This window comes from Paenibacillus sp. B46(2026), from assembly GCF_056786355.1.
Window position 1 is genome coordinate 4,094,676 of sequence record NZ_CM165907.1, and the last position, 230,686, is coordinate 4,325,361.

219 protein-coding genes, 3 pseudogenes, 1 riboswitch and 2 other annotated features (1 of these 225 running past the window's edge) are annotated in these 230,686 nt (G+C 46.6%); of the genes and pseudogenes, 34 read left to right on the forward strand and 188 right to left on the reverse strand.

All coding sequences use genetic code 11. The features are described 5' to 3' along the window. Positions 1-71 precede the first annotated feature (71 nt). The 3 genes from AC1S8V_RS18250 to AC1S8V_RS18260 all read left to right on the forward strand — a co-directional run bounded on the left by AC1S8V_RS18250 (position 72) and on the right by AC1S8V_RS18260 (position 2,416). A complete protein-coding gene (locus tag AC1S8V_RS18250) occupies positions 72-1,067 on the forward strand; it encodes a multicopper oxidase domain-containing protein (RefSeq protein ID WP_482070221.1) in 996 nt (331 codons plus the stop codon). 49 nt (positions 1,068-1,116) lie between these two features. Next, a complete protein-coding gene (locus AC1S8V_RS18255) occupies positions 1,117-1,803 on the forward strand; it encodes a Crp/Fnr family transcriptional regulator (RefSeq protein WP_482070222.1) in 687 nt (228 codons plus the stop codon). A 187-nt stretch (positions 1,804-1,990) separates the two neighbouring features. Beyond that, positions 1,991-2,416: a YlbF/YmcA family competence regulator gene (locus tag AC1S8V_RS18260; protein WP_482070223.1), complete on the forward strand. Its 426-nt coding sequence runs from the start codon at positions 1,991-1,993 to the stop codon at positions 2,414-2,416. Between the two features lie 137 nt (positions 2,417-2,553). Here AC1S8V_RS18260 and AC1S8V_RS18265 read toward each other — a convergent pair. Beyond that, positions 2,554-3,012: pseudogene (locus tag AC1S8V_RS18265) on the reverse strand (ZIP family metal transporter); the annotation flags it as partial. Positions 3,013-3,178: 166 nt separating this feature from the next. Beyond that, positions 3,179-3,837 (reverse strand): annotated as a pseudogene (locus AC1S8V_RS18270) (YwiC-like family protein). Between the two features lie 125 nt (positions 3,838-3,962). Between AC1S8V_RS18270 and AC1S8V_RS18275 the strand changes: the two are divergent. Beyond that, a complete protein-coding gene (locus tag AC1S8V_RS18275; RefSeq protein ID WP_307411036.1) occupies positions 3,963-4,664 on the forward strand; it encodes a Crp/Fnr family transcriptional regulator in 702 nt (233 codons plus the stop codon). Between the two features lie 122 nt (positions 4,665-4,786). Here the strand turns inward: AC1S8V_RS18275 and AC1S8V_RS18280 are convergent, their stop codons facing one another. Genes AC1S8V_RS18280 through moaA form a run of 6 tightly spaced genes read right to left on the reverse strand, consistent with a single transcriptional unit; the run spans position 4,787 to position 13,968 of the window. Next, the gene (locus AC1S8V_RS18280; protein ID WP_482070224.1) at positions 4,787-6,298 is read right to left on the reverse strand and encodes a nitrate/nitrite transporter; all 1,512 of its coding nucleotides are present in this window, start codon (positions 6,296-6,298) and stop codon (positions 4,787-4,789) included. Further along, complete coding sequence (narI, locus tag AC1S8V_RS18285; RefSeq protein ID WP_482070225.1) at positions 6,299-7,024, reverse strand: respiratory nitrate reductase subunit gamma; 726 nt, start codon at positions 7,022-7,024, stop codon at positions 6,299-6,301. It abuts the gene before it with no gap. Beyond that, on the reverse strand, positions 7,021-7,698 hold the full coding sequence (gene narJ / locus AC1S8V_RS18290; RefSeq protein WP_482070226.1) for a nitrate reductase molybdenum cofactor assembly chaperone: 678 nt from the start codon (positions 7,696-7,698) through the stop codon (positions 7,021-7,023). Before narJ ends, narI begins: the two co-directional genes overlap by 4 nt. Next, complete coding sequence (narH, locus tag AC1S8V_RS18295; RefSeq protein WP_482070227.1) at positions 7,698-9,167, reverse strand: nitrate reductase subunit beta; 1,470 nt, start codon at positions 9,165-9,167, stop codon at positions 7,698-7,700. The genes narJ and narH overlap by 1 nt, the downstream gene beginning before the upstream one ends. Beyond that, the gene (locus tag AC1S8V_RS18300; protein ID WP_482070228.1) at positions 9,157-12,909 is read right to left on the reverse strand and encodes a nitrate reductase subunit alpha; all 3,753 of its coding nucleotides are present in this window, start codon (positions 12,907-12,909) and stop codon (positions 9,157-9,159) included. The genes narH and AC1S8V_RS18300 overlap by 11 nt, the downstream gene beginning before the upstream one ends. Before the next feature lie 57 nt (positions 12,910-12,966). Beyond that, on the reverse strand, positions 12,967-13,968 hold the full coding sequence (moaA, locus tag AC1S8V_RS18305; RefSeq protein ID WP_482070229.1) for a GTP 3',8-cyclase MoaA: 1,002 nt from the start codon (positions 13,966-13,968) through the stop codon (positions 12,967-12,969). Positions 13,969-14,287: 319 nt separating this feature from the next. Between moaA and AC1S8V_RS18310 the strand changes: the two genes are divergently transcribed. The 5 genes from AC1S8V_RS18310 to AC1S8V_RS18330 are packed head-to-tail and all read left to right on the forward strand — an operon-like array spanning position 14,288 to position 17,082. Beyond that, on the forward strand, positions 14,288-14,521 hold the full coding sequence (locus tag AC1S8V_RS18310) for a DUF2249 domain-containing protein (RefSeq protein ID WP_440389730.1): 234 nt from the start codon (positions 14,288-14,290) through the stop codon (positions 14,519-14,521). 17 nt (positions 14,522-14,538) lie between these two features. Then, positions 14,539-14,913: a hypothetical protein gene (locus AC1S8V_RS18315; RefSeq protein ID WP_482070230.1), complete on the forward strand. Its 375-nt coding sequence runs from the start codon at positions 14,539-14,541 to the stop codon at positions 14,911-14,913. Then, the gene (locus tag AC1S8V_RS18320) at positions 14,900-15,505 is read left to right on the forward strand and encodes a DUF2249 domain-containing protein (RefSeq protein ID WP_482070231.1); all 606 of its coding nucleotides are present in this window, start codon (positions 14,900-14,902) and stop codon (positions 15,503-15,505) included. Before AC1S8V_RS18315 ends, AC1S8V_RS18320 begins: the two co-directional genes overlap by 14 nt. A gap of 13 nt (positions 15,506-15,518) precedes the next feature. Beyond that, positions 15,519-16,751, forward strand: a complete 1,233-nt coding sequence (locus tag AC1S8V_RS18325; protein WP_482070232.1) for a YceK/YidQ family lipoprotein — start codon at positions 15,519-15,521, stop codon at positions 16,749-16,751. A gap of 31 nt (positions 16,752-16,782) precedes the next feature. Next, positions 16,783-17,082 carry a metal-sulfur cluster assembly factor gene (locus AC1S8V_RS18330; RefSeq protein WP_482074523.1) on the forward strand — a complete coding sequence of 100 codons (300 nt, stop codon included), beginning with the start codon at positions 16,783-16,785 and terminating at the stop codon, positions 17,080-17,082. A 265-nt stretch (positions 17,083-17,347) separates the two neighbouring features. Here AC1S8V_RS18330 and AC1S8V_RS18335 read toward each other — a convergent pair whose 3' ends face one another. From AC1S8V_RS18335 to AC1S8V_RS18375, 9 genes are all read right to left on the reverse strand, one after another. Next, positions 17,348-17,689 carry a cupin domain-containing protein gene (locus tag AC1S8V_RS18335; protein WP_249912284.1) on the reverse strand — a complete coding sequence of 114 codons (342 nt, stop codon included), beginning with the start codon at positions 17,687-17,689 and terminating at the stop codon, positions 17,348-17,350. A gap of 142 nt (positions 17,690-17,831) precedes the next feature. Then, a complete protein-coding gene (locus tag AC1S8V_RS18340) occupies positions 17,832-19,793 on the reverse strand; it encodes an ABC transporter permease (protein WP_482070233.1) in 1,962 nt (653 codons plus the stop codon). Then, positions 19,768-20,538 carry an ABC transporter ATP-binding protein gene (locus tag AC1S8V_RS18345; protein ID WP_315935964.1) on the reverse strand — a complete coding sequence of 257 codons (771 nt, stop codon included), beginning with the start codon at positions 20,536-20,538 and terminating at the stop codon, positions 19,768-19,770. The genes AC1S8V_RS18340 and AC1S8V_RS18345 overlap by 26 nt, the downstream gene beginning before the upstream one ends. 189 nt (positions 20,539-20,727) lie before the next feature. Continuing rightward, positions 20,728-21,699 carry a sensor histidine kinase gene (locus tag AC1S8V_RS18350; RefSeq protein ID WP_482070234.1) on the reverse strand — a complete coding sequence of 324 codons (972 nt, stop codon included), beginning with the start codon at positions 21,697-21,699 and terminating at the stop codon, positions 20,728-20,730. A 23-nt stretch (positions 21,700-21,722) separates the two neighbouring features. Beyond that, on the reverse strand, positions 21,723-22,436 hold the full coding sequence (locus AC1S8V_RS18355) for a response regulator transcription factor (RefSeq protein WP_482070235.1): 714 nt from the start codon (positions 22,434-22,436) through the stop codon (positions 21,723-21,725). Positions 22,437-22,519: 83 nt separating this feature from the next. Then, a complete protein-coding gene (locus AC1S8V_RS18360; RefSeq protein WP_482070236.1) occupies positions 22,520-23,551 on the reverse strand; it encodes a diacylglycerol kinase catalytic domain-containing protein in 1,032 nt (343 codons plus the stop codon). Then, entirely contained in the window at positions 23,548-24,591 is a 1,044-nt protein-coding gene (locus AC1S8V_RS18365; RefSeq protein WP_482070237.1) for an SPFH domain-containing protein, read from the reverse strand. The genes AC1S8V_RS18360 and AC1S8V_RS18365 overlap by 4 nt, the downstream gene beginning before the upstream one ends. Positions 24,592-24,860: 269 nt before the next feature. Beyond that, positions 24,861-29,216 (reverse strand): glycosyl hydrolase 53 family protein, encoded by a 4,356-nt coding sequence (locus AC1S8V_RS18370; RefSeq protein ID WP_482070238.1) that lies wholly within the window; start codon positions 29,214-29,216, stop codon positions 24,861-24,863. 257 nt (positions 29,217-29,473) lie between these two features. After that, positions 29,474-30,190, reverse strand: a complete 717-nt coding sequence (locus tag AC1S8V_RS18375; protein WP_482070239.1) for a YceI family protein — start codon at positions 30,188-30,190, stop codon at positions 29,474-29,476. A gap of 194 nt (positions 30,191-30,384) precedes the next feature. Here AC1S8V_RS18375 and AC1S8V_RS18380 point away from each other — a divergent pair, with 194 nt between their 5' ends. Together AC1S8V_RS18380 and AC1S8V_RS18385 are read left to right on the forward strand one after the other, a co-directional pair. Continuing rightward, complete coding sequence (locus tag AC1S8V_RS18380; protein WP_482070240.1) at positions 30,385-31,071, forward strand: response regulator transcription factor; 687 nt, start codon at positions 30,385-30,387, stop codon at positions 31,069-31,071. Continuing rightward, positions 31,056-32,522, forward strand: a complete 1,467-nt coding sequence (locus tag AC1S8V_RS18385; protein WP_482070241.1) for a HAMP domain-containing sensor histidine kinase — start codon at positions 31,056-31,058, stop codon at positions 32,520-32,522. The genes AC1S8V_RS18380 and AC1S8V_RS18385 overlap by 16 nt, the downstream gene beginning before the upstream one ends. A gap of 98 nt (positions 32,523-32,620) precedes the next feature. Here AC1S8V_RS18385 and AC1S8V_RS18390 read toward each other — a convergent pair whose 3' ends face one another. After that, entirely contained in the window at positions 32,621-33,433 is an 813-nt protein-coding gene (locus AC1S8V_RS18390) for an AAA family ATPase (RefSeq protein ID WP_482070242.1), read from the reverse strand. A 528-nt stretch (positions 33,434-33,961) separates the two neighbouring features. Here AC1S8V_RS18390 and AC1S8V_RS18395 point away from each other — a divergent pair. Both AC1S8V_RS18395 and AC1S8V_RS18400 read left to right on the forward strand, forming a co-directional pair. Beyond that, the gene (locus tag AC1S8V_RS18395) at positions 33,962-34,114 is read left to right on the forward strand and encodes a DUF1540 domain-containing protein (protein ID WP_482070243.1); all 153 of its coding nucleotides are present in this window, start codon (positions 33,962-33,964) and stop codon (positions 34,112-34,114) included. Between the two features lie 202 nt (positions 34,115-34,316). Continuing rightward, positions 34,317-35,774: a 4-hydroxyphenylacetate 3-hydroxylase N-terminal domain-containing protein gene (locus AC1S8V_RS18400; RefSeq protein WP_482070244.1), complete on the forward strand. Its 1,458-nt coding sequence runs from the start codon at positions 34,317-34,319 to the stop codon at positions 35,772-35,774. Positions 35,775-35,796: 22 nt separating this feature from the next. Here AC1S8V_RS18400 and AC1S8V_RS18405 read toward each other — a convergent pair whose 3' ends face one another. From AC1S8V_RS18405 to AC1S8V_RS18415, 3 genes are read right to left on the reverse strand one after another with little or no spacing between them, the layout of a single operon-like run. Further along, positions 35,797-36,363 (reverse strand): nitroreductase family protein, encoded by a 567-nt coding sequence (locus AC1S8V_RS18405; protein WP_482070245.1) that lies wholly within the window; start codon positions 36,361-36,363, stop codon positions 35,797-35,799. A gap of 53 nt (positions 36,364-36,416) precedes the next feature. Beyond that, a complete protein-coding gene (locus AC1S8V_RS18410; RefSeq protein WP_482070246.1) occupies positions 36,417-37,223 on the reverse strand; it encodes a hypothetical protein in 807 nt (268 codons plus the stop codon). A gap of 5 nt (positions 37,224-37,228) precedes the next feature. Further along, the gene (locus AC1S8V_RS18415) at positions 37,229-37,681 is read right to left on the reverse strand and encodes a flavodoxin (RefSeq protein WP_145322341.1); all 453 of its coding nucleotides are present in this window, start codon (positions 37,679-37,681) and stop codon (positions 37,229-37,231) included. A gap of 225 nt (positions 37,682-37,906) precedes the next feature. On the opposite strand from AC1S8V_RS18415, the gene AC1S8V_RS18420 reads away from it, so the two are divergent. From AC1S8V_RS18420 to AC1S8V_RS18430, 3 genes are all read left to right on the forward strand, one after another. After that, complete coding sequence (locus AC1S8V_RS18420; protein WP_036613317.1) at positions 37,907-38,770, forward strand: class I SAM-dependent methyltransferase; 864 nt, start codon at positions 37,907-37,909, stop codon at positions 38,768-38,770. 2 nt (positions 38,771-38,772) lie between these two features. Next, complete coding sequence (locus AC1S8V_RS18425; protein WP_482070247.1) at positions 38,773-39,504, forward strand: RluA family pseudouridine synthase; 732 nt, start codon at positions 38,773-38,775, stop codon at positions 39,502-39,504. Between the two features lie 192 nt (positions 39,505-39,696). Then, complete coding sequence (locus AC1S8V_RS18430; RefSeq protein WP_482070248.1) at positions 39,697-40,041, forward strand: MGMT family protein; 345 nt, start codon at positions 39,697-39,699, stop codon at positions 40,039-40,041. Positions 40,042-40,143: 102 nt separating this feature from the next. Here the strand turns inward: AC1S8V_RS18430 and AC1S8V_RS18435 are convergent, their stop codons facing one another. The 28 genes from AC1S8V_RS18435 to AC1S8V_RS18570 all read right to left on the reverse strand — a co-directional run bounded on the left by AC1S8V_RS18435 (position 40,144) and on the right by AC1S8V_RS18570 (position 80,501). Continuing rightward, the gene (locus tag AC1S8V_RS18435) at positions 40,144-41,655 is read right to left on the reverse strand and encodes a DHA2 family efflux MFS transporter permease subunit (RefSeq protein ID WP_482070249.1); all 1,512 of its coding nucleotides are present in this window, start codon (positions 41,653-41,655) and stop codon (positions 40,144-40,146) included. Then, complete coding sequence (locus tag AC1S8V_RS18440) at positions 41,652-42,098, reverse strand: MarR family winged helix-turn-helix transcriptional regulator (protein WP_482070250.1); 447 nt, start codon at positions 42,096-42,098, stop codon at positions 41,652-41,654. Before AC1S8V_RS18440 ends, AC1S8V_RS18435 begins: the two co-directional genes overlap by 4 nt. Before the next feature lie 274 nt (positions 42,099-42,372). Next, positions 42,373-42,813 carry a MarR family winged helix-turn-helix transcriptional regulator gene (locus AC1S8V_RS18445; RefSeq protein WP_253438342.1) on the reverse strand — a complete coding sequence of 147 codons (441 nt, stop codon included), beginning with the start codon at positions 42,811-42,813 and terminating at the stop codon, positions 42,373-42,375. 228 nt (positions 42,814-43,041) lie between these two features. Further along, positions 43,042-45,504, reverse strand: coding sequence for a DNA gyrase subunit A (gene gyrA, locus AC1S8V_RS18450; protein WP_482070251.1), 2,463 nt, complete (start codon positions 45,502-45,504; stop codon positions 43,042-43,044). Between the two features lie 12 nt (positions 45,505-45,516). Further along, the gene (parE, locus tag AC1S8V_RS18455; protein ID WP_482070252.1) at positions 45,517-47,496 is read right to left on the reverse strand and encodes a DNA topoisomerase IV subunit B; all 1,980 of its coding nucleotides are present in this window, start codon (positions 47,494-47,496) and stop codon (positions 45,517-45,519) included. 76 nt (positions 47,497-47,572) lie between these two features. Further along, positions 47,573-48,562, reverse strand: a complete 990-nt coding sequence (locus tag AC1S8V_RS18460; protein ID WP_482070253.1) for an ABC transporter permease — start codon at positions 48,560-48,562, stop codon at positions 47,573-47,575. Continuing rightward, positions 48,555-49,520, reverse strand: a complete 966-nt coding sequence (locus tag AC1S8V_RS18465) for an ABC transporter ATP-binding protein (protein ID WP_482070254.1) — start codon at positions 49,518-49,520, stop codon at positions 48,555-48,557. The genes AC1S8V_RS18460 and AC1S8V_RS18465 overlap by 8 nt, the downstream gene beginning before the upstream one ends. Then, the gene (locus AC1S8V_RS18470; protein WP_482070255.1) at positions 49,521-50,393 is read right to left on the reverse strand and encodes a GDSL-type esterase/lipase family protein; all 873 of its coding nucleotides are present in this window, start codon (positions 50,391-50,393) and stop codon (positions 49,521-49,523) included. It lies immediately after the preceding gene. Positions 50,394-50,683: 290 nt separating this feature from the next. Beyond that, entirely contained in the window at positions 50,684-51,517 is an 834-nt protein-coding gene (locus AC1S8V_RS18475) for a CAP domain-containing protein (RefSeq protein ID WP_482070256.1), read from the reverse strand. 317 nt (positions 51,518-51,834) lie between these two features. Further along, positions 51,835-52,293 (reverse strand): GNAT family N-acetyltransferase, encoded by a 459-nt coding sequence (locus AC1S8V_RS18480; RefSeq protein ID WP_017687788.1) that lies wholly within the window; start codon positions 52,291-52,293, stop codon positions 51,835-51,837. Further along, the gene (gene purT / locus AC1S8V_RS18485) at positions 52,283-53,470 is read right to left on the reverse strand and encodes a formate-dependent phosphoribosylglycinamide formyltransferase (protein ID WP_482070257.1); all 1,188 of its coding nucleotides are present in this window, start codon (positions 53,468-53,470) and stop codon (positions 52,283-52,285) included. The genes AC1S8V_RS18480 and purT overlap by 11 nt, the downstream gene beginning before the upstream one ends. A 252-nt stretch (positions 53,471-53,722) precedes the next feature. Then, positions 53,723-54,745: an NAD(P)/FAD-dependent oxidoreductase gene (locus tag AC1S8V_RS18490; protein ID WP_482070258.1), complete on the reverse strand. Its 1,023-nt coding sequence runs from the start codon at positions 54,743-54,745 to the stop codon at positions 53,723-53,725. A 69-nt stretch (positions 54,746-54,814) separates the two neighbouring features. Beyond that, positions 54,815-55,804 carry an ABC transporter substrate-binding protein gene (locus AC1S8V_RS18495; protein ID WP_482070259.1) on the reverse strand — a complete coding sequence of 330 codons (990 nt, stop codon included), beginning with the start codon at positions 55,802-55,804 and terminating at the stop codon, positions 54,815-54,817. 131 nt (positions 55,805-55,935) lie between these two features. Then, positions 55,936-57,438, reverse strand: coding sequence for an AraC family transcriptional regulator (locus tag AC1S8V_RS18500; RefSeq protein ID WP_482070260.1), 1,503 nt, complete (start codon positions 57,436-57,438; stop codon positions 55,936-55,938). Between the two features lie 345 nt (positions 57,439-57,783). After that, positions 57,784-59,634: an ABC transporter ATP-binding protein gene (locus AC1S8V_RS18505; RefSeq protein ID WP_482070261.1), complete on the reverse strand. Its 1,851-nt coding sequence runs from the start codon at positions 59,632-59,634 to the stop codon at positions 57,784-57,786. Then, positions 59,631-61,403 (reverse strand): ABC transporter ATP-binding protein, encoded by a 1,773-nt coding sequence (locus AC1S8V_RS18510; RefSeq protein ID WP_482070262.1) that lies wholly within the window; start codon positions 61,401-61,403, stop codon positions 59,631-59,633. The genes AC1S8V_RS18505 and AC1S8V_RS18510 overlap by 4 nt, the downstream gene beginning before the upstream one ends. A gap of 324 nt (positions 61,404-61,727) precedes the next feature. Then, a complete protein-coding gene (locus AC1S8V_RS18515; protein WP_482070263.1) occupies positions 61,728-65,411 on the reverse strand; it encodes a dynamin family protein in 3,684 nt (1,227 codons plus the stop codon). A gap of 308 nt (positions 65,412-65,719) precedes the next feature. Further along, positions 65,720-65,992: a hypothetical protein gene (locus tag AC1S8V_RS18520; protein ID WP_017687779.1), complete on the reverse strand. Its 273-nt coding sequence runs from the start codon at positions 65,990-65,992 to the stop codon at positions 65,720-65,722. 23 nt (positions 65,993-66,015) lie between these two features. After that, positions 66,016-66,711 carry an endonuclease III gene (nth, locus tag AC1S8V_RS18525; protein WP_036607558.1) on the reverse strand — a complete coding sequence of 232 codons (696 nt, stop codon included), beginning with the start codon at positions 66,709-66,711 and terminating at the stop codon, positions 66,016-66,018. Between the two features lie 164 nt (positions 66,712-66,875). Then, positions 66,876-69,614 carry an S-layer homology domain-containing protein gene (locus tag AC1S8V_RS18530; protein ID WP_482070264.1) on the reverse strand — a complete coding sequence of 913 codons (2,739 nt, stop codon included), beginning with the start codon at positions 69,612-69,614 and terminating at the stop codon, positions 66,876-66,878. Between the two features lie 72 nt (positions 69,615-69,686). Further along, complete coding sequence (locus AC1S8V_RS18535) at positions 69,687-70,364, reverse strand: GerMN domain-containing protein (protein WP_482070265.1); 678 nt, start codon at positions 70,362-70,364, stop codon at positions 69,687-69,689. 35 nt (positions 70,365-70,399) lie between these two features. Then, positions 70,400-71,809: an N-acetylmuramoyl-L-alanine amidase family protein gene (locus AC1S8V_RS18540; protein ID WP_482070266.1), complete on the reverse strand. Its 1,410-nt coding sequence runs from the start codon at positions 71,807-71,809 to the stop codon at positions 70,400-70,402. A gap of 258 nt (positions 71,810-72,067) precedes the next feature. Next, positions 72,068-73,474, reverse strand: coding sequence for an N-acetylmuramoyl-L-alanine amidase family protein (locus tag AC1S8V_RS18545; protein WP_482070267.1), 1,407 nt, complete (start codon positions 73,472-73,474; stop codon positions 72,068-72,070). A 354-nt stretch (positions 73,475-73,828) separates the two neighbouring features. Beyond that, complete coding sequence (gene leuD, locus AC1S8V_RS18550; RefSeq protein WP_091028995.1) at positions 73,829-74,431, reverse strand: 3-isopropylmalate dehydratase small subunit; 603 nt, start codon at positions 74,429-74,431, stop codon at positions 73,829-73,831. Between the two features lie 31 nt (positions 74,432-74,462). Then, complete coding sequence (gene leuC / locus AC1S8V_RS18555; protein WP_458127287.1) at positions 74,463-75,884, reverse strand: 3-isopropylmalate dehydratase large subunit; 1,422 nt, start codon at positions 75,882-75,884, stop codon at positions 74,463-74,465. Positions 75,885-76,223: 339 nt separating this feature from the next. Then, positions 76,224-77,681: a glycoside hydrolase family 1 protein gene (locus tag AC1S8V_RS18560; protein ID WP_482070268.1), complete on the reverse strand. Its 1,458-nt coding sequence runs from the start codon at positions 77,679-77,681 to the stop codon at positions 76,224-76,226. 45 nt (positions 77,682-77,726) lie between these two features. Continuing rightward, positions 77,727-78,566, reverse strand: coding sequence for a BglG family transcription antiterminator LicT (licT, locus tag AC1S8V_RS18565; RefSeq protein WP_482070269.1), 840 nt, complete (start codon positions 78,564-78,566; stop codon positions 77,727-77,729). A 36-nt stretch (positions 78,567-78,602) separates the two neighbouring features. Continuing rightward, positions 78,603-80,501 carry a beta-glucoside-specific PTS transporter subunit IIABC gene (locus AC1S8V_RS18570; protein ID WP_482070270.1) on the reverse strand — a complete coding sequence of 633 codons (1,899 nt, stop codon included), beginning with the start codon at positions 80,499-80,501 and terminating at the stop codon, positions 78,603-78,605. A gap of 366 nt (positions 80,502-80,867) precedes the next feature. Between AC1S8V_RS18570 and AC1S8V_RS18575 the strand changes: the two genes are divergently transcribed. Next, complete coding sequence (locus tag AC1S8V_RS18575) at positions 80,868-81,788, forward strand: LysR family transcriptional regulator (RefSeq protein WP_145322390.1); 921 nt, start codon at positions 80,868-80,870, stop codon at positions 81,786-81,788. 232 nt (positions 81,789-82,020) lie between these two features. On the opposite strand, the gene AC1S8V_RS18580 is transcribed toward AC1S8V_RS18575, so the two are convergent. The 4 genes from AC1S8V_RS18580 to AC1S8V_RS18595 form a co-directional block, all read right to left on the reverse strand. Next, the gene (locus tag AC1S8V_RS18580; protein WP_017687767.1) at positions 82,021-82,206 is read right to left on the reverse strand and encodes a hypothetical protein; all 186 of its coding nucleotides are present in this window, start codon (positions 82,204-82,206) and stop codon (positions 82,021-82,023) included. A gap of 91 nt (positions 82,207-82,297) precedes the next feature. Next, complete coding sequence (locus tag AC1S8V_RS18585; protein WP_482070271.1) at positions 82,298-83,119, reverse strand: carbon-nitrogen family hydrolase; 822 nt, start codon at positions 83,117-83,119, stop codon at positions 82,298-82,300. A 73-nt stretch (positions 83,120-83,192) separates the two neighbouring features. Continuing rightward, complete coding sequence (locus AC1S8V_RS18590; protein WP_482070272.1) at positions 83,193-84,815, reverse strand: ABC transporter substrate-binding protein; 1,623 nt, start codon at positions 84,813-84,815, stop codon at positions 83,193-83,195. 202 nt (positions 84,816-85,017) lie between these two features. Continuing rightward, entirely contained in the window at positions 85,018-86,013 is a 996-nt protein-coding gene (locus tag AC1S8V_RS18595; RefSeq protein WP_482070273.1) for an ABC transporter substrate-binding protein, read from the reverse strand. A gap of 260 nt (positions 86,014-86,273) precedes the next feature. Here AC1S8V_RS18595 and AC1S8V_RS18600 point away from each other — a divergent pair, with 260 nt between their 5' ends. The 7 genes from AC1S8V_RS18600 to AC1S8V_RS18630 all read left to right on the forward strand — a co-directional run bounded on the left by AC1S8V_RS18600 (position 86,274) and on the right by AC1S8V_RS18630 (position 93,921). After that, entirely contained in the window at positions 86,274-87,482 is a 1,209-nt protein-coding gene (locus tag AC1S8V_RS18600) for an aminotransferase class I/II-fold pyridoxal phosphate-dependent enzyme (protein ID WP_482070274.1), read from the forward strand. 64 nt (positions 87,483-87,546) lie between these two features. Then, positions 87,547-87,761, forward strand: a binding site (T-box leader). Between the two features lie 82 nt (positions 87,762-87,843). Continuing rightward, on the forward strand, positions 87,844-88,947 hold the full coding sequence (gene proB / locus AC1S8V_RS18605; RefSeq protein ID WP_482070275.1) for a glutamate 5-kinase: 1,104 nt from the start codon (positions 87,844-87,846) through the stop codon (positions 88,945-88,947). A gap of 278 nt (positions 88,948-89,225) precedes the next feature. Continuing rightward, positions 89,226-90,473, forward strand: coding sequence for a glutamate-5-semialdehyde dehydrogenase (locus AC1S8V_RS18610; protein WP_482070276.1), 1,248 nt, complete (start codon positions 89,226-89,228; stop codon positions 90,471-90,473). A 36-nt stretch (positions 90,474-90,509) separates the two neighbouring features. Continuing rightward, the gene (gene proC, locus AC1S8V_RS18615) at positions 90,510-91,370 is read left to right on the forward strand and encodes a pyrroline-5-carboxylate reductase (RefSeq protein WP_036671976.1); all 861 of its coding nucleotides are present in this window, start codon (positions 90,510-90,512) and stop codon (positions 91,368-91,370) included. Then, a complete protein-coding gene (locus AC1S8V_RS18620) occupies positions 91,367-92,590 on the forward strand; it encodes a 2,3-diketo-5-methylthiopentyl-1-phosphate enolase (RefSeq protein ID WP_482070277.1) in 1,224 nt (407 codons plus the stop codon). Before proC ends, AC1S8V_RS18620 begins: the two co-directional genes overlap by 4 nt. Then, positions 92,587-93,264 (forward strand): 2-hydroxy-3-keto-5-methylthiopentenyl-1-phosphate phosphatase, encoded by a 678-nt coding sequence (locus tag AC1S8V_RS18625; RefSeq protein ID WP_482070278.1) that lies wholly within the window; start codon positions 92,587-92,589, stop codon positions 93,262-93,264. Before AC1S8V_RS18620 ends, AC1S8V_RS18625 begins: the two co-directional genes overlap by 4 nt. A gap of 3 nt (positions 93,265-93,267) precedes the next feature. Further along, positions 93,268-93,921, forward strand: a complete 654-nt coding sequence (locus AC1S8V_RS18630) for a methylthioribulose 1-phosphate dehydratase (RefSeq protein WP_482070279.1) — start codon at positions 93,268-93,270, stop codon at positions 93,919-93,921. A gap of 163 nt (positions 93,922-94,084) precedes the next feature. Here AC1S8V_RS18630 and AC1S8V_RS18635 read toward each other — a convergent pair whose 3' ends face one another. The 25 genes from AC1S8V_RS18635 to AC1S8V_RS18755 all read right to left on the reverse strand — a co-directional run bounded on the left by AC1S8V_RS18635 (position 94,085) and on the right by AC1S8V_RS18755 (position 118,717). Then, entirely contained in the window at positions 94,085-95,374 is a 1,290-nt protein-coding gene (locus AC1S8V_RS18635) for a multi-tm2 domain protein (RefSeq protein WP_482070280.1), read from the reverse strand. A gap of 37 nt (positions 95,375-95,411) precedes the next feature. After that, positions 95,412-95,864, reverse strand: a complete 453-nt coding sequence (locus AC1S8V_RS18640; RefSeq protein WP_482070281.1) for a hypothetical protein — start codon at positions 95,862-95,864, stop codon at positions 95,412-95,414. Continuing rightward, positions 95,857-96,471: an RNA polymerase sigma factor gene (locus tag AC1S8V_RS18645; protein WP_482070282.1), complete on the reverse strand. Its 615-nt coding sequence runs from the start codon at positions 96,469-96,471 to the stop codon at positions 95,857-95,859. Before AC1S8V_RS18645 ends, AC1S8V_RS18640 begins: the two co-directional genes overlap by 8 nt. 132 nt (positions 96,472-96,603) lie before the next feature. Then, on the reverse strand, positions 96,604-97,308 hold the full coding sequence (locus tag AC1S8V_RS18650; protein ID WP_482070283.1) for a DnaD domain protein: 705 nt from the start codon (positions 97,306-97,308) through the stop codon (positions 96,604-96,606). 20 nt (positions 97,309-97,328) lie between these two features. Next, the gene (gene asnS / locus AC1S8V_RS18655; protein WP_017687752.1) at positions 97,329-98,624 is read right to left on the reverse strand and encodes an asparagine--tRNA ligase; all 1,296 of its coding nucleotides are present in this window, start codon (positions 98,622-98,624) and stop codon (positions 97,329-97,331) included. A 100-nt stretch (positions 98,625-98,724) separates the two neighbouring features. Continuing rightward, positions 98,725-99,930 carry an acetate/propionate family kinase gene (locus tag AC1S8V_RS18660; RefSeq protein ID WP_076209944.1) on the reverse strand — a complete coding sequence of 402 codons (1,206 nt, stop codon included), beginning with the start codon at positions 99,928-99,930 and terminating at the stop codon, positions 98,725-98,727. Next, complete coding sequence (locus AC1S8V_RS18665; RefSeq protein ID WP_062835158.1) at positions 99,927-100,799, reverse strand: 3-hydroxyacyl-CoA dehydrogenase family protein; 873 nt, start codon at positions 100,797-100,799, stop codon at positions 99,927-99,929. Before AC1S8V_RS18665 ends, AC1S8V_RS18660 begins: the two co-directional genes overlap by 4 nt. 133 nt (positions 100,800-100,932) lie before the next feature. Beyond that, positions 100,933-102,435: an AAA family ATPase gene (locus tag AC1S8V_RS18670; protein WP_482070284.1), complete on the reverse strand. Its 1,503-nt coding sequence runs from the start codon at positions 102,433-102,435 to the stop codon at positions 100,933-100,935. Next, on the reverse strand, positions 102,428-102,955 hold the full coding sequence (locus AC1S8V_RS18675) for a hypothetical protein (protein ID WP_482070285.1): 528 nt from the start codon (positions 102,953-102,955) through the stop codon (positions 102,428-102,430). The genes AC1S8V_RS18670 and AC1S8V_RS18675 overlap by 8 nt, the downstream gene beginning before the upstream one ends. A 272-nt stretch (positions 102,956-103,227) precedes the next feature. Next, positions 103,228-103,758, reverse strand: a complete 531-nt coding sequence (locus AC1S8V_RS18680; protein ID WP_482070286.1) for a hypothetical protein — start codon at positions 103,756-103,758, stop codon at positions 103,228-103,230. Between the two features lie 37 nt (positions 103,759-103,795). Then, entirely contained in the window at positions 103,796-105,100 is a 1,305-nt protein-coding gene (locus tag AC1S8V_RS18685) for an amidohydrolase (RefSeq protein WP_482070287.1), read from the reverse strand. Continuing rightward, complete coding sequence (locus AC1S8V_RS18690) at positions 105,087-105,740, reverse strand: redox-sensing transcriptional repressor Rex (protein ID WP_482070288.1); 654 nt, start codon at positions 105,738-105,740, stop codon at positions 105,087-105,089. Before AC1S8V_RS18690 ends, AC1S8V_RS18685 begins: the two co-directional genes overlap by 14 nt. Before the next feature lie 218 nt (positions 105,741-105,958). Continuing rightward, on the reverse strand, positions 105,959-108,820 hold the full coding sequence (gene dinG, locus AC1S8V_RS18695) for an ATP-dependent DNA helicase DinG (RefSeq protein ID WP_482070289.1): 2,862 nt from the start codon (positions 108,818-108,820) through the stop codon (positions 105,959-105,961). Positions 108,821-108,962: 142 nt separating this feature from the next. Then, positions 108,963-109,586, reverse strand: a complete 624-nt coding sequence (locus AC1S8V_RS18700; RefSeq protein WP_482070290.1) for a tetratricopeptide repeat protein — start codon at positions 109,584-109,586, stop codon at positions 108,963-108,965. A 117-nt stretch (positions 109,587-109,703) separates the two neighbouring features. Next, positions 109,704-110,087, reverse strand: a complete 384-nt coding sequence (gene panD / locus AC1S8V_RS18705) for an aspartate 1-decarboxylase (protein WP_482070291.1) — start codon at positions 110,085-110,087, stop codon at positions 109,704-109,706. Beyond that, positions 110,080-110,976 (reverse strand): pantoate--beta-alanine ligase, encoded by an 897-nt coding sequence (panC, locus tag AC1S8V_RS18710; RefSeq protein ID WP_482070292.1) that lies wholly within the window; start codon positions 110,974-110,976, stop codon positions 110,080-110,082. The genes panD and panC overlap by 8 nt, the downstream gene beginning before the upstream one ends. Continuing rightward, the gene (gene panB, locus AC1S8V_RS18715; protein WP_482070293.1) at positions 110,973-111,851 is read right to left on the reverse strand and encodes a 3-methyl-2-oxobutanoate hydroxymethyltransferase; all 879 of its coding nucleotides are present in this window, start codon (positions 111,849-111,851) and stop codon (positions 110,973-110,975) included. The genes panC and panB overlap by 4 nt, the downstream gene beginning before the upstream one ends. Positions 111,852-112,195: 344 nt before the next feature. After that, positions 112,196-113,173: a biotin--[acetyl-CoA-carboxylase] ligase gene (locus tag AC1S8V_RS18720; RefSeq protein ID WP_482070294.1), complete on the reverse strand. Its 978-nt coding sequence runs from the start codon at positions 113,171-113,173 to the stop codon at positions 112,196-112,198. Further along, positions 113,160-114,428, reverse strand: coding sequence for a CCA tRNA nucleotidyltransferase (locus AC1S8V_RS18725; protein ID WP_482070295.1), 1,269 nt, complete (start codon positions 114,426-114,428; stop codon positions 113,160-113,162). The genes AC1S8V_RS18720 and AC1S8V_RS18725 overlap by 14 nt, the downstream gene beginning before the upstream one ends. 93 nt (positions 114,429-114,521) lie before the next feature. Further along, positions 114,522-115,682, reverse strand: a complete 1,161-nt coding sequence (gene bshA / locus AC1S8V_RS18730; protein ID WP_036607630.1) for an N-acetyl-alpha-D-glucosaminyl L-malate synthase BshA — start codon at positions 115,680-115,682, stop codon at positions 114,522-114,524. A gap of 99 nt (positions 115,683-115,781) precedes the next feature. Then, positions 115,782-116,480, reverse strand: a complete 699-nt coding sequence (gene bshB1, locus AC1S8V_RS18735) for a bacillithiol biosynthesis deacetylase BshB1 (protein ID WP_482070296.1) — start codon at positions 116,478-116,480, stop codon at positions 115,782-115,784. Continuing rightward, the gene (mgsA, locus tag AC1S8V_RS18740; protein ID WP_017687735.1) at positions 116,477-116,917 is read right to left on the reverse strand and encodes a methylglyoxal synthase; all 441 of its coding nucleotides are present in this window, start codon (positions 116,915-116,917) and stop codon (positions 116,477-116,479) included. Before mgsA ends, bshB1 begins: the two co-directional genes overlap by 4 nt. Before the next feature lie 11 nt (positions 116,918-116,928). Continuing rightward, complete coding sequence (gene dapB, locus AC1S8V_RS18745; RefSeq protein ID WP_017687734.1) at positions 116,929-117,732, reverse strand: 4-hydroxy-tetrahydrodipicolinate reductase; 804 nt, start codon at positions 117,730-117,732, stop codon at positions 116,929-116,931. 80 nt (positions 117,733-117,812) lie between these two features. Then, a complete protein-coding gene (locus AC1S8V_RS18750; RefSeq protein ID WP_482070297.1) occupies positions 117,813-118,337 on the reverse strand; it encodes a tetratricopeptide repeat protein in 525 nt (174 codons plus the stop codon). A 50-nt stretch (positions 118,338-118,387) separates the two neighbouring features. Further along, entirely contained in the window at positions 118,388-118,717 is a 330-nt protein-coding gene (locus AC1S8V_RS18755; RefSeq protein WP_017687732.1) for a nucleotide pyrophosphohydrolase, read from the reverse strand. Between the two features lie 171 nt (positions 118,718-118,888). Here AC1S8V_RS18755 and AC1S8V_RS18760 point away from each other — a divergent pair, with 171 nt between their 5' ends. After that, entirely contained in the window at positions 118,889-119,758 is an 870-nt protein-coding gene (locus AC1S8V_RS18760) for a YitT family protein (RefSeq protein WP_482070298.1), read from the forward strand. Positions 119,759-119,870: 112 nt separating this feature from the next. Here the strand turns inward: AC1S8V_RS18760 and AC1S8V_RS18765 are convergent, their stop codons facing one another. From AC1S8V_RS18765 to mtrB, 32 genes are all read right to left on the reverse strand, one after another. Then, positions 119,871-120,740: a sporulation protein YpjB gene (locus AC1S8V_RS18765; protein WP_482070299.1), complete on the reverse strand. Its 870-nt coding sequence runs from the start codon at positions 120,738-120,740 to the stop codon at positions 119,871-119,873. Positions 120,741-120,806: 66 nt separating this feature from the next. Beyond that, the gene (locus AC1S8V_RS18770) at positions 120,807-121,433 is read right to left on the reverse strand and encodes a DUF1405 domain-containing protein (RefSeq protein ID WP_482070300.1); all 627 of its coding nucleotides are present in this window, start codon (positions 121,431-121,433) and stop codon (positions 120,807-120,809) included. Between the two features lie 111 nt (positions 121,434-121,544). Then, a complete protein-coding gene (locus tag AC1S8V_RS18775) occupies positions 121,545-122,429 on the reverse strand; it encodes a c-type cytochrome (protein ID WP_482070301.1) in 885 nt (294 codons plus the stop codon). Between the two features lie 21 nt (positions 122,430-122,450). Further along, positions 122,451-123,122, reverse strand: coding sequence for a menaquinol-cytochrome c reductase cytochrome b subunit (qcrB, locus tag AC1S8V_RS18780; RefSeq protein ID WP_017687726.1), 672 nt, complete (start codon positions 123,120-123,122; stop codon positions 122,451-122,453). 15 nt (positions 123,123-123,137) lie between these two features. Then, positions 123,138-123,680, reverse strand: a complete 543-nt coding sequence (locus AC1S8V_RS18785; protein ID WP_237174714.1) for a QcrA and Rieske domain-containing protein — start codon at positions 123,678-123,680, stop codon at positions 123,138-123,140. Positions 123,681-123,873: 193 nt separating this feature from the next. Further along, on the reverse strand, positions 123,874-124,296 hold the full coding sequence (locus AC1S8V_RS18790; RefSeq protein WP_482070302.1) for a DUF2487 family protein: 423 nt from the start codon (positions 124,294-124,296) through the stop codon (positions 123,874-123,876). A gap of 152 nt (positions 124,297-124,448) precedes the next feature. Continuing rightward, positions 124,449-124,628 (reverse strand): IDEAL domain-containing protein, encoded by a 180-nt coding sequence (locus tag AC1S8V_RS18795; RefSeq protein WP_017687723.1) that lies wholly within the window; start codon positions 124,626-124,628, stop codon positions 124,449-124,451. 23 nt (positions 124,629-124,651) lie between these two features. Further along, a complete protein-coding gene (locus AC1S8V_RS18800; protein WP_482070303.1) occupies positions 124,652-125,158 on the reverse strand; it encodes a gamma carbonic anhydrase family protein in 507 nt (168 codons plus the stop codon). Positions 125,159-125,202: 44 nt separating this feature from the next. Beyond that, positions 125,203-126,321: a hypothetical protein gene (locus tag AC1S8V_RS18805; protein WP_482070304.1), complete on the reverse strand. Its 1,119-nt coding sequence runs from the start codon at positions 126,319-126,321 to the stop codon at positions 125,203-125,205. A gap of 234 nt (positions 126,322-126,555) precedes the next feature. Further along, on the reverse strand, positions 126,556-127,155 hold the full coding sequence (locus AC1S8V_RS18810; RefSeq protein ID WP_482070305.1) for a histidine phosphatase family protein: 600 nt from the start codon (positions 127,153-127,155) through the stop codon (positions 126,556-126,558). Between the two features lie 43 nt (positions 127,156-127,198). Continuing rightward, positions 127,199-127,834: an anti-sigma factor family protein gene (locus AC1S8V_RS18815; RefSeq protein WP_482070306.1), complete on the reverse strand. Its 636-nt coding sequence runs from the start codon at positions 127,832-127,834 to the stop codon at positions 127,199-127,201. Then, positions 127,831-128,424, reverse strand: a complete 594-nt coding sequence (locus AC1S8V_RS18820; RefSeq protein ID WP_062835180.1) for an RNA polymerase sigma factor — start codon at positions 128,422-128,424, stop codon at positions 127,831-127,833. The genes AC1S8V_RS18815 and AC1S8V_RS18820 overlap by 4 nt, the downstream gene beginning before the upstream one ends. 726 nt (positions 128,425-129,150) lie before the next feature. Then, positions 129,151-130,245 (reverse strand): prephenate dehydrogenase, encoded by a 1,095-nt coding sequence (locus AC1S8V_RS18825; RefSeq protein ID WP_307410804.1) that lies wholly within the window; start codon positions 130,243-130,245, stop codon positions 129,151-129,153. Positions 130,246-130,271: 26 nt separating this feature from the next. After that, positions 130,272-131,372, reverse strand: a complete 1,101-nt coding sequence (hisC, locus tag AC1S8V_RS18830; protein WP_482070307.1) for a histidinol-phosphate transaminase — start codon at positions 131,370-131,372, stop codon at positions 130,272-130,274. Between the two features lie 86 nt (positions 131,373-131,458). Further along, positions 131,459-132,265, reverse strand: coding sequence for a tryptophan synthase subunit alpha (gene trpA / locus AC1S8V_RS18835; protein WP_482070308.1), 807 nt, complete (start codon positions 132,263-132,265; stop codon positions 131,459-131,461). Further along, a complete protein-coding gene (gene trpB / locus AC1S8V_RS18840; RefSeq protein ID WP_017687714.1) occupies positions 132,262-133,461 on the reverse strand; it encodes a tryptophan synthase subunit beta in 1,200 nt (399 codons plus the stop codon). The genes trpA and trpB overlap by 4 nt, the downstream gene beginning before the upstream one ends. Then, entirely contained in the window at positions 133,458-134,159 is a 702-nt protein-coding gene (locus tag AC1S8V_RS18845) for a phosphoribosylanthranilate isomerase (protein WP_482070309.1), read from the reverse strand. The genes trpB and AC1S8V_RS18845 overlap by 4 nt, the downstream gene beginning before the upstream one ends. A 35-nt stretch (positions 134,160-134,194) precedes the next feature. Then, a complete protein-coding gene (gene trpC / locus AC1S8V_RS18850; protein ID WP_482070310.1) occupies positions 134,195-134,983 on the reverse strand; it encodes an indole-3-glycerol phosphate synthase TrpC in 789 nt (262 codons plus the stop codon). Continuing rightward, on the reverse strand, positions 134,973-136,013 hold the full coding sequence (gene trpD / locus AC1S8V_RS18855; protein ID WP_091034830.1) for an anthranilate phosphoribosyltransferase: 1,041 nt from the start codon (positions 136,011-136,013) through the stop codon (positions 134,973-134,975). Before trpD ends, trpC begins: the two co-directional genes overlap by 11 nt. 68 nt (positions 136,014-136,081) lie before the next feature. Next, positions 136,082-137,650 carry an anthranilate synthase component I gene (trpE, locus tag AC1S8V_RS18860; RefSeq protein ID WP_482070311.1) on the reverse strand — a complete coding sequence of 523 codons (1,569 nt, stop codon included), beginning with the start codon at positions 137,648-137,650 and terminating at the stop codon, positions 136,082-136,084. Positions 137,651-138,152: 502 nt separating this feature from the next. Further along, the gene (gene aroH, locus AC1S8V_RS18865; RefSeq protein ID WP_047843558.1) at positions 138,153-138,530 is read right to left on the reverse strand and encodes a chorismate mutase; all 378 of its coding nucleotides are present in this window, start codon (positions 138,528-138,530) and stop codon (positions 138,153-138,155) included. Positions 138,531-138,535: 5 nt separating this feature from the next. Further along, positions 138,536-139,630, reverse strand: coding sequence for a 3-dehydroquinate synthase (aroB, locus tag AC1S8V_RS18870; RefSeq protein ID WP_482070312.1), 1,095 nt, complete (start codon positions 139,628-139,630; stop codon positions 138,536-138,538). 1 nt (position 139,631) lies between these two features. Further along, the gene (aroC, locus tag AC1S8V_RS18875) at positions 139,632-140,801 is read right to left on the reverse strand and encodes a chorismate synthase (protein ID WP_062835188.1); all 1,170 of its coding nucleotides are present in this window, start codon (positions 140,799-140,801) and stop codon (positions 139,632-139,634) included. Positions 140,802-140,980: 179 nt separating this feature from the next. Then, entirely contained in the window at positions 140,981-141,775 is a 795-nt protein-coding gene (locus AC1S8V_RS18880; protein ID WP_482070313.1) for a CheR family methyltransferase, read from the reverse strand. A gap of 25 nt (positions 141,776-141,800) precedes the next feature. After that, positions 141,801-142,244: a nucleoside-diphosphate kinase gene (ndk, locus tag AC1S8V_RS18885; RefSeq protein WP_482070314.1), complete on the reverse strand. Its 444-nt coding sequence runs from the start codon at positions 142,242-142,244 to the stop codon at positions 141,801-141,803. 193 nt (positions 142,245-142,437) lie between these two features. Then, positions 142,438-143,412, reverse strand: coding sequence for a polyprenyl synthetase family protein (locus tag AC1S8V_RS18890; protein ID WP_062835191.1), 975 nt, complete (start codon positions 143,410-143,412; stop codon positions 142,438-142,440). Between the two features lie 346 nt (positions 143,413-143,758). Further along, a complete protein-coding gene (locus tag AC1S8V_RS18895; protein WP_482070315.1) occupies positions 143,759-144,379 on the reverse strand; it encodes a UbiX family flavin prenyltransferase in 621 nt (206 codons plus the stop codon). Continuing rightward, a complete protein-coding gene (locus AC1S8V_RS18900; protein ID WP_482070316.1) occupies positions 144,379-145,245 on the reverse strand; it encodes a UbiA-like polyprenyltransferase in 867 nt (288 codons plus the stop codon). Before AC1S8V_RS18900 ends, AC1S8V_RS18895 begins: the two co-directional genes overlap by 1 nt. After that, positions 145,238-145,966, reverse strand: a complete 729-nt coding sequence (locus AC1S8V_RS18905; protein ID WP_264927490.1) for a demethylmenaquinone methyltransferase — start codon at positions 145,964-145,966, stop codon at positions 145,238-145,240. Before AC1S8V_RS18905 ends, AC1S8V_RS18900 begins: the two co-directional genes overlap by 8 nt. 15 nt (positions 145,967-145,981) lie before the next feature. After that, a complete protein-coding gene (locus AC1S8V_RS18910; RefSeq protein ID WP_482070317.1) occupies positions 145,982-146,845 on the reverse strand; it encodes a heptaprenyl diphosphate synthase component 1 in 864 nt (287 codons plus the stop codon). 101 nt (positions 146,846-146,946) lie between these two features. Continuing rightward, entirely contained in the window at positions 146,947-147,498 is a 552-nt protein-coding gene (locus AC1S8V_RS18915) for a hypothetical protein (protein WP_482070318.1), read from the reverse strand. A 120-nt stretch (positions 147,499-147,618) separates the two neighbouring features. After that, the gene (gene mtrB, locus AC1S8V_RS18920) at positions 147,619-147,840 is read right to left on the reverse strand and encodes a trp RNA-binding attenuation protein MtrB (protein ID WP_017687697.1); all 222 of its coding nucleotides are present in this window, start codon (positions 147,838-147,840) and stop codon (positions 147,619-147,621) included. Positions 147,841-147,987: 147 nt separating this feature from the next. Between mtrB and AC1S8V_RS18925 the strand changes: the two genes are divergently transcribed. Further along, on the forward strand, positions 147,988-148,149 hold the full coding sequence (locus tag AC1S8V_RS18925) for a hypothetical protein (protein ID WP_482070319.1): 162 nt from the start codon (positions 147,988-147,990) through the stop codon (positions 148,147-148,149). Between the two features lie 66 nt (positions 148,150-148,215). Here the strand turns inward: AC1S8V_RS18925 and AC1S8V_RS18930 are convergent, their stop codons facing one another. The 23 genes from AC1S8V_RS18930 to AC1S8V_RS19040 all read right to left on the reverse strand — a co-directional run bounded on the left by AC1S8V_RS18930 (position 148,216) and on the right by AC1S8V_RS19040 (position 167,841). Next, positions 148,216-148,488: an HU family DNA-binding protein gene (locus AC1S8V_RS18930; RefSeq protein WP_024630670.1), complete on the reverse strand. Its 273-nt coding sequence runs from the start codon at positions 148,486-148,488 to the stop codon at positions 148,216-148,218. A 217-nt stretch (positions 148,489-148,705) separates the two neighbouring features. Then, complete coding sequence (locus AC1S8V_RS18935) at positions 148,706-149,692, reverse strand: ABC transporter permease (RefSeq protein ID WP_062835197.1); 987 nt, start codon at positions 149,690-149,692, stop codon at positions 148,706-148,708. Beyond that, complete coding sequence (locus AC1S8V_RS18940; protein ID WP_482070320.1) at positions 149,689-151,206, reverse strand: sugar ABC transporter ATP-binding protein; 1,518 nt, start codon at positions 151,204-151,206, stop codon at positions 149,689-149,691. Before AC1S8V_RS18940 ends, AC1S8V_RS18935 begins: the two co-directional genes overlap by 4 nt. Positions 151,207-151,319: 113 nt before the next feature. Then, entirely contained in the window at positions 151,320-152,417 is a 1,098-nt protein-coding gene (locus AC1S8V_RS18945) for a sugar ABC transporter substrate-binding protein (protein WP_482070321.1), read from the reverse strand. Between the two features lie 217 nt (positions 152,418-152,634). Next, positions 152,635-154,113 carry a stage IV sporulation protein A gene (gene spoIVA, locus AC1S8V_RS18950; protein WP_482070322.1) on the reverse strand — a complete coding sequence of 493 codons (1,479 nt, stop codon included), beginning with the start codon at positions 154,111-154,113 and terminating at the stop codon, positions 152,635-152,637. Positions 154,114-154,569: 456 nt separating this feature from the next. After that, positions 154,570-155,349 carry a hypothetical protein gene (locus AC1S8V_RS18955; protein ID WP_482070323.1) on the reverse strand — a complete coding sequence of 260 codons (780 nt, stop codon included), beginning with the start codon at positions 155,347-155,349 and terminating at the stop codon, positions 154,570-154,572. 27 nt (positions 155,350-155,376) lie between these two features. Continuing rightward, positions 155,377-155,727, reverse strand: a complete 351-nt coding sequence (locus AC1S8V_RS18960; protein WP_482074524.1) for a 2Fe-2S iron-sulfur cluster-binding protein — start codon at positions 155,725-155,727, stop codon at positions 155,377-155,379. A gap of 17 nt (positions 155,728-155,744) precedes the next feature. Then, positions 155,745-156,362 carry a hypothetical protein gene (locus tag AC1S8V_RS18965; protein ID WP_482070324.1) on the reverse strand — a complete coding sequence of 206 codons (618 nt, stop codon included), beginning with the start codon at positions 156,360-156,362 and terminating at the stop codon, positions 155,745-155,747. Positions 156,363-156,445: 83 nt separating this feature from the next. Further along, positions 156,446-156,625, reverse strand: a complete 180-nt coding sequence (locus AC1S8V_RS18970; protein WP_017687688.1) for a DUF2768 family protein — start codon at positions 156,623-156,625, stop codon at positions 156,446-156,448. Between the two features lie 173 nt (positions 156,626-156,798). Beyond that, entirely contained in the window at positions 156,799-157,074 is a 276-nt protein-coding gene (locus AC1S8V_RS18975) for a stage VI sporulation protein F (RefSeq protein WP_145322508.1), read from the reverse strand. A 103-nt stretch (positions 157,075-157,177) separates the two neighbouring features. Further along, positions 157,178-158,218, reverse strand: coding sequence for an NAD(P)H-dependent glycerol-3-phosphate dehydrogenase (locus AC1S8V_RS18980; protein WP_482070325.1), 1,041 nt, complete (start codon positions 158,216-158,218; stop codon positions 157,178-157,180). Next, complete coding sequence (plsY, locus tag AC1S8V_RS18985) at positions 158,211-158,834, reverse strand: glycerol-3-phosphate 1-O-acyltransferase PlsY (protein WP_482070326.1); 624 nt, start codon at positions 158,832-158,834, stop codon at positions 158,211-158,213. The genes AC1S8V_RS18980 and plsY overlap by 8 nt, the downstream gene beginning before the upstream one ends. Positions 158,835-158,845: 11 nt before the next feature. Beyond that, a complete protein-coding gene (gene der, locus AC1S8V_RS18990; RefSeq protein ID WP_482070327.1) occupies positions 158,846-160,168 on the reverse strand; it encodes a ribosome biogenesis GTPase Der in 1,323 nt (440 codons plus the stop codon). 185 nt (positions 160,169-160,353) lie between these two features. Then, a complete protein-coding gene (rpsA, locus tag AC1S8V_RS18995; RefSeq protein ID WP_062835205.1) occupies positions 160,354-161,568 on the reverse strand; it encodes a 30S ribosomal protein S1 in 1,215 nt (404 codons plus the stop codon). Positions 161,569-161,709: 141 nt separating this feature from the next. Then, positions 161,710-162,297 (reverse strand): lysophospholipid acyltransferase family protein, encoded by a 588-nt coding sequence (locus tag AC1S8V_RS19000; RefSeq protein ID WP_482070328.1) that lies wholly within the window; start codon positions 162,295-162,297, stop codon positions 161,710-161,712. Then, the gene (cmk, locus tag AC1S8V_RS19005) at positions 162,294-162,998 is read right to left on the reverse strand and encodes a (d)CMP kinase (protein ID WP_482070329.1); all 705 of its coding nucleotides are present in this window, start codon (positions 162,996-162,998) and stop codon (positions 162,294-162,296) included. Before cmk ends, AC1S8V_RS19000 begins: the two co-directional genes overlap by 4 nt. A 103-nt stretch (positions 162,999-163,101) precedes the next feature. Further along, the gene (locus AC1S8V_RS19010; protein ID WP_482070330.1) at positions 163,102-163,326 is read right to left on the reverse strand and encodes a hypothetical protein; all 225 of its coding nucleotides are present in this window, start codon (positions 163,324-163,326) and stop codon (positions 163,102-163,104) included. Positions 163,327-163,388: 62 nt separating this feature from the next. Beyond that, entirely contained in the window at positions 163,389-164,042 is a 654-nt protein-coding gene (locus AC1S8V_RS19015) for a flagellar brake protein (protein ID WP_482070331.1), read from the reverse strand. A gap of 148 nt (positions 164,043-164,190) precedes the next feature. After that, positions 164,191-165,537, reverse strand: a complete 1,347-nt coding sequence (gene ypeB, locus AC1S8V_RS19020; RefSeq protein ID WP_482070332.1) for a germination protein YpeB — start codon at positions 165,535-165,537, stop codon at positions 164,191-164,193. A gap of 121 nt (positions 165,538-165,658) precedes the next feature. Continuing rightward, positions 165,659-165,829: a hypothetical protein gene (locus tag AC1S8V_RS19025; protein ID WP_186327809.1), complete on the reverse strand. Its 171-nt coding sequence runs from the start codon at positions 165,827-165,829 to the stop codon at positions 165,659-165,661. A gap of 117 nt (positions 165,830-165,946) precedes the next feature. Next, the gene (prsW, locus tag AC1S8V_RS19030; protein WP_482070333.1) at positions 165,947-166,642 is read right to left on the reverse strand and encodes a glutamic-type intramembrane protease PrsW; all 696 of its coding nucleotides are present in this window, start codon (positions 166,640-166,642) and stop codon (positions 165,947-165,949) included. 43 nt (positions 166,643-166,685) lie between these two features. After that, on the reverse strand, positions 166,686-167,300 hold the full coding sequence (locus tag AC1S8V_RS19035; protein WP_482070334.1) for a genetic competence negative regulator: 615 nt from the start codon (positions 167,298-167,300) through the stop codon (positions 166,686-166,688). Between the two features lie 187 nt (positions 167,301-167,487). After that, positions 167,488-167,841: a hypothetical protein gene (locus AC1S8V_RS19040; RefSeq protein WP_482070335.1), complete on the reverse strand. Its 354-nt coding sequence runs from the start codon at positions 167,839-167,841 to the stop codon at positions 167,488-167,490. 94 nt (positions 167,842-167,935) lie between these two features. Here AC1S8V_RS19040 and AC1S8V_RS19045 point away from each other — a divergent pair, with 94 nt between their 5' ends. After that, a complete protein-coding gene (locus tag AC1S8V_RS19045) occupies positions 167,936-168,811 on the forward strand; it encodes a polysaccharide deacetylase family protein (protein WP_482070336.1) in 876 nt (291 codons plus the stop codon). A 45-nt stretch (positions 168,812-168,856) separates the two neighbouring features. Here AC1S8V_RS19045 and AC1S8V_RS19050 read toward each other — a convergent pair whose 3' ends face one another. The 3 genes from AC1S8V_RS19050 to AC1S8V_RS19060 all read right to left on the reverse strand — a co-directional run bounded on the left by AC1S8V_RS19050 (position 168,857) and on the right by AC1S8V_RS19060 (position 170,726). Next, positions 168,857-169,603: a metallophosphoesterase gene (locus AC1S8V_RS19050; protein ID WP_482070337.1), complete on the reverse strand. Its 747-nt coding sequence runs from the start codon at positions 169,601-169,603 to the stop codon at positions 168,857-168,859. Positions 169,604-169,683: 80 nt separating this feature from the next. Next, complete coding sequence (locus tag AC1S8V_RS19055) at positions 169,684-170,136, reverse strand: hypothetical protein (RefSeq protein ID WP_482070338.1); 453 nt, start codon at positions 170,134-170,136, stop codon at positions 169,684-169,686. Further along, complete coding sequence (locus AC1S8V_RS19060; protein WP_062835217.1) at positions 170,133-170,726, reverse strand: CPBP family intramembrane glutamic endopeptidase; 594 nt, start codon at positions 170,724-170,726, stop codon at positions 170,133-170,135. Before AC1S8V_RS19060 ends, AC1S8V_RS19055 begins: the two co-directional genes overlap by 4 nt. Positions 170,727-171,061: 335 nt before the next feature. Then, positions 171,062-171,292 (forward strand) — a binding site (T-box leader). 198 nt (positions 171,293-171,490) lie between these two features. Here AC1S8V_RS19060 and serA point away from each other — a divergent pair. After that, complete coding sequence (gene serA / locus AC1S8V_RS19065) at positions 171,491-173,086, forward strand: phosphoglycerate dehydrogenase (protein WP_482070339.1); 1,596 nt, start codon at positions 171,491-171,493, stop codon at positions 173,084-173,086. 231 nt (positions 173,087-173,317) lie between these two features. Here serA and AC1S8V_RS19070 read toward each other — a convergent pair. The 37 genes and pseudogenes from AC1S8V_RS19070 to AC1S8V_RS19250 all read right to left on the reverse strand — a co-directional run bounded on the left by AC1S8V_RS19070 (position 173,318) and on the right by AC1S8V_RS19250 (position 208,892). Beyond that, positions 173,318-174,132 (reverse strand): annotated as a pseudogene (locus tag AC1S8V_RS19070) (BclA C-terminal domain-containing protein). A 13-nt stretch (positions 174,133-174,145) separates the two neighbouring features. Beyond that, positions 174,146-175,447 carry a collagen-like repeat preface domain-containing protein gene (locus AC1S8V_RS19075; protein ID WP_482070340.1) on the reverse strand — a complete coding sequence of 434 codons (1,302 nt, stop codon included), beginning with the start codon at positions 175,445-175,447 and terminating at the stop codon, positions 174,146-174,148. 194 nt (positions 175,448-175,641) lie between these two features. Next, positions 175,642-177,039 (reverse strand): ATP-binding protein, encoded by a 1,398-nt coding sequence (locus AC1S8V_RS19080; RefSeq protein WP_482070341.1) that lies wholly within the window; start codon positions 177,037-177,039, stop codon positions 175,642-175,644. Between the two features lie 55 nt (positions 177,040-177,094). Then, a complete protein-coding gene (locus AC1S8V_RS19085) occupies positions 177,095-177,811 on the reverse strand; it encodes a response regulator transcription factor (RefSeq protein WP_017687664.1) in 717 nt (238 codons plus the stop codon). A gap of 139 nt (positions 177,812-177,950) precedes the next feature. Continuing rightward, positions 177,951-179,213: a cytochrome c biogenesis protein CcsA gene (ccsA, locus tag AC1S8V_RS19090; protein WP_482070342.1), complete on the reverse strand. Its 1,263-nt coding sequence runs from the start codon at positions 179,211-179,213 to the stop codon at positions 177,951-177,953. Then, entirely contained in the window at positions 179,210-180,883 is a 1,674-nt protein-coding gene (gene resB / locus AC1S8V_RS19095; RefSeq protein ID WP_482070343.1) for a cytochrome c biogenesis protein ResB, read from the reverse strand. Before resB ends, ccsA begins: the two co-directional genes overlap by 4 nt. A gap of 14 nt (positions 180,884-180,897) precedes the next feature. Next, positions 180,898-181,425 (reverse strand): redoxin family protein, encoded by a 528-nt coding sequence (locus AC1S8V_RS19100; RefSeq protein ID WP_017687661.1) that lies wholly within the window; start codon positions 181,423-181,425, stop codon positions 180,898-180,900. 133 nt (positions 181,426-181,558) lie between these two features. Beyond that, a complete protein-coding gene (locus AC1S8V_RS19105) occupies positions 181,559-182,308 on the reverse strand; it encodes a pseudouridine synthase (protein WP_062835222.1) in 750 nt (249 codons plus the stop codon). 196 nt (positions 182,309-182,504) lie between these two features. Beyond that, positions 182,505-183,323 (reverse strand): S1 family peptidase, encoded by an 819-nt coding sequence (locus AC1S8V_RS19110; RefSeq protein WP_482070344.1) that lies wholly within the window; start codon positions 183,321-183,323, stop codon positions 182,505-182,507. 63 nt (positions 183,324-183,386) lie between these two features. Further along, positions 183,387-183,920, reverse strand: a complete 534-nt coding sequence (locus AC1S8V_RS19115; RefSeq protein ID WP_017687658.1) for a spore maturation protein — start codon at positions 183,918-183,920, stop codon at positions 183,387-183,389. Positions 183,921-183,926: 6 nt separating this feature from the next. Continuing rightward, a complete protein-coding gene (locus AC1S8V_RS19120; RefSeq protein WP_036607746.1) occupies positions 183,927-184,553 on the reverse strand; it encodes a nucleoside recognition domain-containing protein in 627 nt (208 codons plus the stop codon). Positions 184,554-184,584: 31 nt separating this feature from the next. Next, positions 184,585-185,772 carry a D-alanyl-D-alanine carboxypeptidase family protein gene (locus AC1S8V_RS19125; RefSeq protein ID WP_482070345.1) on the reverse strand — a complete coding sequence of 396 codons (1,188 nt, stop codon included), beginning with the start codon at positions 185,770-185,772 and terminating at the stop codon, positions 184,585-184,587. A 132-nt stretch (positions 185,773-185,904) separates the two neighbouring features. Beyond that, on the reverse strand, positions 185,905-186,387 hold the full coding sequence (ytfJ, locus tag AC1S8V_RS19130; RefSeq protein ID WP_340013625.1) for a GerW family sporulation protein: 483 nt from the start codon (positions 186,385-186,387) through the stop codon (positions 185,905-185,907). A gap of 147 nt (positions 186,388-186,534) precedes the next feature. Then, positions 186,535-187,266 carry a DUF2953 domain-containing protein gene (locus AC1S8V_RS19135; RefSeq protein ID WP_482070346.1) on the reverse strand — a complete coding sequence of 244 codons (732 nt, stop codon included), beginning with the start codon at positions 187,264-187,266 and terminating at the stop codon, positions 186,535-186,537. Between the two features lie 417 nt (positions 187,267-187,683). Next, positions 187,684-188,337, reverse strand: coding sequence for an SMC-Scp complex subunit ScpB (gene scpB / locus AC1S8V_RS19140; RefSeq protein WP_482070347.1), 654 nt, complete (start codon positions 188,335-188,337; stop codon positions 187,684-187,686). Beyond that, positions 188,306-189,106: a segregation and condensation protein A gene (locus tag AC1S8V_RS19145; protein WP_017687652.1), complete on the reverse strand. Its 801-nt coding sequence runs from the start codon at positions 189,104-189,106 to the stop codon at positions 188,306-188,308. Before AC1S8V_RS19145 ends, scpB begins: the two co-directional genes overlap by 32 nt. A gap of 104 nt (positions 189,107-189,210) precedes the next feature. After that, a complete protein-coding gene (gene ribH, locus AC1S8V_RS19150; protein ID WP_024630943.1) occupies positions 189,211-189,678 on the reverse strand; it encodes a 6,7-dimethyl-8-ribityllumazine synthase in 468 nt (155 codons plus the stop codon). Positions 189,679-189,779: 101 nt separating this feature from the next. Then, the gene (locus tag AC1S8V_RS19155) at positions 189,780-191,012 is read right to left on the reverse strand and encodes a bifunctional 3,4-dihydroxy-2-butanone-4-phosphate synthase/GTP cyclohydrolase II (protein WP_482070348.1); all 1,233 of its coding nucleotides are present in this window, start codon (positions 191,010-191,012) and stop codon (positions 189,780-189,782) included. A gap of 87 nt (positions 191,013-191,099) precedes the next feature. Further along, positions 191,100-191,768 (reverse strand): riboflavin synthase, encoded by a 669-nt coding sequence (gene ribE, locus AC1S8V_RS19160; protein WP_482070349.1) that lies wholly within the window; start codon positions 191,766-191,768, stop codon positions 191,100-191,102. Between the two features lie 58 nt (positions 191,769-191,826). Next, positions 191,827-192,930: a bifunctional diaminohydroxyphosphoribosylaminopyrimidine deaminase/5-amino-6-(5-phosphoribosylamino)uracil reductase RibD gene (gene ribD / locus AC1S8V_RS19165; RefSeq protein ID WP_482070350.1), complete on the reverse strand. Its 1,104-nt coding sequence runs from the start codon at positions 192,928-192,930 to the stop codon at positions 191,827-191,829. A gap of 324 nt (positions 192,931-193,254) precedes the next feature. After that, a riboswitch (FMN riboswitch) is annotated at positions 193,255-193,421 on the reverse strand. A gap of 165 nt (positions 193,422-193,586) precedes the next feature. Continuing rightward, the gene (locus AC1S8V_RS19170) at positions 193,587-194,876 is read right to left on the reverse strand and encodes a hypothetical protein (RefSeq protein WP_482070351.1); all 1,290 of its coding nucleotides are present in this window, start codon (positions 194,874-194,876) and stop codon (positions 193,587-193,589) included. A 137-nt stretch (positions 194,877-195,013) separates the two neighbouring features. After that, complete coding sequence (locus tag AC1S8V_RS19175; protein WP_482070352.1) at positions 195,014-195,445, reverse strand: peptidylprolyl isomerase; 432 nt, start codon at positions 195,443-195,445, stop codon at positions 195,014-195,016. A 247-nt stretch (positions 195,446-195,692) separates the two neighbouring features. Next, a complete protein-coding gene (lysA, locus tag AC1S8V_RS19180) occupies positions 195,693-197,024 on the reverse strand; it encodes a diaminopimelate decarboxylase (RefSeq protein WP_482070353.1) in 1,332 nt (443 codons plus the stop codon). A 103-nt stretch (positions 197,025-197,127) separates the two neighbouring features. After that, positions 197,128-198,795 (reverse strand): spore germination protein, encoded by a 1,668-nt coding sequence (locus AC1S8V_RS19185; RefSeq protein WP_482070354.1) that lies wholly within the window; start codon positions 198,793-198,795, stop codon positions 197,128-197,130. 24 nt (positions 198,796-198,819) lie between these two features. Then, on the reverse strand, positions 198,820-199,248 hold the full coding sequence (locus AC1S8V_RS19190; protein WP_482070355.1) for a stage V sporulation protein AB: 429 nt from the start codon (positions 199,246-199,248) through the stop codon (positions 198,820-198,822). Further along, entirely contained in the window at positions 199,229-199,885 is a 657-nt protein-coding gene (locus AC1S8V_RS19195; protein WP_482070356.1) for a stage V sporulation protein AA, read from the reverse strand. Before AC1S8V_RS19195 ends, AC1S8V_RS19190 begins: the two co-directional genes overlap by 20 nt. Before the next feature lie 418 nt (positions 199,886-200,303). Then, a complete protein-coding gene (gene sigF / locus AC1S8V_RS19200; protein WP_036607856.1) occupies positions 200,304-201,059 on the reverse strand; it encodes an RNA polymerase sporulation sigma factor SigF in 756 nt (251 codons plus the stop codon). 14 nt (positions 201,060-201,073) lie between these two features. Beyond that, positions 201,074-201,529: an anti-sigma F factor gene (gene spoIIAB, locus AC1S8V_RS19205; protein ID WP_036672324.1), complete on the reverse strand. Its 456-nt coding sequence runs from the start codon at positions 201,527-201,529 to the stop codon at positions 201,074-201,076. Further along, on the reverse strand, positions 201,526-201,879 hold the full coding sequence (gene spoIIAA / locus AC1S8V_RS19210; protein ID WP_017687636.1) for an anti-sigma F factor antagonist: 354 nt from the start codon (positions 201,877-201,879) through the stop codon (positions 201,526-201,528). The genes spoIIAB and spoIIAA overlap by 4 nt, the downstream gene beginning before the upstream one ends. 143 nt (positions 201,880-202,022) lie before the next feature. After that, positions 202,023-203,144, reverse strand: a complete 1,122-nt coding sequence (locus AC1S8V_RS19215) for a D-alanyl-D-alanine carboxypeptidase family protein (RefSeq protein WP_482074525.1) — start codon at positions 203,142-203,144, stop codon at positions 202,023-202,025. A 245-nt stretch (positions 203,145-203,389) separates the two neighbouring features. Beyond that, positions 203,390-204,214, reverse strand: coding sequence for a purine-nucleoside phosphorylase (locus tag AC1S8V_RS19220; protein ID WP_482070357.1), 825 nt, complete (start codon positions 204,212-204,214; stop codon positions 203,390-203,392). Positions 204,215-204,343: 129 nt separating this feature from the next. Then, positions 204,344-205,234, reverse strand: coding sequence for a tyrosine recombinase (locus tag AC1S8V_RS19225; protein ID WP_482070358.1), 891 nt, complete (start codon positions 205,232-205,234; stop codon positions 204,344-204,346). A gap of 75 nt (positions 205,235-205,309) precedes the next feature. Next, positions 205,310-205,552 (reverse strand): DUF4227 family protein, encoded by a 243-nt coding sequence (locus AC1S8V_RS19230; protein WP_482070359.1) that lies wholly within the window; start codon positions 205,550-205,552, stop codon positions 205,310-205,312. Positions 205,553-205,710: 158 nt separating this feature from the next. Further along, positions 205,711-206,178, reverse strand: coding sequence for a ferric iron uptake transcriptional regulator (fur, locus tag AC1S8V_RS19235; RefSeq protein WP_090922447.1), 468 nt, complete (start codon positions 206,176-206,178; stop codon positions 205,711-205,713). A gap of 107 nt (positions 206,179-206,285) precedes the next feature. Next, a complete protein-coding gene (spoIIM, locus tag AC1S8V_RS19240) occupies positions 206,286-206,915 on the reverse strand; it encodes a stage II sporulation protein M (RefSeq protein WP_017687629.1) in 630 nt (209 codons plus the stop codon). A gap of 160 nt (positions 206,916-207,075) precedes the next feature. Next, the gene (locus tag AC1S8V_RS19245; protein WP_482070360.1) at positions 207,076-208,296 is read right to left on the reverse strand and encodes an endonuclease Q family protein; all 1,221 of its coding nucleotides are present in this window, start codon (positions 208,294-208,296) and stop codon (positions 207,076-207,078) included. Between the two features lie 2 nt (positions 208,297-208,298). Beyond that, positions 208,299-208,892, reverse strand: coding sequence for an NUDIX domain-containing protein (locus AC1S8V_RS19250; protein WP_482070361.1), 594 nt, complete (start codon positions 208,890-208,892; stop codon positions 208,299-208,301). A 310-nt stretch (positions 208,893-209,202) separates the two neighbouring features. Here AC1S8V_RS19250 and mciZ point away from each other — a divergent pair, with 310 nt between their 5' ends. Next, positions 209,203-209,337 carry a Z-ring formation inhibitor MciZ gene (gene mciZ, locus AC1S8V_RS19255; RefSeq protein WP_336763802.1) on the forward strand — a complete coding sequence of 45 codons (135 nt, stop codon included), beginning with the start codon at positions 209,203-209,205 and terminating at the stop codon, positions 209,335-209,337. Between the two features lie 306 nt (positions 209,338-209,643). Here mciZ and AC1S8V_RS19260 read toward each other — a convergent pair whose 3' ends face one another. Next, a complete protein-coding gene (locus AC1S8V_RS19260; protein WP_482070362.1) occupies positions 209,644-210,777 on the reverse strand; it encodes a M20/M25/M40 family metallo-hydrolase in 1,134 nt (377 codons plus the stop codon). Between the two features lie 305 nt (positions 210,778-211,082). On the opposite strand from AC1S8V_RS19260, the gene prli42 reads away from it, so the two are divergent. Then, positions 211,083-211,184, forward strand: coding sequence for a stressosome-associated protein Prli42 (gene prli42, locus AC1S8V_RS19265; RefSeq protein ID WP_017687624.1), 102 nt, complete (start codon positions 211,083-211,085; stop codon positions 211,182-211,184). 25 nt (positions 211,185-211,209) lie between these two features. Here prli42 and lipB read toward each other — a convergent pair whose 3' ends face one another. From lipB to lpdA, 5 genes are all read right to left on the reverse strand, one after another. Then, the gene (lipB, locus tag AC1S8V_RS19270) at positions 211,210-211,917 is read right to left on the reverse strand and encodes a lipoyl(octanoyl) transferase LipB (protein ID WP_482074526.1); all 708 of its coding nucleotides are present in this window, start codon (positions 211,915-211,917) and stop codon (positions 211,210-211,212) included. Positions 211,918-212,033: 116 nt separating this feature from the next. Continuing rightward, positions 212,034-213,485, reverse strand: coding sequence for a dihydrolipoamide acetyltransferase family protein (locus tag AC1S8V_RS19275; RefSeq protein WP_482070363.1), 1,452 nt, complete (start codon positions 213,483-213,485; stop codon positions 212,034-212,036). Between the two features lie 47 nt (positions 213,486-213,532). Then, positions 213,533-214,519 (reverse strand): alpha-ketoacid dehydrogenase subunit beta, encoded by a 987-nt coding sequence (locus AC1S8V_RS19280; protein ID WP_017687621.1) that lies wholly within the window; start codon positions 214,517-214,519, stop codon positions 213,533-213,535. A 2-nt stretch (positions 214,520-214,521) separates the two neighbouring features. Continuing rightward, positions 214,522-215,550 carry a thiamine pyrophosphate-dependent dehydrogenase E1 component subunit alpha gene (locus AC1S8V_RS19285; protein WP_169482025.1) on the reverse strand — a complete coding sequence of 343 codons (1,029 nt, stop codon included), beginning with the start codon at positions 215,548-215,550 and terminating at the stop codon, positions 214,522-214,524. Positions 215,551-215,689: 139 nt separating this feature from the next. Beyond that, positions 215,690-217,114, reverse strand: a complete 1,425-nt coding sequence (gene lpdA / locus AC1S8V_RS19290) for a dihydrolipoyl dehydrogenase (protein ID WP_482070364.1) — start codon at positions 217,112-217,114, stop codon at positions 215,690-215,692. 232 nt (positions 217,115-217,346) lie between these two features. Between lpdA and AC1S8V_RS19295 the strand changes: the two genes are divergently transcribed. Together AC1S8V_RS19295 and AC1S8V_RS19300 are read left to right on the forward strand one after the other, a co-directional pair. After that, on the forward strand, positions 217,347-217,664 hold the full coding sequence (locus AC1S8V_RS19295; RefSeq protein WP_017687618.1) for a DUF2627 domain-containing protein: 318 nt from the start codon (positions 217,347-217,349) through the stop codon (positions 217,662-217,664). Positions 217,665-217,727: 63 nt separating this feature from the next. Next, positions 217,728-218,075: a potassium channel family protein gene (locus AC1S8V_RS19300; protein WP_482070365.1), complete on the forward strand. Its 348-nt coding sequence runs from the start codon at positions 217,728-217,730 to the stop codon at positions 218,073-218,075. An 8-nt stretch (positions 218,076-218,083) separates the two neighbouring features. On the opposite strand, the gene AC1S8V_RS19305 is transcribed toward AC1S8V_RS19300, so the two are convergent. Beyond that, positions 218,084-218,296 (reverse strand): hypothetical protein, encoded by a 213-nt coding sequence (locus tag AC1S8V_RS19305; RefSeq protein WP_482070366.1) that lies wholly within the window; start codon positions 218,294-218,296, stop codon positions 218,084-218,086. Between the two features lie 177 nt (positions 218,297-218,473). On the opposite strand from AC1S8V_RS19305, the gene AC1S8V_RS19310 reads away from it, so the two are divergent. Beyond that, positions 218,474-219,073 (forward strand): thymidine kinase, encoded by a 600-nt coding sequence (locus tag AC1S8V_RS19310; RefSeq protein ID WP_062835251.1) that lies wholly within the window; start codon positions 218,474-218,476, stop codon positions 219,071-219,073. Positions 219,074-219,186: 113 nt separating this feature from the next. Here the strand turns inward: AC1S8V_RS19310 and AC1S8V_RS19315 are convergent, their stop codons facing one another. From AC1S8V_RS19315 to AC1S8V_RS19335, 5 genes are all read right to left on the reverse strand, one after another. Next, entirely contained in the window at positions 219,187-219,663 is a 477-nt protein-coding gene (locus AC1S8V_RS19315; protein ID WP_017687614.1) for a hypothetical protein, read from the reverse strand. A 535-nt stretch (positions 219,664-220,198) separates the two neighbouring features. After that, positions 220,199-220,849, reverse strand: coding sequence for a hypothetical protein (locus AC1S8V_RS19320; RefSeq protein WP_482070367.1), 651 nt, complete (start codon positions 220,847-220,849; stop codon positions 220,199-220,201). Between the two features lie 213 nt (positions 220,850-221,062). Next, positions 221,063-222,100 carry an NAD(P)/FAD-dependent oxidoreductase gene (locus tag AC1S8V_RS19325; protein ID WP_482070368.1) on the reverse strand — a complete coding sequence of 346 codons (1,038 nt, stop codon included), beginning with the start codon at positions 222,098-222,100 and terminating at the stop codon, positions 221,063-221,065. A 160-nt stretch (positions 222,101-222,260) separates the two neighbouring features. After that, a complete protein-coding gene (locus tag AC1S8V_RS19330; protein WP_482070369.1) occupies positions 222,261-224,234 on the reverse strand; it encodes an AraC family transcriptional regulator in 1,974 nt (657 codons plus the stop codon). A 189-nt stretch (positions 224,235-224,423) separates the two neighbouring features. After that, positions 224,424-226,322 (reverse strand): ABC transporter substrate-binding protein, encoded by a 1,899-nt coding sequence (locus AC1S8V_RS19335; protein ID WP_482070370.1) that lies wholly within the window; start codon positions 226,320-226,322, stop codon positions 224,424-224,426. Positions 226,323-226,583: 261 nt separating this feature from the next. On the opposite strand from AC1S8V_RS19335, the gene AC1S8V_RS19340 reads away from it, so the two are divergent. Then, positions 226,584-227,384: a hypothetical protein gene (locus tag AC1S8V_RS19340; RefSeq protein ID WP_482070371.1), complete on the forward strand. Its 801-nt coding sequence runs from the start codon at positions 226,584-226,586 to the stop codon at positions 227,382-227,384. A gap of 298 nt (positions 227,385-227,682) precedes the next feature. Here the strand turns inward: AC1S8V_RS19340 and AC1S8V_RS19345 are convergent, their stop codons facing one another. From AC1S8V_RS19345 to spoIVB, 3 genes are all read right to left on the reverse strand, one after another. Beyond that, positions 227,683-228,045: a diguanylate cyclase domain-containing protein gene (locus tag AC1S8V_RS19345; RefSeq protein ID WP_482070372.1), complete on the reverse strand. Its 363-nt coding sequence runs from the start codon at positions 228,043-228,045 to the stop codon at positions 227,683-227,685. A 379-nt stretch (positions 228,046-228,424) separates the two neighbouring features. Beyond that, entirely contained in the window at positions 228,425-229,231 is an 807-nt protein-coding gene (gene spo0A / locus AC1S8V_RS19350) for a sporulation transcription factor Spo0A (protein ID WP_482070373.1), read from the reverse strand. Between the two features lie 195 nt (positions 229,232-229,426). Further along, positions 229,427-230,686, reverse strand: the 3' portion of a protein-coding gene (spoIVB, locus tag AC1S8V_RS19355) for a SpoIVB peptidase (RefSeq protein WP_482070374.1). 69 nt of this gene lie beyond the right edge of the window; 1,260 of the gene's 1,329 nt are visible here — the last part of the coding sequence; its start codon lies beyond the right edge, outside the window; it ends in the stop codon at positions 229,427-229,429.

Genomic DNA, 230,686 nt, shown 5'->3' on the forward strand with positions numbered 1-230,686 from the left:
AACGAATGGAATGAAAGAACACCTGCTTTTTGGTTTGTGAAAAACATCACTTAAGTAAAGGTTGTGCAACTATGTTTTCATTACTGAACCTGAATGTATATAAATGGTCACTCGTATTCACCATTTTCACGGCCACTCTGTCTCATTGCAGTTCAAACGATACAGTTCCACCTGTTCACCAGAATGAAGTCTCCTCCTCTGCCATCAGTCAAGCCCCGGTGGACCCGCTCATCCGCAGAGAAGACACTAAGGTATATATTGAAATGACGGCCCAGGTTACAGATGTCGAAATTTCCAAAGGCGTGATCTACAACGCTTGGACATTTAATGGCACCGTCCCTGGACCCGTTCTGCGAGTGACCGAGGGAGACACACTGGTGTTCACGTTGAAAAATAAAGATTCTAGCTTGCCTCACTCCATGGATTTTCACGCTGTACATGCTGCTCCCAGCAGCAAATTTATTGATGTTATGCCAGGCGAGGAAGGCACGTTTACCTATCCAACCTCCTCACCCGGCGTATTCATGTATCACTGTGGAACCAAACCAGTCCTTGCCCATATCGCGAACGGTATGTATGGCATGATTATTGTTGAACCCAAGGCTGGATACCCTTCTGATCACATGGTTGATCGTGAGTATACCCTTGTTCAGAGTGAATGGTATAAAGAACATGATTACGAAGCCTTTTTGAACGGGGAACCGGAATATGTCGTATTTAACGGCAATGATTATGGATTGACCAAGCACCCCCTGCTAGCCAAAGTAGGAGATACAGTGCGGATCTATGTCAGTAATGCCGGACCCAATGAAGTCTCATCCTTCCACATTGTCGGTACAATAATGGACCGTGTGTATACCGATGGTAATCCACGTAACATCCAGTATGGAATACAGACGGTTATGCTTCCCGCAAGTGGTGGAGCCGTCGTAGAGTTCACCGTAACCGAAGAAGGCGATTATGCGATTGTAACCCATCAGTTCAATCATGTAGCCAAAGGAGCTTCCGCTGTTCTCCGTGTAACCAAGGACGGTACTGATCATGACGGACCCGCCATGTCTCATTGAGACATAATAATGGCTATACCCATCCTGAACAATTTGAGGTGATTAAACGATGATCTGTGCGCACGAAACGAAGGATGCCTGTTTCTCCAAAGTATCTCTGTTCCAGCATCTTGATCCATCCGAATCCGCATTGCTGACCTCCCTTCTGCATACCCGTACATATAACAAAGGGAAAGTTGTCGTCCAGGAGGGCGAACGTTCAGATACGCTTTATGTCGTTCATCAGGGACGTGTGAAGTTATCCAAATACAACGAAAATGGAAAGGAACATATTATCCGATTTCTGTTTCCCGGAGATTTCTTTGGGCAAGATTCCCTGTTACATCAAAAAACACATGCTGCGAACGCCGAAGTTCTGGAGCCTTCGGCCATCTGTTCCATTAGCAAGCATGACTTTGACCAGTTACTTGAACATGATCCGAAGCTTGCTTACCATTTCCTTCTTGCCATTTCCAATCTTCTCCGTGAAACCGATGAATGGAACAGCTCCCTCAGTGCGATGACAACGGAACAGAAGATTGCCAAGTTGCTTTTGTATTTCCATACCCGAAATCATACAAAGCATGAGATCCGCTTGCCTGTTTTCAAAAAAGATATGGCTCTGCTACTCGGTATTACACCCGAAACACTTAGTCGTAAACTCGCCATGATGCAGACCCAGGGACTGCTTCAGGTTACAGGGAACTGCATCCTTATTATTCAACTGGAGCAGCTTAGGGAAAAGGTTACCTACTGAACTAAAGATTTGACAATAACACTGAGATGACAGAGTAACCTTCCCATCGATATTATCGTGTAAATGGTTAGTTCAACTTTTATCTTTTGGACAAGTATTATATTTCACATTAGATGTGAGTATCGTCACAGTGCGGGCTTACGTTAGCGTATACAGTTAAGAAAAGATCTACAGGAGGGTTTATGCGATGAATACGGTTGTTAAATTGGACACACAGATCATTATGCACAAAATGCAGGAGCTATGTTCACTGCTGCTACAGGATGAAGGCTACAAAGAGATGCGGGACATGATTGATCAGTTTGCAGCAGATGAACAGGCCACAGCCCAGTATGAGCGTTTTATGGAGAAACATCAGGCACTGGAGGAGAAAGAACGGCAGAATATTGAGTTGCTTGCCTCTGAAATTCAGGTATATGAAGAGGAAGAACGCGCTCTTTATGATCATCCCCTCATTCGTCGGTTCATCTATGCACAACGCGAGTTCAGCCAGCTGCATCAGCAGATCAGTCACTATTTCACGAAATCCGTGGAAATGAACCGTCTACCCGAAGCGAATGAACTGGGTAAAGAAGCTTGCGGGTGTGGAGGAAGCTGTTCCGGCAGCCACTAAGTCCTTTGTTTAAATAATAAAAAAGAGTATCCGATCAGAAACCACTCTGTTCGGATACTCTTTTTATATAAATCAACTAATATCTACACGACAATGTAGGTATGTAGAGGACAGTGACTAGAAACTATTTCTGTCATCTACAGATCCAACAACAGCGATACGAGCAATCCCATGGATGCAATCAAACCCACAACTGGCCCGCCCTCTTCAAAGGCTTCAGGCATCATCGTCGAGCAGATCATCGCAATGATTCCGCCACCTGCAAATGCACCAATCGCTGCACCCATCTCCTCAGGAAGCTGCTCGAGAAACAGATATCCACCCAGAGCTGCAAGCACGGAGATCAGCAATACACTCAGCCACATCAACATGATTTTCGCTCTGCTGTACTTGCTGCCCTGCAATCCAACCGTACTCGACAGACCTTCAGGGATGTTGCTGACAAAGATTGATACCACCAGCACCACACTGACACCGTTTCCGGCCAGCAAGCTGGCTCCAAGCATGATGGATTCCGGAATAGCGTCCATTACTGTGCCTGCAAAGATCCCCAGGCCGCTTTGATTCGAGTCTCCTGACCTTCCCGAGCGTTTACGCCCTGCCCCACATGAATGCAGTCCACATCCGGGCCGACCCCTCTCTTGTTCAATAATCTTCTATCATTCCATTAACCCTTGCTGACGAATCAAAAACAATCCTGCGACGTTGTGACCTATATCACCTGCTGTGTTCAAAAATCACGCTATGATGAAATGATGCGGATTACAACAGAACAGACCAGATCAGGAACTGCACGGCTCCAATAATTTCAATGATTCCGACCTTCATAGGGCGAAGCGTTCTGCCTGCATATATGAAGGTGCGTACAGCGGAATAGACATACGCCAAAGACATCCATGGATACCCGATCACCATGGGTATGATGATTAGAAGGATATGTACCATACGAGTTAGCATCAGCCAACGCTTATTCGTTCGCTCTCGAAAGACCGATTTTACAAAGAACGTACTTCCTGTAAAATGTAAGAAAGAAAACAAAACGACGATTGCCATTCCATAGTCCCAGTGCCCGCTTCCAATGAGATAAGCAGCTGCTCCCCCTAGAGAGAATACGAGCATGGCACACAGGTCATTGGTAAGCGAGCGTTCTACTTTGTGTCTCACATGCCAGATGTTCACCAGTAACAATCCAGCCAGTACCGGGCCGAAGAATAATAGTGAGGTTTGCCCCAGAACGGGTGGGATCAGACAGATTAGAGCCACTGTACCGTAGATGGCAGCCCATTTGTACAGGCGATGTCGATTGGCATTCTTTTTCAAAGACTGTATAGATATAATCCAAGCCAAGCTACAAATAAGGGCGCATGCAGCCAGTGCGGACCACTTGAAATCACACCTACCAGAAAAGGCACACTAACCATGGCCCAGCCGCCATGTTCATGAGGGATAACGATTGAATGCGTATTGGTTTTCACTTCACAGTTAACCTCCTAGAATTGAATGATGTCGAAGTTCAGAAATATGAACACAGAGAGGAAAGATTCTCATGAGCAGGGTAAACAAAGATTCAGCAGCGGAGTTTCTACAACAGTTCCCCATCTTTCAGGACCTTAGTCCCGAAGAATTAAAGCAGGTCGAAGATATCGCCATTTCCAGAAGCATTCATAAGAAAACGGTCATTTTTAGCGAAGGTAGCGAAAAAGAAGCTGTTTTTTTCATTCGTACCGGCATTGTAAAAGCATATAAAACGGATGAGAACGGACATGAACAGATTGTCTCTTTCCTCAAAACAGGAGATATGTTCCCACACACCGGCTTTTTTAATGCACACCCCTATCCGGCTACCGCTGAAGCGATTACCCCTACCGAACTACTGGCCATACCCGTCAGATTGTTCGAACGATTGATGCTGAGCACTCCATCGATTGCCATCAAAATCATGCGTGTACTCGGAGACAAAATACGAGAATTACAGGATAAATTGCAAGTACTCTCTGGTCAGGATGTGCGCAACCGCGTGCTCTCCTTCCTTCTCATGCTCGCAGAGCAACACGGACAGACGCATGGAGACCAAATTATCATCAACCTGCCCATGACACACCAGGAGTTCGCCAATTCCATTGGTACAACAAGGGAAACAGCGAATCGGCTTCTGAATCAGCTTACAAAAGAGCATTTGATTGAAGTGGATCGCAGCCGAATTATCATTCTTGATTTACAAGCATTGAAACAACAAAAAGATGCATGACCACCCAGTTCCACTGGGGTTCCCCCAAGCCCCTACACCAATATCTGTGTGCAAAAAGAGACCTTAACGCCTGCAATCGATGTTAAGGTCTCTTGCTGTATGCACAATTACCGATACATGTATCAGGCGATTGTGAGCTCTGGTCTGCCCATGTCACTGAACATGCCCGCATAATATTTGACTTCGCCTGCCTCATTCCGGATCGCCGTAATACTTAACCATTCCTGATAGATCTCTCCGTTTTTCTTCCGATTCCAGATCTCGCCTTGCCAATATCCTTTTTCACGTAATTCCAGCCATAATTGGTCATAGAAACGTTTATCCTGCTTACCGGATTTCAGCAGACTTGGCTTCTGTCCAACCGCCTCTTCAGCACTATAACCAGTGACCGCAGTAAAGGCCGGGTTCACGGATGTAATAACACTGTTCGTATCTGTGATCAGAATGGCTTCAATGGTATTCTCCAGAATGCTGGCAGATAACTGAAGCTTCTCCTGATAGAACATCCAGATCACAAGTACAAGACTGACCAACGCAATCTGAGACAAAGCCATGAAACCAATGGCATAATGACCCGTCATGCTGTACAACAAAGTCAACATCAACGGAGGGAAGAATCCACCCAGCCCCCCCATAGCGGAGATCATTCCATTCGCTACACCTGGTTGTTTGACGAAATACATTGGCACTAATTTGAAAATGGTTCCGTTACCTGTCCCTGCGCATAATGCCACAGTCAGGCATCCAATGGTATAGATATAGAATGATGGCGCGAAGGATAATACAATTGCTGCGATCGTTAATCCGCCGAATACAAACATTAATATTTTGAATGGATTAAATCGATCTCCAAGCCAACCTCCCACGGGCCGCATAATGGTTGCAACGAGAATGAATCCCGCTGTACGAATACCTGCATCGACTTTATCCATCTGAAAGTGACTAACCAGGAAATTCGGCAAGTACACCGTAAACGCCACGAACGAGCCAAATGTCAGAAAATAAAACAAGCAGAGCAGCCATAGTTTATTGTTGCGTGATATGGCCTTCAGTTGCTGCATCAATGGAGCGTTAACCCGCACTTCCTGTTTGTCACCCAGAACGAAATTCAGCGCCGCCATCCCTAATAGCAAAATACTGTAGAGCAGAACCGTCGTAGACCATCCCATTCGATCGGCGATCAGCGGGGCTCCGAATGCAGACAGTGCCGTCCCCAGGTTACCAATCCCATAGATCCCGTTAACAAATCCATGTCGCTCTTTCGGATAATATTTGGGTAGTGAAGTTACACCGACGGAGAAGACAGCTCCCCCAATACCGAGGAACAGTCCACCTATCACCAGATCACTGAACGACGTCGCACGGCTAATCCACCATACCGGGGCCAGCAACAGGACAAAGCTGATCATAAAAATATGACGTGCGCCATATCGATTCGTCCAATAACCAATCGGAATACGTGCAATCGATCCGATCAATACGGGAATCGCTGTCGCCCATGCCAGCTGGGAAGAAGTAAGCGCAATATCCTCTTTAATAAATGGCATCAGAGATGACAGGATAACCCATACCATGAAACCAAGAACCAGACTTGCCGTTTGCAAGGGCAGTTGAACCTTTCCTTTATGTTGCATTTACATCGCCCTTTCCTTTTTTTGTTCCTGATTCGGATACACTGCTCCATCTCTTCTGCGATACAGCACATAACTGCGTTTCAAGTACCCCAGTGGCATACTCAGCATGTGAACCAGACGTGTAAATGGAAACACACAGTACAGTACAAAGGTAAGCAGAATGTGTACTTTAAAGTTCATCGGTACCGTCTGCATCAGAACCGGTTCAGGCTGGAATACGATCAGACCGCGCAACCACGGATTAATCGTTGTTCGATAGTCAAAACCTGTGTGATTCACCGCATTAGCCGAGGTCGCCAGTATTCCGGTGACAATGACAATGATCAACATGGCAAGTGCCATCCAGTCCCCAATGCTGCTTGTCGCCCGCACTCTGCGAGCAACATAACGGCGAACCAGCAAAATGACAGCACCTGCAAATGCAATGATTCCCGCAGGCAGTCCTCCTGCAATAGCCATCAAGTGATATCCTTCATCACTCAGACCGATCCAGCGATAGAACTCCACTGGAACTAGCAAACCGGCAATATGTCCACAGATTACAGCGAATATCCCGATATGAAAGAGTAAACTGCCCCATTTTAGCATGCGTTTCTCCAGCATCTCACTGGACTTGGACGTCCAACTGAAGGGATTCGTCACATAACGCCAGATCGTCGCCGTAATACAGAAAACAATGACCATATAGGGAAGAGCGCCCCATAACAACAGTTCCAGTGTACTCACCGATTCCCCCTCCTCATCTGGGCAGCGATCTGCATAAGATCTTCAGGTTGTTGGTTAACTGCTTCTTCTTGTTCTGGCACATCAGGGGCAGGAGGCTCAGGAATGACCTGTAACATCAGGCTGAGTAATGGTCCATACGGGCTGTTCTGCCCCGTAATGCTTTCGCTCATTGTGACCAACGCCTTATGGCAACTGGAGAGCACACCTAAGGCATCTTCCTCGGGAGCCTCAGCTACAAATTCAAGCACCATAGGCAGATAGTCCGGCAACTCACTTACTTCCATGTAAAATCCCGCAGCTTCATATCTACGCTTCAATTCAATCAAAGCCGGACCCCGATCCCGCTCATCGCCATGAAGAGCATATGTGAGATAGAGGTTAGACTTTTTATCAAAATCGAATGTACGAACATAGGCATCCTGCCATTCAATCGAGCTTACCGCCTGTGCTTCATCCACAAATGTCAACAGAATCTGCTTTACCGTCTCATCCCAAATGGACTGTATGGCTTCCTGAACACCCGATAGTCCCTCTCTCCACGCTTTATCCGGATATTGCAACAGGTAGGAGATCAGTTTGCAGACCATTCTTCTCGTATCCGCATCGTAAACCAGAGCCTGACCTGTTCCTTCATTGGTATCGATCGTCATCGTTGTCATTGTCTCCTTTCCCATCAGAATACCCCACAAGAACCTGGACCACCTGCAAAATCAAGTCCGCAGCTGCCCTGTTCGCTGAAGAGATCTTCCACTTCCTCACGGTGGGCTGGCGGGATGACAAAACGATCATTATACTTCGCAATCGCTAGCAGTCGGTACATGTCCTCCACTTCCTGTGCATCCATACCCACTCTTTCCAGCAATGCCGACTCACTGGTCTTACCCGTCTGCTGATTACGCATGTGAATGCGCATAACTGCCATTTTCCGCAGGACCTCACGAATTCGATCCGTATCTCCTGCTGTAAGCAGATTGGCAAGATACTCCACCGGAATGCGCATGTTATCAATCGCAGGGAAAATATCATTAGCCTCCAGTGAACTTCCCTGTCCCTCTACCCGATTGGTAATCGGGCTAAGCGGTGGAATGTACCATACCATTGGCATGGTGCGGTATTCCGGATGAAGCGGGAGCGCAATTTTCCAATCGATAACCATTTTATAAATAGGGGACTGCTGCGCTGCTACAATCCAATCCTCTGGAATTCCTGCCTCACGCGCTTCGCGAATCACCTCAGGGTCATTTGGGTCAAGGAAAATATCCATCTGGGATTCATAGAGATCCTGGTCATTTTCAACCGAAGCTGCGGCTTCAACACGGTCTGCATCATACAGCATCAGGCCGATATAACGGATACGCCCCACACAGGTTTCGGAACAGATCGTTGGCAGACCCGCTTCAATCCGTGGGAAACATAGCGTACATTTCTCGGCTTTGTTTGTCTGCCAGTTGAAATAGACCTTTTTGTAAGGACAGCTCGATACACAGAATCTCCATGCGCGGCATGCATTTTGGTCAACCAGTACAATCCCGTCTTCTTCCCGTTTGTACATCGCTCCGGAAGGACAGGAGGACACACAGGCCGGGTTAAGGCAGTGTTCACAGATCCGTGGCAAGTACATCATAAATACCTGTTCAAAATCCATTTTGATCGAATCCTCGACACCCTTCATGTTGGGGTCTTCCATCCCGGTTACATGGGCACCTGCCAGATCATCCTCCCAGTTCGGTCCCCACTCCAGATTCATATATTCACCGGTAATCTGGGATTTCGGTCTTGCTACAGGTTGATGTTTTTTCTCCGGACTGTTCGTCAGTTTCTCATACTCGTAGGTCCATGGCTCGTAATAATCGTCAATGGTAGGCTGATCCGGGTTATGAAAAATGTTAAGCAAGCGTCTTGCCCGTGTGCCAGACTTCAATTCCAGTTTGCCATTCTTCATCTCCCAGCCACCGCGATAACGCTCCTGATCCTCCCATTGTTTCGGATAACCGACCCCTGGCTTGGTCTCTACATTGTTCCAGTACATATATTCTGCACCTGGACGATTGGTCCAGGTGTTTTTGCACGTAACACTACATGTATGGCACCCTATGCATTTGTCCAGATTCATGACCATACTGACTTGTGCTTTAATCTTCAAGCCAATCCACCTCCTGCAGTTTTCTTATGATGACGTTGAGGTCACGCTGATTGCCTGTTGGGCCATAGTAGTTGAAGCCATAACTTAACTGGGCATAACCACCGATCATATGTGTAGGCTTCACATGAATACGTGTCGGACTGTTATGCGTACCTCCACGTGTGTGTGATATTTTGGTGCCCGGAACGTGAATATGACGGTCCTGAGCGTGATACATAAATGCCATGCCGCGAGGAATACGGTGCGTCACTACGGCTCTGGCAACGACTACCCCGTTACGGTTGAAACATTCGATCCAGTCGTTGTCGACCAGTCCGGCTTCTTCTGCATCTTCGTAGTTCATCCAGATCGTCGGACCACCTCGGAACAACGTCAGCATCGGCAGCGCATCATAGTACATACTGTGGATTGACCACTTATTATGCGGTGTCAGGTAGTTCAGGACAATCTCCTTACCCCCTTCGATCGGACGTTTGCTGTTCGGATGGAACGGCGTATGCTTCAGCACAGGTTTAAATGTCGCTAATGTCTCTCCGAACTCGCGGAGCATCGCATGATCAATGTAGAACTGCTGTCTGCCCGTCAATGTACGCCATGGAATCAGGCGCTCCACATTGGTGGTGAATGGCGAATATCGGCGTCCGCCTTTTTCTGATCCGCTGAATGCAGGCGAGGTAATGACCGTTTTCGGCTTGGAAGTGATCTCGTCAAACGTAAAACATTCCTCAGACCGTTCCTCAGCCAAATCTTTCAGATGCAATGCTGTTTTCTGTTCAAGCGCTTCCCACGCACGCACAGCCATCTTGCCGTTCGTTGTACTGGACAAGGTCAGAATGGCCTCCGCAACATTACGGTCTGTGCTCAGATCAGGACAACCTTGTCCAACGCCTTCTTTACGTTGCACGCCCAGGATGCCCTTGAGTTTTTCATACTCTTCACTTGCAGACCAGGATATGCCTTTGGTACCGATTGGTTTATCCTTCACCACAGGTCCTAGACTGATCATTTTGTTATATACGGCAGCATAGTCACGTTCCACGACCTGAATATGCGGCATCGTTTTACCCGGGATCGCTTCACATTCTCCCGCACTCCAGTCTTTGATCTCTCCGTACGGTTGAGCAAGCTCATCTGGTGAATCATGCAACAGCGGTGTAGCTATGATCTCCTTCTGTGGACCATCAAATTGCTGCGCAGCCATCTCGGAGAATACACGTGCAATTTCCTTGAAGGTATCCCAGTCAGAACGGGATTCCCACTGCGTGGCTACAGCCGGATTAAATGGATGAACGAACGGATGCATATCTGTACTGCTCAGATCGCTTTTTTCATACCAGGTCGCTGCTGGCAGCACAATATCGGAATACATCGCCGTACCTGCCATCCGGAAATCCATATTGATCATCAGGTCGAGTTTGCCTTCCGGTGCTTCATCCACCCATTCCACATGCTCTGGGCGCAGTCCATGATCGTCATCATTCAGTAATCCGTTCGTTGCACCGAGCAGATGCTTGAGGAAATACTCATGTCCTTTGCCAGAACTTGAGATCAGATTCGCTCTCCAGACAAATAGTACACGCGGGAAGTTCGCTGGATCATCGGGTTGCTCGATTGAGAACTTCAGATTTTTGTTCTGCAATTCTGAGGCTACATAAGCACCGATCTCTTCCTTCGTCGTTGCTCCAGCCTGCAGCGCATCCTGATGCAGATCAATCGAGTTACGATTGAATTGTGGATAAGATGGAAGCCAGCCCATACGCGCAGCCATCACATTATAATCAGCCACATGCTGGAACCGCGGTTCACCCTCAAGCGCCGAAGTCAACTCTCCTACTTGGGTCTCCTCGTATCTCCATTGATCTGTTGCAAAGTAGAAGAAGGATGTTCCGTTCTGCAGACGTGCAGGTCCGGTCCAGTCACGAGCAAAGGCAATCGTCTGCCAGCCTTCAGCCGGACGCAGTTTTTCTTGACCGACATAGTGGGCCCAGCCTCCGCCGTTCACACCCTGACATCCTGTCATCAGAATTAAGTTAATGATGGCGCGATAGATGACGTCGGAGTTGTACCAGTGATTAATACCGGCTCCCATGATGATCATGGAACGCCCTTTGGTATCGATCGCATTTTGTGCAAACTCACGTGCAATCTGTACGACAGTCACTTGGTCCACACCAGTGATGTTCTCTTGCCACGCTGGAGTGAATGGTTTTACCTGTGGTGCATGCAAGATGTCGTCTCCACGGTGAACACGTACACTCAACTGCTCCAAACCAGTGACTACTTCTGCTGAATCCGCAGAACGTGTCATTTCACGTTCAATTCCGTATTTGGCAAGTACCAGATCGTATACGGCTGTTACCGTAATCCATCTGTCCCCCAGCCAGATCTGGCGTACAGGAATCTGCCGCTTCATGACATGTTTTCCCTCATCATCAAAGTACGGCAGTTGAATGGTTACGAGGTCATGATGGACTCCGAGCATGGATAGTCTAGGATCAATCGGCTCACCGTTCTCCACCTGTTCCATTTTGAGATTCCATGTGCCTTCTTCACCCCAACGGAAGCCCAAACTTCCTTTTGGCATCGCATAGGTTCCACTGTTCTCATCGAATACAAGCGTTTTCCATGCCATATTGTTGCCCGTAATACCCAGGTCTTCCCCAACGAGAAATCTGCCTGCTGTGTGTACGCCGTCCTTTTCTTCCACAATCAGCAGATTTGGAAAGTCCGTATACTGTTTGGCATATTGCATGAAATAGTCCGTAGGTTTTTCAATATAAAACTCTTTCAGAATGACATGGCCCATAGCCATCGCCAAAGCGCCGTCCGTTCCCTGTTTTACCGACATCCACGTATCTGCGAATTTCACGTACTCCGCATAATCCGGGCTGATCGACACCACTTTTGTTCCCCGATAACGTGCTTCAGCCAGGAAGTGGGCATCTGGTGTCCGCGTCATTGGTAGATTGGAGCCCCATACCAGAATGTATCCCGAGTTGTACCAGTCACTGCTCTCCGGCACATCCGTTTGATCGCCCCAGATCTGAGGTGAAGCCGGTGGCAGATCCGCATACCAGTCGTAGAAACTGAGCAATGGTGATCCCATCAAGGACAAGAACCGTGACCCTGCTGCATAACTGACCATCGACATGGCAGGAATCGGAGAGAAACCAACAATCCGGTCCGGTCCGTATTCTTTGATCGTATGAATTAGCGAAGCGGCAGTAATCTGTGTCACTTCCCCCCATGACGCGCGAATTAATCCACCTTTACCACGTACCGATTTGTATCTTTTCACTTTGGCCGGATCATCCGCAATACTGGACCATGCTTGAACCGGGTCACCATGTGTCTGAAGCGCATCACGCCACATGTCCAGCAGCGCACCACGTACGTAAGGATGTTTGACACGCAGCGGGCTGTACAGATACCATGAGAAACTCGCTCCACGTGGACAACCTCGTGGCTCAAATTCCGGCATATCCGGTCCGGTTGAAGGATAATCAGTAGCCTGCGTTTCCCAAGTGACAATGCCGTCTTTCACATAGATCTGCCAGCTGCATGATCCGGTACAATTGACGCCGTGTGTGGAACGCACCACTTTGTCATGCTGCCAGCGGCGGCGGTAGACATCTTCCCAATCCCGGTTAACCGGGGACATCTCACTCCAGCCCTCCGCACTTTTTTCACGTTTGGCAAAATATTTGAGTTTGCCCATCCAGGGCATGCTTTTGTTACTCATTGTTGTCCTCCCACATATATGACCTGTTGATGCAAGTTGAAACCTGAACTGCTGTTGCTAACCTCCGATTTGCGACATATGTCGCAGCGTTGGCGTGCCGTCAATCTGTTGCCCGTTTAAGGCTTTTAACATGTCATGTGTTTCGGGTTTGGCTTCGAGCGCCTTGTAAAATAAATCCTGCACCGCCTTGTCATCACCTACGAGTGGACGAACATTGAACTCATCTGACCAGTAGAGACACGGTTTGATATTTCCGTCTGCTGTCAGCCTGAGCCGATTGCAATTTCCGCAGAAATGACTGCTCACCGGGTGAATCAGACCAAAGGTTCCAGCAGCTCCCACAATGCGATAACTATCTGCCGGTCCATTCCCATAAATCTCTCCACAGCTTTCGTACTCCCATCGTGCTCCGCATGTTTCCAGCACATGTTCGAGGGGCATATACCCTGATCTCCAACCTTCTCCACTTTCACCTATAGGCATGTACTCGATAAAACGAATATGAATGGGTTCATCCCGGGTCATCCTCAGAAAGTCTTCCACTTCATCGTCGTTCACGCCTTTCATCAGCACCACGTTAAGTTTGATCGGATGAAATCCGGCTTTTTGGCTGGCCTTAATGCCGTCCAACACACGCTGCACCTTGCCGCCTCGGGTAATGCTTGCGAATCGTTCTGGCTTCAAAGAATCCAGGCTTATGTTCACCCGTGTTAGCCCCGCAGCCTTCAGCAGATCCGCATAAGCTGCCAAATAGATGCCATTGGTTGTCAATGCGATATCTTCAATTCCTGGAATAGCGGACAACATCGCAATCAGTTGATCCAGCCCCTTACGAACAAGAGGCTCCCCTCCAGTTAAACGCAATTTCCGAATACCCAGTGGAGCAAGCGCCTTAACGATGGACGTGATTTCTTCATAGGACAGGATTCGTTCTGTCGGTTCAAACTGCATTCCTTCCTCCGGCATGCAATACACACAGCGGAGATTACAGCGATCCGTAACCGAAATTCTTAAGTAATCATGTTTTCTTCCAAACGGGTCCATTAATTTTGATTCCATACACGTACCTCCCTTCTCTAGGGTGCTGTCTTCACATCAGCCGAAGGAGAAAGCTGTTTTCTCTCATCCAGTGTCATCTTGACGCTAAATATAAGGATGTCTCGCTCGCTGAACTGTGCAAAATATCACAAGAAGTGAAACATAGCGCACAGTTGCACATCTATATATGCTCCGCAAGCCTTTTCCAAACAGGATTCTGGTTTAAATAAGGCAAAATTATGGCAAAAGGAAATGTGTGAGCAGGCTCACACAGACCCCTCTTCACGTTTTCTATAATCAAATTGCAACACCACACTATCCCAATCTGGAGGAATGACACATGAACACATACGCAGCAACCATTAATGCCACGGAGTATCCACCGCATTTGAAACATAAAGTTATTTTCGAAACGTTTGATCAGTTGCAACCACAGGAATCCATGCTGCTCATCAACGATCACGATCCAAAGCCACTTCGATTCCAGTTCCAGTCCACACATCCTGATGGCTTCAACTGGGAGTACATTGAACAGGGGCCTAAGACGTTCCAGGTCAAAATCAGCAAATTATAGAATGGAGCTGAACCGCTATGGCCCACGTTGAAATCATTGACGATACTACACTTCGCATCACGCTGAGGTTGGAAGATGCCACAACCATGGTGCAGATAGCACAGCGTGAGCAGGCCGAATATGCGCAAGAGGTTATTACCATTTACGAAAAAATGCCTGTGTTCGAATATACTCACTTCTGTTTTTACGCCTATGACAGTGCAAGACTTTTTGAGCGTGTGCTCGGCATGGACCCCAAAGCCTATCTGTCCTTCTCCCTCGATGCGCCGGACTCATTCTTCTATGCGCTGTACGGTGGAATGGCCGCCCTGTATGAATCATCTCTACAGTTGGTACAGCAGACGGATGTAGCTGGCGCAGGATCGGATGTGAACGCACATGTCTCCATCTGATGTCCATATTGTTGAATTGGATGTGCGTCCTCATCTGAGTAAAAAGCTGGAGCCGTTTCAGCTGATCATGGACACGATCAAGGGCCTTCAGCATGAAGATGTGTTTGTACTACATGCTCCATTCAAACCGACGCCTCTGCTCGGTATTCTCAAGTTAAAGGGATACTCCAGCACATCTGAACGTAGGAGTTCAGACCACTGGGTTACCACATTTGTGCACAAAAAAAATAAAACCGGTGCAAAAGCATTATCTGCAATGGTTTTATCTGGATCGGAAGTTAATTCGGAACCCGATTCAGATGAAGAATCAGCTTCATGCAAAGGACATCCGGAGGAGCAAGCTGTTGCGATTGCAAACATTGAAACTCCACAGGCACCCAAAGTTATATTGGACAATCGCGGATTGGAACCGCCACAGCCCATGATGCGAACACTTGCCGCTCTGGAGCGTTGCAAACCTGGGGAAGTCGTACTGATTCATAATGACCGTGTACCTGTATTCCTGATTGAAGAGTTGAACAATCTAGGTTGCACCTACACGGTTGAAGATCAAGCCGATGGCACAGCCAAAGTGAGAATTGAAAAAGGGTAAGGAGGCGAGAGCCATGTCCAGGTTGCCGTTTCTTTTTATCATCACGGGCATCTTTGGATTTGTAATGTATCACGCCTTCTCTCTGCTCTCGCTGACAGGTTGGCTTGGTGATGAACTCAGAGGACCCGAAGGCTGGTTTCATGCCCATCTGTTTGTGCTCGGGTGGGCAACCATGCTGGCCATGGGTGCCGTTTATCAGTTGATACATGTTATTTTGCAATCGAATATCTACAGTCTGTTTCTCGGTTATTGTCATTATGTCTTGTTCAGTATCGGGATCACGGGCATGTTATACGGTTTCATTCGTGCAGATGTCATCTGGATTGCCGGTTCTGCTACACTCGCGCTCTCGGGCATTCTGTTGTTCGGATGGAATATGGCTGTTACCCTCTTCCGTGCCTCACAGTGGAATCCGGTAACGATTAGTGCAGCTTGTTCCTGTCTCTATCTCGTTCTAACCGGGCTGTCCGGTATGCTGATGGGTCTGAATTTTGCCTTTGGTGATTGGAATGGTCTGCATGAACGCTTATTCGGCGCACATATCTGGATGGGAACACTTGGCTGGTTTGGCATGTTAATTACCGGCTTCAGTTACAAAATGCTTCCGATGTTCTACTTGTCCCACGATTATTCCATTCGACTGCAAAAAGTGGTCCTGGTTCTGTGGAATGCCTCTGTAATTACAGGCGTTGTCGCATTTCTGACTGGGTTCAAGGGAGGCTTGCTCTGGTTCGCGCTCTTGCTCCTAACTGCCGCCCTACTCTTCTATGTGTATCACTTGGAGCAAATTCAGGAGAAACGTCACAAAAGCAACCCCGGCCCGGGCATTCGCTGGTCTGTCTATGTAAGTCGTGCCTTTGCCGTATATACTGTCGCCCTACTGATCTATTCCGCGCAAGGAACCGAACTGCTGCTCCATCCAAGGGTTGTTCTACTGTCTGGTTGGGTGTATCTCGGGGGCTGGGTGTCTCTCACCATACTGGGCTATGCTTCCAAAATCGTGCCTTTTCTGTGGTGGACCCATAAATATGGCAAGCAGGCAGGCAGACCCGGGACACCGCTAATGGCTGGTATGCTGAGTGAACGGAACGTCAATTGGGGTATGCTCGCCATGGTGGCTGGAAGCCTTCTGCTTGTCAGTGGAATTCTGATTAATTTGGCAGAGGTCATGATGGTTGGAGGAACAATCTTATCTCTGGTCTCCATCGTTTATATAATGAACATTGCTTTGGTATTCAGACGTTAATATTAATAAGGTAAACTGGAGAGTGAATATGATGGAACAAACCACGCATTTACTGAAATGTCTCAAGGAAGTATATGACCCTGAATTAGGTGTCAATATCGTTGACCTGGGTCTGGTGTATGAAGTAAGGGAAGAACCTGAACGAGTACATGTACGGATGACGCTGACTACACCAGGTTGTCCGCTGCACGATACCATCGTTGGTGCGGTGAAATGGGTTTTACAGGAAAATACGAGCAAGACTGATATTGATGTTCAAGTGGTGTGGGAGCCACAGTGGTCTCCACAGCTGATGTCGAATGAAGCCAAGGAAATGCTGGGCTATTTCTAGGCAGAATGACTATGGACCGGATGAATGAACAAGTTGCTGGCGGAATACGAAGAAGCGTACTCAAGATCTGATATTCTCAGATCCAAGTATGCTTTTTGTTTTGCGATGGGAACATACACTTGATCTACTCCCCGGAAATTGCTAGAAGGACGAATGTTGGAGAAGAGTATTCTTGAATAAAAATAAATAAGGAAACTCCAGAATAGAGTTCCCCTTATATTGGTGCCAATCAGTGAATCATTTTATCGATTCCTTGATATCGATGTTAGATGTCCTTTGCATACGATGCTGCTGGTACTTTATTTAACACCACGAACAAACGAACTTCCTGATCTCCTGTATTATGGAATGCGAACTCTACTTCACCGCCGCAATGGATCACATCCTCTTGTTTCACCGCTTGTTCTTTTCCATCCAGAATAAGTGTGCCTGTGCCTTCGACCACCAGCAAAATAACGTCTGTTCCCGGATGTTTATGAACGGGAAGCTGCTGACCTGGCAGAAAATGAAGCACAAAGGTCACTCCACCACCCTGTTGGAATAAAACCCGTTTCGTGAAACGGTCCTCACTGAATGTTTTGACTTCTTGCAATGACGTAATACTCATGATAATCTTCCTCCTCGATAATATAATCTGTGAATGCATTCATCTTAACGCAAGAAAGCCCGCGTTTCCTTGATCTGAATCAAGAAATGCGGGCAATAAACAGATTATGGACGGTCCTTATGATCGTTTGTTTCCCGGATGATTACACCATCATTTTGCGCAGAGAAGATATATATCTGGAACGGATAACGAAGAAATAAAATGTCTGTGCAAGGAGAAACGCACCAAATACAGTCAACACCGGAACCGTATAATTCGTAATACCGAATTCAGACAGGAATGGCTTAACCACGACCAACGTTTCAATGATAGCTACCCCAATTGGTAAAAAGAACAGAATGGCAATCTGAACGGTGGATGATCGTTTCATCTCCTGGAAACTGAGACCCATTTTCGAAAGAGAATGCACCATCTTTCCATCGGCTTCAAGATCGGTATGCAGCCTGAAATACAAAAAGCTTGCAGAAGAGATGGAGAAGATCAATCCGATAAATATGCCCAGAAAGGTAAAGAGTGCTGTACCCTGTCTGTATCTCTCAAAATCTCCATATCGAGTGGTCAGAAAGCCGGAGTAATTCTCATCCGAAGAAGCATTATCGCTTCGAATGGTATCTGCGGACGACAAGAGCTGATCGCTAACCATGGCTTCCGAGGAGTGACGGTCAGGTACAGCATGACCCCAGGCAGGAATCTGATACAGAACTTTGCCAGATAACCTGTTTCCTTGGATCTGTTGTGTGATCTTTTCAAACTTCTCATCCGGGAGGACAACCACAGCTGTTGAATAGATCAAGGTTGCAAACCGTGTCTCAACATCCGTAGCTGTAACTATTGCTTGCATTGGACCAGCTTCCAGATTCAGAGTCATTGTGTCTCCTTCCGCATAATTGCGAAACCTGTTGCGATCGATCTGAGCCTGATCCTTCTCATTACGGGAATCTACGAACAATGCTGAGTCTGAATCCAATTGGAATGTCTTTTTTCCTAGGATTGCATTGAATCGGTTGTAATGACTGAGCGGCATGACCGAGACAGCACTCAGATCCGCATCAGACCAGAAGTACTCCAGATACACTTGCTGATAATCCAAGCCTGCGGCTTGAAGTCTCGAATCAATAGTGCTCATATTCATTTGATCCGAAGGTGTGTATACATTGTATTGGACTGCAAAATCGTTATTGGTAAACTGCTCCCGATTCTCCTGATCCAGTGACAAAATTACAACTGCACTCATTGAAGCAATCGCAATCACCACGGTCACCATAAAGAGCATGCGGGCATTATCCTTCATTTTATAGCTCATCTCTGAGATCCATAACAGACGTGTACCATGCCATACCGTTTTACGATTACGCTTCAATAAACGGATGATGAGCACGGAAAGTTGTGAATAGAAAAAATACGTTCCCGCTATCCCTGTTACTGCTGCAAGCATGATTGTTCCGCCATTTAACCCGCTGCGGAGTACCACAAAACCTACTGTAAGTAATGCAAAACCCAGAAGTGAGAAGAACCATGAAGCTTTGGGCTCTTTTTTAGGTTTGTTGGTTCCCGTCAAAAGTTCTAACGTCCGTTTGTTCCCGATAAAAACCAGTGTGAAGAGTGAAATGCAGAAAAATAACAACAGAAAGGCCCCGATCGTAATCAGAATCGCTTTCACCGGAAAATAAAAGGGCAGATCATCCATCCCGATAAAACGAGTGGTTAACATCAGGAACAGCTTGGACAACAACATACCTCCGCTGATACCGGCAATAATGGACAGGCAACCGATCAACATATTCTCCAGAATGACCAATCTCCGAATCTGTCTGGGCTCGGCACCAAGTATGGTCAGAATGCCAAACTCCTTGTTCCGTGACTTGAGGAAAGCACTGATGGAATACATGACAAAGAAAAATGCAAACACATACACGATAATCGAAGCGATCTGCATCCCCGTAGCGGTTGTGTCCCCCATCGGCAACTCTGTCACATATGGATGATAGATAAATACCGCATAAGCGAAGAAAATCATGACCATAAACACGCTGCTAAGAAAAAAAGCAATATACGCTCGCCCATTCCGGCGAATGTTATTAAACGCGAACTGAAGAAAGCTCATGTGAATTCCCTCCCCAGAAGGATAAGGTATCAATGATCCGCTGGAAGAACGTCTGTCGATTGTCTCCGCGGTGTACCTCGGCTGCCAGTTTTCCGTCCTTGATGAACACGATTCGGTTGCAATAACTTGCTGCAAGGGGATCATGTGTAACCAGCATAATGGTCGTTTTCTCCTGCTGATTAATCTGTTCAAGCGACTCCATGACCGCTTGGGATGACGTAGAATCCAGGGCACCGGTTGGTTCATCCGCCAAAACAATCGAAGGCATATTGATCATGGATCTCGCAATGGCTGTTCGCTGGCGCTGTCCGCCCGAAATTTCGTAGACTCGTTTATCCAGAATGTGATCAATCCCGAGCTTGGCTGTAATGCGATGTAGTCTGCTCTCCATCTCCTTCAGTTTGACCTTGTCCAGTGTCAGTGGAAGTACAATATTCTCAGCAACAGTCAGCGTGTCCAACAGATTGAAATCCTGAAAGACAAATCCGAGTTCCCGACGCCGGAACATAGCAAGTTCTTTCTTTTTCATATCAAACGGGTTCATGCCATTAATCAGCACCTTGCCTGAGCTGGGTTCATCAATGGTGGAGACCATGTTTAACAATGTGGTTTTGCCACTGCCTGACGGGCCCATGATGCCCACAAACTCACCTTGCTTGATTGTCAGATGAATATCACTAAGGGCTTGAGTCTGCACTTTGCCCTGATATACTTTGTTGAGTGCCGATACCTGTAACATTTCCATGCGTAATTCCCTCCTGATCCATCATTCTTTATACGTTAATTCTATTCTTATCCTAACCGACCTCCCGTAACGGTGCTATCGAATTACCTTAAACTTCCCTTACAGCACGCTTAAGGTTTTGTTCCCCTGGCTTCTCTATTACACTTCTGTGCATTAAAAAAAGCACCTCGCCCATGGGCAAAGCGCTCTTTACTTCGGATATTTCGATTGAACCCAGCTGAATCTGACCAACGTTCCCTCATTTGGCTCCGAAAACAACTCCACACGGTTATCTAATCGGGCACTGATCTCACGGACCAGATATAATCCCATTCCCGTAGATTCGTGATATTGCCTGCCCCGTTCGCCTGTGAAATAGGGATTGAACACGCGATGAATGTCCTCGGACGAGATGCCGATTCCCTCATCCTGAATGTCCAGGATGGTACGCTCTTCCTGTTTATAGCCTGTAATGATCACTTTTTTGCCTGATTTGCTATCGGAATAGTTCACGGCATTGGTCAAAATCTGGGTGAACATGAACCGCAGCCACTTGGAGTCACTATATATCTGAAGGTCGCCCTCCATCCGGATATCCGGCGTAATGCCTCTGCGAATAAACAAACGTCGGTTCTCTGCAATGCTACTCCGAAGCACCTCATGCAGAGACAGCAGCTCTACACGAAAATCCCCTTCGAACTGTTCAAGCCTTGATGAATGCAAGACCATTTCAAGTCCTTTGCGCATTTTATCCAGCTCATCCTGAATACTGCCAGCCGTCTCATCTTCCACATCTTCCAGGGTCAGTTGGATAATGGACAACGGGGTCTTCATCTGATGAACCCAGCGATTCATGAATACTACCTGCTGTTCCTTGCTAGTACGTAATTGACTTATCTCATGCTGCCGATTACGCTCCAGTTCATGTAACAGTTCCTGGATGGCTTCCGCCACGACCGAATTTCCAAGCGTTTGAAAAGGCTCATTTACCCGTTTACGTGGTTGTTGAAGTAGACGATAATACGCTCGCAGCTGAAAGTAACGTATGATTAGATAGACCAACAGCACCATGGTACTGATCAGCATGCCATAGAGGACAATTTTCATCGGGCGATCCTCACCAGAAAGCCAATACACACACGGAACCAGTAACATCTGCAGCACATAAAATCCGACTAACATCTGGTGGTCTCTCAGGAAAAGTCTCATTTCCCTTTTCCCTGTGCGGATGAACCCAGATCCAACACACGATAACCCGCTCCGCGAACCGTCTCCAAAATCTCTTCTGCACCTAGCTCCTTCAACTTCCGGCGAACACGTGTAATATAGACATTCAACGTATTATCATCAATAAAATGCTGATCTTCCCACATCTGTTCAAGCAATTTTTCCCGGCTGACAACTCGCCCTGCCTTCGCCATTAGTGCTTCCACCAGTATCGCTTCCTTCTGTGTCAGCTCTGTTGAACGTTCATCATACTCCAGTACGAATCGCTCAGGATAGAGAATCATGGGACCGTTCTTCACCTTCACTTCCTGCTGCACAGCAGCGTAAGAACCATAGGCTCTGCGCAGCTGACTACGGACTTTGGCAAGAACGACTTCATATTGAAAAGGTTTCGTAATATAATCATCCGCCCCATGTTCCAACGCCATAATCTGATCCATACCACTATCACGAGCCGATATGAATAAAATGGGACATATGGAATGTGTGCGTATCTGTCTGCACCAATAATAGCCATCATATTGAGGTAAGTTCACATCCATCAGTACCAGATCCGGTTCCATCTTCACAAATTCATCCAGTACATGACGAAAATCATCTGTGACCTCTACCTGGAATCCATTTCGGGTCAGATAAGCCGCCAGCAATCCTGCAAGCTTGGCATCATCTTCAACCAACAATATCGACTGCATCGTTAACCCTCTTTCCGTTTCCTGTCGTCAGTGTATCACATCTAGTTACCCATTCTAGTCGGAAACGGATTGAAAATAAAGGCTCAGACCACGAGGCGTCCCCTCTTCTCTGCCAAACCAATGATGGCTTCCACCCCTGAATTAAACTCAAGAAAGTCCTGCTCGACCCCATCGCTGAAAATAACACCATCCTCTGGCATCTGGGATACAATGTGCAATGATTGCTTCGAATGAATCTGTCCGAAGACCAGGTTGGCAGCTGTTGTCCGGCTCGGGAACGGTTCACGTACTGAAAAATATAAGTACGGTGCATCCCAGTTAAAATGATTCAACTCCTGCCTGCTTCCATGAATGGATGCAGATGCTGTAGCAACCTCAGCTTCGGAATTCAGGTTCTGCCATGCCGCCGATCCAACAATTCCGGTGGCTCCGGCCAGCACACTTTTGAACCAGCCTGTCGATCCCATGCCAGTGGATACAATGATACCACTGGAGGATTGTTGTTCTGCGGATGTACCCAAACGTACTTCATAACGAGCCGATACATGCGTCTTCCGACCAATGAACAGATCATTCACACCATATAGATACTGTCCATCATTTAGTTCTACTTTGGCGAGAGTGACTTCTTTCAATGTTCGTTGCTTTCGAATGACATCAGGGACAATGAAGCTGAGATCCTCCACGGTAAAAGGTAATAATACCCCGTCCCAACGCATCGGGTCCGGATTCACACCGATGAGCGGCTGCTCGGCCACATATTTGAGGGTATTCGCTACAAGTCCATCCTGTCCAACCACAACCACGATATCCTGCTCTCCAAAAATGAAGTTGGGCACATGTTCCCGATCAATCGTCTGGACGCGGCCCAATTGTCCCAGCTGCTGCTGCGCCTGTTGCACGGATTGTCGATAACGACGGTCTTCCTCCATATAATCACTGAAATCTGCGCCCAGACGTTCAATATAGAACTGGGCTTGCTGCACTGTGTTATATCGAACCACCAGCTCCTCCAGTCTGGTCCGGCGCTTCACCAGAATCAGCTTGTGTTCGCTCATTCGATCGTCCGCCGCAGGTTGCTGACGTACTGATTTTCCTGCTTTCCTCAATCTCATCTTGCTCGACCTCCCTGATCCCTGCCCGGCGCAGGAGACATTAGTCCCTGCAACAGATCCGGCGAGATATTAAGCTGTCCAATCTTGCCTGCATTTTCAGCCAGTTCCTGGAACGCAAGTGCAATCAGCTTATCGGAATTCATGCCCATGTTCGCCATCGCTTGCAGTACATTCGGCTGTACATTTTGCAATGAATTCATCACGGCAGCAATCTCATAGGCTTTGGCATCCGCTTCGGCATTGTGATTAGCAATGGTTAACTCAATCAGTTGCTGTTTACGTTCCTCCATCCCTGTATTGAACTGAAGCTGCTCCTGCTCCATCTCGTTTTGTTTCTGTTTCACCGAGCGTTCTGCCTGCAATTGGGTCTCACGAATCTGCTGTTTCTTCGTCTCCACGGCAATTTCGGTGTTCAGTTCATTCTCTTTTACTCGTCTTTCCTGTTCAATGGAAGCATTCCGACGCACATAGAGCGCTTCGTCTGCCTGACGCAAAATCTCTTCCCGCGCTTGTGCTTCCAATGCACGCATCGTCTCTTTATTAGGCAGAATGGCCAGTATCGATAGACTCATCAGCTCAACGCCCAGTTTCTCCAATTCTTCACTTTGTACGACTTCGCGTTTCATGCTGCTTACCAGCCGTTCACTGGATTGAATGGCCTCCTTCAGTGGCATTTGTTCCAGATGTTTCTTGGTCAGTACTTTGGCTGTGGTGATCACCCGTTGGTCCAGCTTGCCGGGGTCGTCGGAAATATATCGATTCTTGCGCAAATTGTACGTGTAATTCAGGCTCTGCGTTATTTTCAAATAATCCACAATGCGATAACTTAGTTGCCCCTGCACAGTAACCGTCTGATAATCCGCCGTAATCTCTTCGAACATGAACGGTACATCCACCGAGGATACGGGTAGAACCACTACCGATGTGGTCGGCTCATAATAGTAGAAGGACAATCCCACACCTTGACGCTGTACCTCACCATTTTTCACCTTCATTACATACTCACTGGGTTGAAATTTCGCGAATCGGAATCCAAACATGGCTCATTCCCCATTTCTTAATATTGTCGTTTTGATATTATCGAAATGATAACAAATGAATTTGATATTGTCAATACGACATTAACAAATTGTTCATATGCCTATTTAGAGTAAGGGAGTCCGTCAGAACCTTTTTTCTTATACAAAGCAGGTAAAGAGATCGAACCATTTGATCCGATCTCTTTACCTGCTTTGTTATTTCTATTAATGCGTGCTGATGATGCCACCAGGCATCCTTCGTAATCAAAAACGGACTTTTTGAACTACTTCTAATACAGTTGTTCCATTAGTCTGGCGACGGCAACAGCCCCTTGTGCACGGTTCGCTGTTTCTTTGGGAGCAAACGTGCCATCAGGCATGCCGTTCAGCAGTCCAAGTTGCTGCATCGAGGCTACAGCCTCTTTGGCGTATGCCGCGATCTCGGCGTTGTCTACAAACACCATATTTCCTTGTACAGAATGGGTCACATCCTCACGCTGCACAACCTTCAGTGCTCTGTTCAGCATAACGGCCATATCTTCTCGTGATATACGTTCATTGGCTCCAAAGCTTCCATCTGCCTGGCCTTGAATAATGTTCATTTCAATTCCAAGTCGTACTGAATCGGCATACCAATGCCCCTCCTTCACATCCGTTGGGAATGAAATAGATGGATCGGACTGGCGTGTATCACCAATACCTTTAATAATCATTTGCAAAAATTGTGCTCTGGTCAGTTCACCTTGCGGAGCAAAACGGGTCGCGCTCATTCCCGTAATAATCCCTTTACCATAGAGGTTCTGCACCTCTTGGAGAGCCCAATTGTGATTTTGCAGATCATGTAATGGCACTTCAACTTCTGCAATGACATAACTGCCGGATTCCAATGGTTTGAACGCCATCGTCTTCGTCTTGTCATCGTACTTCGAATACGTAACAGGTTTCATCTCCCCACTTGGAGATATGGAATGTACGACCATAACTACATCATTCTTCTTAGATTGCTCTACATTGGATAGAGCAACTTCAACCGCTCTGTTCGTCCATTGCAATGGCTTATTGTTCATCAACAAATTCACGTCGACAATTGCATGATTACCGATCGCTGCTTTTTGCGATGTAGTCAGCGTATCTGTTGATCCTTTTGCCACTACGATGTCGAACGTTCCAGCAGTCTCCGCAATGGTTGGCGGGAGTGATTTCAGAGGAACACGAACAGTAGTCTGTCCTACGACTACATCCAGGGATTGCACTTCCTCAGTACGAACCCATGCTGCCAGTTGACTTGCAGGCAATTGGAATGTGACTGTCTTGGCTGTGTCAGGGACATCTGCAATCAGCTTCAACGTTCGGTTCCCTGCATCCATGGATTGCAGTGCCTGAGTTAATTGGGATGCATCTGGACGAATGGAATACTTGTCATCCCCGGATTTCGTTCCCTTTATCGTGATCGATCCCTTCACTGGCGGATCACCCGATCCAACCGGTGGGCTTACAGCCGGATTCCCCGGCGATGGGGCTGTTCCGGGGTTGGAAGGTTGTGATGGTACACTTGGTTGTGACGGCTGCCCTGTGCCTGGTGTACTATCTTGACGTACCAATTGGCTTACAGCATCTTGTAACGCACGATCCGCCTTACTTACATCTTGCGTTGAAGATTCAACATCCAGAATGAATGCCTTCGCTTCAGAGAGCGCCTTACTGAATACATTCCAGCTTGAAGTGGTGTATTCGGTTTGCTTTAATTTCTCAGCGGCATCTACAGTAGATTGCAGTGCAGATTTGTCGGCCGGGAACGTACCGTATGCTTCAAAATCCATAAATCCTACCCATGTAGAACCTGCTGTAATCGTTACGCGAATATAACGCGCCTCTGTATCATTCGAGAACACATGTCTTGGCGCTGTTGAAACGACAACGTCGCTCGTGGTATCGACCACTTTCACAAATTTTTTGTTATCATTGGACACTTCAATCTTGTATTTGATTCCACCACTCCACATCGACATTTCGATCTTGCGAAGGTTAGCAACCTGACCCAGATCCACTTGCCACCAACTGTCTACGCTCTGATCGGTCCCCCATGAAGTGTTCGGGTTACTGTCAATAGCTCCCCCCGGAGAGTTGGCTTCGCCGCCACCTGTACCCGCACTGGTTGAGGCGGTTGCCGTTTTGCCTGTGGTCAATGCTTCCAGCAATACAAGGTCATTAGAGGCTTGCTTCAATCCATTGAGTGCCGAATTCACTTCAGACTGCACCGCACTTGTGTTGTCTCTAACAACGATTGCCGCCTGTAACGCATCCTTCAATGTTGTCCAGCTTCTGCTTGTGTAAGAGGATTCAGTCTGTTGCTGTATTTCCCCAATCCACTTATGCAGCTCCGTCTTGTCCACATTCGACAGACCCTGAATGGCATCATTCAGATGTTTTACGGCAGTGTTGGCGTCTGTCTGAGTTGCCCTTGGATCGGCAATCACCTGCTCGGCGCGTTCAAGCGCTTTGGTTAACATCGCCCACGTTGCAGCAGACCAATCTTCCTGCTGATATGTGCGTGCTTCCGCCATTTTTGCTGTGAGATCGCCTAGCTGCGGAGCAATCACGCTGAGCTGCTGCATGACACCTTCCAATGCTGTTGTTGCCGTGTCCGTCTCCTGTTGCGTAAGTCCACCTGATGTATAGGCCTTACGGTAAACAGCCTCTGCTGCTTCAATGGCAGGAGCAAGATTGTCCCAGCTTTCAGGTGTAAAATCACTGGAAACCAGCGACTTTGCCCGTGTAAGGGCTGCCGACAAATGCTGTCGATCTGCTGGCAGAAGCTCCAGTCCACGTTTGTACACATCAAGGGATGGTAAGGCTCGTCCCTCGTAAGAATAACCCCCGTTGTCCGGGTATTCATCATAATCGAACATGCCGTGATTCTCCCACGCATCTCCCTCGGAAGCAATCCAGCCTACATTCGCCGCAATCCATGCGGGCTCCCAATAGAAGAACCCGGCTCCGCGGCCTTCTGGCACGTCAGCGATCATATCCATAATGCCAGCAATGGCATCATATTGGCCCTCTACCGTTGCAGGGAATGTCGCTCCCCCAACATGAAGGGCTTCATCCGATCCAATGATATTACCGTGTGCATCACCGTTTTTATACGAAAATGGATACGATGTCTCGGCAATTATCACGTCTTTTTTATACTTGGCAGACACTTCATTCATCGTCTTCTGCACATCGGCAAAGGTCCCATGCCAGAACGGATAATAGGAAAGTCCGATAATATCGTAATCCAGTCCGCCTTCCTCCAGTTCACGGAAATACCAGTCGAACGTATCCGCCTTGCCACCTTCAGCCAGGTGAATCATGATCTGAACCTGATCGCCTCCTGCGACTGCGCGCACACCATCTACCCCACGCTTCAAGAGTGCTACATTCTCGTCAAAATTCACATTGCTCTTCAAGCCGTTCAGAACACCGCTGTTAATCTCGTTACCGATCTGAACCATGTCAGGCATGGCGTTTTCTTTCTTCATGTCGCCCACAACTTCAACGGTATAATCATATACAGCCTGCTTCAGCTCATCGAACGAAAGTCCTTCCCATGCCTTCGGACGAAGCTGCTGGCCCGGGTGGGCCCACTCATCCGAGTAATGGAAATCCAGCAATATCTTCATGCCTTTTTCCTTCACCCTTTTCGCTAAACGGATGACGTCCTCTTTATCGTTATACCCATTAGACTTCTGTGGATCATTCCACAGACGAAGGCGCACGTAATTGACACCGCGGTCCTTGAGGATATCAAGCAAGTCACGTTCTGTGCCATTGCTATCCAGATATTTCCCGCCATTATCCTCAATCGCTGTTAACGTGGAAATATCCACCCCTCTGACATAATCCGTTCGGTATCCCTTAACCGTCACATTAGCCTCTGGTGATACGGACGCACCATATACTGCACCCGTCACGGTAAAGCTGCCCGCATGTAAATACTCTGAAGGGTCGATACTATTCCATTTCACTGGAACCGAACCCGATTTTCCGTTCAGATACTCCGCTCTAACCTCAGCCGGCAGAACCGGAGCGCTCCCCGTCACTGTTTGCACGTTAACCTGATCGTAACCCGTTATGTCTGCCGGATCAATGCCTTGCTCTTCTCCCCAGACTTTGATCTCGGAGATAGCGGGCCACGCACCTGCTTGATCGTAGAATGACACGGTGAATCTTACATATTGAACAGCATCCGTCTGAAACATCAGATCGGTCGTTTGTTGAGCCAGGTTATTGTCGCTCTGATCCACGACTTTGGTCCATTCGACCTGATCCGCAGAAGTTTCAACAATAAACTTCGCTAATTTATCATCTTTCCATGTTATTTCTGCTCCAGACAGATTATAAGCACCACCCAGGTCAATCATCGCCCACTGTGGCTGCTCCACCGTCGCTTCAGCGGTTGCAGTCCAATGTGTATCACTTTTGCCATCTACAAGGTGGTCCTTGTTGCTCCCCCACTCCAGATACTCTGTGCTTACCGTAACCGCCTTGTTAAGTGCCACGTTCACTTTCGCATCTTCTGCAACCGCTGGACGAACCATCAAGCCCAGATCACAGAACAGCATCAGCAATACCAGACACCCGCTTATGTACCTTTTGTTCACTCTTGATCTCCCCCTTTTTGTGTTTGATTGTGCATGGATCAATGAATGTTATGAATCCCCCTTATTGTAAGCGCTTAATAGCAATAAGTAACACGGCATTATCCAAAGGAAACAGCAGTTATTTTAACAATATGATCCTGTAAAAGTTACATTTAAGCTATATGGATCACGCTATTTTGCAAGAAACAAAAAAAAATCTGTCCATCCACCGTAAGGCAGAACAGAACAGATTTTTAGATATATGATCGTTGTTACACTTATTTGGAGAGTTTCAATTCAAGCTGTACCTGGATATCATTTTCTGTCGAGAGCACAACGGAGTGCGGATTTTCCATTCCGAAATCTTCGAACGTTACCATGGATGTTGCTGACAACAACACTTCGTTATTCTCATAAGCGGCCTTTGCATCGAAAGTCACTTCTTTTTCAACACCTCTAACCGTAATGGTACCATTCATTTTGATATCAACCGTTTGACCGACAGGCCATTCTGCAGGTACACCTTCAAATGAAGTCGCTGTAAATGTTGCTTGTGGATATGTCGCAATGTCGAAGAAATCGGCTTGCTTCACGTGACCGTCCCGTTGTCCATTTCCGGAATCAATCCCGTCCATCTCAATCTGTCCTTCTGCTTTCATCTGAGAAGCATCGTCTACATTAATCGTCCAATTGCCTGTTACCTGCTCGTCCACAAAATTAACGGTCTCCTGCGATGTGGTTACGGAGAAGTATACTTTGGAACCTTCGCTGATGCTCCAGTCTCCATTCAGTTGCTCTGCTCCCGCAGTTTCATTAGCTACAACAGCTCCTGTGCTATCTACTGCTGTGGTGGAAGTCGCTGTGCTGGCAGGAAGCACCTGCTCAATCTCAACGTTGTTCCCCAAATAACTATTGGTGAGATAATAACCACCGCCACCGATTACGGCAACCGCCGCCACACCTGTAATAAGCCATGTTTTTGCTTTCTTGTTCATCTCTATGTTTCCCCCAGTACATGATTGTTTAGGTTGCTTGTTGATATGGATCATATCAACCGAATGTGTCAGGAAGAAGTCAAGATACGACACGTCCTTTAATTTTTTCTAATCCTTAATACAGGATTGGCTTTATGCTCATGCTCATGTAAAATCAGTACACAAGCTTATGAACTGAAAGGAGACCCCTTTTCTTGAAATCCATACTCATCGTCGAGGATGAGCAAGCTATTGCACGAGTACTGGCTGCTTATCTGAGAAAAGCAGAATTTGAAGTTCATCATGCAGCAGATGGACCGACTGCACTTACCCTTTTCGATTCCGTAACGCCTTCCCTTGTATTACTTGATGTGATGCTGCCCGGAATGGACGGATGGGATCTGCTGCGAATTATTCGTGAAAAAAGTGCTTGTCCCGTGATTATGCTAACCGCACTGGATGACATTTCAGACCGTCTCAACGGGTTGAATGCCGGTGCTGACGATTATATGAGCAAACCTTTTGTACCGGAAGAAGTGGTCGCCAGAGTGAATGCCGTGTTGCGCCGTAATCCACATTGGACCTCAGGTGCTGAGGAGAAGCGCTCCTTTGGCAATCTTGTCATTGATCTTGCTGCCAAGCAGGTGCTGCTGAACGGTGCTGAAGTTGCACTAACACCTCGTGACCTGTCGTTACTGCTATTCCTGTCCGATTATCCGAACCGTACATTTACCAGAGATCATCTTATTGAACAGGTATGGGGGATGGATTACGACGGCAGTGACCGTGCTGTGGATCTATCAATTAAACGACTACGTCAGGCACTCTCCCACTGGTTACCCGAAACTGGAGAAATTCGGACGTTGCGAGGAATGGGGTATCAATTTTGGATCGCCAACTGAAACAGAAGAAACCCAAACGAACGATATCCATTCTGTCACACTGGACACTGCGATATTTTCTCATTTTGTGCATTGGTTTCACGATTATTGTAGCTGGGGCGCTCTATTGGATTCGAACAACCTCAATTGAGAAAAGCCTCAAAACCGCAGAACTGTTAGGTCTGGAGATCGCAGATCAAGTGACCAGTGAAAATAATATGCTGCGGGTTCCCCCCGATCTCGACAGACTGGTAACCAAGCGAGAGAAACTATTTAATACTGATCATTATTTTTGTGTCATGATCTTGGACAACAACAATCAATTGATCTTTTCCCAGCCTAAAATGGAGCAAAAAGATGTGCATTATCGACTGTCAGACGACTACCGTGAACCGCGGAACAACAAATATGCAGGCGTAACGGTCAACATATCCGAAGGCGATCAAACCGTGGGCAAAGTGTGGGTCATGCAGTCCAAACAATCCATTACATTTGGTCCAGAGACCATATGGCTTGTTGCTCTAATCCTCGGAGGACTAATCCTCTGTGGATGGTTTACAATCTATCTCCTGTCGAGTAAGTTATCCAGACCTATTCGTCAGGTCGCCTATGCCGCTGAGCAGATTCGAGGTGGTAATTATGAAGTGAGTCTTGACTTAAATACACGAGAACGTGAGATCAATGAACTTGTAAATTCATTCCGCGACATGGCCACACGTCTACAACAACTCGAAGAATGGCGCACACTTTCGCTGGCAGGGGTAAGTCATGAACTCAAGACACCGGTAACTTCCATCAAGGGACTCGTTATGGCGGTACGTGACGATGTCGTGAGTCCACAGGAAGGAAAGGAATTTTTGGATATCGCTTTGAAGGAATCCGAACGTATGGAGCGTATGGTCGCAGATCTGCTTGATTATAATGCGATGTGTGCAGGAAGTGTCGCTGTTCGCAAGGAACGAACCGATCTGAAGCTGTTGGTCGGCGAGATCATCTATCAGTGGAAGATAGCATATGAGGACAAAATGCCAGAGGTTCAACTGCACTCCCCTCCTGTTACGTTTTTTACCATGGGAGATGCTCTACGTATTCAGCAGATTATTGTCAATTTGCTCAATAATGCCCTTCATGCCACAGCCCCTGAACAAAAGGCTGTCTTCGATATTTATCTGCGCGCAGAAGAACAGATGCTGTACGTTGATGTCAAGGACAACGGGACAGGGATCCCGGCAGAAGATCAAGCTAAAATCTTCGAACGCTTCTATCGTGGAGAGCTCAAAAAACGCCGTAATCGCGGCCTGGGTCTGGGATTAACATATAGTCGATTACTCGCTCAGGAACAGGGCGGTGAACTGACACTTGTCTCCAGCAGCCCGGAAGGGAGCATGTTCAGATTAAGCCTTCCGAGCTGGGTTGCAACACAAGAAGCCACTACTACAGAAAAAGCATATGGAGCAGCCGTTAAAGTGTAACGAACCACGCTAACATGCCAAAAAATAGCCCAGGACTCCATTCAGGAGACTGGGCTATTTCAACGTTGTTCCTTGTTCTTTATCCAGAATGGGAGCGTTCAATACTCTAATACACGTGGCCTGTATTCATCGTAAGCATCCGAGATCAATTGCTGATGAAGTGAACTGCTGGCAATGATCGCTTTCCGCTTTGCTTTCAAAACGATCTGCTCTATATCCGCATAACTGCACCCTTCCAAGCGTTCACATATGTAATCTTCCAGCCGGGCCTCCTGTTCAAATGCCCCCACCAACTTGCTGATATACAATCTGCGACTTGAATCATCCGGCATACCATAGGTCATCTTGGTATCAAAACGCCGCCATATGGCATGATCCAGTTGAGTTTCCAGATTCGTCGCAGCCACCAGAATACTGTCCCCATCGAATTCGTCCAGACACTGCAATAACGTATTGACGACACGGGCCATCTCTTTCACTTCATCGTTGCTCTCACGTGTGCGGCCTATGGCATCAAATTCATCCAAGAAAAGTACACAGGGGTTAATTCGTGCATATTCGAATAACTTGCGTACATTACTCCCCGTCTCTCCAAGGTGGCTATGAATGATTGCATCTAGTCTCACGAGTACCAGTGGCAAATCAAGGCGCTCAGCCAAATGCGATGCTGTTAATGTTTTTCCTGTGCCGGGGGGGCCGAACATGACCAATTTGTTGGGGATCGATACATCATGCGCTCTGAACTTCTCTTTCATACCCAGAATGGTGATGAATTCGTTAATGATACGCTCATTTTCAGCGGAAAATACAATATGCTGGGCTTTACGTCTACATTCTTTCGGTGTGTAAAAAGCCGCCATATCGATCCCTTTTGCTCGAGGAATACGATTCATATGATTTATTTTGCTCATGTGTACACAGGCTCCTTCATTCTATGGTTTCAGTCCGTGATTCAAGTTATATAAGTTGAACTAAAAAATATTTACACCAGTCACTTCGATGACAGAACAACCTTCCGATCGCTGTTATCCCCAGATTTTTTCTGATCCTTTTATATAAAGGAAAAATCCGGGGATAAAGGCGAACGCTCCGCTTCTTCAGGTTCTTTCTGTCCTCTCCGTTTCGTATAAATACTTAGTTCAATTTATAGAATCACCTAGACTTTTAATCGTAATTATTACTATTAAATAATAGCATACTACTGCCTTTTTGCAAAGATAACCACAGCACGTCCACTATTTTGCCACAGTAGTGGGTCATTGAGTTGCAGACTCCAAGAAAATTTGCTATTCTAAGATTGCATCGTTGTGTATAACGCAAAAAAGCTCTCTAAATTTCAGGAGAGCATCAAAATTTTCCAGATTTCGCAAGCGGCAACTTGCTGATCCGGATTCTTTTATACCAACGAATGTAATCCAATTAAAGTGAGGTTAACAATCATGGCAAAAGACGTACTGTGTGAAGTTAATTCCTGTCGTCACTGGGCTCAAGAGAACAAATGTAACGCTTCTTCGATCTACATCGTGAGCCACACTTCCAAAGAAGTAAGTCAATCTGCTGAAACAGACTGCAAAACTTTTGAAGTGAAATAAGAAATTTCTTATGATTCACTTAAAGGAGCCCTTACCGGTTCCTTTTTTCTTTGTCTATTGTAACAAGAATGATAATTATTATCAAGCCTATTCTGTAAAAATCCTGCTCACCTCTTAAATGCACATTGGACAGATCACCTACGTACACTACGTAAGAAGTTAATCTGCCCATGAACGATTAGAACCAAGAGGTGAATAAACAATGCCTGTTAAAAGTGGCTCACAGTATCGCGAACGAATTAACGCCCAGTCCGTCCCCTGCTGGTACAAAGGTGAACTTATTACCGGAAAACGCTCTGAACATGTTGCCTTTGCTGGTTTGATGGAAACTCAGATGTACATGTATGATCTTCAATCTGATCCAAAATTCACGGAAACAATGACGTATGCCTCCCCGGCAGACGGCAAACCCGTGGGCATATCCTTCCTGCCTCCAACCAGTGCCGACGACCTCCGTAAACGACGGGAAGGGATGAATGTCTGGGCCAATGTGCATCATGGCTTTCTTGGACGATCACCCGATTACATGAATACAGCCATTATGTCCTTTTACACAGGTGCGGATCTCCTGAACGAATTATCTCCCCAATATGCAGAAAATCTCAAAAATTATTATGCATACTGCCGTGACCATGATATCACATTATCCCATGCTTTCATTCAGCCACACGCCAGTAAAATCTCAGGGCAAATGGATGCTACTGAGGATGCTATTGCTGCAAAGATCATAGATCGCACTGAGGCAGGTCTCATTATTAGCGGTGCTTTCATGATGGCTACACAAGCTGCAACTTCAGATGAGATTTTTGTCTATCCTTCACCTTCGCCTGCCCCATTTGATGATGAGAATCCATTTGCATTTTCCTTTGCTGTCCCGAATGATCTGCCAGGAATCAGTCTGGTATGCCGGGATACCTACGCAGCCGATTCCCATGCCAACTATCCCCTGAGTTCCAGATATGAAGAAATGGACAATATCGTCATCTTTGACCGGGTGCTCGTTCCGCATGAACGAATATTTTTTGCGGGGAGTGAGGAGATGTCCTCCCGTCTCTTCAGTGGCAGTCATTTTCATATTCACGCTGGTCATCAGGTATTGTGTCGTTATATTGCCAAGACGGAATTTGTTCTCGGTACACTCCAGCTTCTTACCGATACCCTGGATCTGAATACGGAAGCACATGTTATAGAAAAAACAGCACGTGTATTCGCAGGTCTTGAATCATTAAAAGCATTGGCTTTGGCCGCGGAGGCAGGTGCCATACCAGACGGAAGAGGTTTTGTATTACCAGCACCCAAACCGTTGATGGCAGCCAATCTCCTTTTTCCGAAACTTTATCCTGAGATGATTGAAATTCTGCAACTCCTGGGTTCGAGCGGAGTGATTATGGTCCCTCAGGAAGAAGAGTTTCACTCCAACATCGCTCCTTCACTGAATGTATATCTTAAAGGAAACGATATGGCTTCTCACGAACGCAACGCTCTGTTCCGCCTGATCTGGGAGCTTGGGGCGGGATCATTCGGGGGCAGACAGATCCAGTTCGAACGATTCTTTTTTGGCAATACCATTACGGTGTCAAATCGATTGTTCTCTGCCTGCAACAAGGATCAGACGAATCGTCAGCTCGTTCGTGATTTTCTGACCAACACCAGCAAATAAGAGAACTAACAGATCATTTTTTTTACACCAGATGATCATAGACTGTCATCAGTTCAGAGGCTGGTCGGCTTGCATCCATTCCCCGCAATGCAGGCTGGTCTCCGTAACCGATATGAAATACCCCGAGCACCTTCTCTTCACTAGTCAATCCCATCAAATTCATAAAGACAGGATGTTGTTGATAATCATTAATCTTCCAGACGGCATTCAAGCCCTGTTCCGCAGCCAGAATACTAAAGCGTTTGCTCCAGGCTTTGGCGGGTAGAAGATCATCCTCACGGGCATTTGTAGGCGCCACAACAACCAGATGGGCAGGGATCGCTTCAGTGTATTGATATGTAGCCCACTCGCCGTAGCGATCAGCCAGATGAGGTGGATAGCTCTGTCTGACCGCTTCCAGATAAAGCTGCCGTCCTTCGCCTGCGAACAACATAAACCGCCAGGGTTCTGAACTCATTACATATAATGAAGGATCTGCTTCATCAAGCAGCTTTCGTATAACCGACTGTGGTACAGGCAACGGACTGAATTCGCAAGCTCCTGTACGTCTTTTGCCGTTGCTTATATCTTGACTTAGACCGGTAGACATGACAATATCCCCTCCTCTATCTGCATGAATATATGGTTATGCTTCAGCCTTCTTCACATCAACCATGTTTTCTTCGGTTCAATGGCTTCCGTTCTCCAGCGATCTACCTCTTCGTGTATCCGAGCTTTATCACGCGTTGTAAACCGCTCTGACTCCACCACTTCTGCTTGCGGCATGCTATCACGTATCAAGCGAATATAGTCCATGGAACGTTCCAGCGATTGGCGTCCAGGGATGTACCTGATTTTGCGACCTTCCAGCAGGCAATAAATCTCGATCATACCCGGTAATTTACCGAAGGCTTCCCAGCAGAAAGCACTGACCATATGTTGAAATGCCTCAACCACGTTCGGATCATGGACAACCATATATTTCTGAATAAGCAGCGAATCCCAGCCTTCCGGTTGCCAGGCCGCCTGAAATATCATCGATAAATGCATGGATAATGAAGGTAACTCCGTTCTCCACTGTTCAAATAGAATGGCTGGATGTTTCAGATCATCGTTCATTGCAATGGCGAGCGACAACTCATCCGTGATCTTGTTCTTCACATCCCAGTAATGGAGAACAGATTCAAAACCATTCGTCTTCTTGGGCCACCACTTCTCAAGTAAATACTGTATGGGTACCTCTTTGCGAACATCAGGGTCAAGACTGTAAAAAGCATTGATCGCATGACTGACCGCATATTGTGCACGGTGCCTCCATTGCAGAGGAGAACGCTGCTCAGACACTGGTTCAGGGCGGATGAATCGGTGTGGGCTGCGCAGCATCTCTTCCAATCTGTAATCTTCAAGCAGATGTCCAGGAAGGTCATTCCTTCCGACCGGCTTCGCTGCCTGAACATTATGTCTTAACATGACCTTTAGGACACCTGTAATCCGGCAGCAGCGAAGCGTTTGCCAAAGTCACGGCACGTATCCTTCTCCTGCTCAAGTGGACTATATTCAATCTTTAACATCTCTGGAGATACCTCCGCCCCACGCTCTTGCAGCTTGGCAGCGGCGAGATCAACCGCTCCGCAGAACTGCTCATAAGAGGTGTCACCACTACCAAACACTGCTGCTCTCTTGCCGCTCAAGTCAAGCTCATCCAGCTCTTCATAGAAATCAAGGAATTCATCTGGCAACTCCCCGTCTCCCCAAGTGTAGACGCCGATCATGAATCCGTCATAATCCATTACATCGGATGCATTACAATCCGTAACAGATTTCAGGTCTGCCTCGTGACCTCCCTGTGTAATTCCTTCCACAATCAGTTCTGCAATTTCTTCTGTATTTCCCGTCATGCTTGCATAAGCCACTAACAATTTAGCCATCTATTTTTCCCTCACTTTAGTTTGATCATGTTAATATTCTCTCCGAAGAAAGAATGAATTTGAATTAACAAAATCATATGTGATAATGATTATCATTGTCAAATTAAATTTTTGGTTATCTTTGTTTTTCAGTATATGGTACACTCCCGTCCCCCAACTGGCGTACAAGCCCTTTTTTGTTGTACAATAGTATCCAAATGACTTTTGAAGGATGGATAAATCATTATGTACGTAGCTAAGAATTGGAAGGACTATGAAGTAATTGATACAGGAGGCGGCGAGAAACTGGAACGTTGGGGAGATGTGATTTTACGCAGACCCGATCCACAGATTATCTGGCCCCTTGAGCAAGAGACTAATGAGTGGCGTCAGGTCCATGGTCACTATCATCGCAGCTCTTCCGGTGGCGGTAACTGGGATATGAAAAAGCCCATTCCCGAGCGCTGGACGATCGGATACGAAAACCTGAAATTCCACATTAAACCTACCAGCTTCAAACATACCGGCCTGTTCCCTGAACAAGCGGCTAACTGGAGCTGGATGATGGATAAAATCTCCAATGCAGGTCGCCCAATTTCGGTTCTGAACCTGTTTGCATATACAGGCGGTGCAACGGTAGCTGCTGCTTATGCCGGCGCTTCTGTCGTGCATGTGGATGCAGCTAAAGGCATGGTTCAATGGGCCAAGGAAAATGTTCAATTATCCGGACTGGCTGATCGCCCTGTTCGTTTTATTACAGATGATGTATTCAAATTTGTACAAAGGGAACAACGGCGCGGAAATCGTTATGACGCCATTATTATGGACCCTCCTTCGTATGGCCGAGGTCCTAATGGAGAGACATGGAAGCTGGAAGAGAACCTATATCCTTTCTTGAAGTCGTGTATGACAATCTTGTCGGATAATCCATTATTCATGCTGGTTAACTCCTACACCACGGGCATCTCCTCCACGGTTCTGCGCAACATGCTGACCATGACGATGTCTGCCCAGTACGGTGGTGAAATTACTGCAGGTGAAATCGGTCTGCCGATCACACGCAGTGGTCTTGATCTGCCTTGTGGCATATTGGGCCGTTGGGAGTCCTAGTCATGTCAGAACATCGGCACAATCACGATGCGATTCCGATTCTGTTCGAAGACAATCATCTGTTAGGTATTACGAAGCCGGTCAATGTACCCACCCAGGAAGATGCATCAGGCGATCCGGATTTGCTCACATTGCTGAAGCAGGATCTGAAAGAACGATATAACAAACCCGGCAATGTGTATCTTGGATTAGTTCACCGACTTGACCGTCCTGTTGGAGGGGCGATGATCTTCGCCAAGACATCCAAAGCAGCTTCGAGATTGTCCGAGACTGTACGGGGACGTCATTTCCGTAAAATATATGCGGCTGTTGTACATAGCAAGTTGCCTGTACAGCAGGGAACGTTAAAGCACACGCTGCTGAAAGATGCACGCACGAATACCGTTACTGTTGTGCCTAAGGGTACGGCTGGCGGTAAGGATGCCGTTCTGGATTACCGGGTCATCGGCGAGACAGACCGATACAGCCTCGTTCATATCGAACTGCACACAGGCAGATCTCATCAGATTCGGGTGCAAATGAAAGAAATCGGCTGCCCTCTTTATGGAGATCAGAAATACGGTGCAAGCGTGAATAAGCCTGGTCAACAGATTGCTCTATGGTCTGTGATTGCAGCTTTTCCCCATCCCGTTACCAAGGAAGACGTTATTTTGCAATCCTTGCCTGCAAGAGAATTTCCCTGGGCAGAATGGCCAGACACTGTGTACCAAAAAGCTTTTGAACAACCTCTATAAATACGTGTTCAAAAAGACTGGTTTTCAGTACCGAGAAGATGGGATCAACAGCGGTTTTATTGAACAACCTCTATAAGTGCACAGGATCAGGTTAGATCTGTCCATACAACGTGTCGTTCAGATTCTGTATCTGAATGACACGTTTTTTAATATTTTCAGCTATATGCGTAAGATACAGAGAGGAGCCATAAAATGACCCCATTTACCAAACAAGTCATTGCGATCATCGCGGCGATTCCCGAAGGTAAAGTGATGACTTACGGCCAGATTGCCGCCCACGCTGGAAGTCCAAGAGCCGCGAGACAAGTCGTACGGATTCTGCACTCCATGAGCCGCAAGGAACGCCTTCCCTGGCACCGTGTCGTCAATGCAAAAGGCGAAATCTCCATACCGGATGAACACTCGCGCATGATGCAGGAAACAGAACTGATTAGCGAAGGTGTGGAGTTTCAACTGAACGGAACCATTAATCTTAAGCGATTCGGACATGAGCCCGATCCTGTATTTCTTATCGATCCAACGATCCAGCCCGATTAAGACGACTCTCCTCATATCGCGCACACAAAAAAAGAGAACTCAGGCAGTTAGGGGGTACCCCTTTACAACTGCTAGAGTTCTCTTTTTGTTATCCGATATTTGTTATGCTGTCGCAGTCACTTTTTCCTGTTCCACAGTAACAGGCTCGGTAGCCGGTTTCGTTTTACGGATAAAGAATGCCATGATCAAAGCAACCACGGTCATTCCCGTCGCAACGATGAATGCATAGTTTACACCGTAAATCGTTGCATCTGCCGTAGCACGCACCATTGCCGCCTGATCATCCGGATTAACCTGACTCGCAGCCAATGTCTCTGCCAGATGCGTTTTGAGCTTGCTGCTCATAATGGTCACGAGAATGGCTGTACCAATCGCACCCGCGACTGTACGCAATGTGTTGGACATTGCTGTACCATGTGCATTCAGACGCTGAGGCAGTTGATTCAGACCTGCTGTCTGGATCGGCATCATCAGCATCGACATACCGAACATACGAGCCGTGTAGATAAACATCATGTAGCCGTAAGTCGTATCTATTGCCAGACGACTCAGACCCCAAGTTGTAATCGCCGTAATGGCAAGACCTGCAACCGAGAGCCAGCGAGCGCCCACTTTATCAAATATGCGACCTGTAATTGGAGACATGATCCCCATCAATATTGCACCAGGCATCATCAAAAGTCCTGATTCAATGGGTGAGAATCCACGAATGTTTTGCAGGAAGATAGGAAGCAGAATCATACCTGCAAACATCGCCATTGTCACGAGCATATTAATGATTGTCGTTAATGTATACATATTGTACTTAAAAATACGGAACTCAAGGAGCGGATGATCTGTTGTCAGTTGACGAATAACAAACAGGATCAAGGATAACGCACCTACGACCAGGCAACTGACAACAATGACACTGCCCCATCCATCGGTGCCCGCATCACTAAATCCGTACAGCAAACTACCAAAACCAAGCGTGGATAAAATAACGCCTGGATAATCCAGTTTAGGCTTGGACTGGCGTGTTACATTTTTGACAAAAGCAATACCGATTGCCGTAGCAATAATAGAGAATGGCAAGATGATGTAGAACAACAATCTCCAGGAATAATGCTCAACCACATAACCTGAAAGTGTAGGCCCAATCGCAGGAGCCAGAATCATCGCGATCCCCATGGTTCCCATCGCCTGACCACGTTTCTCAATCGGGAAGATGGTCAGGAATACAACGGTCATCAGAGGCATCAGGATACCTGCACCTGCCGCTTGAATGACACGACCTACCATCAGAATGGTAAAGGTCGGACTAAGACCACAGACTAACGTCCCTATGGTAAATAGAGTCATGGCTGTAATGAAAATTTGACGTGTTGAAAATTTTGCAATCAGATATGCCGTAACCGGAATCAGTACACCGTTGACGAGCATGTAACCCGTGGTTAACCATTGGGCTTTGTTTGCATTGATCGCGAGGTCTTCCATGATTTTAGGAAGAGCTACGTTCATCAGGGTTTGGTTCAGGAATGCCACAAAGGCACCAATTAACAATGCCGCTACAATCGGGCCTTTCTTGATGTTGTCCATCGCGGAGGATGGAGCTGCAGCAGTAGTTGTACTCATATGTTGTTCATCTCTCTTCCTTGTAACTTTTCAATCATTTGACTATGAATTCTAAGCAGGTGCTCAAGGTCTTCCTTCGATATATCCAGAATGGGTGACACTCTTTCCATCCACAAATGGTGCGTTTCCTGTTGAGCCTTTTCCCCTTTATCCGTAATCTGAAGTTTGACGGATCGGCGGTCAGCATCCGAACGTGTCCGAACGATATACTCGCCCTTGACCAGTCGCTCCACAACAGCACTCATGGAACTGCTGCCCATATGGCATAGTTCAGCCACTTCGTTGATGCCAATGGATGGACGCTCCCTCAGGATGGATAACACCATAAACTGAATCGAAGTCAGCTCGATCTCCTTGTTTTCATTCCAAAATGCTCGAAAAAGCATTTGATTCACTTGGCGGAACGAATTAATAATATAGAATACTTCATACGTATCAGTCATTGATTCACCCTTTTACTTTTGGAATATAATATTTCGTACACGAAATATCAGGGGAACAATTATTTATTATAACAAAAATATTTACATAGTCAACTCTTTACATATGAAATCGCCAAAATAAAATTAGGACATGTTACTTGGTTATATCTCAGCTCTGAATTGACTAACCTGGATACAGTGAGTAGCATATGTATTTTGTAAATAAAATAGCCATAGGACTCCTGCACGAAACGAGCAGGCACACCTATGGCTATACAAAAGAATCAACATTTTATCATACCGAAGTGGATAATGCAGGCTCTTTGGTCTTAGGGGTTGTCATTTTGCCTAACAGATATACCAGCAGTTGTTGATTGTGCATTGAAATGTTACTGAGCACGGAATTCATGAATTCATTACGGATGGTGATCCCCCGCTCTGTCTCCATTCTTCCTTTGTCGGACAGAGATACCCATACAATGCGTCGATCCTGATTATCCCGATTCCTGCGAATCAGATCGTTCTTTTCCATCCGATCGAGCAGCATCGTTACGGCAGCTGGCGTAGTCGCCAGATAAGGAATCAGATCCGAAGGTTTCATCTTCTGATGATCCTCAAGCACCTCCAGAACAGCCAGCTGAGCCTCCGTTAATGAAGGTGCCAGCTCTTGATCCATATGCAGTTTATAATCCTTGGTTAACCTGGACCAGCACTTGGCAAAATCAGAATTATACATCTTGCATCGCTCCTCTCTGCAACCGGTTATCACTTCACCTGCTTAAGTTTTCGCGCTCCAAAGCCGCATTCCTGCTGCCTTTTTTCAATTTCCTAGCGATCGACCGTAATCGACGAAGGTTGTTAAACTTCGCATGGATGCCCTCTTCTAATCCGCCTTCGAACAACAAAAAAAGACTCTTCGCATGACAGGATTAGCTGCGCTGCGAAAAGTCTCGTTTGTTTGTTTTTATGAAGATGATGCTGGTTGATTCTCATTAAAATCCCTCAGAAGTTCAACGATCTCGTCCTGTTTATCCACATGAACGAGCAGCTTGCCAATATGTTTGCGCTCGGTAATCGGAGCACCTTCCGAAGAGATCGGAACCACTTGGCCTTCCTTGGTCATTACGGTGATATTCCGTTGCTCTTTGCAATAAAAAGCGCCAACAATACGGCTACCATTCGGTTTCACACGTTTGCCTTCCTTGAACTCGAATGTGGCAAGCCCCTTGCCTCCACGGCTCTGCACAGCGTAATCCAGGAGTAATGAACGTTTACCATACCCCAGATCGGACAGCACGGCAACCTCACCTTCATCTCCTTCTACCCATAGAGCGGAGACAACTTCATCTGAATCTTTTAACTGAATACCACGAACACCACCGGACACACGCCCCATTGGATTGACTTCATCCTCTCGGAAACGAATGGCCATGGCTTCTTTCGTAATCAACATAATATCTTGGCCACCTGTACTTAGATGTACAGATAAGACTTCATCGTCCTTGCCCACTTTACAAGCCGCAACTGCACCGGAACGTTTGGTAACATAATCCTTCAGTTCCGTTCGTTTCACCTGTCCTCTTCGCGTGACGAAGACCAGACTGTGATTCGGCTCTTCAAAGGATTTCACAGCAAGCACACTTGCAATACGGTCATCTTTGGCAAGTGGAATAACATTCACAATCGCTGTGCCTGGGTCTTTCCACTTGAATTCAGGTACCTGGTGAACAGGTAACAGGAAATACTGACCTTTCCTCGTAAAGACAAGCAGATTCTCAAGCGTATTTACTTCGAGAACCTGAGCGATATAATCGCCGTCTTTCACACCACTTCCGCTCCGTTCACCACCAGAACGTGTAAAGGACTGCATCCCTGTACGTTTCACGTACCCCTCTTTGGATAACGTAACAAATACATCTTCCGCATTCACAAGTACTTCGAGATTAACCTTGAGTTCTTCCACTTCACCCTGAATCGCAGAACGACGGTCTATACCGTATTTCTCACGAATCTCCATCAATTCTTTGCGGATGACTCCGATGAGCTTGCGGTCACTATCCAAAATGGATCGTAATTGTGCAATCTTTTTCATCAGTTCACCGAGTTCCTTCTCCAGAGAAGTGATCTCCAGATTCGTCAAACGGTACAATTGCAAAGTAAGGATGGAATCCGCTTGGCGTTCCGTGAATCCAAACATCCACATCAGGTTATTCTGAGCATCCTGACGGTTCTTCGACGCTTTGATCGCTGCAATGACCTCGTCGAGGATGTTAAGAGCCTTAACCAGACCCTCTAGCACATGTGCACGGTCTTCCGCTTTCTCCAGCTCAAACCGGGTACGGAATGTTACAACTTCCCGCTGATGGGCAATGTAAGCCTCCAGGATTGATTTCAATCCTAACTGCTGAGGTGCTTTATTCACAATCGCAACCATATTGAAGTTATAGGTGACCTGCAGGTCGGTTTTCTTCAGCAAATAAGCCAAAATACCTTGTGCGTCCGCTTCTTTTTTCAGCTCAACCACGATTCGCAGACCTTCACGTCCACTCTCATCACGCACTTCGGCAATACCTTCAACCTTCTTCTCAAGTCGGATGTTCTCCATCGCTGTAACCAGACGAGACTTCACGACCTGATAAGGAATTTCGGTAATGACGATCTGCTGTTTGCCACCGCGCATGTTTTCAATCTCGGTTTTGGACCGGATATAGATCCGTCCCTTACCTGTGCGATAGGCATCCAGAATGCCGTCACCGCCCATAATCAATCCGCCTGTTGGAAAGTCAGGACCTTTCATGAACATCATGATCTCATCCAGCTCAATCGACGGCTTCTCCATTACAGCGATGGAAGCATCAATGACTTCACGCAAATTGTGTGGAGGAATCTCCGTTGCAAACCCTGAGGAGATACCGCTGACACCATTAACCAGCAAGTTCGGATAACGGGATGGCAATACAACCGGTTCTTTGGCCGTATTATCAAAATTATCCTTAAACAGAACCGTCCGTTTCTCGATATCGCGAAGCATCTCCATCGCGATGGGCGACAAACGGGCCTCCGTATACCGCATCGCCGCTGCCGGGTCATCATCCTGTGATCCCCAGTTACCATGACCGTCCACGAGCATATGGCCCATTTTCCATGGCTGAGCCATCCGCACCATGCCCTCATAGATGGAGGAGTCACCATGTGGATGATAATTACCCATTACGTCCCCAACGGTTTTGGCAGACTTGCGGTAAGTCTTGTCAGGCGTATTACCTGAATCGTACATGGCGTACAGAATACGCCGTTGTACAGGCTTCAACCCATCCCGTACGTCGGGAATGGCTCGATCCTGAATAATATATTTGGAGTAGCGACCGAAACGGTCCCCTACGACCTCTTCGAGAAAGGCCGGCATAAATTGTTCTGATGGACTCATTCCAAGCACCTTCTATTCTTCGTACTCTGTAAAGTCGACGTTCTCTACAATCCAGCGTTTACGCGGATCAACCTTATCACCCATGAGCGTAGATACACGACGTTCTGCTTTTGCTGCATCAACAATCTGTACCTTCAGCATCGCACGAGTTTCCGGATTCATTGTTGTCTCCCACAGTTGATCCGGATTCATCTCACCAAGTCCTTTATAACGTTGAAGCTCAACATTATTACCGAATTCCTTCATATAATTCGCCAGTTCTTCATCCGTCCATGCATATCGAACGCTCGCGAGCTTACCAGACTTACGAGTAAGTTTGTACAATGGCGGCTGAGCAATATATACTTTGCCTGCATCAATTAAAGGCTTCATATAACGATAAAAGAAGGTCAATAACAGCACCTGAATATGTGCGCCGTCCGTATCCGCATCGGTCATAATGATAATTTTGGAATAATTGCTGTCTTCAACTGCAAATTCGGTTCCAATACCCGCCCCGATCGCCGCTGTAATGGCACGGTATTCTTCATTTTTGAGAATGTCGGCCAGCTTCGATTTTTCCGGATTGAGCGGTTTTCCCTTGAGGGGCAGAATAGCCTGAATCTTCGAGTCGCGTCCCTGTTTGGCAGAACCACCTGCGGAATCACCTTCGACAATAAACAACTCATTCCGGGTAAAATCCTTTGATTGAGCCGGCGTCAGCTTGCCGTTCAGGTTGGAACTTTCACTGCGTTTCTTGCCTGTACGCATATCATCACGTGCTTTGCGAGCCGCTTCTCTGGCTCTGGAGGCTTGAACCGCTTTGCGAATTAACGTTTGCGCTACCTGCGGGTTTTCTTCCAGGAACCTTTGAATATTTTCGGACACGACCGAATCCACTGCACTTCGAGCGGAAGCGCTGCCGAGCTGATCCTTTGTCTGACCTACGAACTCAACCTCTGACATTTTGACACTGATGACGGCCATCATACCTTCACGCAAATCATTGCCTTCGAGGTTTTTATCTTTTTCCTTGATCATGCTGGTACGCCGTGCATAGTCATTCATAACACGGGTATAAGCCGCCCTGAATCCGGTCTCATGAGTACCGCCACCCCGGGTAGGGATCGAGTTCACGAACGAAGCCAGCGTTTCCGTATAACCTGCGTTATACTGGATCGCCACTTCAACCTCAATGTCATCCTTCTCCGCATAGAAGTGAATGACATCATGCAGTACATCTTTATTTTCATTAAGAAAAGCAACAAACTGGCTTGCTCCGCCTTCATACATGTATTCGTCCTGATTGCCCGAACGTTCATCCTTGAGCACAATTCTCAGGCCTGAATTCAGAAAAGCAATCTCCTGAAGACGTTCTGCCAGTGTATCATAATTGAATTGAATACCGTTCTGGAACACCCGAATATCCGGTTTGAATGTAACTTTTGTACCTGTCCGATTGGTATTGCCTAACACTTCGAGACCGGAGACCGGTTCACCGACATGTTCAATCCCTTTTTTGTCCTTCCAATACTCGAATCGCTGACGATGAATCTTGCCATCACGGAAAATCTCGACTTCAAGCCACTCGGACAATGCGTTTGTAACTGACGCACCTACACCGTGCAAACCGCCTGATTTTTTGTATCCTGATCCACCGAACTTTCCGCCTGCGTGCAAAATCGTAAACACGACCTGGGGAGTAGGAATCCCTGTTTTATGTATACCTGTCGGAATTCCCCTTCCGTTATCCTGAACCGTAATAGAACCGTCCTTATGCAGCGTGATATCGATTTTGGAGCAGAATTTGGCGAGATGCTCGTCGACAGCGTTATCCACGATCTCCCATACCAAATGATGTAGACCCGAAGTGCTGGTGCTGCCGATATACATCCCCGGCCGTTTCCGTACCGCTACCAACCCTTCAAGTACTTGAATGTCGTCCGCGTCGTAGCCTGAAGACCCCTGTCCTCCGCCTGTCGAACCTGCCGACATATCGATTTGCTCGACCATTCATGCTCCCCCTTCTTAACTTGCAACTAAAAAAATGCCTAAAATGCAAACAGATGTTTTCTTATCCTTGTCCATTTTAATTCAAGATATCCCGTTTCGTAAAGACAAGGAATGACACAATGAGTGAAGCAACGCCCCAAACACTAAGCACAATAAGGGAAAAACCTAAATTCATACCCTCGATTGGCGGTAATCCGCCTGACAAATAATCAGGAAGTTCGAGGTTAACCATGAACAGATATTTCGCTGTCTGCCAAGATGCAGCCATACTGGTCAAGATTGTTCCTGCAATCAGAGCGGCCATCATGATAACAATACTTGCAGCTGTACTTCGCACAAGTACGGATACCATAAATGCAAGCATAGCCACAATGACACTTACAAACCAGATCAGTCCTGCCTGCATAAGCATATACAGCCACTGGTCTACAGCATGCACTGCCGACATATCGACATCCGTTCCCACAACCTTGAACCCCGTGAAGATTGGCATGTTGAATCCTTTGTAACCAAAGACGGCACCCGATATGACATAACAGATAACATAGGCTGATACCACTATAATCGAAACAAACATAATCAGCGTGATTAATTTGCTCAGAAGCACTTTCCAGCGTCTAACCGGACGCGTTAAAAGCATTTTAATCGTACCTGTCGTACGTTCACCTGAAACAAGATCCGAAGCAATAGCCATGATTAACAGTGGAATAAACAATCCAACTGCATTGTTCATGAACTCCCGCGTAAAGGTAACACCACCCGGTTCTTGGGGATTGATGTCATTTTCGAGATAATACTGCATCTGCTGGATGTACACAGTTCTATATTTCTTGTATTCTTCAGGCACCCGATCACTACCTAGCGAGTTTTGATTGTCTGTGATGGCCTGTTGCAGTTCAAGCCGCCAATCGCCACCAAACTTGTCCCGATTATTCTCCGCAGATTTCATCTGGGCATACGTAAACATCGGTACGAGGATCGCAAGTACAATAAATATAATATAAAGCCTTTTTTTCTTCACCATCTTAATCGTTTCATTCCGGATCAGCGGCATGATATTACTCAATCGATTCACCTTCTGTCATTTTTAAGAATAGTTGTTCAAGCGTAGGCTGAATCCGCTGTACCCCTTCAACCTGTATACCAGCTTGAACCATCTGTTGCACCAGATCAGGAATTCGATCTTCATGCATCTCGGCAACCACAGCGTTGGGACCAAGGCCCGCAACAATGGTATCATCCATCACATCCGCAGGTCGACCGACCAGAGCAATGCCTGCATCCAGCAACATCTTTTTGCCCTGCTCCAGAGGTGAAACATGCCATATAGCCAACTTGGAATGATCTTCAATCAGTTCGCTAACGCCTCCAACGGCAAGCACACGTCCAGCACTGATAATCGCTACTCTGTCACAGAGAAGCTGGATCTCACTTAACAAGTGACTGCTGACAAATACAGCCATACCTTCACTGGCAAGTTGCTTAATAAAGACACGAAGTTCCTTAATGCCTTTCGGATCAAGACCATTCGTCGGTTCATCCAGAATGAGCAGACGCGGACGCCCGAGCAATGCTTGCGCAATACCGAGCCGTTGACGCATACCGAGTGAGTATGTTCTGACTTTATCATGAATGCGCTGATCCAGACGCACAATATCCACAACTTCCTGAATCCGTTCGTTGTCCACACCTGGTTGCATGCGAGCAAAATGCTCCAGGTTTTCCCACCCGGTCAGATATGTATATACCTCCGGATTCTCAACAATGGAGCCTACATACTTCAAGGCACGCTCAGGATCCCGATTCACATCATAACCACAGACTTTAATTTTCCCTTCTGTCGGTTTGATCAGATCCACCAGCATCCGTATCGTTGTTGTTTTTCCGGCACCATTGGGACCGAGAAATCCAAAGATTTCACCAGGTTTTACGTCAAATGTAACGTCCTTAATGATCCACTTGCGCCCAATCCGCTTCTTCAGATGCTGTACGGACAAGACGGAATCATACTGCTGCTCTGCCATTTAATTTCCGCTCCCTTCTGCCGGTGTATCCGCCTGGAATTCCTGTGCAATCCGAACTGCAATTTGCTCATAACCTTGTCCGTTGGGATGGAAATGATCTGACGAGAGATACTCCCCCAGATTATTTTCAAATAAATCGAATGTAGGGACCAGTGTCATCTTGTCCTCATTGTTCAAAATAGCTAGTGCAGCATCGTTCCATGCAGCAACAACTGCATTCCCCGGCTTCTCCAGTTCCTTCACATCGCCAAATGGATTGTACAACCCTATGTACGCAATCTGTGCATCGGGATTGATTTCTTTTACTTTCTTCAATATCTCTTGAAGGCGCTTCGACGTTTCCGGCAAAGCCGCTGCCAACTGCTCTGCTGTTGGCGGGTCTTCCCCCTGCAAAACTTGTCCTCTCTGGAACAGATCATTCGCACCGATCGAGAGCAAAATAAAATTGGACTGCTGCAGGACGTAACGCACACCTTGCTCATCGAGTTTTTCCAATAAAGCATCTGTTCTCAAACCGTTTACACCCAGATTATTAAGAACTTGAACGTCATATCCTTTATCTTTGAGCAGATTCCCTGCACGTCTCACAAAGCCAAGTCCTTCATCATCCCCCGTACCTCGTGCCAGGGAATCGCCGATGACGGCCATCCGAATCTTGCCATCCTCCACAACAGCCGTTTCCCCGGAATTATTTTTAGGTGGCGCAGTGGTCTCCTGGCCTGTAGTTAACGCGGAATCTCCTTCGGGGAAAATCACATCTTTTATGGCGTATCCAAATCCAAATAACAACAATAAGGTTGCCAAGATGGATACAGTACTGACCGTTCTCCAGATCCATGGTGCTGAATCAAGGCTTTTTTTCTTTTTCATCATCACATCTCCACTCATATACACCAGTCCGGGTGCTTTATAATTTATAATGACTTTACATTAAGGCGTGTCTGAAAATCCGCTTCCTTCGGAGTTTTCAGACACGCCCTGATGATGCTATTCCTAAATAACATAAATGTTCTGTCGTTAATTTGCAAATTTTGGCGTTACATTCGCAGAATTCATTTTCCATATGTGATTTTAAGGAAAAAAGGTTATACCATACACAGATTTGAACTGTGCTGGCATAACCTTTTGATAAACAAATTTTTAAAATTCCTTCATTATAAGATTTATTTACCGATAAACTCTTGTGCCCAGTAACCGTTGTAGTAACCTACACCGATATGCGTAAAGTTTTTACTCAGGATATTGGCGCGGTGACCTTCACTATTCATCCAGGCTGTAACGACTTCCTGAGGTGTTTTTTGTCCCTTGGCAATGTTCTCACCTGCATAGCTGTAAGTTACTCCGAATTGTTTCATCATATCAAACGGAGAACCATACGTAGGTGACTGGTGATCAAAATAGTTATTGTTACTCATATCTTTTACTTTGGCTACAGCTACTTTGTCCAGAAGTGCATCTGAAGTCAGAGCGTTCAGACCTGCTTTAGCACGCTCAGCGTTCACAAGCTTTACAACTTGAGTAGCAAAGTCAGATTGTGTGCTTCCGCTACCATTATTACTTGTATTGTTACCTGTATTACCTGTGTTACCCGTGTTTGAAGGATCTTTAGCTGGTGTAGTTGCCGGTTTTTCTGCTTGAGTCGGTTGAGCAGGTTTTGTCGGTTGAGCAGGTTTTGTCGGTTGCTCCGGCTTAGTTGTCGGTTCAGCAGGTTTTGTTGTTGGCTGAGCTGGTTTTGTTGTCGGCTCAGCAGGTTTAGTGTTTTGATCAGGCTTAGTAGCAGGCTTCTCTACAATTTGCCCCTCGGATACGGTATATCCGTTTTGTTTGAGCCATTGCTCAATATATGCTTTCAAGCTGTCTGTACTTGTAATTTTGTACGTTGTGATAGTCTTATATGTTGAATCTGCAGCAGACGCGGAAGCAGGAAGCATTACCCCTACGGCCAGTACGGCTGTCAGACTACTCGTTACGACAGTTTTCATCCATTTCTTTTTCAAATTCATTCATCTCCTTAAGATTAGTTATTACAACTTTGTAATTAATACTCTAGCAGTATATCAATTCAACAGGAGATTGTGAACCTATAAAATATGGAAAAGTAACTTTTTTGTCATTTTTTAGAATGTTTCAGATTTGTCCTGATGGCTCATCCTGTAAGGCTCTATCCCCGTTGACAAAAACATAAAAAAAAGACATTCGGACTAAAAATGCTAGTCGAATGTCGCTTCACCATCTATTTATCATTCACCACACCAGGATGTGCAGATCAGGATATCATGAGAATTTCCATGCAATAGAAGAAACTTTATTTATACTATAGAAGAACTTTACTGAACCGATAGCCTCTCTTCTGAAAACCAATGTGCTCATAAAAAGAGTACGTTGTTGAAGTCACTTCACGGTTTGCACCCGTGACAAACAGTTGTTTACCACCTTGCTGTCTGCCCCAATCTTCGGCACGAGCCATCAGACGACGGCCAATCCCACCACCACGATGTTCTTGACCTACAATCAGGGAAGTAATTTGTGCGGCAGGTTCTGGATAGGCATGACTTTGCACACATTGCAAGCCAATCACACCAATAATTTGTTCATCCACTTCGGCAACAAGCATGCATGCGTTTGGATTGGTTTCCAAACATTCAATACGTTCTTTCATGACATTGGTTGTTGTCGGATAGCTGACCTCTCGCATCAGTCCCGTTACCGCTTCAGCATCTCGTAGCTCACACTCTCGGATCATCAGTACAGGGGCCTCAACATTATTGGACATGATTTACCTCCACTTTCAGCATATTAGCGGCTTTCACCGCTGTTTTACGAGCTTCTTCCACATCTTGGCCAGCACTTAAGGCTACAGCCATTCGGCGTCCTACTTTGGTCTCAGGTTTGCCAAATACACGAATCTGAGTACGAGGAAGAGCCAGTGCTTCTTCTATCCCGCCTACAGTAAAGTCAGATGTTTCATCATTAGCCTTCAGCGTTGCTGAAGCTCCCGGTGTCAACAGATGTACATCTGTGACCGGAAAACCAAGAATTGCACGTACATGCAGCGCAAACTCGGAACTGTCTTGCGTCACCATTGTAACCATGCCTGTGTCATGTGGACGAGGAGATACCTCGCTGAACACAACACCATCCGAAGTCAGGAATAATTCCACTCCAAACAGTCCATAACCGCCAAGTTCATCCGTGACAGATTTGGCAATATGACAAGCCTGCTCCCATTGTTCAGGAGTCATTGCATGAGGTTGCCAGGATTCGACATAATCCCCATCCTTCTGAATGTGGCCGATCGGAGGACAAAATACGGTGCCTGATACAGACCTAACGGTGAGTAATGTAATCTCACTGTCAAATTGAACAAAGCTCTCCACAATAACACGAACGGATTTGCCACGAGCCCCCGAAAGAGCAATGTTCCAGCAATCCTCCACGTCGCCTGGTGTTCGGCATACACTCTGCCCTTTGCCGGAAGAACTCATCAATGGTTTAATAACACAAGGTGTGCCAAGCTCACGTACGGCTTCCTGAAGTTGTTCCAGGTTGTCCGCAAAAAGGTAATCAGCTGTCGGAAGTTTCAATTGTTCGGCTGCAAGCCGACGGATGCCTTCGCGATCCATCGTTAGACGTGCAGCTCGGGCAGTAGGTACTACACAAAATCCCTCTTCCTCAAGCTCCAGTAAAGCTTCTGTTGCAATAGCTTCAATCTCAGGTACGATGTAATGAGGTTTTTCTTTACGGATCAATTGTTTCAAAGCTTCGGCATCCAGCATGTCGATGCAGTAAGACCGGTGCGCGACCTGCATTGCAGGTGCGTTCTCATAACGATCAACAGCGATCGTCTCTACTCCCAGTCGTTGGGCCTCAATAACGACCTCTTTTCCCAATTCTCCACTGCCTAGTAGCAGCATTTTTTTGGCTTGAGCCGTAAAAGGAGCACCCCACATGTTCTTTCCAATCCTCCCAAAGAGAAATCTTCTATATCTGTCTCTCTATTTTCGGGGTTTTGGTTAAAGATTGCAAGAGTGCTCCCTATTTTTCTTGTGAATTTTACAAGATTTTTTGTGTTTTTTCGATCAAATTTTACAATTACCGCTCACAGATTCGATACTCCTTCCATTCCTCCCAAAATTAAGGAAATGTTAAAAGAGCAGATTTTAATACTCCAACGAATCCGAATACGCAAATAAACCCCAAGTTTAAAACCTTGGGATTTTTCGATTTTTTTCTCTGAAGATTTCATTATGGGAGGAAACATAAGCCATCTGGGGTGCGTCCGGCGTCATGTATTGTTTCGCACTATTGACTGCCACGATCGCATCATTGAAGGCTCCTGCAATGAGTCTGACTTTACTCTCGTGGGTCGCACAGTCCCCTGCTGCAAAAACACCCGGCAGACTCGTCTGTGCATGGTGACTCATTAGAACCATTCCATCGTCCATTTCTAAGCCACAACTGGCAAGATCACTTAAATTGCTTTTATATCCGTGACTAATGACGACTTCATCCACTTCTAACACCACATTGTCCTGACTTTTCATATGTGTAATCTCAACCTGCTGGATTCGCTTGCCATTATTATGAAGTTGCGTGATGCTGTATGGTGTTCTCACATCCGTTATATTGTTCATCTCGCTGACATTCCGTTCCATCGCGCGAAACTCAGTATTCCGGTGGATTACTACTACTTTGTGAGCAAGTTTAGCAAGTTCAATTGCCCAATCTACTGCGCTGTTGCCTCCTCCTGAAATGAGCACACGCTTCCCAGAGAAATGTTCTGGATTTTGCACGGTGTAATGAAGATTTTCATACTCACATTCAATCGGCTCCTGAAGCTCCAATTTCTGAATTTCTGCGATACCGCGGCCTACTGCAACAATGATCGTACGTGTATAATGTATCTCCCCTCCAGCGGTATACATACTCCATATTCCGTTATCCAGTCGAGTGAACCTTTCCACCTTGCAATTCAATACAACCGTTGGATTAAATGTATTTGCCTGCTGAACAAGCCACTCGATCAACTTCGAACATTTCATAGGCGGCAGACCGCCTACATCCCAAATTGTTTTTTCCGAATAGGTATGCAGAAATCCACCAAGCTGGTCTTTACCTTCAATGATTTTGACTTTCATCTCACGCATCCCTGCATAAAAAGCCGCATACATTCCGGCAGGGCCGCCTCCAATGATGGTTACATCATAGATATCTTCTTCATTCATTTTAAACACACCCTGTTAATTTATAATTTAGTTATGAATTCGAGATACATGTAACATTACCAGTTTGTTTTATTTATTTTTTTCTTCAAAAGCAGTAACAATATCGTCAATGACATATTCATCGGCAAGCGGAGACATTCCCAGATTGAACCATTCCTTGCCGCCGACCATGTAGACGCGGTCCTGCTTGACTGCTTTCAGATTTTTCCATAACGATGAAGATAACATATCTTCAAATTTCTTTTTAATTTCCGGATTTGTCTCATCATCAAGCTGAACGATCAGATGATCTGCGTCGTATTCAGGCAGTACTTCCAAGGATACGGACATGGCAGTTTGATCTTTCGGGAAATTAGGAAGTGGATTCATTCCCAATCGTTTGTGGACGAAGTTTCCTCGGTCAAGGTTCTCCCCATGAAGTACGATTTCTTTTTCCATCACTCTAATGTAGAGAACAGTCTCCTCACCAATCAGGTTGTCCAATTTGTCAGCAGCTACCTTCTCCTTCGCTACCAAATCCTGGATGACCTTTTCTGCCTGTTCTTCTTTATCCAGAATTTTGGCAATATCCCGCAGTTCATCGCGCCAATCTTCACGCTGTGGCAAAAGTACGGTAGGTGCAATCAGAGTAAGTTGATCATAGTCCTTTTTAGACCACCAGTCCGGAGCGATAATTAAATCCGGAGCTGCCTCCATGAGGGCTTCAAAGTTAGGCGTTCTTCCTATTCCCATTTTCATCGTGTTTGCAAATGGCTCTTGCAAGTAAGAAGGAAAATCCTCATGGTAGTTCTGTACAGCAATGGGTACGATGCCAAGTGAATATAAAAATTCTGGATATACAACGGACAGACCCACTATTTTTTGTGGGTTCACCGGGATTTCAACTTCTCCCATTTCCGTGTTCACTTTCTTCACCTGACTGGCTTCTGTTGTTGAAGAATTGGCGGTACCCGTTTCTTGTCCCTCGCTCGAGGATGCTTCTTTGCCTGCTGCCCCACAAGCCGAAATAACGAGCATCAACATCATTGTGCATATTACGGTTAACCATCTGAATCTCATTCTGTATGTACCCCCTATAGGTCATTCATATATGACAATGTCTAATCAATAATAATTATCATTATCACTACGATATAGGAGTAGTATAATAAAATATGTTCAGGCATGATATTGACTATTCAGACTTTTTGCTATGGACGATCTTGCCATAGCTTTAATATTTCATCCAACATAAGCTCATGGGTAAACGCAGTGTAGTCCAGCAGGACACTCGACAAGAGGATATCCATTCTGCCATTCTGTACCGCTAACAACGCAAGCCATTCTTCAGACTTCCGCACAGCAGACCATGTCTGCCTGGATGTCTCATCATCACCCACAATCAGTAATATTCTTTCAACGTTGAGAACAGACAGCTCCTTAATCGTCACTGCGCCCCGTTCCCAATAAGTCTCAATACCTTCGGGACCCTCCATTTGCATATCAACGTAAAAAACGGAAGCAATGCTCCTTGGGCCTAACATCTGCAAGGCTTCACCATAAACTTTGAGTACAACTAATCTGTCTTTTCGTATGAAATCCTCAAGCTGGTCCTTTATGATCGTTGCTTTCTCTTCATATCTTTGAAGCCATACCTCTGCAATATCAGACCTGTCCAAAAAGCTTGCAACATATCTCAAATGTGTTCTCCAATCCCCTTTTTCCCACGGGAGGTTACACACAGGAGCAATGGAATGAAGCTGTCTTTGCAAATCCTCAGACTCCGTCCCCATCGTAATAATATAATCAGGCTTAACTAATCGAAGCTGTTCCAGCCAGGTGGTCTCACTCTCTGCGAGTGGCATAACTTTGTCCGTTTCATATTTACGTCTATAATAGTATGTCCATGGATGACTTGCTGGCGCTGCACAGGGAATGATCTGCAATGCAAGCAGTATACCAATGCTCACAGAATGAATTGCAGCAATTTTTTGTTTGCTATTACGTATAAACGCGGCTGGTGGAATGCCAGAGATTTGCTTGAATTTACGCCGGAAATACGTCTCATCCTGATAACCCACGTACGATGCCACATCCTTGAGTCGATAACTGTGATCATTTCTCATTAAGATCTGGGCTTGTTTAATTCGGTATAGCGTTAAATAGTCAACAGGACTGTAGCCATACCTTTTCTTGAATAAACGCATGAAGTGTCGCGGGCTCATTCGTGCCACATTTGCTAATTCCTCAATGGTTAATCTCTTTGAATAATTCTGCTCCATATAGGCTTTAACATGTTCAATTGGTGAAGCAAGATCCGTCTTTTCGGCATAGGCCACGTCGTAAAACATGGTATACAACAGTTCCTGAAACCGAATCTGACCATAGTACCTTTGCAAGCCATCCTTCTTCAATGTGTGGTGGTAAATCATCTGACAGATCACGCCAACAGCAACGGGCGAAGATGAACTGACCTCGCCATTCACTTCATTACGTAGAAGTTGTTTCATCATATGCAGGGCTGTTCCACCCTCCTGCTCCGGTGTGTACATGACATCAAAACTCATGTGATACACACCTCGTTCATCCAACGAACGCACATTTGCCTCAACCAGTTGCCCCGGGAAACCTACGTACAGTCCGCCCGCCTTCAATTCGATGAAACTCCCATCGATCTTTAACCACCCTTGTCCACTGGCTACAAATAATAACATGTATGTTTCAATGAAGTGTTTCCTCAGAAGCCACTCCGTCGCAGGATCACTCGAATAATTCACGTGAAGGAGCCTAAAATTCATATGATCCAGGTGATCCAAATGCTTTGAATTTATTTCGTTGTTGTCCATCTGCATTGATCTCCCTCCAGCCATGAATCGGTTGTATTGATTTCATTCAAAAATATAACATACCACACTAACGATTAAAAAAAATACTCTAGCTTCCTTTATCCTGTCTTCAATAAATAAGATGAACTTATTATTGAAGGAACAGGCTAAAGAATGCCAGAGTGTTATACGTTCATATGTGATCAGACGCTTCACAGTCGTCCAAGGATATCGTCACAAAAATCTGTATTGAGCTTCTATTAATCCATTATAAACACCTTGTTTTTGAATAAGCTCCTCATGGTTTCCTTCTTCTTTAATTTCGCCATGATCCAGAACGATAATGTTATCCGCATTCCGGATGGTTGAGAGACGGTGAGCGACCATAAAGGACGTTCTTCCCTGCAACAATACCTTCAACGCTTCCTGAATTTTAAGCTCTGTTTCGGTGTCGATGCTGGCTGTAGCTTCATCCAGAATCAATATGCGCGGATTAGCAAGGAGCGCACGGGCAAAGGATAACAATTGCCGTTGTCCCATGGATAATACGTTCCCGCGTTCCTCTACTTCAGTATCATATCCACCAGGCAGCTTCATGATGAACTCATGTGCATTGACTGCTTTTGCCGCGTCCTCCACCTCTTCATTCGTTGCATCCAGTCGTCCAAATCGAATATTGTCACGAATCGTACCCGAGAAGATGAAGGTATCCTGCAATACAATGCTGATCTGGCTGCGTAAACTCTCTACCGTTACATCCCGCACATCCTGTCCGTCAATGGTGAGACGTCCATCGGATATATCATAGAAACGGCTGATCAGATTGATGATCGTACTTTTACCTGAGCCCGTATGACCAACAAGTGCAATCGATTGTCCTGCAGCCGCCGAGAAGCTGATCCCCTTCAGTGCCTGTCTGCCCTTCTCGTATTCAAACACAACATTTTCGAATGCGATATCTCCTTTAATAGAAGGAAGCGGCTTCGCACCTGGTTTATCTGCGATACTTGGCTTTTCATCCATGAACTCGAAGATGCGCTCCGATGACGCCATCGCAACCAGTAGCTGATTGTACATCTGTCCCAGACGGTTGATCGGGTCCCAGAAGTTGCCGACATAGTTGGCAAAAGCAACAAGCAATCCCACGGTCAACTGACCTTCCTGAATCAGGTAAGCACCAAACCAGAAAAGAATCAATGTTCCGAAACCGCCGGTAATCTCGATCAGTGGTCCAAAGCCCTGGTTCATTGCTGATGCTTTATCCCATGACTTTTTGCTGGACAGATTCATGTTGTCAAAGTATTTCATGTTTTCTTTTTCCTGTGTATAAGCCTGAGTCACTCGAATCCCCTGAATAGATTCATTCAAGTGGGAGTTAATACGGGAGTTCTTCATGCGCACATCCTGCCAGGCACGACGGATCAGCACCCGCAGTTTGGTCGAGATGATAAACATGATCGGCACCGTAATGATCACGGCAAGACCCAGTTTCCAGTTAATCAACAGCAAGATCACAATGATCCCGAGCAGCTGCACGCAGTCGATCATGACGTTAACTGCACCGTTGGTGAACAGATCCTGAAGGGAGTTAATATCATTCGTAACACGCACCAGTACGGACCCTGCCGGTCTTTTGTCAAAAAAGTTAAAAGACAGCTTCTGAATATGCTTGAACAGATCCGAGCGAAGATCATAAATTACGCGCTGTCCGATTATGTTGGTCAGTTTGATCCGGTACGTATTGGCAGCCCATTGAATGAGATACAACACGAATATGGAGCCTGCGATAAGATAAAGCATGGTCATACTCGGCAACCCGGTTGCCGGTGCAATGGCCCGGTCAATTGCCAGACTGATCAGAAACGGCACGGACAGTTTCGTAATCGTGCCCAGTATCATCATTAGAATAACGAGTGGTAACAGTTGTTTCGCATAAGGTTTCATGTATGCAAACAAACGTCCGAATTCTTTCCAGTTAAACGGCTTTTCAATAATTTCATCGTCCTGATACACAAATCGTTCATTCAGTTTCTTCTCAGAAGCCACTTTGGCCTCGCGCCTGTCTGCTATCGTTTCGGCACTCATGAATTCACCTGCTCCCCAGCCTCCCGCTTACCGCGGGCAATATAATCTGCATATTGAATTTTATAAACATCCTGATATGGTCCAGGCACCTCTATGAGTTCGGTATGTTTGCCACGTTGTACTACGCGACCTTCATCGAGCACCAGAATCTCATCTGCATGTCGTAGTGAAGATATCCGGTGTGCAATAATAAATGTAGTTCTGCCGCGCATGACTTCCTGGAAACCGGATTGAATCTCATGTTCCGTCTCCATGTCCACGGCGCTGGTTGCATCATCGAGTACCAGGATTTTCGGATTTTTCAGCAAAGCCCTTGCGATCGCAATCCGCTGTTTCTGTCCTCCCGATAATCCCATACCACGCTCACCAACCACCGTGTCATATCCGTCCGGGAACTCCATAATGAAGTCATGAGCCTTGGCCAGCTTGGCTGCACGGATGATCTCATCCATGGTGACGTTTTTAAGTCCGTAGGAAATATTATTGCGAATGCTGGATGAGAACAGGAATGTTTCCTGGAAAACAGAAGCGATCTGACTCCGCAAACTGCGGATACCTATATCTTTGATGTTTTTGCCATCGAGTTTGATCGTTCCCGAATTGACGTTATATGCACGCATCAGAAGCTGAATGATGGTCGATTTACCTGACCCTGTTCCCCCGAGGAAACCGATTACAGAACCGGGTGCAGCATCAAAATTAATATCGGTTACCGCTGGCATTTTATTGCCGTAGGCAAAGGTAACGGATTCAAACGTTACATGGCCGTTGACCTGGTCTGCCTCCACAATGACCGGATCTTGCGTTTCTTCCACATCCACTGGCGTATTGAGCAGTTCGAGCACCCGTTCACCTGAAGCTTTGGATTGCGTATAGTTGTTGATATGGAACCCAAGGTTCCACATTGGACCGATTATGTACCAGATCAAACTGAAAAAGGCAACGAGTTCACCGAGTGTCAGCGTCTTCTGTATAACCATTCTTCCACCGATTATCAGCAACAGAACGATACTCACCGAAGCAAGAATCTCCATGATTGGAAAATAGCGACTCCACAATGTTGCGGCATGAATCTGATTTGTTTTGTAACGCTCATTGCGTGTGGAGAATTTCTCCACTTCATATGGCTCACGTGCAAAGGATTTTACTGTACGTACGCCAGTGATATTCTCCTGTACCGCTGTCGTCAGTGAACTGAGCGCCAGCCGCATCTCCTGAAATGCAGGGTGAATTTTGGATTCGAATCTCAGCGCAACGAAGGCAAGCAATGGGATGCATATGAGTGTGAACAGCGTAAGCTGCCAACTCATGGTCATCATCATGATTGCGCCGAATACGACCATCAATACCATGTTGAGAATCTGGGCGAAACCAAATCCGATAAAGTTACGGATGGCTTCCAAATCTCCCGTGAGGCGGGACATCAGATCACCTGTCTTGGCCGTATCATAATAACGGAAGGATAAAAACTGAAGCTTTTCGTAACATGCATTACGAAGTCTGTACGCCAGGAAGTTACCCAAGCGTCCTCCAAAAAAGCCATGTAAAAACTGCATTCCCGCTTTCAAAATAACTACACCTAACACAGTCAAGGCAATGATGGGAACGTCTTCAAAAGTTCGCGGAACAATGATGTCATCAATCAGTATCCTCAGCATGTACGGATACACTAACCCAAGTGCGGTCGCTAAGGCGAGGAACAAGATTGATACAAATAAATACGTTCGCTTTTCCCAAAAAAAGGTTTGCAGTTGCCTAAGAACATCCATGTTTCTCCTCCTCTTATGTCGTTCAAAAATACTATGAACATTTATGAAGTTTATCACCGTACCCCATTCGCGGCAAAGCGAATAACAGACCATATTCTGCCTGCTTTCAGCTTATTGACGCATAAACGAAGGTAAATGCCCACCTTTCAATCAAATGTTTGAATATTCTCTTTATTTCAGGTTGTTCGTACCAAAAAAAGGCTCCCTATATGCCTTTTCGGCAGGGGCCTTTTTGGGTTGATTTTCGCAACATTTTCAATGTGTTGCTGTATCATTCATTTTGTTTTACAAAGACTTCCAGAGAATACGTGTTATCCCGTGATTTTAACTGCGTTCAATCTGTTCCAGTTGGTTAGACAAGCTGGTCCATTGCTCCGCCGGAATTCCGCTCTCCAGTGTATCTTGAATTCCACTTACCGCCTCGTCCAGACGTTCTTCCAACTGACGGGATTGGTGTTGCAATGATTGACAGAGCTGGTTGTCATAAAACTGAATCAGTTTGTCTTGCGCAGCAGGAAGAACTTCAATGATCATCTGTTTGAGGACCGGATCAAGTGCCTCTTGTAACCGCTGACGCCCATCCCCTTCGAAGAACTGCTTCGGATTACGGAAATAATTCAAATAGTTCTTCCACCCGGACGGTTCTTCCAAACGGACTTCTTCGAGCACAGGTGTACTCCATCGTTCGTTCAGTGGCAGTGACACATCCATGCCCCCAGATAACTGTCTCACCTCGTCTATACATTCCGTAACTTGCTTCATCAGCCAGGTCTGACCAGCCTGTTCGAGTCTGAGGGTTGTGGCGAGCAGTTCCTGCTCCAGTTCAATCGCAATCATGCGCAACAGTTCACGTCCACAGGCCGCAAAAGCGGCCTTCAGATTACCCCGATCCTCCCGAAGCACGGATGGATGAAATGCTTCTGCCATGAATAGACCAAGGCGATAGGCAAGTCGCTGACGCACATGGAAGAGCAATTCTGCTGTTTCCTGTGACAATTCTTCCTTCATGGATCGCTCTGCAAGCCGCTGTATGCGCTGGCGTGACTGTCCCTGAATGGCCCCTAGTTCATCTCGCCGCTGCTGCAATGCTTCTTCGCCCTGAGCCGCATCCTCCGCACGCTTCTTCAGTCGCTGTATAACACGTGCCATCTCTTCGGAAGCACCACCGACAGCAAGATCGGCTAATTCTCTGCCTGCAAATTGATTGAACTCTTCCTCAAACCGGATAAAACCGGATTGCTCAAGCAGCTTCGAATCCCCAGCCATCTTGCCTTCCATCGCCAGTATACTGGATACCGGGAAGAGTCGTGGTGCCCGAATTCCATTACTGCGCAGTTGGGTGCTCACATGATCGAGAACCTGCTCCAGTTCTTCCTCGGAGGAAGACAGGTCACTGGCATTCACGACAAAGAACATCTGATCCATGGCAGAACTGTCTTTGACACGTCCCAGCTGGTTCAGGAACTGCCGATCGCCTTGTGAGAAAGCATGGTTGTAATACGTTACAAAAATGAGTGCATCTGCATTCTTCATATAATTGAAGGTCACGCCCGTATGACGGGCATTCACGGAGTCCGCACCCGGCGTGTCCACCAGTACGATTCCCTGTTCCGTCACATCACAGCTGTAGTACAGGTCGATACTGTCTACAAAACAGGACTTCTTCTCATTCGCTACAAAATTGCGGTAGCCGTTCAGATCCACCAGCACATCCTGACCCAGTTGGTCCGCTGTCTCTTCCCAACCAGCTGCCGCTGCCTGCAAAAAGCTGTAATGCGGACGCCCCGCCGGATGTACATCCTGTGGCGAGAGGGATTTCACTCGCTTCTGCCACTCCGCTCCAGGCTCCCCAAGTCCAAGCAAACGGAAGGAATAGGCGAGGTCTTCCTGGAAGGCGTCCCGGGTCTTCATGCGGACCCGGGCTGTTCCATGCTCCGCGCCCCCGGCAGGAGCCATGATCCGGTTAATCGCCGCAGTTGTTGGATGCGGCGAGACGGGTAGTACGGCTTCGCCCAGCAATGCGTTGGCGAAGGAGGATTTGCCGGCGCTGAATGCTCCGAACAGCGCCAGTGTAAACGTGCCGCCCGCAAGCGAAGCCGCGCGTGCACGCAGATCCCGTACCGCCGACCCCATGGCGGGGTACGGCTCCACCAGCGCAGCAGCGGCTTCGAGCCGTGCCGCTGCTGCGTCCAGGCGTCGGCGGCGCTGTGCGCCAGCCGCCGATGGCCCAGGCACCGCCGCCGCGATTGCGCGCTGCGCTGGCGGTGCCTCTGGCGTCTGTGGCTGCGCAGCCACAGACGTTGACGTGCCCGCAAGCGTACCGGGAGCTTCGCCCGGTTCAGGCACCGCGGGCACGTGCGGGCCCTTCACCTCCGGCAATAGCCCGGAGGGGAGGGGGCCCGCATCGGGCAGCAGGCTGCGCAGCCCTGCTGCCTCTGCGGCGGCGCTGCGCTGGAGCGCCGTGTAGCGCGCCGCCGCCGCAGATTGCGCCAGCAGCGCTGCGCGGCTGGCGTCCAGGGCCTGGAGCGCGGCTTCGCCTTGCGCAGCCAGCACTTCCAACATGCGATCGGCCAGCATCATGGCCGACCTGCGATAGCGGGCCTCAATCTCGCCCCGCACATCTTTACTGAATTGAATCACATACTCTGGAGAAACTTCCGCACTGGCACTGCGTTTTATCTCCAATAGTGCTTCATCTACAGCAGGCAGTTCCGTATTGAGCGCCTGCTCCCACTCCGCTCCCCATAACTGATGGGATTCACCCAGCTGCCTAAGCATCGTACGAATATGTACTTCCACTTGTCCGGAAGCCTGATCCTGTAATAGCCGTACCAGCTCAGAAGAACGGCGCTGTTTCTCCTGCTCGGTTTTGCCGCCTGAGAACAATAAGCCTACCCTGAACCCCGGTTTACGGCTCTCCAAATAGGCAGCAGCCGACGTACGAATATCCGCAGGAGTAAGATTTGCATTTGCCAGAAGAGGTTCCAGTTCTGCCCTGAACTTCTCACGCGCTCGCGAAGGCCCGGTACGAATATCTGCTGCTTGTTGATCGAGAAGCTCCAGCTCCCGTTCCAAGCGTTCAATCCCTTCCTTGCCACCGATCTCATCCAGGAGGGAATTCTCTTCATCCTCGCGTTTCTCCGCTTGTCTCGTCAGGTGTTGCTCTGTTACATGATTGGCCGAACTTGCCAAACTGTGCTTAATTAACGCTTCCTTCTCTTGCATCATGTGTCCAATGAGTTCCGGAAGCACATCCCACTGGTTGTAGCGATGCTCCTTGTCGCGAAGGGAAGTAAACAACAGTCCGTCATATCTGACTTCCCAGGCCGCAAATATAACTTCGACACCTTCGGTATATTGGTCAAAAGAAAGCTCACGTTCCCGATGCTTGTCGATCTGGTTCACGATCAAAAACAACGGTTTGCCCCAATCTGACAGACTCTTGGCAAATGAAAGGTTTGTCTCGGACTGAACATGATTATAGTCCATGACATAGAACACTACATCCGCCAGATGGAGCGCAGAATGGGTTGCGAGACTGTGTCCCCGATCTGTTGAATCCACACCTGGTGTATCCAGCAGAACAGCATCATCTTTCAGCAGCGGAATATTATCCCATACCTCAATTGAGCTGTAAGCTCCACCATTTTTGCAATACGCCTCCAATTCCTCTGGAGAAACTTCAAGTGTTCCTGCTCCATTGTCAGCGCTTACGTTTGGAGTAGTATAAATAAGTGCTCTCGGCTTACCATTACGTATGGATACCACATTTGCACTTGTTGGCACGGGACTTGAAGGCAGCACCCGCTTGCCACACAAACTGTTGATGAGACTCGATTTGCCTGCAGAGAAATGACCACAGAACGCAATCGTCAGATGTTTCGTTTCCGCCTTGCTGATTAAATCCGTTAAAGCCTGTACAGCCGTATGGTTCCCTGTCTGCTCCATCGCTTCACGCAGCGGAAGCAGAGGTTTGGCCATTTCTTTTGGGTAATCTGTTCTGGACATGACTGGCCTTCCCCCTGGCTCCTCTAATTTGACATCCGTTTCGACGTCTATCTCTTTTACAACATTTATTTTAACATTATCAAGTTTGAATTTGAACGGTTGGAATTGAATATACATAAATGAACGTATAAATCTATAATCTAAAAAAAATAAAACCGAACAAGTCGGTTTTATCTGTAATACGTTTTATATTCGGCATTTAGCAAAATGCTTACGCCAAGTGTCTGTTGCATGAATGCGATGCGATCACCTTAACCACAATGATCCTCATAACATTAATGCAACAGAACCAATAGTTTAATCATTTCTTATGAAACTGCGTTCTCCATGGAAGGCAGCAGAATTTCAAATACTTGTCCATGTTGCAGAATTGTGATGTCTCTGCCTTTGTCTCTCATGACAACAACTTCTGGTTTAACGGACATACGCTCCAGATAATGTTCAGGCACGTCGCCAGAATGGCTTACTGTGATGCCTTCTACTTCTTTTTCTTCATTCTCAGCCATTTCCTGTTCAACGATTTGTTCAAAAATATCGGAGAAGGCCTCAAAATTGTCAGTGTACACGGAAATGCATTTCATGATTATTCATCCTTTTCTGCTCATTAATTTATTTTTCGTTTTCGGGTGGTGACACGTTCCTTATCTTTCCTGATTTGGGACGTTTTCATACGTTTTTTCCCTTCCCTGCATATGTCCAGCAATGGACAGATATGACACGCAGGGTTCTGTGCCTTGCAATGGTAGCGTCCAAAAAATATAAACCGGTGGTGAGTTAAAGTCCACTCATCCCGGGGTACGCGCTTCATTAGTTTCTTCTCGACTTCAAGTACGGAGTCATCCCAACCTGCAAGCGCCAGCCGCTTGGATACTCGTTCAACATGAGTATCTACTGCAATTGCCGGTACTCCAAATGCGTTGGAAACAACTACATTCGCGGTTTTCCGCCCGACACCTGGTAACGTCACAAGCTGATCATGTTCCTGTGGTACATCGCCGCCATACTGCTCTATTAAAATTCGGCACATGTTCTGAATATGCTTGGCCTTGTTCCGATACAAACCAATTCGCCGAATATCCTGTTCCAGCTCTTCGAGAGGAACCGCCAGATAATCTGCTGGGCTTCTGTATTTTTGGAACAAATCTGCAGTTACCTTGTTCACCGTTTCATCGGTGCACTGGGCAGACAAAAGGACAGCTACCGTCAATTCAAATGCATTGCTGTGATTTAATTCGCAATGTGCATCAGGAAACATTGCTTCCATAGTTTCGAGTATATGTCTAACCGTCGCTGCATTCATGAAGAGCTACCTCCCACAAAATGACTCCATTCTGAGGAGCCTTACTTCGAAGCTTCATCCAAGTGCTTTGCGGGGACCCCCAAAAAGCTTGCAAAAAAAACGTCTTGATGCGGGAAAGATCCCGTATCAAGACGGTCATTCTTTTGATCCTCGAAAAGAAACGATTACTGTTTTTGAATCTCCAGAATAACATTGTTCAGGAGATACAATACAATATTATCATTATCTCTGAGAGATTGCACGCTTAAAGTATTGTCACCCTGGTGAACAAATACACTTGATCCGAGTGCAAAACGATAGTTCGTGTCTGCTGTCGTTTCCCGTTTAACCAAAACCTGGTTACCAACGCCATCATAAGACCAGAATTGTTTGCTCATGACAGTCAGTACTCTGAAGCGTGTGGAATTATCCGTATCTTTTGTCATTTCCACACGATCCCCGACCGTAAGACTAGTCAGTGAAGTTAAGGTGGAGCCAGATTTTACGACTTTAACAGAACCGCTAACAGGCACGGTTTCAGTCTGGCCGTTAAACTGCTTGAGCGTTACAGATGAAGCATCCACCGCTGTAACTTCAGCCAGCGTACGCTTCACGACTTGAACCGCTTTTGGCGTAGCTCCTTCGAACGTTACATTAATCAGGTTGCCTGCTGTCAGTTGTGAAGGCATGATTGTCTGACCACTCTCTCCTGTCAGTACCGCTTGATCCACGTAGAACTGACTTGTTAACAGATCCGATTTCACTCGAATACGACTATTCGCTTCCAAGGCAACCACTTCGAATTGAGCCACAGTGTTCAGTGCAACCTTCTGCACCACATCCTGATTTGCTCCAAGCGTTACGGTCACTTTGTCACCAATCTTCAAATCTCCCAGACTTGCGCCGGATTTATTATAGATCTCAACCGTAGGAGCGGTAGTATAAGGCACTGTAATCGTCTGATTACCAGACAACAAACTGATTTTTTTGCCCGATGTGTCAATGTTGCTGATCGTACCTTCGTACTTGTAAATCACTTTAACGGACAACGCACGTGTTCCCACATAGGTCAGATCCAATTTGCGACCATCATTTAGGAGCGACTCCAGACCAGCGAGTGTAGGTTTCGTCGTATTGTAGTCCAGTTTGGTTTTCTCATCCAATGTAAATACAAACGGCTTTTTGTTGTTGTCCAGCACAGTAAGTACCTTTGTTTTACTGTTGTACGATACAACCGTTACCCCGTTCATGGGCTCCATCTGACGTCCAATCACCTGAATACGCGTCACCTGGTCGTCTGAGTTCAATGTCAGCTCCACCTGATCCCCGTTCGTTGCATCCGTGATGAGATCATTCAGCGTTGCATCCTGAATGCCATTAATAATGACTTCCGGCTTTTCAGTCAGCAATTTCGCCTCAAGGGAACCCCCTTCACGTTTGAACGTTAACGTGGACTGGTTGCCACCGATCTCAACCAGTGTTCCGCGCACAGATTGCTCCACACCTTGAGACAACTCAATCGTTTGCACGATGCTGTCTTTCACGGTATATTTCACCGCACTACCCGCTTTAAGATCAGCCACTGACAGGATACGGTTTTGATATGTGATAAGCAGACTGTCATTGTATGCAAACTGCTCTGTAGCACCCGCTGCATTGACAAGTTTGATCGTTTTGCCAGAAGTAGAAACTTCAGCAATTACGCCATTGTCACTTTTGTTAACAATGCCGGATTTCACACGAATAGCAACTGTTTTTTTGTCAACCGAGAATGTCTCACGCTGTACTTCAATGATGCTATCAGCTGTAATATCGGACAGTTTGATTGCATTACCATTCTGATCGATGAATGCAGTTGCCTCATCATAACTGTACGTTTCGTAATTTTCTCCCACAAAGATACCAATCTTATTACCAGACAATGAACGCGCAAAAGTACCTTCAACGCTTTCCACCTGCGGTGTAGCATCAACGACTTCCACATAGGAAGCCCCACCTGCCGAACCTACAACCATAACTTTCGTATATAACTTCACATCTGTGGATGAGGCACGAGTTTCACTGTCTTTCGTAAAGTAAGGTGTACTGCTGTTCACTGCGAAGTTAACGGCTTTGCCGTCCACAACCAGCGTGATCTGCCCATCTTTCAATCCAGTCACATAACCCGTGGATGTGTTCGGATACGTTGTATCCGTTAACGATTCGCCACGACTGAAGAAGGTAGCCAGTTGAGCACGGGTTACGGAACCGGTTGGATTGAATTTGTTGCCTTCCACACCTTTGGCCAGATCCAGGCTAACAGCCAGATTGACATAACCTTTACCACTTTCGGAGATACTTGCATTATCAGCAAATCCGGTAGATTGATTGTTTTGTGCCTTCGCTTCAGCATCCTTGTCCAATGAACGGATTAACAATTTCGTAATCCATTCCCGTGAAGCCGGTTTTTGGCCCCATGATGTCTTGGATACATCCACCGTTGATTCTTCCGTCTTGTCAATCAGCCCCAGTTGAAGTGCCAGCGCGACATATGGCTTGAAATAATTCCCCACTTCCATGTTTGTCGGTAATGCCGCAGCCGTGTCGGTATTCAACTGGCCCTCTTGATTCATAAAACGGATTGCCATCGTTACAGCTTCTTGCTGTGTTACCGCGTCTCCTGGACGGAACAGGCCGTTATTACCGAGAAGAATGCCTTGATAAGCCAGTTTGTACACATGTTTTTCAGCCCAATATCCGACCTTGATGTCACTGAACAAACCAGTTGGTGCAGCCGTGTTCGTTACTGCAGCAGTCTGACCCTGCCCCGTTTCTGTTGATTCTGCTGCCATGGCAGCTCCGCCGGCGCTAAGGGCCATCATGCCTGCAAGCACGGCTGATACTACTTTTTTAGAGTGTGATGTATGGTTATATTTAAAAGTCACCTATGATTCCCCTCTCTCATGTAAAACGACCCATATTCCGTGAATTCACGGTACATCAGTATGCTGTACAGCCTATTCGGATCTTGTCATTGGATGTTCAAGATCCACATGGCCCATCAGACTCTCGGACTGCTGACCATCCACCAGTAAATCAAGTGATTTCACTTCATCAAACTGGAAGAATGTTTGTTTCAAAGCATCCAGTGCATAGGATTCTCCACCTGCACCAAGACGTGCCGTATCTGGCATATGAATATCCAGCGTAAGTGCTCCATCTTTGAACTGCACAGATCTCAATTCAATCTCTTTAGCCCACAATGGAACTAGTTTATTGTCTTTGCTCTGTTGCAATGATTCAAAGGCAGCCTTATACTTGGCATCCTCCGATGCATATGAAATCTCTGCCGAAGCTTTGTGCAACTCCAGCTCTTCTTCATCCGTATAGAATACAGTGATCGTTTTCTTTTCATTGCCTTCGGAAGTTGCTGGCGTTTCCGTAGACGTTTCGCTTGGCGGAGTAGTTGTAGTCGCTTCCTCCGAGCTGCCTTCTGTGGATTCTGTAGGTGTTGTGTTCTCTTCAGGTTCAGCAGTTACCGGTTCGGTAATTGTTTCGCCTTCAACCTCGGTCACATTGGTTTCGTTTCCTGCGCCTTGCGTCTGATTCGGAGCAGCTGTTGGCTTGCTTCCACATCCAGCAGCAACTGCCATAACCGTTACCAGCAAAGCTGCAATCCATATTTTCTTGTTCATTCTAACTCAGCCTCCTCAACATAAGGGCTTGTCCCTTATTGAATTCCCAGATACTCCTTGATTCCTGCAACAATCCCTTTGGCAACGCTGTTCTGGAAACTCTCCGTGAACAGGGCTGCTTCGTCACTCTTGTTGCTAAGGAAGCCACCTTCCAGCAGAACTGCTGGCATTGTCGTTTCACGGGTTACATGGAGACTTGCCGTTTTCACTCCACGATCTTTCAGTCCGGAAGACTGCAAAAGATACTTGTGCATTACAGTAGCAAGTTCTTTGCTGTTGGAGCGTGTATAGAATGTCTCTACACCGTTCGCAGCAGCAGGGCCACTGTTAGCATGAATGGAGATGAAAATATCCGCTTTTATGTCTTGTGCAATCTTCACACGTTCTTTCAATGCCAAAAATGTATCATCGCTGCGTGTTAACACAACGTCAATTTTGGATTCTTTTTTCAACAAGGCTTCCACTTTCAGAGCCATTGCCAGATTGAAGTCCTTTTCACGTTTACCAGTTACACCGATTGCCCCCGGATCCTGATCTCCGTGACCTGCATCGATAACGACAACTTTCTTGCCATTATCACCAACTGGAGGAGCAGGTGTACCACTTTGATTGTCAAGATTAATCATGATCAGTCCGGAATCATTTTGCACACTGTACCCTTTCGAACTCGACAGATCGATCACAAAACGAAGTGTAGATGGACTGTTGCTGTATAACGAGTAGCGAATCTTAGACACATCCGGATAGCCGCTAACGACGAGTTGTCCATTCTGGTTGCTGTCTAGAGCCTGTCCTTCACTGAATGAATCAGCAAATGCGGTATTCGGCAAGTCTATAACGATTCGATCCGGTCCTGTCATCGTGAAGACGTTCGGCTTCGTACTTCCGCTTGTTGCTATCATGAGGCGGTTGTCGCTGAAGCTGATGCCGTTCACCAGTACAAGACCTTCCTGATCCGATCCTCCGCCTTCATTGCCAGAGTTCGGAGGAGTGGTTGTCCCGTTTCCGGAACCTGAATTCTGGGTAACTAATGTTACCGTCTTCGTGGTATTGTTCCAACCCACCTTAAGGCCCATTTCCTCACCAATAAATCGGAGAGGCACAAGTGTAGTACCGTTTTTCACGAGTGGCGGGGCATCCAGGTTTACGTTACTGCCGTTCACCGTTGCCGTCTTCTGTCCAACAATCATCTGCATGGCAGTGTTGTCTTTGCTGATAGTCACCGTTTGCGTTTGCTGCTTCCACTCCACGCTATATCCAAGATTCTCGGACACAACCCGGATCGGAACCATCACCTTGCTGTTGATAATTTCCGCTTTTGTATCCGATGGCTGTACGATTTCTTTTCCGTCTAGGATAATTTTCGTGTCTGTTGCTGCGTGACTATAGCCCGGGAATACGAGCCCAAAGACAAATAACAGTACCAAAAAACCGAACTTCTTCATCCTTCACCCCTACCATTCTCATATTTTTTTGCCGCATGTTGTCATTTTCCAACTCCGACTGACCGCTTGGGCATTACCAGACACCTATTAGACGCCCCTCGCGCTCAAAAGTTGCGAATATATTCCAACATAACAGAAAAAAAACGTTGTCAGATCAAGCTTTTTTTACATTTTAATGTCTTCTTTTTTCCTTATTTATCAAATATACATCTCTAAACAACGTACTACCCTAACCTTCATATTTGCGCACAATTCAATTTACAGTCCCAAAAATTCAACGATTCCGTCCACAATCGCCTGTGCACATTTGTCCTGGTATTCTTCTGTGAGCATGACTGCTTCATCCGTTGGGTTACTTAAAAAACCTAATTCAAGTAACACTGCAGGCATGGTTGTTTCACGGGTCACATGCAGACTCGCCGTTTTAACCCCACGATCCTTGAGTCCTGTTATCGGCAAAACATATTTGTGAAGAGTATCAGCCAAAGTCTTGCTTTCCTTGCGGCTGTAGAGCGTTTCAACGCCATTTGGTACGGGTGTTGTAAATTTGTTTCCATGAATGGACACAAAAATATCTGCCTGATTCAATTCAGCAATATCTACGCGCTGTTTAAGAGAAAGCTCTGTATCATCCTGGCGTGTAATGACCGTTTGAATATTTTGGTATTGTTGCAGGATTGCCTGTACCTTCAGCCCTACAGCCAGATTGAAATCCTTCTCATAAGCTCCTGACAGACTCACTGCACCCGATTGACGACCACCATGTCCCGGATCAATGACCACAATCGTTTTACCATCATTCGTAGGTACTGCCGGTTGGCTTGTCGGTTCTCCACTCGTGGCTGTCAGGTCAACGAGCAAGACATTGTTATCTCCAACAGACCATTTGGCTGTAGCCGTCTGATTCAGATCCAGAACGACACGCACGGTAGAAGGCGATTTACTGAACATGGCATACCGGACTTTGGAAACTATTGATGAATCCGTAACGAGAATCTGTCCACTGCCATCCGGGTTAGAGGCTTGTCCCTGAATGAATTCCTGAGAGAATGTCGCTGAAGGCAGATCAACAATAATTCGGTCTGGCCCACCAATACTGGATACTTTGGGGCTAATATTACCGTTTGTTGCTACAATCAAGCGATCTCCGCTGAAGCTGATGCCTTGAAGTTCTGTCAAACCATCCGGGACAGGTGCCTCGACGGGGTCACTGTCACCTTCCGTTCCAACTACGGGAGGAATACTAAATAGGCTTACTGTCTTGGTTCCATTGTCCCAGCCAACACGCAGACCCATGCCTTCCCCAACAAAGCGTAGCGGAACAAGCGTAGTTCCCTGTTTGATCAGTGGGGGCGAATCCAAGTTCACCACGTTTCCATTCACTGTAGCTGCATCTTTGCCAGCCGTCATTTGAATCATACTGTTTCCTTTTTGAACCTGGACTGACTGAGTTTCCTTCTCCCACTTCACCTTATAACCCAGGTTCTCGGATACAATTCGAATTGGAACCATGACCGTTTTCCCGATATTCTCTGCAGGTGCACCCGTCTGCTGGTTAATGGTTACACCGTCCAGTACAATCGAGGGAGTGGTGTCTGCATGGGCCATGACTGGGAATAAACATAGGAACAGAAGAAAAACGACTGCTGCCGACCATTTTTTCATACCTCATCCACCATTCTTTTTGTCTTTTGAACATCCGACCTGATTCTCTGCAGCGTAACATCAATGACGCTATGTAACCTTCCATAATCTACTAATCAGTTTATCAGATATTGTCTGATCATCCGGTTACAACGTTGTCATATTTAGTCGGAAATAAGATGATAAAAGGATATCACATGAAGCCATGTTCACCTTCTTTCATGAATGTATATCGATTTCGTTTCAATGATGTCATATATAGATAACTTATTGAATATAATTTATTTTCTGAAATACAAAAAGCTTCTGTCTCACTGATCGGAACAAGGTTCCTTCCGGGAGTCAGAAGCTTTTTGCTATAAGATACTTTAGAGATTAACCGAACAATTTTGCCGCGTGGCGTTGTTCGTAAGCAGCGATTTCATCATCATGTTGAAGAGTCAGACCGATATCGTCCAATCCTTGCAACAGGAATTGACGACGGTGCTCATCCAGATCAAAATCGATATGCAGTCCGTATGCATCAGTAATCGTTTTGTTTTCCAGATTCACATTCATCTCATAGCCTTCATGTGTTGCTGTACGCTGGAACAGGTCTTCAACCTGCTCTTCCGACAGCTTGATGGGCAAGATTCCGTTTTTAAAGCAGTTATTATAGAAGATATCCGCAAATGATGGTGCGATGACACAACGGAATCCATAGTCCATAATCGCCCATGGCGCATGCTCACGGGAAGATCCACAGCCAAAGTTGGCACGTGAGATCAGGATGGATGCTCCCTCGTAACGAGGTTTGTTCATTTCGAAGGAAGCATTGTTGTTACCCTCTTCATCAAAACGCCATTCATAGAACAAAAATTGTCCAAATCCGGTACGCTCAATCCGTTTCAGAAACTGTTTCGGAATGATTGCGTCTGTATCTACATTGACCCGGTCTACCGGTGCAACGATGCCTTGTAATGTTTTGAATTCTTCCATATTAAACGTTCTCCCTTCTGTCTGTTATTGGTTAGATCGCAGCTTCCGTTTTGAAATTCCAGTCCCGTACATCCACAAAGTGGCCCTTAACTGCTGCTGCTGCTGCCATTGCCGGAGACACCAGATGCGTACGTCCTCCACGTCCTTGACGTCCTTCAAAGTTACGATTGGAAGTCGAAGCACAACGTTGTCCTGGCTTCAATACATCCGGGTTCATCGCCAGACACATGCTGCATCCCGCATCACGCCATTCAAATCCGGCTTCCGTGAAGATTTTATCCAAACCTTCTTGTTCTGCCTGGATTTTGACACGTCCCGAGCCTGGTACAACAATCGCTGTAACCCGACTGGATACCGTGTGACCTTTAGCCACTTGTGCTGCTGCACGCAGATCTTCGATCCGACCATTGGTGCAAGAACCGATAAATACATAATCAATTGGAATCTCGGCGATTGGTGTTCCCGGTTCAAGTCCCATATATTCAAGCGCTTTTTCAGCCGCTTTACGTTCGTTTTCTGTAGGCAATTCAGCCGGAACAGGAACTTTCGAAGAAATGTCAGTTCCCATGCCAGGGCTTGTTCCCCAAGTTACTTGCGGAATCAATGTTTCCACATCGATTTCAACCACATGGTCGAACTCGGCACCTTCATCTGTTACAAGCTGTTTCCAACCTGCTACAGCTTCATCAAACTTTGCATCCGCTGGTACGTATTCACGTCCACGCAGATATTCGAATGTTGTTTCATCCGGAGCGATCAATCCTGCTCTTGCTCCACCTTCGATGGACATGTTGCAGACCGTCATACGCTCCTCCATGCTCAACTCACGGATGGACTCACCTGTGTACTCAATAACATAACCTGTTGCAAAGTCTGTACCGTATTTGGCGATGACTGCAAGGATCATATCCTTCGCGGTTACCCCCGGGTTACGTTTGCCGACAAAACGAACTTCCATCGTTTTGGCTTTCGCTTGTTGCAAACATTGAGTTGCCATAACGTGCTCGACTTCACTTGTTCCGATTCCGAATGCCAGTGCGCCAAACGCACCGTGTGTGGACGTATGACTGTCACCACATACAATCGTTTTACCCGGGTGAGTCAGACCCAGCTCAGGTCCCATAACGTGCACAACGCCTTGATCAATGGTGTCCAGATCATACAATTTCACGCCGAAATCACGGCAGTTTTGCGAAAGTGTATCAATTTGTTGTTTGGAGATTGGATCTGTGATGTTGAAGCGGTCTTTCGTTGGAACGTTGTGGTCCATTGTCGCAAATGTCAGCTCAGGGCGACGAACTTTACGTCCACTCAGACGAAGACCTTCAAATGCCTGCGGAGAAGTTACTTCGTGCACCAGATGCAGATCGATATACAGAATGCTTGGTTTGCCTTCTTCTTGATGAATCACGTGATTTTCCCAAATTTTCTCAAACATCGTTTTTTTACTCATCATTTTCACCTCATCATAAGTTCGGTCCTTGGAAGAGCCTCGTGTTTTCCTCTAAAAAGTGAAGCTCTTGAATGACATAAATATATCACCCTGTCCTTCATTGTTCCAAGATATAATATCTATAGATGTAATAGGTTTAACCTATAATGAGAGAAAAGCAAACAAACCACTGCTTAGTGAAGAGGTTTCAATTGATAACAATTATCATTATCATATAAGTCTTATACTACGTTCCCGCTTCTTCGCTGTCAATGCTTTTTATCTAGAACATAAAAAAACAGCCCTGCATCCAGAGCTGCTTTCCTACTTTCTTATAAGAGTGCTTGTCCTACTAACGTATTACAAACCGTTATTCGCAATCACATCTTTGTACCAATAGAAACTCTTCTTGCGTTTTCTCTCCAGTGTTCCATTGCCGTCATTATCCTGATCTACATAAATAAAGCCATATCGTTTCTCCATCTCTGAAGAAGAATAACTAATCAGATCAATCACTCCCCAACTGGTATAGCCCAGCAGTTCAACACCGTCCAGAATCGCCTCATGCATCTGTTCAATGTGAGAGCGGAAATAATCAATACGATAATCATCCTGAATGCTACCATCAGCTTCAATCGTGTCTACCGCTCCAATCCCATTTTCAACGATAAACAAGGGCACCTCGTAACGGCTGTACAGTTCATTCAGTGAGATGCGCAGACCTACCGGGTCAATCTGCCAGCCCCAATCATTGGTTTGGAGATACGGGTTCTTCACCCCTCCAGTTGTATTGCCACTCACCTGCTCCAATCGGTCGCCATCCACACTTGATACCAGGGACATATAATAACTGAATGAGATAAAGTCCACAGTGTGTAATTTCAGAATCTCCTCATCTCCCGCAAGCATATCGAGGTTAATCCCTTTTTCGGCAAAAAATCTCTTCGTAAAGTATGGATACGCTCCCCGCACCTGTACATCCGTGAACATAAGATTGAATTGATTATCCCGGGAAGCAACAAGTACGTCTTCGGGATTACATGTATGAGCGTACGTCGTCAACTTGGTAAGCATACATCCGATCTGGGAACCTGGAATGATCTCATGACAGTATTTCACTGCGAGCGCACTCGCTACAAATTGATGATGCAACCCCTGATATACGGCCTGCTCCACATTTTCGAAACGCTCCGGAACAATACCACCACTCGTAAACGGATGACGAACAATGCTGTCAATTTCATTAAATGTAATCCAATACTTCACTTTGTCCTTATAACGGGTGAACACGGTTTTGCAAAAGTGAACAAAATAATCGACAACTTTCCGATCCGTCCATCCCCCGTGATGATTCACCAGATACATCGGCATCTCGTAATGGGACAACGTAATCAATGGTTCAATCCCTTGTTTCAGCATGCCATCAATAACACGGTCATAGAACTGCAAACCGGCTTCATTCGGCTCTGTTTCGTTGCCATTCGGGAAAATACGGGTCCATGCAATAGATAAGCGCAACGTTTTGAGACCCATCTCCCCAAACAAGGCTAGATCCTCCTCATAACGGTGGTAAAAATCAATGCCTCTGCGTTTCGGATACTCTCTATCCGAGGTAGACTCCATCGCAGTCTTGATCTGTTCTTCATTGATCGCATTGTGTTTCTTATATTCACTCTTGGCCACACCTTTTCGATAGATAGCAATGTCGGCTGTAGATAGACCTTTGCCGTCCACATTCCAGGCTCCTTCCGCCTGATTGGCAGCTATTGCCCCTCCCCATAGAAAATCTTCTGGAAACGTTCTTGTTGTATTGGTCATTGTGTATTCCTCCTTGAACTAACTCTTTAACTTCTGAATTCTTGCTTAATTACGACTCATCACCCGATTGATATGAATAATCAAATACATCATCTCCTCATTGGAGATCGTATGTTCAAACCGGGCTTCTATATAATCCTTGATCAGCAGTACGCAGGCTTCTTCCTGCGGATATTTGTTTGCAATCTGCTCAAAGAGCTCATGATCCTGCGTGTTTAACGTTTTATGCTCAAAAAGCCGTTGAATGAAGAACTGCAAATGGGTCAAAAAGCGTGAATAGTTGATGCTGTGTGTATCCAGCTCCACTTGATAGTGAATTTTGATAATATTGAGTACATCCTTGACTGTACCCGTCATCAGCATGACCTGATTCATATTGTCATCATTCTGCTGGGCATTAACGAGATGAAAGGCGATATTCGCTGCTTCCTCTTCAGGCAAGGAGAGACCAAGCTGTTTTTGAATGAGAGACAGGCCATGCAACCCGATACTGAACTCCTGCGGATAGAACTTTTTCACTTCCCACAGCATTCGGTTCTGGATCGTCATATTGTCCTTGAATCGCTTCATGGCCATATACAGGTGATCCGTTAATGCGACATAGAGATGATCACTCAGATGGCGGGACAATGTATGTTTGGCATGGGAGATGATTTCATCAGCCAGAATCAGATATTCTTTTGGCGTTTCCTTCATCAGGGCGGTGAGATCCAAGGAGATTGTTTCATTTTCAAGGACATAGATCTTCTCGATCTCATCCTCGCCCACGACATCTCCCGGTTTGCTCCTGTAGCCGATGCCTTTTCCCATCACAATAATTTCCTTGTCATCCTCACCGCGTCTGGCAAGAACAATGCTCGAATTCAGTATTTTTATGACTTCCATATCAGGCTGCCTGCCTTTCATTCATATTTCAGCGGTTTATAACACCGTAATTAATGGTTTTCCCGGTCCCGTCATCGCCGCAAATTCATTGCCCAGTACCTCCAGATAATCCGAGGAATTGGTCACAATTACAGGGGTCGTGGTGTCATAACCTGCGGCTTGTATGGCTTCAAGATCAAATTCGATCAGGAGCTGACCATGAGAGATCTGTTCTCCCTCGTTCACTTTTACATCAAAATGCTGGCCTTTCAGTTTCACCGTATCCAATCCTACATGAATCAGAAGTTCTACCCCCTCTACCGATCTCAAACCGATGGAATGTTTAGTACGGAACACCGTCTCAACGGTACCATCAAATGGTGCAAACACCTTGCCAACACTTGGCTGAATCGCCATACCTTGTCCCATGGCCTCTTGTGAGAAGGCTTCGTCCTTCACCTCTCTTAAAGGCAGCACCTTACCTTCCAATGGAGCAAAAACGATCTTTTTCGATTTGATCCCTGTAGATGGCTGGATTTCAGGTTCGCCCCCGGCTTTGGCTGCGGAGCTATCCGCCATCGGCACTGCTGTTGGAACAACATCCTGAAATCCAATGACATATACGGCGACAAACGCGACAATGGCAGAGATCAACATGGTAATGATCGCATAGATAATATTCATATGATCTTCACTGATAAACATGGGCATAGAGGCAATCCCCGGACCCACGGCAGCATATGCCTTGAGATTCACAATACCTGCGAACAACCCAGCGACTCCGGCGCCGATCATGCAGGCAAACAGCGTTTTCTTGAGCCTTAAATGTACACCGTACAGAGCGGGTTCCGTGATACCGAATACACCTGAAATTCCTGCAGACAAAGCGACTTGTTTCAGCTTGATATCTTTGGTTTTGAATGACACCGCCAGTGCGCCTGCTCCCTGCGCCATATTGGATGCCAGCATCGCGACCAGCACCAGTGTCTCGTATCCAGGTGAAGCCAAGGCTGCGAAAATAATAGGATAAAATACTTTATGCATACCGAACATGACAATTAGAGGCATCAATATAGCCATAATGACAACGGTCAACCATCCAATCTTATCCTGAATCCAATAGATCAGGTTGGACATTCCCGTTCCGAGATACATCCCCAGAGGTCCAAGTACAATCAGGGCGACTGGAGCAACAATGAGAATAACAATTAATGGTTTAAGGAAAATTTTGACCGGCCCTGGTGAGATCTTGTCCGCGAACCTTTCAATATAAGACATGAACCAGACCGTTAAAATAATCGGTACTACAGATGTGGCGTATTGTACGGAAGCAACAGGTATGCCAATAAAGGACACCGGATCTTCACCGCCAAGCAGACCAATCATATTCGGGTGTAACATGATGCCACCGAACAGAACGGCAACAAAGGGATTGGTTTTAAATCTATTTGCACTGGAATAGGCCAGTAGAATCGGCAGAAAATAAAAGGCAGCATCCGACATGACACTCAAAACGGTATAGGTCTGGCTCTCTTTGGACATCAGGCCGGTCACGGTCGCCAGTAACAACAGTGCCTTGAGCATGCCCGAGGCAGCAATAGCCGGGATAATAGGTTGGAAAATGCCTGCAATGACGCTGGCAAAGGTATTAAACAGACCTTTGGGGCTGTAATCTGCTTTTTGCTTTTCTTGAACCTCGCCTGATTGCTGGGTATCCACCATCTTGGCAAGTTCATTGTAGACGTATCCGACGTCATTACCGATAATTACCTGATATTGCCCGCCGCTGTTCACTGCGCCAATGACACCATCCAGGCTCTTAATTTCGCTGGTTTTCGCCATATCCGGATTCTTCAGGGTAAGTCTGAGCCTGGTAGAGCAATGAATTACCGTATTGATATTATCATTGCCACCGACCAGTTCCATTATCGATTGAGCTAATTGTTTGTGATTCATGGTGCACCTCCGTCATTTCTTCTTGATGGGAACAAAAAAAGACCTAAAAAGGGTAGGAAAAAGAAACTCTTCCCACCCAATCTAGGTCTTGCCTGCCGAACAGTAACACGCCATCGTTGGATGAACTGTTATTCAATTATATGAACGAAAAAGAAAATAAACATTTGAAATGGTTCCGTGCTGAAGCTTGAAGCTGGCACATATGAAAACGTTGATTTTGTTTTACCCGGGTAAGTGGTTCTCTTAAGCGTTTTCAAAATCAGTATATCAACTCTTCTTATGGAGTGCAAGCGGTTAAGCGAAATTAATGATTTCTTCATCTGTAGTGATATAATGGTGGCATAACGAAAGGAATGACCAATGACGATGGAATTCAGACAACTTCAATATACGCTGCAGATTGCGGCCGAACGCAATTTCTCCCGGGCAGCAGAGAAGCTGCATATTGCCCAACCTTCATTAAGCCAGCAATTATCCAAATTGGAAAAAGAATTGGGTGTACTCCTTTTTCAGCGTAATACAAGTACCGTGGAGTTAACCCATGCCGGTGTTACGTTTGTCGAGCAAGCCCAAAAGATCGTAGATGCCGTGGAGTTATTGCGTCAGGAAATGTCAGACATCTCCCAGCTTCGCAAAGGTAAAGTCGTTGTGGGCAGCATGCCGATCACTGGCTCACACTTGCTCCCACACGTGCTTCCGGCGTTCCAACAAGCTTATCCCGAGATCGAGGTCACTTTATTGGAAGACTCGGGACTTACGCTTGAGAAATTGACAGCAAGCGGCAAAGCTGATCTGAGTCTGCTATCTCTTCCTTTACAAGAGCCAAGCTTGTCTTATGTAACCATTGGAGAAGAACGGATTGATTTGGCAGTTCCCCCGAATCACCCTCTGGCACGCAGGGCAGATCCGGAACATCCGATTCCTGTGCGAATTGAAGAGCTTCGGGATGAACCCTTTGTTGTATTGAAAAAAGGACAGGGTTTCCGCAAACTTACATTTGATCTCTGTGAGCAAGCCGGTTTTGATCCCCAAGTTGTGTTTGAGAGCACCAATATTGAAACCGTTCAGTCGCTGGTCGCCACAGGTATGGGCATTACACTGGTTCCACGCTTTATTGCCCGTGCGCCGCGCAGTGAATTCGTGCCTGTGTATGTGCCACTTGCTGAGCCTACTCCTAGCAGAACACTTGTTGTGGCTTATCGTCAAGGCAGAGTGCTGTCGAAGGCAGCCGAAGCATTCATCCATACGTTTCAACAAACCGTGGCCGAACTGTCAAAGGGAGACTAAGGAATTGCTCTATGGTATAGGTACATTTCATACTGAAACAAAACAAAGGCTTGACCCTTATGGGCCAAGCCTTTGTCATATACTCGTTTCCCGCATCCGCAGGATAGAGTTCTTACATCGCAATCACAGTAACTGGTTACAGTACAATGTTGCTTATTAAGTTGTTAAGCTTCAATGCTAATTTATAATGTTAACGTAGAAATGTACATAAGAAAACTTCATGTTTGGCGGTTTATTTACGCAAATTACGATCGCTTGTCAGCCTGTTTTGCTGATTCATTACACGGCCTTCGTCCTGAACAGTTGAATCAGGGGGTGATAGCCCTCCTGCTCCATTCTCTAAGAATGCCCTTAAGTGATCTTCCCTTGTGTTATCCTGTTCCAGTCTCCTGAGCGTATCTTTCACATGGTTGTCCATTGATTGATCATCCTCCTTGGTGACGGGATAGTTATCATTACCCGCGTCCTGGAAGAATAAACACTTTTTCTGAAGAATTTTATTTCAGTTTTTATTTTTCGCCAAAATAAACGCCAGGTCGACGGTCTTCAAATACGGGAATCCGTCTGCGAACCTCATCTACCAGAGATGGACGAATAATTCCGGTCACGATCTCTTCCCCTTCGCCACCTTCAGCCACAATCTCACCCCAAGGATCAATGATAAGTGAATGTCCGAAAAATTCGGTCTCTCCCCCTTTACCCACACGGTTACAGGCGATCACATACATCTGATTCTCAATCGCTCGTGCTGTAAGCAACGTACGCCAGTGGTGCAGACGAGGGTTCGGCCATTCGGCGGGTACAATCAATGCTTTGGCCCCGTTTAGAGCAAGGGTACGGGCAAGTTCCGGGAACCGGATGTCATAACAGATCGAAGCACCCGCTGTAAGACCGTTCTGCAATTCAAAAATTTCAGGTTCCGCACCTGGCTGTAAATATTTCTCCTCGTCCATCAGACGGAACAAATGTAATTTATCGTATCGTGTTACCTGTTTTCCTTCACGATCATAAGCGTACATTGTATTGTATATTTGACCATCCCTTTTCTCGGCAATTGAACCGCCAACGATGGAAATTTGATGTTTTTGAGCAAAAGCAGACAGCCATTCCCGAGATTTCTGGCCTTCCGGGTCAGCGAGTTCATGAATTTGAGTCAAAGCGTATCCGGTATTCCACATCTCAGGTAACACAGCCAGCCCCAGATCCGGATATTGTTCTACCGCACGCTCAAGCAACGTCTGCATATGTTTATGATTGGCCTCAGGGTCTCCGAGTTGAATATCGCCCTGAATCAGGGCTACACGCATTTCTCCCTGTTGTTTTTCTGTCATGACAAGCACTCCTCTGAACCGTAATACCTGCTATCATAGCTTGATCCTCTTGAAGACTGCAAGCCTGTTTTTATTATGAACCTGCACACAACAACTCAGGGAGCAGGGTCAACAATCGATCACTCGTGAGCGCATCACCCACATTCCAGATTGACTCCTCCACAGGGTATACCCGACCATTCTGCACAGCCGGAAGGGTCCGCCAACTGGGACTTTTCATCAGCATCTCTGTAGCCTGTCTTGCCACAACTTCCTCAGGCACCATAACAAACACATGATCTCCCGCGTACTGACGTACCGCTTCAGCCGAAATTTCCTTATAGGCTCTGCCTGCCGCAAGTGCTTCCTTTACTTTGGTAACTGGCCTGAATCCCATTGGATGATATAACATAGGCGCCAGACCGATATTGCCCATAACAAATAATCGTGCACCCCGATGGTATGTAAATACGGATGCCGTTTCCCCCTCTTCAATTACAGTATGGATCTTCGCCCACATCTGCTCAGTACGCTCCGCATAGGAGGTTAGCCATTGTTCAGCCTGCGGTTGTCTGCCAAACCAGCTGCCCAATCTGCGCATTCGTTCTTCCAACGTGGCATGTGAATTGTAAGCAAGCGTCGGTGCAATCCGGTAAAGTTGTTCATACTGCTGTTCATTGCTACTATCAAAAATAATCAAATCCGGCTTCATGAGAACAGCTGCTTCCACATTAACCGGAGCAATCGCGTCATAGGTCTGATCTCCCAGCAACGGAATGCCCAGCATCAGCAGATCCCCGGCGGAATCTCCGAAATACATAATTCGCTTCGGGTTTACTGGAATATTCACATCATGACCCAACCAGTCTTGTACCAACGTCTGCTGCTGAATGGATCTGTCATATTGACGAGGGGATAATCCGGTCATTTGGCGAAAACGTCTGCTGAAATAATACTCATCCTTAAACCCCACGCGGCTCGCGATATCCCGCAGAGGTTCATCCGATTTGCGAAGCCATTCCTTGGCATGTTTAATGCGTACATGATTTACATAATCAAGTGGCTTGTGACCTGTGAGTTGTCTGAACAGGACCGTATACTGAACAGGTCTGATCTCCGCAAGACGTGCCAGTTTCTGTACGGTGATTTCTTCAGTATAATGGTCGTCCACATACTGAATTGTACTGTGCAGCCTTGCTTCCATACTCTGCTCCGTCTTTGGAGAAGTGTACCGGGTAATGATCATCTCCATCCATTTTTGGAACTGTGCATTCAGACGACTGTATTCGGCATCTGTTTTATAGTTCCGAATGACATACATCTGTTCCAACAGCCCACTTAACGGAGCGTATGGATAGCCATTCAATTGGTTTCTGTGCTCAAATACAGGGCGGGTATAGAGCTCCGGATCGCCCGTCAACACATGAATAACATCAAAGTTCATCACGATGTATTTCAATTCCGAGTCATTGCGATGTTCAATCTGGTAACCCTCCCCCGGAGAAAGTGGATAAACACATCCCGTAGTAAACGGATACTGTGCATCTCCAATATATAACCGCCCCTCCCCTTCTTCGCAGATCAGGAACGCATGTTTCTCGCAATCAACTTCCAGCATCCCCTGTTCAGGTGGCTCAATTCGTAGTACCAGATGATCCAGCCGAAACATGAATGCTGAAAAGAACAACGCTCCTTCATCGGCATCCAGAGCCTGCATTTCGGTTCACCTCGTTTTTCTAAAATGAGAATAATTATCAATCATTCTGTATGGTCTGATTATAAGCGAGCAATTGTTAATAATCCAGATATGAGTTATTCAGCAAAAAAGAGCGTTCAACGAAATGTTGAAGGCTCCTTTTACTTTTTTTATAACTGCATTACTCAAAGGTGTTACTGCTACCTCACTAACTCATCACAAATTATTGAATCATCTGTTTCGGCAGCTCTTGTAACAGCCACTCCCTGGAAAGGGCATCACTTGAAGCTTTTACGATATTAAAACGATATACTTTTCCTTCTTTCACCGCAGGCAGGTTCTTCCAGATTGAACTATCCAGCAATTCCTTGGTGGATTGCTTCGCATCGTCGGTCACAGGATCCAGAATAAATATCCGATCACCGGCAATTTCAGATAATTTCTCAGTCGAAATCTCTACGAATCCCATATCTTGATCCAATACTTTCTGAATTTCCGCAGTTGGCTTCAGCCCGTCTTTTCCATATAACAACTGTGGCAATCCTGCACCCGCCATGACAAACAGACGATTTCCGGGATACATGGTGAACACCGAAGCAGTCTCCCCTTCTTTCAATCCGTTCTCATGAAGTTGCTTCCACATCTCTTCTGTAGCTTTTTGATGATTCGTAATCCAAACCTCCGCTTCTTGCTTTTTGTTCAACAAGTCGCCAAGGATACGCATACGATCTTCTATTGACCCGAACGAATCAAATGTAACCGTAGGTGCAACCTTCGCGATCTGATCGTATTGTGCCTCATCACTGTTCGAGAAAATGATCAGATCTGGATTCAAGGCTAGCGCCTTTTCCACACTGATCGGAAATCCTACATCTTCTGCCTGAGCAACCTGATCATCGAATACGGTTCCCTCTTGACCAAGTATGCCGACAGGAACAACACCAAGCGCGAGCAGATCCCCTGTAACTTCTCCATGATAGATGACTCGCTTCGGATTCACAGGGACCTCAACCTCATGGCCAGTCCAATCTTTGAATAGTCGGGTCTCGCCTTCATTCGTTTCTTCCACTGCAGTCGTGGTCTCTGTTGTTTCTGTGGCTGCTTTGGAATCATCTGTGCCAGCAGCAGGTGTTGCAGCCTGATTTCCACAAGCCAGCAGCAGAATGGATACCCACGTAACCGTAAATAATACTGCCGTATTTCGAATGCCCTTTTTCATTTCTATTTCTCCCCCTATATCATGTGCGTTGTGCAATTAATTAATGATATTGATTATCATTATCGGATATTATCATAAAACATGGCTTCTCTCATCTCAATGGACAAAACGAAATGAGCACTTTCAGTTTTGTACAATACTCCGCTCTTTGCTCCTATGTACTGTATAATCAAGTGTATTTCCCTCTATACAGCTCGGGATTGGCGTGATAAATTAATGAGAACTATTTGCCATCTTTAATAACCGGAGTGATCAATATAATGACCCATTCAGACCAAACAACTGCTCGTTCAGCTTTTACGATACCGACTTCTGATGTAATGACACAGCTCCCAACGCAATTTTTTGCCACCCTTGTTCAAAATGTAAATCGTGAAATCGCAAGTGGGCATGACGTGATTAACCTGGGTCAGGGGAACCCGGATACACCTACACCACCCCATATTGTGAAATCACTGCAAGAGTCGGCTGAAAATCCCCTTTATCACAAATACTCCCCTTTTAGAGGGTACTCTTTCCTGAAGGAAGCTGTCGCCAAACGTTATAAGGAAGATTACAATGTTGATCTGGACCCCGAATCTGAAGTAGCCATTCTGTTCGGAGGCAAAACAGGCTTGGTTCAGTTACCTCAGGTCCTGCTTAACCCTGGCGACACCGTTCTCGTTCCCGATCCAGGCTACCCGGATTACTGGTCCGGTGTAGCACTCGCCAAAGCAAACATGTCATTTATGCCTTTGCTGGAGTCCAACGCATTCCTGCCTGATTACGAAGCCGTTACTGCGGAAGATCGGGAGAAGGCCAAGCTGATGTTCCTGAACTATCCCAACAACCCAACGTCAGCAACGGCACCCCTTTCGTTCTACGAAGATACGGTTGAATTTGCCATTCAAAATCAAATCGTAGTTGCCAGCGACTTTGCTTACGGTGCAATTGGATTCGACGGACACCGTCCAGTAAGTTTCCTGCAAGCCCCTGGTGCCAAAGAAATGGGTATTGAGTTCTATACGTTATCCAAAACATACAATATGGCTGGATGGCGTGTTGGATTCGCACTTGGTAACGCAGAGATTGTCTCTAAAATCAATCAGCTTCAGGATCATATCTATGTCAGTCTTTTTGGTGGGATTCAAGCTGCGGCAACAGAAGCACTGACTGGCTCCCAGGAATGTGTTGCCTCGCTGGTTTCACGTTACGAATCCCGTCGCAATGCGTTCTATGACGCTCTATCCTCGATTGGCTGGCAAGCTTCGAAACCAGCAGGTTCATTCTTCAGTTGGTTGCCTGTACCTGCCGGTTATACCTCCGCTTCATTTGCAGACTTGTTACTGCGAGAAGCCAAGGTGGCCGTAGCCCCAGGTATTGGTTTTGGTTCGCATGGTGAAGGCTATGTACGCGCAGGACTGCTAAGTGATGAAAACCGATTACGCGAAGCTGTGGAGCGGATTGGCAAGCTGAATTTATTCAAGTAATTTACAGGACCATAACCCCTTTGCATATGCCAAGTTTCCATGGTATGTTATAAGAAATATTGAACGAAACGTGATGACGGGACCAGTAAGAGAATATCAGTCGCGCCCAGAGAGTAAATTCCACCCTGCTGAAAGAATTTACCGCGACTCTTCTCTGAAACCTACCCCTGAGCGGCCTGTTACGTACAGGACAGTGCCTTCTGTTACAGGGCATGAAGCCGGATGATCTAATCATCAATAAAGGTGGTACCGCGGAAGTAACGAACTTTCGTCCTTTTTAACTAAAGGGCGGGAGTTTTTTTTGTACCCGCTAAAGCCTGCTCCAGAAGCACTTATTAATCATGTTTAAGGAAGTGAAACCATGACTTCACGTATTGTAGTTAAGATTGGAAGCAGCTCGCTTACAACGGAAGAAGGCGGTCTGGATCGCAGTTCGATCACTTTTTTTGCCGGAGAAATTGCAGCATTGGCTGATCAGGGCCATGAAGTGCTTTTGGTCACCTCTGGAGCGGTAGCGGCCGGATTCCGGGAGATCGGCTACCCTCAGCGCCCCAAACTGCTGCATGAGAAACAAGCCGCAGCGGCCGTTGGGCAGGCATTACTGATGCAGGCATATCAACAGGCTTTTGCAGCGCACCGCGTTACTACGGCGCAAATTCTGTTAACCCGCACAGACTTTCACAGTCGTAAACGCATGGGTAATGCAGGCATGACCGTAGAAGAGCTGCTCAAACAGCGAGTGATTCCGATTTTCAATGAGAATGATACGGTATCGGTGGATGAATTGAAGTTTGGTGATAACGATCTGTTATCCGCGTTGGTTGCAAACCTGGTCAAGGCACAGCATCTGATCATTCTTACCGATACCAACGGGCTGTACACCGCAGATCCGCGGAAAGATCCGTCTGCCGTGCGTTACGACCGTATCCCCGAGATAACGGCTGAGATCTACGCTTTTGCCGGCGGTTCAGGATCAACGGTTGGTACAGGCGGAATGCGATCCAAAGTCGATGCAGCCAAGGTTGCTACACGTGGAGGCGTACCTGTATTCGTGGGAAGTGTGAAAGAACCCGGAGATATGCAGAAGGCGGTTGATGGCACGGGCAAAGGAACTTACTTTGAGACACGACTCGCTTCGCTATCCCGTAAAAAGCAGTGGCTCGGCTTCATGTCTACTCCGCTGGGTACCGTCGTTGTGGATGATGGTGCTGAAGAGGCCCTTGTCCATGGGGGCCACAGTCTTCTACCTGTAGGGGTCAAGCGGGTACTGGGAACATTCCACGCCGGAGACGTCGTAGAGGTCATTGGTTTGGATGACACCTTGCTCGGTCGCGGTATTGTCAATTATGATGATGATCAGCTTCGACTCATTGCCGGACTTCCCAGTGGCGAAGTGATGAAACAACTCGCTAGCATCCATAGACTTGAAGTTATTCATAGAGACGAATGGATTACGTTAAAATAAACATGAAGCTATATTAAGTTAAACTAATCATTTACACGTAACGGAGAGGACAGAAAAAACCTGAAAAAGCGGAGCGTTCGCCTAAAAGCTTTCTGAAAGAAAGCTACATCGGAAGCATACGCTTATCTCCGGATTTTTCCCTTTAGAAAAGGGAATCGAAAAAATCTGGGGATAACAGCGATTGGAAGGTTATTCTGTCATCGTAGTGTCTGTGTGAATAATCTTTAGTCCAACATGTGTTTAAAATTTTAACTTTATATATATGAGGAGGAATTAAGATGAGTGAAGTTAGAGAAAAAGCCAGCAAAGCTCAAGCCACGGTTCCACAGCTGAACCGATTGAATACAGAACAGAAAAATACGGCCCTGCGTGTCATGGCAGATGCATTGATTACGGCGACGGATTCCATCATTTCGGCAAATGCCGAAGATCTGGTACGAGGCAGAGAACAAGGCACGCCGGAATCCATGCTGGATCGACTCGCACTTAATAAGGAGCGTATCGCAGGCATTGCTGAAGGATTACGTCAGATTGCAGATCTGCCTGATCCAGTCGGTGAAGTATTGGAGACATTCACCCGTCCTAACGGATTGCATGTTGAAAAACGGAGAGTGCCGATTGGTCTGATCGGTATCATCTACGAAGCTCGACCTAATGTAACCGTGGACGCAGCCGGATTATGTCTCAAAACAGGTAATGCAGTGCTTTTGCGCGGCGGCTCCTCTGCCCTGTCCTCCAACCGCAAAATTGTGGAGGTGCTGCATCAGGCACTCACAACGACAGACATGCCTGCTGATGCTCTGCAACTGGTTGAGGATGCAGATCGTGCTTCCGTGGATGAAATGCTCAAGTTGAACGGACTGCTGGACGTCATCATTCCACGCGGCGGGGCCTCCCTCATTCGTAATGTGGTTGCCAATGCAACCGTACCTGTTATTGAAACCGGTGCAGGCATCTGTCATACCTATGTGGATGAATCAGCTGATCCGGTCATGGCAGCCGAAATTGCCATTAATGCGAAGGCACAACGTCCATCGGTATGTAATTCCATGGAAACGTTACTGCTGCATGCCGCTTATGCGGAAGAGCATCTGCCTGCTCTTGCCGAGCAATTCCGTGAGGCCAATGTGATCTTGAAAGGTTGCGACACGGTGCGCCGTCTAGTTCCTTCTGCCCTTGAGGTAACCGAGGAAGACTATGCGACCGAGTACAACGACTACATTTTGAATATCCGTGTGGTCGAGAACCTGGACGAAGCGATGCAGCACATCGCACATTACGGAACCAAACATTCCGAGTGCATCGTAACGCGGGATACGGCCCATGCGGAACGCTTCATGCATGATGTGGATGCAGCAGCCGTCTATCACAATGCGTCCACGCGTTTCACCGACGGATTTGAATTTGGCTATGGAGCCGAAATCGGAATCAGTACCCAGAAACTGCATGCACGTGGACCTATGGGACTGCCAGCACTGACATCAACCAAATATCGTATTACAGGCAATGGACAGATTCGTCAATAATATCCCAGCACCAGTTATATAGGAGGAACGATAAATATGAGTCAAGAGCAACAGACGTTACTACAACAGAAGATTACTTTCCACGGAGCAGGCGCGATGGCTGAAGCCATCGTGCGCGGACTGATCTCCCGCCTAGTCGTTCGTCCTCAGGATATTACGATGCTGAACCGCAGCAACCAGAAACGTCAGGAGGAGCTCAGCACCCGTTATGCTGTACATACCGGAACGGCCTCACAATCCTTGGATCATCTTGCCTCCACTCCGGTCATTGTACTCTGTATGAAACCCAAAGATGCTGCCGCAGCGCTGCGCGAACTGGGTCCGTTGTTATCACCTGATCAACTGATCGTGTCTGTCATTGCCGGATTATCGATCCGCACGATGCAGTCCTTGCTTGGTCGTAAACAGCCGATCGCCAGAACCATGCCGAATACATCCAGTACCATTGGACTTGGTGCAACCGGGCTTGCCTTCTCTGCGGAGATTACGGATGAGCAGCGCAGTACGGTCATGACCATGTTTGAAGCGGTTGGTATCGTGACCATCGTGCCTGAAGATAAACTCGAAGTTCTCACAGGGATTTCCGGAAGCGGCCCTGCTTATGTATACTATTTAATGGAGGCCATGATTGCCGCAGGTATTCGTGGTGGCCTATCCAGCCAGCAATCTCGCGATCTCACTGTTCAGACGGTGCTGGGCGCGTCACGTATGGTACAACAAACCGGTTTGGAACCGATGAAGCTTCGTAGTGATGTGACCTCCCCGGGAGGGGCGACCCAGGCAGCACTGAAGACGCTGGACGAAGGAGATTTCTTTGAAAATGTAATCGCAGCCGTCAACCGCTGTGCAGAGCGCTCACGGGAGATGGGAGCTGCTTTGGAAGGGGATTTAAAATGAATAACATGTGCACTGCCACATATCGTCTGCATGATGATCATGCAGACTTTCGCAAGAAGGCTCAGTCCATCGCGATCGGCATGACCGTAGGCAGTTGGACCGAGTTGCCGCAAGCCCAGCGTGAAGCGATGCAGAAGCATCTGGGTGAAGTAATCAGCGTAGAAGTCCATGAAGCTGATGGCATGGCTGCGGGTGAGCGTTACGCCGATATTACCATCGGATATCCTGATGTTAACTTCAGCCGTGATATCCCTGCCCTGCTCGTGACCGTCTTTGGCAAAATCTCAATGGATGGCCGGATCAAATTGACAAAGCTTGGGTTCTCGGATGGCTTCCTTCGTGCATTCCCTGGACCCAAGTTTGGACTGAATGGTGTTCGTGATCTGCTTGGTGTTCATGACCGTCCACTGTTAATGAGTATCTTCAAATCGGTTATTGGGCTGAATGCAGATGAACTGCGTGAACAATTTATTCGCCAGGCCCTTGGGGGCGTTGATCTGATCAAGGACGATGAGATTCTGTTCGAGAATAAATTGACACCCATCGAAAAAAGAGTCGAGGTCTGCATGAAAGCTGCCGAACAGGCACGCCAGGAGACCGGTAAGAAGCTTCTTTATGCAACCAATCTCACAGGACCTACATCTCGTCTGAAGCAACAGGCTGAACGTGCCATTGGCGCAGGAGCGAATGCATTGTTGTTCAATGTATTGTCCTACGGATATGATGTCCTGCATGAACTCAGCAGTGATCCAGATATCAATGTGCCCATTATGGCGCACCCTGCACTTGCAGGCGCACTATATCCTTCACCACATTACGGCATCTCGGCTTCGGTTGTACTTGGCCAGTTGATGCGTCTTGCAGGTGCCGATCTGGTGCTCTTCCCTTCCCCTTATGGATCGGTAACGATGCCGAAGGAAGAAAATATGGCGATCACGGAACAGTTGCTTTCATCTGATTTGCCTGTACGATCCAGTATGCCAGTGCCTTCAGCCGGTATCCATCCAGGCCTTGTACCACTCATTTTGCGCGACTTTGGCACAGATGTTATCGTTAATGCTGGTGGCGGTATTCATGGACATCCTATGGGCACTGAAGCAGGCGGACGTGCATTCCTGCAAGCCATTGAGGCAGCTCAGCGTTCCATTCCACTCGCGCAATATGCAACCGAGCATCCGGAGCTGAAGAGCGCGCTGGACCTGTGGGGTGGCGAACGATGAGAAGTGAAAAGAAAACAGTCATTTTCTGTGACTTTGACGGTACAATTACCCTCTCGGACAATATCGTAGCGATTATGAAACATTTCAAGCCTGAGGGCATTGAAGCCATAATGAAAGATACGATTGAGCAGAACATCTCGCTGCGTGAAGGTGTTGGAGCCATGTTCGCTCTTTTGCCTGCATCGCAGAAAGATGAAATTGTGGAATTTGTGCTTGGACAAGCGGGGATCCGTGAAGGATTCAGCGAGTTTCTTGACTACGTTCGTAGCGAAGGTATCGAATTCAATGTGACCAGCGGTGGCATGGATTTTTTCATTGAACCCTTACTCGCACCATTCCATATCCCGCAGGATCATGTCTATTGCAACGGGGCTGACTTCTCGGGTGAAACCATTCGGATTGAATGGCCGAATCCCTGCCAGCCTCCTTGTGAGAACGGCTGCGGCATGTGCAAAACAACAGTCATTCGTACCTTCCCAGAAGAACAATATAATCGAATCCTCATTGGAGACAGTCTGACAGATTTTGAAGGTGCCAAAATTGCCGATCTCGTCTACTCCCGATCTATTTTAACGGACAAATGTATTGAGCTGGGTGTGGACCATGTGCCATTCGCTACCTTTTACGATATCATCGAAGATATGAAACAGAAGCAAACACAAGGAGTGCTGTAAACGATGGGCTTTGAAAAGATTACATTGGAACACAAACGTCAGGTCCTTGAAGAACTGGCTGATATTAAAGCGTTGTTCGCCAGTCGTAACTGGTTCCCCGGAACAAGTGGCAATCTGTCGATGCGTGTAGGAGACTTTGACCCGGAGCAATTTTATTTTGCGGTTACCGCCTCAGGCAAAGACAAATCTCTTCGCACACCGGAAGACTTTCTTTTTGTGGACAAACACGGCAAAGCGATTGAGACAACAACGTTGAAACCAAGTGCCGAAACGTTGATTCACTGCGAAATCTATCGTTTGACCGGCTGCGGTGCTGTATTCCACGTGCATACCGTGTTTAACAACCTGATTAGCGAATTCTTTGGAGCAGATGGGCAAGTACCGATTCAGGGCATCGAACTAATTAAGGCTTTTAACATCTGGGAAGAAAATGCGGAGATTCGTGTACCGGTTCTACCTAACTTTGCAGATATTCCATCTATCGCTGAATTGGTGCCAGGTGTACTTGATGCCACCGTACCAGGAATTTTGCTTCGTAATCACGGCATATATGCGTGGGGCAAGGATGCTTTTGAAGCGAAACGTCATCTGGAAGCTTTCGAATTCCTGTTCGAAGTGATGTACCGTCAACTTCTGCTGAAGGGTGCTACGAAATAGCAATCATTTATTCAAAATCAAAGCTGCACAACCAAAAACACGCCAGAGGCTGATATACATAGCCCTTGGCGTGTTTTTATGTTGTGGGATAACAGCGATTGAAAGGTTGCTCAGTCATCGTAGTGTCAGTGTAAATAATCTTTAATTCAACTTGGATAGTAAATTACAGTCGATCATCCCGATCCTTGAATAAAAAGAGACTGTCTGCCTCTTCGTCATTCCGATGAACCGCATGATTCGTGGCTGCTCCCCGCTGCTTGCCAAATAGTAGCTTCAAGCCACCAAAAATGAGCAGCAACGATACGATGACGGTGTTCAAATAGGAACGGATCTCATACGTCATAAATGCATTCGGGAACAGTTCATTCAGCTGTGGAATGACAAGTCGGATCGCGAGATAATATAGACCCAACGCCGCGATCCCGAATCCAATCAGACGCTGATGGCGGGCCCAATCCTTGAAGATCGGTTGATCAATCAATGGCTCGCGTCCATAACGACTGGAGCACTGTAGCCCGTCAAAAAAGCTATAGAACCAGATCAGCGGAATCATGAACAGAAACACCGATAAGTGAAGCAGGTCCAGAACATAGATGCTTGCAAGGAACAGGAACATTAATTGCATGCCTCTTTTTTGCAATCCCAGATAGAGATGACCCGCACCTGGAAAAGCAGATAGCAGCGTCGCAAGCACTTTGCTACGTCGTCCCGCTACTCTGCCCATCTCCAATTCCTCGAATAATGTCCGATCCTGCAACACCTCACCAGCCTGCTTACGATGGACATGCTGCACCGCGTCAAACATGCAGTATACCCAAATTACGGGCAGTATGAGCAAGAACATTAAAAACACCGATTCATTGGTGATCGAAGCCACAAAAACCATCATGGCAAATGAACCAAAGAACGCCATCAGGAAGGACAACCCGCGATGCAACAATCCCAGATGAAGGTGGCCCAATCCCGGAACAAATGAGAGCAAAATGGTGAAGAATCGTTCACCCTCACTGCCTTTTCGATACATCGGCTGACCATAGGGACCCTCATGAAGACCATATTCACCACCAGGATGCTGATGCAGCTCCTCTTCATTCATCTGCTCCATAGGCCCTTGCTGACCCATGTGTACTCCCTGGTAGGCTGCTCCTGGATGTTGTGGTCCGTAATGTGCTCCGTATCCCCTGTAATGAGCATCTCGGGCAGAAGGCGCACGGAGGAGCACAATGACGATGTCCAGCATGCTGATTCCCCAGAATAAAGCGGCAAAAAGTGCACCGATAATCATTAAATCTTGTTCATTAAAGACCATTGCTATCATGAATGAGCCAACAGCTGTTCCGAAGAATAGCAATGGATAGATCACGGCTCTTGCGACTCGACCCCAATACATAAAACCAAGACCGGGTATCAGGTTTAATAGAAATGCGAGTAATTTGTTACGATCTGAGTGCACAGTCGTCATCCTTTCTTTTCAGGCAATGCGAAACTATTTATGGTTTAGGCTTGAAGTTATCCAGCCATGAAGTGGCTGCCTCCGTCCATTTCTCCGTAAAAGACCCTCTGTGGTCGCCTTCCTGGAACTTGTGATATGGCGCTACCTTGTCAAAAAGTCCAGACGAGAGGAAGATCAATGTCAAACAGGCTGCTACCGCATAATGAAACACTTTATGTTCAAGCCAGCGTCGATTTCGTCCAGCGCGGGAATTGCGTTGTGCCCTGGATGATTGAATCCCCTCAATCCGATGCATCACTGAATCCGCAAACCCTGTCGGGTCATGTAACGGAGGCAGTTCCCCATGGATACCGAGCGCTTCCAGATAGATGTCCATCGCATCCGGGTCTTCCATCAGAAGCTGTTCCATTCGATTCGCTTGAGTTTCACTCATATGGCCTTCAATATAATCAGTCCATTGCGCAGCAGTATACTTCTCCTGTTTATTCACGCCATTCATCCTCCTTCCAATGTTTTCGAATCCACTGCCGGGCACGATACAAGCGGGATTCCACGGTCTTCACAGCCACCTGTGCATCACTGGCAATCTGCTCATAATTTTTTTCGCTTAGATAATACGCAGTGATAATGTCACGATGCTGAGCAGGCAACTGATTAATTCGTTCGCGAAGTTTATCCTGACGTTCTTCACGAACGAGACGGGCAAGAACGTCTTCATCCCGTCCGGGCATATTTATTATTTTTTCTTCTCCACCCAGATCCTCAGCAATTCGTCTGCCCAGCTTGCGTTTGGCATCAATTGCTTTGTGAAAGGCAATTCGGGTTAACCACGTTTTGAAACCTTCAGAACGGTAGTCGGGGAGAGACTTATACATCTGTATGAACGCCTCCTGAGCTGCATCCTGTGCTTCCTGATCGTTCCTGAGTACGGAATAGGCCACATGATATACATGCTGGCTATACTTATCAATCAGAGTCCGCATCTGGGATGTATCTCCTTGACGGATTTGTTCGATTACGCGCGTTTCATCAATAACTCTCCCCTCCTCTCCAATACAATAGACGACAGCTTGTGTGTTAACCCCTGCGTGATCCATCAAATTTTTGTAAAACAAAGTGAATTCATTGCCTGAAAGGTTGATGTCGCTGATAACTCATCCAATCCTTAATCCAAAAAAACAGGCACAGAATGACTTCTGGCCTGTTTCTTGTTCCTGCCTATGCTTGAATCAACGTCCACCATTACGAAACCGCTGCGTGTACGCCTTTGCGTCTTGAACGGTCTTGACACGATTACGGCTCCACTCAAGCAGTATTCGATCGATATACCGGAAATGTACTTTGCCAGCAAAAACCGCTTCCTTCAGAGCCATTAGAATCAATTCCTCTTGATAACGGTCCTGATCCAACCAGCTGGATATCGTCTCGCACTCCATTGGAGAGAGCGGACGTCCGAATTCTTTTTCAAAGATGGAGAACATGTTCCGTTCTTCCTCTTCTTTTTGAACACTGTTCGAATCTTGACGTGCTGTATTGCTGCTCTTTTGCTCCGCACGGAATGCGGCTACTTCTTCGGCAGTGCACGCTGCAAGCTTGGCATATAATCCATGTAAATCATATCGCTCGTACTGGATGTCACGTTCTTCGTCACGGTGCTCGTCAATAGCAATATACCCATCCCTCATCAGACGTTGCAACATTCTGGCAATGCCTTCAGGTGCAAGTCCCATGCGCGCCGCAAGCTCTTCAAGCGTGGGAAACTCATTGAACTCTGCCTGACGGAACCCTAACAGTTGAATCAGAAGAAGCACTTCTGCATCGGATAGGCCAAGCTGGTGATAATAACGTAACAAGGCATACGGCAGGTGGGCTGTACCCGAAGTCATGCCATAAGCTGCTCCATCCAACCAAGCTTTGGATGTCGTGTCTTCCATAGACGCTCCTCGGTTAAGCATTAAGGGTACAGACGATAGAGCATACGTGGGAATGCGATTGTTTCACGTACATGATCCAACCCACAGATCCATGCTACCGTCCGCTCCAATCCTAGACCGAAACCGGAGTGAGGAACCGATCCGTATTTACGCAGATCCAGATACCATTGATACGCTTCATCCGAGAGGTTGTGCTCCTCAAAACGTTGTTGCATCAATTCCGGATCATCAATACGCTGCGAACCGCCAATAATCTCTCCGTAACCTTCTGGTGCGATCATATCAGCACAGAGGACAACTTCTGGACGATTCGGATCTGGTTTCATATAGAAAGCCTTAATTCCAGCAGGGTAATGTGTGATAAAGACCGGTGTATTGTACTTCTCAGCAATCGCTGTTTCGTGCGGTGCACCAAAGTCTTCTCCCCAAGGAATATCGAAGCCTTGTCCATGCAGGAATTCAATCGCTTCATCATACGTAATTCGCGGGAATGGAGCTACGATGCCTTCGAGTTTGGATACGTCACGACCGATGGATTCCAATTCTGCACGGCAGTTTTTCACCACGGATTGAACGACATGAGCGATAAACTTCTCTTGTACGCGCAGACTTTCCTCATGATCTACAAAGGCCATTTCCGGCTCAATCATCCAGAACTCAATCAAGTGGCGACGTGTTTTGGACTTCTCAGCGCGGAATGTTGGACCAAAGGAATATACTTTGCCCAGCGCCATGGCTGCGGCTTCCATGTACAATTGACCACTTTGGGTCAAGTAAGCATCTTCATCAAAGTATTTGATATGGAACAGGTTAGTTGTTCCTTCCGCAGACGATGGTGTCAAAATCGGAGGGTCCACTTGTGTGAATCCGTTACCATCAAAGAACTGCTGAACAGCGCGAATAATCTCTGCACGAATCACCATAACCGCACGTTGCTTCGTGGAACGAAGCCATAAATGACGATGATCCATCAAGAAATCAACACCATGCTCTTTAGGTGTAATAGGATAGTTTTCAGTCAGATGAATGATCTCAACCCCAGTTACTGTCATCTCATAACCAGATGCGCTGCGGGGTTCCTCACGAATAATACCTGTAACATACAAAGAGCTTTCTTGTGTCAGGCTCTTGGCATTGTTCCAGATCTCTTCACTAACTTCACTTTTCACAACAACCCCTTGAATATATCCGGTTCCATCACGCAGCTGCAAAAACTGAATTTTACCGCTGGAACGTTTGTTGTTAATCCATGCACCGATGGTCACGGTTTCGCCTACATGCTCGTTCACATTACGAATTACACAATTCGTATTCATGCCATATCTCCCCTTGGTTCCTGAATTTGAAAATGCAGCGGGCAGGCTTATGCCTGTCCTCTGCACTTCCTTGTCATTCTATATTTACTTTACAGTTAGATTACTGAGAATTCAATACGATTCGGTGTGTATCACGTGCAATGACCAATTCTTCGTTTGTTGGCACAACGAGAACTTCCACTTTGGAATTTGCTGTTGTGATCCGGCGTGGTTCGCCAGAACGAATGGCATTCAACGCTTCATCCAGTTCAACACCCAGATAAGTGAGCTGCTCACATACTTTTTGGCGAAGAACAACGGAGTTCTCACCTACACCAGCCGTAAAGACGATCACGTCTACACCGTTCATTGCAGCTGCATATGAACCGATGTATTTACGCAGACGGTATTCGTACATTTCAAAAGCAAGTGTGGAGTTGGCATCGCCATTCTCCATACCTTCCGTAATCTCACGCATGTCACTGCTGATTCCGGAGATTGCAAGCAATCCACTGTGTTTGTTCAACATGGAGTTCACTTCGCTTACGCTCAGTTCTTCCTTGTTCATCACATAAGGTACGATGGCTGGATCAAGGTCACCACTACGTGTTCCCATCATCAGTCCCTCAAGTGGAGTCATACCCATCGAAGTATCCACGGATACGCCACCTTTAACTGCTGTTACACTGCCGCCGTTACCAACGTGACAAGTGATGATTTTCAGATCTTCCAATGGACGATCCAGATACTCAGCAGCAGCCTTGCTTACGAAATCATGGGAAGTACCATGTGCGCCGTAGCGACGTACTTTATATTTTTTGTAAAGCACACGCGGAATAGCATACAGATAAGCTTTTTCCGGCATCGTCTGATGAAACGCAGTATCGAAGACCATAACTTGTGGTACACCAGGCATATTGGCTTCAGCCGCACGAATACCCATCATTGCTGCGGGGTTGTGAAGTGGAGCCAAATCGAACAAACGACGAATTTCAGCTTTGGCAGCATCATCTACCAGTGCAGATTCCTTAAACGCTTCCCCACCATGAACAACCCGGTGTCCAACCGCTTGAATTTCACTTACGGAATCCAGTACACCATTTTCTTTGTGAGTCAAAATATCAATGACTTTACGGATTGCTGTGGTATGTTCCAGAATCTCGCTAACTTCTGTAACATCCTCACGGCCTGTCGGTTTGTGTGTCAGAATGGAGGAGTCCATTCCAATACGCTCTACCAGACCTTTAGCCAAGACAGATTCGTCAGTCATATTATACAGTTGATATTTGAGCGAGGAACTCCCCGCATTAATTACGAGTACTTTCACAGTCGGTCACCATCCTTGTCGTACTTGAAGAATCCTTCGCCTGTTTTAACACCCAGGTGTCCTGCACGCACCATTTTCTTCAGGACTGTGGAAGGACGATATTTCAATTCTCCGAATTCACGGAACATTCTCTCGAGTGCAGCTTCAACAGAATCCAATCCGAAACGGTCAGCCATTTCGAGTGGTCCATGTTGGAAGTTGTATCCGATACGCATTGCATCATCGATATCTTCAGCAGATGCAACACCTTCTTGCAATACATGCAACGCTTCGTTAATCAGCAGGCAGATCAAGCGGGAAGTTACGAATCCAGGTGATTCATAGATCATGACTCCTTTTTTGTCCGCTACTTCTTCAACAAAACGTCTGGTCTCTTCGAATGTTGTATCCGAAGTTTTCAGTCCACGAATAATCTCTACAAGATCAACCCGGGATACCGGGTGAATAAAGTGCATACCAATAACACGCTCCGGGTATTTGGTCGAGCTTGCAAGCTCGGTCAAACTCAGCGTGGATGTATTACTTGCCAGAATGACATTGCTTGGGCAAACTTGGTCCAGTTGACTGAATACTGCTTTTTTCGCATCCAGATCCTCTGAAATCGTCTCAATGACCATATCGCAAGTTCCAAGTTCAGCTAAATGAGCTACCTTGGTAATACGGGAAAGAATCAATTTCTTCTCCGCTTTTGTAATCGCCCATTTCTCCAGTTGTTTATCCAGATTGGTTTCGATCATGTCATATGCATGATCCAGCTTTTGTGTTGTATGCTCCACGAGAAGCACATCAAGTCCTTTGGCTGCGAGCATCTGGGAAATACCTTGCCCCATCGTACCGCCGCCGACAACTCCTATTTTTTTGAAAAACATGGTTCTGCTCCATCCTTTCGGTTCTCTATTTCTCTATTGTACCCTGTTCGCCGAAAATTACAAATTTCGACCCAACATATAATAATATCTTAGCACGAGTGAAATGTAAAAAAAAATAACCAGCATAAATAAATTATGCTGGTAAAAGGGCACTGTCACGAAATTGACAACGAAATTGTTCGCCAGACAATACTTCCTCACGAATCAAGATGTCGAGTGAATTGTCGAAAATTGTCCGTTGTTCTTCAAGCAACTGCTTTGTCTGTTCCATCAGTTCTTGCAGAATTAATTTATTCTCTCGCATGAGCTCCTCGGTTGTTACCATATCCATGTTCACAATCCCAAGTGAAGTCAACCCGGAAGCCATCATCGTCTGCACAACATTGGTTGCCTGATCGAAGTCATTGCGTGAACCTGTGGAACGTCCACCGTAGTACATTTCTTCCGCAGCGGCTCCTCCAAGTGCAATCATAATCTGCTCTTCCAGGAAGCGCTTTGTATAGAGGAACTGTTCCTGTTGCGGGTTATGACGTACATATCCCAGCGCCTGCCCACGCGGACTGAGTGCCACTTGGCTAACACTGCCTGGACGAACGAGTTCAGCCATAATGGCATGTCCCAATTCATGAATGGCGACCCTTTTCTTCTCTTCCACACTGGACTCACGGTCTGTCTTCTCACCCATCATCACTTTATCAATAGCCAGGGACAAGTGCCGCTGTTCGATGTTTAACAGCCCGTCCCGCATGGCGTATATTGCTGCTTCGTTCATAACACTTTCGAGCTGTGCACCGGAGAAACCATACGATTCTTCAGCTGTCTTCTCCAGGTTAACTTCCTTCATAAGAGGTTTATTCACCGCATGCAGTTCCAGAATATGCTTTCTGCCCTTTTTGTCAGGCAAGTCCACTTGAATGTGGCGGTCAAAACGTCCCGGCCGCGTCAGGGCGCTATCCAGCATCTCTTTGCGGTTTGTTGCAGCGATAACCAGGATTCTCGGCGTATCGGAGGAATAGATTCCATCCATTTCAGTCAGGAGCTGATTCAGGGTCTGATCATATTCACGCTGTTGACCACCTTCACGTTTACCCCCGATGACATCGATCTCATCGATAAAGATAATAGCATTTTCCTTATTTTCCTTTGTGGCACGGGTTCTGGCGTCCTTGAACAAATCCCGAATTCTGCTGGCACCCACACCAACATACATTTCCACGAATTCACTACCCGACGCTGCTACAAAAACAGAATCCGTGTAATGGGCAGCAGCCTTGGCCATCAACGTTTTCCCTGTCCCTGGAGGGCCTGTCAGCAAGATCCCTTTTAACGGGCGAATCCCGAACTTCCGGATTTCTTCATGTTTGATGAGAAAGTCAAGCGCTTCACGCAATTCCTGCTTGGCACTGTCCTGACCACCAATTTCTTCAAAAGTAAGCTTGGAAGGTCCTTTTTTCTTCCGTTTACGTTCCTGTGCAGCACCCACTGTAATCCCGCCACGCATTTGCATCATGAACAGCAAAGCTCCGACAAACACCGCTGCAATCAGAATCGGAACAATATTAACACCAGTAAAAGCAAGGAAAATAATCAACACGGGAAAAAATCCGATGGCAACTTCTTTTGTCCACTTAGGCATTAGGCCACACTCCTATCTGACCGGGCACACGCGGCAGAATAATAAACTTGCTGGCATCTCCGTCTCTGAGACTGACATATACATTGTTGTCATCCATCGCTGTATTTACCTTTATTCCATTCGTCGCCATCTTCGACAATGTCGGTGTAATCTCGGTGTACTGTTTGTTCTCCATCGCCTGAGCTACGGTAAACATCGCATCACCCCACCAACTCTCCAGTGCTTCACTGGAATGATCCACAACATCCAACTTTAGTGAACGTGTTCCAATCAAGGTCTGTCCTTCTTTGTGAATATATTGTACCAGTCTGCCCAAATCAACATCGGGTTGCAGATCCAGTTTCAATTGTACGTCATTGCGGTTAATAGTTAATTGAACGTCTTTGACTCCATCGTACTGTGTAACCATCTTTTCAATCGGATTCTGCACAGCCACCTGACGATACACAAACCAACCTCCAAACAACAGGGCGGCTGAAATGACGGCAGTTAAAACAATAGGCAATACTTTTAGCTTCAAGTGAATTACCCCTCCCAGATTTTGGCCTAACCTACCGGCTTATTGGTATAATACGAATATGTGCACACAGACTCCTGCGAAAACTCCGACAGGATTATTTGTTTTGAATGTATCTTCGAGTACATATCTGAGTATATCACATCGTATATACAATTTCGAAGGCGAAAATATGAATAAATTATTAATTTTAACTATTTAAATCAAAAATGTTTACAGGCAATACAAAGAACCGGTTCAGTCGGATATCCGTCTGCCGGTTCTTTGTGTTTGTTCTAACTGTTTGGGAGTGTGTAGACCAGATCTACCTGTTCTCCATTGCTAAAACGATAAAAACGATAGTGGTTATGCGTACCGTCTTTATAATACACTTGCCACACATATATTCCATTCACAACTCCGGGCATGATTCTTTTAATTTCACCGGCAGGAACTTCGGAACTGAAGCGATTACGTATCTGCGTTTCGGACATGCCATTCTGCAGCAGCTCACTGTGTACAGCGTTTGCTCCTGTAGCAGGTTGATTGTTTGCATCGAATTTAACCCAGACCATAACATCCTGGTTATCTTTATTTTTGCCGATCAGGGTCCAGTAGATGTTGTCAGAGCCTTCTTTGTCTCCCCAGATGTACTTGCGCAATTCATCATAGGATGTAATGCCCAGTTGCTTCTGTGCTGCCTCTATAGCGAGCGCTTCTTCCTTGCGCTGGTCCTGCGTGACATAGACGTAATAACGCTGAAGTCCAAACAGAATCAGAACCAGTGCAAGCAGCGAAATCCATATCCACTTCTTTTTTTTCTTCAAAAGCCGAACTTCCTTTCCCTATGATGCTGTCCTGCAATTAACGAGCAAGCAGACCATCAAATGCCAATTGAGACTCACGCAAAATGCGTTCTTCATCCAGCGTCAGACATTCGCCATGTTTCACCACTTGTTTTCCATCCACCCATACGTGCTCAACATCTTTGGCAGAAGCCGAGTAGATCGTATGTGAGATCAGGTCTGTATGTGGATAGAAATGTGCCTGTTCAATGTCAAGGGCGATAAAATCAGCCTTCATGCCGACCTGAAGCGCTCCGGTATTGTTCAAGAAGATGGATTTGGCACCATATGACGTTCCGAGTAGTAACGCTTCGCCTGCTGGTACTGCTGTCGGGTCACCAGATACACCTTTGTGGATCAATGCAGCCAGTCTCATTTCCTCGAACATATCCAGGTTGTTGTTACTTGCTGGTCCGTCTGTTCCGAGTGACACGGTAACTCCTGCTTTCAGCAATGCAGGTACCCGCGCAACTCCGGAAGCAAGTTTCAGGTTACTTCCCGGGTTATGGGATACAGCCACATCATGACGGGCCAAAATTTCAATCTCTTCGTCATTCAGATGCACCGCATGTGCAACCAGAGATGGACGGGAGAAAAATCCCAGTTTCTCGAGATGTGCCACAGGACGCAGTCCATAATCAGCCACGTTCTGCTCCACTTCACGAAGCGTTTCAGACATATGTGTATGGAGAGGAAGGTTTAGGTCATTCGCGACCTGTACAAGCTTCTCTATGTAGTCAGGAGGGCATGTATATGGGGCGTGTGGCGAGATTACGGTTGTAATACGACCATCTGCCTGTCCATTCCACTCACGTGCAAACGCTGCCGACTCCTCCAGCTTCCGCAACTGCTCTTCTTCCGAGCACAGCCCGATTACACCACGTGCCAGTGCTGCTCTAACGCCGGATTGCTCCACAACTTTGGCAACTTGATCCATGTGATCATACATGTCCAGGAAAGCTGTAGTTCCGCCTTTCAACATTTCAAGCACCGATAGCGAAGTTCCCCAATATACGTCTTGTGAAGTCATTTTTGCTTCCATCGGCCACATTTTTTCCTGCAACCATACTTGCAACGCAAGATCGTCTCCGTGCCCTCTGAGCAACGACATTGCTGCATGACCATGCGTATTGATCAGACCCGGCAGGAAGAACAATCCTTTTCCATCCACTTTGGTACAATTTTTGTCTTCATCCGGCAATGTCTCACCAATATGCACAATCTTGTCATTCTCAACAACCATGTATCCTTGAACCACGTTCCATGTTGTGCCTTCATTAACGGCAAATTTGCCGTTGTGGATTACCCATCTATTTGTTGTCATCTTCCTCGTCGTCCTTTCCAGTCTCCAAGTAATAGGCCAAACTAAGCAGATCCGTTGTAAAGTCAGCATGGTGAATGCGGATATGCGGCGGTGTTTTTAGAATTGTTGGTGCAAAATTAAGGATCGCTTCGATTCCGGATTCAATAAGCTGATCGGCTACATTTTGGGCTTCCGTATCCGGAACCGTGATAATTCCGATGCGGATGTTATCCGTTTTCACCGTTTCCGTCAATTCATTCATTGGTTTCACCGTCAAACTGTTGATTTGACTACCAATCTTCGGTCCGTATGCATCGAATACAGCAACAATCTTCATGTTGTCTTTCAGATATGCGTTGTAGTTGGACAAGGCCTGTCCGAGATTACCCGCGCCTACCAGAGCTACATTAATTTGCTGATCGATCTTGAGGATGTGACGAATTTTCTCGATCAAATAGGATACATCATACCCGATCCCTTTACGACCAAAATCACCGAAGTAAGCCAGGTCTTTTCGAATTTGGGCCGGATTCAGATCCAGCCTCTGTCCAAGCTCTTGAGAAGAAACAGTAGCCACCTCACGCTGATGCAACTCGCTCAAATAACGCAAGTATACAGGCAGACGTCGTACCACCGCTTCCGAAATTTTATCCGATTTCATTCTTGCTCCCCCTTACCAAGGCCACGATAAAATAATAGATGAAAAGATGAGCATCCTGTATAAACTCAAAGATAAACGTGACATTTAATACAGAATGCTCCTTGTAATTTAGGTTATAAGTTCTTACATGCAACTGTTTCAATCGGATACGGAAATATCTAATAAAGTTTAACGCCAAACGATAGTGTCATGCAATGATATAACGAACAAAACAACCCTTATTCTTGTTCTTTAGCAGGTTTTTCCAACCACTCGGTAATTCGTGGAACCATCTGTTCCGTGAGCATATGCTCCATTTTGGGACCAGGTAATGAATATAAAAAGAATTTACCATAATACGCTTCAATCACCCGTGTATCATAAACAATGACAATGCCTCTGTCCTTCGCTGTACGCACCAAACGGCCAAATCCCTGCTTGAAACGAATGACCGCTTGCGGCACAGACAGTTTCAAGAATGGATTTTTCTTTTGTTCTTGTAGCAACTCACTCTTGGCTTCCACCAACGGATGATTCGGTGGCTGGAAAGGCAATCGCACAATAGCGAGACAGGTTAATGCATCACCAGGGATATCTACACCCTCCCAGAAGCTGCTTGTGCCCAGAAGTACTGTAGCTTTGGCCTCCTGGAACCTGCGAGTCAACTTGGAGCGGCTTCCACTGTCCACGCCTTGGCCCAGCAACGAGATATCGTTACCAGACAAAGCCTCCTTCAGCGGATCATAGACCTGTCGCAGCATCTTGTAAGAAGTAAACAGAACCATCATGCGTCCACGAGTGGCAATTGCGGTCTCTGCGAGTGACTGCACCAGCATATTGACAAAGTGCGCATCACCCACACTGCCCTTCACACTCGGAAAATCACGCGGAATCACGAGAAGTGCCTGATCGCGATAGTTGAACGGTGATGGCAGCATCGACGTTAACAGTCGATTATTCTCGGAGGCTTCCTGCAAGCCAAGCTGTTCAATCATGAACTGGAATGACTTATCCACAGAAAGCGTAGCCGATGTAAGCACAACACTTTTCTTTTTATCAAAAAACAAATCCTTAAGTTGTGCACTCACATCTACAGGTACGGCATACAGCTGCAGAGATTTACTGCGGAACTGACCGCTGGCTTCCATCCAGTACACCGTTTTGGCATCATCCATACGCATGAAGAAACGTAGATTCTCCTTCAATGTGGTCAGATCTTTCAGCAGTCCTGTAATGTCCGTGATCAGACTATCCGATTGATAATCATCCTGATCCTCTTTCACCTCAAGCAGCAATTTGTCCCCTTTGCGTACCAAATCGCCCAAAGTCACATAGATCTGGTTCTCTAAATCCTGCAACTCCTGCCATTTCGCTGGTTTCTGAGATGCCTTCAGACGCAGGGAAAATTGCCCTGTCTCTCCCGGTGAAGCATCACTTCGTTCAGGCAAAAGACTGAACAGGGCATCGCTCATACGATCCCACAGTTCCTTAACCTCAACAGCCAGCGGGAACATCTGATCCACCATGGAGCCCCATTGCACCGAATTTTCATGCCCGGATAACTGCGAACGAAGCATAGGCAGCTGTCCATTACGACTGTCTTTAAACAGACGGGTCAGTGTATGAACCAACGTGAAATATTTCATATGCATTCCAAGATGTTTACCAGCTACATCCTCCAGATGATGGGCCTCATCGATCACAAGACTCTCATAGGCTGGCAGCAGCTGATGCGCTGCTTTCACATCCGTAAACAATTTGGAGTGATTGGTAATTACGATGTCAGACAATCCGGCCTCATGTTTGGCGCGATGATAGAAACATTTGCGGAACCATGGACAGGATCTTCCCAGACAGGACTCGGATTCGCTCTGTACCGTCTCCCAGAAGTCGCCTCCGCGTCCGCTAAGGTTAAGTTCCTCATCATCTCCGGTTTCGGTCTGCGTAAGCCACACAATCATCTGGGCGGCTGTGAAATAATCCTCTTTTGGTGTGGCGAATTCACGTTTATTGATTTTGTGCTCAAATTTGCGCAGACACAGGTAATGTCCACGTCCTTTGAATACAGCAGCCTTAAACGGAAACGGAACCACTTGGGTCAGCATCGGAATGTCCCGCTCTCTCAATTGCTCCTGCAGATTGATCGTATGCGTGCTGACCATGACTTTCTGTTCTTGTTTCACACTTTCGTAAATAGCAGGCAACAGATAACCCAGAGATTTACCAGTGCCTGTTCCAGCCTCGATCAAGAGATGTTTCTCTTCGTCCAGGGCTTGCCTTACACTGCTGAACATCTGAGTCTGCGCTTCGCGCTCTTCATAATGATCCAGCGTTTCCTTCAGCTTCTCCCGAATCTGATCCATAAACTGTTCGAAGCTTACACCATCGAGGGGGTTACCCTCCCGCTCATCACGTGGTGCACCAATATCGGTCCAATCACTCACATTAAGAGCAAGCTGACGATAATAGGTATGTCCGTCCAGATCCTGAATCGGCTCTGCTTCCTTCTCACTGCGCATTCCGTCCAAGAACCAACCCAAGTCACTATCTTCAGGTGCAAACAGGTCACTGAGCCGCTGAATCGTTATGAGCGGTAATTCCTTTAACTCATCCAGACACTTGAGCAGCACATAAGCTGTCGCCAGTGCATCACTGTCTGCCTGGTGAGGGCGATCATGTTGAAATCCAAATTCGGAAGACACATAACCGAGTTGATAAGAACCCAGTGATGGGAATGTAATCTTCAGAAAATCAATCGTGTCCAGAATGCGGCCAGTGAACGGTAAATAACCGCAACGGTCGAGAGCATTCTGCAAAAAGTGAAAATCAAAAGCGACGTTGTGTCCAACAAGCACCACATCATTAAGCAGCGGAACCATCTCCATCATCATCTCTTCGAGTGAAGGAGCGTCCGCCACATCTTCATCGGTAATACCCGTTAACCCCGAAATAAACGGGGGAATCGGGACACCAGGGTTCACATAAGAACTATATATTTGAGTTATGCTGTAGTCATGATCTATGATGGCAAGTCCGGCCTGTATAATCTCACCGTCGGACTGCGTGCCGGTTGTTTCGAAATCCAATACGGCAAATTTCATTGCAATGTACGGTCCCTTCCATTCCAGTCTATGTTACAGCATAGCAAAAAAAAGGGGATTTGAAAATTAACTGACAAAAAAGCGGTGTCCCCGCCGCTATGCCAAAGGCGGGAACACCGTTTTCTTGTCGCCGAATTCCCGCTTAATGAAGGGTCGTCAGCTGATTTGCATATTGCAATTTTCCCCTGTTCAACCTGCATGCTTCCATGTTGTACAGTGGTTCGGTCAATGTCGGGTCATACTGAAGGGCCTGTGCAAAGAGTGAACATGCTGCTTCCGGATTCGCAAGCTTGGCTTGAATACAGCCCAGGGCGTTACATACAAGCCCTTTCAAGCGAGGTGAACCCTTAAGGTACATGATCTGCTGCAAATGTGTCCCCGCCTCTGCGGTTTGATCCAGATTCAGATACGCGAGCGCCAGGTAAAAACGAGTCAATGCACTCTCCGGATGGTCGGTCACAACCCGGGAGAACTGCATGATCGCCTGCGGATACATCTGTAATTTGAAATAACCCTGTCCCCGACTGAAATATTCCAGATGGAGTTCAGGCAGAGCGGTAACAGCTTCCTGCTCCGGTTCAAGGGAAGCCGGCTTATCCATCTCCCGCTCCCTCACCTGGCTCATCTTTTCTTCAAACATCAGCCATTCATCCAGCATTCCGTCACTCATCCGCTTAAGCAAGTTCCACTTTTGCAGCAATTCCTGTTTGTTCAGACCTTCAGCGGAAGGATAGCTCTTGATAATTTCATCTAACATGTCGTTCATTTCTGCGAAAACATGCTGGAACATCGATGCATCCCCACCCTTGAAAAAATGGATTAGTGCAGTGACCTGTACTCATTTTTTGCTTCAAGGGCCGATTTCATTCTCCTTACCAGTCGATTACATAATTGTTGCGTGGACTTCCTGCTTCATTGTTTGTACAGGTTTATTCTGTCCATCTACAAATACAACGGTTGGTTTGTGAGTATTTGCCTCTTCTTGCGACATCATGGCGTAAGAAATGATAATGACGTTATCTCCAGGCTGCACCAGACGTGCAGCTGCGCCGTTAAGACATATGACCCCGCTACCGCGCGGTCCTGGAATCACATAAGTTTCCAATCGTGCACCATTGTTGTTGTTCACGATTTGCACTTTCTCGTTTTCCATCAGATCGGATGTTTCCATCAAGTCTTCATCTATGGTAATGCTACCCACATAGTTCAAGTTGGCTTCCGTTACCGTAGCCCGGTGAATTTTGGATTTCATGAGTGTTCTAAGCATGGGACAGCACCTCCGATTTTTGCAACCTTATATTGTCAATCAATCTTGTTTTTCCGAATTTCACGGCAAGTGCGATCAGCAGATCGTCACGCCCTTGAACTTCTTCCTGATCTGCGAGTGGCTCCAGACTAGGAAAAGCCTGAATCTCTGCGTAATCGATAACGGCAAGCGGTGAGCTTGTAATCTGCTCACGCAAGATACGACGGATGCCTGCGGCGGTTATAGCCAAACCTGTATCTGCGGCTTCCTGAGCTGTGCGCAGTGCCTTCGACAGAACCAACGCCTGAGTACGCTGTTCAGCGCTAAGATAGACATTACGTGAACTTAGGGCAAGACCATCCTCTTCGCGAACAATCGGACAGGGTACAATCTCTACAGGCATATTCAAATCATTCACCATCTGTTGAATGACCGCAACCTGCTGGGCGTCTTTCATCCCAAAAAATGCACGCTGTGGCTGAACGATGTTGAAGAGCTTGGAGACTACAGTCGTTACCCCGTCAAAATGCCCAGGACGGGAAGCGCCACATAAGCGCTCCGTTAGTTGTGAGACAGAAACCGTCGTTTGCGTTGCCTGTGGATACATCTCTTCAACAGAGGGAATAAATACGATATCCACCCCTTGTAAGCGTGCTGTTTCCACATCTCTCGCTTCATCCCGCGGATAGCTGTCAAAATCTTCATTTGGGCCAAATTGAATCGGATTAACAAATATGCTTAATACCACGATATCGCTTTGTTGTCTAGCTGCCTGCATCAAGCTTGCATGACCATGATGAAGATAACCCATTGTCGGTACGAGACCTACAACGGACGCACTGGACCGAATCGCTTGACGCTTCAAGCTTAGTTCCTGTCTTAACTCTGCGATTGTCCGTAATACTTTCATGAGTTACTCCCCACCTTTTCCTTGCGTTGTCCATACAGTTGATCCAGAACGCCAGTATCCGTAGCATTGAACACGTGTTCTTGGGCCGGGAACGAACGATCTTTAACTTCCTTCACGTAGGCTTCAATGCTGGTTCTGATTAATGCACCCACATCTCCATAAGTTTTGACAAAACGTTTGGGTATATACGGAGAGGCGTATTGAACCACATCGTGGAATACCAGCACCTGACCGTCACAACCTCTTCCGGCTCCAATCCCAATGGTAGGGATGGACAGTTCCTCCGAGATGGCCCGAGCGACTTCTTCCGTAACCAGTTCAAGCACGATACCGAACGCACCTGCCGCTTCCAGCGCTTTAGCTTCGTCCATCAGGCGTTTCGCATCCGCTGCATCTTTACCCTGAATCCGGTAACCACCAATCTGGTTAACCGATTGAGGTGTCAGTCCGATATGTCCAAGAACAGGCACACCTGCTTGCACGACCGCTCTGACGGTGTCCGCTATTTCGACTCCGCCTTCCATTTTGACTGCATGGGCATGCCCCTCTTGCATCAGTCGACGTACACCCTTAAGTGTCTCATCCACGCTGCCATGATAAGTCATAAAAGGCATGTCAGCCACAATAAATGTCTTCTCTGCCCCGCGTACTACGGAACGTGTGTGGTACACCATGTCGTCGATGGTCACCGGAAGAGTGGAGTTATATCCCAGCACTACATTGCCAAGTGAATCCCCTACCAGGATCAGATCGATACCTGCTTCTTCTGCAAGGAGAGCTGTCGGATAATCGTAAGCCGTGATCATACTGAGCGGCACGCCATCCTGCTTATATTTTTTCATTTTCACAATATTCAACGCTTGTTTGTTTGCCATTTTCTCTCATGGCTCCTTTCTTCTTTTCAAATAAACGCAACAAAAAAACCTTTTAGTTTCCACTAAAAAGTCCCGAAAAGTCAAAAAAGAGTCACTTGCGATCGTCCCTTCTGTCTCGGTCCTCTTCGGCTCAGAGCAGAATCCAACAACTCACTTAAACGTATTTCATTCTTGCACTGCTGTCTGCTTATATAAAACCACGTTAAAGCAGAACAAAGGTTACTTTTGCCGGAGTGCAATTCGGACTGCATTAGCCGATATCGCCTCACGAACACAGTATACCAAAGTTCTGCTCAAACTTCACGTCTTATGTTCATTTTACCAGTGAAAATTCGACAAATTGTTTACGATTTCCAGGAAATCTCACCAGAGATGACTAGTGTATGTTCTCCATTGTGTTTCTCCACGACAAGTGCTCCAGAAGGGTCCAAACCGATTGCCTTCCCTTCAATGATACCTTGAGGATTCGTTACTACAATTTCTCGATTCATCGATACGGACAGGGCCTCCCAAAGGGCTGAGATGACACCGAATCCTTCTTTTTGATACAAAAAGTACAATTGTTCCAATTCCGTCAAAATGGCAGCCGTGAGCTTGGTGCGATCAACAGGTTGCCCCGTCTCTATCTTGAGTGAAGTAGCGATAGTTGTAAGATCTTCCGGATAATCCTCGGGATCAAAGTTCACGTCAACACCTATACCTGCAATGCAGTATCTGACTTCATGATCTTCCATCGTAGATTCAAGCAATATGCCACATACCTTGCGTCCGTCAATCAACACATCATTTGGCCATTTGATCCCTGCATCAGCTCCTGTACAAGCTCGAACGGCACGACATACAGCCACCCCTGTTAATAAAGTTAGCTGCGGCGTATGCTGAAGTGGTAGATCAGGGCGCAACAGGACACTCATCCAGATTCCTTTACTTGGAGGAGAGAACCACTTTCGACCGAAACGTCCTCTTCCTCCCGTTTGTTCTTCCGCAATGACCACAGCACCTTCAGCCTGCCCCTGCTCAGCTAGCTTCAGAACATCCCCTTGCGTAGACAAGGTCGAGGTTAGCAAAATAGCCTTTCGGCCAAATACGGCTGTATCCAGTGCCAATTGGAGGGCAGTAGCGTCAATGCTATCCGGCTTCGTTACCAGACGGTATCCTTTGCGGGATACAGCTTCAAACTCATAACCCATGTCTCGCAACTTGTTCACATGTTTCCACACAGCGGTTCGACTGATGGACAGATTACGGCTGATCTCTTCACCCGATACGAATCGTCCTTCTGCATTTAATAACATATGTAACAGATCTTCATGCTTGGTCATCTGCAACCACCCGCTTCACTTCTGCACTTAGCGCTTCATGCTGATTTGTTATCGTTCCAATCGCCGTTTCTCTTAACAAATGTTTCATGAGTTGTCCCAACCAAGGTCCGCCTTTGCGCTGCACCATCTGTAACACTTGTTCCCCTGTGATATCCAACTCTTTCAAGTCATGCACAGGGATCGATTGACTCCATTCGGCAGCAAGGTTTTGAACCACAACGACTTGCACTTCTGCCTGTTCAGACTGATTCCGCCACCCTGCTGGCAGTAGAGACTGTATGCGAAGCCAATCATCCGCAGCCTGAACGCCACAAGCCAGAACAGTAACAATCCAATCGGATCGCAAGCTGGCCGTGTCCTTCTTTTCCTGAACTGATGAATGAATCAACTGCTCCACCTGAAGAACCCCAGCTATCCGGGAGCGATGTTCATTGGAGAATGTCCACTGACGTAATAAAACATCTGCTTCATCTTTGCTAAACCCGCCAGCAATCAGGATGAGTGACCAACGAAGCAATACATGCTCGTCTGACAATTGTTCCAGATTGGATAACAACGCCTTGTTAAAACGAGCCGAGCTAACTGGCGCTTTGATGTGCGCAAGCGCATTACTTCTGTATAACAGCTCCAACCCTCTTAATGGATGCGGTCCCGACATCATTTTCACCATCTCGGTCCGTACCCGCTCCATCGCTATATGTTGAAGCAGGTCTCTCTGCCTCACAAGACCCTTCCACGTATTATGGGCAATTTTGAAATCAAATACCGAAGCAAACCGGACACAGCGGAGCATCCGCAGTGCATCTTCACCAAATCGTTCCATCGCAGAGCCCACACATCTGACTCGCTCTTCCTTGATATCTGCCTGTCCACCGAACGGGTCAATGATTGCCCCAGTGACGTCCTTGGCAAGAGCGTTCATCGTGAAGTCACGCCGCTGTAAGTCTTCCTTGATGTCCTGGACAAATTGAACCGCAGCAGGTCTGCGGTTATCCTGATATTCGGATTCTGTTCGAAACGTGGTAACTTCAAAGTAATAACCGCCTGAACGCACGGTAACCGTCCCGTGTTGCAAACCTGTAGGAATGCAGTCGTCGAACAGTTCCATGACTTGCTGTGGAGAAGCAGCTGTCGTGATATCCATATCGTCTACAACTCGTCCCAGCAATTCGTCACGTACACAACCACCTACCCAATATGCCTTGTAGCCATGTTCGTTTAATTTTGTGAGTACATTCTCACTTTGATTTGCCATTTCACGATCTACCTGTGTCCATTGAACCACCACATTTCACCTCTTCTCTTGCCTGTTGTGGTATGCACAGTATGATTTCGTCAAACAAAATGATTACCCGCAAACCGGCTTCAGATTCGGAACTTCCCTTCCCAGCACCCGGTAATAAATCTGTTCATATTCATGCCGAATGGCGTCATTGCAAAAGTCATGATGCGCGCGCTGGAGACACGCCTCCCTGAACTCCGCAGCCAAACGGTCATCCGTCAACAAACGGATGGTGTTCTCGGCCATGGATTGTGTATCCCCGATTGCGGATAGGAAACCCGTCTTGCCATGTAAGACCAGTTCCGGAATTCCTCCGGCCTGTGAACCGATCGTGGGTACACCACAAGCCATTGCTTCGAGCGCCACAAGTCCGAAACTTTCCTTCTCCGATGGAAGCATTAATACGTCTGCCATGGAGATAACCTGAGCAATGTCATCCTGTTTGCCAAGGAAATGAACCTTATCATTCAAGCCGAGATCATTAATTTTCCACTGCATCTTCGGCAAATCAGGCCCTTCACCAACAAATAACAATTTGGCTGGCACCTGCTCCTGTACCTGACGGAAGACCTCTACCACATCCTGAGTTCTCTTCACCGGTCGGAAATTGGAGATGTGCATTAATATTTTTTCGTCGGGCGCAGCGAAGTCTCTTCGCAGACTGGCAGCATCACGCGGATAATATATTCGTTTATCAATAAAATTATAGGTTAGATCGATTGGACGCTGAATATCCAGCAATTCGACCGTTTCTCGAATCAAGTCTTGGGATACGGCAGTAACCGCGTCACTTTCATTAATGGCTAGACGGATCAGATCCTTCAGAGATTCATCCTGAGCCAGAACCGTAATATCCGTTCCATGTAACGTCGTAACCACTTTAAGGCCGTCCCCTACCATTTGTTTCGCAAGAAAGGCACATACAGCGTGTGGCACGGCATAGTGAACATGCAGCAGATCGAGCTGCTGTGACTTAGCCACCTGAGCCATCTTTGTTGCCAGTGACAGGTCATACGGAGGGTAACGGAAAACATAATAATCATTGACTTCAACTTCATGATAAAAAATATTCTTCTGGAACGTACCCAGTCTGAACGGGATACTGTTGGCAATAAAATGAACCTGATGCCCCTGTTCGGCAAGTAATTTGCCCAGCTCCGTTGCGACAACGCCAGACCCGCCGAGGGACGGATAACAGGTGATGCCGATTTTTAGCTTTTTATCCATCCGGTGGACGCTCCTTTGATCTCCCGCTTCATGCAGGTTGATATAATGCAACGGAATAATGAAATCCTTCGTTCATTAACTCGTACAATGTAAAATCATTTATTGGGCAGCTGTGACAAATTGTTGAACCACGTAAGGTGTAATTGTAGCAAAACCTTCTGCAAACGGGATGAGACTGCGTTGTCCGAGCAAGGAATCACGGGCTCTTACACGTTCAATATACCCTTGATTCAATGGTGTCGAGACCGCTCCGTCTCCCAGTTCGAATTGGGAACGATAAGAGAGTAATGATGTTTCTTTTTGCTCATAGTGTTCCGTAATATCTACAATCAAATCCGTAGGTCCAATGTCATTAATAAAGTAAAAATAAAGTTCCTTCACCTGCACGGCAGGCATGTCCGGCATGTAGTTCCGAAGCTTGGCGTTAAATACAGCCTCCTGCACAAGCTTACTGCAATTGACATGATCCGGATGACGATCTTCCCAATAGGGAGCAAACACCATCCGAGGGGCATGACGCCGTATCTCAGCCGTCACCGCCTGTACATGTTCAGGAGTAAGATACAAGCCACGATCAGGAAGCCCCAGATTCGTTCGACACGAAAGACCGAGGACGCGGGAGGCTTGCTCCGCTTCCTCGGTTCTGCGCTCTACTGTTCCATTGGAGGACATATCAGCACGAGTCAGATCACACACGCCTACTTTCAAGCCGGCAGCGGTATGTTTGGCAATCGTTCCACCCATACCAATCTCCGCATCGTCCGCATGTGCTCCAAAGATGAGAATATCCAGACTCATTCGGAATCACCCGAATTCAATCCAGCCTCCGGCTTGTATTTATGTACCAGCTCTCTCCAGGCAAAATCGCCACGATCCAGAGCCTTAACCAGAATCTCAGCGGTTGCGATATTCGTGGCAAGTGGAATTCCCTGCACATCACAAAGACGCAGCAACGCATTGATATCCGGCTCGTGAGGTTGTGCCATCAGTGGATCCCGCAGGAAAATAATCAGATCCATCTCATTTTGCGCAACCAAAGCTCCAATCTGCTGATCTCCACCCAATGGACCTGATTCGAATCGATGAATTTTCAGAGATGTCCCTTCCATAATACGAAGGCCTGTTGTTCCTGTAGAATATAATTGATGGTCCGTAAAAACAGGCTCATATGCCGTCACGAAGTTAACCATCTCTTCTTTTTTACGATCATGGGCGATAAATGCTATTTTCAACATGACAATCTCCTTTAGTCGATAAAGTGGTCAAATCCGTAGATCATTCCTGTATATTCCATAACCTTTTGCACACCAATCTTAACACCAGGCATATAACCTGCACGCTCGTAGGAGTCATGCCGAATTTTGAGTGACTGTCCATAGTCTCCGAAAACAACTTCCTGCTGCGCAAATACGCCAGGCAATCGTACACTGTGAATTCGGAAGCCGTTGTAATAACCGCCGCGTGATCCTTCAATGGTTTCTTCCTCATTCGGATTGCCCTGACGAAGTTCTTCCCGATTGGCAGCAATCAGTTCGGCAGTTTTGATCGCTGTTCCGGAAGGAGCATCGAGCTTCTGATCCCCGTGATATTCGATAATCTCCACATTCGGCATATGCTTGGCAGCCTGTGCTGCGAATCGCATCATCAGAATGGCACCGATCGAGAAGTTAGGGGCAATAAGCCCTCCAATTCCTTTGTCCTGGCATTGCTTGTCCAACTGTTCAATCTGCTCCGGCGTAAAGCCGGTAACACCCATGACAGGTCTGACTCCATGACGGATCGCGATCTCGGTATGTGTAAAAGCATATTGTGGCACTGTAAAATCAACCATAACCTGAGGTTTTGTTTCGGCAAAAGCCATTTCGATATCATCAGTCACCAGCACCCCACACTCTGGCAAACCAACAAGGGTTCCTGCATCCGTGCCTGCTCCGGAGCGGTTGACAGCCGCTGCAAGCTCCAATTCCGGGTCCTGAAGTACCAATTTCACAACTTCACGGCCCATTCGGCCAGCCGCTCCGATCACGGCAACTCTGATTACTTCACTCATATTGACTGCATCTCCTCGCTATGTTGGATCATATCGTTGAATCCATTTCAACTCGAAAGAAATCTTTGCAAAATGAATTCTTATTGAATGGATTTCATACGTTGCTTGATTTCCTGTAACATCTGATGCAGCTGTCCGTTCTGTGGGTCCAACAAAATGGCCTCACATAACGCCTGAATTGCACAATCAAATTCATTTAAGTCACTGTAAGCCAGTGCAAGCATGACATGTGCTTCTACTGAAAGCGGATCAAGCCTTACCGCTTCTTGCAGAAGCGTAGACGCTTCCACATAGCGCTCCTGTGTTGCAATACCCGCCTGCTCCAACAACAGCTTGGCTCTGGAGGTCAGTTGTTTTGCTTCCAATGTCTGCAGATGCAAAATATATTCTTCTGTTCCTGCCGACAATTCAACCGCCTTGCGCGCATATTCAAGCGCCGGAACGAGATGCTTGCTGCGGGCGTGCGTAATGGAACAGCGATAATATAACTCCGCATGCTGCGGATGAGCATGAATGGCTGATTCAAACCAACGAATGGCCTGCTCAAAATCATTTTGCAATATACAGCGGTAAGCCTGCTGCATATATTCTTCCGGTTTCATCATTAAGCTGACCCTCCCCGATCGGGTGATGGTACAGCATATGTAATCTACGCCTAATCGGTGTTTTTGGGAGTCCACCGATTGGCATCGCGGGTGTTAAATTTATGCATGACTTTATCGTGCGCCTCAGCCAGATCAATACCCAGCGAGTTGGCAAAACAAATCGTGATAAATAAAATATCTCCGAGCTCAAGTTCAATGGAATTGGCGGCTTCGGAAGACTTCTTCGGCTTCTCACCGAACTCGTGATTCACTTCCCTGGCAAGCTCTCCAACCTCTTCAGACATCCGGGCCAACATGGCCAGAGGACTGAAATATCCCTCCTTGAACTGGGAGATATACTGATCAACCTCACGCTGCATTTCTGCGATGCTTTTCTCCATGAGAACGGATTCTCCTTTTGAAATGATGTCGTATTTGTTCCTAATAATATCAGTTATTTAGATTCACTTCCACCATCATCAGCGACAAATCATTTTTAAAGAATCAATAAACAGGTATACTAGGATGGAATGACTGCTTCTCATTCTAATTCATCTACAGTGAGGGATCTTATGAGCACTGCTAAAACCTGGGTTCAAGTCAAACTGGTTCTGCCCATCCTGCTGGGTACAGCCTTGTATGCCTTCGGGCTCCTCTATTTCATTATCCCCAACCAGCTTATGGAAGGTGGTCTCACCGGGGTTACGGTGCTGATCAATTATGCCTTCGGCATTTCACCTTCACTTACAACTCTGATTCTAAATGTTCCTTTATTTCTGATCGGGCTCAAAATTTTGGGCGGCAGACAGATGATCTATACCGGTATCGGGATTGGGGCATTGACCGTTTTTCTGTGGTTGTTCGAGAAGTTGATTCATCTGGGCTGGATTGAACCATTACATACCGAGAATGATCTCCTGCTCGCAGCCCTGTATGCAGGTGTTACCCTTGGAGCGGGTCTTGGCATTGTATTCCGTTGGGGAGGAACGACGGGTGGCTCAGACATCATTGCTCGTATTCTCAACCGAAAGTATGGATGGAGTATGGGGCGAGTATTACTGGGCATTGATTTCGTCATTATCGGGCTCTCTCTCATCTACATCCCCAAAGAAAAAATTCTGTACACACTCGTAGCAGTATTTATCGCCTCCAAAGTTATCGACTTTATTCAGGAAGGTGCGTATTCTGCCCGGGCATTTATGATCATCAGTGACCATGCACCCGAGATTGCGGATCAGATCACACGGGAGATGGATCGTGGTGTTACCCTCATTCCAGCCATTGGCGCATACTCTAAACAGGCCAAACACATGGCCTACTGTGTTATTTCCAGGCAAGAGTTCAGGCGATTGCAGACGATTGTACGTTCCATTGACCCCAGAGCTTTTGTCATCATCAGCGATGTTCACGATGTACATGGCGAAGGTTTCAAAGAAAGTTGATGTACTATACAGAAACTACAAGAAAACCTCTTTTCGCATGAAGAGCCGTTATAGTGGCTGTTTATGTGAAAAGAGGTCTTTTTTAGTATACGAAGATCAGGTTCATATCCTATTAACGCCGAAAAGGAAAAATACCCTGCTGCTGTGCACGATATTTACGATACCCGGCGTAACTTAGCGTCGCCACAATGACCGAACTAATGAGCAACCCGGCTGCCCTGCGATCAGGGCCCTGTACAAACGGTACAAAGGCACTCTCATCCTTCTCCCGACCAAATAACTGGTTCACCAGTTCCTCCCCATGGCCAACCATGCTTTTTAACTGAGCCAAATCTGGTTGCTTTGCAGTGGTAAGCCCCTTGGTATGAGATAACCAGGCGTCCATTTGAGCAATCTCATACGGTTCACGGCGAATCATTGCGGCAGGACGAATCGTCTCATAGTGCTCCTCCAGAACGGCGTAGCGGTTAGCCAGTACGGCCGCAGTATGCTCCTGATTTGTAGCAGCGGATAAAGCGTCCAGATCGTTTTTCACGATTTTATAATACTGCAACCATAAAGGCTTGGTTGGATTCGCGAGACTATCTGCTGCAAGTCTGAGTTTGGCAGAGGACTGCTGAAGAGAAGCATCGTCATTTTTCACCTTCACAACGGCTTGTTTCACTTCAACTATGGTTTCGGACAAGGCGTGAATGCCCTCAACTGTCGTTTGTCCCTCAAAGGAGATATGCTCCAGACTTTTACTGATACGCAGAATGCTTCCTCGCACTTCTTCAATATTGTTCTCGAGCGCCTGACGGTACAATATGGCTGCTTCCTCATTCAGTTGTGCAATTGAATTGCTTGTGGACACTTGCTGATCTGAATTCGAATTCAATCCTTCACTTTGCGCGGATACACGATATGCTAAGTTCGTCCAGAGCAGCAGAGCCATGAACGATACCACCAATAAGCCAGTTTTGACCCTGAACGTTCTCTTCATGGACATCCCTCCCACCATCAATGTATGGCGATGGGCAGTTCCTTAGAACAAGCTAAAGATCGGATATCAGGTTCGTTTCGCTTGTCTCAACGCAAGCCAGGCACACAGAATACTCACCAGCGTCAGCCCGAAAGTGAAATTACGCACACCATCTACATGATCGTAGAGGGAGGCGGGTAACCAAGGGTAAATATCATATGTATAATCCATCGTATCGTTCAACAGCGTCCAGAGACCTGCAACGACAAGGGCTACCCAGCGGAAACCGAAAAACCGCACATATATAAGAGCTTCAATTGCCATCGCACTATGCGAAGCAATCAACATCCAGTCTTGCCAGTGCTGTGTACCGCCTTGCATCCAGCCAGCGAAAATAATGGATACGGCCCACACGCCATATTTCACAGATGTGACCACAGCAAGCGCCTGAATCACATGTCCGATCCTTTTAATAAGGATGGACCTTGGTGGGTACAGAATCCATAGCAACGCTAAGGTAAAAAACAAACTCGCCGTTGGGCTATCCGGCACAAATACGATCTGCCACACTGGCTGCTCGGCCAGCGTCATTTTCATTTGATCACCGTACCAGATGTAACCGTATACCGTTCCTACCGCATTACACCAAAACAAAAGCCACAGGAAATAACGATTCGTTAGAAATTCCCTACTCCAGAAAAACGATAAAGCCACTCTTCCTGCCCCTTCCTTCTTCACATGTTATGCACGATACAGTGCTGTCCAAAAAACACTTCAAAAAAACCTGACCGCATAAACGATCAGGTTTCATTGGTTATTTCGATTTTACTGTTCTGCTTTCTGTTTCGCAAGCCATTCGGCCAGATGATTAATTTCTTCATCCGTGACGCCTTGAGCAATAGCCTTATCGTACTGAGGCTGCATATTGTTATAGCCTTCTTTGATAATGGTCAGAATCTCTTCCTGGCTATGTTTGTCACCTACAGCTCGAAGTGCTGGTACTGAGCCAGCTCCCTTCATATCAACCGCATGGCAACTAATACAACCGGCCTTTTTATACGTTTCCATTGCCGAGTCGTCTTTGTCGACGATCGCAACTTCCTGTTGCTGCCCTGGTGCATTCGAAGTGGGCAGTCCCGCCTCATGTTTCTCCAACGCTTCTTCTTCACGTTGAATATGTTCAGGCTTCTGTCCACTTGCTTCCAACTCATGCTCGTAATGAGTCCACGCTACGTTCGTCAGGTAAAATACTGAAATGACCGATAGGATCATCAACGATGAAGCAATGGGACGTTTATAGAAACGTCGCTCCTTGCCTGTGTCCAGGAACGGTGCAAGCAGTAAAGCTCCGAAAGCGACTCCACTGACTCCCAGTACCCCGAGCAGGACGTAATCGCCTGATGCGTATGGATACTTCAAATACTGATACAGAAAAAGGAAGTACCAGTCCGGCATGGGAATAACGGATGCGCTCGGATTGGCCGGATATCCCAAAGGTGCAGGTTCTGAGATCGTGAGAACCAAAATCCCTACCAATACAACGACACCAACCATCCATTCTTTCAGCAGGAAGTTGGGAATAAAGGCTTCTGATTTGCCGGGATACGCCGTGTAATCAGGAGGGGTAATAAATCCCGCCCCTTTACGGACGCGTGAATCACCGACAAAGATAACCTTTTCCTCATCATCCTTCTTATGTCCGTGAGCCATTGCGATTCCTCCCTTCTCAGTTTATAGCGGTCCCGAAATGCCCTGTCTGCGGATCATGATAAAGTGTCCGACCAGAAGCACCAGAAGCACAGCGGGGAGGAAGAATACGTGCAGGGCAAAGAATCGGGTTAGTGTCTGTGCACCAACAATCGTACCGCCTTGCAGGAATTCTTTGATAATTGGTCCCAGCCAAGGAACCGTGTTGGCAATCTCCAGTGTTACTTTTGTTGCAAAATAGGCTTTGTTATCCCATGGTAGCAAGTACCCTGTGAGCCCCAGGCCCAACATGACGAAAAAGATCAGCATGCCGACAACCCAGTTCATTTCTCGCGGTGCCTTGTAAGAGCCTGTAAAGAACACACGCATCGTATGTAAGAACATCATTACGATAACCAGACTGGCTCCCCAGTGATGCATGCCGCGAACAATTTGGCCGAAGGCTACTTTGGTCTGCAGATACTCCACACTTGCGTAGGCATTGATAATATCAGGTACGTAATACATGGTCAGGAACATGCCTGACAGAATCTGAATAACAGTAATAAAGAACGTCAATCCACCAAAGCAGTACACGAATGCGGAAAAGTGATGAGCCGGATTTACATGCTCTGGAACTTCATGATCCGCAACGTCCCGCCAGATTGGCGTGATATCGAGACGCTCGTCAATCCAGTCATAGACATTTTTAAACATCTGCGTTCACGCCTCCTAATTCACTCGGGTGTTCGGAACAATGTCGCCCAGATATACCCAACCCTGCTCTTCCTTAACTACGTACTCATCCAGCGGTTTGGGGGCTACGGCAAGATTCTTCCCTTCCTTGTCATAGTGCGCGCCATGGCAGGGGCAATGATACTCGTCAGGATAACTTTTGTCACTATTCCAGCCTACTGTACATCCCAGATGTTTACAGATAGGTGAGAGTGCATAAATTTTACCCTGCTCGTCTTTGCGAATCCAAGCCACTAACGATGCATTACTCAGATACCAACCATCCTGTTGTTTAAGTTCAAAGGTGAATTCTTGAGGCTCATTCGTAATTTTGCTGATTTCAGCTACTTTGACAGAGGTGCCTTCTCCCTTATGTTGCAAAATCGGGTCCACCGCAAAACGGACCATGGGAAGGATTGCACCGGCGGCCATGTAGGCTGTAGCTCCACCAAGCGTGTACGTCAAAAACTGCCTGCGTGACATCTCCATGCGGCTTGGCAATTTCAATGAAGCTTCGTGGTGGTCATGCTCACTGCTCATACTGTCTCCAACCCCCTTTTTCAGCCAACTCTCTCAAACGTTTTCATTTTCATAAATTCCACGACTTACTAGAACATACATAATCATATAGTAGCCCTAGAACACCGTCAAGAATTTGTCACACATTTTTAAGGTTCAATTGTAAGCGTTATTAAAAAACTGTTGTAAAATTGTCACATTTGTCACATAAAACTCACTTTTTCCACAACTCTCGTATTTTCTCCCCGACATATCTCGCAATCCCCTCTTCTCCGATCTCACGAGTTAATGTTAACCGGCTCAAAACCAAATCTGCAGATGGAATTTCCACATCCTCAAACTGACCATCAGATGACATAATAACCACATATTTGAATCCTGAAGATTTAAGCTGGGCGGACAAGGAATTTAATGTCATTGACATTTCCGAATTAGCATAATGAAAGGCTGGATAAGTCATGATTCTCCCTTTGAAAGGAATTTCGACCATATCCAAAAAATCTCTCAGCCGCTCCAGTGCCTCGGTAGCTTCAACTGGCGACTGCTCACCGCTAAGAGCTGTGTATGGAATAAGGCATGTATCCAGATAGAGTTGCAGTTCAGCCCAGCTGTCTTGAGTCATCTCACTGAATTTCAATTCCCTATATCCCCTTTCTATCCATTTTATTCCCATATTATATATGAGCATTTCTTATAAATCCAGACAATCATTTTGGAATTACACATATCAAAAAAGGGAACACGCATCTGCGCATTCCCTTTTATCTCAGAAAAGATGTATTTAGCTCATCAGTTTATGGTCCTCAGTTCATCCGTCAGACTCCGGAAAGCTACTTCGTCTCCGGTAGCTAACGCTTTATCGATTTCCAAATAGAGCTTCTCGCTGCGCTGTTTGCGAAGCGCTTCGTCCCACACCATCTCAGCTGCTAGCCCCAACATGACTTCATACGTAACTTTCATTTTATCCAATAGGATGCACCTCCAAAACGGATTTAAGAGCTCCTATATTCTTTTCCTTTGGTAACATAACCCAGTGAAGTTCTAGACATCCGCTCCAGATCAGCATCAGTCAGCTCACGTATCACTTTGGCAGGTGTCCCCAAAGCAAGAGTATAGGGCGGAATTTTACTATTTTCAGTAACTACAGAACCTGCCCCAATCAGCGTATATTCACCAATGTCGGCTCCATTCAGCAGAATGGCTCCCATGCCTATCAATGATCCTGTTCCAATACGACAACCATGAATGATCGCTGAGTGTCCTACCGAAACATCGTCTCCCACAATCAAAGGTTGATCTGTGTTGACATGCCCAACAGCATTATCTTGAATATTACAGCGCTTTCCAATGATTATAGGAGCCAAATCAGCCCGCAGGACTGCATTGAACCAGACGGAAGACTCTTCTCCCATTCTCAAATCACCGATCAGTTTTGCACCTTCAGCTATGTATACCGAAGGGTGTAACTGAGGTTGTAGACCTTTGTATGGAATTATCATTCATATCACTCCTTAATTTGGGAGTGATTTTAGCAACTTGTCCTTCACTTGTCAAACATAATGGGTGTCGTGTCTCCTGAGATGGAGCGACAGGATACAGCAAGCCGTGTACCCCAAGCTGTCATCTGAACAGTCCGGCCTTCTTCGTGTTCCCCAATACGGACCATGCCCAGATGTAACATCATTTTAATAATTCTGTTATCATATATGGCCTCTGCCGTATCATAATAGAACGGCTGAATGAATGGACCGATCTGCCGAAATAGCGACTCGGCGGTTGACCATTCAGATGCACATTCGCCTGTCCAATACACAATAGAGGACAGATTGGGAATAGCGCCTTTATACAATCTTAACCAAAACTTAAATAGCTGTATCATTTCAGCTGTTTTCTCAGCCCCCAGCTTGTCTTCTCCAGCTGGCGATAACCTCAGTGTGCCTTGCTCTTCTCGAACCAGCCGATGGTGAAATGCATAGTCGTAGAGTAAGGCAAAACGATCCGGATAATCCTTGAACGAACGGCCATATCCGAATCTCCAACCGGCCTTGCCTACCAATTCCTCGCTGATGTGCAGATGCTCCATAATCTGCTGTTGAGAGCGGCGATACATCATGCCTTCAGCGTTAAGGGCAATTTCATGCTGCTGAACAAACTGCAGGAACAACTTGAGATCGTCCGCCAAGAGATGATACTCATCCCGATACATGGGTGGTTCCGTTGTTTTCGTAATCCCTGTTCGCAAATGAGTGGATAAGACATCCCTGAATCTTAATTTCAGATCCTGAGGTACCTGGTACAGATATCTGGTCTGCTGCGTCGTCCCATTGAACAACCATCCACTTTTATTGAAACGGACGATAAGATCACGTGGACTTGCTCCAGCCTCACTCTCCTTTTTATCCATCGATTGACGAGCTATGGCAACGAGTTCTTCCATACCATAGTACTGGCGAGGATCAAACAACAAGTTGTTCAAAAAGCGCTGATCTGCTTGATTCAGTTGACGTACCTGCTGCTCAAAAAAGGGTCTGCTGCCCAATGTGGTGAGAATACTCTGGATGAGTTCATGTTTGGAGTTGGGCTTGCATTCACATTGGTAATAGTCTGCTATTCGATTAAGCTGGCCAATATCGGCAAAAGTAAGCATATCCGCTAGATTCATGGGTCCATCGCCTCGCCCGTTAACTACTTCGGCTGCTGATTCGGGGCCTGAAATAGTTTGGTTTTGTAAACATCGTTGACGGAATTCCCACAATCTAAACCTCTTTTTGGAAATCTTTTATGTTTTAAAACCATACTATGCCTCAAGTTGGTTAATCAGAAGAAAAATGAGAGGTTTGAAATCATATAAAGCCTTTCTTTCCCCATAGAACGCAAAAAAACAACCCAAGTTGGATTACTCAGGTTGTTTCGCTGTGTCTAGAGACAGATGTCGTGTGCAATTATATAACAGCGGACTCCAGTCATCACGTTCCTTCTCCAGGATCGTTAGTGACAGGTTTCCAATCCGTTCTGTATACCGATCTTTATACAAGGCCGTTAACAGGTTGGCCAGAAAAGCTCCATGAGTGACTATAAGCACGTTTTGATCCGGATAGGCAGACCATAGATCTTCCAGAAATGCCAGTGCACGAATCTGGATATCTGCAATCTGCTCCTGTCCCAAATCAAGCGTCTCCCAAGCTTGGCCCCACCGGGCAACCCGCTCCTCTGAAGTCAGTCCTTCAATCTGACCAAAAGCCCTTTCTTTCAACCGTGCGTCCGGCTCAAGCAAAGGTACATTCAACAGTTTGGAGATAATCTCCCCTGTTTCCTGTGCCCGCGATAATCCACTTGTGATGATATAGTCCCACTGGTATTCTTCCGTCAACAGACGTCTTCCCAGGCGCTCTGCCTGTTCACGACCTTCCCCATTCAGAGGTATATCCGTCTGCCCCTGTATACGGCCCGCCGCATTCCAGTCTGTAAGACCGTGACGAATAAGCCCGATTCGCACTTACATCCCTCATTTCTCCACACGGCGAACGAAAGGTTATTACCTATGCACGCGCACCTTGTTTACGTTTATTCGTTGTTCGATGCATACGTCCAAGAGAAAATAACGCCATTCCTATTGCAAGTAATGACAGGGCCATCCAATACTGAGGATAAGCAGGTCCCATGCTCACTACAAAAGGTTCAATGATGCTTCCTCTGTCCGCTCCAGTCATGTTGTACTGATACATTCCAGAGGACGATGGTCCGCTTCCGGCAACCCCTGTCTCCAGAATACCCGTAGCAACAACCTTGGTTTGCTCAGCTTCTGATACACCTGGCTTAAACATTGCCATGTACAGAAAGCTGCATAAAAAAATAGCCAGGAACGCGGCAATCCACAAAGACATATGCTTGCGAATCACAGCAGAGAAACGATTAACCTTTGCCTCTTCCGGCAGTAGCCATGGAGACTCCGCGTAGATCCGGTCCATAACGTTACGGTTTACTCTCTCTGCCTGTTGTTCTGTCACTGGAACCGGAATGCTGTGCAGCAAGATCTGGGCTTCTTCCCAGACCTCAAACTGCTCGGAGCACTCTTCACAACCAGCGAGATGAGCATGAAATGCAATCCGCTGAGGATGAGTTTCCGGCAAGTCCCAGACCAGTGCAAACAGTTCCTGGGCTTCATTGCAATTCATCGGTTCTTCATCCCTTCATATGGCTCGTACACCGGTTCGAAGAAATAAGGTTCCAATTGAGTTTTCACGCTTGATCTTGCTCTGAATAATAGCGATTTCACAGAACTGACGCTCTGCCCAAGAATATTCGCAATCTCTTGGTAGTCTAGTTGATCATACTCGCGGAGTATAATCGCAGAACGCTGCTTCTCCGGTAAATTGTTAATCGCATCCCTAACCAGCATCACCCGCTCGCTGCGTAGTACAGCATACTCCGGTGCATTCTCCGAAGGAGCAACGGGCACAATCCCGCTCTCTTCAAGTGGGACATTTCCGCTGCGCTGTTTGCGAAGCTCACTCAGTACCGTATTTCTCGCAATGGTATATAACCAGGTTGAGAATGAGGCATCCACCTCACGGAAAGAGTGCAGACTGCGGAATGCCTTATAGAAAGTCTCAGAACAGAGATCTTCCGCAAGCAGCTCCATATTGGAACTTTTCAACATATGATATACGAAAGCCAGTATTTTACGCTGATAACGACTCATCAGCTCGGAATATAACTCCAGGTTACCTTCCTTGATCTCTCGAATCAACTGGGAATCCGTCATTTGAGTGCGACCCCTCCTCGCCCATCCATGTGCATCTCCCCGTTCGACTCTATCCATGTATTACCGAACAGGCACAAAAAAGTTGCGGTTCTCACCGCATATAAACAGCGTTCAGCGCCATAACTGGCCTTCCCGCCAAATTCCCCTATGTAATGGCAATTTCCCCAACGTTTCTACATTAACAGTATTTATTGTACAACGGTCTGCATCATCCTGGCAAATCCATTGCTATCTACAGTACCCGACCCGTCATTCATATGCAGTGATTTTCACGTTCATGACTTCATTTTGAGCCTTTTTGGTAAGCCTTGCTTATATAGACGAACGAAATTCTGAAAAGGTTACAAAAATGTGATATTTTTTTGATCTAAGGTATCCTTACAGATGAAGCAGAGTGATGTAAATAGAGGATGTAACAAGAAGTGTAAATCTTAACATATAAATATCTTTCAAATATCTTTTTAAGACAAAAAAAAGACCGCTTACATAAGCGGCCATTGCTCACGTGGAGCAATACAGTTATTGGATAGGAGTGGAGAGAAACCATACTGTACCCTTATTATATGTATACGTTTTCATTTTGTCAACACTTTCAGTAAAATTGTTTGAATTAATTATATCTTTCGGTAATTCAGGATAATACATCCTTTTTTTCGTGACTGAAAATCAAATAACATACTCCAATATAACCTCACAAAAAGGAGGGCTTTCGCCCTCTTTCTCGTCTTATATCCACACTTGATAGCCTAAGGAATCCAATAACGTCTTGGCTCGTTCCATATCTTCTTCCTGACGGAAAGACAGACGCATAATGCCCGGCACATCCACCCGGTTTTCGATAATCTCCAAGTTGCTCAGGTTGATGTCATTTGCCCCAAGCTCAGTTGCAATCTTACCAATCATACCCGGTGCATCCTGGACATCGGTGTACAGATCAAATAACGGCGAAATCATGCCTTTGCGTCGTTCGGGCAATACACTGCGGAACTCACGGGCCTGACGGAATGCTTCCTCTATGCCTTCACCGTTCTTATGCTCCAGCATATCCGTAAAGGCCGTCATCTGGCTATTCCAGTCCTTAAGCAAGCCCAGCAGTACATCACGGTTGCTAAGCAAGATATCTCTCCACACAATCGCATCACTGGACGCAATCCGGGTAATATCCCGGAACCCCCCTGCAGCCAGCATTTTATACAGTGGATTCGACTCATTATATTCACGCACCTGATTCACCAGCGCAACAGCAATAACATGTGGCAGATGACTAATCGCCCCCACGATATCATCGTGCAGCAGAGGCTCCACACGCACGATCTGTGCCCGCGTATATGCAAGCAGCTCAGACAGCCTGCTGTAGGCTTCCTCAGGTACATGTTCTGAAGGGGTTAAGACATAGTATGCATTCTCAAACAACACAGCCGAGGCCGCATCTACGCCTGCACGCTCCGACCCAGCCATAGGATGACCACCAATGAAGTAAGCGTCAGTCAACCGCACATGCTCGGCACAAGCGGCAATGGAAGCTTTAGTGCTTCCTACGTCCGTGATGATACATCCTTTTTTCAATGGCAGCTTGGAGAGCTTTTCGAAATAGGATTCAAGCAAACCTACGGGAACGCACAAAAAAATAAAGTCGGCATCCTCTACCGCTTCTTCCAGAGAGAGCGTAGCATCATCCACTACACCGCTCGCTATGTACTTGTCCTTCAGTTCATCCAAGTGGGCGTAGCCCATCACGGTTACATCTGGCTTGCCTTTGAAGCAGAGCGCAAGTGAACCGCCGATGAGTCCTACACCAATCATTGCAATTTTTAGTTTCATGGGTCCTCACTCTTTCATCGCCAGTATTAAGGGCGTGCTACCGCCTTCTCAGCCAGCGTGTTCTCCAGTGCCGTGACAAATGCACGGTTCTGTTCTGATGTTCCAACGGACACACGAATGTAAGTTGGGTATACGTGGAATCCTGGGCGAACGATAATGCCTTGTTTGAGCAAGGCTTGGAACGCAATTGCTGAAGGCATACCCAGATCAACCATAATGAAATTACCCTGTGAAGGGAAATACGACAATCCCAACCGTGTAAATTCATTTTGCAGGTAATCCCGATCCGTTGCATTCCGCTTCGAGCACTCTTGAACAAAATCCTGATCCAGTAGTGCGGCGGTTGCCGCAACCTGTCCAAAACGGGAGGTGTTAAACGGTTCACGTACACGGTTAATCAAATCAATAATTTCGGGACGTGCAATGCCGTACCCGATCCGGAGCGAAGCCAAACCGTAAATTTTGGAGAATGTCCGCAGTATGACCAAGTTCGGATACCGTTCGATCAATGGTACGCTTTGCGGATATGCTTCATCGGTTACGAATTCATAATAAGCTTCGTCCAGTATGACCATCACATGTGCAGGCACACGGTCCATAAAGGCTGTAAGTTCCTGCTCGGAGATAATCGTACCTGTCGGATTATTGGGATTACACACCCATACTGCTTTGGTTTTGTCGTTAATTTGCGCGAGCATCGCGCTCAGATCATGCGTGCCATCTTTTAGAGGCACTTCGATGGTCACGGCACCCTCAATATCTGCATTGCTTTTATATACGGAAAATGTCTGATCTGCCATGATGGTCTCGTCACCCGGCAAGAAGAAAGCTCTCGTGATCAAAGCAATAATCTCATCGGAACCACAACCAAATATTAAGTTGTTCCGTTCAACGCCAAGATGCTTGGCAAGAACTCCAGTCAGCTCAACCGAGCTACCGTCTGGGTATATGCTTATATTAGTCATTTCTCTCGTAATGGCTTCCAGGGCGGCAGGAGAACTGCCGTACGGGTTTTCGTTGGAGGCCAGCTTGATGACTTGTTCAAGCCCCAGTTCACGTTTCACTTCTTCAATCGGTTTGCCCGGCTGGTACACAGGCAGATTGACAATCTGGGATTTCGGTTTCAACCCGACCGCCTCCTGTTATTGAAATAATGTTAGACACGAATCAGCGTGCAACTCACGTGTCCAAAAGATGTCCTTTCAGGACATCCCTATCCCTTTAATTGTGCCACAAAGTTGCGAATTTGCAACAGTCCCGCTGCACGCGTATCCGGATTTTCAAGCAGAGGAATCGCATCTTCCACCTGACGAACAATGGCACTACCTACAACAACGCCATCGCAGATGCGGGAGAAATGTGCCACCTGCTCATGACTGGAGATACCAAAACCTACCGCTACAGGGAGGTCTGTCAGACTTTTCACCGTCTCAATGAAGCTCTCTACGCCATCAAAGAAAGAAGCTCTCTCTCCGGTTACCCCAAGGGATGATACACAATAGATAAAGCCACTCGCTCCCGTTACAATCCGCTCAATCCGGGCATTAGATGTAGGTGCAACAAGCGGCACCAGATGCACACCCGCACGATTTGCGCGTTCACGCATCTCTTCCGCTTCCTCAATCGGCAGGTCTGGAATGATCATGCCACTAATATCGTGTTTGACCAATTCATCAAAGAATACATCCAGTCCTGTCTGCAATACCGGATTATAATAGGTGAACAGTACAAACGGCAGTTTCACACCTGCATTACGAGCTTTTGCAGCGGTTTCCATAACAGTACGAATGGTAATCTCGCTTTTCAGCGCACGTTCGGAAGCACGCTGAATGACTGGGCCATCTGCAAGCGGATCGGAATAGGGAACACCCAGTTCCAAGATATCCGCTCCAGCCTGTTCAAGCTCCTTGATGATATCAATCGTTGTATCCACATCCGGGTCTCCCACGGTTAAGAATGGAATAAGTGCCGTACGATTCTGTTCCTTCAACTGCTGGAAGGTCTGGTCCATCAGATTCATCCCAAGTCACCTCCCGTGTATTTCATGATCGATTCAACGTCCTTGTCTCCACGTCCCGACAGACAAATGACTACAATATCATCTGCTGTAAGTTCAGGCGCCAGTTTGACGACTTGGGCTACCGCATGTGCAGACTCCAGAGCAGGAATGATTCCTTCCGTCCGACATAGGAGTTGCAGGGCATCCAGTGCTTCCTGATCCGTGATCGGTACATATTTTGCCCGTTCAATATCCTTGAGATAGGAATGCTCCGGACCAACACCCGGATAATCAAGCCCGGCCGAGATGGAATGCGCTGGCTGAACCTGTCCATACTCATCCTGCAACAGGTAACTCATAGATCCCTGGAATACACCATGCGTACCTTTGGTCATCGTTGCAGCGTGATACTCGGTTTCGACCCCTTTGCCTGCGGCTTCAACACCAACAAGCTTCACATCCTGATCACCGATAAATGGATAGAACATACCGATCGCATTACTTCCTCCACCAACAGCTGCTACAATTACATCCGGCAAACGTCCTTCGATCTCCTGAATCTGACGACGGGTCTCATCACCAATCACACGTTGGAAATTCCGCACCATCATCGGATATGGATGAGGACCAACCACTGATCCCAGCACGTAGAATGTATCCTCTACATTGCTGACCCAGTAGCGAAGAGCTTCATTACCAGCATCCTTCAGTGTCCGTGTTCCGGACGTCACCGGAATCACTTCTGCTCCGAGCAGCTTCATCCGAAATACGTTTAACTGCTGACGCTCTGTATCTTCTTCACCCATAAATACTTTGCATTCCAGTCCAAGTAATGCGGCTACGGTTGCCGTTGCAACGCCATGTTGACCTGCACCCGTTTCGGCAATAACTTTCTTTTTGCCCATCCGTTTGGCAAGCAAACCTTGTCCAATGGCGTTATTGATTTTGTGCGCGCCTGTATGATTGAGATCTTCACGTTTCAGATAAATTTTCGGTCCGCCCAATCGGCGTGACAATTGCTCTGCATGATACAATGGCGTTTCACGTCCAGAATACTCGCTTAGCAGATAGTTCAGTTCCTTGTTGAATTCCTCATCTTCAGAGAAGTGGCTGTATGCCTCCTCCAACTCAATAAGTGCGTTCATTAGTGTCTCAGGTACAAAGCGGCCTCCGAAGTGACCGAAACGCCCGTGTTGATCCGGCAATTGATGTGTCATGCCTGCTTCACCCTTTCTACGAATGCTGTAATTTTGGCAATATCCTTCACACCTTCAGTCTCCACGCCGCTGGATACATCGACGCCGAAAGGTGCATATGTCTGTATTAGTTGTTGTACATTGTCCGGCTGCAAACCTCCTGCAACGAACAGAGCAATTTCGCGACTTTTTGCCCATTCAGCATAGGCAGGGATTCGCTCCCAGGCAAACGTTTTCCCGGAGCCCCCACCATATAGAGGATCATGAGTATCAAGTAATATCGCATCCACGAATTTATCGTAAGTATCAAGAGCCCTTATGGCTGCATCATCAGCTTCCGGTCCCGTTTCATCTTTGGGAAAAGAAAAAACTTTGAACACTGCCGCATTCCACCGCTGCTTCACCTGCTGGCAAAATTCCGCAGTCTCCTGTCCATGCAGTTGAATAACATCCAGCTGAGCAATCTCCATAATGTGTTCCAGTTCTTCGAGCGTAGGATTCACAAATACACCCGCAAGCTTTGGCCGATCATAGGCAGACCATTCGAACAACAGCGTTCTTAATGCAGCAGCCTGCTCGGGTTCGATTCGGCGGCGTGATTTGGCAAAAACAACACCAATGTAATCCACAGGCAAGTTTATCATCGATTTTAGCACTTCAACGTCCTGAAGTCCACATATTTTTACGGCCGTTGGCAGCGGGTTTCTCAGTTCTGACATACTGTCGCCTGTGCCATCGTGTATGGAAGTATTCATCATTTGGGTCCCATCAGATCATATACAGCCGCCTCGACATCATCCTTGCGCATGAGATGCTCACCTACGAGAATACCATGAACACCGGCCTGGATCAGAGGTACTGTTGATTCTGGTCCGTCAATACCACTTTCGCTAATCAAGGTAACGCCACTTGGAATCAATTCCATCAAATCCAGTGTCGTGTTCAGACTGGTTTCGAATGTTTTCAAATTACGATTGTTGATGCCCACTAGTGTTGCCTGCGGAATCTCCAATACCTGCTCCAGTTCTGTTCGATCATGGACTTCAATCAAGGCATCCAGCCCCAAACTTTTGGCGAATTCCAGATATTGACGAATCTGTTCAGGTGTCAGAATGCTGGCAATCAGCAGTATTGCATCTGCACCCAGTAATCTTGCCTCGGCAATCTGTCGTTCATCTATAATAAAATCCTTGCGTAATAGCGGAATGTTCACCGCTTGATGAATCGCCTGCAAGTACTCGTTGCTACCTTGAAAATACGACACATCCGTTAATACGGAGATGCAGTCAGCACCCGCTCGCTCATAAGCGGCAGCAATCTCTACCGGATGAAAATCCGGACGAATTAACCCTTTGGACGGCGAAGCCTTCTTCACTTCAGCAATAAGGCCAAGTTTGCGATTGCGTCCGCTCGATAGTGCTTTTTCAAACCCCCGGGTCGCGGGTAGTTGTTCAATTTTTTGGATAGCTTCATCCATGCGAAATATCTGTGCCAGAACTTCAACTTCTTTATGTTTGGTTGCAACGATTCGATCAAGATACATGACTGTACGCCTCCGTTGTATGAATTAACTGTTCAAGCTTCCCGGCAGCTTTGCCCGAATCTACCGCTTCTGCGGCAAGTGTCACCCCTTCAGCAATGCTATCTGCAAGACCGGATACATAGATGCACGCTCCGGCGTTCAACAGAACGACATCGCGATAGGCACTCTGCTCACCCTGGAAGATCCTCTTAATAATTTCGGCATTCTGTGCCGCATCTCCTCCAAGCACCGCTTCAAGCGGATGTAGAGACAAGCCCATATCACGTGGATCAATATCATAGGTGTGCACTTCACCATTCCGAAGTTCAGACACCTGAGTCGGTGCCGAGATACTGATTTCATCCAGACCATCATGGCTGGCCACAACCAACGCTCTTTTGAGACCAAGACGATTCAGTACTTCAGCAATCATCGGCGTCCGGGAACGATCATACAGGCCAAGCAGTTGGCGATCTGCTCCCGCAGGATTCGTTAAAGGTCCGAGCATATTGAAAATGGTACGAACACCCAGCTCTTTTCTTGGTCCTGCCGCATGTCGCATGGAAGGGTGATATACCTGGGCAAAACAGAAACAGATTCCGATATCATCCAGACATTGTCTGGCCTGCTCCCCGTTCAGATGGATATTTACACCGAGTGCCTCTAATACATCTGCACTACCTGCTTTGCCTGAAGCTGAACGGTTGCCATGTTTGGCGACCCGAACCGAAACGGCCGAAGCAATGATGGCGGATGCTGTGGAAATGTTGAATTTGTGAATACCCGATCCACCTGTTCCACAAGTGTCCAGCAAGCCGCTGCCATCCGTTAGAATTCGTCCGCCCTGACCACGCATGGCTTCAGCAAAACCGGTGATCTCATCCACCGTTTCCCCCTTCATCCGCAGCGCCATCAGCAAACCTCCGATTTGAGCCGGCGTTGCCTCACCTCTCATAATCGAGTACATCAAATCTCTTGCTTCGGCTTGCTCCAGATGGCTGCCCTCCAAAATCTTCGCCAAGCCATTCTTCATGCCTTCCTCACGAGTAATCTCAGCTACGGGTGTTGCAGCATTTTCATTCATCATTGGGTTCAAGTTCATCTCCGGTCTCTCCTCTCTCAGTTCTTATTGGCCGCTGCTGTGACAAAGTAATCTGCATTCGCCAGTCTCAACGTACTGTCTTTGTCTTTGGCAGGAAACATTGCTTCTGCTGTTCGAATCGCCTTAAGCAGCGCTTTGGCTTTGTTAACTGTTTCCTCATATTCATTCTCAGGCACGGAATCCCACACGATTCCCGCTCCGGCCTGTACATATGCTTTTCCTTTTTTGAAAATAATCGTACGAATCGTAATACAAGAATCCATGTTACCCGAGAAACCAAGGTATCCGATTGCTCCTGCATAGGCACCCCGTGCCTCTTTCTCCAGTTCTGCGATGATCTCCATCGCACGCAACTTCGGTGCACCGGATACGGTTCCTGCTGGCAGGCATGAGAGAAATGCATCGAAGAAATCCTTGTCATCTCTAAGCTCGCCCGTAACGTTGGACACCATGTGCATAACGTGAGAATACCGTTCAATCTCCATGAACATGTCACACTTCACACTGCCGAAGCTGGATACGCGGCCCAGATCGTTACGGCCCAAATCAACCAGCATCAGATGTTCCGCACGTTCTTTCTCATCCTGTAGCAGATCAGCAGCAAGTGCACGATCTTCCGCTTCTGTTGCCCCCCTAGGACGTGTGCCTGCAATTGGTCGTGTCTCCACACGATTTCCGTCCACCTTGACCAGTGCCTCCGGCGAGGTGCCGACGATAATCTCATCATCCATCTTGAGATAGTACATGTAAGGCGATGGATTTAGCGTCCGAAGCACGCGATACACGTGAAGCGGAGAAACTTCCGTATCAATGTGGAAACGCTGGGATAATACCACTTGAAAAATATCACCTGCACGAATGTATTCTTTGGCTTGCTCCACATTGCCAATGAACTGCTCCTTCGTAAGATTGGAGCGTATGTCCCCCAGTTCCACGTCTCCCGGAATGGAACGCGGATTCAGATTTTCCCCGGGTCCTTGCTGCTGCAAACGCTCTGCGGCCTGCTCCAGCTTCTCCGAAGTCACTTCATACGCTTGCCGTATCTCATCATCCGTCGCTCCGTCTTTGACGTGTACATTACCGACTAACAGCATTTGCTGCTTCACATGGTCAAACACGATAATCTGGTCACAGAACATAAAGCGAATGTCATCCATATTCAGGTCATCCAGCGCGTGAGCTGGAAGCTTCTCATAATAGGACAGCAGATCGTATCCGAAGAAACCAATTGCCCCACCTGTGAATGGTGGCAGTTCATCATCTTTTGGGCTGCGGTACTTACGCAGCAATGCTTTCAGTTCTTCAATCGGTTTTCCCGGCAATTCACGGGTCTTCCCTGCTTCTTCTACAACAATCCGGCCTTTCTTCGCCGAAATCATCAGGAACGGATCTGTACCGATGAACGAGTATCTCGCCCATTGAATACCACCCTCTACACTTTCCAGCAGGAATGCACGGTCGTTGTCAGCATAACGGCGGAATATTCGAATCGGTGTCTCCATATCTGCCAGAATCCGTTTGACTACCGGAATCAGATTATACTCATTCGACATTTTCAGTACTTGATTAACGTTTGGCGTTATCATCAGATCACGTCCTTTCAGATTTGGGTAGAAGAAAAGGTTATATGTACAAAAAAACCTCTACCATCAGGTAGAGGTTTGGTTATAAGCTGTATTCAACAGGGTGATGCTTCATAAATAACAAGTCCCTATACTTCGCTGTCGGATTATTCACAGGTCGCTGAATTGATGCATCTCACATCATCTAATTCGGGAAAATATATCAGTTATAACACTTCAATTACTCATTCCAATATTTCGTAAAATATAGGAGAGTGCATTGATTGTGTTTATACCAAAATATATCAAAACAAAGATGTCCTATGACACGTTTGTTTTCCCTGTTCCTGTTACCTATTCCGTAGCACGACGTACCGTGAATCAGTTGACCGGTTTCTGTTGCCCCGGTTACCACCCACTGGACTCTGCTATATACTCCACTAGCTCAGCTGCTCTCAGCTCAATCTCTACTCTACTCAACTGGTTCTCACTATACATCATTATGATCGGTTTGACAACCCACTACTTAAGAGCCAGAAGGTGCTGCCAAATCCGGACGTAATGCCTGTGCACCGTTCAGATACACATGGTTGATTTCATTTTGAGCTTTGTTTGTATTCACATGCACCATGAAACGAATGCACTGCGCCAAGGCACCTTTAACAGGAACCTCCAGTGCACACATTAGTGGTACGAGTTCCCAGCCATCCAGTTGGCGAATAGCTTTTGCGGGGAAAGCAGCATCCAGATCCCCAGTTAACGTAATCCACACACTGCAGATATCTTCCGGTTGGATCTCATTGCGATCCACGATCTCCTGCAACAATACAGCCGTTTCCTTCAAAATCTGTTCTTCGTTGTTCTGCGTGACTGTTGTAGCCCCGCGAATTCCCCGTGTGACCATTGCTGTTATTCTCCCTTCCTGAGCATCTCAATGACGTCCCGAACTGCCGACACAGGTACGTCCTTCACAATTCTTGCAGCCCCAATCCGATCAGGAATGATAAACACCATATGACCTTCACGGAACTTTTTGTCATGCATCATTGCTTCTATTAATGCATCCGTGTCCAGATGCGCAGGCATCGTTGTCGGAAGGCGAAGTGAACGCAACATGCGGACCGTATCTTCATAGAGCCCTGCTGGCGCACCAAGCTTCTCACCAAGCAATGCTGATCCAGCCATACCGATCGAGATCGCTTCTCCGTGCAGGAATTCTCCATAACCGGCAATCGCTTCAATGGCATGACCAATCGTATGTCCCAGGTTCAACAACGCACGTTCTCCATTTTCACGTTCGTCTCTGGATACAATCTCTGCCTTAATACCACAACCGCGCTCCAAGCCGTATCCTAATGCTTCCGGATTAAGCGCAAGCAACTCTTCCGCATGCTCCTCACACCAATATGCAAAAGCCTCATCACGGATCAGCCCGTGCTTCAGCATCTCTGACAAACCTGCCGAAACATCTCGTGGCGGCAAGGATTGAAGTGTGTCCACATCATAGAGTACTAGCTCGGGCTGGTGGAATGCACCGATCATATTTTTGGCTAGCGGATGATTGACCGCTACTTTGCCGCCCACACTGCTGTCATGTGCCAAAATCGTTGTAGGTACTTGAACAAACTTAATTCCACGCATATATGTAGCAGCAACAAAGCCAGCCAGATCACCTACGACACCCCCACCCAGGGCCAGAATCGCAGAACTCCGATCCAGTTTGCCTTCGATCGCAACGGTCATCATATCCTGGTACACCGAAAGGGATTTCGATGTTTCACCAGAGGGGACAACTGCCGATACGACTGTATAACCAGCCGTACGCAGCGTTTGCTCCAAACCTGACAAGTATTTGGGAGCCACATTTTCGTCTGTAATGATGAGTAACGGACTTTTTTTGGTCAAGCCATATTGCTCAAAATATTGAGGTGCTTGCGCCAATAGGCCGCTACCAATCAGAATCGGATATGAGCGTTCCTCCAACTGTACCGTCAGCTGACGCATATTAGTAATTCTCCAGTTGAGCGTTATAGCTGGCAACGTTCGCACGGATCTCTTCCATCGAATCCCCGCCGAATTTCTCCAGGAACGCTTTGGCAATTTCCCACGCTACAACATGCTCCATAACCACACTCGCTGCGGGTACAGCACAAGCGTCTGAGCGCTCAACCTGAGCCGTGAATGCTTCTTTCGTATCAATATCGACACTTTGCAGTGGCTTATACAACGTTGGGATCGGCTTCATCACACCACGTACAACCACTGGCATACCGTTCGTCATCCCACCCTCGAATCCACCGAGACGGTTGGTTGCCCGGTGGTAGCCGCGCTCATCCGTATGCATGATTTCATCATGCACCTGTGATCCACGAATGACTCCGGCTTCGAATCCGATTCCAATCTCTACACCTTTGAATGCATTAATGGACATTACGCCTTGAGCAATTCGTGCGTCCAGCTTGCGATCGTATTGAACATAACTTCCCAGACCAACAGGCACACCTTCAACGATACACTCCACAATTCCTCCGATGGAGTCACCTTCCTGTTTGATCTGGTCAATGTAGGCTTCCATCTTCTTCTCTGTCTCAGCATCTGTGACACGTACAGAGGAAGCTTCTGTCACTGCGATCAGTTCATCAATCGGAAGGTCCTGATAAGGAGCTTCGATCTCTCCAATGCGAAGCACGCGCCCAGCTACTTTAATCCCGAATTCAGCCAGGAACTGACGTGCAATGGCACCACATGCCACACGTACCGTTGTCTCACGCGCACTGGAACGCTCCAGTACGTTACGCAAGTCTTTGAGATTATACTTGAGTCCACCGTTCAGATCGGCGTGTCCGGGACGCGGACGATGAACGCGACGTTTCTCTTCGTCACTGCCTTCGATCGGCTCAATATTCATAATATTCTGCCAATGTTTCCAGTCATTATTTTGAACAACCAGCGCTACCGGAGCACCTGTTGTATATCCGTGACGGATACCACCAACGAAATTGGCCTGATCCTTCTCGATCTGCATCCGGCGTCCACGGCCATATCCCTTTTGGCGGCGGTGAAGCTGGAAATTCAGTTCTTCAAAGTCAATCGTCAAATTACTTGGCAATCCTTCAATAATAGCGGTCAATTGGGGTCCGTGCGTCTCCCCTGCGGTTAAATAGCGTAAACTCATAATACGTTCCCCCTTTAAACTGTTAAACTTCACATTGCTAAAATCCCATAATTTCTTTGCTTATTATAGTATAGCTGACCGGCTTTGACAAGAAAGTTGGCTCTTTCTTGTACTTGATATACAAATAACCGCCTGAAACACATGTACATGTGCTTCAGACGGCTCAACAACCAATATCATTATTTCTTCCGATAGAAGAATGTCTCTGCTGTCTCCAGACCATATTGTCCCGGGGAGAAGATCTGCTCCGTACTGCCCACAAACAAAATACCGCCTGGACGCAAACTTGCTGCAAATTTGTGATACAACAAGTTTTTGGCTTCTTCGGTAAAATAGATCATGACATTCCGGCACACAATCAGATCGTACCCATCGTCAAAACGGTCCACCAGCAAATTCTGTTTCATGAACTTGATTGAATTTTTGAGTTGCTCATCAATACGGTATACCAAGCCATCCTGTTTGAAGTAACGGTTCGCCGTTTCCTTTGGCACATCCTTAAGTGAGCGTTCCATATAACGCCCTTCCTTGGCTTTGGCGAGTGCACCTTCATCCAGATCACTTGCCGTAATGGAGCTGTCCTTCAAAATGCCCATCGTGTCCAGAATCATGGCGAGTGTATAAGGTTCTTCACCTGTTGAACAGGCTGCACTCCAGACTTTGACACGACGCTTGGAGCCCAGCAGCTCAGGCAGGATCTCGTCCCGCAGCACTTCCCAACGATTGGGATTACGCCAGAATTCCGACACGTTAATGGTCATACGATCAAGGAACTCGTAGAACAATGATTTATCTTTCTGCATAGCCTCAAAAAAGTTAGAAAATGTATGAAACCCGTTTTTGTTGCGAAGTGTGGTCAGCCTTCTTTTCATCTGGCCTTCCTTGTATTGAGCAAGATCAATGCCTGTGCTCTCTTTGATTTTACGAATGAATCCGGTGTAATCCGGGTCTAGTAGTTGTTCTTGCTCCAGCATCGTGTATCACCCTTTTGGCTAATAATTACAACCAGGCTGCGATGCTCTTGTCGTATACCACCAGTTCATCTGAAGTAAAGAAATTTGCTGCTTCACGGGAAGCACTTTCCGGTGAATCTGCCCCATGAATCAGATTATGTGGTGTGTGGCTGGCGAAGTCTCCGCGAATGGTACCCGGAGCAGCTTCCTTCACATTGGTTTTTCCGATGACGATGCGCGCAAGCGCCACAATATCGTCCCCTTCCCACACCATGGCAAATACAGGCCCAGATGTGATAAAACGAACCAAATCATCGAAAAACGGTTTGCCCTCATGTTCAGCATAATGGCGTTTTGCCTGATCCTCAGACATCTGCACCAATTTGCCTGCCACCAACTTAAATCCTTTGTCTTCCAGACGGCTAATAATTCGACCGATCAATCCACGCTGCACACCATCCGGCTTCACCATCAAAAATGTACGATCCATCAGCTCACTCCTCACTCACGGTTCAAAGTTAATCACTATGTAAACGCAATCCCTCTGATTGTAACATACATGTCCAAATCCTCCCAATGAGGAATTTCACACGTCTGTTTTTCTTCTAGTGTGAGCACCTGTGTCAGACCCAATCAACTATGCGTTGTCCAGTCCAACAAGTGAGTCTTGGGTCATACGAAGTTTAATGTGTACGTTTCACCACAAAATGAGCAATATCACGCAAATTTTTGGTCGTCTTGATGTTAGGCAGCTGATCCAGAGCATCGAGCGCTTTCTTCATATATCGGTCAGCAAGGGCTTCTGCTTTAGCAATTCCTTGACTTTGGCGAATCATTCCAATTGCATCCGATGCACTTGCCCGTCCTTCTTCATGCTGGACACGGGAAATCTCCTTAAGCAAAGGTTCCCGCAGATCGGACTCTTGGAGCGCATACAGCACAGGGAGAGTGATATTCCCCTGCTTCATGTCACTGCCAGGTGGCTTGCCAAGTTGTTTCTCCGTACCTACCAGATCAAGTACATCATCTTGAATCTGGAAAGCCATCCCCACATTGTAGCCATAAGTATACAGCAGGGAAGATACATGCTCAGGGGCACGTGTGGCCAAAGCTCCTAACTGACAACTGACCGCAATCAGAAGTGCTGTTTTACGGCGAATCCGTAGCAGATAATTACGAACACTTTGTCCCGTATTGAAAAAGTCCCGAATCTGCTCCATCTCACCGATGGACATCTGTACCATGGCTTTGGCAAGGATGCGATGAATAGCCGGGTCAGATAATCCGGCAGTCATTTCAAGTGCCTTACCGTAGATATAGTCTCCAGTGTACATGGCAATCCGATTATCCCATTTTGACTTCACCGTTGGTTTCCCACGACGTGTCTCCGCATTATCAATAACATCATCATGGACGAGGGATGCGGAATGAATGAGTTCCAGCGGAACCGCAACCAACTTCAGACGTTCAATATCATATGTACCAAATTTCCCGCCAAGTAACACAAAAACGGGCCGCAACCGTTTCCCTCCTGCTTTAAGCAGATGAAGCGACGTTTCACTAAGCAGCTTCTGTTCTCCTCGAACACTGCGATACAACTCTTTCTCAATGTAATCCATGTCCTTTTTTAACAACCCGAAAATATCCAATAGTTTCATTCGTTCACCCGTATCAGCGTATTGTCAGTCCATAAATCCATGCTTACCTTCCCCTCCAGCAAGTCGGGCCTGCAGGCATGACGAAAAACCCGGCTTACCGTTCTTGCTTGTGTTCTTCTATAAGGTAATCTAACGTATTATTCTTCTTCGAATGTCATGGCCGACACCCGGGAATTAAACTCTGCGACTTGTTCTGAAACAAAAGTACAGAAGTTGCCGGAGCATGGGTCAAGACTGTGGTACATGAAGACTAACCATCAGCACTCACCAATACCCCGGGAATCGGGGGACAACTACACCGCGCAACGCCCTGTCAAAAAAGACAGCCGTGGATCGGACTCAATCGTTATCCCCGTTCATCCGGTTCTCCCCATCTTTTAAAAAGTTGATGTGGGATGCGCAAGCTATCCAGCACTTTCCCCACCAAAAACAGAATCAACTCATCCATACTCTGAGGTTTGTAATAAAAAGCAGGCATAGCTGGTATCATTCGTACACCAAGACGGGAGAGCTTCAACATGTTTTCCAGATGGATCGCATGAAGAGGCGTCTCACGTGGTACGAGGATCAACGTCCTTCCCTCTTTCATCATAACATCAGCTGCGCGGGACATCAGATTATCCGACGATCCTTGCGCGATGGATGAGAGAGTTCCCATGGAACAAGGCATGATAATCATGCCTTCGGCCAAATAAGAACCACTTGCGATGGAGGCCCCTATATCACTCACAGGATGATAGATCAGAGAACCGGCACGGTTGCCGAATTTTTCTTCCAGCACCCCGTCCCGATTCGTCACATCCCAGTCCATTTCTTCTTTCAGTACACGCCACCCTGCATTGGATATGACCAGATGAACGGTATAATCCAGATCAAGCAGCGTTTCAATTAATCGAATGCCATATATACTGCCACTCGCTCCGGTAATTCCGACAACCAGTCGTTTATTGTCCGGCTGCTGTACCATTACTTCACCGCCAGATCAATCAAAGTAAACGTAAATACGATTAAACTAAGCAAACTGTTCATGGTAAAGAATGCCGTTTGAACACGGCTCATATCATTAGGCGATACAATATAGTGTTGATAGAACAGAATTCCATACGTAACCAACATGCCTGCGCCATACCACCAGCTCAGATCTGTCATCAACAATAACGCAAGAAAACCAACCGCAGTAACTACATGGAAGAACTTGGCGATCTGCAATGATTTGGCTAAGCCAAAACGGGAAGGTATGGAATGAAGACCCTCTCCCTGATCGAATTCCAGATCCTGACATGCATAGATAATATCAAAACCTGCTGTCCAGAATACAATCGTAACGTACAGCACAATCGCTGTCCAATCCATCGTACCCGTTACAGCTACCCAGCCACCAAGTGGTGCTAAACCAATCGTCATTCCAAGAACGACGTGGCATAACCATGTGAATCGTTTGGTGTACGAATACAGTACCAGCATAAACACAGCAATGGGTAACAGCTGCATGGATAATACATTAAGATTGGATGAGGCCCAGAATAACAATATAAATGAGATAATGACGAATATAACCACTTCACCATTTTTCAACAACCCTGCCGGGATGGCTCTCATCGCGGTACGCGGATTTTTGCCATCAATGGCTTGGTCAATAATTCGGTTCAAACCGAAAGCTGCACTACGTGCACCGACCATCGCAAGTAATACCCACATAATCTGCATCCAGGTTGGGAACGTATCGTTCACTACCATGGAGCCGAGAATGGCTCCCATAAATGCAAAAGGTAAAGCAAAAAGCGTGTGTTCAATCTTGATCATTTCTAAAAAGATGCGAATTTTCCTAAACATGCTGATTCTCCTTGGTTCCAATATGCAGTGCCGCGATACCTCCGGTCAGAGGGTAGGCCTGCACTTGCTGCAATCCAGTTTCTGCAAAAATATCTGCCAGTTCCTTCCTTCCCGGAAAAATGGCCAGTGAGTCCGGCAGCCATTTGTACTGCTCAAAACTTTTAGCAAACACTTTGGCAAGATTCGGTAAAACCTTCTCAAAATAAAAATAATAAATGCCTTTGAACGGCTGCCATGTTGGCTTGGACAATTCCAGGCACACAACCATACCGCCCGGTTTGACCACACGTTTCATTTCAGACAACACTTGTCTGAGATCAGGTACATTACGCAGACCGAACCCGATCGTCACATAATCGAACGAATTGTCCTCAAAAGGAAGTGACATGGCATTTCCCTGTGTCAGGGTAATCTGCTTCTGACGCTGCACCGCATTGATCTTTGTCTGGCCGACCTCCAGCATGTTGCTGCTGAAATCAAGTCCGTGCATGTGCCCTGTTTCACTTGCCTCCGCCATAGCGAGCGTCCAGTCACACGTGCCGCAGCACAAATCAAGACCGGTGTCGCCTTTGGACATGTTCATCTTTTTCATCGTGAATTTGCGCCAAGCCTTATGCCTGCGGAAACTTAGAATATCATTCATGACATCATATTTTCCGGCTATACTCTGAAAAACCGAATGGACATATTCTTCTTTCGGTTTGGTCTCTCCGCTCCCCATTCGTCTGTCTCCCCCTCAATCTTCCCTTACTGCCGCATGTGAAGGCTGCAAATATGCCAAGTAAGGCTCAAGAATTACATGTATCTCATGCAAGCCCATTCGTCCTTCCTCGTCTTGCAACAACAGTTGAATGCGGTGTGTACACTCGCGAAGCTTGTCCAGCAAAACCTCGCCAATCCTATGCTTCAGCACCATAGCGTTCCATACACGTGCATCCGGTTCAGATTGACGCAGCACATTGCGCTCATCGTCTTTCCCATGCCCATATATGTGCCAGTATGCATAGCTGTGAAGAAATTGTTGTTCGTCATTCATTCGCTTCAGTTCTTCCACGATCGTCTCGCAGGAGCTGAATTCGGTCAACAGGCTGTTCCATAATGACTCTTCGTTATCCTGAATCATGCCTGTAAATGAAAGAAACAGCTGCATCCTCAGCTGTACCGTTTCACGCAAGTATTCATCAGCCGAAACGAGAAGCTTCTTCATCCGTTCATACAGCGTCATCTTGCGTGCGTTCACTTCGGATACTGCACCACTGAGTTTGCCAATCATTTCAATTCTGCCCGCTTGGGCAAGCAATTGATAAAAACGGCTACTTAAATAATCCCCGGCGAGTACATTCAGCTGACGCGAACGCATCTCCTGCTCTCTACGCTCTCCGGAAATGGTATCGATTCGATCATGCGTATCCATGGCCAACTGAACGAGCGAAGTTGCAAGAGCGTATAACTCTTGATGCACCTTTTCGTCTGTGCGGCCCACAAATACCTGCAACAGACGTGCCCGGCTATCCGGAAATGATGGGATTTCCGTATGTTGTCGAATCATGTCGTAATCCGTATATTTCTTTGCTAGTTGGGGTACGCGATATGAATTCATTCTCAGCCTCCGAGCCTTAACATTGTTAAACCATTTCTGCACTACAATCTTATATATTATAGCATATGTTGAACGGGCACGCACTGAATCCTGCTATTCTATTACCCCTGACTTGTCATTTCGAATTGCTTCTTCCAGAGTTCGGTCTCCATCAGATGAAACCAGTCCTTCAATTCATCCGAAAAGGCCGCACTTTTCCAGTTTCGTAATGTTTCAATCGCATACAGGGGCCACTCTCCACGCCGAATATCAGCAGCAAGCAACAGATGTCTTTTATGCATCCATTCATCTTCTGCCATCACACGCAGCAGCACCTGTTCGACGTTATCCAGAGTCCGAAAACTCAGCTCCGCCACAGCTGCCATGTTCTCATAGATTTCAGTGTAACTCGTACCCGTGCCCTTTACCTTAAGGTCCAGTGTCAAAATGGACTGTTTCCATTCTACTCTCGCAATGGGGGTAGATAGCTGCATGGTGCTAAGCACATCTACGAGATTGTCCTCCGTTAGCTGGACTGGTTGATGTGATGCGGAGACTGGCTGAACGTTTTCTCCGCCTGATGTACGCATATGTAAGGTTTGTATCGCAACAAGCAGAAAGACCGCCGCAACCGTTGCCAGTATTGAAGCAGTAACAATCATCCGCGGTTTCATATACGCCTCCCTGCCTTTACCTGTTAGTGTAGTCTGTCCGGTAAAGGCTCATACCTCATTGTACAATGAAAAAAAGCAGGCTATGCCTGCAATCTTCATTTGAACGTATTCAACCGTCCATTACTCTGATTCAATCTGTCCATGCTTGGTAATCAGCGTGGCTTTGCCCCGGATTTTAATAGCTGAAGTATGGGTGGTAAACTGGGCAAACATCACTTCACCCTTGTCCAATTTCTCAGTGTGATGAAAACGTGTATCCTGACCTCGGGTTAATCCGATCACCTGGACACCATTTTCCTCTGCCTTAATTACAATATAATCATTGCCGGTTGGATGATCCATCACGCACGTCCCCTTCTCTAGTTCGATAGCGTTAATGATGATTAAGATTGTTTCATTTGTCAACCAGCGCCTTATGCGAATGAACCGCAAGAATCGGCTATCCTAGGGTCATACTACAGTTGTACATCCACAGAAAGGAGAATCTGCATGAAGTACACCCCTGCTGCACTCACAGACGAGCATATTCATCAATTAAAAGAAATTGAACAGCATCTGTCCGCAGCTGCTGGCAAAGAATTGATTCTCGTTGCTTATGCCGGGCAACCGGATGATCCTGAACCCTCGGATACCCGAAAGAATCATCATTAATGGGCAAAAGAAAAGGCCGTGAACAAGTCACGGTCTTTTTGTCGACATATGGAATATGTAGAAATCTTATTTAATTCCGTCTTTGAGCGCTTTACCTGGTTTGAACGCAGGAATTTTGCTCGCAGGAATTTCGATTTCTTCACCTGTTTGCGGGTTGCGTCCTTTACGTGCGGAGCGCTCGCGAACTTCGAAGTTCCCAAAACCAACCAATTGTACTTTATCTCCGCTTTGAAGAGCCTCAGAGATTGCTTCGAATACGGCATCAACCGCTTTCGTTACATCTTTCTTGGACAATTCAGTTGCTTCGGATACGTGTGTAATCAAGTCTGATTTGTTCATTTGTTTTTCACCTCCTGAATCAATGTCCTGAATGTTATACTGTGTTTCCGTTTTATAGCGAAATATACGTTCATACGCAAAAAATCTACGTACATCTTGAGCGATGAACACAAATCTCCGCCAGCGGTCAACAGTCATTTTCGGCAGAATGTCGCCTGAAACCAAGGGCATTTCAGACGCCGAACAAATTTCATACTAATACAGACAGCCCACAATTTCAAGTCCGGTTGCGGTTTAAAACGTAAAATGTAACCGCCAGGGCAAGCACGAGAACCCCACCTTTTACAATATCATGCGTGAAATACTGTACGTTCATCATCGTCAAACCGTTCACAAGTACACCAATCAGAACCGAACCAATGAAGGTTCCGATGACATTGGGTTTACCCGCGCCAAACACAGAGAAACCGACAAATACTGCGGCTACGGATTCCATTAACAACGGTGATCCTGCATCAATCTGCCCGGACCCTACTTTGGAAGCGTAGATGATACCACCGATTGCTGCAAACACTCCAGCGGCTACATAGGCGAGCGTACGCACCTTTTTCACCTTAATTCCGGACAGACGCGCAGCCTCCTCATTACCACCTGTAATGTACATCTGGCGTCCATATTTGGTATACGTCAAAAAGATATGCACACCGATGACCGCAATAAGCAGCAGGATGACTGATATCGGCATACCTAGCCATTTACCCTGCCCTATAAGCAGAAATGTCGGGTCCATCTCTCCTGCAGCTTTGCTTCCATCAGGGAACTGCATATGATTATAAATGGTATATCCCTGTGCATACGTTTTGTGAATGCCCCCAATGATGTACATCGTGGCAAGGGTTGCAAGCAGATCCGGAATACGCAATTTTACGATCAGTAAAGCGTTCAGTAAACCAATAACAGCGCCAATAATCAGTGGCACGATAATTACGATTGCCAGTGGCTGTTGATACCAAATCATTAACGAAGCAGTAACGACGGTGGTCAGTGAGACAGTCGCTCCCACCGAGAGATCAAATCCATCAACAATGAGAGATAACGTAACACCGATCGCTACAAACGTAACGATAGAGATCGAGCCCAAAATATCGGTCAAGTTACTGTACGTAAAGAAATAAGGCAATTTAATGCCGAAAAATGCGATAACACCTATGATGACTATAATCGCCCCGTAACGGAACGCAAAATCCAGTGATTTATCCTTCATGATTGCACCTCTTGTCCACCGCTTGCATAGTATAGCAGCTGTTCTTGGTTAGTCTCGCCTCGTTTGAACTCTTTTACGATAACACCTTCGCACATAACAGCGATTCGGTCACCAATTCCCATGCCTTCATCCAGTTCACAGGTGAAATAGATTACACCCTTACCCGCCAAAGCCAGTTCATTGATGATGCGGAAAATGTCACTTTTTGCCCCAATATCTACGCCTTTGGTTGGCTCATCAAATATAAATACATCCGCATCCGCATTAAGCCATTTACCAATGGCTACCTTCTGCTGGTTACCACCGCTTAAATATTTTACTTCCTGCTTCACTGACGATGTCTTGATTCCAAGCTGTTTCACCAATGACTCCGCATTCAGACGTTCACGCTTGCGGCTTACGAAACCTAATGTACTAAGGTGACTAAGCAAAGGCAGGCTTAAATTCCGTTCCACGTTCTCCTGAATCAGAATTCCTTGTTTACGTCGCTCCTCCGGTACAGAAACAATTCCCAAAGCCGCAGCATCCGCAGGCTGAGACAGGCGGAGATTACGGTTGTTAAGCCGGATCTCGCCTGCCTCCAGTCGATCTGCGCCAATAAGCAAGCGAGAGCTTTCCGTTTTGCCGGCGCCTACCAGACCCACTACAGCGAGGACTTCACCTCGGTGTACAGAAAGGTCAACACCTTTGACCTTCACTCCACGACGAAGCCCACGTGCCTCCAGTAACAGTTCTCCCACGGGTGCTTCCGTTTTCGGAAACTCTTCTTCGAATGGTTTGCCCAGCATCTGTGTTACCAAGTCGTTAATTGTCAGTCCTTTTGCTTCACCGGTGAATACATGTTGTCCATCTCTCATAACCGTAACGCGATCACAGTGACCCGTCACTTCAGCAAGACGATGGGTAATGAAAATGCAGGCTACGCCCCGTTCCTTCAACAGATGAACAATCCGGAAAAATGCATCCGTTTCTTCCTGACTCAGCGGTGCAGTAGGTTCGTCAAAAATGATGACCTTGGCATCCTGAATCAAAATCCGTGCCAGCAGTATCATCTGTTTTTCTGCAAGCGTCAGATCGGCCACTTTTTGGTGAACGGATATGTCCGCCCCTAGTTGCTTCAACGCCTCAACCGCACGCTGTTGCAGCTTACGCGGACTTTTCCACCAACCCCCAGCAGATGAAGCCAGCTGATCCAACATAATGTTCTCCGCAGCCGTCAGCTGTGGCACCAGTGCCGCATCCACTTCCTGATACACACAGTGAATCCCACTTGCCTTTGCATCTCCCGGAGAACTCAAATGAAGCGATTGTCCACTCAACTGAATGGTACCCTGATCCAATGGATAGGCACCGGACAGTATTTTCATTAACGTGCTCTTACCGGCACCATTGGCACCCAGCAGCGCGTGAATCTCCCCGCCTTTTACAGAGAAATTCACATCCTTCAGTGCAGGAATGCCTGAAAACTGCTTGTGGATATGTTCCATTTGAAGCAGAATCGGTGCAGTGCTCATGATGTTAACCTCCAATCGTTCCCTTCCGGGAGCATCCCTTTTTTCATCCAGACCACACATAGCTTCATTATGGTTGAAAAAGCGCGCCTTGCGGCGCGCTTCCCTTACGCTGCTTATTTAGCAGTAATTCCGTATTCGCTCATCCAGTCCTTGATTCCCTGTGTGCTGCCTCCCCAACCTTCAACGAACTCCGACAGCTCCGAAGTGGAGATTTGTTTATCTGGCAAAGCTTCACGTTGAACATAGACCGGGTTAAGCACAACTGCATCTTCCGTCTCGTCCCCGTTCAGTTTCTGATAAGCATAACGTACTTGTACACGTCCGATGTCTGTTGGATCAACCGCAGCAGAAGCAACCCAAGGATTTTTCGGGTCCTGAATCATTTGCAGATCCTCATCACTCATATCGATACCATACACTTTGATCTCGTCACGTCCGGCTTGTTGAATCGCACGTGCTGCACCTTTGGCGAACTCATCCCATGCAGTCCATACAGCTGTAATCTCACCTTTTGGATATTGCTTGAGAATAGCTTCCATTTTGGCTTGAGTATCCAGCGCCGGGTTCTGTGCAGAACCGAATGTAGCTATTTCCTTAATATCCGGATTTGCTTTCATGAATTCACCGTATGCAATCTGACGGCGTTCCATCGGTGCGAAGCCAGCCACCCATACTTTGACAATGTTGCCTTGTCCATTGATATCTTTTTTCATTTGCTCCAGCGTAAGCTCAGCCATCTTCTGGTCATCCTGCGACAAGACTGTAGCTCCCGGAACACTAATAGCTGCATCGAACACGACCACTGGAATGTTCTGTTCTACTGCCTTCTTCACACCTGGCTCCAGCAGGGAATCCCCGTGATCCGTGAGAATGGCATCGAATTTCTGGTTAATTGCGCTATCGAGCAAGGATACCATCTTTGCTTTGTCATTATCGGCAACAAACGTCGTCAGTTCTCCACCGAATTTTTCGATTTCTTCTTTCACACCCTGTACATATTGCTGCGAGAAAGTACCTGTATTAAATTCCATAATAAGTGCAATCCGTTTGCCGCTTAGAGGGCCTGTGACTGCTTCCGTTTTCCGTGTATCATCTGATGCACCCGAAGCCGGGGTTGCTGCCGGTTCTTTTTTGATTCCGCAAGCGGACAGCGCCAATGTGAATACTAATAACACACTCAACCATACCCATTTTGTCTCTTTTCTTTTCATCTCTGTCTCCCCCTGTCCACTCTCTGTGATCTCGATCACAATAGTTGAATATTAATATAACGGCTAATCCCTAGTATGTAAATGGGTTTTAGCAATTTAAAGCTAAAACTCGCTAAGTTTTTTCGAAAGTACTATTCTTTCTATCCATTTCATCCAAAATAAAGAAATCACATAAAAAAGACCGCGAGGGGATGCCCCCTTACGGTCTTTTGATGTATTACAGAATGATAGCGATCAAGCCGCCTGAACCTTCGTTAATGATTCTTCCCAGCGTCTCTTGCAATTTGTATCTTGCATTATCCGGCATCATGGCAATCTTGCCCTGAATACCTTCTCGCACAATGGAGTGCAACGAACGACCGAACATGTCTGAATCCCATACCTTGATCGGATCGTTCTCGAAGTCCTGCATCAGGTATCTCACCAGTTCCTCACTTTGTTTCTCCGTGCCGATGATTGGAGCGAACTCCGATTCCACATCAACCCGAATCATGTGAATGGACGGTGCCGTTGCTTTCAGGCGTACGCCAAATTTGGTGCCCTGGCGAATGAGCTCAGGTTCATCCAGAGCCATCTCGGCGAGAGATGGAGCAGCAATGCCGTATCCGGTCGTTTTGACCATCTCCAGCGCTTCTGCGAAGCGGTCATATTCTCTCTTCGCATGCGAGAATTCCTGCATTAATTGCAGCAGATGATCCTTGCCTCGAATTTCAATTCCGACCACTTCCACGAGAATCTGATCATACAGTTCATCCGGCGCATACAGGTCAATTTCGGCTACACCTTGCCCCATATTCATGCCACTTAGACCTGCGCGATCAATGAATTCATATTCCATGAACTGAGCCACAACCCGATCCACGTCGCGAAGTCTGCGAATATCCTTGACGGTATCCCGTACGGAATTTTCGTAGTTGCTGCGCAGCCAGTGAGTCTCGTTGAGCACCATAACCCAGCTCGGCAAGTTGACATTCACTTCATGCACAGGGAACTCATAGAGCACTTCACGAAGGACACCCGTCACATCATCTTCCGTCATGGTGGCTGCACTGAGTGTCATCACCGGAATGTCGTATTTGGCAGCAAGCTCACTACGCAATTGCAAGGCTTCTTCACTGCGAGGACGAGTGGAGTTGATGACCAGGACAAACGGTTTACCCACTTCTTTCAATTCTTCAATGACCCGTTCTTCGGATTCCACATAGGAACTGCGGGCAATTTCGGCGATTGTGCCATCTGTTGTGACCACAACACCCAGTGTGGAATGCTCCTGAATGACTTTGCGAGTACCAATCTCTGCAGCTTCCTGGAATGGAATAGGCTCCTCGAACCAAGGCGTGGAGATCATGCGCGGACCATTCTCATCCTCGTATCCCTTGGCTCCTTCCACCGCGTACCCTACACAATCCACAAGGCGTACATTGACATCGAGTCCTTCGGCCACCTTGATCTGGACTGCGTTATTCGGTACGAATTTGGGTTCCGTAGTCATGATGGTTTTACCTGCTGCACTCTGTGGAAGTTCATCCACCGCCCGGCCACGATCTGCCTCGTTAGTGATGTTTGGTAATACAATGGTTTCCATGAATCGTTTGATAAATGTTGATTTTCCCGTCCGGACTGCGCCGACAACCCCGAGATAAATATCCCCTCCGGTCCGCTCAGCTATGTCCTTAAAAATGTCCACTTTCTCCAATGAAATCCCCTCCCTAAATTACTCCGAAGGAAAAATGCTAAAGAGCATCCGCTTCGTTTTTTCAATCAGAAGACTGAAATCCCTGCAACGGTAGAGCCGCCTTTGTGAGTGCCCGGAAGTCGTCCGCCGCCGAACGTTGCATTCTGATGAAACCGGCGAGAGCGGCGTTAACTCGTACATGCAATTGGACTAGTATCATCTTATGTATCCGTATGCAGCAATATGACGCGTATTTTTGTTTTTTTATCTTATGGTGATGACATTAGGTTAATCCCCCGATCTCGGACTGCGCGTCTTTATTTCAATCTACTTTATGTGATCCGTGAAGCTTTTATGACTGTTGCTGCTCATGATTTCATAATAAAAAAGAGATATCCCGTAGTTGCGGAATATCTCTACTTAAGCCATTGGAGCCATGGTGGTCATGCAGCTAGATCATTTGAATTGCAACCCTGCTTATTTTATTGATTGTGCAACTGGTGCATTATTTATCCAAGCGTAGGGGAGCGATTTTACAGGTACGAAGTAGGAGTGTTCCAATAGAAAATCCCGAACATCTTCAGTCTCTGCTGGAGACACATCAGACTTTTCCACCGCCTGCATAATGTCAAAAGCATAATCCACATATACATTACCTTCTTCATCCATCATAAAAGGTAACGCCTGACCGGAATATACACTATTCAACGTAATGGAAGGAGTACCTGCCTGTGCAGCCTGCTCCATATCCACAGCATATAGACCGGGATACAGTTCTTCCCCGCTTGGCAACTTATTGTTATGTACGGTCTTGTATTGATTAACCATTCGTTGCACATCATTTACTTTCTGCACGGTCAGAAGATCCATCACTTTAACGGTTGGATTCACTTCTTCATCCTGGATAAGGAAGTAAGCGCTACCACCGCTTTCAAAAGCCGTTCCCGGTATTTCATCCAGATACCCCATTTGCTTCAACTTGGGCAAATCCACTCTGAATTTTTCATATTTCGGCGTTTGCATGTCTGCATTGATGATTGGCAAAACACCCTCATCTTGCTGGAATGTCTCTACCGCACTCTGGATACGGCTCACGCTTTCCCGATAGGCTATCTTAGGGTCCGAATTGCTCTGCGATGGATACATACAACCAGTTGCTGTAAAAGCAAACAACAGGAGTAACAGCAGCCCCCCCATCTGATGCATACGACGCTGCTGTCCGCTTCCTTCTACATATTTTGGCTTGTTCCTGATCATTCGTATCCCCCTTGATTAACTCTTATCTCAGAACCAGTCGTCTTCCTGTTGTTGACGTTCCAATTGTTTTCGAATAGCTGCCTTCAGAGGGTCCTCAGGAACATGAACCGATAGAGATCCACACACCTTGGCCTGACAAGACAGTCGTGTACCTGCTTCCAACAGTGAACCCAGCTTACGTTTTTCTGCATCTGTTGGTGGATACAGTTCCGCCCGATGTTCTTCGTCCACGTTCACTTTGCACATCAGACAAGCGGCTTTACCATCGCATCGAGTCGTAATCTTGACTCCGGCACGTCGCGCTGCATTCAGAAGTGTTGCCCCTGGTTTGAGTACTATCGATTTGTCCATGGGTAAAAAAGTAATCTTATAGTCCATCATTTTCCTCCCTCAACCTACTGGGGCCATGCAAAGCCAACAAGTTCCTCCACTTCTGCTCTGAAGCGGCTTGACCATACATTCTGTTGACTTAACAGCGTCATTATAGATTGATGTGCATGCGCTTGCTCACGCATCTGTCTAGCAATGGCTACATAACGATCTTCACGACCTCGCAGCAGATTAAACAACAGCTCATGCGCAAGCGGCATCAGTCTCATGGTATACGAACCCACTTGTGCTACTGGTGCATGCGGAGCAAGTACATGTTCAATCTCGATGCGGTACCAACTTTTGCGAGCCCATATTTCGAAACCACCAACCAGTTCCAGCGCACATGCACCCACCTGGTAGTGGCTCAGCAGGGAAGCATAAGGTCCTGTCTTGTCCACAGCAGGCTCGTCAAGCATTTCCCCCGGAGCGATTCGGTGAAGTACCTTAGCAGCAGCAACATCCGCATATATATCAATATCTCTCGGAGCCTGTTGCAACTCCACCCCCTGAAGCAGCAACCCACAGCTTCCTCCAAGCAACCATGTCTGTGGCTGTGTGTTCCAGGCTTTGGCCGTTTCCAGCAAAGCCGCGTGTAATTCCGGATAACGCTCTGTCCGACCCTCCGTATCATGCGGCCCCATAGGCTCACACTCCCCTCATCCGTGTTCATTGTGTCAGTTCTTATGATGTGCTTATGCGGATGTTGTCCTTCAGGCGTAGGAAATCAGGTCAGAGAAGCGATTCCGCCGAAAAAGCCAATCAGCATAATCAAAAATGCAATCAAGGAAAGAATCCCCCGTACAATGCCTTTTGTTTTGGCACGAGCAAACGTAATCAGGAATACAGATAGTCCCATAATGAGGATGGCGACCAATGACAGCCACATCTTGTCCATTGCGCTCATAATCCAGTAGTCTCCCCTTCAGTCCGATATTCATCACTGACACTGTGACAATTGCAACCATTATAACACGAAATTCAGCTCAACTTTCCAAAAAAAAGACAAAAAAGCAAGCCGACAGGAGCCGACTCGTCTTTTTGTCTTACTGGATCACCTGCACAAGCAGGCGTGATCTATTATTTTTTCATCATCATTTTCATTAACGATTCCATACTGTTTGGATTCAGTCCGCTTTTCTTGACCGCACTCACAATATCCTTAACCGTATCCTCAGATACCGGAACTTTCGCCATGGCGGATACTTGTTTGATCAATTGGCGCAACTGAGCTTCATTCTGGATCGTTGTTGGTTTCACCGTGCTTGCCAATTTCTTGACGGCACCTTCCGTTATCGTTTTACCCGTTTTTTTGTTGATTGCATTCAGTGCATCTTTGGAAATGTTGTTACCCATTCGTCTCCCCTCCTCCGGCAATACTCATGTGTATAGTATGAGTCTGCTACAGAAAAGGTGAATAAGCTTCTTATTTCACAAGGTACGTTTAGGCTGATTACAATCAGGAATGCCACTGCTCCCAGGTTTCAAGTTTCATGACTTCCATTTCAGTCTTCGGGTCACGTCCCATCAAGGCTTCAACCGCATCGCGCGGCTGTCTCTCCTGGAATAAAACGTGATACAACTGATCCGCAATCGGCATTTGCACACCGTATTTTTGCGAGATGAAATAGGCAGCTTGCGTAGTTCGAATGCCTTCTACCACCATGCCCATGGACTGCAGAACATCATCCAGCTTCTGTCCCTGGCCCAACATGGAACCTGCTCTCCAGTTCCGGCTGTGCTGACTTGTAGCCGTTACGACCAGATCCCCGATTCCGGCAAGTCCCGAAAACGTTAACGGATTTGCTCCCATCTCCACACCAATACGTGTGATCTCTGCCAGACCACGGGTCAATAACGCTGCTTTGGCATTATCACCGAATTGAAGACCATCAGACATGCCTGCACCAAGAGCAATGATGTTTTTGAATGCACCTGCCAGTTCAACACCGATCATATCCCGATTCGTGTAAACCCGGAAATAGGCATTCATAAACAAAGCTTGGGCAGCCTCGGCAGATGCCTTATCCAGTGAAGCCACAACCACTGTTGTTGGACAACGCTTCACCACTTCTTCCGCATGGCTTGGGCCAGAAAGAACAACAACACGTCCTTCTTCACATTCAAGCTCTTCTGAAATGACTGTGGACATCCGTTTCAGGCTTTCTGTCTCGAAACCTTTGGTTGCATGAATAACTAACATCTCGGGCTTATAATAAGCCTTAAGCTGGTTCGTAACTGCACGCATGGCTGAAGATGGCGCAACAATTAACACAGCTATAGCGCCTTCCACCGCAGCTTCCATATCAGTTGTTGCTTGAATCCGTGGTGAAAGCTCCGCATCCGGAAGATAGCGAGTATTGGTGTGCTTGCTATTGATTTCGTTAGCCTGGTCTTCACCACGTGTCCACATCATCACATCCAACTGATTGGCAGCGAGTACACTGGCCAGAGCCGTCCCCCAGCTTCCAGCGACCAGAACAGCAACTTTTTTAGACAACTCGTTTACCCCCTCCAGGGTTTTTCGATCCCAATTTATTTTCCTGCCCTTTGGCGAGCTTCGCAATATTAGTACGATGTCTCCAGAACGCAAACAGACAAATAATCAGACTCCCCCAGAAGATATTCATTGAATATCCGGGTAATACCAAGATAAAGATGGGTGTAAATGCTACGAAAATCAGAGACCCCAATGAAACATATCGTGTCAATACAATAGACAGAATGGCGATCACCCCAGCACATAACGCAGGCAGGAAAGCAAGACTCACCAGAACACCAATGGCTGTGGCAATCCCTTTTCCTCCACGAAAATGGAAGTAAAGCGGCCAGTTATGTCCTGCAATGGCTGCTATACCACTGAGTGCAGGAATCCAGGCAGAACCGTCGCTCAGCCAGATTCCAATCCATACAGCTACAACACCCTTAAGTACATCAAGTAGCAGAACAGCAATTGCCGGTCCTTTACCCAAAATACGCAATGTATTGGTAGCTCCTGCGTTTCCGCTTCCGTGCTGACGAATATCGATCCCCCGTATCGCTTTGGCAAGGAGGACACTAAAGCTGATCGAACCGAGCAGATAACTCAGCACAATCGCTGCGATTTGTAAAATCACACACTTCTCCCCTAACTTTCGTCGGACTTCCTCCGAGTAAATATGCGAATTGGTGTTCCTTCGAAATCAAACGCTGCACGGATTTTATTCTCCAGATAGCGCTCATATGAGAAGTGCATCAACTCAGGGTCATTCACAAATATAACCATGGTAGGCGGTTTAACTGCAACCTGCGTTACATAGTTAATTCTCATTCTCCGTCCTTTGTCCGTTGGAGGAGGGTTAATTGCAACCGCATCAGATACTACATCGTTAAGTAGATGTGTTTGCACACGTAACGAGTGTTGCTCTGCTACCCGTTGCACAACCGGCAACAGTTTTTGTAGGCGTTGTTTTGTCAGGGCTGACAAAAATACGACTGGAGCATAAGTCATAAACAGGAAGTGATCCCGAATTTTTTTCTCAAACTCTTTCATCGTCTTGTCATGCTTCTCAACCACGTCCCATTTGTTCACCACAAACAAAGACGCTTTGCCAGCTTCGAATGCATATCCTGCAATATGCTTGTCCTGTTCAATAATGCCTTCTTCACCATTAATGACAATCAGAACAACATCTGCACGCTCAATCGCACGCATCGCACGCATTACACTGTATTTCTCAGTTGTTTCATATACTTTACCACGCTTACGCATACCTGCTGTATCAATCAGCACGTAACGTTGGCCATCTTTTTCAAAAGGTGTATCAATTGCATCACGGGTTGTTCCAGCCACGTCACTTACAATGACACGCTCTTCACCAAGAATAGCGTTAACCAGTGAAGATTTACCCACATTAGGACGTCCGATCAGAGCTACACGAATGACATCTTCATCGTAAGTCTCTTCCTCAAGGTCTGGCAACTTCTCCACAATCGCATCAAGCAAATCACCTACACCTGTACCGTGACTTCCGGATACGCCGATGGGATCACCGAAGCCGAAACCATAAAACTCATAAATGAGCTCACTTCGTCCAATATTATCCACTTTGTTAACGGCTACAACAATGGGCTTTCCTGAGCGGTACAGCATCTCTGCGACCTCTTCGTCCGATTGCGTAATACCTGCTTTTGCATCACACATGAATACAATAACATCCGCTTCTTCAATAGCGAGCTCTGCTTGCATCCGAATCGATTTTAAGATGACATCTTCACCATCAATTTCGATACCACCTGTATCAATAATACTAAATGGTTTACCGTTCCATTCACCGATTCCATATATGCGGTCACGGGTAATGCCCGGCTTGTCTTCCACAATGGCCAGTCTGTCGCCGATGATCCGATTGAAAATGGTGGATTTACCCACGTTCGGTCGTCCGACAATTGCCACAACGGGTCTTGCCATACATTCCACTCCTCCTGTCCATACTTACGATACTCATCATAGCAAAAAAGATATGTCTTGGCTAACGTTTCATGCCAAATTACTCGCAATAAAAACAATCGGCGAACCCGCATTGGGCTCGCCGATCTTGCTTTTGTTATTCAGCAAAATATGCAGTATATAACTAAGAACCATGCATTGTTAACTTATTTGAATTTGCTGAGTTTGTCACCAAACAGTTCGCCGAGCGTAGTGCTCATACCTTGATTGTTCAAGGAAACGTTTGGATTGTTGATTTCTTCACGCGGAGCGTTGTTTCTTGCAGGTCTTTCTGATTTTTGTGGTTGAGCTGGAGCTTCTTCCGTTTCTTTGATGCTCAAGCTTACACGTTGCTCAGAAGGGTTCATGTCCAAGATTTTAACTTGAACTTCCTGTCCTTCTTTCAGCACTTCATGAGGAGTGCCGATGTGTTTGTGGGAGATTTGAGAGATATGCACAAGTCCCTCAACACCAGGAGCGATTTCAACAAATGCACCGAAGTCTACCAGACGTTTTACAACACCTGTTACGATATCGCTGGAATTGAATTTTTCGCTTGCTGTTTCCCAAGGACCTGGTTGAACAGCTTTCATGCTCAGGCTGATTTTTCCTTTTTCAGGGTCAACTTTCAGCACTTTCACACTAACTTTATCACCTTCAGACAGTACGTCGGATGGTTTTTCAACGTGTGTCCAAGCCAGCTCGGATACGTGAACCAAACCGTCAACTCCGCCCACATCAACAAATGCACCGAATTGAGTCAAACGTTGTACTGTACCTTCGATTACTTGACCTTCTTGCAAACCAGCCATTACTGTAGCTTTGTTTGCTTCGAATTCTTGCTCCAGTACGTCTTTTTGGGAAAGGATCACTTTGTTGTTCTCACGGTCGATCTCTTTCACTTTAACACGCAGTGTGCGTCCTTTGTAGTCGCTGAAGTCTTCAACGAAATGGCGCTCAACCATGGAAGCCGGGATAAATCCACGTACGCCCACGTCTGCAACCAGACCGCCTTTAACAACATCACCTACAACAACTTCGAATACGTCTTGGTCTTCAAAATGCTTTTGCAATTGATCCCATGCGTTTTCGCTGTCGATTGCACGTTTGGACAGAACGAGTTTTTCTTTCTCGTCGTCGATGCTAAGAACTTTAGCTTCAACTTCTTGTCCAACTTCTACTGCGTCAGACGCGCTGTCAACATGTAATGAAGACAGTTCACGAATTGGAATGACACCGTCATATTTATATCCAATGCTCACATAGGCTTGGTTATCTTCCAATTTGACGATGGTTCCTTTTACGGTATCTCCTTTTTTCAAGGAAACGAATTGATCCAACTCATCTTGGGTTGCTTCTTGATTTTTCATTTCTTCCGACATGTCAAATACCCTCCTCAATTCAAAAACCCCATTATATTCAAACCTGCCTGTAGCAGAGTTCAAAACACTTTCATCACTGAGTACTCACGCTTAGTCTTCCTCAAAAATATGGAAACATGCACTCAGCTATTGACGAAGCCATTACTTGCTCGGCACGCCCGTTTGGACCATTTCGTTAATCTTGGACATAATTTTCTCAGTCGCTTTCTCCAGAGCTTCTCCGGATGGGTCTTCCTTGAACTCGTCCAAACTTACCGGTGCTCCATATACAACTTTCATCTTACGAAATACCTTGTAGTTACCGATAATAGCAGTAGGAATAACTGTAGCTCCACTACGGAGAGCAAAACTCGCTGCCCCTTTTTTGCCGATGCCTCCGTCATTGTGACGGCTTCCCGAAGGGAAGATTCCAAGCACTCCACCATCACGCAAAATATTGAGTGAGGTCTTGATGGATTCCTTGCTGACACCTCCACGTTTAACGGGGAAAGCGCCCACGGCTTTAATGATGCGGCCGAGTACCGGAATATCAAACAACTCGCTTTTGGCCATGAAACGTACCTGACGGCGAATTTTGATACCAACGGTTGGAGGATCGAAGTTACTGATATGATTGGAACATAAAAGTACGCCGCCATCTTTCGGAATATTCTCCCGTCCGACGGCCTCCAAGCGGAAAAGAATGGTGTAAATGATCCGCAGTAATGTGCTGCAAAATGTGTAAATCATAGACCGATCTCTCCTCTGACCATTGTGCAATAAGATACGATTTTGTCAACCACTTCATGGATGTTCATCTCAGTTGTATCAAGAACGATTGCATCCTCAGCACAACGAAGCGGGGAAATTTCCCGATTCTCATCCAATTTGTCACGGGTGGCAATGTCTCGCTCCAGTTGTTGCAACGTCAGTCCTTCAGAGGGGTCCAGTTCTTTGAAGCGGCGAAGCGCACGCTCTTCCACACTGGCAGTCATAAAGATTTTCACTTCCGCATCGGGCAGTACTGTCGTTCCGATATCGCGTCCATCCATGACGACGCCCTTGCGCAAAGCCATTTGCCGCTGAGTATCCACTAATTGCGTACGCAGCCCCTCGATTTGCGCATATCGGGACACGATTCCCGTCACTTCACGGGAGCGGATTTCCGAGGTTACTTCTTCCCCATTACAGAACACTTTCTGTCCGTCGGGATCCGGTTGTAAATCAATGACCAGCTTTTGGGCTTCCTGAAGTACCTGTGTCACATCTTCCGGTATAATTCCTTTCCGAAGCATATGCAAGGTTACCGCACGGTACATTGCGCCTGTATCGACGTATACATACGCGAGCGCTTCTGCAACCAATCGGGCCACCGTGCTTTTCCCGGCACCGGCAGGTCCGTCAATTGCAACGTTCATTTTCCCGTTCTCTGATGTGTTCTGGCTTGCCAACGGGGCATTCCTCCTCAAACGATAAACCTCAATAAAAAAACAGGCATTGCCTGCATCGTGAAAATTATACCACACTCTACACATGGATGCAAAAACAGACAAATCAATGATGTTCGAATTCATTCACCGTTTGCACCCGAATTCGCGTTCCCTCCAGGCGATCAATGGTGGTCATATTTTTTTTGAAGCCAGGTACGAGCAGCAGCAATTGATACACCACAAGCAGGATTAGAAGGGTAATGATCATAATCATCACCCTTCTTTCCATTCGCCTGGAGAACACATAATAGAGGCGTTCATATCTGCGGGTTGCATGACGATGACTCATGACATATCCTCCGTTTTTTCATTACGGTATCCACAGCACCCTCTTTTTATGCCACAACATTCCTATTTTGTACGATAATCCAATTGACGCTCAAAACAGAACTTGATAATTTTCTGGCGTTCCGAGTCTGAGATCTGCACAAATTTCAGCATGCACAACAGTCTGCCTGATTCCAGTGTTTTGATCCGCACGACTTCAGCCTCAAAATTCACATGTTCAATTGTTGAGTTACGGTATGGAACGAGCAGCCAGCATTTCAATTTCTGTCCTTCAGCTATTGAAAATCCTGTTTCGCCATAGATGGACAATCCACCGCCACCGATATCTTCAGTCAAGCCTACGGCACGAGTCAGGTCTTCACTTTGGATTGCCATTTCAAGGCTTGCATGAACACGAAGAAAGCTGCGGCGTTGTATTTTCGATATATCACCTGGAAGCGGTTTACGGATACGGACAAGACGGACCACATCTTCTTCAAATCCGGTGACATAGGTATTAAAATAATGCCGGACTCCATCTTCCGTAATATATGAAATGGACAATTCCTCGCCGAAAAAGAGCCTTTTCAGACGGCTGCTTCCTTGTTGCATCGGGACCTCAATCAGAAAACTGTTGTCATCCATATCTGCAATGCGTGATTTGTACTCTTTGTTTTCCTCTTTTTCATCTGCGGAAGCAATCTGGATGTATAGAACTTCATTGATTTTAGGAAACAATTGGTTCACCGCCACTTTATGTATTTATCTTCGTATGTACAAGGACTATTATACCATGACCTTTCTCACATTGAACTAGAAAAAACAGACCACAATGTGGTCTGCCTTGTTTGTTTGAACAACTTAACATTTAGCTTTCTAAAGCTGTTTATGAGGTTGCGTTGACTGGTTTGATCTCCTCAACGGCTTCTTCCATCCCCGTATTCGCATTAATGTATATCCGGTAACGGGAACCGTTAATTCTCCCTCCAAATTCATAACACAATACCTCTTTGCTGTAATCATTTTCAATCAGGGATTTACGAACATAATTTTCTTCGAACTCGGAATTAAGTTTTTGACGAGCCTGTTGCTCCGTAAGAGTTGCTTTCGGAACTTTGCGCTTGTCATTATGTTCGTAGACAAAGTCACTCGCCTGGAAGCCCGTTACTTCCCCTGTATCCAATCCCACTCGAACAGACATTTTCTCGGGATAGATTAAGGTGTCCCCTTGCTTACGCACATAAGTGAGGTTACCCAAATTACCATATTCATCGTAATTTACAGCCTTCATATCTTTGTAACCTTTATTCGTTAGAAATTGATCTGCTTTTGCCATGGCATCCTGACGAGATACTTTTTTGGTTCCAATCGGACGAGTATCACTGTAAGAGATGAGCATTCCGCCATTACGAGTGAAATCCATCATCAGTTTGCCATTTTTGGCATGATCGATGGTCGCAGTATACGATTCCCAGTCCGTTCCTTTACCGTTCTCTTGCACTTGGATTTTGTTAATGTCTGCATCAGAGAATTTCGCAGCTTTGCTCTGAATCTGTTCTTTGGTCATTGGCAGACCATCCAGCTTCTTCACCGAGCGTTTGGCGTAGATATTGGATACGGAAGGCCCCCAATCAAGCTCCGGATACTCCTGTACCTTTTTATTCACGGCACGGAATCCATCTACAATCGTGTTATCCATTGTTTGTTCTTCCGTTGCCATAGCAGTCTCCGCATCCATCCAGCGCAAACGGTCCGTAAGGACTTTCTGCTGTACATCCTTCAAATTCTTGGTAATTTCGGATGAATTCTGATACAGCTTTTTCAGGTTCCCCATTTCTTTTTCACTTAACGGTTCGTTCGTCAAATCACGCATTGACGCCCGGTAGGCAAAGTTCGAAATCCGCGAGAGAAACTCCTCTGTCTCGTTAAATGGCAACATGGTGAGTGGCAGTTGGTTGATCTCATTTTGCGCTTCACTGGTGAGTCGCCATACATTCATCAGACCTTTACGATGCATCCCCTGTGACGTGGAGTGAACCGCCAAGGTGTTACCAATCTCGGAATGCAATTTATCCATATGAAAAGATAAATCGTGAAAGGCACGCTGATATTGATTCTCTGCCTTGATCAGTATTGCATTCTTTTCTTGATTCTCCTGATAGCCCCACACGAGTGCACCGACTAGCAAGACCGCAAATATCGGAAACATGACTGAACTTAAACGTTTATACATCCGTAGAGTCTCCTTTCTTCTAAACCACTACCTCTATTGTGGATCGAAGAAAGATCTCTTATGCATGCGATTTCCAGTCCTTACACAAGCAGGGCTGTATTGTATCGTTGTAAAACTTCCTTTAATTCAGCTGAAGCCCGGTAGCCATGCCTTCTTCTTCGATTTCGAATTGATCCCTATTATCACAGAGACACTGCTTGAATCCCGTTTCGATCCGGCCACGTTCTTTCTTCCCTCGTAATGTAAAACGTTCACCGCATTGTTTGCATCTGATTTTAATTTTAATTCTCATCACAGTCGATCCCCGTTTCTGTTGGTCATTCCCCGGGAGTTTATCCAAAAAAAAATAAAAACACACCGGGGCAGCAGGCGCAATAAGCGCTTTATGTCCACCAGTGTGTCCGTATTTTTATAATTTAACCTCTTCCTCCCGCTTCACAAAACGAAACGGAGAACGGTTATTGGCTCGTGTTATTTTACCCATTGCCCCATACCACAGGCCCGCCATTAGTGGCGCTATAAACCATAACCAATAATTCACCATGGTGTTCATGATGACGTCGTACAATGCATGCCAGAAAAAAGGTAACACGAGTGAAAGAACCAGGTACCACCGCTTTTTCTTGCCTCCGATAAATTTGGCCTTGCCCATGTAATAACCCATAATCACCGCAAACATTGCATGCCCTGAAACAGGGAGCAGCGCTCGAAGAAACATGGCTGAGACGGATGCATTCCCCGCAAAGGCATACAACACATTCTCTACTGTGGCAAACCCAAGTGAAACCGCGACTGCATATAAGATTCCGTCATACGGCTCATCAAATTCGGTGTGATTATAGATGATATGATAAAGCACGAACCATTTAACAAACTCTTCCACGCCACCCGAGATCAGAACGGCCTCAAGATAAGGATTATCCCCGAGCCACATCATCATGCCACGCTGAATAATCATCACAGGCAGTACCATCAGAATCCCCATGAGGAAAACTCGCAATACCATATGAAGTGGCTCATAATCATAACGGTCTTTCAGGTAAAAGTATGTTAACAAGGCGAGACCCGGAGCAACTGCTGCCGCTAAGACCGAAAACAAAAGCACCGAAATTCCCTCCTCTGACTAAAGACGCGATTATAACTAGAGATTAATCCTGGCGTTTGAAGTGGGTGCAGATAACATCAATCGCTTGTGCAGGAATAACAACCTTACCATACTCTTCCATAACTGCCGGAGTAACTGAGGAGCCTTCACCAAATTCAGCAAGCAAGGCAATCAATGCTGCATGTTTGGTGGAATCTACCTCTTCTGGTTCTAAATGCAAGAACCACTTGTCTTTATAAGAATAAAGTCTCCCAGCATCCGTAACATGCTGACGCAACATATGTGCAGCTTCAATGAGCACTTCAAAGTCCTTGAACGCATAAACGATGGAATCGCTTTGCTCGAGTGTAACTTCCATTTCATATACTTCTTCAGGAAGATCATCTTCATGACCTGAACCATATTGTTGCGGATCATATTTTCCACGGGTGACAATGACAACCATCCCTTGAGCGGGAAGTGCGAATACTTCGACAGCAAGTGGACCTGTAGCATCAAATCCAAGTTCGGAATAGGCCTGATCCATCATTTCAGTGAACAGTTCATGAACCTTAGGTATTTCCTGCCACATATCTTCTTTTTGTATTCCGCGCTCGCTCAGATCGTCAAAGGTCAGGAAAATCCGTATCTTATCGTGACTTAGTCGTTCTATTTTCATACAGGATCTCCCCTTTATAAGCAAGTCTTATAACAGATTATGAAGCACAAAACAATATGTGCTGAAAATAAATCTATGTAGTTATGTTATCATTTTATACCTCTAAATGCACGAAGTAAAATCGACAAAAAAAGAATCATTCCACAGCAAATCAATACTGTGGATGATTCTAATTGGAGGTTTTGGTTTATAAACCCGGTACTGTTGTGTTTGTTTGACTTAAAATCTGCTCAACTTCATGCTTCACATCCGGATTGGTGCGAATAAAATCCTTGAGCATGCTCATATTCGCTTCTTTTTCCTGCGGAGTGATTGTACTTGCCGTTTTTACTGCTGGGGTTTTGTGTGATTCGCCATGCTGATTTTGCTTGCTGGTGAACCCATCCATACCCGGGAAAGTCATCTCCATCATCTTATGTTTTGCCTGATCCATCATATTTCGTGATGAACCCGAAGACAGCATGGGCAATTTGCCTTTGGACAACCAAGAACTGGCTGCAACGCCAATTACGATTCCCCAAAAAAAGGATGACGCCTTCATTACACCAACCTCCTTTAAGTGTTAAAATCACATGTAGTGTTTGCGGGAGTGAGCAATCTCATTCCGTATAAATACAGGAAAGTGAGTTGAAATCATGTTCAGACATACCGCCGCATTAATTATTGCTGCAAGTTTGCTTCTCTCCGCTTGTGGTTCAGAGGAAGAAAAAAGGTCAGATCGTGCCACACCAGCGGCCGAACCCACGACCACGATTCAAGAAGAGAAAAGTGATTCTAACCCAGCTGAAACAGGAAGGCCTGTAACGGACGAATCAACTGCAACAGAAGAGGAATCTGCACCTTCCGAGCAAGTTCCAGCAGAAGAAAAAGTGGAACAGTCGTATCATATGAATTCAAATTATTATATTAAACCGAATGATGACGCGAGCCCAAGCAAAGTGGTCTTGTTAACTTTTGATGATGGACCCAAAGAAGAAAAAATGATTAATTCACTAATCGACACTTTAGATAAACATAACGCCAAAGCGATATTTTTCGTTAATGGATATCGGGTGAAAAGTCACCCTGAATTGCTCAAGCTCATCCATGAACGAGGTCAGATTGTAGGCAATCATGCCTGGGATCATGAGGATCTCAAAAAAATGTCCAGCGCTGAAGCGGCCAAGCAGGTTACGGATGTCCAAAAAATTGTGAAGGACACTATCGGTGAAGAACCGCAGTTCTTCCGTCCACCTTTTGGATCGGGTAATGATGCACTGAAGGCTGCTGTGAAGAAAAATGGCATGTTATATATGACATGGTCTAATGGTTCCCTCGATTGGGATAAAAGCACCAAAGACAAACCGGAGAAAGTCATTCAAAATGTACTGGACCAGTTAAATCCAGGAAGCAATATTTTGATGCATGAATTGCCATGGACGGTTGAAGCATTAGATGAGTTGCTGACCAAGCTCGAACAAAAAGGCTATTCTTTTGTAGATCCGCGTGCGATCGAACTGGAAGCTCGTTAAATCGATATTTTTCGCATCAAAATGAAACAGCCTTGATCCAGTGGATCAAGGCTGTTTCTCTGTGAGTGCTTTTTCCGTGGGCACTCTTAATGTGATGAGGTGCATCTCTGCAGGACAACCTAGTCGAAGGGGGAGATGATTCGTACCATATCCTCTGCTGACAAGCATTTTCCCTTCTTGATGAACGTCCTCCGGATTGCGCTTCAGGGAATACCACCCATTCGATATGGGACGATACGCCTTGCTCAGAAACACAGGGCCGAAAAATGGTAAGACCAATTGTCCGCCATGTGTATGGCCACTCAAGATAAGATCTGCATTCTGCTCCAATCGAAGGGCCTGCAAAGGATCATGAACGATTGCAATTTTACAATACTTATCATCGATTTGCTCCAGCAACATATCTCCCTGTTTGGAACGATAGTCTACACCGATCAGGCACAATCTGTCGTTGCCCCTCCGCAGATATACCACGTTATCCTGAAGGAGCTGAACGCCCGATTCCCGAAAGATTCGGGCAAGTTGAGCTGTACCGGCTCTCTTGTCATGATTGCCATACACCGTAAAAGAAGAAGCAATGTTCGATAAGAGTTTCATATTATGTCTAACGATAGACCATGAGATTCCTTTTTCCGCAACGTCCCCACCGATCAGTACCCAGTCGACCTTCTTTTCAAGGTTTTCAAAATCCTTCACCTTCAGCTTGCGCTTGTGAGTGTCGGACAAATACAGAATCACAGTCCCGTCAAAGGTTGTTGGCAGCTGAGGTACTTCGACGTCTTCTTCAATCATTTGATGAATATGGGCTTCTTGCCACATATGAAGGAGTAATAAAACTCCTATCAGTATGAATGAACCTGAGAATAATAGCATTACCACGGCAAGGGAAGGAAAGTATTCAGAGGAGGTGCTCCTTCAACCCCCCACCAAACCAGGCTAATCGTTAGCATGACAAAAATAAAAATGAGTGAATTAACAAACCTCTTGCTTAATTTTAATCGCCGAGAAGGATGTAATTCTGTTCGAGTTGGAAGCGAGCCCGCTTCGGGAATCGATTCTTCGGTTGATTTTGGCGTTTTTTTGGAACGTGCTGGGGCCCTCTGAGGAAGTACTGGACTTTCCAGCTTTTCTGTATAGGGCTTGCGCTGTGATCTAGGTAAAGAAACGGAAGTAATTGGTGTGATTCCGCCAACCTCAGCAGCTACTGTCGTTTCAGCAACTATGCTTACTTGAGAAGCCACCTGACGCTCGGATGTCTCTTTTTTATCCGATTGACGATGGCGCTGACTGCCATATGTCTTCATTCTGCTTAATGGCTGATTCATGATCCCCTCCGAAAACGTATCGCTAATCCGGACACCAAATCAATAATAAAGTGACACAATATAGGCGCCCATAACGTGCCGGATTGCATGTAAATCCAACCTAATCCATAACTTGAGACAAACACCCATCCCGTTGGAATCCAGTGTCGCAAATAACGAATGTGGATAACTGCAAATAAAATACTCGTCCAGTAAGGACCGATGGCATGTTGAATGGCTCCGCGGAATAATAATTCCTCACACACCGCAACAATGGCTGCTATACATACAATGTGCCAGATCGGACGCCCACGGAACAACATCTCGTTAATTCCACCGTCATCCATGCTTTCCTGAGGTATAACATACGACAGTACCAAGTCCATAACAAGCATAACGCCAGCAAGACCGAGACCCCACCATATGAATTGGTAATTGTCAGGCCACGCGAGTACGTCTAACAAGTTTCTTTTTTGCAATAAGATCCATACAACTCCGATTATCAGTGTCAGACCTTGTGTAAAGTATAGATTGATTAAAAGCAATCTCTCAGTAAGCTGCTGGGGCTCAGCCTTCTGAATCTTGAACTTGGGAAACTTGAATTTTTTCATCGGATGCGTCTGTCCTCTTGAGTTAAATTTGATGGATAACCGTTACGTTGTCCAATCGGATAGTATACTAAATGATAGCCAAAAAACCAAATAGGTTCAAGGCCTGTCCGAAGTCCCGGTTTTATGTCAATGCCATTACTTCATTAAAGCAGTAAAATCCGGTTCCTCAAACAGCATGTATTCCATCTCGTTGTGGTATGTGTAGTCACTATTGAATAGCTTATAATGACTTTGTTGACGATTGAATGGAAAGACATCAGCAATGTAATTTAAAACATTTGAGCCTATTGACATGCTCATGTCAGCCATGATACATTATGAAAAAATTAGTCACGTTAAACACGATGATGGAAAAAAGACGTTGCTTTGTCTTACAGAGAGCCGATGGTAGGTGTGAATCGGTGGCAGGCAGATGATCTTGAGCGCTCCTGAGTTATTGCATTGAAATTGGAGTAGGTGCAATCGGTTTAGACCCGTTATCCTCTTCGGTCTTCATTGACCGCTAAGACTGTCGTTGCGAAACGGCGGTGAATTAGGGTGGTACCACGACAACTCTCGTCCCTTATTGCGCAAGCAGTATGTGGATTGAGAGTTTTTTGATTTATTTTAAAGTACAGACGTGGAATTACCCTATTCGTTACACCTTCCCCCTCTGTTGCGACACCGCGTTATTGGTAGGAAGGATTGGAATGGTTTTAAGGAATACCTCTTCTGTGAGGTCAGACCTTGACGATATAGATACACATACCAAGGAGGAAGAAACCATGTACAAAGTGTTAGTGTCGGACCCTATTAGTGATCTGGGTATCCAGCAACTGGTGGATGCAAATGATGTTGTTGTTGAGAAAAAAACAGGTCTAAGCGAAGATGAGCTTGTTGCAATTATCGGCAATTATGATGCCCTTCTCGTTCGTAGCCAGACGCGTGTTACGGATCGTATTATGACTGCGGGTACCAACCTTAAAGTCATCGGACGTGCTGGTGTAGGTGTAGATAACATTGATTTGGAAGCTGCTACGCAACGCGGGATTATTGTTATTAATGCCCCTGACGGTAATACCATTACGACATGTGAGCATACGTTTGCCATGATGATGGCACTTGCACGACATATTCCTCAAGCTTATGCCAAAACCATTCAAGGTACTTGGGATCGTAAAACCTTCCTTGGTGTGGAATTAAGAAATAAAACACTGGGTGTTCTCGGTATGGGACGGATCGGTAGTGAGGTGGCAAAACGTGCCAAAGCGTTCGGAATGGACATTCTTGCTTACGACCCGTTCCTTACGGAGGAGCGTGCCGAGAAGCTTCAGGTCAAGTTGGCAAGCGTGGATGACATCATCCGCAATGCTGACTTCATGACCGTTCACACCCCATTAACACCGGAAACACGTCATATGATTTCACGTCCACAATTCGAAGTTATGAAAAAAGGTATGCGTATCATCAACTGTGCTCGTGGTGGTGTAGTTGACGAGATGGCACTTGTGGAAGCCATTGATGAAGGAATTGTTGCTGGTGCAGCATTTGACGTGTTCGAGAGTGAGCCACCAGCCGCTGATCACCCGTTCCTGAATCACCCAAGCATCATTGTCACGCCTCACCTTGGTGCATCTACAGTAGAAGCACAAGAGAACGTAGCTATCGATGTGTCGGAACAAGTAATTCACATTTTGCGTAACGAGCCGTTTAAAAACGCAGTTAACATGCCTGCTGTTGCACCAACGGTAATGAACAAACTGCAACCGTACTTTAAACTTGGGGAAACATTGGGCAGTTTTGCTGCACAGATTACGCAGAACCCGGTACAGGAAATTCGCATTGATTACGCGGGCGAACTGTCCGAGGTAGATACCTCCCCATTGACGCGTTATATTGTAAAAGGTATTCTTGCCAGACATCTGGGCGGAGAAGCCAACATCGTCAACTCCATGCATTTGGCCAAAATCCGGGATCTGAATGTAGTGGTTAGCCAAACATCAACTTCCAAAGGGTTCACCAATCTGATTACTGTTACACTGGTGACCACGCAGGATGCTGAAGAACGTCGTGTTGCGGGTACTTTGCTTGCGGGTTATGGCGAACGGATTGTTCGACTGGATAAATTCCCGGTGGATATCGCTCCGGAAAGTCATCAAATCCTCATCTCCCATAACGATAAACCGGGCATTATCGGACGTGTAGGCACACTGCTTGGACAAAACGATGTCAACATCGCATCCATGCAGGTTGGACGTAAAATTATTGGTGGTGCTGCGATCATGATCCTGACCGTGGACAAAGCCGTTCCAAAAGATGTGCTTGTGCAGCTTGCTGCGCTGCCTGAAATTAATACTGCTGTTGAAATTGTTCTGGAATAAGCAAACGTATCGTTGAAAGTATAAGGAAAGACGGGAACCGCGCGGTTTCCGTCTTTTTGTCGGCAAGGAAATTGCCTACTTATTTCACTTTTAAGCTAATTTTATAATGGTGAGTGTGATGAAGTTTGCAAACAAAATGATCTGGGTTTCTCGACAATCTGATACACCAATTCCATATGAATTCCGCTTCTTTTGCCCACTAGGAAATAGTCTTAATACGATATCGAACTATTAACTTAACTGAATAATGTTTAGTGTAGCCCCCGGAGGAGAGAGAATAGCTGTGCCTATAAGCCCGAATAATTGTAACTGTATTGTTGAGCCCGCGGTAACAGTGACCATAAAATCAGATTGTAACTGACTGACCGAAAGCGCTGGAGATACTACACTCGCTGGAATTGCTACCCCGTTAAGTAAAACCCGAGATTGAATAGCAAGTGTGGCTGTCAGATTTATTTTGTATGAGATATAGTAACGACCTGCATTGGTAAGCGTAAAGGTGTCATTCGTCCCATTGACGGTTATACCAGTTCCTATATTTTGGTTGTTCGGCAATGGAACGAGTGTACCACCCAATATTACAAGAATCGTACCCGTAGTGTTCTCTGCAAAAGCCGAATTGGAAGTTACAGATGTTCCAGTAACACCCGTCGCGCCGGTTTCTCCAGTTGCTCCGGTACTTCCCGTTATGCCGACTCCCGTTGCTCCTGTTGTACCTGTGGCTCCTGTAGCTCCCGTACTACCTGTTACACTTACTCCTGTGGCTCCTGTAACGCCAGTCGCACCACTCAGTCCCGTTACACCTGTCGCTCCTGTTTCTCCAGTTGTACCTGTTAATCCCGTACTGCCGGTTACACTTAAACCAGTCGCTCCCGTTTCACCAGTCACACCAGTCAACCCTGCAAGACCAGTCGCTCCTGTCTCACCAGTGCTTCCTGTCACTCCTACTCCAGTTGCCCCCGTAACACCCGTTGCTCCCGCACCAGCTATCAATGTGTATCTGGCGATGTGCCTGGCGTTCCCGTTGGCGATGCTACATTCGCAATATACGTACTACCATTAAACGTAACAACCTAACCCGCTGGATACGTTGGGGCTAACTGCCGGGTCAAATGGAACTGCACCATTGAGGCCGATGCCCGTGGCTCCAGTCGTACCTGTAACTCCCGATTCTGCTAACAACGTATAATCTGGCGAACTTCCTGGCGTACCAGTTGGCGACGCGACATTCGTAATGTAGGTACTACCACCAAACGTGACGATCTGTCCAGCTGGATATGTTGGTGCTAATGCCGGATTGAACGCCACGATGCCACTTAATCCTGCACCTGTGGCTCCAGTTGCCCCTGTCGTTCCTGCCCCCGCAGCAGCAATTAATGTGTAATCCGATGAAGTTCCCGGTGTTCCTAAAGGACCAGCTACACTTGTAATGTAAGTACTACCGTTATACGTAATTACTTGCCCTGCGGGATAACCCGGCGCGAGCGCTGGATCAAATGCTAATGCTCCAGTCAAACCAGCTCCGGTTGCTCCGGTTGCTCCCGTTACTCCAGTCGTTCCACCCGACAACAAAATAGTGTAGTCTGGAGAACTTCCGGGTGTACCCAAGGGACCGTTTACATTGGCAACATAAAGACTACCCTCATAGCTTACTACCTGACCTTGAGCATAAGTTGGTCCAAGTGCAGGATCATATGCAGTAATATTATTCAAGCCAACAGCAGGTGCTCCTGCCGGACCCTGTGCTCCCTGTGGACCAACTGGGCCAACCGGTCCTACTGGTCCAATTCCTCCTGGTGTTCCAGTAGGACCTTTCACCCCAGGGACTCCTGGAACACCTGGTACCCCCGGAACTCCTGGCACTCCCTGAGGACCAGCTGGTCCGGTAATCCCTCCGGTTCCAAGAGTTGTCGTCGCCCGGCTTAGCGATATGGAGATCGATCGAATTAATCCAACAAGTTTATCTTTTTCTGCAGGTGGTACTTCCAGAAGCAGCGTCACACTTAACAAGTCATCCAGTACGTTTTGCAAGTTACCTGCGAGATTAATAAGAGGAACAGGGATAACCTCTGAACCTGCAATCGTTAATTCCAATACGGCTTGTAATTCTGCCTTTACCCCGGCACGAAATCCGGATTGATTTACAAAAGTAAGTAACTGGCGTAATCCGTTCTGCAATGACAATATATTGGCTGAAGTCGGCTGACTGATTGCAGCAGGAATAGCCACAGCCAAAGAACGCAGTATGGATTCAAACTGCTCCAGTTCACTTGTGGTTATTGGAATAAACGGAGAGCCCGCTCTAAAAGATCTGCCTTCCAGAAAAGCTTTAATATTGACCCTTTTTCGATCATCGGACATGCTTAGCTCAATCCTCCTCGATCTTGCTTGCTTTTCAAGCTTATGTAACATAGAAAGGGAAATTATCTTGGACACTCTTTTTAGTCAAAAAAAAGACCATTCATGTTCCACGTTGAACAAGATTAAACGGTACTCTTCAACAAAAAAACACCCTCCATAAGAGGGTGCTTCCGCAATTTTTGTATGAAATCAGGCTATTTCAATGAATCCAAGGGAAATTGCAAAATAAACTCTGTTCCTTCGCCAAGCACACTATTGACGGTAATCATGCCTTGATGCGCATCAACAATATTTTTCACAATCGCTAAACCGAGCCCCGTACCTCCACTTTCTCCTCGAACACGAGCCTTGTCTGCTTTGTAGAATCGTTCGAAAATAAAAGGCAAGTCGGATGAAGGAATCCCTACACCCTGATCTTTCACAGATACTCTGACAAACGGAGCACGAAGATGCGTGACCAGCTCAGCAGAGATCATGACATCTTTGCCAGAAGGAGTATGCCTGAACGCATTGTCCAGCAAATTCGTGAATACTTGCTCCAATCGATCCTCATCTGCCTGTTGAAGTTCAATGGTTGGCTGTTTGCATTCAAACTGCAGTCGGATTCCCTGTTCTTTTGAACGCACCGAGAACTTCCGATACATACGTTCCAACAGTTCTCCGAGGTCAACCTTCTTCATCACCATGTCCGTATGCCCAGCTTCCATTCGGGCAAGATCAAGCAAGTCTTTGACCAGTCTTCCCATCCGCAATGACTCATCATGAATGACCTGAATGAGTTCTTCATTCTCCTCGGGTGAGGTTGCCATGCCATCCAGAAGCGCTTCGCTGTAACCTTGCATCATGGATAGCGGAGTTCGTATCTCATGAGATACATTAGCCACGAAATCACGCCGCATTTTCTCCAGACGCACTTCTTCTGTTACATCTCTTAAGACAGCCACAGCCCCTCTGACAACACTGTCAGCATACAACGGTGCCATCTGAACAGACCAGACACCTTGCTGTACATGAACATTGGAGTTCTGATCCCCACCTTGCTCCATTACCATTCTGAACAAAGGAAGAAGGGGCTCAGGCACATCACGTGAAGACTTGTCGGACTGCTCGGAATCTTGTCCTTCGTCCATTTTTGCCCAATCCAAATCATACCAAGTCTGCATGATCTTCTCCCCTGGCGGATTCGTCAGAATAACTTTGCCTTCACCATCAAATGTAACCACCGCATCGGTCATGCTGCGAAGCACACTCGCCAAATGTTCCTTCTCATGGTTAAGGTTTCGAATATTATCTTCCAGTTGGGCAGCCATATGATTAAACGTATTGGCAAGCTCACCAATCTCATCACTCGTTACCAGGGAGAGACGCGTTCCATAATTCCCTTTGCGAATCGCGTTGGCTGCTTGAATCAACTGCTGCATAGGCTGCGTAATTTTGGTGAACAGAAACAATGCAAAAAACGTGGTTAAACTGAATCCAATGATACAAATGTAGGTGAACAGCCGCTTAATATCTCTGGATTCGGATTCTGCAAAGTTCGTATCAATGTAGGGCAGCAAAAAAAGACCCAGCGCTATAAGTACACAACCCACAAGGCAGATAATAGTGATCCATAACTTCCCGACCAGCGATCTCCAGAAATTAAAACTACTTCGGTACTTCCAGTTTATAACCCACACCCCACACCGTCGTAATCATGGCCGCCGATTCAGGCGATACCTTGTTAAGTTTCTCGCGAAGACGCTTCACATGCGTATCCACGGTACGAAGATCGCCAAAGAATTCATAGTTCCATACGTCTTTGAGCAATTCTTCTCTGGAGAAAACTTTGTCTGGAGATGTTGCCAGATAGTGCAGCAATTCATATTCTTTGGGCGTAAGACTGATCTCTTCGCCACCAGCCGTTACCCGGTGTGCATCATGCTCAATAACCAGGTGCGGGAATACAATGTTATTACTCGAATTGCTCTCCTTGGAGAGATAAGCTGTAGCGGAAGATCGACGCAAAATCGCTTTGACACGATAAATCACTTCACGCGGGCTGAATGGTTTTACTACATAGTCATCAGCGCCAACTTCGAAACCTTGAACTCGGTTAATCTCTTCACCTTTTGCAGTGAGCATCAAAACCGGCGTTGATTTCACCTGACGAAGACGAGTACACACTTCAACTCCATCCATACCCGGCAACATCACATCAAGCAAAATCAATCCGTAGTCCCCTGCTGTTGCTTTACGCAGCGCAGTTTCCCCATCCTCGGCTTCATCGATTTCATAACCTTCTTTTTCAAGATACATTTTCAAAAGCCTGCGGATTCTCTCTTCGTCATCCACGACCAGTATTCGATTCTCATGTTCAGCCATGCCTCTCCAGCCCCTTTGCAATAACTCCTCATCACTTCTATTATGTTCGATCTGGCGAACAATATTTGAATACCCTGCAATAAAAAGGTACGTTTGTGTTTCCCGCTTCTAATCTCAACCTTTGCCATACGAGTCTGTTCTAGTCAGCTCCAGCATAAGAATGTAATCCGGCAATGATCAAATTCACTCCAACCAGCGTAAACATGACTACCAGGAAGCCAAGAACTGCAAGCCATGCAGACTTCTGACCTTGCCACCCTCTGGATAAACGCAAATGCAGATACACACTATAATATAGCCATGTAATCAATGCCCACACCTCTTTGGGATCCCAGCCCCAAAAACGACTCCAGGCAATCTGAGCCCAGATCATGGCAAAAATTAATGCTCCCAGCGTAAATATCGGAAAACCAATGGCAATCGCGCGATAACTTATCTCATCCAGATCATCGGCATCGATTCCATCCATCATTGGCTGTAACGCTTGTCCAAGTGGTCTGCGCACAAGAAGTCGTACAATTCCATACAGGATCAGACCTACAATAAGTGACCAAACCACCGTATTCAGCTTACGCCCGGCATTAACCCCGTTCATCCAAGAAGGCGTCTCAAGTAAAGGTTTTTTCATGCCAAGAAACGGTGTCATGCTCTCCACTTCGCTATTATATGGTGCAAAAATCGGAGGCATGCGGTAAATCACTTTCTCTATTGTACTATTTTCCTGTACCTCTGTGTCAATGCTGACCGTTTTCTGTACAAAAACCGCCTCGTAACCAGCTGTACGAAAGGCAAATACCGTTCCGATAAATCCGATGACGACAACGATCGTAACCAGGGTGAATTCAACCCATCCTCGTTGACGTCTTGAGGACTTGTCTTTACCACTGAAATCAACAGTACGGAGCAAATACATGAACCCTGCAGCAAAACCCACGGCGAAGAATGCTTCACCAAGCGCAGCCAACGTCACGTGAATTTTCAGCCAGATGGACTGAAGTGCCGGGATTAATGGTTGTACCTCCTGAGGAAATACAGCGGCGTACGCCATAATAATAATGGTAAGTGGCAAGGCAAACAAACCCAGTAATGACTTGCGGTATATGGCATATACAACAATAAATGCAACCATGATCATCATGGACAGAAAAGACATGAACTCATACATGTTACTAACCGGGATATGACCTGCCCCAGCCCATCGGGTTACAAAAAATACGAAATGTGCTGCCAAGGCTACAGTCGAAGCAATGAAAGCTCTTTTACCCCAACGATTCATATGGTCCAGAGGATCACGATTACTCCATTTTTTGCCCATGACCGCGACAGCATATAACAAGAATGCAGCACAATAGAGAAAGAAAGATACGATAAATGCGTCGCTGCTGAAATCCAATAAACTCATGCTTGGTTCCCCCCGTTATCCAACGACTTCTCTTCCACTTCCAGATTCATCTGTTTCAAAACAGCCGCAACTTCACGCCTGAAGCCAAACCAGTTTTTATTGGTATGTCCACCCAAGGTGAGCTGTTTATCATCAAAACGAATCCAGATACGGCGATGATGCCAATAAAAACCCATGACCAGACCCAACATAACAATACCGGCTCCTACCCACACAAAAGGCATTGCCTTATCCACTCTTATATTGAGATAACTTACGGACTGAATAATATCGACCTTGTCCATGCTGTCTACTTCCAGCTGTAAAGGAATCTCAGCTCCAATCAGCTGTTGGTTAATCGCATCCTGTTGAAACCGTTGTTTATCAATCTGCTTCGCAAAATACAGATATTGTATTCCCTCTTCGGGCAGATCCGGTCCCTTGATGAGAAAGAGAAAAGCAGGTGCATTAGGTGAAGGCGATTTTGATTTTGGCTTACCATTCTCATCCAATCCAAAGTCCATAAACTTTTCTTTTACCGTCAGTTCATAAGGACCCGCTTCAAATGTTCTTTGGGTATCTACCATATCAATCTTAATCGCCCCGTATACTTCACCCGTCTTTGCATTGACCAGATCAGGCGTTACGGACCGAATGGTGGGTGTTAAATCATAGTCAAACTGATAGGCTTTCAGACCGTTATAATTCAATGGATGATTCACCCGCACATCATGTCTTGCCACTTCAGCTAATTGAGGTTTATTTGAGAGATCCGAACAATCCGCTGTACATTCATACAAAACAACTTTCGTTTCAAACAGTTTCGGAACGGTTTTATTCAGGTTGCGGAATTGCTCGGGTACTTCCTCCTCACTGTAGAACTCAACATTAAACTGTTCATTTTGCAGATACATCGACGTATTCGGGATCTTTTTGATCTCACCTTCGGGAAAAGCAACATGCTCGTCCAGATTCAGGCCAGGTAACCCTCGCGCCAGCACCGCCAGCAGAAATATAATGAGTCCAATATGGATGACATATGGCCCCCATCGACTGAATCGCTGTTTCTCGGCGAGTAATGCGTCACCCTGGGTGTGCACACGATATCCTTTCTTTTTCAGCGGCGTAACCGCTTTCTTAATCCAGTCTTCGGGTGCCTCTTCAATGGAACCTTGGTACACCAGACGCTGCCTTGTCAAAAATTGCGTATGTTTGCGTATTTTCTGTTTATTCAGTGCTTTGTAGAGCGGCAGGACGCGATCCAGACTGCATATCACCAATGATGCGCCAATGAGCACAAGCAGCAGAATAAACCACCAGGATTCGTATGTATGGGATAGACCCAACAGATAATAAATATGACCCAACTGGCCGTAGGTTTCTTTGTAATACTCGGAAGGATCAATATTCAGAAACGTACTTTCTTGCGGATAGATCGTGCCAAGCATGGAGCCTACAAGCGTGAAAACAATCATATAGACGGCAATTTTGACGGATGAAAAAAAGTTCCATATGCGGTCAATGATATTGGGATTACTGCGCTGTGAACGTCGCGCCATGCCATCATAACGCATTTCCAGCACTTCATCCGATTTAGCTTCTGCCTCCAGCAACGGCTTGCCACATGCTTCACACAGCACAGTGCCGACTGGATTTTGGTGTCCGCACTCACATTTGGTATTTTGGAACACGAATAGACCTCCTGTCAGGGCTGCTTCGCCAGTTGCGAAATTTGAGCGTCAAGTGTGTCCAAATCAAGTTGCCCGATATGAATAGTAGAGATTTTGCCTGTGTCAGATACAAAGAAAGTCGTTGGCATCGGAGAGATTCCGAAATCACGAACCGAGTTTTTCTCCCGATCAAGCATGATTGGAAACGTAACCCCAACCTGCCGTACAAAATTATCCACGGTCATCTGGTCTTCTCCAACATTAATCCCGACAAATTGTACTCCCTGGTCCTTCCATTTGTCAGCTTGCGCTTGAAGTGCGGGCATTTCTTTAACACAAGGTTCGCACCATGTGCCCCAGAAGTTGATCACCATTGCTTTTCCTTTATACTCATCAGACGTATGAACTTGACCGTCCAGGCCCAGCAGTTCAAAAGAAGGAGACTTGTCCCCTTCCTTTGGCTTGCCATTCGAGCCGGATACCGATGTGGTAATCGCATATCCGCCCAACACCAGGATCAATAACAAAATGACGATTTGCACCGTTCTTCTTGATTTCCCCATGTGCTGCTCCCCTTTTAAGTGACTCTAACATTCGCATATCATTGATCTAAGATAACTGTGAACATCCTATGAACAATTATAGCGAATTTCGTCACAAAACTGCGGCGGTTTTATGAATATTATGTGTCTCGCATTACCTTTTTTTCATTTTTTTGGCTGGTTCTGATTGTGCGAGGGTAATCAGGTTGTTTACTTCTTCTTTGGTCAGATTGCGTGTCAGACCACGTTTCAGGTTTTGTAGCAAAATCCCACCAAACGAAATCCGTTTCAGACGGGTTACCGGATGGTTGATTGCCTCGAACATACGTCTAACCTGACGGTTACGTCCTTCATAGATCGTAATGGAAATGACCGACTCATTGGCCGCTGTATCCACATCTTTGTACTCTACCTCTGCAGGAGCAGTCATGCCGTCATCCAGCATAATGCCTGTCTTTAATTTCTCCAGAGCTGTACCATGCGGTACTCCTTTGACCGTTGCATGATACGTTTTGGGTACGTGATGCTTCGGATGCGTCAGCAAATGTGCAAACTCACCATCATTAGTAAGAATCAGCAAGCCCTCAGTGTCATAATCCAGACGACCCACTGGGTATACACGTTCCTTGACACCTTTCAGGTAGTCGGATACAATTTTCCGACCTTCAGGGTCAGATGCACTTGTAATTACGCCTTTTGGCTTGTTCAACATCAAGTACACTTTTTTCTCACTGCGGATCGGTTTTCCATTAACCGTAATCATATCCTCTTCGGGGTTCGCTTTCGTACCCAGTTCGGTTACGACCTCCCCGTTAACTTCTACTTTGCCGGACAGGATTAGTTCCTCGCTCTTGCGGCGGGATGCAATGCCTGCCTGTGCGATAATTTTTTGTAATCTTTCCATGTTTGTCATGTCACCTCACACTAATGATACCCATCAAGCAGGGAAATCACAAGGATAATCCAAGGATTTTGTAAACTGGCGACACGAATATGCATTTTAGGCTACCTTCCCCCTTGAGATTGACGCAAAAAAAGCCTACCTTTACCCAACCTGTTGAACACAGATGGCGTAGAGATGAGCCTTTTCCTCAAATCATTTAATTGGAAACTTTACCGGCAACCACAATTTGCTTTTTGGCAGGCATGCTGCTGTCTTTAATGAAAGTCTGCAATGTTTTGGAAGTAATATAATAGGTCCGTCCACCATACACAAACGTCATCATACCGATCACATGGTTGTTCTGATCCAGAACGGGTCCACCTGAATTACCTTGTGCCATGGATTTCACAATACTGCCGATTCCCTTCTTGCCTGGAACATCCGAGGCTTGGGAACTGAACACTCTGCTTTTGGCTATCGTATTGTAGGTTGAAGGAAAATCTTCATCCAGGATGACAAGATCACCAGCAGGATTTTTGGGGAATCCGATGGTATAGACAGCCTGGTTATCCCGGGCATTAGCAAACGTGACCGGTTTGGCGTCGATTTCCTTGTCCAGCTTCAGCAGTGCCATATCCGTCACCGAATCTGTCTTAATGATCTTCGCCTTCACGGGTTGACCCAGAGAACCGGGACTCGCGACAGTCAGTGAGCCTTCATCGCCATCAGACAGCTCTGCAAAACTCTGAACGACATGGTAATTCGTGAGCACTTCATCCTTGGAGATCAGGATCGAGGTACCAACATCATAATATACCATATCGGGTTCATCCTGCTTGACCAAACGTACATTCACGACTGGAAAAGAATCCGCTGTGACTGCCATTTGTGCACGCAGCTGTTTGTCGAAGTAACCTGTAAAGTGTATTGTCTGAACGGATTGAGCCGTCGCCAGCCCCGTTGAACCCGCGAGCATTGCAATGGCAAGCACGCCTGTCATTCCGACACGGAGCATTCGTTTCCAACTCTTCTGCATGTCTCACTCTCCTCCGCTATTATTCTAGCATATCTAATATATCGGAAGGAAAGGAGATATCTTTTAACCAAAAACGAGCAAACAAATGGCGAGGGCAGCAATAAAACCAACGACATCGGAAAACAACCCTACTTTGAGTGCATATCGACCGTTCCGTATGCCTACAGCCCCAAAATAAACAGTCAGCACATATAACGTGGTGTCTGTACTCCCCTGAATCGTAGATGCCATACGTCCAATCATGGAGTCAGGGCCATGGGTTTTGATCAGATCGGTTGTAAACGCCAGGGAGCCTGTCCCAGTTAAAGGACGCAGTATTCCGAGTGGCAACACTTCGCCTGGAACACCCATCCAGGACACCAGCGGAGCGAACAAACTAATCACAAAATCCAGTGCACCCGAGGCACGAAATACGCTGATTGCGACCATCATGCCCACGAGATGCGGAATAATACTGATTGCAGTGGAGAAACCATCCTTGGCCCCATCAACAAAGGATTCGTAAACCGGGACCTTTTTGGTAAACGCATATAATGGAACAAACGCGATAATAACCGGGATGGCCCAGACGGAGATCCAGTTGATGAAGGTTAACAAAAGTGCTCATCCTTTCATGCCGGGATTGCCACTTTTCTGTATGCGCGGCGGTTTGTGTAAAGCCCTGTTCCGATACCAGCGATCAGCGATTATAGCAGCAAGTGTAGCGATAATGGTAGCCATCAATGTTGTTCCCACGATCTCTGTAGCATTGGCAGAATGATAGTTTAAGCGAATGGCAATCAGCGTTGTCGGAATAATGGTAATACTTGCCGTATTGAGAGCCAGTAAGGTGCACATGGCAGGAGAAGCTGTTTGTTTGTCCGGATTAAGCTCCTGCAGCTGTTGCATGGCTTTGATTCCCATCGGTGTAGCCGCATTTCCTAGCCCCAGCAGATTGGCACTCATATTGGAGAGAATATAACCCATCGCCGGATGATTTTTGGGCACATCGGGGAACAGGAAGCCCACAACCGGACCGAGCAGCTTGGCAATCCGGGCCAGAAGACCGGCATCCTCGGCCATTTTCATCATGCCCATCCAGAACACAAGCACACTAATCAGTCCAAAACAGACCGTGACTCCCGTTGCCGCCCCATCAAAAGCAGCTTGCGTGACCACTTCGATATTACCGTTGACGGCTGCAAAAACAAATCCGATTAAAATCATGAGCAGCCAAATTAGATTAATCATGGATTATATCCTCCCTTCAATGGCGATTTAGCTAAGGAGACAACAGGTGGCTTAACACGGCACGCCATGCAGCTGCCCAGGAAGAGACATCACCGATTCCACCCAGCGTTGCATCTTCTGTCTTCGGTTCAGGAGGAATATAACTGCCTTTGCGATACACCGGAATTGAGCCAACAAGTTTGCCGTCAAGTTGCATATCAATGCGACCTGCCAATCCAAACGAAGGATCTGTCGATTTTTCCTTGCCTTCCGTTTCCGACTGTCCTCGATTTTCGTGTAGTATCAATTTCTTGGTCAATGAGCCTTGTTCACTTTTAGCCAGTGGGTACCAAAATCCCCGGCCCGTAACGACATCTGTATTTTGCACAGGCTGTTCTTGCTTGGCGACCTCTACCAACGGGAAGTACTCAAACCCGAAATCAAGCATCCGAGCATGATCGTTCCAATCGTTGCCATCATTCAGCGTTACCGCGGCGAGCTGCTGTCCGTTACGTGTAGCGGAGCTAACCAAACATCTGAAAGCTTTCTTTGTATAGCCGGTTTTCACTCCATCGGCACCTTCATACATCCGAAGCATTTTGTTTTTGTTGTGCCAGGAGTATTCCCAGCTTTCATTGGGATTTGGCGCGGATTTGTCTTCCGTGGCTACGATGCGTTTGAACACAGGATTGTGCAACGCATATGCCGTTAATCGGGCCAAATCATTCGCTGTAGAATAATGACCTTCTGCATCCAGTCCATGAGGGTTCATAAAGTGGGAATGCGTCAGGCCGATTTGCTCCGCCTTTTTGTTCATTAACAGGACAAAGCCATCTTCCGAACCACCCACATGTTCTGCGATCGCAGAGGCAGCGTCATTACCTGAACGGAGCATTAGCCCGTACAACATGTTTTCCAGCGTCATCTCTTCACCTAACTTCAGATAGAGAGATGATCCTTCTTTGGCAAAAGCCGAGGGAGACACTTTAACTTTCTCATCCAGCTTGCTGTGTTCAATCGCAACGATTGCCGTCATGATTTTGGTCAAACTGGCAATTCGCAGTTCCTTATCCCCATCCTTGCTGTATAAGATCCGGCCTGATGTGACATCAATGAGAGCAGCGCTTTGCGCATGTGTAGACGGACCTTGAATCGTTGCCTGGGCTTGAGTAACCCCAAATGAAGACAGCAAGAAGACAGGGATAAGCATGCATGCAATGACTTTCGTTATTTTTCGCATCAATTCATTCCTCCGGGTCACTTGGAATCTTGTACTATCTTATGTCCGGACAACTTGGAGTATGTCCCATAGGAGAAAACAACAAAAAATCCCTCTCGCATTGGGTGCGGAAGGGATTGTTGCGTATAGATCTTAGCTATAGGTTGATGGGTCTGGTGTAACGGGTACACCTGTTGTATTCGTTGGTGTTGTATTACGTTGGAACATGCCCTGAATTCGGTCAAGAACATAAGGAGTAGAGTCAATGAGCTTCTCAAACAAATGCGTGGAGTTATCTAGTGGTACAATGTGTACCCCCTGTTTACCTACCACCAGGAACGCAATAGGACGAATGGATACACCGCCACCACTACCGCCACCAAATGGAGAAGCCACTTTAGCTGAACTGGCATGTTCAGTAGAGGTACCCGTAGCACCACTTTTGCCACTACTTTCGCCATTGACGTGAAAATCACTACCACCGGCAGCAAATCCGAATCCCACCTTACTGATTGGCAGAATCACGGTACCATCTGGTGTTTCAACTGCATCGCCAACAATTGTATTGACATCCACCATGGCCTTGATATTTTCCATTGCGGTTTCCATTAAGCCTTGAATTGGATGATCTGACATTTAAATTCCCTCCAGTTTCAATGTAAGCTAGGTTTGATCTAACCATATCATCCCCAAACTTGATGGGACTTATGTAATAAGCATTTTAAGTACACTCACCAAACCCCAACCTTACATTCCCAAAAACAGACCGGCTATGATGGGTTTTTATACTGTTGTCCCACTAAGCTTATTCTTTTGTTTCTCCTTATGCCTGCGGCGCTGTTCCTGAAGAAGCTTGAACCACATCCGCCATCCGCCCTCGACTTGAAGCACACGGGTGAGTAGTGTAACTCCAGCGATCAATACGGCTGCAATCCGAATTTTCACTCTGCAATCGAGCTCCGTTCTAAATTCCATTTCATCGGACCACACCGGCATAACCTGAAGCATGGGTGTTTCATCAAAGCGGATCTGATATGTGAGAAAACCAATAATAATGGACTTGATACTCCACACCCAGCCCGTCAACACCGCTGTATATGCTGCATCACCAACGCCGATGTGGGTAGCCCAGGACAGTTGAGTCATATGTACGCGTGTGAGTGTTTGCTTAAGCCACAGCTTGAGCGCGTCCGTTGCCCTAAGCATAATTTTCACATCTTTAGCCCACTTCTTGACTTTGCGTTTGTTGACTCGCTCGCTTCCCTGGGCCTCCCCTCTCGAATGATTCATGGATTGTTCGGTCTTGACCAGAAAACCTTCCTTCATATTACGAAAAACAATACTTGGGATCTCATAGTTAATCCGCACAATTCCATAGAGAAGACGAACATTAATATTGGCGTAATCATCACTTTTATGTTTACTGAATGTAAAATGTACATGAACATTTGAGATGAGGACTGCGGCAATCAGCAATGCAAACAACAAACCGATTCCTCCAAGCCAAATCCACACAGGCCTTACCTCCAAGCCCTCAATTCTTTTCTCGTCTAGTATGGCACTCTGGATAGGAAAAAATTCACGTCTGACCTAAAAATCCCATTTCATATTTGTTTGGAAACGGTCCTTCATACCTTTTATATACATAAATTGGACTAAAAAATAGTTACACCCATCACTCCGATGACAGAATAACCCTCCGATCTCTGTTATCCCCAGATTTTTTTGATTCCTTTTCTAAAGGGTAAATCCGGGGATAAGCATATGCTTCCGATGCAGCTTTCTTTCAGAAAGCTTTTAGGCGAACACTCCGTTTCTTCAGATTATTTCTGTCCTCTCTGTTATGTGTAAAATGTTTAGTTCAATTTATCTAAAAATAATGCACAAAAAAACCGACTCCACTAATGGCGTCGGTTAATATGAACTTGCAAATTAAAGTGAAGAATCCGTATTATCATCTTCGTTGTCGACGATCAGATCATCCGCCGGATCAGCACTTTCCGGTTCCAGTTGTTGCAAATCCAGTTTGTTGAATAACAGTTGTGTCTCTTCCTCCAGGTTCTCCGAATCTTCGAACAAACCTGGTTCTGGCAGATCTTTAAGTGAAGCCAGTCCGAAGTAATCCAAAAATGACTTGGTCGTTCCATAGAGAATTGGTCGTCCGATCGCCTCGGCTCGTCCCACTTCAATAATCAGATCCTTATTCACAAGTGTATGAATAGCACGCTCCGATTTTACACCACGGATTTCCTCAATCTCAACCCGTGTAATCGGCTGCCGGTACGCCACAATGGCCAGCGTCTCCAGAGCTGCCTGCGATAAGGAAGTACGTGCTGGAGAGTATGCAAGTTTCTCGAAATACACTGCGTGCTCAGGCAAGGTGCCCAGCTGGACTACGCCAGCGATTTTGAGAATCTGTACACCTCGTCCCTGCTGTGTAAATTCACTGATCATTTCCTCAATCGCGTCCGTTACCAGCTCGACTCGCTGATCGACGATCTCGGCAATTTGTTTGATACTCAGACCTTCTTCTCCGGACAAAAACAGCAGGCCTTCAATAATCGATTTCAATTTCGGAAAATCCATGATTCTTTGTTTCCCCTCTCCACTCCATAACGATATCCTCAAACATCCGTTCCTGATAACAGACAATCTGCTTCATCTTCATCAGTTCCAGCACCGCCAGAAACGTCACGACAATCTCATGGCGATAGATATGCTCATCCATTAACTTGGAGAATAAAAGTCTGCCTCCCGGCCCCATACTTTCCAAAGCGCCGATGACATCCCGTATCCGGTCCTTAACCGAAATTTCATCCCGTTTGATCCGAGTTACGGTTGTACGCTTCTCAGCCTTGCGTAGCGCCTTCTGAAATGCAGCAATCAGATCAGAGGTATGCAAACCCTCAACCGGGTTCGAAGGTGCTTCTACAGGCATATAAGGGCGCAGATCCTCGGGCTCTTTGGAAAAAATAAGGCTCCGTTCCCACTCCCGTTCATGAAGATGACGCGCAATGCCCTTGTACTTGCGATATTCTATCAGACGCGCAATTAGCTCTGCACGTGGATCATAATCTTCTTCTTCCATATAATCATAATCCTCGAAATCCTCAATTACCGGTGGTTTGGGCAATAAAAGTTTGCTTTTGATCGACAGCAGTGTTGCTGCCATGACCAGAAATTCACTCGTAATATCCAGTTCCAGTTCCTGCATCGAATGCAAATACGCCATGTATTGATCGGTAATATCGCTGATGGGAATATCCTGGATATGAATTTCAGCCTTATCAATCAGATGAAGCAGCAGATCCAAAGGCCCTTCAAAAGTCTCCAGTTTGTATGTAACTACCGTCACTAGACGAATCCTCCCGCCAGAAAAATACAAAACCCTGCTAAGCCGTCCGAATCCGGTCTCCCGTTTTCGTCTGCGCAAAGCAGGGCACTACTATTAAATAAGCACTATTTTAGCTGTTTCGTCAAGTTTGCCATCTCAATTGCCGCCGTAGCTGCATCCCAACCTTTGTTACCCGCCTTGGTTCCGGCACGTTCAATCGCTTGTTCAATATTTTCTGTTGTAACCAGACCGAAGATTGTAGGCACGCCTGTTTTCAGGTTAATTGCCGCTACCCCTTTAGCCATCTCGTTACATACATAATCGTAATGTGTAGTTGATCCACGAATGACAGTTCCCAGCGTAATCACCGCATCATACTTGCCACTCTCCGCCATTTTCTGAGCAATCAAAGGGATTTCGAAGGCGCCGGGAACCCAGGCCACATCCACTTCATCGTCCTGCACGCCGTGACGTTTGAATGCATCAAGTGCTCCGCTAAGCAATTTGCTAGTGATGAATTCGTTGAATCGTCCGACAACAACTCCATATTTTAATCCTTCTGATACCAAATGTCCTTCAAAAAAGTGTGGCATTCAATTCATCTCCCTAACTATAGAATAAAATGTAAGCAACTCAATCCATACCTAACTACTTCCATAAATTACATAAAGAAAGCCTATCATCTAACGTTCATTTACTCTTCGTTCTGCTCGATATCATCGAACTTGAGCATATGACCCAACTTGGCTTGTTTCGTATGAAGATACACCGTGTTGTCCTCGTTCTCTTCCATCTGGATCGCGACACGCTCTACGACTTCAAGTCCATATCCTTCAAGGCCTTTGATCTTGCGAGGATTGTTTGTTAGCAGTCTGATCTGACGAACCCCAAGATCTTTCAGAATTTGGGCGCCAATCCCGTAATCACGCAAGTCAGCAGCAAAACCCAGCTTCAGGTTAGCATCCACAGTGTCCAGACCTTCCTCTTGCAGCTTGTAAGCTTTGAGTTTGTTGATCAGGCCAATTCCCCGACCTTCCTGCCTCATGTAGAGCAGTACACCATTGCCTTCCTCGTGAATCTGTTTGAGTGCCGCATCAAACTGAGGACCACAGTCACAACGATGAGAATGGAACACATCACCTGTCAAACATTCAGAGTGTACACGCACCAGTACAGGTTTCGAACCATCAATCTCACCTTTGACCAGAGCCACGTGTTCCTTGTTATCCACAGCGTTCGTATAAGCTACCGCTTGAAACTCGCCAAAGTCCGTTGGCATATGCACAGCTACTTCACGTTGAACCAGCTGCTCTTTTTCGTTACGGTAACGAATCATGTCCTGAATGCTGATCAGCTTCAGATCATGCTTGCGGGCAATCTCCTGCAGATCCGGAAGTCTGGCCATCGTACCATCTTCCTTGATTACTTCACAGATTACGCCCGCAGGGTAGGATCCACACATGATAGCGAGGTCTACAGCTGCTTCCGTATGTCCGGCACGGCGCAGCACACCGCCATCTTTTGCAATCAACGGGAACATGTGACCAGGCTTGCGGAAGTCCCCAGCTTTGGCTTCAGGATCAATCAGCCCCTTCACGGTGATGGAACGTTCATGTGCCGAGATACCCGTTGTAGTATCTTTGTGGTCCACAGAGACGGTGAAGGCCGTTCCATGGAAATCTGTATTTTGTTGAACCATGGGTTTCAGGTTAAGTTCGTCCGCACGTTGTTGTGTAATCGGAACACAGACCAGACCTCTGCCTTCAGTGATCATGAAATTAATCACTTCAGGTGTTGCCTTTTCGGCCAAAGCGATAAAATCGCCCTCATTCTCCCGATCTTCATCATCCACAACAATGACGGGTTTACCACGCATGAGATCGTATATGGCTTCTTCTACCGTGTCCAAAATGGATTTTTTTGACATTAGTCCACCTCCAGTTTATTTCTGTTCTCTACGTTCTCGTGTAAAGGAATCATTCTCAATTCATATTGATCTATTGTTGCACTTTCATTATGCGAAACCGTGATTGGCAAGAAAATCTTCACTGATACTGCGCGGTTTGCCCGCACCCGTCTCCTGATGTCCTCTCCCATACTGCAGCAGATGATCCACGTACTTGCCCAAAATATCGCATTCGATATTGATGGTATCCCCTGTCTTTTTCACATTTAGTACAGTTTCACCAATCGTATGAGGGATAATGGAAACCGTGAATGCGGTCTGGGACGTATGGACAACGGTCAAGCTAATGCCATCCAGTGTAACTGACCCCTTGGGGATCAGATATTTGAACAACTGGGGATCATCGGGTTTGATCTCAAACACAATTGCGTTCTGATCACGTGTTATACTACCAATCACTCCAGTACCATCGACATGGCCCTGAACGATATGACCGCCAAAACGGCCGCCTGATTGCATGGCTCGCTCCAGATTGACTTTACTGCCAGATTGCAATTGACTGAGATTGGTATGGCGATACGTTTCAGGCATCACATCGGCAGTAAAGCCTCCACCTTCCAGCGTTGTCGCAGTTAAGCATACCCCGTTCACTGCCACACTATCGCCAATCTTCAGATCGTCCATGATGGCGGAAGCTCCGATATTCAGGACCATCGCTTCGCCTTTCCGACCAATACGCCGAATCTGACCGACTTCTTCCACCAAACCGGTAAACATGCTGCCGCCTCCCTCGATCATTTCTAAGAACCTAACTTATTACATTATGATCCATTTATTATTCAGGCCACACCGGAATACCGCCGATGCTGATATTATCTCCAACTTGTTCGATTTCCAGCTGATTCAATTGAATCGCCTGATTCATACGTTCCACACCCTCGAAGCGGAAGCTTCCAGGTGTATCATATCCGCCTACAATCTTCGGAGCGATAAACATGAGCAGTCGATCAACCAACCGTGCCTCCAGCATGGCTCCATTCAGGGTGCCTCCACCTTCAAGCAAAATTGAACCAATCTCACGCTCACCCAGCTTGCTAAGTCCACTTAACAGATCCACACGTGGTCCAGGACCACAGCGTATAATTTCGACACCATAGGCTTCCAAACGCTCAGCAGCTTCAGGACTGGCTTCGTCTGTTGTCAGTACCCATGTTGGGGCTAGACCATCCTTGACCATTTTTGCACCTAAAGGAAGACGTAACTTGGAATCCACCACAATGCGTACCGGACTGATGCCTTCCACTTGCAAACGGGTTGTAAGCTCCGGATTATCGGCAATCACCGTGTCGACGCCAACCATAATTCCCTGGTGACGATGACGAAGAGCATGCACAATCTCACGAGCGGGCTCGTTGGAGATCCACTTGCTGTCTCCGCTGCGAGTGGCAATCTTGCCATCTAAAGTGGTAGCTGTCTTCAGCGTCACAAAAGGTAGACCCGTTGTAATAAATTTAATGAATTTTTCATTCATCCGTCTTCCACGCTCACGCAATACGCCAACTTCAACTTCAATGCCTTGTTGACGGAGCATGCTTATGCCCCTGCCGGATACTTGCGGATTTGGATCTTCACAACATACCACAACACGTTTCACCTTTTCATGAATCAGGCGTTCACTGCAAGGTGGCGTCTTGCCGTAATGACTACAGGGCTCGAGTGTAACGTATACCGTACTGCCTGCTGCGTCACTGCCTGCCATGTTCAATGCATGCACCTCTGCATGACCGGTTCCACGTTTCAGATGACTTCCCAGGCCTACAATACGCCCTTCTTTCACAACTACACATCCAACGACCGGATTAATTCCCGTCTGTCCTTGTGCTCGTTCCGCCATATCAAGTGCCAGTGCCATATAAAATTCATCATTGATCATTTCCAAATCCGTTCACCCCGCGGTCTAAAGTCTTGATTATGAAAAAAATCCCCGTCGAACAATCAGTTCGATGGGGATGATGAGAGACAATTGTCACCAGCAGGAGTGAAATGGATACAGCACGCCAACACTTTGCCTAAAACTTCATTTCGGGCAAGTGAAAATAGACACATACCTTAATGAACATCAATTACAGGTAAAGAGCTTCTATAGTGTGGCATATGTATGGAACTGTCCGGCGTAACCGGCTCTTCCCTGCACAGTGCAAGACATTACAAATCGTGACTGTGCAGCAATACTCCTGCTGAATGCAAACCAGTTAGGTCTGCACCTCTCCTTCTCCCATCCAGACTATACTGTCGGTTCTGGAATTACACCAGATCAGCCATCTGCCACAGGCAGACAGGTCACGGACTTTGCATCAAGTGCTGGACTTGTGTCCTTACACTTCCTGCATCACCGCCGGTAGGGAATCGCACCCTGCCCTGAAGGATTGCTTTCGTTATTAATTGGATGTTAGCACTTTACTGCCAAAAAATCAATTGTTTTTTGTTCCTTTTTGTCACATACTAACTTTTAATAAGCTAAGAAACAACAAAAAACCGCTTCCTCCCAAGAGACACGGTTTTTGTTGAGATCCAGTTCATATCCTTCGTATCATTCTACATTTCAGGAAAACACCAGCTCGCCATATGCTTTAAATCTTTGGCATTATGAAATGGAATGCGGTCAGGTTCTTGCAGGGGCGAAGTCGGAAGCGGGAACTCTCTTGCTACTCTTCTGACCCAACTTGTGGAATCGATCGCAATAGCCGAGCACTTCCAGCGTCCATTCGTTCTCGGTCGAAACGTCCCATGCAAATCTGCTTTTCCCGGCATCTCTGGAAAGACACCATCCAGATATTCGACGATGACACGCTTGTCTCTGACTTCGTGACAGTATACGGTCACCCATACACCTTCCCGAATCCGAACAGCATACACATCTCCAGACTGTACCTCCCCGGTACCTGCATCAGGAGATGCCTTTGGTACTTTCCCCCGAACACTTCTCTTCTTCTCCAATGCTCCTAAGATCGTGTCCTTTACAGCTGGGTTCTCCTCAGGCTCATCCGCAAGAGATATATTACTCAGTTCAAAATCATGGAATATCTTGTTCAGGTTGTTCTCATTAATTCCGATAGATGAGTCCCACCACGCCAGAGGCGCTTGCACCTCAACCCGCACATTGGGACGCTCGTCACGCTGTATGTAAGAAGTGAATTCCGTGATCATTCCGGGGTGTTCTGGCGTATCCAGAATGCCAATCAGAGCTAACGTCTCGAGCAAGTCACGATAGGCATATTCCTTTTGTGTAGGCAAAAGACGTTCCTTCTTGAGCGCTGCTGCTGCCTTGCTGTAGCGTGTTTTGGGAGGTAATTCGCGAAGCACCGTTAGCACCGCTCGGAATGTCCAGCGGTCGTATTCATTTGGTATTGGAAGCTCCTGTATGGCAGCCAGCTCTCGAAGTGCCAGTAGCTGTCCAAAGGGATCACCGTCTAAAGGGGTTCCATTGGTCATGCGCCAATACCATTGCAATGTCGTGTCGGTTGCTTGATCTACACTTAATCCGCAGATCTTACAAGTGCTCGAAGATGGATACGGTGTATGTTCATGTTCTGGCATATTACTTGCAATAAGCTTACCCGTAAGAAGCGAGCGCCAGATCATGGGTGCTGACCACAAAGAGGAGACAAAGGCCTGTGCTGCTTCATTCAGCGTCCATTGTTGCGCAAGTTTTATCAGTTCAGTGATCGTTTCATCATGTTGCGGACACACAAATCGATTCGGTTCATGCCCGGCGGCCTCAAGCGCTTCTCGCTCCTGAACGGATACACTATCCGGAACGACATGTCGTGATGCCTGCAGTTCTTCGTCCCACAACGTTCGATCACTATAAATTTGTTTTAACAAGCTTAGCTGAGTAACTATATCCAAGGTATCATTCATCCTTTCCAATCATCGATTTCAAGTATGTAACGTATGCAAAAATAAAAAAAGTGCTTCTATAAAAGAAGCACTCCATGTTTGGATCCGTTAAGCTGAAGGAATTAAGCTTCTACAACTTCAACAGTTTCCATTTTGTCTTTACCTTCTAAAGCGTCCACGAACTCCATACCTTTAGCTACTTTACCAAATACCGTATGTTGTCCATCCAAATGTGGTTGCGGTTGGTAGCAGATGTAGAACTGGCTTCCACCTGTGTTACGGCCAGCATGTGCCATAGCGAGTGTTCCGCGCTCATGTTTGTTCGGGTTGATTTCACAGTTGATTGTGTAGCCTGGGCCACCTGCACCGGAACCGTTAGGGCATCCGCCTTGAGCTACAAAGCCCGGGATAACGCGGTGGAATGTAAGACCATTGTAGAAACCGGAGTTAGCCAGTTTCTCAAAGTTTGCTACTGTGTTTGGAGCTTCTTGATCGAACAGATCGATCAAAACTTCTCCGCCGTTTGCCAATTTAATTTTCGCTTGTTTCGCCATATGTAAATGACTCCTTTCGTATTGACCATCATTAATGGTGCCAAATCGCATGACCCTGGGCCAAGCATTACAGCACTTTTCTTAGTGTACACCGAAAATGTCTGGATCGCAAAAAAAACGGCAACTTTTTTCACAATTTAGTCCGAATACACAAAAAGCAGACGAAAAAGGAAGTTCCCTTTTCATCTGCTTCAACTGTAAAATCCATATATCCTGAATAATGCAGAAACGCATTATCTTTGACGAATTAGCGAGTAACTGGCTGTTTGCCAATACGTGCAGGTACCAGGTCATTCTGGATGATATCTTGATACGTCTCACGGCGCACCACTACATCTCCTTGACCGTCTTTGACAAACACAACGGCCGGACGACGAATCCGGTTGTAGTTGCTTGCCATGGAGTAGTTGTATGCACCTGTACAAGCTACAGCGAGCAGATCGCCGCTTTCCACTTTTGGCAAGTCGAGATCCCAGATCAGCATATCACCACTCTCGCAGCATTTACCCGCAACAGATACTGTTTCCTGAGCAGCCTCTTTCGCACGGTTGGCAAGTACGGCTTCATACTTGGATTCATACAAAGCAGGACGTGGGTTATCGGTCATACCACCATCAACGGCAACGTATTTACGCACACCTGGAATGTCTTTGCTTGTGCCAACGGTATACAGCGTTGTTCCCGCTTCACCCACGATGCTGCGGCCTGGTTCAACCCAGATCTCAGGTACGGCATAGCCGATTTGAGCAAAATGATTTTTAACCGCATCGGTAATAGCCTTCACGTATTGCGCAACTTCAAGCGGCGTATCTCCATCGATATAACGGATTCCGAATCCACCACCAAGGTTAACCACTTTGAAAGCAACGTTAAGACGCTCATATACACTTGCTGCAAATTCAGCAACACGTTGAACAGCCATTTGGAAGCCTTCAACTTCGAAGATCTGAGAACCGATGTGGGAATGAACACCCAACAGAACCAGATTAGACTGCTTGGAAGCCAAGTCAATCGCTTCAAATGCTGTACCATTGCCGATATCGAATCCAAATTTCGAATCCGTCTGACCTGTAGAAATATATTCATGCGTATGTGCCTCAACACCAGGCGTCACACGAAGCAAAATGTTTACTTTACGATTTTTGTCCGCTGCTACAGCTTGCAACAGATGCAATTCATTGAAGTTATCAACAACAAAGCATCCGATCTCCGCATCAAGAGCCATCTCGATCTCTTCCAGCGTTTTGTTGTTACCGTGGAAATGAATGCGCTCAGCCGGGAATCCTGCTTGCAATGCAGTAAATAGTTCACCGTCAGATACGACATCCAGGGAAAGTCCTTCTTCAGCTGCAAGGGCACACATCGCCATTACACAGAATGCTTTACTTGCATAAGCAACCTGGAAGCCCAGTCCGGAAGCACGGAATGCTTCCATGTACTCTCTGCAACGCTCACGAACCAATTGCTCGTCCACAACGTACAGGGGAGTTCCAAATTGTTCTTTCAGATCTGTTGCATCGACTCCGCCAATTTCCAAATGTCCTTGCGCATTTATTTTACTTGTACCATGTAAATACATAATCTGCATTCCTCACTTTTTATATACTGGAACAGTAGCTATTCCAATGATTTTACACCAGTATATCAAATTAGGCAGCGAGATGAATGGATTTTTCGGAAGATCATTTGTGTTTTTTACTTTTTCGCAGTTCGCCGTCCGGATCATCGGACATTTTGGTGTTGTCACGTGTTTTGTTAAATGATGGACGTTTTTTATTTTCTAGTAACGGATGCCGGAATAAAAAGTTGCCCAAGGCCTTTGCATTAAACGGTATAAAAGGCCAGAGATACGAAGAGTTGTACGACCGGTGAACCGTGAGCGCCAGTATGAGCAATGTACTGCCCACGACCAATCCAGGAACTTTAAACATCGCCACCGCGATTAGCAGAACCAACCTGACCAGCCGGTTGGCAAGTCCCAATTCGTAACTCGGCGTGGCAAACATACCGATCGCTGCAATGGCCATGTACAGCACGACTTCGTTAACAAAGTATCCTGTTTTCACAGCCATATCCCCGATCAGAATGGCTGCGATCAATCCCATGGCTGAAGCCAACGGTGTAGGGGTATGAACCGCCGCCATCCGCAGCAAATCCACGCCAAGCTCAATCAGGAGGAATTGCAGAATGAGCGGCAGTTTTGCATTTTCCTGTGGACCGATAAATTCCAGCCCCACCGGTTTGATCGCAGGATCAATAACCATCAGGAGCCACAGAGGCAGCAAAAACAAAGAAATCAGAATACCCGCAAAGCGGACCCAGCGCAGGTATGTTCCCATGAAGGCAGTCTGTCTGTTCTCTTCCTCATGTTCACATAGGTCGAAAAACGTGGTGGGCAAGATCATCACACTGGGAGAGGTATCCACGAAAACGACCACTCTTCCATTCAGCAGATGGGATGCAGTCACATCCGGCCGTTCCGAATAGCGCACCAACGGGAATGGATTCCACCCCTTATTGATAATCGCTTCTTCCAGCTGCTTGTCGGCGGACGGAATGCCATCGATATCGACCCGTTGTATTTTTTCACGGACCGAATCCACTTGCACTTTATCCACAATATCATCAATGTATACCACGCAGACATCCGTTTGAGTTCTTCGCCCTACCTGCATAATCTCAAACTTCAGTCCAGGGTCGCGTATTCTGCGGCGCACCAATGTCACGTTGGTCAGGAGTGTTTCGGTAAAGCCATCTCTGGAACCCCTTACGACCCTTTCCAAAGAAGGTTCTTCCGGTGAACGTACCGGGTAACTCCGGGTGTCCATAATGAGAACGGAGCGGTCCCCTTCTACAAACATCGCGCTCATCCCGGTAAGGACCTTGTTGATGACGGCACTCATCTTGTCCACTTTTTCCACCTGAATATGAGGAATATAACATTCAAAATACGATTTCAGCGCATGTTCGGATACCTGATCAGGTGTAAGATAAGTTAACCTTTTTAATACTTCAAGCAGAATTTCGTCTTTGGCAAACCCGCTCAACATTAGTAATCCAACATGCTTGCCACCCAGAACCATCTCTCTTAAGGTAACGTCGAATGATTCTCCAAGACCCATAACCTGTTGCAGTGTATATTTATTCTCACTCATGCGTGGGGAAATATCATCGTTTTCTTGCCAATATTGCACCGATTCCTCAATGCTGTCGGACATTTCATTTTGTTTTTTCTTGTTGTAAGCCTTCTCCTCTTCTTCCCTCTGAATCTCATAAGCAGACTTGTGTAACATCTCTTCCGTTATACCTTCACTATTTTCCTGGCCTGTGTGCTCTGTTCGTTCATCCATCTTCCATCCTCCTATGGCCACGAGTTACCGCTGATATATAAAAAAATCAAACAGAGAACCTGTCATTTTGCCTAAAATCATGGCGAGCAGTAATCCAAACAAATAAGGTTTCATGCCCAGCCGTTTGGCTAGCACGGGCAGCACGTTAAGCACCTCGGTGAGCGCCGCTGCAAGCAATCCGATGAACACGCCACAGAACAAACCAACGATCGGGCTGAGCAGCAGCACCCCATGCATTTTCCAGTGCCAGAAGTCCGCCACCGTCCCGAGCAGTGAACCACCAATTAGCCCCCCTTCGTACCAGTGCGTCTTGTCATACGATTGCGTAAGTTGAGCCAACCTGGGAATCATATCGAGCACCAGAATGAGCGCAATTACGCCGCTTCCTACGGCAATTCCCCCTGCAATACCCAATACAATGCTGATTGCTCCATTAAGAACGCTCATCCGCATTCATCTCCCCGCGTTCCTGCTCATGCATCCGTTCGCTTTCTTCAATCACCACATATTTATCCACATTTTGCTGGTATAGGAACATCTCTACTTCCAGTGGGGTAGGCTCCTCATTCCACTTCTTCTTGAACAAATGATTGAAAAATACTGCCATTCCGAATCCAATGCCAATGGAATACGCCACTTGGAACAGATAGGGATGTTCGTCCCGATGCCCAGTAAGCATCTCCACAATTCGAATCTGTACTTCCTGCATGTTCACATCGGCATGAAAATTCATAATGGTTAAGGCTGATCCAAAGAACAGCAGCAGCCAAACCAGAATGAACAGGGACTTGGAAGGTTGACCATTTCCCGCAATGACTTCAACAAGCGTATGGCCTGATCCAATCAGTTCCACGCTTACCTCCGGCAGGATGTTCCGAATTCGGGGAATAATCTGCAATATATCAATGAGGATCAGATTGCCGTCCTCCGGTCCAGGGCGCAGCAGTTCAAGCTCCAGTAACCTGTCCTCCTGATCGTCAGAAGAGGTCAGCACATGTGCAATGTCTCCAAGCTTGACTGCTCTGCCCCTCTGGATGCGAATACGGCTGCGCAGACGAATATAGACCATTGGAGTGGGTGTCTGGGACATCCATAGCACTCCTTTACTGCGTAATTTAGGTTAGTATTTGAAGAATGTGCAAATTTATTACAGACTGGTTGGAAAAAGATCGGGAGGTGGGTGCGGGCGCTGCGGGATGGATCGGTCATTGGTCGCTGTTATCCCCGGATTTCTTGAACTCTCCTTTTCAAGGAGGAAATCCGGTGCTAAAGGCGAACGCTTCGCTCCTTTTGACCGATTCCATCCCTCCGCTACCAGTCGTCCTCCCATTTCCAAACGTTTATAATAAATATGCTGGGGGAGTAGACAGGAAGGGAGTTAAAAGTGGGGATATTCGCTTTGTTTCTCTAACAACAAACAACCTTCCTCGCCATAAAGCGCGATAGAAGGTTGTTAGTTGTCGTATATTGGTGCATAAGCGCCAATAATGTTGTCGCAATCACTGAAATCACTGCGCGATCTGGTCGCGGATGGATTGCAGTATTTTTTTCTCCAAACGTGAGACCTGCACCTGAGATATTCCCAGCCTGCTGGCAACCTCGGACTGCGTCTGATCCCGGTAATACCGAAGATAGACGATTAACCGCTCCCGCTCACTGAGACCACCGATGGCTTCGTTTAGCGCCAGTTTGTCAAACCAACGTTCCTGAGACTCGTCGGCAATCTGATCCATTAACGTGATGGGATCGCCGTCATTCTCAAATACCGTCTCATGGATTGAGGTCGGTGGTTTGTTTGCTTCCTGGGCAAATACGACTTCCTCCGGGGTTACCCCCAGCTCTGCGGCTACTTCTTTGATCGTCGGTAGACGATCCAGATGTTTGGACAGTTCGTCCCTTTTCTTGCGGACTTTATTAGCCATCTCTTTGAGTGAACGACTGACCTTCAGGGTGCCGTCATCCCGCAGGAATCGCTGGATTTCTCCGATGATCATCGGCACCGCATAGGTCGAGAACTTCACGTCATAACTGAGATCGAATTTGTCCACTGACTTGAGCAGACCGATACAACCAATCTGGAACAGATCTTCCGGATCATATCCCCTGTTCATAAAACGCTGTACGACGGACCAGACGAGTCTGATGTTGCAGTTCACCAGCGTATCCCGTGAGACATGGTCACCCGACTGACTGAGCGCAATCAGCCGTTTGACCTCGGCATCGTCCAAATAGGTCTGTGAAGATGGTTTCACTTCAGCATCCATAAGAACACCAACCCCTAATTATACAATGCTTTCTTGGATTCAATCCTTTTCTTCATCTTGATGGAGGTGCCTCTGCCGGGCTCACTGCTGACTTCGAATTCATCCATAAAGTTTTCCATAATGGTGAAGCCCATGCCCGACCGCTCAAGTTCGGGTTTGGACGTATATAGCGGCTGCTTCGCCAGTTCAAGATCTTCGATTCCTTCACCGCGGTCTTCCACAATAATTGTGATCATGTCTTCCCGAATCTCGGCCTGGATGGACACAACACCCTCGGAGTTATTGTTGTATCCGTGGATGATGCTGTTGGTCACGGCTTCCGAAATGACCGTCTTCAGGTCACTGAGCTCGTCCATCGTTGGATCAAGCTGGGAGATGAATGCAGCAACGGTTACCCGTGCAAACGATTCATTCTCTGACTTGGCCGCGAATTGCAGATTCATGAAATTTGTCCCTGTTCCTTCATTCATGAGACGACCTCCAGACCTGAGAGAGCAGTTCCCTCATTTTCGTATATCGGCATAATCTTGAACAAACCCGACATTTCCAGCAAACGGTACACCGGCGAATTGACGTCACAGACCACCATCTTGCCGCCTTTATTCTTAATGAGCTTGTATCTTCCCAAAATGACACCCAGACCCGAACTATCCATAAATTGCAGATCTTTCAGGCTGAGTACCAGATGCTCGCTTTGTCTCCGCTGGATAGCTTCATCCATTTGCATCCGTACCATGTCAGCTGTATGGTGATCCAGCTCCCCGGATAATCGTACAATCAGAATCCCGCGATGGTGTTCCATTTCCACATGCAAGTTCACGTTTGCCCACTCTCCTCCCTGTCTTGAACAAGGATTTCTACGTTTCCGAAGGCTTTTCCTGCCCCCCGACAAAACTAGAAGAAAAACCCTATTTAACTACAAAATATGTTCGAAGGATGTGTGGAACTCGCGTAATTCGCCGTTTAATCAAACAGGTTGGACGTCGTCCGCTTGAACAGCTTCCACCAGCCAGCTTTATTCACGTCCTGTGGCGCCTGAATGTCGAATTCCTTAATGACGTCGTTGCCCTGGTAAACCACCAGTTTACCTATACTTTGCCCAGCTTTGATCGGGGCTTTCAATTCTTTGGCAACCAACAATTCATGCCGGATGTCATTGGATTTGGCGTCTTTGCGCATCAGCACACTATAATTTTGCGTGGCATTCAGAGGCAACTCGGCAACTTCACCTTTTTCGATTTTCAGACTGCCCAGCAGATCTCCTGCCTTGTAGAGAGCCTTCATTGTATATTGACTAAAGGCATAGTCAAACATCGAAGACACTTCGCTGTTCCGTGTTTTGGTATTCGGTTCACCGAGTACCACGGAAACGACACGCAGTCCATCCTTGGACGCTGTTGCGGAGAGACAGAACTTCGCTTCGGACGTGTAACCTGTTTTCAAACCGTCTGCCCCTTGATAAAAACGAACCAGCTTGTTCGTGTTCACCAGCCAGAATGGCTTTTCCGTATCTTTGCGAAGGTAATCCTGATATGCACCGGTGTACTTCGTAATCCCGGAATGTTTCAGCAGTTCACGGCTCATGACGGCAATGTCATGGGCGGAAGAATAATGATTATCCACCGGAAGGCCGTTACAGTTGGCAAAATGAGTATCCTTCATGCCAAGCTCCTTCGCACGCTCATTCATCAGCTGTACAAAGGCTTCTTCCGAGCCAGCAATCTTCTCGGCTATAGCCACCGAGGCATCATTGCCTGAAGCCATCGCGATCCCTTTTAACATATCATCAACTGTCATTTCTTCCCCGGGCTCCAGAAAGATCTGCGAACCGCCCATGGAAGCTGCATATTCGCTCGTTCTTACTTTGTCGGTCAGCTTCAGCTTGCCCGAGTCGATCGCTTCGATTGTAAGCAGCATCGTCATAATCTTCGTAATGCTCGCCGGAGGCAGCTGATCATGACTGTTTTTCTCATAAATGACGGTTCCCGTGTCTGCATCCATTAAGATCGCAGAGCGTGCCGACGGGGCCAGATCAGTTCCTCCCGCTGCCTTTGGTGTTTCTTCAGCCAATGCCGTTGATGCCATAAGGGACAGCAGGATACAAAGGGTCATGAACGATGCCATTATTCTTTTCTTCACAAGGTTACCTCCTCAAATGACTTGCTTACTGCATGTTCCATGCATGTACTGCTAATCATTGTCGGCCCGTTTCCAGTAAATTATTCCATGTTAAGCATGATTTCCCGAACTTTTATTGAAAAACACAACAAAAAAGGTTACCCCCGATGATTTCTCATTCGAAGAGGTAACCTTCTCTATTCAAATCTTGCTTACATTTGTGGAATAACAGCCAATACCAGCGCCAGGAATGACTCACGAACACGTTCAGTCGTTTCCATCACCTCATCGTGCGACAGCGGCTGATCCAGAATTCCGGCAGCCATGTTGCTGATACAGGAAATACCGAGTACTTCCAGGCCTGCGTGGCGTGCCACGATCACTTCAGATACAGTGGACATGCCCACTGCGTCTGCGCCCAATGTCCGCAGCATTTTGATCTCTGCCGGTGTCTCGTAGTTCGGACCAAGCATACCTGCGTATACCCCTTCACGTACGTTAAAACCTTGTGATGCTGCCGTATCCTTCGCAAGTGTACGCAAGCGGCGGCTATAGGCTTCGGACAGATCCGGGAAACGCACGCCCAGTGCAGCGTCATTTGGTCCGATCAGTGGATTTTTGCCTGTAAGATTCAAGTGATCAGAGATCAGCATCAAGTCTCCAGCTTCATACGACGTATTCACGCCACCCGCAGCATTGGTTACAAGCAGGCTACTTACACCCAATTCTTTCATAACCCGTACCGGGAAGGCTGTCAGTTCCGGACCATATCCTTCGTACATGTGGAAACGGCCTTTCATCATCACAACTGGACGACCTTTGATGGTTCCGACCAGTAGTTCACCTTCATGTCCTTCTACTGTGGACACGGGAAAATGCGGAATATCCTGATAAGCGATGCTTACGCCATCTTCAATCAATTCTGCCAGTACGCCAAGACCCGAACCCAAAATCAAACCGACTTCCGGCTTGATGGAGCTTTTGCTTTGAATATAAGATGCTGCTTCCGAAATCATTTGTTGGTTTAATGCTGTCATGAGATGTATGTTCCTCCTTGAGTTGAAACGATCCGTCTTATGTATAACGGCGTTTGGATGTATTCAATTTATTTTATCCTAAATCGGCCCGATATTCCGCAATTATTTGGGAATGCCATGCGTCAAAATCTATCTTGCCCTCGGATGATGGGTTTCATAGATCTCTTTCATGGTTTTGCGACCATGATTGCCATATTGTTGTCCCGGCTGCTCGACATGGCCCAGCATGTCCTGAACGGCACGTGTGTCCGCCCCATTGGCAATCAGGTGTGCTGCAAACGAATGACGCAGCGTATGCGGCGTAATTTCTTCCGAGATTCCCGCATCCATCGCTGCTTTTTTGAGCAGCTTCCAGAAGCCCTGCCGGGTTAAACGCCTGCCAGACACATTCACGAACAGTGCCTGCTCGTCCGAATCGGTTTTGAGCAACTTGTTGCGGAATTCCTCCACATATACACTTGCCCAATGTGCAGCTGGTGCACCGATGGGAAGGATGCGTTCCTTACCCGCCCCACCGCATCGTATAAAGCGCATACCTGACTGTACATCCCGAATGTCCAGCGCAATCAGTTCCGAGACCCGAATGCCTGTAGCATATAACAGTTCAAGCATCGCTCGATCTCTCACACCCTGCGGTGAACGAATATCAGGCGCTGTCAGCAGTTGTTCGATCTCCTGAATGCTTAACACCTGTGGTGGCGTCTTGTCCGCCTTGGGAGCTTCCACATCAAACGTTGGGTCCTGTATAATATCCCCCCGACGCATCAAAAAATGAAAGTAGGAGCGCAGAGATACGATGCTGCGGGCAATCGTTGCGTTGGCACGCCCTGCCTGTTTGAGCTGACCTGCAAACAGGACGACATGTGTGCGTCTGACCTGATCGGCTTCACGTATGCCATATTCCTTATCTGCAAATTCAATGAACTTGTCCACGTCTCGGAGATACGATTCAAGCGTGCTGCTCGACATCCCTTTATCTTCTTCCAAGTATAAGGCATAGGCGTGTATCGTCTGTTTCATGTACAACGCTCCTCAACTGACAGATCTGCCGTTCTGGCAGACTGCTCCCGTATTTGCATCCCTGGCTGTTCGAAGCTACTCCCCGTACCAATAGAACAAACGGAGACGCTCTGCCATTGTAGGACGTCCTTCTCCATTACCCGGCCAATCCGTTTCCTGAAATACTTTGATTGCATTGCCAGTCGGCATCTGATACTGGTCCACAGGTGAGATCCAGCCATTAAACAGATCCAGAATATGATAGAAAAGATAAACTAATGCAGCAAAAAATAGGATAAATCGAATAAAACGGAGTCCTCTCCGCACTGATATAATCATGGGTATATCCCCCTTCTGATTCAAATCCGGTAATGTCCTTGAATCAGGGTATGTCCATAAACAAAGGTTTATGCCATTCGGGGTAAAATCCAGATCAGTCCGGTGCCAAAAAAGCTCTCCCGTCAAAACCGCCGGTGAGAGCTTGAAGATATGCTATGTTATTCTTCATCTTTGGGTTTCTGTTCATTTTTAGCTTTGCAACGATAACAAATTCCATGAAAGTCCAGTCGGTGATCTACTACCGAAAAGTTGAATTCCCGCTCCAAACGCTCTTCAAGCGGTCCAAGCCAGTCTTCACGTATTTCATCCATACTTCCGCATTGAACACAGATTAAGTGATGATGGTGATGCTTGGATGTATCTCCGCGCAGATCATAACGCGCTACACCGTCGCCGAAGTTGATTTTCTCTACAACATGCAGCTCACTCAGCAGTTCGAGGGTACGGTACACGGTTGCCAGACCGATTTCGGGAGCTTTTTCTTTAACGAGCATGAATACGTCTTCTGCGCTCAGATGATCTTCTTCATTCTCCAGAAGTACTCTTACGGTGGCTTCCCGCTGGGGCGTTAATTTATATCCTTGGGACTGTAGTTGCTGCTTAATTTTATCAATCCGTGCTTCCATTTTCTCCCTCCCCCTAGGAAATCACTGCACACTGCAACTTAACCCACTCTTTTCATTATAGGGGGAGTGCGTAATTAAAGTCAACATTTTACACTACACGGTGCACGCTAGGCCGGTAGTAACATTGGCGTGACCCAGCGCATCATCGCAGGTGTAACCCATGTTTCAAAAGACGCCACGCCGAGCAGCAGTGCAGCCATGACCAAAGTTAACACTATATATGAGGCAAAAGGTCTTTGTCGACCTGGTGTTCGCTGCATCAAAACACGATTGCGAATGATGTATAACGAGAACGTCATGGCCGCCACACTGCAGATCAGCAGGATCGGAATGACGAATAGATTATGCGGTGCCACAGAAACCAGTGCAAACAGCAACCCTTTCCAGGAATACTGCCCAACAAGATACCCCACTGTGAATCCAATGAGCACACCTTTCAGAAAATCCAGAACCAGTATACCGGGTAGTCCAACGACGGATAAACCCAGAATAAAGATCAGACCCACCCATTTCAGATGGAGCATGGCAATGTCCCAATATGCCCCGGTCTCTGTCACCTGTGCACTGTGCTGCACGGTCATGAAGAAATTGCCAAGATAACCCTCCAGGTCCTGACGTTGCTCAAGAGACAATGCGTTGACCATGAGCGCGCCAAAAATGACGCCGACCAGAAACAAGACAGCCACGAATACATATAACGAAGTCTGACCTTTAAATGTAAAGTAGGAAGAGCGCATACAGGTACAAGTCCCCTTTCCGGTATCATGCTGCAAGGATTCTCAGTTACATCCTCATAGTCATTCTTATGAACCGGAATGCACCTGTATGACTTCTTGTCCAGATTGTCTCGACGTGAAGTGTAGCTATATCAGTTGAAATAAAGAATATTTACACGGGTCACTCCGAGGCTCTTTCCTGAACAGTAACCTTCCCGTACGTACCTCCACCTCCGGAGGACAGCTCCAGTTGCCCGTTCCGTGCGGCCACAATCAGGCCTGCCAGCACAGGTCCAACAACCGCAGCAAGTTCTTCCTCACGGGTGCGATGAAGTACGTTCATTTCCGTACCAAAATGGTCCATCAGCTGACGCAACTTGGCTTTCCCAAGTCCCGGAATGAACTCCAGTGGTACCTGATAATGATAGGCCGGTCTGTTTGCAGGAACATGAAGACTCTCCCGATCAGAGATCGCCAGAATGCGGTCCAGCACTCCCTGCACCAGCTTCAGACTGCCACAGTGAGGACAGCGCTCTGCCGACATCGCTTGCTCGTCCATAATACTGCCACACGTTGCACAGTAGGTACGGTGGTACTTGCCCAGCCTTGGATTCAGTCCATAATTAGCGGCAATGCTCCTGCCTGCTTCTCCTTGGAGTGCCATACGGAATTCATCAAAAGAAGGTGCAGCAACTTGCAGCTCGTTATACTCCCGTCCAATCTTGCCAAGGGAGTGCGCATCCGAATTGGTCAGGAACGGAACATGATCCAATTCCCGAATATAACTGGCCATCGATGAATCGGAGCTTAATCCCAGTTCGACAGCATCCACAAGACAAGTATCCAGTACATCGCCCATACGGGGCGCCGTGCTGCCATAGATGCCTTTATGAGGTGTAAATACATGTGCAGGCACAATAAGCCCACCACGGGCCTTAATCTCGGCCTGCATCTCAAGAGCAGGAACATATACCCGCTGAGAGCTGAGGTTCACATTTTTCATATAACGCTTCATCCAGTCCGTGAAGGACTTCATCGTTCTCAGATCACGGAAGTACGCCAGCATATGGAATTCACGCATTCCAGGCTCGCGCAGCTCAATCTCTGTACCCAGCAGAATGGTGGTGTCCTGGTAGGCAATGCCACCTCCCTCAATCTCGGACATCGTACCACTCTCCAGCAATTGCTCAATATCCATCTGTACAACGGGAGAATGACAATCAATAACACCAAGCAAATGAATTCCTTTGCGATCCGATGCTTCCCGAGCAATATTCTCAAATGTCAGATCGCGACTGCCACTGATTTTAACGGCCTCGCCGCGAGACGTACGTCCGATGTGAATATGCAGGTCTGTATAACAGGGCTCCCACATCGTGGACGTTTCCAGTTGGTCTTGCATCCTTAGAACCGTCCTGTCGTTCTGTAGAGGTCCCACGCGTACACAGCCATCATCGTTTTGGCATCACTAATCCGGTTATCGTCCATGAGTGCGTAGGCTTCCTCCAGTGTGATCTCGGATACTTCAAGGAATTCATCTTCGTCCAGCTCCATATCTCCGGCTTCCAACTCTTCAGCGATGTAAAGATGAATGATCTCATCTGCGAAGCCCGGTGACGTGTAGAACGAACGCAAATGACGCAGCGACTTGGCTACATATCCCGTCTCTTCTCGCAATTCACGTGCTGCTGCAACTTCCGGCTCTTCTCCCGGGTCCAGTTTTCCCGCAGGAATCTCCACTTCGGTGCGTCCCATTGCCTGACGATACTGATCCACAACAAGCATGCGATCCCCATTCAGAGCAAGTACAGCTACCGCTCCAGGGTGCCGGATAATCTCACGTGTAGCCGTCTGGCCGTTCGGCAATTTAACGGTATCGACTTGAAGTGAAATCACTTTGCCCTCGAAGATTGGCTTGGTGGATACGGTGACTTCATCCAGTTTTGGATTGGCAGGTTGCGCCGAGTGGATGGATTGGGCAGATTGGTTTGGTTTCATTGGTTCTTCAACTCCATATCGTTGGATTATATATAAATGGACTAAAAATATTTACACTAACCACTCCGATGACAGAACAACCCTTCGATCGCTGTTATCCCCAGATTTTTTTGATTTCTTTCTCTAATAGATAAAATTTGGTTATAAAGGCGAACGCTCCGCTTCTCTTGGTTATTTCTGTCCTCTCCGTTCTTGTGTAAAGGATTAGCTCAATTTATATATTCTGTTAATGTATATATCTCTGATTTTGGGCATATGGTGAACTTATAGAACTCTCACAGCAAATATAAACGAATCAGGGGGACTTTCGATGAACAGTTATTTGACGCCTCAATCCGTACACGTGGTAGGACAAGCCCGGCAAGTACAGCTCATACTCAAGCAATGGTTGCGCGAGTGGGGCCCGGATGCCAAGTTAATCGATCTGCTCGCTGGACGTAAATAAACGAATCGAAACATGGTTCCATTGGATCCTAAAATGAACGAGTCTTCTCCCTTGAAATATAACATGAATTCACAAAAAGTCCGAATCCGATACTAGGGCGTGTCTCAAAACTCGCTGAAGTGCATCTTTTACCGCCTTTTCGCCCCCTGCTGCGTCACTTTCCCTTGACGTGCCCCGGCACGCCTGCGGAAAATTTCCTGGCTTGGAACGAAAATTCGGCAAAATCTGCTTCCTTCGGAGTTTTCAGACACGTCCTAACCGGGTTCGGACTTTTGTCTAACAACATTTGAGGTAACATGTTCTATATTATTTTTTATCAGCTGCCGTTTCCTGAATAATAGCTACGACTACCTGGGATAACTTCACAATGTCTTCGGCACGAATGCGTTCTTTGGTTGTATGAATATCCTCATACCCTACCGCCAGGTTCACTGTCGGGATGTTAAATCCGTTAAAGATATTGGCATCACTGCCACCACCGGAAGCAAACGTACTTGTCTCCAGCCCAATACTGCGGATGGCACGCTGTGCAAGCTGTACAACTTCGTGTTCATCATGGAAACCAAATGCGGGATACAGGATCTCACTTCTGAATTCGGCAGTAGCACCGTATTTGCGACATGTCGTTTCCAGCGCGTCACGCATCTGTGCAACCTGCAATTCGACTTTCTCCTGCACAATACTGCGGGCTTCCGCTTCAAGCTGTACAAAGTCACATACCACATTGAGTGGTGATCCACCCTGGAATTTGCCAATGTTCGCTGTTGTCTCATCATCAATTCTGCCCAGTGTCATCGCTGCAATTGCTTTGGCTGCAACCTGAATGGCGCTGATCCCGTCTTCCGGATTCACGCCCGCATGTGCGGACTTCCCATAGATGCTCATTTGAATTTCAGCTCTGGCCGGTGCAGCAACACAGATCGTGCCTACAGCTCCATTAGAGTCCAGCGCATAACCGAACTCGGCATCAATATCCTTCGGATTCATGGCACGTGCACCCACCAGACCAGACTCCTCGCCGACCGTAATGACAAATTGAATTTTACCATGCGGAATTTTGTTTTCCTGAATAACACGAATCGCTTCGAACAACGCCGCAATTCCGGCCTTGTCATCTGCTCCCAGGATCGTTGTTCCATCACTGCGAATCCAGCCATCTTCACCCAGTTCAGGCTTAATTCCCTGTCCCGGCGTTACGGTGTCCATATGACATGTGAAAAAGATCGGTGCAACCCCTTCTGTTCCTTCGGCTTCCCAGGTGATGACGAGGTTTCCGGCGCCATGTCCGCTTTGCTCCATGGTATCATCCTCATAGACATGAAGACCAAGATCTGCAAACTGTTCTTTTAACACCTTCGAGATGTTCTGTTCATTTTTTGTTTCACTATCAATCTGCACCAGCTCCATGAACTGATCGATAACACGTTGTTGTTTAATCATAGGACTTTCCTCCCTCTCGTGGATACGGTACAATACAATTACTATGGCTTGTTTATTTTATGAGGTTGTTCAAAAAGTCCGCTTTTGATTACGAAGGATGCCTGACGGCATCATCAGCATCGAATATGGAATTCAGCCGAAATAAGCGGGAGGCTTACGAAGTATGTTTCCTTTGGAAACATTGTGGTTGCTCACGTAGTTTTCCCTACGCTCCGCTACTCCATTTCTACCTTCATCCCATCTTCTTGGTACTGAAAACCAGTCTTTTTGAACACACACTTTATGTTGAAAGGAGTTCTCTCATCATGCAAAAAAAGAAATGGTTCAAAATCATCATCTATCTCATGCTGATCGCCATGATCGGGTCCACCCTTTTCATAGCTCTCGAACCGTTGCTGTTCGGATAGCAACCTGAAGCCTTTTGACGGTCTGTTACAGACGTTGAAGGGCTTCTTTTTCGCTCACCCAGGTGATCTCATAGGGGAAAATGTGATTAAAGTACGGAACAATCTCGCGTGCTACCTGCTCCACTGTATAAGACCTGCCTGTTATATCCTCCAGTGAGGTAACGCCATACTGCTCAATTCCACAAGGAACAATCCCCTGAAAACCAGCATGTTGAATGCCTGAAGTGATGTTAAATGCAAATCCGTGACTTGTCACAAAACCGCGGCGGTGTTTGCAACGATTAAACTTGATGCCGATTGCAGCGATCTTCATATCGCCAATCCACACACCGGTGTACCCCTTTTTGCGCCCGGCTTCAACACCCTCATCTGCGAGATAATCCATAAGGACCTGCTCGAGTTTCCGTAAATAGCCGTGTAGATCCAGGTCTTCATCCCGACCAAGAATCAATAACGGGTAACCTACTAACTGGCCCGGGCCATGATAAGTAATATCACCGCCACGGTCAATTTGAAACAAGGAAATCCCTTGCTCGCGCAACTCTTCCGGACTGAGAAGCAGATGCTCCGGATGATTCTGTGAGCCGATCGTATACGTTGGCGGGTGCTGCAAGAGCAGCATCTTCTCCGCTCCCTCGCCCTCATCCAATCGCTGCACAATCTCTTTCTGGCGGTTCCAAGCCTCTTCATAATCAAGCATCGGTATGTATGCAACATCCAGCGGCTTGCTCATGATTTCCCCACACCCTTCTGATTCATGTTCAATGCAAAATTGAGCCCCTGTCCGTAGACAGCCGGAAAAGTGCACGGCCTGCGGCACATACACTTTCCCGTCCTTCATCTATTTACTTAATACACTTTGCTCTCCAAGGTGTATCCTTCAAGGTTCTCTTTGACACGTTGCAAGAACCGTCCGCTGATTACGCCATCCAGGATTCGGTGATCCAGCGACAGACACAGGTTAGCCATCGAGCGAACGGCGATCATATCATTAATAACCACTGGCTTCTTGACAATGGACTCGAATGTAAGAATCGCTGCCTGCGGGTAGTTAATGATTGGCTGGGACAGGATCGAACCAAATGAACCTGTGTTGTTCACCGTGAACGTACCACCTTGCATGTGGTCCAGCTTTAACGTACCTTCACGTGTTTTACGAGCCAGCTCATCCACTTCACGAGCCAAACCTGCGATATTTCGCTGATCGGCATGTTTGATTACGGGTGTAAGTACGGAATCTTCGGTTCCTACCGCCATGGACAGGTTAATGTCCCGTTTGACGATAATTTTGTCCACTGCCCACACCGAGTTCATGATTGGGTAGTCTTTAATCGCGTTAACGACTCCCTTCATCATGAAGGACAGGTATGTCAGATTGATGCCTTCCTTGCGCTTGAACTCATCCTTGAGTTTATTGCGCAGCATCACAAGATTCGTTACGTCTACTTCAATCATCGTCCATGCATGCGGGATTTCCGATACGCTCTGACGCATATTCCGGGCAATGGCATTACGCACAGGGGTAACATCGATGAAATACTCCGATCTTCCCTGGCCGCCACCTTCCACTTCGATCTGTGGAATTTTCGGGCTTTCGGTTAGATGAATGCCTGAATGTCTCACAGGAACACCTGCATCGGACGCTGAGATCGCTTCTCCAGCGGTTAAACCCATTTCACCATTTCCACGATTCACTCCGCTGAATGGAGAAGCAGATGGCACACCAGAAGGTGTATGCTGTGCTGCTGGAGATGCTGCTTGTGCAGACGCAGACGATCCAGCCGCGTTACCTCCTTGTGCAACAAATGCCAGCACATCTTTACGAGTAATACGACCGCCGGCTCCAGTACCCTGGATGCTTTGCAAGTTCAAGCCATGCTCTGCTGCCAAGGATTGTACTGCCGGGGAATACCGATTGCGCATCGGCTGATTGGGGTCATGTACTGCTGTATTTGAGGCGGCAACAGGAGTGTGGCTCGCATGTTGCTGCACTTGCTCCTGTTGCTGCGATACTTGTGTTACTTGCTCAGCCGCTTCTTCGTCGGAAGCTGCGACTTGCATGCGGCAGATTGCTTCACCAACAGCAATCGTTGTGCCCTCTTCTACCAAAAGATCACCCATAATTCCATCCACAGTGGATGGAATCTCGGCATTGACTTTATCGGTGATTACTTCACAGATCGGCTCGTACTGTTCCACACGGTCGCCCGGTTTTTTCAACCATTTGCCTATGGTAGCCGAGACCAGCGATTCCGCCAATTGCGGCATAATGACCTCGATCCATTTCATACGTTCAGCCATTTGATTATCACTCCAAACTTTACTTTTAAACGATCCTAAAAACGTAATTAAAACTCGGCCAGTGTACGCATTGCTGCTTTGGCTTTGTCCTTGCTCAGCATGTAGAATTTCTCCAATGTTGGGCTAATCGGCATGGCCGGCACGTCAGGTCCGCAAAGACGCTGAATCGGTGCATCCAGTTCAAATAGACATTCCTCGCTAATAATAGCGGCAACCTCGGCACCTACACCACCGGTTTTGTTATCTTCGTGTACAATCAGCACCTTGCCTGTCAGACGAGCGGAAGCAATAATGGCTTCGCGATCCAACGGTTGCAATGTGCGCAGATCCAGAACATGGGCTGTAATGCCTTCTTCCCGTTCCAGCTCCTCAGCAGCCTGCATCACAAAATGCAGCGGCTGGCTGTAACCAATCACCGTAATATCCGCACCTTCACGAAGTACGTTGGCTTTACCAATCGGAACGATGTAATCATCTTCAGGCACATCTTCCTTGATGAGCTTGTAGCATTTTTTATTTTCAAAAAAGAGTACCGGGTCCGGATCGCGAATGGCCGCTTTGAGCAATCCCTTTGCATCGTATGCCGAGTAGGGAGCTATAATTTTCAGACCAGGCGTACCAAAGAAGATCGATTCCGGACATTGGGAGTGGTACAACCCACCAAAGATTCCTCCGCCAATCGGCGCACGGATAACAATCGGACAACTCCAATCATTGTTGGAACGATAGCGAATTTTCGCCGCTTCACTAATGATCTGGTTCGTTGCTGGCAGCATAAAGTCCGAATATTGCATTTCGGCAATTGGCTTCATGCCATACATCGCAGCACCAATGGCAACACCTGCAATAGCTGATTCAGACAAAGGTGTGTCCATCACCCGCATTTCGCCAAACTGATCTTGCAACCCTTTAGTTGTGGTAAACACACCACCTTTGAGACCTACGTCTTCACCAAGGATAAAAACATTCTCATCCCGTTCCATCTCTTCTTTCATCGCGAGACGGATTGCATCAATATATTCCATCACTGCCATACTTACCGTCCCCCTTCTTCGCTGTCCGCATAAACGTGCGTCAGAGTGTCCTCAGGTTTTGGATATGGCGCGTTGTCTGCATATTCAGTTGCTTCTTTCATTTCCAGCGCAAGCTGGGAAGCCAGATCCGCATCCCGGGCTTCATCCCAGATGCCGCAATCGATCAAATAGTTTTTCATGCGAGGAACGCCATCTTTCTTCCAGTTCTCCTCCACTTCCTCTTTGGTCCGGTAAGCCAGATCATTGTCGGAGGTGGAATGAGGTGACAACCGATACATCATCGCTTCAATCAGTGTCGGGCCTTCCCCGGCTATAGCACGGCGACGCGCTTCCTTCACTGCAGCGTATACTTCCAGTGCATCGTTACCATCTACACGCAGTCCGGGGAACCCGTACCCTTGTGCTCGATCGGATATTTTGCCGCTCAGCTGTTTGTGAATCGGCACCGAAATTGCATACTGATTGTTCTCACACATAATAATGACAGGCAATTTGTGCACACCTGCAAAGTTGGCTCCTTCGTGGAAGTCACCCTGATTGCTTGATCCTTCACCAAACGTAACAAAAGAAACAAATTCTTGCTTCTTCATTTTGGCAGCGAGCGCAAATCCAACAGCATGCGGAACCTGTGTTGTAACCGGGCTGGAACCCGTCACAATCCGCAGCTTTTTGTGACCGAAGTGACCCGGCATTTGCCGACCACCACTATTCGGATCTTCTGCCTTCGCAAAAGCAGACAACATCAACTCACGCGGAGTCATGCCTACGGCCAGTACAAAGCCGTAATCGCGGTAATAAGGTAAATAATAATCGTGATCCCGATCCAGACCAAAAGCAGCGCCTACTTGTGCAGCTTCCTGTCCTACACCGGATACGTGAAAGTTAATTTTGCCGGCCCGCTGCAAGAGCAAGCAACGCTCGTCAAACTTGCGTGCGAGCAGCATGTATTTGTACATATCCAATACTTCACCATCGCTAAGTCCCAGCTGTTGATGCCTGTGGACCGCGTCTGCAGTACCTTTTGAACTCATATGAGGTACCTCCTTTTAATCAGAGCCTGTGCCAGTCTTACTACCCGATCTTATAACCTGGTACTAAGACTTGGCTTAACCTTATTATAATCCCTTTTACCCAAAAAAGGAAAGGACCTTTCTCATAAGCCTGTTTGACTTATATTCCAATGGCCTTTCCATCGACCGCCAGCATGGCTTCACCCATGATTTCCGACAGAGAAGGGTGTGGATGGATGGTTTGTCCGACTTCCCAAGGTGTAGCATCCAGCATCTGAGCCAGTGAGGCTTCAGCGATTAATTCCGTCACATGGGTTCCAATCATATGTACCCCCAATATATCATTCGTTTTGGCATCTGCAATCACCTTCACGAATCCATCACGACTTCCGTGAATGAGCGATTTGCCAATAGCCTGGAACGGGAATTTACCTGTTTTAATATCATAGCCACGTTCTTTGGCTTCACGCTCGGTAAATCCGATGCTGGCTGCTTCTGGACGTGTATACACACAGCGCGGAATAAGGTGGGATTCTACGGCATGTACCGTTTCGCCCGCCAGATGATTGACAGCGAGAATACCTTCATGACTTGCGGCATGTGCAAGCTGCAAACCACCGATGCAATCACCAATGGCATAGATGTGACCTTCACCTGTTTGTAACTGTTTGTTCACAGCGATGAAGCCGCGTTCCAATTTTATATCTGTATTTTCGAGTCCGATATTTTCAACATTGGCCTGACGTCCAACCGACACAAGCATTTTCTCCGCTCTCAACGTTTCTTGCTTTTCTTCTCCAAGCTGCACATCAATCTGGATGCCCTCTTGATCCGTGCTATATGTTTCCGTTAGAACGTTGGCACCTGTCAGGAAACGAACCCCCCGTTTGCCGAGTAATCGCTGCATTTCTCTGGCAACATCCTCATCCTCGGCAGGCAACACGTGAGCAGCTGCTTCTACCACTGTGATTTCTACGCCAAAGTCATTCAGCATGGATGCCCACTCCAGTCCAATCACACCACCACCGACAATAATGAGTGATGCAGGAAGCTCATCCATACGCAGGGCTTCGTCACTGCTCATAATGAACTTGCCGTCTGGTTCCAGGCCCGGCAGCACACGTGGACGCGAACCAGTCGCAATGATGAGATTGGTTGGAACTACCGTATCCATCTCTCCATCTTCAAACTCCACAGCGACTGCTCCGCTCTGCGGTGAGAAGATGGATGGTCCGATGACGCGACCTTTCGCGTGTACAACCTGGATCTTATTTTTTTTCATCAAATATTGAACGCCCTGATGGAGTTGCTCCACAATCGCATCCTTGCGCGCCTGTACTTTGGGAAATACAAGTGTGGCTCCAGCTGTCTCGATCCCATACGTCTCGCTCTCCTGAATCTCGGCATACACTTCCGCGCTTTTCAGCAAAGCCTTACTCGGAATACAGCCACGGTGCAGGCAGGTTCCACCAAGTTTGTCCTTCTCAATAATAACGACCTGTTTTCCGAGTTGTGCTGCCCGGATCGCGGCAACGTAACCCCCGGTACCTCCTCCAAGTATTGCAACATCACATGTAATTGGCATCTCTCATGCTCTCCTCTATGAATCAAATTTCAATATAAATGTATTAGATGATGATAGGTTAACTCATAGTTTGCATATAATCTCTATATACCATTGTACTCTCCTTAAGCGGTCAACTCAAAGTTTGAACCAATCACACATGGACAGCCCATGCATTCCAAGCTATGATGGAATCAGGCATGATCTGTAAGCGTAACCTTTATTTTATGTCGACTTTGGCAGAAAGGGTATAATGCTCATGAATACAAGATTGGTCTTTGCGCGATTCTTGGCGATTGTTGTTTTGGTCATTCCCGGTTTAATGGCAATGAAGGGTTTTCTAATGATGAAAGATGCCCTGTTCCTATATTATGCCGAGCACGGGAACGAACTGATTTCACCAGGTTTCCAGTGGCTTTCCTTCGGCGGTGGACTTGTCCTTTTCGCGGCAGGTATGAGTTTTCTCGGAGGCTGGATCTTGTTCCGTGACCGCAAGCGTAATTATGTAGGTCCCCGTTTCCGATCCAAAAGTGTACCCGAAAAAGCAGAGACGCCCGGAAGGACTCCATGAGTCCGGGCTTTTTGCGTGTTTATACAACACACCGACAACTTTACATAGACAGGATGGATCATCATGGTATCATTTCTAATCACGTTACAGCGATTGCTCAAAGGCATTTTCCATGCGTTCAAAGACCCCAAGTTTCTGGCTTTGTTCGTATTAACTGCGGCTACTTTGCTGTCAGGCACTTTGTTTTACACTCGTGTTGAAGGTCTGCACTGGATCGATGCGTTATATTTCTGCGCGGTTACCCTGACTACGGTGGGACATCCTGAATTTGTGCCATCCACCGGATTCAGCAAAGCCTTTACCGTGATCTACATGTTTGCAGGCATTGGTCTTACCTTTGCCATGATTGCCAGAATTACAGCAGGTATTCTATTCCCTCGCAAATTAAAGACAGAAGAGGACCCGGAGTAATCTCCGAGTCATTCGTATAATGCATCCCGCAGTTTGGTAGACATACGTGATTCTTTGGAAGAGGACTTCAATATCGTTCTGCGCAAGGTAAGGTTACTTGCCTGCAGTCTCTCCGCTTCTGCGAACAGTTCTGCAAATAACGCCTGCGTAGCTTCATCCAGGGATGTCTGCTCTTTCAAGCTTTCATATCGCTCTTGCAGTGATGTTAATGCTTCACTCATCGTAAACACCTCTTTTCCATAACTCCTGTTAAATAGCTGCCGGAACCAACGGCTTAACATTCCATATAGTAACACAAAGCTGCTGAGATTAGTTCTGGCTCTTACCAAAGATTTTGTGGTACTCTGTAATGGTCGCTTTTTTTGTTGAATCCCGTATGTGAGAGGAGTAGCAGCACCGTGCAAACAGGACGTATTACCGTAATTACTGGACCCATGTTCAGTGAAAAATCCGGTGAACTCATTCGCCGTTGTCAGAAATTAATTCAATTTGGCCGTAAAAAGGTTGTGGCCTACAAACCAGCCGAGGATGATCGATTTGCCCAGGACGAGATCGTGAGCCGAATTGGTTATCGGTTACCTGCTCATTCCATTCCCCGGCAATTAACCCCGGAATCCGTAGAAATGATCCTGAACCAAACCATAGATGCTGATGTTGTTGCATTTGATGAAGTACAATTTTTCAGCAGTGCCATTATGGAACTGGTCTCGGAGCTAGCCTATTGTGGCAAACATGTTATTGTGGACGGACTTAATATGGATTACCGTGGTAAGGAATTCGGATATGTCGGCGGTCTGCTCGCCATGGCAGATGACATTGAGAAACTCTCGGCTTTCTGTGCGGTATGTGGCAGCCCGGATGCTGCCTTTACGCAACGGATCGTCAATGGTGAACCCGTTACCTTGGGTCCGGTTGTCATGATCGGCGATTCAGAAGCTTACGAGCCTCGCTGTCGTTGCTGCTTTATTCCTCCTCACAAAGTTGAATGCTCTTCATAATTTCTAAGAGATCTCTGAGATCTCCAAAAAGCCCTTATGGGCTTTTTTTGTTGTAGCTGAGCATGCGTACAAAAAAGCACCGCTTCTCAGCGATGCTTGCAGGTCACTTCCCGCTAGTCCCGGGAAACAAAATATTTGTTGGTCATGTAGTAAGCGTCACCACGCGACGTTTCCACCATTCCTTTTTTTGCATCCAAAAATACAATCTCTTTACACTTGGTGCAGTACCATTTCGTACGCTTATATGGAGATTCCGTCACGTAAGCCGTGCCGCATTTACAATCAATCTTCATTAATAACTCGGTTGATTTGTAAGCACTAGACAAGCGTTCCAGGTTATCCTGCTGCTGTGTAGGCATAATCGTCTGCTGATAATCCGATAAATGATTCTGAACCTTGAAATCTGCAACCAATCCTGCATTCAATCCAAAAAACTCCTTGCCAATTTCGGTCACGAAGCGCTTCTCATTTCTGTAGCAATCCAGCCACTCAATAATCTGCTTATTAGACAGTGGAACCGTACCCTTGATACCGCTGTTTAAGGTGTAGGTCATGATGTATAAAGTATCGTCTTGTCTACCTGAGTACATTAGAATCCTCCTTCGAATACATTTGCTAATGTACTACAAAAACGCGCATAAATCAAAGCAATGTTATTTCCTGAGCGCATCTCTTCTTATTAAATGGGGAACATTCCTCGTTCATCCGCCAAAGACTTACAAGAACTGCATACACCTGAAACATTTCCCTGTGGGGCCGCATAATGCACGACCGATTTAACATTTTTCTTGCATATGGAACAGTAGTGCCTCCTTTCCTTTTTTGGGGTGTAGTCCGATAGCTTCACTACGTTTTTGTTCAGTCGGAATCGGCGTAAAAAGCCCGGCCAGTTCATCTCGCTTCACTCTTTCTTGTTCGCCTACTTTTGTAGTCGTTTTTTCGCTCTGGGCTAAAAATCATCGCGCCTTTTTTTATGTATACGATTCCAAGTTGTGCATGCCTATCTCATAATCTATTCGACGTTTTGAGCGTTTTTCCTGTTTTTAATCTCTACACATATAAAAAAAACCGACAGAACCTGCTTTCCTAATTTTCGGAAGAACAGTAATTTAGTCGGTTCCAGCCTTATTTATAAAAAGTTCCCAGAACGTCCAGCTCTGGTGAGCGCTCAATTCGAAAAGGATAGATGTAGCCCTGCTTCATTCGGGTAAATTTGCGACTCCACAGGTCCAGTCCGGATGTGAACTGATAGGCCTGATATATAAACTTGGAACAGTAATTGCGATCAATACTATGCAGATTGGTCTGCAAACGGTAGTATTTCACCTGTTTGTAATGGTCCTGTACCCACCCAGCTGCCTTCATCCCTGCCTCATTCAATCTGGAACGGAATACAATGAACCGATCGCCTTCATAGAAACGGGTGATATACCAATCCAGTGAATCAGCAAATACAGGCCCATAAGGGTGCACATGATACACTTTGCCGTCGAGCCCGATAATGCCCATATGCCCGGCGTAATACGTTGATTCCGAGCTTGGCGTGTACACGATATCCCCTGGCTCCAACTTCATCTCGCCCAATGCGTTAATCGGCAAGTCCCGATGTAACCGTTTGGCTGCTGAGCGTTCACGCCGACCTTCAACCAATAGACGATGAAGCGCACCGGCAAGTGCGAGATACATTTCAGACCATTTGATTTTTTTCTTATCAGGTCGTTTAAACCAACGCTGAATGAAGGTGAAACCTCGTTGTGGTTGTGAACCCTTTTTCATACGCTGCACTCCACTCTGATCTAGTTATCATAACTTGTTGTTATTCAAATGTTTCTCAGGTTTATTATAGACATTTAGTGGTACATGTTCAATTCAGAGCCTGTTCTATCTTGTGCCATTATGCCTTCTTATTACCCATTTTATGCAAAAAAAGATGACTTCGGAATGAACGAATGAACCCGAAGTCATCTTAATATAACCAATCGCGGAGCTTTATTCTTCTACAACACCAAGGGCTTTATTTTTCTCCTTAAAGCGGCTGTTATGGGAAGAAACATAAGCCACTTTTTCCGCTTCAGGGTCCATGTAAAGCTTCGCACTGTTCACCGCAAGGGCAGCATCCGTGAAGGTACCAGCAATCAGATACAGTTTGCTACCATAATCTACAAAATCGCCTGCGGCAAAAACACCAGGGATATTTGTTTGTAATCTCTCCGTTGTAGTGACGTGCCATTCGCCAAGATCAAGTCCCCAATCCCGGATTGGACCAAAGTCACTCTTCATGCCATGGTTTACAATGACAGCATCGACTTCAAGCAGTTCAGTTTCACCTGTGTCCACGTGTGAAATGGTCACCTGTTCAATCACATCACCACTCAAACTATGCAAGGTCTCTACAGCATACGGTGTACGGACATCCACCGAGGATTCTCTCATGCGCAGTACATTACGCTCCAACCCGCCAAAGCGGTCACGACGATGCACAACTGTAACTTGCTCTGCCAGTGCTTCCAGTTCATTCGCCCAGTCCACAGCAGAGTCACCTCCACCCGAGATCAGCACGCGTTTACCACGGAATGGCTCCAATTCCTGCACGGTATAGTGCAGATTGCTAACCTCGTAACGGTCTGCACCTTCAAGCTCCAGCTTGGCCATTTTATATATACCATATCCAATTGCCAAAATGACGGTACGTGTCCAGTGTTGTTCACCTGTTGCAGAAGTTAACAGAATCGTGCCATCAGGTTGACGCTCGAAACCTTCAATCTGTTGTTCAAACACAAGGGTTGGCTCAAAAGTTCGTGCCTGTTCTTCCAATTGTTTGATCAGATCTTCACACAGAATTGGCGTCACACCTCCAACATCCCAGATCATTTTCTCCGGATAAAAGAGCATGCGACCTCCCAATCTGTCACGTGCTTCAATCAACTTGGTCTTCATATCCCGCATGCCGCTATAAAAGGCAGAGTACATGCCCGCAGGGCCACCGCCGATAATGGTTACATCATAGAGTTCCAACTGATGATTCATATTAAAAATACCTCCGTTAAATTCGATCCAGAACATCGAGTATTTGATATCGATTATCATTATCACTTAAACCCTAGTGTAATGGTAATGTTATCAAATTACAATGGCTAAAAAACAAACTTTTCTTGTACAAAACTTTTACGAACAACTCCGCTCTTTACTATTGCACTCTTGGAGCCGCCAACATCTTTTCTACGACAAAATCAAGTTGTTTATTGACTGAATAGATATCGGAATAATAGAAAAATTCAAAGTCAATCTCGATCAGACGGCCTTCCTTAACAGCCGGTATGCTGCTCCAAATTGGATCATTCATAAGGTTATCTGCCCCTTCATACACCGAACGAAACACATAATCTCCGATATACTCAGGCAGTACTTCCATGGATAAGTTGGAGCCTCCTGCTTCCGAAACCACATCAATTTTCTTCTGCACTACTTCCGGAGCTTTCATGTCCAAGTACTCATATAGTGCCTGAGATCCCCGGCCATATTGCTTGCTCTCTACAACGACCATACCTTTCAAACCGCCCTCCACAATGGAAACCGTTTTGTCCAATATGCCTGCATCTGCAAGTATTTGCTTACTCTCTTCGACTTTGCTATTGAGATTAGTGATTAATGTCTCGGCTTCCTGTTCTTTGCCAAAAATACTCGCTATACTCCGGAGTCTTTCTTCTGTAGTCATTTTCTCGTACGGAATATATACCGTAGGTGCGATATCCTTTAACAACGAATACGTCTCTTCTGAAGGCGCAATAATCAGATCCGGATCGAGGTCTATAACAGCTTCAGGATTCGGTTCAAACCAGGCGCCCAGTGAATTTACACCTTCAAGTTCGCTCTTGTATGCAGCGCCGGCGAATACTTCTGAGGTAGCGATTGGCTTAATTCCAAGTGCAACAACATCCCCCTGGAGATACAATACAACAACCCGTTTCGGATTCGCTGGAACAACCACGTCACCTTTAACCGTTGAGACCGTACGTGTTTCATTGTCTTTGTTCGTCTGGCTTCCTGTATCTGATGACACTGCCGTACTGCTGTTATTAGAACTGGTACCCGTTCCTTCGCCAGCTGCTGGTGTTGTTGCTGTACCTGAAGAGCAAGCTGCGAGCAGCATCGTTATGCTCAATAATGCAACCATGATCATACTGGAACTTGTTTTTCTTCTTTTCATTGGTGTAGACCCTCCGTCTATATATTGATAATAATTCTCATAATCAATATATCCCGACTTCCATCTTCGGCCAATGGACGATTCAGAGATTTGCAATGGACGATCCCCTGTCCTCGCTTCTTCTCTCATCTTTCGTTGATACTGAATCGGAGAGATCCCCACATGTTTTTTGAAGATGCGACTAAAATAATACACATCCGAATAACCCACTTCTGTTGCAATTTCACTCAGCGTTGCATCCGATCTTACAAGCAGATTGCGAGCCTTGGCGATTCGGGTCTGAATTAAATAATCAATGGGACTGTAACCCGTCTGTCGTTTGAATTGCATGGATAAATGCCGGGAGCTATAGTTCAATTGTTCAGCTAGAAAATCAAGCGTGACCTGTTCTCTGTAATGATTCTGTATATAACGAAGTGTTTGTTTCACCGGGTCAGCAAGCTCTGTTTTGATCTCCTGCTCTGCCAGCTGAACCAACATTTCATGAATGAATTGGTAAAATAAACTTTTCGTATGAAGCAGATCCAGACTGCCAGACTGTACCCATGCATCCTCAAGCTCAGCAAGGTAACGTAACAGTCCAAGTGGACTACTCGGTGTAAATCCATATTGCAAAGAGAACGGTGCAACCTCAGGCTGTGTCAATAACCACTTTTTGCGATAACTAGGAAAGGCAAGGAATGCTCTGTAATAGAGCATGATATATTCGAAATCTTCGTTGGTTTGGATATCCAGTGAAGATCCTTTCGCCCCATGAAGCATGTAAAATCGCTCTGCCTTGTATGTTTGGCCATCCAACTGAAGCACAGCCGATCCTCGAATCGTATATATAAAACCATTTGCCGGAAGTGTATAGGAACTCAGTTGTGCTCCTGCCTCCATAACGATCCGGCGTATATCCAGAACCTTAACAGCGGCATGATTCCAGCATTTCATCTGTTCGTCTAATTGCATCGAATACTCCCCAATCCCAGCCTCACCTGCAGCACAGACCTTGCAAGGTCATCATTCTGCCACCCATCCTGTAATACATGCGTAGCAGAGGTTCACTAATATATCTTTTATTATAGATGATAATAATTTTCATTATCAACTGTAATTTGGGCTGGCATTGGATTTCATCTTATCAAGCACACGTTACATTTATTTTTGCTCAGAGATCTTCGTAAACCACGCAGCCAATTCCTCGGTCTGATCCAATGTTGCAATCGGGTCAAAGTACCATGAATGATCCGGGCTCCAGATAAACACACGATCATTCTTAACCGCATCCAGTGAACTCCAGACCGGCTTGGATTTCAACTCTTCCAGCGTCAGATTGTCTGCTGTTAGAATAATGTAGTCTCCGGCAAATTCGGGAATTGCTTCCGATGAAACTTCAACCAGTTGATCCTTCATTAAGATCTCTTTTTTATCTGCAGGAGGATTCAAACCAAGCGCGCTGTAAACTGCCTGACCTCCCCGACCAAAATTATCACCAAAGGCCAGTGGTCCTTTATCATTAAACTGCATGACCGACACCTCGGCTGCTGGATCAATCGCCTCACCGACGCGCTTCTTGGCATCTGCAATTCTTGCATCATAATCGGCTAACCAAGCCTCAGATTCTTTTTCTTTATTCAGCACTTCACCAAAATAGGCAATCTCTTCGTGGGTGTTTTTCAATTCGCCATAAGGAATAACCAGGGTAGGTGCAATTTTGCTAAAGGAATCATATAAATCAGGATTACCTGTCACAATCAAATCCGGTTCAAGTTCCAACACCTTTTCGAGAGAGATGGTTTCGTATTCACCAATATTTTGCACGCCCTCAAGTGATTCGATAAAATAAGGATTCTTGAGGTTCAACTCGGGTGTACCCACAGGCTTGATCCCCAGGGCAATCAGGCTCCCAAGATACAAGTCAACCACAATCCGTTTAGGTTCATCCGGGATTGTAATATCTCCCTTCAACGTTGAGATTGTACGTGGTTCCGATGGTTGGCTTTGATTCTCCGCTGTTACTGTCTTCGTGGAACTTGACGTACTATTGCTTCCGGATGCATCCCCGCTTGAATTACTGGCAACACCTGTAGAGCAGGCACTTAGCAGTAACGTAAGACTTAGTAGAATACTTAGCAGCATTCCCGTTCTTGTCTGTCTGTTCATATTTATTGACCCTCCATGCTTATATTGATAATGATTATCACCATCAGTATAAACATACCTTCCACTTCCACCTCTGAAAATGTCATTTCGCGCCATGCCTGATGTCAGATCAGGCCAATATAGGGGTGCTGAGGTCTTTTCTTTGAATTGCAAAGGAGAAAGACCTGTATGTTTCTTGAACATACGTCCCAAATAATATCCATCCGGATAACCGATGCCAGCTGCGATCTCATCCAATGTGGCGTCCGTTTGCAGTAACATCTCCTTGGCTTTGAACAAACGAAACTGGATCAAATAATCGATGGGACTGGTTCCGGTCGACTGCTTGAACTTGCGTGACAAACTTCTCGGGCTGGTGCCAATCATTTCTGCCAAAACATGCAGCGTAAGTGGCTGGGTGTAGGAAGACTCTACAATTTCAATGACTTTGCTGACCTGATCCATAATACTTGGATAACGATTGGATATTCGAGGGATCTGTGATGAGATCTGCTCCACAAATGCATAGAACAAACTCTTGGCCTGAAAGTGCTGAATGGGGTTCTTCTGATCCCACAAAAAATGCATCTGTTTCAATTGTTCATATAAAATGGTTGGCATATCGGGGGTAAACCCATAGTTCAATTGGAACGGATTGGTACGCTCCATTAACCTTCCCAGATCGTTTCTCCCTCCACTAGGCAGGTTTGCTTTGTACATCAAGTAATATAAGCGCAATCCAGCTTCGCCCGCTTGAATAACCAACTTGCTCCCTTTTCCCCCATGGAGAACATAAAAACGGCTCACTTCATACGTTTGGTTGTCGATCGTCACTCCAGCATCACCCTGAATGGTGAGTACAAAGGTACTTGTCGGAAATTTGTATTTCATCTCTTCATATGCCTCAAATTCCATGTAACGGATATCTGTTATACTCACCGCAGCATAGTTCCAGAGGATATAATAATCATTCCACATTTTGCTAATCCATCTCCGTCTACATAGATTGTGTCTGCTCGCTTATTGATAACCATTATCAATTATTATGATGAAGTACGCAATACAACCGACGTAAATGAATCCATTCAGACGAAAAAAGAGCTATTCAAATCCTTCTCTTAACATCCGATATATGTAAATAGAACCATGATTAAGAGTAGAAGGAGAACAGAGGATATGAATTCAATCTCATCTGCAACCAAAAGCAGTTTCACTCCCGGGAATCAAGTCTCCAGTCGGGATAAAGAAATTCAGGGACTCATGCAGCAGAAGATCCGGCTCAATGAAGAAATGCAAGGGGTAAAAACCAATGACGAGTTGGATACCAAAACCAAAGCTCAGCGAATTAAATCCTTAACAAGCTCCATATCCCAGATCGACAGCCAGATTGCCCAAATTAAAGCTGAAGAATTGCAGGAAAAGAACAAATTAAGACAGCCCGAAAAGACTCAACAGCAACCGCTCAAGCCAACAGACGAGGCTCAGGTCCCTTCGCTGGATCACCTGATCAAGCATAGTCAGACTTATGATCAATTGGGTAAGCTGGTCGGTTTGCGGGATCGCATGCAGGGCTCCATTCAGACCACCGAAGGAGAAACTCGCTTCGATCGACTCGTCCTGGAGATCAATGCAGACAAAGATATAGGCAAATCAATGATGTTGGAAAATGCAGAGCGCACCGTCTTTCAGGCAAAGCGAGAGGTTGTTCAGGACATCAATTCTCAGCTCAGCAAGGTCAATCAAAAGATTGGGGATCTGGTGAAAGAGATCCATCAGCCCGCACCTAAAGAGGCGGCACAACCTCCTATCTCTGCAACACCTGGAGAAGAAGATCAGGAAGTAGATGAAGGAAAGAAAACGGGAAGTAAGGTGCACCCATCAGATGGCGGAACCACAGATCAGGAATCAGGAAACAGTCCGCAAACTACGGCTTCTTCATCTGCTGCTTCATATCCATCCGTCGATATTCGAATCTAAGTACCCTTTGCTCTAACATACTTATATGTATACATATTGGGTTTGAGGTGTTTTCGCTAGAAAACCTTCGAATCGCATCCCATAATAGATAAACCGCTATGACAGGTGACTAACTCCTGATACGTAGCGGTTTTCTTGCATCTTACACGTTAGTTACATCATCTATTAGGAGTTAGGCCGGAACGTCCTTCCCCCAGAACATATTGAGGATGCCAATCATGTTCGTTGTAGAACGTCTTTTTCATTTCCTCAAAACCTGAGATGACTTCCTCACTAATATGTTTGTACTCATGGTGATTCAGGATCGCAATAAAATCATCACCACCGATCTGTCCAAGAAAAGCTTCAGGGAGAACAAATAGCTTGCGAAGCAAGTTAGCTGTCGCCTGAATAAGCTGATCCCCATTTTGAAGCCGTAGCTGTCATTGTAGGATTTGAATTGATCGAGATCAACGTACAGTACGCTAAAATGGTCCATCTGAAGTGCCCGAGACAGCCTTTCATCTATGATATGATTACCTGGAAGACCAGTCAGCGGGTTCATAAAAATGGCCATTTCAGCCCGTACATCAGCAACAGCGAGTAGCAAACGTCGAATACTCACAGCTCCAAAGAAACGTTCCCCTGACGTGACCAGCACAAGGTCATATTTTCCCTTCATCTCGGTCCATGGCTAGAACACTGACATCAGTAATCTGTTCCGAATAATCCACAAACCAGTGCCTGCGTGTTCATCACCAGTTCTACAGGACGCCCCTATACAGATTATAGCCATACTAAGAGGTACGTTTTTCCTCAATGAACGGTAGTAAGCTTGTAAAAAATATGTTTCATCATTATAATCTCCGTTATTTCGTAATACAAAATACCGTCATTTATTGGATGATCATCCATCCAATAAATGACGGTATTCGTTGGCATATATCACAGAAGCTTACCGGCATAAAATGAGCTACTCCAGATATTTTTAACCAAAATTCATTTGGCTGAAAACTATTCTGTATCCAAAGTTTCTTGGCAGCTCACTACTCCTGACCCTTTCAGCTTACCTTATGCTCAATTCTCAGCTTGTCAGCAACCATCGCGATGAATTCGCTATTTGTTGGTTTCGACTTACTGATGTTGATCGTATAGCCAAACAAGTGGCTGATACTGTCGATGTTACCGCGAGTCCAAGCCACCTCAATGGCATGACGGATCGCACGTTCGACGCGGGACGGCGTCGTTTTGAATTTTTCGGCAATCGCCGGATACAATGTTTTGGTGATGGCTCCCAAAATTTCGATATTGTTGTACACCATCGTAATGGCTTCGCGTAAATACTGATATCCCTTAATATGCGCAGGAACGCCGATTTCATGTATGATGGACGTGATGTTGGCATCCAGATTTTTGTGTTTGCCCATTGGCACGACATTGGATTTCATGAACATGGATGAGCCGCTGCTTGTGGACATCGCCGTCTGTGTTCCCACCAGTTGGCGTACACGATTCGCGAGCACTTCCATGTCAAACGGCTTAAGAATGTAATAGGAAGCTCCGAGTTGCACGGCACGCTGTGTGATATTCTCTTGTCCGAATGCCGTAAGCATAATGACTTTAGGCTGTGGAGAGAGGTTCAGGTTACGCAAGCGCTCCAGCACACCCAGTCCATCCAGATGTGGCATGATGATATCCAGAATCAGTACATCCGGCACATCCCGGGTTTGCTCCAGCAATTGCAGTACTTCTTCTCCATTGTATGCAATACCGGTTACTTCCATATCTTCCTGTTCAGATATATATTCGGCAAGCAAATTCGTAAATTCACGATTATCATCGGCCAGCAATACCTCAATTTTTTGCAAAACGGTATCCTCCTTTAAATTAAACATCGTTTCGTACATTTCCTTACACGTTAAATTTTCGACACAGCAAGTTAAATTCCTCCTGTCGAAAATTATTTTTCTTTATTTTTTTTTCTTGATCCTATATAATAAATAATTTATTTCATTATACGATATATTATGTTTGCTTTCGACAAAAAAGAACCTCAGGGCTGTTTATCCAGCCTTGAGGTTCTTCGCGTTTTCCTTTTTCATCATAACGCCAGCATCCTGTAACATCCATTCAATGAAGCAACCGTACCCCGATTTCGGATCATTCACGAATACATGAGTGACTGCACCAATCAATTTACCATTTTGCACAATAGGGCTACCACTCATGCCTTGAACGATGCCTCCGGTCTTATTCAGCAGTTTCGGATCTGTAATTCGAAGTACCAGACCTTTAGTCGCCGGCTCGGATTGATCTGCAACATGAACAATATCAATGGAGAAGCGTTCAACTTGTTGACCGTCAACCACGGTAAGAATTTCGGCCGGGCCTTCTTTAACTTCATGAGAAAAAGCAACGGGAATGCCTTTCGAATACAAACTGTGCTCAGGATTTCCGGACATTTTACCAAAGATGCCAAAAGCCGTATTACGTTCAATATTGCCCAAAATTTTACTTTCCTTGAGGAAATGAGCACGTTTTTCACCCGGATCACCGGTCTCGCTCTTCGAAATTGACGTAACGTTTGACTGAACGATCTGACCACTACCCACAACAATGGATGTCTGTGTGTTCATATCTGTAATGACATGGCCCAGTGCGCCATATACGCCCTGATCGGGAGCATAGAAGGTAAGAGTACCAACACCAGCTGCAGAATCACGAATATACAATCCAAGCCTCCACGCTTGATCCTCGGAGTCATACGCTGGAGTCAATCTTGTTTTGACCGTTTCCTTACCACGTTTTAATACCACATCGATCCCTTTTTTACTTTTGCCTGCAAGTTCAACGGCTTCGGAGACACCTGCCACACCATCAAGACGTTTACCATCCATATGCGTGATCAGATCCCCAAGCTTAATGCCCGCGGTTTCTCCGGGCGATACGCGCTCATCTTGGCCAGAATGGACCAGATGATGTCCAACCACCAGAATACCTGCCGATTTAACTTTGACGCCAATCGTTTGACCCCCGGGTACTACACGCAAATCCGGTATCACATTCACCTGGACTGTTTTGACCGGAATTTTACCCCACAATTTCAACGTTAATTTAGCATGTCCCGTCTGTTGAGGGTGAAGATGCAAAGGTTGTTGCCTGGTAACGTGCATCGCTGCCTGATCATCCAAACCAACGATATCAGGACGATCTACAACGGCGCTTGAAGCAGCAGGAACGGCAAGCCGGACATCCGCTTGCCTGCCAGCAAACACCTGTAATTCATCCGGCAGTGAAGCATAACTTTGCACAGGCTGAATGGC

Excerpts from the sequence above, each read along its gene's own strand:
- AC1S8V_RS18250 (WP_482070221.1), top strand. The coding sequence starts at position 72 with ATGTTTTCATTACTGAACCTGAATGTATATAAATGGTCACTCGTATTC.
- AC1S8V_RS18255 (WP_482070222.1), top strand. The coding sequence starts at position 1,117 with ATGATCTGTGCGCACGAAACGAAGGATGCCTGTTTCTCCAAAGTATCT.
- AC1S8V_RS18260 (WP_482070223.1), top strand. The coding sequence starts at position 1,991 with ATGAATACGGTTGTTAAATTGGACACACAGATCATTATGCACAAAATG.
- AC1S8V_RS18275 (WP_307411036.1), top strand. The coding sequence starts at position 3,963 with ATGAGCAGGGTAAACAAAGATTCAGCAGCGGAGTTTCTACAACAGTTC.
- AC1S8V_RS18280 (WP_482070224.1), bottom strand. The coding sequence starts at position 6,298 with ATGCAACATAAAGGAAAGGTTCAACTGCCCTTGCAAACGGCAAGTCTG.
- narJ (WP_482070226.1), bottom strand. The coding sequence starts at position 7,698 with ATGGGAAAGGAGACAATGACAACGATGACGATCGATACCAATGAAGGA.
- AC1S8V_RS18300 (WP_482070228.1), bottom strand. The coding sequence starts at position 12,909 with ATGAGTAACAAAAGCATGCCCTGGATGGGCAAACTCAAATATTTTGCC.
- moaA (WP_482070229.1), bottom strand. The coding sequence starts at position 13,968 with ATGGAATCAAAATTAATGGACCCGTTTGGAAGAAAACATGATTACTTA.
- AC1S8V_RS18310 (WP_440389730.1), top strand. The coding sequence starts at position 14,288 with ATGAACACATACGCAGCAACCATTAATGCCACGGAGTATCCACCGCAT.
- AC1S8V_RS18315 (WP_482070230.1), top strand. The coding sequence starts at position 14,539 with ATGGCCCACGTTGAAATCATTGACGATACTACACTTCGCATCACGCTG.
- AC1S8V_RS18320 (WP_482070231.1), top strand. The coding sequence starts at position 14,900 with ATGTCTCCATCTGATGTCCATATTGTTGAATTGGATGTGCGTCCTCAT.
- AC1S8V_RS18325 (WP_482070232.1), top strand. The coding sequence starts at position 15,519 with ATGTCCAGGTTGCCGTTTCTTTTTATCATCACGGGCATCTTTGGATTT.
- AC1S8V_RS18330 (WP_482074523.1), top strand. The coding sequence starts at position 16,783 with ATGGAACAAACCACGCATTTACTGAAATGTCTCAAGGAAGTATATGAC.
- AC1S8V_RS18335 (WP_249912284.1), bottom strand. The coding sequence starts at position 17,689 with ATGAGTATTACGTCATTGCAAGAAGTCAAAACATTCAGTGAGGACCGT.
- AC1S8V_RS18340 (WP_482070233.1), bottom strand. The coding sequence starts at position 19,793 with ATGAGCTTTCTTCAGTTCGCGTTTAATAACATTCGCCGGAATGGGCGA.
- AC1S8V_RS18345 (WP_315935964.1), bottom strand. The coding sequence starts at position 20,538 with ATGGAAATGTTACAGGTATCGGCACTCAACAAAGTATATCAGGGCAAA.
- AC1S8V_RS18350 (WP_482070234.1), bottom strand. The coding sequence starts at position 21,699 with ATGTTAGTCGGATTTTATGTGCTGCAGATGTTACTGGTTCCGTGTGTG.
- AC1S8V_RS18355 (WP_482070235.1), bottom strand. The coding sequence starts at position 22,436 with ATGCAGTCGATATTGTTGGTTGAAGATGATGCCAAGCTTGCAGGATTG.
- AC1S8V_RS18360 (WP_482070236.1), bottom strand. The coding sequence starts at position 23,551 with ATGAGATTGAGGAAAGCAGGAAAATCAGTACGTCAGCAACCTGCGGCG.
- AC1S8V_RS18365 (WP_482070237.1), bottom strand. The coding sequence starts at position 24,591 with ATGTTTGGATTCCGATTCGCGAAATTTCAACCCAGTGAGTATGTAATG.
- AC1S8V_RS18375 (WP_482070239.1), bottom strand. The coding sequence starts at position 30,190 with ATGAACAAGAAAGCAAAAACATGGCTTATTACAGGTGTGGCGGCGGTT.
- AC1S8V_RS18390 (WP_482070242.1), bottom strand. The coding sequence starts at position 33,433 with ATGAGCAAAATAAATCATATGAATCGTATTCCTCGAGCAAAAGGGATC.
- AC1S8V_RS18395 (WP_482070243.1), top strand. The coding sequence starts at position 33,962 with ATGGCAAAAGACGTACTGTGTGAAGTTAATTCCTGTCGTCACTGGGCT.
- AC1S8V_RS18400 (WP_482070244.1), top strand. The coding sequence starts at position 34,317 with ATGCCTGTTAAAAGTGGCTCACAGTATCGCGAACGAATTAACGCCCAG.
- AC1S8V_RS18405 (WP_482070245.1), bottom strand. The coding sequence starts at position 36,363 with ATGTCTACCGGTCTAAGTCAAGATATAAGCAACGGCAAAAGACGTACA.
- AC1S8V_RS18410 (WP_482070246.1), bottom strand. The coding sequence starts at position 37,223 with ATGTTAAGACATAATGTTCAGGCAGCGAAGCCGGTCGGAAGGAATGAC.
- AC1S8V_RS18415 (WP_145322341.1), bottom strand. The coding sequence starts at position 37,681 with ATGGCTAAATTGTTAGTGGCTTATGCAAGCATGACGGGAAATACAGAA.
- AC1S8V_RS18420 (WP_036613317.1), top strand. The coding sequence starts at position 37,907 with ATGTACGTAGCTAAGAATTGGAAGGACTATGAAGTAATTGATACAGGA.
- AC1S8V_RS18425 (WP_482070247.1), top strand. The coding sequence starts at position 38,773 with ATGTCAGAACATCGGCACAATCACGATGCGATTCCGATTCTGTTCGAA.
- AC1S8V_RS18430 (WP_482070248.1), top strand. The coding sequence starts at position 39,697 with ATGACCCCATTTACCAAACAAGTCATTGCGATCATCGCGGCGATTCCC.
- AC1S8V_RS18435 (WP_482070249.1), bottom strand. The coding sequence starts at position 41,655 with ATGAGTACAACTACTGCTGCAGCTCCATCCTCCGCGATGGACAACATC.
- AC1S8V_RS18440 (WP_482070250.1), bottom strand. The coding sequence starts at position 42,098 with ATGACTGATACGTATGAAGTATTCTATATTATTAATTCGTTCCGCCAA.
- AC1S8V_RS18445 (WP_253438342.1), bottom strand. The coding sequence starts at position 42,813 with ATGTATAATTCTGATTTTGCCAAGTGCTGGTCCAGGTTAACCAAGGAT.
- gyrA (WP_482070251.1), bottom strand. The coding sequence starts at position 45,504 with ATGAGTCCATCAGAACAATTTATGCCGGCCTTTCTCGAAGAGGTCGTA.
- parE (WP_482070252.1), bottom strand. The coding sequence starts at position 47,496 with ATGGTCGAGCAAATCGATATGTCGGCAGGTTCGACAGGCGGAGGACAG.
- AC1S8V_RS18465 (WP_482070254.1), bottom strand. The coding sequence starts at position 49,520 with ATGGCAGAGCAGCAGTATGATTCCGTCTTGTCCGTACAGCATCTGAAG.
- AC1S8V_RS18470 (WP_482070255.1), bottom strand. The coding sequence starts at position 50,393 with ATGATGAAAAAGAAAAAAAGCCTTGATTCAGCACCATGGATCTGGAGA.
- AC1S8V_RS18480 (WP_017687788.1), bottom strand. The coding sequence starts at position 52,293 with ATGTCCAATAATGTTGAGGCCCCTGTACTGATGATCCGAGAGTGTGAG.
- purT (WP_482070257.1), bottom strand. The coding sequence starts at position 53,470 with ATGTGGGGTGCTCCTTTTACGGCTCAAGCCAAAAAAATGCTGCTACTA.
- AC1S8V_RS18490 (WP_482070258.1), bottom strand. The coding sequence starts at position 54,745 with ATGAATGAAGAAGATATCTATGATGTAACCATCATTGGAGGCGGCCCT.
- AC1S8V_RS18495 (WP_482070259.1), bottom strand. The coding sequence starts at position 55,804 with ATGAGATTCAGATGGTTAACCGTAATATGCACAATGATGTTGATGCTC.
- AC1S8V_RS18500 (WP_482070260.1), bottom strand. The coding sequence starts at position 57,438 with ATGTTATTATTTGTAGCCAGTGGACAAGGGTGGTTAAAGATCGATGGG.
- AC1S8V_RS18505 (WP_482070261.1), bottom strand. The coding sequence starts at position 59,634 with ATGAGTGCCGAAACGATAGCAGACAGGCGCGAGGCCAAAGTGGCTTCT.
- AC1S8V_RS18510 (WP_482070262.1), bottom strand. The coding sequence starts at position 61,403 with ATGGATGTTCTTAGGCAACTGCAAACCTTTTTTTGGGAAAAGCGAACG.
- AC1S8V_RS18515 (WP_482070263.1), bottom strand. The coding sequence starts at position 65,411 with ATGTCCAGAACAGATTACCCAAAAGAAATGGCCAAACCTCTGCTTCCG.
- AC1S8V_RS18520 (WP_017687779.1), bottom strand. The coding sequence starts at position 65,992 with ATGAAATGCATTTCCGTGTACACTGACAATTTTGAGGCCTTCTCCGAT.
- nth (WP_036607558.1), bottom strand. The coding sequence starts at position 66,711 with ATGAATGCAGCGACGGTTAGACATATACTCGAAACTATGGAAGCAATG.
- AC1S8V_RS18535 (WP_482070265.1), bottom strand. The coding sequence starts at position 70,364 with ATGAACAAGAAAATATGGATTGCAGCTTTGCTGGTAACGGTTATGGCA.
- AC1S8V_RS18540 (WP_482070266.1), bottom strand. The coding sequence starts at position 71,809 with ATGAAGAAGTTCGGTTTTTTGGTACTGTTATTTGTCTTTGGGCTCGTA.
- AC1S8V_RS18545 (WP_482070267.1), bottom strand. The coding sequence starts at position 73,474 with ATGAAAAAATGGTCGGCAGCAGTCGTTTTTCTTCTGTTCCTATGTTTA.
- leuD (WP_091028995.1), bottom strand. The coding sequence starts at position 74,431 with ATGGAAGAATTCAAAACATTACAAGGCATCGTTGCACCGGTAGACCGG.
- leuC (WP_458127287.1), bottom strand. The coding sequence starts at position 75,884 with ATGAGTAAAAAAACGATGTTTGAGAAAATTTGGGAAAATCACGTGATT.
- AC1S8V_RS18560 (WP_482070268.1), bottom strand. The coding sequence starts at position 77,681 with ATGACCAATACAACAAGAACGTTTCCAGAAGATTTTCTATGGGGAGGG.
- licT (WP_482070269.1), bottom strand. The coding sequence starts at position 78,566 with ATGGAAGTCATAAAAATACTGAATTCGAGCATTGTTCTTGCCAGACGC.
- AC1S8V_RS18570 (WP_482070270.1), bottom strand. The coding sequence starts at position 80,501 with ATGAATCACAAACAATTAGCTCAATCGATAATGGAACTGGTCGGTGGC.
- AC1S8V_RS18575 (WP_145322390.1), top strand. The coding sequence starts at position 80,868 with ATGGAATTCAGACAACTTCAATATACGCTGCAGATTGCGGCCGAACGC.
- AC1S8V_RS18580 (WP_017687767.1), bottom strand. The coding sequence starts at position 82,206 with ATGGACAACCATGTGAAAGATACGCTCAGGAGACTGGAACAGGATAAC.
- AC1S8V_RS18585 (WP_482070271.1), bottom strand. The coding sequence starts at position 83,119 with ATGACAGAAAAACAACAGGGAGAAATGCGTGTAGCCCTGATTCAGGGC.
- AC1S8V_RS18590 (WP_482070272.1), bottom strand. The coding sequence starts at position 84,815 with ATGCAGGCTCTGGATGCCGATGAAGGAGCGTTGTTCTTTTCAGCATTC.
- AC1S8V_RS18595 (WP_482070273.1), bottom strand. The coding sequence starts at position 86,013 with ATGAAAAAGGGCATTCGAAATACGGCAGTATTATTTACGGTTACGTGG.
- AC1S8V_RS18600 (WP_482070274.1), top strand. The coding sequence starts at position 86,274 with ATGACCCATTCAGACCAAACAACTGCTCGTTCAGCTTTTACGATACCG.
- proB (WP_482070275.1), top strand. The coding sequence starts at position 87,844 with ATGACTTCACGTATTGTAGTTAAGATTGGAAGCAGCTCGCTTACAACG.
- AC1S8V_RS18610 (WP_482070276.1), top strand. The coding sequence starts at position 89,226 with ATGAGTGAAGTTAGAGAAAAAGCCAGCAAAGCTCAAGCCACGGTTCCA.
- proC (WP_036671976.1), top strand. The coding sequence starts at position 90,510 with ATGAGTCAAGAGCAACAGACGTTACTACAACAGAAGATTACTTTCCAC.
- AC1S8V_RS18620 (WP_482070277.1), top strand. The coding sequence starts at position 91,367 with ATGAATAACATGTGCACTGCCACATATCGTCTGCATGATGATCATGCA.
- AC1S8V_RS18625 (WP_482070278.1), top strand. The coding sequence starts at position 92,587 with ATGAGAAGTGAAAAGAAAACAGTCATTTTCTGTGACTTTGACGGTACA.
- AC1S8V_RS18630 (WP_482070279.1), top strand. The coding sequence starts at position 93,268 with ATGGGCTTTGAAAAGATTACATTGGAACACAAACGTCAGGTCCTTGAA.
- AC1S8V_RS18645 (WP_482070282.1), bottom strand. The coding sequence starts at position 96,471 with ATGGATCACGCAGGGGTTAACACACAAGCTGTCGTCTATTGTATTGGA.
- AC1S8V_RS18650 (WP_482070283.1), bottom strand. The coding sequence starts at position 97,308 with ATGGAAGACACGACATCCAAAGCTTGGTTGGATGGAGCAGCTTATGGC.
- asnS (WP_017687752.1), bottom strand. The coding sequence starts at position 98,624 with ATGAATACGAATTGTGTAATTCGTAATGTGAACGAGCATGTAGGCGAA.
- AC1S8V_RS18665 (WP_062835158.1), bottom strand. The coding sequence starts at position 100,799 with ATGTTTTTCAAAAAAATAGGAGTTGTCGGCGGCGGTACGATGGGGCAA.
- AC1S8V_RS18670 (WP_482070284.1), bottom strand. The coding sequence starts at position 102,435 with ATGCCTAAGTGGACAAAAGAAGTTGCCATCGGATTTTTTCCCGTGTTG.
- AC1S8V_RS18685 (WP_482070287.1), bottom strand. The coding sequence starts at position 105,100 with ATGACAACAAATAGATGGGTAATCCACAACGGCAAATTTGCCGTTAAT.
- AC1S8V_RS18690 (WP_482070288.1), bottom strand. The coding sequence starts at position 105,740 with ATGAAATCGGATAAAATTTCGGAAGCGGTGGTACGACGTCTGCCTGTA.
- dinG (WP_482070289.1), bottom strand. The coding sequence starts at position 108,820 with ATGAAATTTGCCGTATTGGATTTCGAAACAACCGGCACGCAGTCCGAC.
- AC1S8V_RS18700 (WP_482070290.1), bottom strand. The coding sequence starts at position 109,586 with ATGAACGACATGTTAGATGAAATTATCAAGAGCTATCCTTCCGCTGAA.
- panD (WP_482070291.1), bottom strand. The coding sequence starts at position 110,087 with ATGCTTAGAACACTCATGAAATCCAAAATTCACCGGGCTACGGTAACG.
- panC (WP_482070292.1), bottom strand. The coding sequence starts at position 110,976 with ATGAAAGTATTACGGACAATCGCAGAGTTAAGACAGGAACTAAGCTTG.
- panB (WP_482070293.1), bottom strand. The coding sequence starts at position 111,851 with ATGGCAAACAAACAAGCGTTGAATATTGTGAAAATGAAAAAATATAAG.
- AC1S8V_RS18720 (WP_482070294.1), bottom strand. The coding sequence starts at position 113,173 with ATGACCAAGCATGAAGATCTGTTACATATGTTATTAAATGCAGAAGGA.
- AC1S8V_RS18725 (WP_482070295.1), bottom strand. The coding sequence starts at position 114,428 with ATGGCAAATCAAAGTGAGAATGTACTCACAAAATTAAACGAACATGGC.
- bshA (WP_036607630.1), bottom strand. The coding sequence starts at position 115,682 with ATGGATAAAAAGCTAAAAATCGGCATCACCTGTTATCCGTCCCTCGGC.
- bshB1 (WP_482070296.1), bottom strand. The coding sequence starts at position 116,480 with ATGAGTCTGGATATTCTCATCTTTGGAGCACATGCGGACGATGCGGAG.
- mgsA (WP_017687735.1), bottom strand. The coding sequence starts at position 116,917 with ATGTTGAAAATAGCATTTATCGCCCATGATCGTAAAAAAGAAGAGATG.
- dapB (WP_017687734.1), bottom strand. The coding sequence starts at position 117,732 with ATGAGTGAAGTAATCAGAGTTGCCGTGATCGGAGCGGCTGGCCGAATG.
- AC1S8V_RS18750 (WP_482070297.1), bottom strand. The coding sequence starts at position 118,337 with ATGATGAAACCGGAAGAATATATGCAGCAGGCTTACCGCTGTATATTG.
- AC1S8V_RS18755 (WP_017687732.1), bottom strand. The coding sequence starts at position 118,717 with ATGGAGAAAAGCATCGCAGAAATGCAGCGTGAGGTTGATCAGTATATC.
- AC1S8V_RS18760 (WP_482070298.1), top strand. The coding sequence starts at position 118,889 with ATGAGCACTGCTAAAACCTGGGTTCAAGTCAAACTGGTTCTGCCCATC.
- AC1S8V_RS18765 (WP_482070299.1), bottom strand. The coding sequence starts at position 120,740 with ATGAAGAGAACGTTCAGGGTCAAAACTGGCTTATTGGTGGTATCGTTC.
- AC1S8V_RS18775 (WP_482070301.1), bottom strand. The coding sequence starts at position 122,429 with ATGGCTCACGGACATAAGAAGGATGATGAGGAAAAGGTTATCTTTGTC.
- qcrB (WP_017687726.1), bottom strand. The coding sequence starts at position 123,122 with ATGTTTAAAAATGTCTATGACTGGATTGACGAGCGTCTCGATATCACG.
- AC1S8V_RS18785 (WP_237174714.1), bottom strand. The coding sequence starts at position 123,680 with ATGAGCAGTGAGCATGACCACCACGAAGCTTCATTGAAATTGCCAAGC.
- AC1S8V_RS18800 (WP_482070303.1), bottom strand. The coding sequence starts at position 125,158 with ATGATAATTCCATACAAAGGTCTACAACCTCAGTTACACCCTTCGGTA.
- AC1S8V_RS18805 (WP_482070304.1), bottom strand. The coding sequence starts at position 126,321 with ATGAATCTAGCGGATATGCTTACTTTTGCCGATATTGGCCAGCTTAAT.
- AC1S8V_RS18815 (WP_482070306.1), bottom strand. The coding sequence starts at position 127,834 with ATGAATTGCAATGAAGCCCAGGAACTGTTTGCACTGGTCTGGGACTTG.
- AC1S8V_RS18820 (WP_062835180.1), bottom strand. The coding sequence starts at position 128,424 with ATGACGGATTCCCAGTTGATTCGAGAGATCAAGGAAGGTAACCTGGAG.
- AC1S8V_RS18825 (WP_307410804.1), bottom strand. The coding sequence starts at position 130,245 with ATGAAACTAAAAATTGCAATGATTGGTGTAGGACTCATCGGCGGTTCA.
- trpA (WP_482070308.1), bottom strand. The coding sequence starts at position 132,265 with ATGAATCTGATGGACCAGACCTTCCAGCAGTTGAAGGAACAGAATCGT.
- trpB (WP_017687714.1), bottom strand. The coding sequence starts at position 133,461 with ATGACACATCAATTGCCGGATCAACACGGGCGTTTCGGTCACTTCGGA.
- AC1S8V_RS18845 (WP_482070309.1), bottom strand. The coding sequence starts at position 134,159 with ATGTCAGAACTGAGAAACCCGCTGCCAACGGCCGTAAAAATATGTGGA.
- trpC (WP_482070310.1), bottom strand. The coding sequence starts at position 134,983 with ATGTATCTTGATCGAATCGTTGCAACCAAACATAAAGAAGTTGAAGTT.
- trpE (WP_482070311.1), bottom strand. The coding sequence starts at position 137,650 with ATGATAACGCCAAACGTTAATCAAGTACTGAAAATGTCGAATGAGTAT.
- aroH (WP_047843558.1), bottom strand. The coding sequence starts at position 138,530 with ATGGTCACACGGGGAATTCGCGGGGCTACAACAGTCACGCAGAACAAC.
- aroB (WP_482070312.1), bottom strand. The coding sequence starts at position 139,630 with ATGCGTCAGCTGACGGTACAGTTGGAGGAACGCTCATATCCGATTCTG.
- aroC (WP_062835188.1), bottom strand. The coding sequence starts at position 140,801 with ATGAGTTTACGCTATTTAACCGCAGGGGAGACGCACGGACCCCAATTG.
- AC1S8V_RS18880 (WP_482070313.1), bottom strand. The coding sequence starts at position 141,775 with ATGCTGGAGCAAGAACAACTACTAGACCCGGATTACACCGGATTCATT.
- ndk (WP_482070314.1), bottom strand. The coding sequence starts at position 142,244 with ATGGATCGTACATTTTTGATGGTGAAGCCGGATGGTGTGCAGCGTGGA.
- AC1S8V_RS18890 (WP_062835191.1), bottom strand. The coding sequence starts at position 143,412 with ATGAAACTATTGGATATTTTCGGGTTGTTAAAAAAGGACATGGATTAC.
- AC1S8V_RS18895 (WP_482070315.1), bottom strand. The coding sequence starts at position 144,379 with ATGGTACAGCAGCCGGACAATAAACGACTGGTTGTCGGAATTACCGGA.
- AC1S8V_RS18900 (WP_482070316.1), bottom strand. The coding sequence starts at position 145,245 with ATGTTTAGGAAAATTCGCATCTTTTTAGAAATGATCAAGATTGAACAC.
- AC1S8V_RS18905 (WP_264927490.1), bottom strand. The coding sequence starts at position 145,966 with ATGGGGAGCGGAGAGACCAAACCGAAAGAAGAATATGTCCATTCGGTT.
- AC1S8V_RS18910 (WP_482070317.1), bottom strand. The coding sequence starts at position 146,845 with ATGAATTCATATCGCGTACCCCAACTAGCAAAGAAATATACGGATTAC.
- AC1S8V_RS18915 (WP_482070318.1), bottom strand. The coding sequence starts at position 147,498 with ATGAAACCGCGGATGATTGTTACTGCTTCAATACTGGCAACGGTTGCG.
- mtrB (WP_017687697.1), bottom strand. The coding sequence starts at position 147,840 with ATGGATCATCCAACCGGCAATGATTATATTGTAATTAAGGCAGAGGAA.
- AC1S8V_RS18925 (WP_482070319.1), top strand. The coding sequence starts at position 147,988 with ATGAAGTACACCCCTGCTGCACTCACAGACGAGCATATTCATCAATTA.
- AC1S8V_RS18930 (WP_024630670.1), bottom strand. The coding sequence starts at position 148,488 with ATGAACAAATCAGACTTGATTACACACGTATCCGAAGCAACTGAATTG.
- AC1S8V_RS18935 (WP_062835197.1), bottom strand. The coding sequence starts at position 149,692 with ATGAAGGATAAATCACTGGATTTTGCGTTCCGTTACGGGGCGATTATA.
- AC1S8V_RS18940 (WP_482070320.1), bottom strand. The coding sequence starts at position 151,206 with ATGAGCACTGCACCGATTCTGCTTCAAATGGAACATATCCACAAGCAG.
- AC1S8V_RS18945 (WP_482070321.1), bottom strand. The coding sequence starts at position 152,417 with ATGAAAAGAAAAGAGACAAAATGGGTATGGTTGAGTGTGTTATTAGTA.
- AC1S8V_RS18955 (WP_482070323.1), bottom strand. The coding sequence starts at position 155,349 with ATGATCAGGAACAAGCCAAAATATGTAGAAGGAAGCGGACAGCAGCGT.
- AC1S8V_RS18960 (WP_482074524.1), bottom strand. The coding sequence starts at position 155,727 with ATGGACTATAAGATTACTTTTTTACCCATGGACAAATCGATAGTACTC.
- AC1S8V_RS18965 (WP_482070324.1), bottom strand. The coding sequence starts at position 156,362 with ATGGGGCCGCATGATACGGAGGGTCGGACAGAGCGTTATCCGGAATTA.
- AC1S8V_RS18970 (WP_017687688.1), bottom strand. The coding sequence starts at position 156,625 with ATGAGCGCAATGGACAAGATGTGGCTGTCATTGGTCGCCATCCTCATT.
- AC1S8V_RS18975 (WP_145322508.1), bottom strand. The coding sequence starts at position 157,074 with ATGGGTAACAACATTTCCAAAGATGCACTGAATGCAATCAACAAAAAA.
- der (WP_482070327.1), bottom strand. The coding sequence starts at position 160,168 with ATGGCAAGACCCGTTGTGGCAATTGTCGGACGACCGAACGTGGGTAAA.
- rpsA (WP_062835205.1), bottom strand. The coding sequence starts at position 161,568 with ATGTCGGAAGAAATGAAAAATCAAGAAGCAACCCAAGATGAGTTGGAT.
- AC1S8V_RS19000 (WP_482070328.1), bottom strand. The coding sequence starts at position 162,297 with ATGATTTACACATTTTGCAGCACATTACTGCGGATCATTTACACCATT.
- AC1S8V_RS19010 (WP_482070330.1), bottom strand. The coding sequence starts at position 163,326 with ATGAGTCATCGTCATGCAACCCGCAGATATGAACGCCTCTATTATGTG.
- ypeB (WP_482070332.1), bottom strand. The coding sequence starts at position 165,537 with ATGTATAAACGTTTAAGTTCAGTCATGTTTCCGATATTTGCGGTCTTG.
- AC1S8V_RS19025 (WP_186327809.1), bottom strand. The coding sequence starts at position 165,829 with ATGAGAATTAAAATTAAAATCAGATGCAAACAATGCGGTGAACGTTTT.
- AC1S8V_RS19035 (WP_482070334.1), bottom strand. The coding sequence starts at position 167,300 with ATGAAAATAGAACGACTAAGTCACGATAAGATACGGATTTTCCTGACC.
- AC1S8V_RS19040 (WP_482070335.1), bottom strand. The coding sequence starts at position 167,841 with ATGAAGGCGTCATCCTTTTTTTGGGGAATCGTAATTGGCGTTGCAGCC.
- AC1S8V_RS19045 (WP_482070336.1), top strand. The coding sequence starts at position 167,936 with ATGTTCAGACATACCGCCGCATTAATTATTGCTGCAAGTTTGCTTCTC.
- AC1S8V_RS19050 (WP_482070337.1), bottom strand. The coding sequence starts at position 169,603 with ATGATTGAAGAAGACGTCGAAGTACCTCAGCTGCCAACAACCTTTGAC.
- AC1S8V_RS19055 (WP_482070338.1), bottom strand. The coding sequence starts at position 170,136 with ATGAATCAGCCATTAAGCAGAATGAAGACATATGGCAGTCAGCGCCAT.
- AC1S8V_RS19060 (WP_062835217.1), bottom strand. The coding sequence starts at position 170,726 with ATGAAAAAATTCAAGTTTCCCAAGTTCAAGATTCAGAAGGCTGAGCCC.
- serA (WP_482070339.1), top strand. The coding sequence starts at position 171,491 with ATGTACAAAGTGTTAGTGTCGGACCCTATTAGTGATCTGGGTATCCAG.
- AC1S8V_RS19075 (WP_482070340.1), bottom strand. The coding sequence starts at position 175,447 with ATGTCCGATGATCGAAAAAGGGTCAATATTAAAGCTTTTCTGGAAGGC.
- AC1S8V_RS19085 (WP_017687664.1), bottom strand. The coding sequence starts at position 177,811 with ATGGCTGAACATGAGAATCGAATACTGGTCGTGGATGACGAAGAGAGA.
- ccsA (WP_482070342.1), bottom strand. The coding sequence starts at position 179,213 with ATGAGTTTATTGGATTTCAGCAGCGACGCATTTATCGTATCTTTCTTT.
- AC1S8V_RS19100 (WP_017687661.1), bottom strand. The coding sequence starts at position 181,425 with ATGGGGAAATCAAGAAGAACGGTGCAAATCGTCATTTTGTTATTGATC.
- AC1S8V_RS19105 (WP_062835222.1), bottom strand. The coding sequence starts at position 182,308 with ATGGAAAGATTACAAAAAATTATCGCACAGGCAGGCATTGCATCCCGC.
- AC1S8V_RS19110 (WP_482070344.1), bottom strand. The coding sequence starts at position 183,323 with ATGCAGAAGAGTTGGAAACGAATGCTCCGTGTCGGAATGACAGGCGTG.
- AC1S8V_RS19120 (WP_036607746.1), bottom strand. The coding sequence starts at position 184,553 with ATGATTAATCTAATTTGGCTGCTCATGATTTTAATCGGATTTGTTTTT.
- AC1S8V_RS19125 (WP_482070345.1), bottom strand. The coding sequence starts at position 185,772 with ATGCGAAAAATAACGAAAGTCATTGCATGCATGCTTATCCCTGTCTTC.
- ytfJ (WP_340013625.1), bottom strand. The coding sequence starts at position 186,387 with ATGTCAGATCATCCAATTCAAGGCTTAATGGAAACCGCAATGGAAAAT.
- scpB (WP_482070347.1), bottom strand. The coding sequence starts at position 188,337 with ATGGATTTTCCGAAATTGAAATCGATTATTGAAGGCCTGCTGTTTTTG.
- ribH (WP_024630943.1), bottom strand. The coding sequence starts at position 189,678 with ATGCCACACTTTTTTGAAGGACATTTGGTATCAGAAGGATTAAAATAT.
- AC1S8V_RS19155 (WP_482070348.1), bottom strand. The coding sequence starts at position 191,012 with ATGTCAAAAAAATCCATTTTGGACACGGTAGAAGAAGCCATATACGAT.
- ribE (WP_482070349.1), bottom strand. The coding sequence starts at position 191,768 with ATGTTTACCGGTTTGGTGGAAGAAGTCGGTCAGATTCGGCGTATTGGT.
- AC1S8V_RS19175 (WP_482070352.1), bottom strand. The coding sequence starts at position 195,445 with ATGGCGAAACAAGCGAAAATTAAATTGGCAAACGGCGGAGAAGTTTTG.
- lysA (WP_482070353.1), bottom strand. The coding sequence starts at position 197,024 with ATGTATTTACATGGTACAAGTAAAATAAATGCGCAAGGACATTTGGAA.
- AC1S8V_RS19185 (WP_482070354.1), bottom strand. The coding sequence starts at position 198,795 with ATGGATGAACGAACAGAGCACACAGGCCAGGAAAATAGTGAAGGTATA.
- AC1S8V_RS19190 (WP_482070355.1), bottom strand. The coding sequence starts at position 199,248 with ATGCGGATGAGCGTTCTTAATGGAGCAATCAGCATTGTATTGGGTATT.
- AC1S8V_RS19195 (WP_482070356.1), bottom strand. The coding sequence starts at position 199,885 with ATGTCCCAGACACCCACTCCAATGGTCTATATTCGTCTGCGCAGCCGT.
- sigF (WP_036607856.1), bottom strand. The coding sequence starts at position 201,059 with ATGGATGCTGAAGTGAAACCATCTTCACAGACCTATTTGGACGATGCC.
- spoIIAB (WP_036672324.1), bottom strand. The coding sequence starts at position 201,529 with ATGAATGAAGGAACAGGGACAAATTTCATGAATCTGCAATTCGCGGCC.
- AC1S8V_RS19215 (WP_482074525.1), bottom strand. The coding sequence starts at position 203,144 with ATGGCATCAACGGCATTGGCTGAAGAAACACCAAAGGCAGCGGGAGGA.
- AC1S8V_RS19220 (WP_482070357.1), bottom strand. The coding sequence starts at position 204,214 with ATGACAGCATTAAACCAACAAATGATTTCGGAAGCAGCATCTTATATT.
- AC1S8V_RS19225 (WP_482070358.1), bottom strand. The coding sequence starts at position 205,234 with ATGAAACAGACGATACACGCCTATGCCTTATACTTGGAAGAAGATAAA.
- AC1S8V_RS19230 (WP_482070359.1), bottom strand. The coding sequence starts at position 205,552 with ATGATTATATCAGTGCGGAGAGGACTCCGTTTTATTCGATTTATCCTA.
- fur (WP_090922447.1), bottom strand. The coding sequence starts at position 206,178 with ATGGAAGCACGGATTGATAAAATTAAGCAGCAACTACAGTCCCAAGGA.
- spoIIM (WP_017687629.1), bottom strand. The coding sequence starts at position 206,915 with ATGCGCTCTTCCTACTTTACATTTAAAGGTCAGACTTCGTTATATGTA.
- AC1S8V_RS19245 (WP_482070360.1), bottom strand. The coding sequence starts at position 208,296 with ATGCAAGACCAACTGGAAACGTCCACGATGTGGGAGCCCTGTTATACA.
- AC1S8V_RS19250 (WP_482070361.1), bottom strand. The coding sequence starts at position 208,892 with ATGAAACCAAACCAATCTGCCCAATCCATCCACTCGGCGCAACCTGCC.
- mciZ (WP_336763802.1), top strand. The coding sequence starts at position 209,203 with ATGAACAGTTATTTGACGCCTCAATCCGTACACGTGGTAGGACAAGCC.
- AC1S8V_RS19260 (WP_482070362.1), bottom strand. The coding sequence starts at position 210,777 with ATGATTAAACAACAACGTGTTATCGATCAGTTCATGGAGCTGGTGCAG.
- prli42 (WP_017687624.1), top strand. The coding sequence starts at position 211,083 with ATGCAAAAAAAGAAATGGTTCAAAATCATCATCTATCTCATGCTGATC.
- lipB (WP_482074526.1), bottom strand. The coding sequence starts at position 211,917 with ATGAGCAAGCCGCTGGATGTTGCATACATACCGATGCTTGATTATGAA.
- AC1S8V_RS19275 (WP_482070363.1), bottom strand. The coding sequence starts at position 213,485 with ATGGCTGAACGTATGAAATGGATCGAGGTCATTATGCCGCAATTGGCG.
- AC1S8V_RS19280 (WP_017687621.1), bottom strand. The coding sequence starts at position 214,519 with ATGGCAGTGATGGAATATATTGATGCAATCCGTCTCGCGATGAAAGAA.
- AC1S8V_RS19285 (WP_169482025.1), bottom strand. The coding sequence starts at position 215,550 with ATGAGTTCAAAAGGTACTGCAGACGCGGTCCACAGGCATCAACAGCTG.
- lpdA (WP_482070364.1), bottom strand. The coding sequence starts at position 217,114 with ATGCCAATTACATGTGATGTTGCAATACTTGGAGGAGGTACCGGGGGT.
- AC1S8V_RS19295 (WP_017687618.1), top strand. The coding sequence starts at position 217,347 with ATGCTCATGAATACAAGATTGGTCTTTGCGCGATTCTTGGCGATTGTT.
- AC1S8V_RS19300 (WP_482070365.1), top strand. The coding sequence starts at position 217,728 with ATGGTATCATTTCTAATCACGTTACAGCGATTGCTCAAAGGCATTTTC.
- AC1S8V_RS19305 (WP_482070366.1), bottom strand. The coding sequence starts at position 218,296 with ATGAGTGAAGCATTAACATCACTGCAAGAGCGATATGAAAGCTTGAAA.
- AC1S8V_RS19315 (WP_017687614.1), bottom strand. The coding sequence starts at position 219,663 with ATGTACTCAGGTAGACAAGACGATACTTTATACATCATGACCTACACC.
- AC1S8V_RS19320 (WP_482070367.1), bottom strand. The coding sequence starts at position 220,849 with ATGAAAAAGGGTTCACAACCACAACGAGGTTTCACCTTCATTCAGCGT.
- AC1S8V_RS19325 (WP_482070368.1), bottom strand. The coding sequence starts at position 222,100 with ATGAATCATCAGTTGGAACTCTATGATGTAACCATTATCGGCGGTGGC.
- AC1S8V_RS19330 (WP_482070369.1), bottom strand. The coding sequence starts at position 224,234 with ATGCAATTAGACGAACAGATGAAATGCTGGAATCATGCCGCTGTTAAG.
- AC1S8V_RS19335 (WP_482070370.1), bottom strand. The coding sequence starts at position 226,322 with ATGGAATTTGAGGCATATGAAGAGATGAAATACAAATTTCCGACAAGT.
- AC1S8V_RS19340 (WP_482070371.1), top strand. The coding sequence starts at position 226,584 with ATGAATTCAATCTCATCTGCAACCAAAAGCAGTTTCACTCCCGGGAAT.
- AC1S8V_RS19345 (WP_482070372.1), bottom strand. The coding sequence starts at position 228,045 with ATGAAGGGAAAATATGACCTTGTGCTGGTCACGTCAGGGGAACGTTTC.